A 226981-nucleotide genomic window follows, 5' to 3' on the forward strand; every position below is an offset into this window, starting at 1 on the left:
GCGGCGCCCGCCACGGCCCCGTCGCCCGCGCCCACCGCGACGCCGGCCACCGTGGCCGGTGCCGCGCCGGCACCGGCACCGGCCCCGGCCGCCGCCGGGCCGGGATTCTTTCCGCCTTACGTCATCGGCCCCCCGGGCCTGGGAACGGGCTTGGGCATGGGCGCGAGCGCCGGCGCCGGCGCGAAAAGGAAAGCGCCGGAACCGGACAGCGCGGCCGCGGCGGCGGCCGCCGCCGCGCGAGAAGCCGCCCGCGCGCGACGGCGCCGGCGCGCGACGCAGCGCGGGCACGGCGACGAGTTCATGGACATGAACGTCGGCGTCGACCCGGACTGGGACGCCTCGCTGGCGTCGGACCGGGGCGCCGGCACCATGGGGTTCGCCGGGACCGCGCGCCGCGACGCGGTGTCCGCCGCGGCCGGGTTGACCACACTGGCCGGCGACGAATTCGGTGGCCGCCCAACGTTGCCGATGATGCCGGCGACCTGGGGCCCGGACGGCACCGGCGATCGGGCGCCGCACAGCGACGACCGAGACGCCGAGCACTGAGTCGCGGGGCCGCCGCCGCGCGCCGAGACCGCGGCCCGGCGGGCGCTGAGATAATGACGCGGTGCAGACGCTGAAGGCCGGGCGCGGGTGGCGGGTCGGGTCGATGGAAGTGCTGGTGGCCCTGCTGCTGGCCTGCGCGCTGGCTGCGACGACCCTGCGCAACGCGGTGTCGGGCAGCGCGGCGCTGTCCACGGTGGGCACCGTGTTCTGCGGGGTTTTCGTGCAGGCGATTCCGTTCCTGGTGCTCGGGGTCGTGGTCAGCGGACTGATCGCGGTGTTCGTGTCGCCGCAGCGGTTGGCGCGTTGGTTGCCGCGTCGGCCGCAGCTGGCGGTGGTGGCCGCCGGCGTCGGTGGCGTCGCACTACCGGGATGCGAGTGCGGGTCGGTTCCGTTGGCGCGACGGTTGTTCGGCGAAGGCGGGGCGACCGGCGCCGCGGCGCTGACGTTCATGCTGGCCGCCCCGGCGATCAACCCGGTCGTCCTGGTGGCCACGGCGGTGGCGTTCCCGGGCGCACCCCGGATGGTCTTCGCCCGCATGGGCGCCTCGCTGCTGACCGCGCTCGTCATGGGCTGGGTGTGGGCGCGGTGGGGACGCGCGGCGTGGATCACCCGCCGGCTGCCCGCCGCGGGAACCCGGACCGGACCGCGCTGGACGGTCTTCGCCGAGGCGGCCCGGCACGACTTCTTGCAGGCCGCATCGTATTTGGTGCTCGGCGCAGCCGCGGCGGCATTGCTTCATGTGGTGGTGCCGCAGCGGGCGTTCACGCATCTTGCGACCGACCTGGCCCTCGGGGTGGCGCTGATGGCCACCCTGGCGGTGGTGCTCGCGCTGTGCTCGGAGGCGGACGCCTTCGTGGCCGCCAGCATGACGATGGTGCCGCTGTTGCCCCGGCTGGTGTTCCTGGTCGTCGGTCCGGCCGTCGACGTCAAGCTGTTCGCCATGCAGGCGGGCATGTTCGGGCGGGCATTCGCCGCGCGCTTTGCGCCCTGCACCTTCCTGGTGGCCGTCGCAAGTGCCTGCGCGATCGGCTTTTTCGTCCTGGGGGCCCGGTAGTGAGCCGCGAAGCCGAGAACACCGTGTTGCTGCTGGTGGGCATCAGCATCGCCATGATCACCGCGTCCGGGGTGTTCACTCGTTACGTCAAACCCTCGCTGTTGCCCTGGCTGGCGGTATCGGCGGCGGTTCTCATCGGCCTTGCGCTGGTGGCGATCGTCGGTGACATTCGTCGCGGCGGACCCCACGCCCCAGACGCGGCCGAGGACCACGGTCACGAGCATTCCCATCGGACCGGCATCGTCTGGTTGCTGGTGGTCGCGGTGCTGGTGTTGATGTTCGTGGCGCCCCCGGCGCTGCGGCCCTCGGCCGCCGCCCCTTCCGTGACGTCGGTGTCCAATGACGTTCTGAACACGGCATTTCCACCGCTGCCCCCCGGGGCGGCTCCGGACGTCTCGCTGCCCGAGGTACTGATGCGCGAAGCGCACGACTCGACCGGATCGCTGACGAACCGGACGATCACGGTGACAGGGTTCGTCCTCAACGAGGCGCAGGGCGTCGACCTCGGTCGCATCGTCATCATCTGCTGCGCGGCCGACGCTCAGCTGGCGCGCATTCACCTGCGCGGCCCGGCCGCCGGGGCCGCGGCCAATCTGCCGGACAACACCTGGCTCCGGGTCCAGGGCCAGGTGATACCCGCACCGCGGCAACCGAATTCGCCGGCGATTCCGATACTGCAGGCCACGGTGGTCACCCGCATCGACGTTCCGCCCAACCCCTACGCCTACCCCCGCTGACCGCTCAGTTGCGTCGGCCGGCGCGCCGTGTCCAACGCTCGTGCTGCCCGAGTTGGCCTGGGGCGGGCGTGTTTTCCCACTGGCCGAGCTCGAGCCAGTCGCGCAATTCGGCGGCCGCATCGCAGTCGGCGATGGGGCCCACCCAATGCGCCGGGCCGCAGGGCGCTCGGTCGTTGGTGCAGGGCTGCACGACGGCCATGACGCCTCCGCCGGTCGGCCGGGACGCACAGGTGAGCGGTCCCAGCATGCACGCGGCCGACACCAGCGCGGCGTGCGGACAGCGCCGGATGGTGGGGCGCAGTTGGTCGATCATCGACAGCTCATCGTCGACCGCGCATGCGGCGCAGACGATTACGGTGAAGGGGCGGTCGGTGCCGCGCCGGTGTGTCATCGGCCCGTGTGCCGCCCGGGATAGGGCAGCAGCGCCATCTCGCGGGCGTTCTTGATGGCCGTCGCGACCTGCCGTTGCTGGCGGACGGACAGGCCGGTGACTTGGCGGGACCGGATCTTGCCGCGTTAGGAGATGAACACCCGCAGCGTCGCGGTGTCCTTATAGTCCACCGTGTCCAGCCCCAGGCCGTGCAGCAGGTTCCTTTTCGGTGACCGGCCGGGCGGTAGCGCGGGCCGGCGGGTGCGCGCGGCTTTCCCGGCCATCACCAGCTCGCCTTCCGTACGCCGGGCAGCTGTCCGGCGTGCGCCAGTTCGCGAACCCGCACCCTGGACAACCCGAACTTGCGTAGGTGGCCGCGTGGACGCCCGTCGACGGCGTCACGATTGCGCACTCGCACCGCGCTGGCATCGCGGGGCTGCCGTGCCAACTCGTGCTGGGCAGCCGCGCGCTGCTCGGCGGTGCTCGCCGGTGAGCGGATGATGCCTTTGAGTTCGGCGCGGCGTTCGGCGTAGCGCGCCACGATCGCGCGGCGGCGGTCGTTCTTGACGACCTTGGATTTCTTGGCCATGTCAGCGGTCCTCGCGGAACTCGACGTGGCGGCGGACGACGGGGTCGTACTTTCGCAGCACCAGCCGGTCGGGGTCGTTGCGTCGGTTCTTGCGGGTGATGTAGGTGTAGCCGGTGCCCGCCGTGGACCGCAGCTTGACGACTGGGCGAATATCGTTGCGTGCCATCAGATTCGCTGCCCTTCACGCCGCAACCGCGCCACCACGGCCTCGATGCCGTCGCGGTCGATGACCTTGATGCCCTTGGCGCTGACCCGCAGTCGGATCCGTCGGCCCTCCTTGGGCAGGTAGTACGTCTTGAGCTGGATGTTGGGGTTGAAGCGCCGAGACGTTCGGCGATGCGAATGCGAGACCGCGTTACCGAAACCCGGTCGCCGGCCGGTCACTTGGCAGTGGGCGGACACGCGCACCTCCATCAAGCTTATTGAAAATCATTTTCGACAAGTCCTGTCCGGCACGGTACCGTAACCAACGTCAAGATGAAAATGATTATCAATAAGGAGGGCGATGCGGACACCGGTCATCCTGGTCGCCGGCCAGCAGGACACCGACGCGGTCGTAGGTACGCTGCTGCGCACGCCGGGAACGGTGGTCGTCGAGCACCGCTCCGACGGCCACGTGGTGTGCCGAACGACGGTCACGCTCCGCGATGGCGTCTTGACGAGTACCGAGAGCGGACTCGAGCTCGCGCACGGCTGCGTGTCGTGCACCATCCGTAACGACCTGTTGATCCTGTTGCGTCAGTTGCATCGTCGCGACGATGTCGACCGGATCGTGGTCCACCTGGCGCCCTGGCTGGAACCCGAACCGATTTGCTTTGCCATCAACCACGTTCGCGTGCGTGTGGCGCCGGGCTACGTCGATGGGCCCGCGGCCCTGGACGTGTCGATTGCAGCGGTGGTGACCGTGGTCGATTCGCGGACGTGGCTGAACCAGGCCCTGGGTGAGGCTGAACTCGACGACGGTCGCACCGAGGCTCAGGTGGTGGTCGGGCAGGCCGAATTCGCCGATGTGGCCGTGCTTAATCGCGTCGATCCGTTCGTGGCCGCCGTGCTGCGCCGGCTGTGTCCGCGCGCCCGTATCCGGGTGGGTGCGCAGGACGTCGAGGATGCGCTCGACACTCTCTATCGCGACGCGCGCCGCGGTCGCAGCGACGACCCGCATGGTCCGTTGCTGGCCGGGCAGCCCCCGTTGCAGTCCCGGGGCCCGATCGGCCTGGTGGAATTCGGCGCCCGACGCCCCTTCCATCCGCAACGCCTGCATTCATGCCTGGATCTGCTGCTCGACGGCGTGATCAGGACCCGGGGACGCGTCTGGCTGGCGAGCCAACCCGAACAGGCGATGTGGTTGGAATCGGCCGGCGGCGGCCTGCGGGTCAGTTCGGCCGGCACGTGGCTGGCCGCACTGGGCGGCCCGGAGCTCGAGGGCATCGACGCGGAGCGACGCGCGTTCGCTGAGCTGGGCTGGGACGACCTCTACGGCGACCGGCACACCGCGATGGTCATCCTGGTATGCGGCGCCGAGCCCACCGAGATTCTTGACGCCCTGCACGGCGCCCTGCTCACCGACGAAGAATTCATGTCGCCGCGCGAGTGGATCCACTACGACGACCCGTTCGGCGATTGGCACGAAGAACCGTGCGAAGACCTCGCGCAAGCCACTGAAAACGCCCGATACAGGCAGGATTCAGAACGCTGATGAAGCCTGGCATCCATCCCGATTACCACCCCGTCGTCTTCCGGGACGCCAACACCGGGGCAATGTTTTTGACCCGCTCCACGCTCACCGGTGCGCGCACCGTCGAATGGCAGACGCCCCAGGGGGTCTCGACCTACCCCCTCGTCATCGTCGAAGTCACGTCGGATTCACACCCGTTCTGGACGGGCGGGCGACGGATCGTAGACAGCGCCGGGCAGGTGGAGAAGTTCCGCCGCCGCTACGGCAGCCGACCAGGCGATGCACGTGAGTAGCTGAGCCCCGAGGACCCCGGACGGCACGGTGATCGGCGGCGGATCCGCCCGACAGTTGCGCTCCCGTTCCCATTGTCGTTGCGGGCCAACGGAAAAGCGTATCGGCCGGGCGGCGTACTGTGGATGGGGTGCGTAGCGAAGGCGATACCTGGGACATCACCACAAGCGTGGGTTCGACCGCGTTGTTCGTGGCAGCAGCGAGGGCATTGGAGGCGCAAAAGCCCGACCCGTTGGCCGTGGACCCCTATGCGGAGGTCTTCTGCCGCGCCGTCGGCGGTTCCTGGGCCGACGTTCTCGACGGCAAGGATCCCGACCACCAGTTGAAGACGGCCGACTTCGGCGAGCACTTCGTCAACTTTCAGGGCGCGCGCACCAGGTACTTCGACGAATACTTCGAGCGCGCGGCGGACGCGGGCGCGCGGCAGGTGGTCGTCTTGGCGGCGGGACTGGACTCGCGCGCTTACCGCTTGGATTGGCCGGCCGCGACGACGATCTTCGAGCTCGACCAGCCGCAGGTACTCGACTTCAAGCGCGAGGTGCTCAGCGGCGCCGGAGCCCGACCGCGTGCCGAGCGCCGCGAGATCGCCATCGACCTACGGGAAGACTGGCCGCAAGCCCTGCGTGACAGCGGCTTTGATCCCGCCAGGCCGTCGGCATGGATCGCCGAGGGTTTGTTGATCTACCTCCCGGCGGCGGCCGAAGAGCAGCTGTTCACCGGCATCGACGGCCTGGCCGGCCCCGGCAGCCACGTCGCCGTCGAGGACGGCACCCCGCTCGAGCCCGAGGACTTCGACGCCGCGGTGGCCGAAGAGCGCGCGGCCACGGCGCGGGGCGACGGGCGGGTGTTCTTTCAGCTGGTCTACAACGAGCGGCACGCGCCGGCCACCGAGTGGTTCGGTGAGCGCGGCTGGGATGCGGTCGGCACACCGCTGGCCGACTACCTGCGGCAGCTCGGGCGTCCGGTGCCCGGGCCGCAGACCGAGTCCGGCCCGATGATCGCGCGCAACACATTGGTGCGCGCCGTTCGCGCCTGACCCCGTCGTAAACCGGCCGCGATCGCCGATCCCGGCCGGTTTTCCATGAGTTCTCCCTGACTTCGTCGGCCGACGGAACTTCTGCGCGTCGCCGTCCGACTACTGCCGGGCTCACCCTTGCGCGGCCGCACAGCCCGGCGGTCGCTGACACGGTCCGGCGAGGAGTCTCTGGCATGAGGTCCCGGGTTTTTCCCGCTCGGTCCGCGTCGTCACCCACGGCTGCGGACGGGGGAGCGTGACCGCACCGGTGTGGATGGCCTTTCCCCCGGAGGTCCACTCCACGTTGCTGTCCAGCGGTCCGGGGCCCGCGAGCCTGCTCAGCGCGGCCGCGTCGTGGACGTCGTTGAGCGAGGCCTATGCCGCGGTGGCCGAGGAGCTCAGTCAAATCCTGGCGACGGCGCAGGCCGGGGCGTGGGAAGGCCCCACCGCCGAGCGGTACGTCTCCGCGCACGTGCCCTATCTGTTGTGGCTGGCGCGCGCCAGTGCCATCGGTGCGGCCATGGCCGCCCAGCACGAGACGGCGGCTACCGCCTATACCGCGGCGTTGGCCGCGATGCCGACCCTGCCCGAGCTCGCCGCCAACCACGTCGTGCACGGAGTGCTGGTGGCGACGAATTTCTTCGGCATCAACACGATTCCGATCGCGCTCAACGAGGCCGACTACGTGCGGATGTGGACCCAGGCGGCCACCACCATGTCCAGCTACCAGGCAGTGGCCGGCACGGCGGTGGCGTCGGCGCCGCAGACCGATCCGGCACCCGCCATCGTGACCGCCGACGACAGCGACGACGGTGGCGATGACGACATCGTCGACGACGACTCCGGCAACCCGTACGACCTGAGCTGGTGGGTAAACCGATTCCTCGAGGTCCCCGAGACCCTGCTGCGGGATCTCGCGGAATTCCCCCAGAACCCGGCGCAGGCGATAGCGGACCTGCTTCGTGACATTCCGTTGCTCATCGCCGACGAGATCGGGCACGCGGGCGAGGCCCTGCAGGCCTTCCCGCAGCTTGCGGCCCTTCCTTTCCTCGTGCCCGCGGGGTTCGGGGGAGGCATAGCGGGCGTGGCGCTGCTGGCCGGGATCCAGCCCGGTGTGGCCCCGAGCCCGGCACCGGCCGCCGTCCCCGCACCGCTTCCGCTGGCGCCGGGTACGCCGGTCGTCAGCGCCGCGGTCGCAGGCGTGGCTGCGCCCGCCGCCCCGGCGCCGTCGTCCGTCGCCGCTACCGCTCCGGCGCCTGCCCCGGCCTCGGCACCTGCGACCGCGGCGCCACCGCCGCCGCCCGCGACCGGCGCTGAGGGCGTCACCTTCCCTTATCTGGTCGGGGGCCCGGGCATCGGTACCGGCTCCGGCATGGGCAGCGGGGCGCAGCGCAAGGCGCCGGAGCCCGACGCGGCCGCGACGGCCGCTGCTGCCGCGGCATCGGCGGCCACGAGGCGACGGGCGCGGCGGCGCCGTCGCGCGACGATGGACGACCACTACCGCGGCTACGAGTTCATGGACCTGGAACCGGTGCCCGATCCGGGTTCGACGGTGGCATCGGAGCACGGCGCGGGGCCGCTGGGCTTTGCCGGAGTCGCACCCGCTCGGGGTGCCGAGGCCGCCGGACTGACCACGCTGCGCGGTGACGAATTCGGCAACGGCCCGTCGGTGCCGATGTTGCCGGGCAGTTGGGACAGCGATTAGCGGGGGAACTTTTGCCGCCCGCCACCCGACTACTGGCTGCGCGATCGCTCCGACGGCCAGCTGTCGGGCGGTCGCCGAACTCACCCGATCGTCGAGGAGTGTTATGACCGCGCCGGTGCGTACGGTGTCGTCCCGGATCCGCGCGGTCGTGAGGCCTCCAGCGACGCGGAGCGAGTTGATAATGAAAATGATTTTCATTAGGGTAAGACGTTGCTGTGAGACGGCCCAACGTGCGGCTGTGAGTTTGCCGAAAATGCGGAGATTTCCTCGCGGAAATATCCTCAATAGCGGTAAAAGAAGGACAGTACAGCGGTGTGGCGGACGGGCTCGAACACCTCGACAGTTAGCTTATGCAATGCTAACTTCAGGCGGGTCAGGTTAGGGGAGACTACATCTATGAAAAATCGTGGCCGTGGAACTCGGTGACACCGGCATGCTCACAGCTCAGCCCGTCAATTCGCGGGTCGACGAAGACGTCGTCAGCCGGTTTGCCACGTGCTGCCGGGCGCTGGGCATCGTCGTCTACCAACGCCAGCGTCCCGCCGATCTGGCCGCCGCGCGCAACGGCTTCACCGCACTGACCCGCGTCGCCCACGACCAGTGCGATGCGTGGACGGGCTTGGCGGCCGCCGGCGAGGTATCCCTGCGGGTGCTCGAGGCGATCTCGCGCACCGTCGCGACCGCGGGCACACTGCAGCGCCACGTCGACCTCGCGCCGGGTTCGCTGGGCTTCCGCTACGACACCGGGCTGTATTTGCAGTTCCGCGCCGCGACGCCCGACGAGTTCCAGCTCGCCTACGCGGCCGCCCTGGCAATGTCCGGACGATTTGCTGACGCCCACCAGATCGTCGCCGATTTGACCGCCGCCCGCCCGAACTGGCGCGAGGCCCGCTGGGTGTCGGTCGTCATCAACTACCGCGCCGAGCGGTGGTCGGACGTGGTCAAGCTCCTGACCCCGATCGTCAACGACCCGGATCTCGACGAGGCGTTTTCGCACGCCGCCAAGATCGCCCTGGGCACCGCGCTGGCCCGGCTGGGCATGTTCGCCCCGTCGCTGTCGTATCTGGAGGAGCCCGACGGCCCCGTCGTGGTGGCCGCCGTGGACGGCGCGCTGGCCAAGGCGCTGGTGCTGCGCGCCCACGTGGACGAGGACGCGGCCAGCGAGGTGCTGCAGGACCTGTACGCCGCCCATCCCGAGAACGAGCAAGTCGAACAGGCCTTGACCGACACCAGTTTCGGCATCGTGACAACCACGGCGGCCCGCATCGAAGCCCGCACCGATCCCTGGGATCGTGAAACCGAGCCCAACGCTGAGGATTTCGTCGACCCGGCGGCGCACGAACGCAAAGCTGTTCTGCTGCAGGAGGCCGAGCGCCAGCTCGCCGAGTTCATCGGCCTCGACGAGGTCAAGAACCAGGTGTCGCGACTGAAGAGTTCGGTGGCCATGGAACTGGTGCGCAAGCAACGGGGCCTCGCGGTCGCGCAGCGCGCCCACCACCTGGTTTTCGCCGGGCCGCCCGGAACCGGTAAGACCACCATCGCCCGCGTGGTCGCCAAGATCTATTGCGGCCTAGGGCTTTTGAAGCGCGAGAACATTCGCGAGGTGCATCGCGCCGACCTCATCGGCCAGCACATCGGCGAGACCGAGGCCAAGACCAACGCGATCATCGACAGCGCGCTCGACGGCGTGCTGTTCCTCGACGAGGCCTACGCGCTGGTTGCCACCGGGGCCAAGAACGACTTCGGCCTGGTGGCCATCGACACGCTGCTGGCGCGGATGGAGAACGACCGCGACCGCCTGGTGGTCATCATCGCCGGATACCGTGCCGATCTGGACAAGTTCCTGGATACCAACGAGGGCTTGCGTTCCCGGTTCACCCGCAACATCGACTTTCCTTCCTATGCACCGTCGGAGCTGGTCGAGATCGCCAACACGATGGCCGAACAGCGCGACAGCATCTTCGAGCCGGCCGCGCTCGAACACATGGAGGCGTTGTTCACCAAGCTGGCAATCGAGTCGACTCCGGATGCCAACGGAATCTCGCGACGCAACCTCGACATCGCCGGTAACGGTCGATTCGTCCGGAACATTGTCGAACGCTCCGAAGAGGAACGGGAATTCCGGCTCGACCATTCGGAACACGCCGGAACCGGCGAATTCAGTGACGAGGAGCTGATGACGATCACGGACGACGACGTCGCCCGGTCGGTGGAGCCGCTGCTGCGCGGCCTGGGCCTGTCGGTGCCCGCATGACCTCCAATAACGACTCCGACGAACGCCGTTCGTTCGCCTCTCGCACGCCGGTCAACGACAACCCCGACAAAGTCGAGTACCGCCGCGGCTTCGTAACCCGCCACCAGGTCACCGGCTGGCGTTTCGTGATGCGCCGCATCGCCTCCGGTATCGCCCTGCACGACACCAGGATGCTGGTCGACCCGCTGCGCACGCAGTCGCGCGCCGTGGCCATGGGGGCGGTCCTGCTGATCACCGGACTGGCGGGTTGCTTCGTGTTCTCCCTGATCCGGCCCAACGGCACCGTGGGTAGCAACGCGATACTGGCCGACCGGTCGACCGCCGCGCTGTACGTTCGTGTCGGCGACGACCTGCATCCGGTGCTCAATTTGACCTCCGCCCGGCTGATCACCGGTCACTCGGTCGATCCGACCATGGTGAAAAGCAGTGAGCTGGACCGGTTTCCGCGCGGCAACCTGATCGGCATCCCGGGTGCGCCCGAACGCATGGTGCAAAACCCGTCGCACGACGCGAATTGGACGGTGTGCGACTCGATCAGCGAGCCGGCCCAGGGTGGGCATGCCGCGCACAGCACCGGTGTGACGGTGATCGCGGGCCGGCCGGACAGCAGCGGTGCGCGCGCGGTGACGCTCGCGCCGCGGGAGGCGGTCCTCGTCGACAGGGACGGCAGCACCTGGCTGTTGTGGGAAGGCAGGCGTTCACAGATCAACCTGACCGACCACGCGATCACGAACGCACTTGGCTTAGGCCAGAACAACTCCGAGGTGCCCGCGCCCCGACCGATCGCGCTGGGACTGTTCAACGCGATACCCGAGGGGCCGTCGCTGACGGCTCCCGGCATCCCCAACGCCGGCGCCCCCGCGCCGTTCAGCGTGCCGGCGCCGATCGGCGCGGTGGTGGCCGCTTACGCCTTGGATCAGAGTTCCGCGGGCGCGCCGCGCTACTACGCCGTCATGCCCGACGGCCTGCAGCAGATCTCGCCGGTGCTTGCCGCGATCCTGCGCAACACCAATTCCTATGGGCTGGAACAACCGCCGCGGCTGGGCGCCGACGCGGTGGCCAAGTTGCCTGTGTCGAAGATGCTGGACACCGGGCGGTATCCGGATCAACAGGTCAGCCTGGTCGACACGGCCAAATCCCCTGTCACGTGCGCCTATTGGAGCAAACCGGCGGGAGCCGCGACCAGCTCGCTGAACCTGATGTCGGGCTCCGCGCTGCCGATCGCCGAATCGATCCACACCGTGGACCTGGTGGGCGGCGGCGCCGCGACGACCGCCACCCGCGTCGCCCTGGCGCCGGGCACCGGCTACTTCACCCAGACCGTCGGCGGCGGGCCGGACTCACCGGGCACCGGGTCGTTGTTTTGGATCTCTGACACCGGTGTCCGCTATGGCATCGACAACGAGAGCGAGCGCTCGGCCACCGGGCATGGCAAAACAGTTGAGGCCCTTGGTCTTACCGGGTCGCCGGTCCCCATCCCGTGGTCGGCGCTGTCGCTGTTCGCCGATGGTCCGACGTTATCGCGCGCCGACGCGCTCCTGGCACATGACGGGCTGACGCCCGATCAGCGGTCCGGCCGTATGGCATCTGCCGAGGGAGCCTCTCGATGAGCCGACTGATTTTCGAGGCGCGCCGCCGGCTGGCGCCGCCGGTCACCCGCAAGGGGACCATCGCCATCGAGGCACCGCCGGAGCTGCCGCGGGTGATTCCGCCGTCGTTCCTGCGCCGGGCCATGCCCTATGTGTTGGTGATCCTGATCGTCGGCATGGTCGTGGCCCTGTTCGCCACCGGGATGCGGCTGATTTCCCCTCAGACGCTGTTCTTCCCGTTCGTGCTGTTGCTCGCCGCGACTGCGATGTATCGCGGCAACGACAACAAGATGCGCACCGAGGAAGTGGACGCCGAACGCGCGGACTACCTCCGGTATCTGTCGGTGGTGCGGGACAACATTCGCACCCAGGCCGCCGCGCAGCGCGCCGCCGCCCAGTGGTCGCACCCGGAGCCGGCCGCGCTGGCGACCGTGCCGGGATCGCGCCGCCAGTGGGAGCGCGACCCGCACGATCCCGACTTCCTGGTGCTGCGGGCCGGGCGTCACCACGTGCCGCTGGCCACCGCGTTGCGGGTCAACGACACCGCGGACGAGATCGATCTGGAGCCGGTGTCGCACAGCGCATTACGCAGCCTGCTCGAAACCCATCGCACTGTCCGTGACGTACCCACCGGAATCGACCTGACCAAGGTCTCCCGGATCACCTTGCTGGGCGAGGAAAACGAGGCGCGGGCGGCGCTGCGCGCCTGGATCGCCCAGGCGGTGACCTGGCATGACCCGACCGTGCTCGGGGTCGCGCTGGTCGCCCCGAACGTGGAGAGCCCGGACTGGGCCTGGCTGAAGTGGTTGCCGCACATCGACATTCCCGGTGAGCTCGACGGCGTGGGGCCGGCCCGCTTCATGTCCACCAACGCCGACGACCTGGTCGCGAGCCTGGGCCCGGCCCTCCTCGACCGTCCGGCGTTCACCGGTGAGTCCGCCGATGCGCTCCGTCACCTGCTGATCGTCGTCGACGACCCCGACTACGACCTGACCGCATCGACGCTGTCGTTGGGCCGGGCGGGTGTGACGGTCGTGCACCGTGGTGCCGCGGCGCCGCACCGTGAGCAGTATTCGGATCCGGAAAAGCCGATCCTGCGCGTCGCGCACGGCGCCCTGGAGCGCTGGCAGACCGGTGGCTGGCAGCCCTACATCGACGAGGCCGACGCATTGGGCGCCGACGAGGCGGCGCACCTGGCGCGCCAGTTGTCGCGCTGGGACTCCAACCCCACCCACGCCGGGCTGCGCTCGGCGGCGACCCGTGGTGCCACCTTCACCACGATGCTGGGCATCCCGGATGCCTCTCAACTGGACGTGCCGGCGCTGTGGGCGCCGCGCCGCCGCGAGGACGAGTTGCGCATTCCGATCGGGGTCACCGCGACCGGTGAGCCGCTGATGTTCGACCTGAAGGACGAAGCCGAGGGCGGCATGGGGCCGCACGGTCTGATGATCGGTATGACGGGTTCGGGTAAGTCACAGACCCTGATGTCGATCCTGTTGTCGCTGTTGACCACTCATTCGGCGGATCGGTTGATCGTCATCTACGCCGACTTCAAGGGTGAGGCCGGCGCCGACAGCTTCCGCAACTTCCCGCAGGTCGTCGCCGTCATCTCCAACATGGCCGAGAAGAAGTCGCTGGCCGACCGTTTCGCCGACACGCTGCGCGGCGAGGTGGCCCGCCGGGAGACGTTGCTGCGAGAAGCGGGCCGACGGGTGCAGGGCAGCGCGTTCAACTCCGTGGTGGAATATGAGGCCGCCTGCCAGTCCGGTGCCCCGGGTACCGCCGACCTGCCGCCGATCCCGACGCTGTTCGTGGTCGCCGACGAGTTCACCCTGATGCTGGCCGACCACCCGGAATACGCGGAACTGTTCGATTACGTTGCGCGCAAAGGACGCTCGTTCCGCATCCACATCTTGTTCGCCTCGCAAACGCTGGACGTCGGCAAGATCAAGGACATCGACAAGAACACCTCCTATCGCATCGGCCTGAAGGTGGCCAGCCCCAGCGTGTCCCGCCAGATCATCGGTGTGGAGGACGCCTACCACATCGAATCCGGCAAGGAGTACAAGGGCGTGGGCTTCCTGGTGCCCGCCCCGGGCGCAACGCCGATCAAGTTCCGCAGCACCTATGTCGACGGCATCTACGAGCCGCCGGTGAAGGCCAAATCCTTTGTGGTGCCCTCTATTCCGGAACCGAAGCTGTTCACGGCCGGACGCGTCGAACCGGATCAGGACACGGTGATCACCGCTGCGGAGGAAGACGAATTGACCGGGCCGCCGCGCAAGCTGATCGCCACCATCGGCGAGCAGCTGGTCCGCTACGGCCCGCGGGCGCCGCAGCTGTGGCTGCCGCCGCTGGACGAGCCGATCCCGTTGCCCGCCATGCTGGCCCGCGCCGGCGTGCCGCCCCGGCAGTGGCGCTGGCCGCTCGGCGAGATCGACAAGCCGTTCGAGATGCGGCGCGACCCGCTGGTGTTCGACGCCGCATCGTCGGCGGGGAACATGGTCATCCACGGCGGTCCCAAGTCGGGCAAGTCGACCGCGCTGCAGACGTTCATCCTGTCCGCGGCCAACCTGCACTCGCCGCGCGAGGTCACCTTCTACTGCCTGGACTACGGCGGCGGGAAACTGCGGGCACTCGAGGACCTGGCACACGTCGGCAGCGTGGCCTCACCGCTTGAGCCCGAACGTATTCGGCGCACCTTCGGCGAACTCGAACAGCTGCTGCTGTCGCGGCAGCGGCGAGAGGCGTTCCGGGACAAGCACGGTACGGCTCCCGATGACGGATTCGGCGAGGTGTTCCTGGTCATCGACAACCTCTACGCGTTCGGCCGGGACAACACGGACCAGTTCAACACCCGAAACCCGTTGCTGGCCAGGGTCAGCGAGCTGGTCAACATCGGCCTCGCGTATGGCATCCACGTCGTCATCACCACCCCCAGCTGGCTGGAGGTGCCGCTGGCCATGCGCGACGGCCTCGGCTTGCGACTCGAGCTCAAGCTGCATGACGCCCGGGACAGCAACGTGCGGGTGGTCGGCGCCCTGCGCCGGCCCGCCGAAGCTGTGCCGCACGATCAGCCCGGCCGCGGATTGACCATGGCCGCAGAGCATTTCCTGTTCGCCAGCCCCGCGCTGGACGCGGAGGCGAACCCGGTGGCCGCCCTCAACGAGCGCTACCCGGGTCTGACCGCGCCGCCGGTGCGGCTGCTGCCGACCAACCTCGCGCCGGAGTCGGTCGGGTCGTTGTACCGCGGGCCCGAGCAGGTGGTCATCGGCCAGCGCGAGGAAGATCTGGCGCCGGTGGTCCTCAACTTCGCCGAGCATCCCTTGCTGATGGTGTTCGGTGACAGCAAGTCCGGAAAGACCACGCTGCTGCGCCACCTCATTCGCACGGTGCGCGAGCACTCCACGCCCGACCAGGTGGCCTTCACGGTGCTGGATCGGCGGCTGCACCTGGTCGACGAACCGCTGTTCCCGGACAACGAGTACACCGCCAACATCGATCGGATCATCCCGGCGATGCTGGGCCTGGCCAACCTCATCGAAGCGCGGCGGCCACCGGCCGGCCTGCCACCGAGCGAGCTGGCGCACTGGCGCTACGTCGGCCACACCCACTATCTGATCATCGACGACGTCGACCAGATACCGGACTCGCCGGCGATGAGCGGCCCCTACGTCGGGCAGCGGCCATGGACCGCGCTGATCGGATTGCTTTCGCAGGCGGCCGATCTGGGCCTGCGGGTGATCGTCACCGCACGGGCCACCGGTTCGGGGCACGCCTTGATGACCAACCCCTTGCTGCGCCGGTTCAACGACCTGCAGGCCACCACGCTCATGCTGGCGGGCAACCCGCAGGACAGCGGCAAGATACGCGGTCAGCGGTTCGGCCGGTTGCCGGCCGGGCGGGCGATCCTGTTGGGCGACAGCGACGCTGGAACATACGTGCAGTTGGTCAACCCGTTGGTCGGGCAGTCCGTAACGGGGGGCGCCGACGAGGGGTTCGCCCACTGATGTTGATGCAAGTCGAAAGAGAAGGATTAGGAGAGGAGCAATCATGACCTTGCGAGTGGTTCCCGAAGGTCTGGCGGCGACCAGCGCCGCCGTGGAGGCTCTGACGGCACGGCTGGCGGCCGCTCACGCGGCGGCGGCTCCGGCGATTACCGCGGTGGTGCCGCCGGCGGCCGATCCGGTATCGCTGCAGACGGCCGTCGGATTCAGCGCCGCGGGCCAGGAACATGCCGCCGTGGCGGCCCAGGGCGTCGAGGAGCTGGGCCGGGCCGGCGTCGGCGTCGGGGAGGCGGGCGTGAGCTACCTCGCCGGCGACACGGCGGCCGCTGCGACGTTCGGGATCGCGGGCGCCTGACCGTGACCTTCCCGCTAGCCCCTATCTGGATGGCTTCGCCACCGGAGGTGCATTCGGCGTTGCTCAGCGCCGGTCCAGGTCCGGGGTCGCTGTTGGCGGCCGCCGACGCATGGACCTCGCTGAGCGCCCAATACGCCTCGGCGGCAGCCGAACTCAGTGGGTTGCTGGGGGAGGCCCAGGCCGGGGCCTGGGAAGGGCCGAGCGCCGCGCAGTATGTGGCGGCCCACCTGCCGTACCTGGCGTGGCTGCAGCAGGCCAGTGCCGACAGCGCGGGTGCGGCCGCACAGCAGGAGGTTGCGGCGGCGGCGTACACCGCCGCGCTGGTGGCGATGCCGACGCTCGCGGAACTGGCCACCAACCACACCGTGCACGGGGTGCTGCTGGCGACGAATTTCTTTGGTATCAATACGATTCCGATCGCGGTCAACGAGGCCGACTATGCGCGGATGTGGGTTCAGGCGGCCACCACCATGGGCACCTACCAGGCGATGTCGAGCTCGGCCATGACCGCGACGCCGCGCACCACGGCGGCGCCGTCCATCGTGAATCCCGGTGGTGAGGCGAGCAACCTCACGGTCAACGCGCTGGCAAGCCCGGTCGATCCGGTCTCGAACATCTTCCAGCAGCTGTCGGACTTCTTCCAGAACATCTTGAAGCTGCTGCAGGGTTTCTGGGCGGCCCTGCCGGCGTTGCTGGTGGCCTACGGACCGCTGCTGTTCTTCATCGCCTACGAGGCGTTTTTCATTCCGGTCGGCTGGACGACCTGGAGCCTGCTGCTCAGCGCACCCATCTGGCTCCCGCTGCTGCTGGGCATCGGGATCGGTTCCCTGCTCGCCACGCCCGCCGACGTCGCGCCGGACGAGGCCGCCCCCGCCGTCGTCGCGCCGGCGCCCGTGCTGACCTCGAACAAGCCACCCATGCTGCCGGCGGTCGCGCTCACCCCGACGACGCCGGCGCCCGCCGGGGCGCCGGCCGCTACGGCTGCCTCCGCGGCCCCCGGCGCGCCCGCCGCACCGGCCCCCGCCGCGGCGGCGAGCAACTTCGCTTACCTGGTGGCCATGGGCGGTGACCCCGGCCCCGGGGTCGGACCCACGGTGGGCGGCCGCGGCGGGGTGAAGGCCCCGGCGGCGACCATCCCGGCGGCCGGTGCGGCGGCGGCGAGCCGGGCCGAGTCGCGGGCGCGGCGCCGGCGGCGGGCCGCGCTGCACGACCACGCCGACGAGTACGCGGACATGGACGCCGATATCGGTGTCCCACCGGATTTCGGCGACGAGGAAGAGGCCGCGGCGGTGGCGTCCGCCCAGGGCGCCGGGGCGCTGGGGTTCACCGGAACCACGCAGCGGCAGGAGGGTTTTCGGGTGGCCGGGCTGACCAAGCTGGCCGACGACGATTTCGGCGGCGGCCCACGCATGCCGATGATGCCCGGCACCTGGGAATCAGAAGCCGACAACGAAACGGGCCCAACCGAACCGGGGAAAGGGGGGTAAGGCAGTCAGCCAGATGAAGGTGAATTACCGAAACCCCAACGGACGCAATAGAAAGGAATCAACATGAGTATGTTGGACGCTCACATTCCGCAGTTGGTCGCCGCACAGTCGGCCTTCAGCGCCAAGGCGGCATTGATGCGCAGCACCATCAGCCAGGCCGAGCAGGAAGCGATGTCGGCCCAGGCATTCCACCAGGGCGAGTCGTCGGCCGCCTTCCAGGCCGCGCACGCGCGGTTCGTCGAGGTCGCCGCGCGGGTCAACACCCTGCTGGACATCGCCCAGGCCAACCTCGGGGACGCCGCGGGAACCTACGTGGCCGCGGATGCCGCCGCCGCCTCCGGCTACACCGCGTTCTGATCTGATCGCCCACAATTACGAAAGGACTTGTCATGTCGCAGATCATGTACAACTACCCGGCGATGTTGAGCCACGCCGCGGACATGTCGGGCTACGCGGGCACCATGCAGGGGCTCGGTTCCGATATCGCCAGCGAGCAGGCCACGTTGTCCAACGCCTGGCAGGGTGACACCGGTATGACCTACCAGGCGTGGCAGGCCCAGTGGAACCAGGCGATGGAAAGCCTGGTGCGCGCCTACCAGTCGATGGCCAGCACCCACGAGGCGAACACCATGTCCATGCTGGCCCGTGACCAGGCCGAAGCCGCCAAGTGGGGCGGTTAGGTCGTGCCTGAACGAGCCTGATGGACTCAGCGCCCAACGCCGTCGAGTTGACGGTCGAGCACGCTTGGTTCATCGCGGAAACGATTGGGGCGGGGAGCTTTCCCTGGGTCTTGGCGATCACCTCGCCCTATCGTGATGCCGCGGAACGCAACGCGTTCCTCGACCGTCAGAAGGCTGAGCTGACCGAACTTGGATTGGTTTCCGGAGACGGACTGGTCAATCCTGTGGTCAGCGACTGGATCAAGGCGGTGTGCTTTCCGCAGCGGTGGCTGGAACTGCGCTACGTCGGGCCGGCCAAGGAGGCCGGTGGCGCCGACATGCTGCGCGGCATCGTCGCGCAGCGCACCGGTATGGCCGGCAGGCCGTCGACCACGGTGGTCGCGTTGCGCAGCGCACAGCTCATCACGTTCACCGCAATGGACATCGACGATCCGCGGGCGCTGGTCCCGGTGCTCACCGTTGGCCTCGCGCAACGGCCGCCCGCCAAGTTCGACGAGTTCAGCATGCCGATGCGGGTCGGTGCTCGAGCCGACGAGCGACTGCGTTCAGGTGCGCCGCTCGCCGAAGTTCTTGACTACCTGGGCATTCCGAAATCGGCACGAGTGGTGGTGGAATCGGTGTTCAACGGGCCGCGCAGCTACGTGGAGCTCGTCGCCGGCTGCCACCGCGACGGCCGGCATTCCACCAGCGAGGTGGGATTGAGCATCGTCGACGCAAGCGAGGGTCGGGTGTTGGTCAGTCCGTCCCGCGCGTTCGACGGCGAGTGGGTTTCCACCTTTGCGCCGGGGACACCCTTCGCGATCGCCGTCGCGATCGAGCAACTGACCGCCCTGTTGCCAGACGCCGGATGGTTCGCCGAACACCGGTTGGCCCGAGACTTTTCCCCTTCGACCCTGTCCGTCCAACACTGATAGAAAAAGAGAAGAGAGCACGATGTTCCCCCTAGGGCCGCAATACTTTTCGAGGGTCCGGTGACGTCCGGAACCGTCATGCCGATCGTCCGCGTGGCAATACTGGCGGACAGCAGGTTGACGGAAATGGCATTGCCCGCGGAGCTGCCGCTGCGCGAAATCCTGCCTGCTGTCCAGCGTTTGGTGGTTCCCGCCGCGGCTAACGGCGGCGGGGACGACGGCGCCGCCGCACGCGGTGCCGCCGAGATCGGCGCGGCGACCCAACTGAGCCTGGCCCCCATCGGTGGTGCGCCGTTCAGCCTGGACGCCAGCCTGGACACGGTCGGAGTTGTCGACGGTGACCTGCTGGCGCTGCAGGCGGTGCCGGTCGGCCCCGCCGCGCCCGGCATCGTCGAGGACATCGCCGACGCGGCCATGATCTTCTCGACCTCCCGGCTCAGGCCTTGGGACACAAGACATATCCAGCGTGGCGCGTTGGCCGCGGCGATCGCGGTGGCGTTCCTGGCCACCGGGCTTGCGGTCACCTACCGGGTGGCCACGGGCGCGCTGGTGGGGCTGGTCGCGGTCAGCGCGGTCGCGGCGTTGACCGCGATCGTCGGCCTGCTGGTCACCGCGCGCTCGGCGCGCACCGGAATGGCGTTGTGCGTCGCCGCACTGGCTCCCATCGCCGGCGCCCTCGTGCTGGCGGTGCCGGGCGAATTCGGTGCCGCCCAGCTGACCCTGGCCGCGGCCGGAGTCACCGCGTGGTCGCTGATCGCTCTGATGGCGCCCAGCGCCGAACGCGAGCGCGTCGCAGGCTTTTTCACCGCGACCGCCGTGGTCGGCGCCGGGGTGCTGCTGGCTGCCGGTGCCGAATTGCTCTGGCATCTCAGGCCGATCGCCATCGGCTGCGGGCTGATCCTGGCGGCATTGCTGGTCACCATTGAGGCGGCCCAGCTGTCCGCATTGTGGGCGCGCTTCCCGCTGCCGGTCATCCCGGCGCCCGGCGACCCCACCCCGTCGGCGCCGCCGTTGCAGGTGCTCGAGGACCTGCCGCGCCGGGTCCGGATCAGCGATGCGCACCAGAGTGGATTCATCGCCGCCGCAGTGCTGCTCAGCGTCCTGGGTTCGGTGGCGATCGCGCTGCGGCCCGAGGTGGTCAGCGGCGCGGGTTGGTATGTGGTGGCGGCCACCGCCGCGACGTCGGTGCTGCGCGCCCGGGTGTGGGACTCGGCCGCGTGCAAGGCGTGGCTGCTCGCTCAGCCGTTCCTGGCCGCGGGCGCGCTGCTGGTGCTCTACACCTCGACCGGACGCTACGCCGCGGCCCTGGTCGCGGTGCTGATCCTGCTGGCGCTCGTCGTCGTGTGGATCGTGGTAGCGCTGAACCCGGGTATCGCCGCGCCGGAGAGCTATTCGCTGCCGGTGCGCCGGCTGGTGGGCTTCGTCGCGACCGGACTCGACGCGTCGCTGATTCCCGTGATGGCTTTTGTGGTCGGCCTGTTCGGCTGGGTGCTCAATCGATGATTCGACCGGCATCAGCCTGCTTCGCGGCGGCGTTGGCGTTGCTGCCCGCCGCCGCGACGTGGACGAGCCCGGCGGCATTTGCGATCAGCCCGCCCGCCGTCGATCCCGGCGCCCCACCGCCCAATGGGGCGCCGGGGCCGGGGCAGCCGATGGAGCAGCGCGCACCCTGCAGCACCTCCGGAGTCGTTCCCGGTAGCGACCCGGGTGCCATCACGCCCAGCCAGTCGGCGCTGAATCTTCCTGCGGCATGGCAATTTTCGCGGGGCGAAGGTCAGCTGGTGGCGGTGCTCGACACCGGGGTGCGGCCCGGGCCGCGGCTGCCCGATGTCGAGCCGGGCGGTGACTTCGTCGAGACGACCGACGGGCTGACCGACTGCGACGGGCACGGAACGCTGTTGGCCGGCCTGATCGCCGGCCAGCCCTCGCCCGACGACGGATTCTCCGGCGTGGCGCCCGCGGCGCGGGTGGTCTCGCTCCGGACGACGTCGGCCAAGTTCTCGCCGCGCACTCCCGGTGGTGATCCGACGATCGCGCGGGTGTCGGCCGAAGTGTCCACGCTCGCCCGCGCGATCGTGCACGCGGCCGACCTCGGTGCCCGGGTGATCGACATCGGTTCGGTCACCTGCATGCCGGTGGACCGGCAGGTCGACCAGGCCGCCCTCGGCGCGGCCATCCGCTACGCGGCGGTGGATAAGGACGCGGTGATCGTGGCCGGCGCCGGTGACACCGGGGCGGGCGGCGGCGGGAACTCGTGCGAGTCCAATCCCCTCACCGACCTGAGCCGACCCAACGATCCGCGCAACTGGGCCGGCGTCACGTCGGTTTCCATCCCGTCGTGGTGGCAGCCCTACGTGCTGTCGGTGGCGTCGCTGACGCCGGACGGCCCGTCGTCGAAATTCACCGTCGCGGGGCCATGGGTCGGTGTCGCGGCGCCCGGTGAACGCATCGTGTCGATCGGCAACGCCGACGGTGGGGGGCTGGCCAACGGCCTGCCCGACGGGCACCAGCAGCTGGCCGCGCTCAGCGGAACCGGCTACGCGGCCGGCTATGTGGCCGGCGTCGCGGCGCTGGTCCGCAGCAAGTATCCGGACCTGAACGCCGCCGCGGTGCTGCACCGCATCACCGCGACCGCACATAACGGCGCCCGCGACCCGTCCAACGTGGTCGGTACCGGCAGTGTGGATGCGGTGGCGGCTCTGACCTGGCAACTGCCCGCCGGCGACCAGCCCGGCGCGGCCTCGGTGAAGGCGGTGGCCGTGCCCCCGCCTCCGGCGCCCAAGGACACCATGCCGCGGACCGTGGCGGTGGCCGGCACCGCCGCGCTGGCCCTGCTGGTCGCGGTGGCCGGCGCAGTCACCGCCATCAACGCACGCCGACGAAAGGACCCCACCTCGTGAGCAGGCATTCGGTACCGACTCCCGGGAGTGGTCGAATCACGTTGGCGCTGTTGGCCATCGTGCCCGCGGTGATGGCCTACCCGTGGCGAACGCCCCGCGACTACTGGTTGCTGGGCATCGCGACCGTGGTCGTCATCGTGCTGTTCGGCTGGTGGGGTGGCCTGCATTTCACCACGATCCTGCGCCGCCGCCTGGCGATTATCGGACGCGGCAACGCCGTCCCCGAGGGAACCGCCGACACCGCGGCGACCGCCCTGATCCGCCTCGGAGCGCCGGAGGGCGAGTCCGACGTGCTGCCCCTGCCGCTGCTTGCGAGCTACCTTGATCGCTACGGCATCCGGGCGGACAAGATCCGAATCACCAGCCGCGACAACGCTTCCGACGCGTCCCGACGCGAGACCTGGGTCGGGCTCACCGTTTCGGCGCCGGACAATCTGGCCGCGCTGCGGGCCCGCTCACCGCGCATCCCGTTGCACGAGACCGCGCAGGTCGCAGCCCGGCGGCTGGCCGACCACTTGAGGGAGATCGGATGGGAGGCCACCGCCGTCGCGGCCGACGACGTGCCGCGGTTGCTGACGTCCAACCCGCGCGAGAGGTGGCGGGGAGTGCAGCGCGGCGCTTCGGATTACCTTGCCGCATATCAGATTCAGGTGGACGACGCGCTGCCGGAGACCTTGGAGGCGATCCGGGCATACTCCGCGCGCGAAACCTGCACCGCGTTGGAGATCGCCGGTGACAAGAGCCGGCCCACCGTCGCGGTGGCCGCCGCGTTGCAGACGGAAGCCGGCCCGAGCGGCAAAGCGCCGGTGGACGGGCTGACCCCGAAACGTGGAAACCACCTGCCCGCGTTGGCGGCACTGGACCTGTTGTCCACGCGCCGACTGGACGGACACACCGTGGCGCCGGCGGATCTGCTCGCGCGGCTGCACTGGCCCACCCTGCTCGGCGGAGCGCACCGCGCCTCGTTCGGCGACAGCGCACCCACCGTCGAGGCGGTCAGAACATGACCTCCCGCAAGAAGGTGGTCATCCGGCGCAGGTAGTCCAGCTGGCTGATGTGTAGCACGTGACTGCCCGGAAACCAGTGCAGGGCACATTGATCCCAGTGTCGCCATAGTTTGACGGCATGGTCGGGGGGCGCCATCCGGTCGCCGAGGCCGGTGATGATCATCCGGCGGTCGCGGGGCACCAGCGGCCGGTAGTTGAGCGGGCAGTGGTACGCCAGGCCGGCGGCCAATTCGTCGTGGCTGATGTCGGTGAGGCGCAGGCCCAGCCGGACCAGCTTGTTGGCCGGGAACCATTCGTCGAACAGCGTCGAGGGGGTGACCACGGGACAGTTGGGTATCACCGCCTCGAGCCGATCGTCGACAGAGGCCACCAGCGCCGAGGTGTAGCCGCCCAGTGAGATGCCGGTGAGCGCGATGCGGTCCACCCCGGTGTGGCGCAGGTAGTCGATGATGGAGCGAAAGTCGTGCACGGCCTGCGCCATGGCCTCGGCGAAACCGCTCAGCCCGCCGGCGAAGTAGCCGAAACCGCTGAAGGGTGAATACTTTTCGGCCCGCTTGCCGTGAAAGGGCAACGTGTACATCAGCACGTCGTAGCCGGACCGGTAGTACCAGGGCAGTGAAAAGAACCGCCCGTTGGCCAGATACGACGACCCCATAAAGCCGTGGACCACGCACAGGGTGGGACGCGGCCCGTCGTTGTGGCGCCAGTGCTGCGCGCGCACCACGTTGTTGGACCGCCAGGCGGCCCACTGCGTGCGCATGGCGGGATTGACGGCGGTGAAGCTGCTGTCGAACTCGATGTTGTGGACCGTCCCGTGCGCGGCCCACTCCGCCAGCGCGCCGGCCCGCCGCGACGTGACCCGGGGGACCTCGGTGGGTGGCGGAAACGACCGCACCGGGTCTTTCGCCGCGCCCAACTCCGCGTAGAAGTCCAGGTTGTCGCGCTCGGTGGCGGAACCGGGTCGCCGCAGCGCGCCTGCGATGACGAACGGCGACACCGTGGTGGCGAGCAGCGACGCCACCCAGGTGCGCAGGGCCAGGTCGCCCAGGGCCGATGCCTCGACTACCATTCGCTGGCGGGACGACAAAGCCGAGCGTGGGGGGAGCCCGCCGGCGCCGGCCGGAAGATCGGCGCCCGGCACGTCCGGAACCGGGATGGGCGGGTCGATCGGATCTGAGTCGGGCGCCACGAACGCCGATGGTAGCCGCACGGGCGCGCGTTTCCCCGGCGTTTCGACCGGGTTTCGTTCGTCTCTGCGTTATCCGGGGCATTCGGGCCGCGTCGGCGCACCATAGGGGTTATACGTTTGCTATCGGCCGGCTTGCGGCGGCGCGAGGATCGGGAGGATCGACATGTGGGATCCGGATGTCTACCTGGCCTTCGCCGACCATCGCGGCCGTCCCTTCTACGACCTGCTGTCGCGGGTGGGTGCCGACCGTGCCCGGCGCGTCGTCGACCTCGGTTGCGGCCCCGGGCACCTGACGAAGTATCTGGCCCGGCGCTGGCCCGATGCGGTGATCGAGGCGGTGGACAGCTCACCGGAGATGGTCGCCGCCGCCAACGAGCGCGGCATCGCCGCGGTCGTCGGTGACCTGCGGGACTGGAAGCCCAAGCCCGACACCGACGTGGTGGTGAGCAACGCGGCCTTGCACTGGGTGCCCGAGCACGCCGACCTACTGGTGCGGTGGGTAGGCGAGCTGGCGTCCGGGTCGTGGATCGGTGTCCAGATGCCGGGCAACTTCGAGTCGCCGTCCTACGCCGCGGTGCGCGCGCTGGCTCGCCGCGAGCCGTACGCGAAGTTACTGCGCGACATACCTTTTCGGGTAGGGGCGGTGGTTCAGCCGCCGGCGCATTACGCGAATCTGCTGCTCGACGCGGGATGCAAGGTCGACGTCTGGGAGACGACCTATCTGCACCAGCTGACCGGCGAGCATCCGGTGCTGGAGTGGATCACCGGGACGGCGCTTGTTCCGGTGCGCGAGCGGCTCGAGGACCGGGCGTGGGAGCAGTTCCGCGAGGAGCTGATCCCGCTGCTACAGGACGCCTACCCGCCGCGATCCGACGGCGCGACGATTTTCCCGTTCCGGCGGGTGTTCGTCATCGCCGAGGTGGGCGGCTCGAGCCGCTCAACGTGACTAACGCTTGCCGTCTTCGATGCCGCGGTCGGCGGCGATGCCCGAGCGGGGGGTCGGCTTCGATTGATGGATCTGCAGGTACGTTTCGGTGTAGCGCGCGGAGATGCGGGTGCCGGCGAACTCGGACGGGATGACGTCGCCGGTGCGCTGACGCCAATCGTGCAGTCGCACGGCAAGATTGGCCGCCACCTCGTCCGCGTCCGTCCCCTCGCCGGCCAGTAGGTTGGTGGTCTCGGTGGGGTCGGCGCGCAGATCGTAGAGTTCGCGTTTGGGCCGCGGCGTCTTGACGAACGGTGCGACGGCCACCCCGGACGGGCTTTCCTCGATGTCCAGCGGCAGGTCCAGCAGCGGACGAGGCACGTAGTTTTCGATGTAGCTGTAGTCCTTGGTGCGGATCGCGCGAATCGGATCGAAAGTGTCGTGGTAGGTCTTCATGGTGTAGACGTGGTCGCGCACCGGGGTGGCCGGCGGATCCGGTGCCAGCAGCGCGGCCGCGTGCGAGACACCGTCGACGTCGGCCGGAGCGTCAATCCCCAACAGCCCCAACAATGTCGGGACCAGATCCACGGCGCTGAACAACTCGTCATAGACGCGGGGGGTCACGCCTCGGCCCGTGGGCGGCCGGATGATCATGCCGATGCCGGTGCCGGCGTCGTACAGCGTGGACTTCGCCCGGGGAAACGGCGGGCCGTGATCGGTGAAGAACACCACCCAGGTGTTGGCGTCCAAACCCGTGTCGGCCAACGCGTCCAGCAACAGCCCGACGGCGGCGTCGGCCGTGCTGATAGCGCCGTAGAAGTCGGCGAGGTCGCCGCGCACCTCGGGGGTGTCGGGCAGGTAATCGGGGGGGCGGACGTCGGCGCTGTCCGCCGGCGTGTAGCGGTCGTGCGGGTAGGGCCGATGCGTCTCGAAGAAGCCGGCGGTCAACAGAAAGGGCTGTCCGGCAAGGCCTTCAGCGTTTTTCCGCATCCACCTGTCGGCCTTGTCGGCCACGTAGCCGCAGTACGAGTTCGACACGTCGAACTCGTCGAAACCCAGCCGCTTCGGGTAGGAGGTTTCGTGTTGCATACCGAAAAGAGCCGAGTACCAACCCGATTCAGACAGTATTTGGGGCAGGGTGCGGATCCCGTCGCGGTACTCCCAGCCGTGGTGCGCCAGGCCGATCAGTCCGTTGTTCTGCGGGTAGCGGCCGGTGAACAGCGACCCGCGCGAGGGTGAGCACAGCGGTGCGGTGGAGTGCGCCCGGGTGAACAGGATGCCCTCGGCGGCAAGGCGGTCCAGTCGCGGGCTCGACACGTCGGGGTGGCCGTAGACGCCGAGGTAGCGGCCCAGGTCGTGCCAATGCACGATCAGCACGTTGTCGTTGTGGTTTGCTCGGTCGCCCGCCGTCAAATCGCGTCACCTCTCACATTGCCTTGCGACCGGCGACGTTACCGCAACTTCCTCGGGTCTTTCCTGAATGCCGACGCGTCAGGGCGCCGGCAGGTGACCCCACCGGTTTTCGCAGACGAACTCCGACAGCGGTCGGCCGACGGCCCAGCCGTCCAGTTCCAGCGCGGGACGGTCGGGGAATCCGGGCACCGGCCCCAGGCACAGGATGGCCACCGGTTCGGCGCCGGAGGGCATGCCCAGCAGCGCCGCCAGCCGTTGCGGATCGAACAGTGACACCCAGCCCATGCCGAGGCCCTCGGCGCGGGCCGCCAGCCACAGGTTCTGGATCGCGCACGAGACCGACGCCAGGTCCATCTGCGGCAGCGTCCGCCGGCCGAACACGTGCGCGTCGCGGCCGTCGCCCAGCGCCACCACGAACAACTCGGCGCACTCGCGGATGCCCTCCACCTTGAGCGCGAGGAACTCGTCGGATCGCTCGCCCAGGGCTTTCGCGGTGCGCGGGCGTTCCTCGTCGACCAGGGCGTGGATGCGTCGCCGCAGCGAGTCGTCGGTGATCCGGATGAAGCGCCACGGCTGCATCAGCCCGACACTGGGCGCCGCGTGGGCGGCCCGCAGGAGGCGCGCCAGCACGGCCTCGTCCACCCGCGCGCCGGGAACGAACCGGCGCATGTCACGGCGCTCGTAGATCACGCGATAGACGGCCCGCCGCTCGTGCGGGCTGAATGCGTCACCGGTCACGTCAGTCATCGTAGAAAATCGGCGCTAGCGTGGATCGTGCCCAGGCCCGGCGGCCTGGTGAGCCCGCAGAAAGGGAGTGGTTTCTTGAAGCCTTCCGATGTGCTCGACACGCTCGGCGCCGAGCAACGCGCCGGCCGCGGCTATGGCGAGCCCTATCAGACGCCGGACGGCACCACGGTCATCGTGGTCGGCAAGCCGCTGGGCGTGTTCGCCATCCGCGACGGGCAGGCCTCCTGGACCCCGGCCGTGGACAAGGGCCGGATCGCGCTGATCGGCGTGCTCACCGGCCTGCTGGCCGCCGCGATCGGCAGCCTGGCGGTGCTGCGGCAGCCGCCCTGGCCGCGCATCACGATCAGCGACTGACTCAGGGACTGTAGGTGACCCCGACCGCCCGGAACACGTATTCCGGCGGCATGTCGAAGGCCAGCGAGCGCCGGGGCAGGCCGCTGAGCAGGTCGTCCGCAATGCCCACCTTGTAGTGCAGGGACAGCTCGCCGGCGAATTTCTCGTCGACGCGGGAGACGTCGACGTCGACCTGCAGTCCGGTCGGTGAGATCTCCACCTGCGCCGCGCCCGTCTGCGGGGCGTCCCAGCGCACGTTGACGGTCGGGCCGGCGAGCTTGGGCAGCATGGACAGCGTCGCGAGCACCCGCTCCGAGGTGAACACCAGCGAGCCCGTGTAGCTGGCGACGCTGTGCGGCAACCGCACACCGGGTACGGTGCCGCTGAATCGGCGGGTCACGGCGACGTAATCGGCGAGGTAGAGCAGGCCTTCCGACTCGACCTCGGCATGCAGGTCATCGGGCAGCTTGCCGATGCCGAACAACCTGCGGACAAAGACGGCCATAGCGACAGTATGACGCGCCGGGCGATCGCAAGCGCGGCGCTTGTCGCCGGGCGCAGCGGGTCGCCCGCATGTCACCGGGCGATCGCAAGCGCGGCGCTTTTCGCCGGGCGATCGCACGTGGGTCGCGCGCGGGTCACCGCCCCACAGCTGGTATCCGTTGGTGATGACTCGCCCGAGGATGCCGCTGGCAGCCTGGATCGCGGTGTTGGCCGCCGCTGTGTACGCGCTGATGTGGATGGGCTACTGCCGGCACTGGAACTGGCTGCACGCGATGGACTGGTCGTTGCTGAACGCGGCGCGCGATGTCGCGCTCAAACATCCGTCGTGGCTACGGTTTTGGGAAGCCGTGTCCTTCGCGCTGGGCCCGGTGCCGATGTCCGTACTGGGCATCGCGATGACGGTGGTCGCCCTGGTGATGCGCAACCTGCGGGCCGCGCTGGTGCTGGCGTTCGCGTGCGGGCCGCTCAACGAACTCGCGACCGCGGGGGCCAAGGCCCTGGTCGGCCGTCCCCGCCCGGCGACCATGCTGGTGGCCGCGGCGTCCACCTCCTTTCCGTCCGGCCACGCGCTGGAGGCGACGGCCGCGCTGCTCGCCGGGCTGTGCTTCTTCTTTCCGATGACGAGCCGGACGATCCGCCGCGTCGCGGTGGCGGTCGTGGTGGTGTCGGTTCCGGCGGTCGGCGTCTCCCGGGTGGCGCTGAACGTGCACTACCCGTCCGATGTGCTGGCCGGCTGGTCGCTTGGATACCTGTATTTCTTGTTGTGTCTCTTGATCTTTCGTCCTGCACGCCCGCAAGCCGGCAGTCCGCGCCGCGCGAGGGACACCGCTGCGACGCGCTAACGACGCTGTCCCGGTGGGCATTTAGTCACGGCGCGGTGACCTAACTGGGGCACAAGCTTTACTTGACCCTGACGACGCCGGTGTTCGACGATGGAGTGCATGCATCGACCGGTCACTTCGCTGTGCGCCGCGGTGTGCGCAGTCTTCGTCTCGATGGTGCTGGCGCCGATCAGTGCGGCCGCAGGCGCTCCCTGGTTCGCGAACGCCGTTGGCAATGCGACCCAAGTGGTTTCGGTGGTGAGCACCGGCGGTTCAAACGCGACCATGGAGATCTTTCAGCGCACCGGCAGCGGCTGGCAGTCGCTGCGGTCCGGCATTCCCACCCACGTCGGATCGGCGGGGATGGCGCCGCAGGCCAAGAGCGGTGTTCCGGCCACCCCGATGGGCGTGTACACCCTGGACTCCGCGTTCGGCACGGCACCGAATCCCGGCACCGGATTGCCCTACACCCAGGTGTCCGGGCCCAACTACTGGTGGAGCGGCGACGACCACAGTCCCACGTTCAACTCCATGCAGGTGTGCCAGAAGGCGCAGTGCCCGTTCAGCACCGGCGACAGCGAGAACCTGCAGATCCCGCAGTACAAGCATGCCGTCGTGATGGGCGTCAACAAGAACAAGACCCCGGGTGGGGGAGCCGCGTTCTTCTTCCACACCACCGACGGGAAACCCACCGAGGGTTGCGTGGCGGTGGACGACGCTCAGCTGGTGTCGATCATGAAATGGCTGCGGCCGGGCGCGGTAATCGCGATTACGAAGTAGCGGTCACTTCGTCGTAATCAGCTCGAGCGCGGCCGGGTTTGACGTTGAACTTGAGGTCTGCGACCGACATCGTAGCCTCGTAGGTGCGGTCATAGCCGGTCCCGCAGATGCGCCATCCATCGGCTGTACGCCGGTACTTGTCGTGGTAGAACGCCGCGCCGATCAGCATGAAGTTGTATTCGGCGACAATTACCCGGTCCTGCAGATACCAAGTGGCAGAGGCCGTATCGCCGGTTACGGTGATCTCCGGGTGCGTCACGCGGTGTTCGGTGACCACTCCGGGGCCCATCGCCGAACTCAGGTACTCCACGAGATCGGAGCGGTTGTCGAAGTGCAGCTCCTTGCCCAGCGACGATCCGTACGCTCCGACGATGTCCTCGGTCATGGTGTCGGCGAAGTCATCCCAGTGCTTGGTGTCCATCGCTCGCAGGTACCGGTACTTGACCTGCTTGATCGCCTCGATATCGGCGGCCACTTCCTGATAGCTCATCCCGTCATTGCAGCACACGGAAAAAGTGAGCCTGCACCGAGATATAAACCACGCAGACGTTCCGCGGCGTGTCGTGTGCGCGGTTTAAGTGTCGCGGGTGTCTGCCGCGCTAAGCACACGGGTGACCATGTCGACGAGGGCACGCCTTTCCAGGCTCCAGTCGATGGCGGTGCCGGTGACCATCTGCGCCAGCACCACACCGCGAAGGGTGGCCCAAATGACTTCGGCCACACCGGCATGCGCGGGATCGGTGGTGATCAACCTGCCCAGCTGGCCGACCGCGTCGTTCATGTCCAGCAGGTGGCGCCGCGAGGACGGGTCCGGGCCGCCGCGCGTCTCGCGCAGGATTTCGAACGCGGCCATCGACGTCGGGCTGCTGTAGCAGCTCCAGGCGGTGTCGACGACGACCTCGATGCGCGTCCGCAGGGGTAGCTCGCTGACGTCGGCCGACGACAGGCTGTCGATCAGCCGGGCCACCCCGTCGTCCACCACGGCCCTCAGCAGCCCGTTGCGGTCTCCGAAGTGGTACTGGATGACCCCCCAGGTGACGCCCGCGCGTTCGGCCACGTGCTTGGCGGTGGCGGCGGAGAATCCCTCCTCCACGATGCAGCGGACGGTCTCGGCGATGATTTTCGCGCGGGTGTCGTCGCCGCGCTTGCGTGGCGCGGTGGTTCGCCGGGTGGGGCCGATCGGGCGTGGGGGGGTCTGGCCAGCGGTGACGGACATTATTGACTTTATAACATAGTCAAGTCTATTTTTGGGGGCGTGAGCAGCCCCTCGCGATACGCCCAACTGTCCCGCGACGAGCTCGTCGTTTTGGTTCCCGAACTGCTGCTGATCGGGCAGTTGATCGACCGCTCCGGAATGGCCTGGTGCATTTCGGCGTTCGGCCGCGACGAGATGGTCCAGATCGCCATCGAGGAGTGGGCGGGCGCCAGCCCGATCTACACCCGGCGGATGCAGCGGGCGCTGAACTACCAGGGCGACGATGTGCCGACGATCTTCAAGGGTCTGCAGCTCGACATCGGCGCCCCACCGCAATTCATGGATTTCCGCTACACGGTCCACGACCGCTGGCACGGCGAATTCCACCTCGACCACTGCGGCGCCCTGCTCGACGTCGAGCCGATGGGCGAGCAGTACGTGTTCGGCATGTGCCACACCATCGAGGATCCGACCTTCGACGCCACCGCGATCGCGACCAACCCGCGCGCCCAGGTGCGCCCCATCCATCGCCCGCCGCGGACGCCGGCCGACCGGCATCCGCACTGCGCCTGGACCGTCATCATCGACGAGTCCTATCCCGAGGCGCAGAGCATTCCTGCGCTGGACCTCGTCGGCCGAACCCGCGCTGCGACATGGGAACTCGACCCCATCGACCCATCGGACGAGGGGCAGGCGGATTACGCCGGGCCCTTGCTGTCCGATTTCGACTTCGCCGCGTTCTCGCATTCGGCGCTGGTCCGCATCGCCGACGAGGTGTGCCTGCAGATGCACCTGCTGTACCTGTCGTTCGTGATCGCGGTGCGGGCACGCGCCGTCGACGACGACCAAACCGTCGGCGTGTGCACTCGCGGCCTGATCGGCATCGCCGGCGTGGCCGCCGAGCGCATCCACCGTGCACTGAAACTCCCCGGGGGCGCCGACGGCGTGCTGCGGGTCCTTGAGCTGCACCCGCTACTGAACCCCGCGGGCTACGTTGTGGCCGAGGCAGAGTCGAACCGGCTGCACGTCCAGCCGTCGCCGGCCCACGACGACAAATCCTGGATCTCGCTGTGCTCGCCGCAATCCCTGCAGCCGCTCCAGGCGATCGCCACCGCGGTGGACCCGCACATCGAGGTTCGAGTTAGCGGAACCGCCACCGACTGGACGGCAGAGCTGGTCGAAACCGACTCTCCCACCGAGGAACTGCCAGAGGTTTCGGTGGTCAGGGTCAGTGGCGGATCGACCTTCCAGTTCGAGTCCCGGCGTTCGCTGCCGCTCACGGTGTTGTAACGAAAAGCCTTTTGTCAAGGGGTTTCCGGTACCGCTTCGGTGACGCAACCGCATCGAGCGAATACCAATGACATTGCGAAGCATCGGCTTTCCGCGTGTCCACGGCTATCGTTAACGCTGGCCACCGACCCCTATGGACGAAGGTTTTCGCTCTATGTACGACCCAATTGGGTTGTCGATCGGGACCACGAACCTGGTCGCTGCGCGTAACGGAAGCCCACCGGTTAGCCGCCGGTCGGTGCTCACCCTTTATCCGCACTGTGCACCGAAAGTCGGTGCGTCCGACGAGAACCCGCACCCGATCGAGCCCGGCGTACCGATGAAGGGCTTCATCGAGCGCATCGGTGATTCCGTCGCGCTGGTGTCATCCGACGGCTCCGCGCACGAAGCGGAACTGCTGACGGTGGAGGCACTGGACGCGATGGTGCTTGCGGTCGGCGCGGACGCCGCGTGCTCGGAGATTTCCATCGCCGTGCCTGCGCATTGGAAACCGGCGACGGTGCAGGCGTTGCGGGACGCCCTGCGAACCCACGTGGGCTTCGTGCGCAGCGGTATGGCGCCGCGGCTGGTCTCGGACGCCATCGCGTCGCTGACCGCCGTGCGCTCCGAGCTCGACCTGCCTGACGAGGGCGTGGTGGGGTTGCTCGACTTCGGTGGCGGTGGGACGTCGGCCACACTGGTCGATGTCGCCGGGGACTTCGAACTCGTCAGCGCCACCATGCGTTACGCCGCGTTGTCCGGTGACGAGATCGACCAGGAGCTGCAGCTGCGTGTCTTCGAGGAACTGGGCCACGGCAGCGGCCTGGACCCGGCCAGCACCGCCGACGTCGGACAGCTGGTGGAACTCAGGGAACAATGCCGCGCGGGCAAGGAGCGGCTCTCAACCGAGATGGCCACCGACATCAGCGCGGTGCTGGGCGGGCGCACGTGCAGCCTGACGTTGACGCAGGATGACCTCGAAATGCTGATCCAGGATCGGCTGACCGGGTTCATTTACGCCTTGGACGACATGCTGGTGCGCTATCGCAAGGGCTGGTCGGACCTCGCAGCGGTGGTCACCGTCGGCGGGGGTGCGCGCATTCCGCTTGTCACCGAACGGCTTTCGATGCACGGCCGCACGCCCATCCTGACGCCTGCGCAACCAGGGCTGGCCGCGGCCGGCGGGGCGCTGATCCTGGCGGCGCGCGGCGGTGAGCTGGACCTGCGCACGCGGACGTCGATAGGGCTACTCGCGTCCGCCGACGCCGCCGGTGACGTGGTGGACCTGGGGGCCGGCGATGTGCTGGTGATCGACGACGAGGCGCTGACTGATCGCGAATTGGCTTGGTCGCAAACCGAATACCCCGGCGACCTCCGCATGCGTTTCGGTGGGGAAACCTACGACGAAGACGGCCCGGCCGGCTGGTCGATGCGGCTCAACGTCATCGAACCGCCGCGGGAACGACGACCCTGGCTGCGACTTCGGTTGTCCCAGTTGATCATCGGGATGTCGGCCGTGGTCGCCATGACGGCGATCGGCGGGGTGGCCTACACGCTGACCAGTATAGAAAACCGTCCGGCCCGGCCCGCGCCATCCGTAGCGCCGCCGCCGGCGAACTCCGTGGCGCCGCGCCCGGCCGCACCGCCGCCGCCCACCGCGGTACCGCCGCCGCCCCCGCCGCCCAGCGCGCAACCCATTCCCAGCCCGGCGCCGCCGCCGCCGGAACCGCCGCCGTCCCCACCACCGCCGCCACCTCCGGTGGTGGTCCACACGCCGCCGCCGGCGCCCGTCTACACGCCGCGGCACACCGCGCCGCCGCCTACCGCGACGACCGCGCCGCCGACCACCGCGCCGCCGCAACCGACGGTCACCACGACGGTGCCGCCGCCACCGGTGGAAACCACCACGCCCCCCCAGCCGCCGACCACCACCAGCACGACGGTGCCGATGACGACGGAGTGGATACACGTTCCGTTGCTGCCGGTTCCGATTCCGGTCCCGGTGCCGCAGCAGCAGGCCCCGGCGACCCCGCAGTATCCGCAGTACCCGCAGTATCCCCAGTACCCGGGGTACTCGCAGAACCCGTATATGGGGCCGGGTTACTAGCGTCGCTGCTGCGTACGCAAGCCGCCTGCGCGCCGAGTCGCACGCGGGTAACGTTGACGTCACCAAGTTCGAGCGGGGCTCTTCCCGCCATGCACCTCGCGGAGGGCCGCGGTGGGCATTGAAAAAGACCTTGGAGGCGTTACGTGGACATCGTGCTTGGGGTGTCGATGGCTCCCAGGACAGTCCGTCTGGTAGCGATCGAGGGCCAGGACGCGGACGGCGTGACCGTCGAACAAGAAGAGTTCGCGGTTGGCGCCGCCGGAAATTCGATCGACGCGGTCGATCAGGTGGTCAACGCGATCATCGGCACCCGCGAAGGGGTGCTCGAGGGCGGTCACCAGCTGACCTCGATCGGGGTCACCTGGAGCGACCCCTTTGGCGTCGGCGCGCTGCGCGAGGCGATCGACACCCGCAAGCTGGGCGGCGTGATGATGGTCGCGCCGTTGCTGGCCGCGGCCGCGCTGGCGCAGACGGTGGGCTGCGCGCTGGGCTACGAGCGCCTCGCGATGCTGTTCGTCGAGCCCGCGAATGCGACGCTGGCCGTCGTCGACGTCGCCGACGGCTCGATCGTCGACCTGCATCGGCGCCGGCTCGGCGATGGCGACGCGCACGAACTGGCGGCGATGGTCTCCGCTCTGGACGCCCGTGGGTCCCGGGCCGACGGCGTGTTTCTGATCGGCTGCGGAACCGACATCGTGGCGCTGAAGCCCACGCTCGAGGCGGCCACCACGCTGCCGGTTACCGGTCCCGAGGAGCCGGACATGGCGCTGGCTCGCGGCGCGGCGCTGGCGTCGGCGAACGCCCCGCTGTTCGCGTCTTCGACGGCGGCGCTGGCCTACGCGCTGGACCCGGGCACCGGAGAGCTGAACCCACCCGCGCTCAGCCCGACCTACCTGGACGTCTGGGGCAATGACGACGTCGCCGCCGACGCGCTGGCCTACAGCGCCGTCGAGGACGACGATGACAAGCCCCGGCGGCGGCCCCGGTCTGCGCTGCTGGCCGGGAGCGCGCTGGCCGGCATAGCCGCCGCCATAGGCGGGGTGGTGCTGGTGACGCTGACGGCGGATCATCCGGGGCCCGCCGCCGGGCACAACGCGGATGTCGGCGTCGCCACTCCGGGGGTGCAGCTGCCGGCGCCCCCGCCGCAGGCGCAGCTGCCGGCGCCCCCGCCGCAGGCGCAGCTGCCCCCGCCGGCTCCGAGCCCGGCCCCGCCGCCCGCGCCCGCGCCCAGCCCGTCGCAGGTGGCCGCCCCGGCGCCGGCGCCGTCTCCCGTGCCGTCGCAGGTTGCGCAGCCCGCACCGCAGACCGAGGTCACTCCGCCACCCGAGGCGCCGGTCCACCACGCCCCCGCCCGGCCGGCGCCCAAGTATGTGCCGGAGCCCGTCCAGCAGGCGGTGCCCCCACCGGCCGCGGCGCCCGCACCCCCGCCGGCCGCGGCGCCCGCACCCCCGCCAGCCGCACCGCCCCCGCCGCCGGCCGCACCGCAGCAGCCGCCGATGACGATGTACCTGCACTTCCCGTTCTTCACGGTGCCGATCCCGATCAACCCTCCGCCGCCGCCCGGCCAGTAGGCACGTGGCAAACGCGGCCGACTGAGCGCACACTGGCAGTTACGGCACTAGCGCCTGGGAGGTCGCGTGGGCGAGCACAGTGGATTCGGGTTCGATCCCGAGGAGTTCGATCGAATGATCCGGGAAGGCAGCGAGGGGCTGCGGGACGTGTTCGAGCGGGTCAGCAGGTTCGTTGCCGCTCCCGGGGGCCGGACGGGCTGGTCCGGCGTCTTCGACGACCTGTCGCGGCGCCCGCGCAGTGCCCCGGAAACCGCCGGCGAGGCTGGTGACGGCGTATGGGCGATCTACACGGTGGACGCCGGCGGCGGCGCACGCGTCGAGCAGGTGTATGCGACCGAGCTCGACGCACTGCGGGCGAATAGGGACAATGTCGATCCCACGCGCAAGGTGCGTTTCCTGCCTTACGGCATCGCGGTCAGCGTCCTCGACGACGACGCCGAAGAGCCTGCGTAACAGTCATTTTCGCGCGGCCCCGCGCGACGGCGTCGCGCCGGCCGACAGGGAATGCGCCATTCGCTCCTGCGTTCGCGGCCCGTTCGGTAGCTTTTACGATCGTGCCCGATGTGCCGAATCGCCAGGTCCTGTTGCGTCGCCGCCCCGCCGGACTCGTGCAACCGGACGACACGGAAATGGTCACCGCGCCCGCGCCCGAACCCGCCGACGGCGAGGCGTTGCTGCGCACCACCTACGTCGGAATCGACGCCGCCGCCCGCACCTGGCTCGATGACCAGCCCGGCTATCTGCCCCCGGTACAGGTGGGTGAGGTCATCCGGGCGGCCGGCATCGGCGAGGTGGTCGAGTCGCGGTGCGACGCCTACGCCGTCGGCGATATCGTCACCACGTTGACCGGCTTCCAGGAATACGTGATCATCCGCGACGACCTGTTCAGCACGCCGATCCCGGGCGAGAACGACCAGCTGGCGATCATGTCGGTCTACGGGCCGACCGGCGCCACCGCCTATTTCGGGATGACCGACATCGGCAGGCCGCAGCCCGGGGAAACGGTGGTGGTGTCGGCGGCCGCCGGCGCCACCGGCTCGATCGCCGGGCAGATCGCCAAGATCGCCGGCGCCCGCGTAGTGGGCATCGCGGGCGGGCCGCAGAAATGCCGCGCGGTGGTGGAGGACTTCGGGTTCGACGCGTGCATCGACTACAAGAACGACGACGTCGCGGCGGCCCTGAAAGAGCATTGCCCGCAACGCGTCGACGTCTACTTCGACAACGTGGGCGGGCCCATCCTCAACACCGTGCTGGGCCGGCTGGCCACCCGCGCGCGCGTCGTCCTGTGCGGCGTCATCTCCAGCTATCTGACCGGCGATCATCCCGGTCCGGCGAACTACGTGAACCTGCTGTCCAAGACCGCGCTGATGCAGGGGTTCAACGCGCTCGACCAGTGGGGCCGCTTCGACGAGGCGTTCGCCGCGCTGCGCCGGTGGGAGGCCGAGGGCCGACTTCACCACCGGCAGACCATCTTTGAGGGCGTAGAGTCGTGTGTCGACGCGCTCAACGGCCTGTTCACCGGCGTCAACGTCGGCAAGACCCTGGTGAGGCTCAGTGAGCCCGGTTCCCGCTAGGCAGCGCCGGGCCGGCCCGGCATACCGCGCCCATGCGTGCCACCCCACCGCGTGGTTTCATGACACCGTTTGCGAGAGTTGCCTGGGGAGATTCAGCCGGGCTCGGCGAGCCGGCTTTCAACGATTGGTGGTTTAGATGGATCGTCGCAGCATGATGTTGATGTCGGGCCTGGGCATGATCGGGGCTGCGATGCGTTTGCCGGGTGCCTGGGCCACCCCGTCGGCGCCCGAGGCGCCGCCATCGGCCGGCGGCGGGAACTACATCTTCGCCGATGAGTTCGACGGGCCCGCGGGCTCACCGCCCGATCCGGGCAAGTGGACGATCCAGACCTGGCAGGACGACGTGTTCCCGCCGGTGGAGGGGATCTACCGCGACGACCGCCAAAACGTGTTCCAGGATGGGCATTCCAACCTCGTCCTGTGCGCCACTCACGATGTGCTGAGCAACACCTACTACAGCGGCAAGCTGCGCGGCAATTTCCGCAGCATGATCAACCAGACCTGGGAGGCCAGGATCAAGCTCGACTGCCTGTTCCCCGGCCTGTGGCCCTCGTTCTGGGGTGTCAACGAAGACCCGTTGCCCGACGGCGAGGTCGACATCTTCGAGTGGTACGGCAACGGGAACTGGGCCCCGGGCACCACGGTCCACGCGGCGTCCAACGGCAAGACCTGGGAAGGCAAATCCATTCCGGGCCTGGTCGACGGCAACTGGCACACCTGGCGAATGCATTGGGGCGAAGAGGGTTTCGAATTCGCGCGAGACGGCGCCGAGTACTTCAAGGTGCCCAACAAGCCCATCCACGTCGCCGGCGGCGCTCCTGACGATTTCCGGTGGCCGTTCAACATCCCCGGCTACTGGATGACCCCCATGTTCACCCTCGCCGTCGGCGGGGTGGGCGCCGGCGACCCGGCCGGGGGCGTCTTCCCGTCCTCCATGCTGGTGGACTACATCCGCATCTGGTGACTATCGCTGCGCCTTGAGCACCTGCACCAGGTTGAACTGCCAGCGCTCGACCAGCCGGAAGCCCAAGTCGTGCGGCACCGCGAAGGCGGGGGATGCCCAGTAGCGCGGACCCGGGGGCAGCGCCGGGCCCTGCTCGTGGGCCGGTTGGGACGGGTCGGCCTGGGTGATGATCCACACGACGCCGCATCGGCTCAACGGTTCGGCCACCACCTCGGGGATTAGATTGGTGTCGAACACGTCGTTGCGGTCGGTCGCCCGCTGCCAGAGCGTGAGATCGACCATCTTGCGGTAGGCGTCCGGGCGCGCCGCCAGCAGCGGGCGCATGGGGGCAGGCATGAACGTCACCGTGTCGTTCACCAGCAGGCAATCGCCCGGCGCCGCCTCCGCGGTGATCAGATCGGCGACCTGGCTGTAGTCCATGCCGTACTTTGCGTATGGGTTACGTTGCACCCGAACATAATTCGGCGCCGCGACCACGGCGAAGAGGCCGACGACCGCCGCGGCCAGCCACGGCCTGGCGGCCACCGCGCCGGTGCAGACGCCCAGGATCAACGCCACCGCGGGTGCGGTGAAGCACAGGTAGCGCGGCGTGTAGATCGGGTGCACGAGCGCGGAATACGCAACGATCGCGGCCGTCGGGGCCGCAAGCCAGCCCGTGGCGAGCACCAGCAATTGACGCTGCGACTGCATCAGGCGCGCGGATCCGCTGAGCCACAACACGATCGCCGTGCCGATCAGCAGCGCCGACAGCACGGCGAACGGGGGGCATCGTTCGAAATACTGCTGCATCAGCACGTCTTCGATGGTGCGGTGGCCGATGGGTGCGACCCAACTGATCTGATGCGCCTGCCCCGCCACCGTCAGCAGAAAGGGCAGCAGCGCGGCCACCGCGGCGGCCGACGCAATCACGAAGCCCAACAAAGTCTTTCGGCTCCGGTGAAAGGCACCGACGAACACCGCGTACCCCGCCAGCAGCAGCGCGAGGTACGCGTCGAGCACGATCGAGCAGGCCAGTGCGACGGCATAGGACAGCCACAGCCAGCCGCCGGCACGGCGCGCGGCGCAGACCAGCAGGACGGTCAGCCACACGGCGGCCATCATCGACATGGCATACGGGCGGGCCTCGATGGCCGCCCACGTGGTCCGGGGCAGGATCGCGCAGAACACCCCGGCGGCCACCGCGACGCGGCGTGACGAGAACTGTCTGCCCAGCACGACCACGCCGGCGGCGGCACCACCCGCCGCCAGGGCGCTGGGCGCGCGCGACCAGAACTCGGTGGGTGGGAAGACCTGGAACCAGCCGTGCATGAGCAGGTAGTACAAACCGTGCACGGCGTCGACATTGCCCAGCATGCGCCACATTTGGGCCAGCGACCGGCTGTAGGCGGCCGAGATGGTCGCGGCCTCGTCGTACCAGAACGAGGGCCGGGCGGCGCCGGCGAGGCCGATCGCGACGGCTAACAGCCCGACGATCAGGGGGTCCACTGCCGCGCGCGGGGTGAATCGAGGACGTGGCTGGCCGGTAGGGCAGACGCTGACCGGGACGTCACGCACGTCGCTATGGTGCCAGAAGCGGCGCCGGCTCCTCTGGTGGGTCGAGATCGCCGGTCAGCCGCGGCGCCGTCAGTTGTGCAGCACCAGGTGCCAGAAGCCGTCGCCGCCCTGGTAGCAGTAGAACTGGTTGTACAAGTGGTCGTTGTACTCCAGCTCGACATTCGGCCCGTCGGCGACGCAACCGGCCTCCGACGAGTACCTGATGTCGTTGACCTCGACTTCGTCGGCGTTGGCGACGGCCACTCCGGCGGTCATCAGCCCGGCCAAAGCTATTAGTCCCGCGGTCATCAGCCTGATCATGTGGTCCCCCTCGTACCCGTCGGTCGCGACGAACTCTAACCCCTGAGCAGGGCCAACGCTGACGAATCGGTAAATTCACTCCGGCGTTCGTTCGAACGTATGATCGATCGATGGGTCCGCTGGCGTCGATCGGATACAACGGCCAACCGGTCGGCAGCCCGTTTCGGGTGGTTCGCCCGGCGATCGCGGTCCTGGTCGACCTGACGGTGCTGTTCCCGCGCGAGCCACACCGCTCGGGCCGGTATCAGCCCAACGGTCTGCAGCTGCACAAGGTGGTCGAGGGGTCGCTGAGTTGCTGGGCGCTGTGCGAGCAGGGCGACTGGTGGGGGCTGGTGTCCTATCCCGTCGCCTACGGTTCCAAACGTAAAACGGTGACGCACTGGGTACCCGCGTGGACGTTGCGCCGCAAAGGCTGATCGGATGCGGCCGGCGGCGCAGCGATGCGATGATTGCTGCCCGTGGACGCAAGTTGGGCCTCGGTGCTGAGCAAGCTCATCGCGCTGGCGGCGGTCATCGCGCTGTCACCGATCACGATCGTTCCCGCGGTGCTGGTGCTGCACGCACCCCGGCCGCGCCCGGTCAGCCTCGCCTTCCTGGGTGGCTGGCTGCTGGGGCTGATCGCGCTCACCGCCGCGTTCGTCACCGGCTCGGACCTGCTCAGCGGCATCCACACGACGCCGCCGAAATGGGCGTCGTGGGTGCGGCTGGGCTTCGGGGTGGCGCTGCTCGCGCTGGCCGCCTACCACTGGTTCACCAGGCATCGCCGGCGCACCATGCCGCGCTGGATGCGGTCGTTCTCCACGCTCTCCCCGCTGCGCGCCGCGGTGATGGGTGCGGTACTGGTACCGCTGCGGCCCGAGGTGCTGATCCTCTGCGCGGCCGCCGGCCTGGCCGTCGGCAACAGCAGCCTGAGCGCCGGCGCTCAGCTGGTCGCGGCCGCGATCTTCGTCGTGCTCGCCGCGTCGACGGTCGCCATCCCGATCGTGGCCTACGTCGGCGCCGGCGACCGCCTCGACGATGCCCTGGAGCGCGTCAAGGCCTGGATGGAGGCGAACCACGACGCGATGATGGCCGTCATCCTGTTCCTGATCGGCTTGATCGTGCTCTACAACGGGATTCGCACGCTGGTCTGACCGAGTGTGGCGTGTTTCGCCGCCGCACCGGCCGGGCAATGGGAGGATGCCGCCCATGGCAGGCAGCTGGGGGACGGTGCTGACCGGGCTCGTTCCGCTCGGGCTGGTCATCTCGCTCTCACCGCTCACGGTCATTCCGGCGGTGCTGGTACTCCAGGCGCCGCGGCCGCGTCCGAGCAGCCTGGCGTTCCTGGGCGGGTGGCTGCTGAGCCTGTCCGCGCTGACGGCGCTCGCCGTCGCGGCCTCCGGCCTGCTGGGCGGCCTGGACAAGGCGCCGCCGCGGTGGTCGTCGTGGCTGCGGGTGGTGCTGGGGTCGGCGCTGATCCTGTACGGCATCTACCGATGGCTCAACCGGCACGGTCAGGCCGAGTCCCCGGCCTGGATGCGCTCGTTCGCCAGCATCACCCCGGCCCGCGCCGGGATGATCGGGGCGGTGCTGGCCCTGGTGCGCCCGGATGTGGCGCTCATCTGCGTGCCCGCGGGCCTGGGCATCGGCACCGCCGGGCTCGGCCCCGCCGGCGACTGGGCGGCCGCCGCGTTCTTCGTGGCCGTCGCGGCCTCCAGCGTCGCAATCCCGATATTGGCCTACGCGGCGGCCGGTAGCCGCCTCGACGACACGCTGGCGCGGCTCAAGGACTGGATGGACCGCAACAACAGCGCCCTGCTCGCGGCGGTCTTCGTGGTGATCGGCGCGATGGTGCTCTACCACGGGATTCACGCCCTGTAGCCGCCATCGGTCAGGCCCGCGTCCTCTTCGAGCCGGTTGATGGCGCCAAAGGCCAACTCGCGGAACAACTCCCGGCCGTAGCCGACGAGCATGCCGAGATAACCCCGGTCTGCCCACTGCGCGGCGTGCCGCTCTTCGTGATGCAACACCCGGTCCAGGTCGAGACGCCAGGCATGCCCGGCCGAGACGATGCGGCGAAGCTGCTCGGCGGGGTCGGCGGCCCGGCCCGCGTTGATCATGAAGATGTCGCCCCAGGTGGTGCCGCCGCGCCGGCTGAACAGCCGTTGTATCCCGTTGCCGCCCAGTCCCATCAGCATGCCGTTGGGCGTGGTGACCAGGCGTCCGCCGTTGCGGTGCACGAAGGGCACGTCGCGGCTGTAGCTCCAGCGGTTTGCGTTTTGCCGGGCCGTGATTCGCGCAAGCTCGGCGGCACCGTAGGGGGTGGCCGGGAAGTCGGGCGGCCGCCCGCCCGGCTTCCCGTAGCCGGTGTCGGCGTTGAGGATGTAGGTCACCAGCGCGGCCGCGCGGGCGCGGGCGCCGTCGGCGTAGGGCGGGATCAGGAAGAACGACTTGCCGTGCGGGTCGTTGAACTCGGCCATGCCCTCGAGGACCGCGAAGCGCGCGGCGGTGACGTCATGCCGTCGACCGATCTCGGCGACGACGTGCGCGGCCACGCCCCGGCGGTCGGCGTTCTCCCGCCACCTCGTGCAATAGGCCTGTGCGTCCATGTCTTCAGACCAATTTAGGGCCCGGCGTCAGCAACTCCCTCGGTGAGGTCGCGCACCCGCGCGTAGTGCGCGAGCACCTCGGGCGCGGGGCCGGCGGCGTACTCGGCTATGCGCGGCGGATCCCAGTCGGGGGGCCGGGGTGTTCCGCGCAACGCCCAGGCCGCCTGCCGCGCAGCGCCCAGCGCGACGTATTGCGCAGGCACGGGTGCGAGCACCGGCATGCCGAACACCGTCGGCGCGATCTCGCGCAACGCCCGCGATTGCGCGCCGCCGCCGACCAACAGGATGCGGCGCGCGACGACACCGCGCGCGGTCAGATGCGCGACGCCCTCAGCGAGCGAGCACAGCAGTCCCTCCACCGCGGCGCGGGCCAGGTTGGCCGGAGTCGCGTTGGCGACGCGCACGCCGTGCAGGGCCCCGGTTGCATTGGGCCGGTTGGGAGTTCGCTCGCCTTCCAGGTAGGGAACCAGCACCAGCCCCGCGCTGCCCGGCGGCGCCGACAGCGCCAGCCGGGACAGCTCCTCCTGGTCGACGCGCAGCATCGCGGCGGCGGCCTGCAGCACCCGCGCGCCGTTGAGGGTGCACACCAGCGGGAGGTAGCGCCCGGCGCCGTCGGCGAATCCGGCGACGAATCCCGCGTCGTCGCGCACCGGGTCCGCGGCGACCGCGGCCACCACCCCCGAGGTGCCGATCGAGACGATCACGTCGCCCTCTTCGGCGCCCAGGCCCAGTGCCGCGGCGGCGTTATCCCCGAGCCCGGCACCGAAAACCCTTGTGCCGCTGATTGTTCGGCCGGAAGGACTCAGCACGGCCGGCACGGCGGGGCGACGGCCGCGCAGCGCCAGCTCGAGCAGATCGAAACGGTAAGCGCCCGTGGCGGCGTCGTAGTAGCCGGTGCCGCTGGCGTCGCTGCGGTCGGTAGTCAGCGCGGCGAGGTCGGACTCGCCGCGCAGCCGCCAGGTCAGCCAATCGTGCGGCAGGCAGACCGCCGCGGTGCGATCCGCGTGCCGGGGCTCGTGGTCGGCCAGCCAGCGCAACTTCGCCACCGTGATCGCGGCCAGCGGCACCACGCCGACGGCGCGGGCCCACGCCCGCGCACCGCCGAGCTCGCCGACGAGCGCGCGTGCGGTGCCGGCCGACCGCACGTCGTTCCACAGCAGCGCGGGCCGCACCCGCCGTCCCGCGCTGTCCAGGCACACCATGCCGTGCTGCTGCGCAGCGACGGCGACGGCCTCCACGCCGTCCAGGCCACCCGCGGCCGCGATGGCCGCTCGGGCGGCGACTTCCCATGCCGCCGGGTCGATTTCGGTGCCGTCGGGATGAGTGGCGTGCCCCTCGCGCAGCACCCGGCCGGTGGCGCCGTCGCAGACCAACACCTTGCAGGACTGCGTCGACGAGTCGATGCCGGCGACCAGGGTCATGATCCGTCAGCGCCGATCAGCGCCCGCAGCGTTGCGCGCGCGCCGTGCCGGTGCAGCGAGTCCAGCGCCCACAGGTAGGACTCGCGGAAGCGCTCGTCATCGGCGAGATCGCCGAACACCGAACGGTTGGCCAGGAATGCGACCGGGTTGTCGCGCTGCGAGCGGGCGATCGGAACGAGGGTGTCGGCGAGGCGGTCCACCACCTCGATCGGCTGGCCCTGCTCGTCGACGCCTTCGGCGTAGCGGGCCCAGCTCGCGACGATCGCCGCGGACAGCCGCACCTGGCCGCCGGAGCGCAGGTTGTCGCGCACCACGGGCAGTAGCCACTTCGGGATGCGGTCCGAGGATTCCGCGCACAGCCTGGCCACGGTGTCACGGACGTAGGCGTTGGCGAAGCGCGGCAGGAGTCCGTTCCGGAACTCGTCCAGGCCCGGGATGCGCCGCAGCGTCGGCATGGCCTCGGAATTCATATAGTGGGCCAGGAATTCGGCGATCAGCGGATCCTGCGCGGCGTCGTGCACGAACCGGTATCCGGCGAGGTAGGCGAAATAGCACAGGCCCTGATGCCCGGCATTGAGCAGCCGCAGCTTCATCGCCTCGTAGGGCGCGACGTCGTCGACGAGTTGCACACCGGCTCGATCCAGCGGTGGCCGACCGTCGGCGAAGTCATCCTCGACCACCCACATGGCGAAGGGCTCCGCGATGACGGGCCAGGCGTCGGCCACGCCGAACTCGGACTCCAGCCGCTCGAGCACGTCGGGCGTGGTCACCGGCGTGATCCGGTCGACCATCGAGTTGGGGAACGTGGTGTTCTCCCGCATCCATTGCGCGAGTTCGGGATTGGTCCGTTCCGCGTAGGAGGTGAAGACGCGTCGCGCCACGTCTCCATTCCCGGCGATGTTGTCGCAGGAGACGATCGTGGGGGAGGGCAGGCCGCGCTCGCGCCGCCGATCGCACGCCTCGGCCACCAAGCCGAACACCGCGCTCAGCGGTGGCTGATAGCCGCCCTCGGTGATGGTGAGTGAGATGATCCGGGTGGCCGGATCGGCGAGCAGGTCGATCACCGCGTCGGGATCGTCGGGCGCATAGCGATAGTCGACGATGGGACCGATGACCCGCGGTTCCCGGGTGCCGTCGGGGTGTTCGAGGATCAGCGTGTAGAGATGGTCCTGGCCACGCAGCGCGTCGCGCATCTGCCGGTCGCGCGGCAGCACACCGATCCCGCAGATCCCGAAGTCACGGGCGAGCCCGTCGCTGAGCAACCGGTCGATGTACATGGCCTGGTGGGAACGGTGAAACCCGCCGACGCCGAAATGCGCTATGCCGATGCCGATTTGACTGCGGTCATACGTCGGGACGGGGATCCCGAGGCCGGTCAGGTTTTGTGCGTTGAGCCTCACTCGAGTGTCAACTCAGCGCTCAGCGGGGTGCGCGGGGGCCGACATCGTCCGGTTAAGGGCACAGGTCGCGCTGGGCGAAGATCACCACATCGGCGGCCTGTCGGCCGTTGATCCCGCCGGTGCCCTGGTCGGCATCCGAGCGTTGCAGCGCCAACCCCTCCAGCTGTTGCGGGGAAGCGCCCCACGAAAGCTGCTGGCAGAGGTCCGCGCCCATCTGCAACAGCTCCGGGTCGCCGCCGTTGACGGCGTGGATACCGGCGGTGTGCAGGTCATCGAGGAAGGCGCCCTGATCGGCCAGCGCCGGCCAGGCGCAGACGACGGCGGCGAGCATAAGGGGGCCACCGGCGAGCGCCGCCCCCGCGAACCGGCAAAAACGCCTGCCTGCCGCCATCGGACCATCTCCTTCGTCTGCGCCTGCGGATGATGCACTTTTACACGCAAGCGCGCAGACCCGCAGCGGAAACGAGTGTCGGGCATGCCGACGGGCGCCGGGCCCGTCGGTGCTGTCGGGCCGGCGAGGTGGTCAGAGTCAGATCAGCGCAAGACGTTCGGGCAGAGATCACGCTCGGCATAGGCGACGATGTCGTCGGCCTGCTGGGGGTTGAGCCCGCCCGCGCCCTGCCGGTCGTCGGAACGTTGCAGCGCCAAGCCCTCGAGCTGGGACTCGGGGGCGCCCCACGACAGCTGCTGGCATACGTTCAGGCCCGCCTGCAACAGGGCGTCGTCGCCGCCGGTGACGGCGTGGACCCCGTCCCGGTGCATGTCGTTGATGAACTCGGCCGCGTCGGCGCGCGCCGGGCTGGCAAAGGCAAGACCAGCCAGAAGCGGGCCGGCGAGTAGGGCCGAAGCGATGGACCCGACGGCGAGACGGCGTGGTTGCATAGCCTCTTCTCCTCTTTGCGTCAACCGTTTCAATCTCGATGTTAACCTCTGCGTAACCTCCAGCACGATAACTGTTCATGAACAGTTCCCTGTGAATGACCTGCGGAAAAATAGAGTCCGTGGGATTTGAAGTCCGCTTCCCTGCAACCGTCGACCCGCGGCCCGGCGTGGCGCTTTGCCGTCCTCAGTAACCTTCGGGGCCCACCGCACGGTTGCGGTGGGCGCCGGGGCCGGCAAACTCATCGGGCCGCCGCACGTCGTCCCGGGACCCCGGCGCCTTCCGCCCAGCTCAATCGGTATATGCCGGCGGCGTCATGATTCGTGACGCCCTTGTGACGTCACCATTTGGAAACGTCGCGGTGCGGCGTGGCGCGCGTCGCGCGTCGCCTGCTGACAATTGGCGCGGTCGTCGAATGCGACCTCGGTACGGCCAGGCGCGCCTGCTGCACCACCGCGGAAGAAGCTGAACGTGAAGGAGAGTTGACGCTGATGGCCATCGTCGATCGGTTCAACATCAAAGTAGTTGCCGGCGCGGGATTGTGCGGGGCTGCTATCGCGTTGAGTCCCGACTCGGCGGCTGCCCCGCTGATCACGGGCGGCAGCGCCTGCATCGAGGGACAGTCGGGTGAGGTGGCGCCGGCGGCCGGTGGTCCGGCCGCGGCGGCCGGTCCGGTGACTGCGGGCGCGCCGGCTGCGGCCGGGGGCGTCTGCGCGGCGCCCATGGTCGATATGTCCGGCGTGCCGATGGCGGTGCCGGGGCCACTGCCGGTCGGAGCTCCGGTGCCCATCGTGCCGCCGGTGCCCCTCGCGCCGCCGGTGCCGGTGGTGCCGCCGGTGCCCGTGGTGCCGGCCGGTGCGCCGCTGGTCGCGCTCGGAGGGCCGGCGGCTGCCGGGGCTCCCCTGGAAGCGGCCGCTCCGATCATCGACATGTCCGGGGTGAAAGATGCGCCAACCGGTCCGGCGCCCACCGGCGGGCCGGTGCCCGGCCAGCCGGTTCGTCCCGGTCCCTCGGGCGCGAGCTGAGGCCGATCGCTTCAGGAGTAGACGGGACGGGCCCGCTGGTTGACACCAGCGGGCCCGTTGTCCATGTTGACAGCGAATAGCATTACATCCCAGCATGATTGAAGTTCCGCACCCGGCTCGCGGGTGCGGAGCTTGCCAAGTGGTGAGGCTAGTCCTCGACGATCACCGGGTCGCCGACATTGACGTGGTCGTAGTACCACTCGGCGTCCTCCGGGCTCAGGCTGATGCAGCCGTGGCTGACGTTCTCGAGCCCCAGCGAAGCCAGCGCCCACGGCGCCGAATGCACGAACAGGCCGCGGCCGGTGATGCGGACCGCGTAATTCACCGTGAGCAGGTAACCGTTGGGATCGTCGACGGGAATGCCGACGCTACTCGAATCCATCGTCACCGCAGGGTCTTTGGACAGGACGGTGTACGAGCCGACCGGCGTCGGGTATTCCGGCCTGCCCATCGAGGCGGGCATCACGCCTTGCTCGCCGAAGTGCGGCCGATGGTGCGGTGCCGGGAGCGAGGTCGGCGGTCCCGCCTCAACCCCGTCGATGCGCACGGTGAAGGTGTGTTCGGAGATGCTGGCGACGCCGAGCACCGCAGGGCCCGTGTTGATCTCGGCGGACACGCTGCCCACGGTCAGTGCAATCGTGCTGTGCGCCGGCCAGAATCGGTCCGGTACCCACTGCACGACATTGTTGTCCAGCCATTCGAACTTGCCGGTCATTGCGGGCGTCGATCTGACTTCAATGGAACGCTCGGCCGCCTGCCGGTCCGCCGAATTGGTGACGGGCGCGGTGAATTTCACCACCACGGGGTGCGCCACGCCGACCACTTCGTCGCGCGCAGGCAGCACCGACGCGATCGCGAACCCGTGCGGCTGGCGTGCCGCCGCCAGGCTCACGTCGGCCGGAGTCACGACAACACTCGCAGCTGCTCCGATCACCGCAAGGACACACCGAACACCCGTCCGCATGGCTCCAATTCCTTTTAACTGACTAAGTTGCAATAAGGATGATAAATGCGCGCTGACCTGCGAAAGCCTAAGGGCGCGTTGATATTTGGCCACACGACGGTCACGTTTCGGCTAAGGGCGTTAGGTCCGGCCCCGGGGCGGCGGCGCGGTTGACCAGGCCGTCAGTAGGTGAGGTGAAAAGCGCCAGTCCGACGCGGTCGCCGCAGCGCATTGGGATCGCACCGTGACCCGACCGTGGCTTGGCGAGTCGCGCCGGCGCAGTGGACGCGCCGGTCACTCGTGCCGACATCTCGGCGTCTCTCAGGTCAGAAGACGCCCAGAATCCGCCGCCCACCCCTCGGCCCATGCTTGAAGCGACTGCAGAACCTTCACCAGCTGGCGCCCCTGTTCAGTGAGGCGATAACCGGCCTCTTCGTGCTCGATGATGGCGAGTTCGCGGAGTTCCCTCAAACGGGTGTTGATCGAACCGGGGTTACTCTCACACGCCGCCTGAAGAGCGCGGAAGGTCAAGGGCCCGTCGCGCAATTCCCACAGCACGCGTAGGGCTCCGCGCCGCCCAAGGGCGTCGAGGACGACCATGATCGGCCGCCCTGTCGATGAGCCCCGCGCTCGCTTGCCTACCTTCGGAGAATTCACGCTTTACATTTTATAGCACCGACGAGTATGGTCGCCATCCATGTATCGCTATAAAAATGGTAGCGCCCGCGTCGAACCGGCCGCGTCTCCCCTGCCGCCTGACATCCGAGAGAACATCGACGCCGTCATGAGAGGCCGCGAACCACTGGTTCTCTTCACGACGCTGGCCCGCGATCGCCGCCTGCTCGGCAAACTGTTGAGCTCCGGGCTTCTTGACCGGGGCCACCTGAGCATCCGGCAGCGCGAAATCGTCATCGACCGCGTGACGGCACAGTGCGGTGCGGAATATGAGTGGGGCGTACATGTTTCGGCCTACGCCGCGAAGGCCGGGCTCGACTCCCCGCAGATCGCGTCACTGCTGCGAGGCGATTCGGGTGACGACCAGTGGAGTGACGAAGATCGAGTGCTCGTCCGGCTTTGTGACAGCTTGCACGAATCCTGCATCGTCGACGACAACTTGTGGGAAAGCCTCAAGAGATACCACTCGGATGAGGCGATCATCGAGTTGCTGATGCTCGCCGGCTTCTACCGGATGGTGAGCTACCTGGTCAACGGACTTCGGCTACCGCTCGAGCCGGGTACGCCACGATTCGCCGACTTTACCGACTTTCATCCAGCGAAAACATCTGCGGCGCAACAGCAACCCATCGGATAGCCGTCTAGGTCAATGGATGCGGGCGCTGCCGCCCAGGCCGATCTCCAGCACGCTTCCGGTGATTACCCCGGGGTCGGTGACCAGATATAGCACGCCGCGGCTCACGTCCTCGGGCTGCAGCCAGGGCTGCGGTATCGGGTTAGCCTTCGTCATCCGGCGCACCAAATCGTCGGGGACGTCATCGCTTCCGGTGGGTTGCACCATCGGTGTCTGGGTCGTGGTCGGGCAGACGACGTTGATCGTGACGCCGTCCTTGGCGACCTCCAGGGCGGCCGACTTCGCGAGGCCGATGACACCCCACTTGGTGGCGTTGTAGGCGGCCAGCTCGGGGATGCCCATGCGGCCACCCATCGAGGAGGTCACCACGATCCTGCCGAACCGCTGCTGCCGCATCACCGGTATGGCGGCCCGCAGGGTGTGAAACGCGCCGGTCAGGTTTGTTTCGACCAGCTGTTGCCACACCACGTCGCTGACGTCTTGCAGCAACCCGGTGCTGACGATGCCGGCGTTGGCCACCACGATGTCGAGGCTGCCCATGTCGGCGACCGTCTGCTTGATCGCGGCACCGACGGCGGCCGAGTCGCGCACGTCCAGGGTCAGGGGCAGGCAACGCCGGTCCAGGGCTTCGACGAGTTTCGCCGTTTCCCGCAAGTCCTCCTCGGTGCCCAGCGGGTACGTCAGCTCCGCCATCGCGCCGGGCGCATCGGCGATCACTATGTCGGCTCCTTCGCGCGCAAGCGTCAACGCGTGTGCGCGCCCCTGCCCTCGCGCCCCGCCGGTGATAAAGGCCACGCGTCCATCCAAAGCACCCATGCGGGTAAAGCTACCAGCGGGCGAGGCGGCCGAGGACCGCCGGGTAGTGTTGTGAAATCGCTTGGTGTGTACAGCATTTCGCCTGCCGCGAGCAGCTACTGCGCAGAGGGTTTCACACCAGGGTCAGGCTCCCGACGGCCTTGACGTGCACATGCCGGTCGCGATCCTCGCGCAGTCGGCGGCAGATCCAAGCCGAGCCGTGTGGACCCAGCCCGCGACAGATCGGGCGAGCGCTGTGGGAGGTCACGCAGGGGGTGCCCCCGTCGGCACGAAACGAAGTGGAGTAACGCACTACGCTAATGCACCGCCACCTGTCGAGGACAAACTGCCTTATCCAGGTAATACAAGTCGAAGGGTGAGTGATCATGAAATTTCTGATGACTTGGACGTTGCCGCACGGTGAGACCTTTCGCGGGGCCGCCTCGCGATTCCTCAAAAACGGTGGCTCGCCTCCTGCCGGCGTTCAGTTGATCGGTCGCTGGCATGGCGCAAATGGGAAGGGCTGTGCGGTGGCGGAGGCCGACGACGTCAAGGCCATATTCGCGTGGTTCGCGGAGTGGACCGAATTCATGCAGATCGAGGCGAGCCCGGCGGTCGAAGACGCGGACGCAGGCGCCGTGCTGCAGTCGCTCTACGGCTGATAGCCAAGTCCTATTCTCCAGTGCGCGACACGGAGGTGACTGGCACTCCAAGACGCTTGCGCGGCAGCCGGGGTATCTCGTCCGGTGGCTGGCGGAGTGGATGGGACTGGCACTACTCCCGCTTTTCTTGCCCTGTAGCTCAGGCCGCCACGAAGAAATCGTCACGCCGGTATAGGGCTTGGAGCACGTGCACCCCACGAGTTGAATGCGGCTAGATTCGGCTCGTGCGCAGGACCATCGATTGGGACGGTGACGCGGTCACGATCATTGACCAGACCGCGCTGCCGGCCCATTACCGCGTGCTCAGTCTGCGCACCGTCGACGAGTTGATCGACGCTATCCGTCGCCTTGCGGTGCGCGGCGCGCCCGCGCTGGGCGCGGCGGGTGCGCTTGGCGTCGCGCTCGCGGCCCGCGAAGGCGGCGACATCCGGGCCATGAAAGAACGAGCTGAACGAGTCGCGAGGGCGCGCCCGACCGCTGTCAACCTCAGCTGGGGGGTGGCGCGCGCGCTGGAAAAGCTGGACGGGGGCCTCGACGCTGTGCTCGCCGAAGCGTTGGAAATCCTCGACGAGGACGAACGCTTCAATCGCGCCGCTTCGGGCCATGCCGCCGAAATCGTTCTCGCATCGTGCGATCGCCGCCCGCTGCGGCTGCTCAGCCACTGCAACGCCGGTCACCTGGCCACCGTGGCCTGGGGCAGTGCGCTCGGCGTGGTCTGGCACCTTCACGAGCGCGGACTGGTCAAGTCGGTGCTGGTCGATGAGACACGTCCACTGCTGCAGGGTGCCAGGCTCACGACTTGGGAGCTGGCACAGGCCGGCGTGCCCTACCAGGTACAGCCAGACGGCGCCGCGGCGGCGGCGATGGCACGCGGCCTCGTCGACTGCGTGCTCGTCGGCGCCGATCGGATCGCGGCCAACGGCGACGTCGCCAACAAGATCGGCACCTACAGCCTGGCCATCGCCGCGCATCATCACCACGTGCCGCTCGTCGTGGTCGCGCCTTCGTCCACGGTCGATAGGTCGCTTGCCACTGGCGCCGAGATCCCAATCGAGGAACGTGCGCCCGACGAACTCAGGACATTCGCCGGGACCGCGATCACCCCGCCGGACGCCGACGTTTTCAACCCGGCCTTCGACGTGACCCCGGCCGAACTCATCACCGCGGTCGTCACCGAGCACGGCCTGTACCGGCCGCGCACCGGCTAGCGCCAAGGGTGCGGATGTGCCCGACGGACACGGATCTCCTCGATCGGTGCCGCCGTCAAGCCGACCCCGTCGGCGACTCCAAGAGCGATCGGCCCGGGCGCGCCAAGCCAGCGGGTTCGGGCGGGAATCAGGCCGCAAACCGAATCGATACCCGAAGGGGATTGGCGCTGATAGGTATGGAGCCGATGACGGGAATCGAACCCGCGTATTCAGCTTGGGAAGCTGATGTTCTGCCATTGAACTACATCGGCACAGTCGCCTCAGCAGGCTAGCATCCGGCGGGCGCCCGTCCGCCTGCAACGGCGGCCCGTGGACTCACCGTCGTGTGCGATCGCCGCAGGGCCCACAGATCGAACGCGCCGGCGGCTTGCCAAGCAACGCATAACGCCGAATGCGTGCCGACTACAGCGCAATTCTTAAACGGCCCGAGTTTATTATTTCGTTATTGCACCGTAATGTGCTCGGGATGGGTCGACACTCATTAGCCAGGAAGCGGCGGAAACCGTCGCTGAAGCTGGCAGCAGTGCTCGCCCCCGCGGCCGTGTTCTTCGCGGTGTCCGCAGATGTCCACCCATTTGCACCTCGGCCGGAGGCCAAACCCGTTATCAGCGACACCACTGTCTGCTGTGTGGAAATCGTGACCGCGGCGTCGAATCGGCTCATTAAGGGATTCGCCGACGGTGAGCCTACCGCGGCGTCGCGGTATCACACCCGGTCGCGTTTCCTGACCGCCGACGTCGCGCCGGAACGGGGTTTGCAGGTCCGGACGATCCTGACCGCGCGCAGCATCAGCGCGGACTTCCCGCAGATCCACGAGATCGGGGGAGTGCGGCCGGATCCATTGCCGTGGCACCCGCTCGGCCTGGCGCTCGACGTGATGATTCCCAACCCGGAGTCGGCCGAGGGCATCGACCTCGGCAACCGAATCGTCGCCTACGTACTGCGCAACGCGGAGCGGTTCGGCATCCAGGACGCGATCTGGCGCGGCGTCTACTACACGCCCGGTGGGGCGCAGCCGAGCCGGCTGGGCCACTACGACCACGTGCACGTCACGACCCTCGGTGGCGGATATCCTAACGGCAGCGAGGTCTATCTCCGCTGAACGCATCCGGCAGAAGCTAGGCTCGTCGCGTGCTGCTCTCCGATCGCGACCTCAGGGCCGAAATCGCCACCGGACGGTTGGGCATCGACCCGTTCGAAGGCGGCCTGGTGCAGCCTTCCAGCATCGACGTGCGGCTTGACTGCATGTTCCGGGTGTTCAACAACACCCGCTACACCCACATCGATCCGGCCAAGCAGCAGGACGAGCTGACCACACTGGTCGAGCCCATGGCCGGCGAGCCGTTCGTCCTGCACCCCGGCGAGTTCGTGCTTGGCTCGACTCTGGAACTCATCACCTTGCCCGATGACCTCGCCGGGCGCCTGGAGGGCAAGTCGTCGCTGGGGCGCCTCGGCCTGCTGACGCACTCGACCGCCGGGTTCATCGACCCCGGCTTCAGTGGCCACATCACGCTGGAGCTGTCCAACGTCGCCAACCTGCCGATCACCCTGTGGCCGGGCATGAAGATCGGTCAGCTCTGCATTCTGCGGTTGACCAGCCCGGCCGAACACCCTTACGGCAGTACACAAGTAGGTTCCAAGTATCAGGGCCAGCGAGGGCCCACCCCGTCGCGCTCCTATCAGAACTTCATAAGGACTACATAGGTTCTGAGGGCCCCTCCCGCACCCCTCCTGCGCGATACTTAGATAGCCATGGTTTTTCCTCCGGCCTGGCCATGGTTCATCTCGCAATACCTCTGGAGGGGTTTGTATTGGATATCGTGCTCGGGGTATCGATGGCACCGTCATCGATCCAAATGGTCGTTCTGGAAGGCGAATACGCCGACGGCGCCACCGTTGAAGAGGACACGTTCGACGTCGCCGACGTAGCCGATGACGCCACGGTGACCGGCCCCGATCAAGTGATCTCCGCCATCCTGGGCACTCGCGAAGGCGCGGCCGACGCCGGCCTCGAGCTGTCGTCCATCGGTGTGACATGGACGGATCAGCTCGAAGCCGCTGCGTTGCGCGACGCGCTGACCACTCACCGGATCGACAACGTGATGCTGGTCTCGGCCTTCTTGGCCGCGGCGGCTCTGGCCCAAAACATCGGTGGTGCAATGGGTTACGAGCGCACCGCGGTGCTGTTGGTGGAGCCCGACACCGCGACGCTGGCGCTCGTCGAGACCTCCGACGGCTCCATCCCGGACGTGTACAAACAACCCATCCACGCCGGGTCCTACGGCGAGGCCGCCGACCAGCTGAGCGCGATGGTCGCCGGGATGGAGAAGCTGGAAACCCTGCCGGGCGGCCTGTTCCTGGTCGGATCGGGCATCGACGTCGCTCCGCTGAAGCGGGTGCTGCAGTCGACCACGTTCCTCGATGTGAGTGTGGCCGAGGAGCCGGAGACGGCGCTGGCCCGTGGGGCCGCCCTGGCGGCGGCGAACGCGCCGCTGTTCGCCTCGTCGACGGCCGCATTGGCCTACGCCCAAGACCCGGGTACCGGCGCGGTCGACCAGTACTCCCTCCCCGAGTACCTCTATGTCCCGTTCGGTGCGAAGTCCGGCGACGATGAGCTCGCCTACAGCGCGCTAGGGGACGACGACGCCGACTCACCGACCGTCGTCATCGAGAAGCTGTTCCTCCCAGCGGAGGACCAGCCGAAGCGGCGGCCGGTCCTGTTGCTCGGCAGCGGGCTGGCGGTGGTCGGGATCAGCGCGGTGCTGGCGCTCGAGATCGCGTTGGCGATCGGCATCCGCACGACGGGAACCGTCGCCCTACAGCCCACACCGGGCCAGCACCTCATCGTCCCCGAGCAGGCGCCGGCTCCGGCGCCGGTGCAGGCGTCCGAACCGCTGGCGAAGATCAGCCCACCCGCCGCTGTGGCGCCGCCCCGGCCGGTGAGCCCCCCGGTCGCCGCGCCGCTGCCCGCGGTTCCCCCGCCGGCCGCAGCGCCGGTGCCCGCCGCGCCTCCGTTGCCCGCAGCGCCTCCGTTACCGGCGGCGCCGATTGTTCCGGTTCCCGTCGTGGTTCCCCCGGTGCGGGTTCCGCTACCCGTGCGCATCCCGCTGCCCAACCCCGTCGAGAGCCCGCCGAGGCTGGAGGCCCCACCGCGTGTGTCCCTCCCGCAACCGGCGCAGCCCCAGCTCCCGGTGCGCCTCCCGCAGCCACCATCGCCGCCGCAGGTCGGCGGCACCCTTCCGCAGTCACCGCTTCATCAGGCGCCCCCCGGGGAAGGCACCCTTCCCAAACCGAGCGGGCCCGGAAGCTTCGGCGGCGGTCACAGCCCGATGCCCGGTGAGAACGGTCCGGGCGGCCATATTCCTACGCCGGGCTCCGGTGGGGGCGGCTTCCCCGGTTTCGGTGGTGGTCACGCTCCGACCCCGGGTGGCGGTGACTTCCCGGGCTTTGGCGGGGGTCACGCTCCGACCCCCGGCGGCGGTGACTTCCCCGGTTTCGGTGGTGGTCACGCGCCGAGCCCGGGTGGTGGCGGCTTCCCGGGCTTTGGTGGCGGTCATGCCGGCGGCGGTGACTTCCCCGGCTTTGGTGGTGGGCACAGCGGCGGCGGCTTCGGCGGTGGTGGCGGCGGCTTCCCCGGCTTTGGTGGTGGGCACAGCGGTGGCGGCTTCGGCGGCGGTGGGGGCTTCGGCGGTGGCGGCGGCTTCGGCGGTGGCCATGGGGGTGGCGGCGGACGCCACTAGTCCGTTTTGCCAACCAACCCACTGCAATCGGCGGCCGCTCCTGCCGAGATCGCACGGGTAAGGTCGGGATATCGAGGCAGGCCAGAACGCGCCACCTCACCCGCCAGGATTTCTTCAGCCCAGCAACGTGCGCGGGCGTGCAGTCCCCTCTGCTGCGGTGGGAAATACCTGGCGGCACAGTCGCGGATGGGATTGCGAGGCAACGCGGCAAACTGACAGGGGGCTTGACCGGTGGTTGGCATCGTCCTTGGCGTCTCGATGACGCCGACGAAGGTGCGCATGGTGCTCGTGGAAGGCGAAAGCGCCGACGGGGTCACCGTCGATCAGGACGACTTCGACATCGGCGCCCAACGCGCCGCCGGGCCGGGCACCGCACCCGATGAAGTGATCTCGGCCATTCTCGGCACCCGAGAAGGCGCCGCCGACGGCGGCTACCGACTGTTGTCCACGGGTGTGACGTGGACCGATCACGTCGACGCGGCGATACTGCGCGACGCTCTGATCGCGCACAAGGTAGAGAACGTCATGCTGGTCTCGGCCTTCATGGCCGCGACTGCCCTGACGCAGGCTGTCGGTGACGCCACCAACTACGCGTGCACCGCGCTGCTGTTCGTCGAGCCGTACAGCGCCACCCTGGCCGTGGTCGACACGGCCGACGGCTCGGTCTCCGAGGTGCGCCGCCGGGTACTCCCGGATGACGAGGACCAAGCGGTAGCCGAACTCGTCGCCATGGCCGGCAGTGCCGAGTCGCTCGAAACGCACCCCGAAGGTCTGGTTCTGGTCGGCTCCGGCGTCGACATCCCGCTGGTCAAGCCTGCCCTGGAGGCCGCGACCTCGCTCGAGTTGTCCGTACCCGACGAGCCGGAGATGGCTCTGGCGCGAGGTGCCGCGCTGGCTTCGGCCAACGCACCGCTGTTCGCGTCGTCGACGGCCGCGTTGGCCTACGCGCAGGATCCGGGCACCGGAGAGGTCGACCCGCTCCTCCTCGCCGGGCAGTATCCCGGCCTGCTGCCCGGCTATCAGCCCGGATACCGCAGCCGCATCGCGGCCCTGGCCGCCGACGTCGACAAGGGCAAGACCAATGTCGCATACAGCGCCCTGGCGGACGATGAGGCCGACACCAAAACGCTGGCGCGTCTCGACGAGCCCGCGAGCAGGCGCAAGTCCTTCTTGCTGGTCAGCAGCTCGCTCGCGGTGATCTTCATCGCCGCGGTGGTGGCGCTGGAAATCGCGCTGGCGATCAGCATCCGCCCGACCGTCGCGTTACGGCCCAGCCCCAACGAAAACGTCGTCGTTCCCGCATCGCCCAAACCCGCGCCGCACGTGCAGGCCCAGCCGAAAATCGCACCGCCGCCGCGGCCCCTGGCCGTGCCCCACCCCATTGCGCCGCCGGCCGTCGTCCCGGCACCGGCCCTGCGGCCGGCCCCCGTGGCTCCTGTCATACCGGTCCTGCCGCCGCCCGTATTCGTTCCGCCGCCCCGGTTGCCGGTGCCCGGGCTGGGCGGTGGCCGGGGGCCGTTTGGCGGCATGGGCCCCTTCGGTGGTGGTCACGGGCCGTTCGGCGGGCCCTTTGGTGGTCGCCGGCCGTTCGGTGGCCCCTTCGGTGGCCACGGCCCCTTCGGGGGCGGCCACGGCCCCTTTGGCGGCGGTCACGGTCTGTTCGGCGGGCATGGGTTCGGCGGCCACGGCTTCGGGCGCCGGTAGCGCATGCGCGCTTCGCGTGCGTCTCTGACCTGGCGCGCTAGGGTGGCGGACTAGGCGGCGGCCGGGACTCGCGGCGCGCAGCAACCCATTTGGACGATACGGAGGAGCGGTGGACGTCGTACTTGGCGTGTCCATGGCCCCTGAGTCGGTTCACATGGTGCTCGTCGAAGGTGAGGCTGCCGACGGGGTCACTGTCGATCAGGACGGTTTCACTCTCCTCGGCAACGAAACACCCACCACCGCAGCGGATCACGTTGTCGCAGCCATTCTCGGCACCCGGGAGAGTGCGGCACAGGGCGGGTATCGGCTGAGATCCAGCGCGGTGAGCTGTACCGACCCGGCCAAGGCGGCGGCGCTGCGAAATGCGTTGGCGGCAAGCAGAATTGATAACGTGATGCTGGTCTCGGCGGTCGTGGCCGCCGCGGCGCTTGCACAGGCCATGGGCAGCGCGACTCGTTGGGCCCGCACCGCGTTACTGCTCGTCGAACCCACCGGCGCGACCCTGGCGGTCGTCGACAGCTCCGACGGAACGCTCGTCGATACCCAGCGGCACCCGCTGCCGCGCAGCGACGACGCCGCGCTGGCGAAGCTGACCGCGATGGTCTCGGGCGCCGAGTCGATGAGGGCGCGGCCCGACGGGGTGTTCCTGGTTGGCTCTGAGGTCGACATCCGGTCGATCAAGCCGACGCTCGAGGCCGCGACCGCACTGTCGGTGACCACCCCCGAGGAGCCCGAGATGGCACTGGCGCGTGGCGCCGCGTTGGCCGCGGCGAACGCGATGCTGGGAGCGCCGCGAACGGTCTCGATGCCGGCTGCGCAGACCTCCCCGGCCGAACTCGCCTACAGCGCCGAGGACGGCCCCGCCGACCGGCTTGCGGACGCCGCGACGCACCGGCGGCGCAGCCGCAAGCCAACCTTGACGGTCGCCGCGGTGGCGATGGTCTGCATCGGTGGCATCGCGGCGCTGGCGCTGGCGCTGGCCGTCGGTATCCGGCCCCACGCAGACCAGCGACCGGCCGTCGGCAGGAACGTCGTCGCCCCGCAGACTCCGCACGCCGGTTTACCGGGCCCATCCCCGCCGTCGGGCACTCCGGCGGCACCGCCGCCAGCGCCCCCGTCGGCACCGCAGCCGTCCCCGCATTCCGGTGACCATCAACGTTGGGACGACTGGCTGCACCGCCACCTGGGCTCGCAGATGCCATCGCCGTAGCCCGGGTCCCGGCCCGCCCCGCGGGTGACGAGCGCGCGTAAAATTTGTCGTTTAGGGGAACTACGGTGGAACCGCAGCGACGTCTCGCGCCACGTCCTGGTGCGACGGGCCCGCCCCCACCGCGAATGACTAGCAACCGACTTTGGAGGAGCTATGGACACCGTATTAGGTGTGTCGATGGCGCCGACGGCAGTCCGGATGGTGCTGGTCGAGGGGGAAAACGGTGATGGCGCGACCGTCGACGAAGACAATTTCGACGTCGCCGTCGCTGATGAAGTAGCAACGGTATCCGCCTCCGACCAGGTAGTCTCGGCCATCCTGGGGACGCGTCAGGGCGCAGCCGAAGGTGGCTATCAACTGGCGTCGACCGGGGTCACGTTCACCGACCCCATCGAAGCCGCCGCGCTGCGCGACAAGCTGGCCGCCTACAAGGTCGAAAATGTGATGCTCGTCTCGGCTTTCCTGGCCGCGGCGGCGCTGGCCCAGGCGGTGGGCCATCGGACCAACTACGCGCAGACGGCGCTGCTCTACATCGAGCCCGACAACGCGACGCTGGCAGTCGTCGACAGCGCGGACGGGTCCATCGCCGACGTTCAGCGGCAGGCCCTGCCCGACGACGACGAGGCGGCAGTCGCCCAGCTCGCCGCGCTGGTGGCCAACGCGGAGAACCTGCAGACGCGCCCGGACGCCGTGTTCGTCGTCGGCTCCGGCATCGACATCCCGATGATCAAGCCGGCGCTGGAGGCCGCGACCACCCTGCCGCTCACCGCGCCCGAGGAACCGGACACGGCACTGGCCCGCGGCGCGGCGTTGGCGTCGGCGCATGCCCCGCTGTTCTCGTCGTCCACCGCGGCCCTGGCTTACGCGCAGGATCCCGGCACCGGTGCGATCGACCCGCTGGCCGCGGCGCCGGTCTACTTCGACACTCCGGGCGAGGCGGACGGACTCGCCTACAGCGCCGTGCCCGACGACCTGGACGACTTCTTCACCGGCTCACAGACCGCAGCGACGGCGCTGGTCGACTCGGACTATCAGCCGCGCAGCTCCTTCAGGCTGGTAGGAACCGCGGTGGCGGGGATCTTCGTCGTCGGTGTGGTGGCATTGGTCGTGGCGTTGGCCATCGCCATCCGGCCGACGGCCAACGTGCGGCCCAGCCCGAACCAGAACGTGGTCGTCGCGCCCACCCGCCCGGCTCCGGCGCCGGCCGCCCCGGCCCCCGCTGCACCGGCCAACGCGCCTGCAGCGCCCGCACCCGCCCCCGAGGCTCCGGCTCCCGAGGCGGTGCCGCAGGCGCCCGCTCCGGCGCCGGCCGCTCCCGCTCCCGCTCCGGTGGCTCCCGTGCCCGTTCCCGTGCCTGCGGCTCCCGCTCCCATCCCGGTGCCGGAAGCCCCCGCACCCGTCCCGGCGGCTCCACCACCGCCGCCACCCGCGGTGGCGCCGATTCCGGTGCCCATTCCGCTGCCGATACCGGGCCTGGGCGGGCCCGGGTTCGGCGGACCCCCGGGCGGCGGCTGGGGCCCGCACGGCGGCGACGGAGGCCCGCGCGGCGGCTTCCCCGGGTTCCCCGGCGGCGGTGGCGGCCACGGCGGCGGCGGCTTCCCCGGCTTCGGCGGCGGCCACGGCGGCTTCGGGCGGCACTGACGCCTGACGGCAGCCACCTGTCATCTGCCGTTTGCCTCCCGCTCAGCCCCGCGATGCGGTTCGCTCATCGCGGCCACCTACACCGGTTGTATGCGATGCACCGTGTTCGGCACGGGTTACCTGGGCGCCACCCATGCGGTGGGGATGGCGGCACTGGGACACGACGTGCTCGGGATCGACATCGATCCCGGCAAGGTGGCCAAGCTCGCCGGGGGAGACATTCCCTTCTACGAGCCCGGCCTGCGAAAGTTGTTGCAGGAGAACCTGGCTGCCGGCCGGTTGCGGTTCACCACGGACTACGACATGGCGCCCGACTTCGCAGACGTGCACTTCCTCGGGGTGGGCACTCCCCAGAAGAAGGGCGAATACGGCGCCGACCTGCGCCACGTGTACGCCGTCATCGATGCGCTGGTGCCGCGGTTGACGACGTCGGCTGTGCTGGTTGGCAAGTCGACCGTTCCGGTGGGCACCGCGGCCGAATTGCACGATCGGGCCGCCGCGCTGGCGCCGCACGGCGTTGATGTCGAAATCGCCTGGAATCCCGAATTTCTGCGTGAAGGCTATGCGGTGCAGGACACCCTCAACCCCGATCGGATCGTGCTGGGCATCAACCGGGATTCGACGCGGGCCGAGGCCGCCGTTCGTGAGCTGTACGCGCCGCTGCTCGAGGCCGGCGTTCCTTTCCTGGTGACGGATCTGCAGACCGCGGAGCTGGTCAAGGTTTCCGCCAATGCCTTTCTGGCGACCAAGATCTCGTTCATCAACGCCATCTCCGAAGTCTGCGAGGCCGCGGGCGCCGACGTCAGCCTGCTTGCGGATGCGCTCGGCTACGATCCCCGCATCGGACGCCAATTCCTCAATGCCGGTTTAGGTTTCGGTGGCGGCTGCCTGCCCAAAGACATCCGCGCATTCATGGCTCGCGCCGGTGAGCTGGGCGCCAACCAGGCGCTGACGTTCCTGCGCGAGGTGGACAGCATCAACATGCGCCGCCGCACCCGGATGGTGGAACTGGCCAGCGCGGCCTGCGGTGGCTCGCTGCTGGGCGCCAACATCGCAGTGCTCGGAGCGGCGTTCAAAGCCGAATCCGACGATGTGCGTGACTCACCCGCGCTGAATGTCGCGGGCCAGTTGCAGCTGAACGGCGCGGCGGTGAACGTCTATGACCCCAAGGCCCTCGACAACGCGCAGCGCCTGTTCCCGACGCTGAACTACGCCGTGTCGGTCGAAGAGGCGTGCGAGCGTGCGGACGCGGTACTGGTGCTCACCGAGTGGCGCCAGTTCGTCGACATGGACCCGAACGACCTGGCCGACCGGGTTCGGGCCCGCGTCATCGTGGACGGCCGCAATTGCCTTGATGTCGCACGCTGGAACCGGGCCGGTTGGCAGTTGTTCCGACTCGGGGCGCCGCGCGTCTGAGGCGGACTACACGTTGGCGGGACCACGAATCCGTCAAAGGTGTTCCACGCAAAGCGTTTTGGTCGTGACGGATTGAAGCCTAGTCGTGCTTGCAGGTGACGCACCCCGGGCTGAGCAGGTTGTGGGCGCGGTACCAGCGGTGGGGCGATCAGAAGGACCGGCCGTCGATGCTTGTTCACGCCGCACGTGGATGCGCCCTCAGCGCGGGTGAGCGCGCGCAGAGCGGTAACGAGTCAACGTCATTTCGCGAGTAGCCTGACCGGGTGGACTATGCCGGTAAGTTTGTCGAGGAAAACCAGGCGTTTTCCGAGATCTTCCGCGATGTCGACGAATCCACTCCGGTGCCCACCTGCCCGGGCTGGACCTTGCGACACCTATTCCGCCACGTCGGGCGCGGCGACCGCTGGGCGGCTCAGATCGTGTCCGACCGACTCGACGGCTACCTCGACCCCCGCGCGGTGGAAGGCGGCAAGCCGCCGCCGGATCCGGCAGGCGCGATCGCCTGGCTGCATGGCGGCGCTCAGCGGCTGATCGACGCGGTCGAACTGACCGGGGTGCAAACACCGGTGTGGACGTTCCTCGGGTCCCGCCCGGCGAACTGGTGGGTCCGGCGCCGGCTGCACGAGGTCGCGGTGCACCGCGCCGACGCGGCGTTCGCGCTGGGCGGCGATTTCACCTTGGAACCCGCCGTGGCCGCCGACGGGATCACCGAATGGCTGGAACGGGTGGCGATCCAGTCGGATGGCAAGGAAATGCCGCTGCCGCTCGAGGAGGGCGACACCCTGCACCTGCACGCCACCGATCCCGGGCTGGGTGAAGACGGCGAGTGGACGATCGCCGTCGAGCAGGGGCGGATCACCTGGTCCCACCGGCACGGCAAGGGCAGCGCAGCACTGCGCGGCCCCGCGACCGGGCTGCTGCTGGCGATGTTGCGCCGCCGGCCACCGGCCGAGACCGACGCCGAGTTGTTCGGCGACGACGCCGTGTGGCAGCGCTGGTTGGACCGCACGCCTCTCTAGCCGAGGGCAGCACGGTAATTTGCACACCATGACCACATCGGAGATCGCCACCGTTCTGGCATGGCACGACGCCCTGAACACTTCTGACCTGGACACCCTGCTGTCCTTGTCCAGCGACGACATCGAGATCGGCGACGCGCACGGAGCCGCGCAGGGCCACGAGGCGCTGCGCAACTGGGCGAGTTCGCGCCAGGCGAGCACGCAGCTGGGCCAGATGTACGTCCACGACGGCGTCGTCGTCGCCGAACAGAAGCGGAGCAGCCCCGACGGTTCGGGGGAGGCCACCGACGCGTTGGCGTTCCGCGTCGTCCGTGACCACGTCACCTCGGTCTTCCGGCACGACGGCCTGGCGTCGGCGCTGGCCGCCACCGAGCTCACCGAGTCCGACGCCATCGAATAGGCGATCAAGGCATCAGGAGCTGTTCAATGCGCGGAATCATCTTGGCCGGCGGGTCTGGCACCCGCCTGCATCCCATCACCACGGGCATCAGCAAGCAGCTGCTGCCGGTCTACGACAAACCGATGGTGTACTACCCGCTGTCGACGTTGATGATGGCGGGAATCCGCGACATCCTGGTGATCACCACCCCTCACGACGCGCCCGGATTCCAGCGGCTGCTGGCCGACGGTTCACAGTTCGGCGTCAACATCACCTACGTGACGCAGGAGAACCCCGATGGCCTGGCGCAGGCATTCGTCCTGGGCGCCGAGCACATCGGCAACGAGCCGGTGGCTTTGGTATTGGGGGACAACATCTTCTACGGCCCGGGCCTGGGCACCAGCCTGAGCCGCTTCCAATCCATTAGGGGGGGAGCGGTTTTCGCGTACTGGGTGGCCAACCCGTCGGCGTACGGCGTCGTCGAGTTCAGCGGCGACGGCACGGCGCTGTCCTTGGAGGAGAAGCCCAAGACGCCGAAATCCAACTATGCGGTGCCGGGTTTGTACTTCTACGACAACGACGTGATCGAAATCGCGAAGGGCCTGCAGAAGTCGGCGCGCGGTGAGTACGAGATCACCGAGGTCAACCAGATCTATCTGAACCGGGGCTTGCTCTCGGTCGAGGTGCTGGCGCGCGGCACGGCCTGGCTGGACACCGGGACGTTCGACTCGTTGCTGGACGCCAGCGATTTCGTGCGCACCCTGGAGCGACGGCAGGGCCTGAAGGTCAGCGTCCCCGAGGAGGTGGCGTGGCGGCGCGGCTGGATCACCGACGATGAGCTGGCCGAGCGCGCCCAGAGCCTGCTCAAGTCCGGCTACGGCGGCTATCTGCTGGACCTGTTGGAGCGCAGTCGATTTCAGTAGGTTTGGCGAGCACCGCGGCGATCGCCGTGGTCAGCGGCACCGACAGCGCCAGCGCGATGCCGCCCACCGCCGAGCGGGCGATCTCGATGGCCACGCTCTCGCTGGTCAGCACGTCGGTCAGGGAGCGGTTGGCGACGCTGAACAGCAACAGCAGCGGCAGCGAACTGCCCGCGTAGGCCAGCACCAGCGTGTAGACCGTGCTGGCGATGTGGTCGCGGCCCACCCGGATGGCACCCAGAAAAATCGCCCGCCGAGAGCCACCGAGGTGGGCGAGCTCGAACACCGTCGACGCCTGGGTCACGGTCACATCGTTGAGTACGCCCAGCGACCCGATGATGAAGCCGGCGAGGAGCAGGCCGCTGATCGACACGCTGCCCAGATACGCGCTGACGGTGCTGTTCTGTTCGTCCGACAGCCCGGTCAGCTGCACCAGTTGTATTGCCGTCCAAGATAATCCGGCGGCAAGTAGCAGCGCCGACAGGGTGCCCAGCAGCGCGGCGCTGGTCCGCAGGTTCACCCCGTGCGCGAGATAGATGACGGCGTACAGGATCGCCGCCGCCGCCACCAGCGCCACCGGAACCGCAGGCGCGCCGTCGCGCAGCGCCGGCAGCAGGAACGTCACCAGCACCACGAAGGCGACAACGATGCCGACCAGCGCCAGCAGCCCGCGCCAGCGCGCCACCGCCACGATCACCACCGCGAACGCGATCGCCAAACCGGCCAGCGCCCAGCCACGTTCGAAGTCGTAGAACGCATAGCTGGTGGCACCCTGCTCGTCGACCTGTCGGACGAGCCGAATGTGGTCGCCCACCGCGAATTTCGGCTGCCCGGGACCGGGCGAGGACTCCAGCAGTGTCTGGGCCCCCGCGTTGGGTCCCGAATCGATCGAGACCTGGGTCAACACGCACCGGCCGGCGCCCGCCGGGGCCGGCTGCGCTGCGCCGGTGAGGACCTGGCTGACCGACGGGCTGCCGCAGTCACCCATTCCGCTCGACAGCACGTGCCCGGCCTGCGTGCTCACCGCGCCGCCGGCCGCGTTCTGCAGCGGCATCGGGATGTCGACGTGTTGTCGGCTGGGCCAGAGCACGATCGCGCCGACGGCTACCGCAACGCCGATCGCCACCAGCAGCCCGACGACAATCCTGGCGGGCAACGGACCGACGGCGAACGGGCCCGACGGCGCGCTGTGCGAATGGGAGTGCGTCACCCGCTCCACCGTAGAGGCGGCCGCGCGAATGCCTATTGCCGATAGCCGACGAGAAAGTTTCCCAGCCGCTCGATCGCGGCCGCCAGGTCGCGGGACCACGGCAGCGTCACGATCCGCAGATGATCCGGCGCGGGCCAGTTGAACCCGGTGCCTTGCGTGACCAGGATCTTCTCCTGCAGCAGCAGGTCGAGAACGAGCTGTTCGTCGTCGCTGATGTCGTAGACCTCGGGGTCCAGCCTCGGGAACGCGTACAGCGCCCCGGCGGGCTTGACGCAGGACACGCCCGGAATCTCGTTGAGCTTGGTCCACGCGACGTCGCGCTGCTCGAGCAGCCGCCCGCCGGGCAGCACCAGGTCGTCGATGCTCTGGTAGCCGCCCAGGGCCACCTGGATCGCGTGCTGCGCCGGAACGTTGGGGCACAGCCGCATGTTGGCCAGCAGGTTGATGCCCTCGATGAAGCTTCCGGCGTGGTCCTTGGGCCCGGTGATCGCCAGCCAGCCGGCCCGATAGCCGGCCACCCGGTAGGCCTTGGACAGGCCGTTGAAGGTCAGGCACAGCATGTCCGGCGCCAGCGTGGCCAGGTTGATGTGCTTGGCGTCGTCGTAAAGGATCTTGTCGTAGATCTCGTCGGCGAGCAGCAGCAGCTGGTGCCTGCGCGCCAGGTCGACCATCTGGGTGAGCACTTCGCCCGTGTACACCGCGCCGGTCGGGTTGTTGGGATTGATCACCACCAGTGCCTTGGTGCGGTCGGTGATCTTGGACTCCATGTCGGCGATGTCGGGCTGCCAGCCCTGCGTTTCGTCGCACAGGTAGTGCACGGGCGTGCCGCCCGCCAGGGAGGTCGACGCCGTCCACAGCGGATAGTCCGGGGACGGGATCAGCACCTCGTCGCCGTTGTCGAGCAGGGCCTGCAGCGTCATGGTGATCAGCTCGGACACCCCGTTGCCCAGATAGACGTCGTCGACGTCGAAGTCGGGGAATCCGTCGACCAACTCGTAGCGGGTGACCACCGCCCGGCGTGCGGGCAGGATGCCGCGCGAGTCGGAATATCCCTGGGCGTATGGCAGCGCCTGGATCATGTCGCGCATGATCACGTCGGGCGCTTCGAAGCCGAAGGGCGCCGGGTTGCCGATGTTGAGCTTGAGGATGCGATGCCCCTCGGCCTCCAGCCGCGCGGCCTGCGCGTGCACCGGCCCGCGGATCTCGTACAGGACGTCCTGGAGCTTCGACGACTGCGCGAAAGTACGCTGCGGCCGGTGATGAGCCGACGGCTGCAGAGGCAGCTGATGGGTGGTCACACCGTTAATGGTGCCATCCCTGTCCACTGAAATTTGCTGTCAAGCGGAAAAGACGCAGGTCAGCGTTTACCGGGGGGACGCGCCCCACGTGCGATGCCCAGGCCCTTGACCGGCGGCTGCGCCGGCGCGTCGTCACCGTCGGTCTGCTTTGCCGGCTCCGCTTTGGGCGCAGGCTCCCGTTCGGGCTGTTCGGCGGGCGCGGCCTCGGCTTTGGGTGCCTCGGCCTTGGGTGCCTCGGCCTTGGGTGCCTCGGCGGCCGGTGCGGCCTTCTTGGCGCCGGGTCGCTTGGCGCCCGCGGCGATGCCCAGGCCCTTGACCGGCGCCGCGGGCGCCTTGGCTTCGCCGCCTTCGGCCGGAGATTCGTCTGCAGCCTCGGCCTTCGATGGCTCCGCGGGCGCGGTCTCGGCCTTGGGTGCCTCGGCGGCCGGTGCGGCCTTCTTGGCGCCGGGTCGCTTGGCGCCCGCGGCGATACCCAGCCCCTTGACCGGCGCGGCGGGTGCCTCGGCGGATGCCTCGGCCGGTGCTTCCGCCCCGGCGGTTTCGGCCTTCGCGGTCTCGGCTTTCGGCGCCTCGGCCTTGGCGGGTGCTGCGGCCTTCTTTCCCGGCTTCTTGGCACCCCCGGCAATGCCCAGCCCCTTCACTGGGGCGGCCGCCTGCGTGGTGGACTCGGCGGCCGGCGCGGCCGCGGCCTTCTTTCCGGGTTTCTTCGCGCCGCCGGCGATGCCCAGCCCCTTGACGGGCGCGGCGGGAGCCGCAGCGGCCTCAGGCTTGGGGGCCGCTTCTTCCTTGGCGGGTGCCTCGGCCGGAGCGGTTGCCGTGGCCGCCGAGGCCTTGGGCGCCTCGACCGCCCGCTTCTCGGCCGCTGTGGCTGCTTCTCGGGCGGCCGTGCCCTTCTCCGGTAGCGTCGCCTTGTCGTACTCGAGAGACCCCAGCAGGATCTGGGCGACGTCGAGCACCTCGACGCCGCTGCGGCCTGCCTCCTCCTGACGGTCGTTGACGCCGTCGGTGACCATCACCCGGCAGAAGGGGCACCCGGTGGCGATGGTGGCGGCCCCGGTGGCCAGCGCCTCGTCCACGCGTTCGTGGTTGATGCGCTTACCGATGTGTTCTTCCATCCACATCCGCGCGCCGCCGGCGCCGCAGCAGAAGCTGCGCTCGGCGTGCCGCGGCATCTCGGTCAGGTTCGCTCCCGCGGCGCCGATCAGCTCGCGCGGCGCCTCATAGACCTTGTTGTGCCGGCCCAGGTAGCACGGGTCGTGATAGGTGATGTCCTGCGACACCGGGGTCACCGGCACCAGCCTGTTGTCCCGGATCAGCCGGTTGAGCAGCTGGGTGTGGTGCAACACCGAGTAGTTGGCGCCGAGCTGGCGGTACTCGCGGCCCAGGGTGTTGAAGCAGTGCGGGCAGGTGACCACGATCTTGCGGTCGACGGTCTCGGTGCCCTCGAACAACCCGTCCAGGGTCTCGACGGCCTGGGCGGCCAGCTGCTGGAACAGGAACTCGTTGCCCGAGCGGCGCGCGGAGTCGCCGTTGCAGGACTCGCCGGTGCCGAGCACCAGGTACTTCACCCCGGCGATGGCCAGCAGTTCGGCGACGGCCTTGGTGGTCTTCTTGGCCTTGTCGTCGTAGGCGCCGGCGCAACCCACCCAGAACAGGTACTCGAAGCCGTCGAAGCTGTCGACGTCTTCGCCGTAGACGGGAACGTCGAAGTCGACCTCGTCGATCCAGTTGGTGCGGTCTGAGGCGTTCTGGCCCCAGGGGTTGCCCTTGGTTTCCAGGTTCTTGAACAGCACGGACAGTTCGGACGGGAACTCCGACTCCATCATCACCTGGTAGCGGCGCATGTCGACGATGTGGTCGATGTGCTCGATGTCCACCGGGCACTGTTCGACGCAGGCACCGCAGGTCACGCAGGACCACAGCACGTCGGGGTCGATGACCCCGCCCTGCGCCTCGGTGCCCACCAGCGGCCGCGTGGCCTGGTCGGGGCCGGAGCCCGTGATGCGGCCGAAGCCGGACTCGGGAACGTGGTGGGCCTCGGCGTGCTCCTCGCCGGACAGCTTCTCGCCGATGCCGCCTTCCGGCGTGCTCTCGAGGGGGCCCTCCTTCTCGCCCAGGATGTAGGGCGCCTTGGCCATCCAGTGGTCGCGCAGGTCCATGATGACGAGCTTGGGCGACAGCGGCTTGCCGGTGTTCCACGCGGGGCACTGCGACTGGCAGCGCCCGCACTCGGTACAGGTGGCGAAGTCCAGCATGGCTTTCCAGCTGAAGTCCTCGATCGTGCCGCGGCCGAATTGCGCGTCGTCGGGGGGGTTTTCGAAGTCGATCGGCTTGCCGTCGTACTCGAGCGGCAGCAGCGGGCCGAGCCCGTTGGGCAGGCGCTTGAAGATGACGTTGATGGGCGCGGTGAAGATGTGCATGTGCTTGGAGTGCAGCACGATGATCAGGAACGCCAGCATGACCAAGATGTGCAACAGCAGCGCCGTCGTCTCGATGATCTCGTTGGCGGGCTCCCCGAGTGGCCGCAGGATCTTGCCGAACAGCTGCGACAGGAAGGCGCCGTTCCCGTAGGGGAGCGTCCCATTGTTGACCGCGGCTCCCCGCACGAACACGTAGGTGAACACGACGTTGAAGATCATGAACAGCACCAGCCAGGCGCCGCCGGTGTGGGAGCCGTAGAACCGTGACTGGCGGCCGATCTCGCGTGGGCTGCGCAGCAACCGGATGACGGCGAAGGTGGCGATGCCGAGGAACACGGCGGTCGCGAAGAAGTCCTGCAGGAACCCCAGCGCGTCCCAGCGCCCGATGATCGGGATGTGGAAGTTGTCCTGGAACAGCAGCCCGTAGGCCTCGATGTAGACCGTGAGCAGGATGAAGAATCCCCACATGGTGAAGAAGTGCGCCAAGCCCGGGATCGACCATTTGAGTAGTCGCCGCTGCCCGAAGACCTCGGAGACCTCGGCCCAGACGCGTTTGCCGGGTTCGTCGGTGTGCCCGGGCGCCGGCTTGCCGGACGTGATCAGCTTGAACAGCCACAGGACGCGCCGTGCGGCGAGTGCGGCCACGACCAGCGTCATGCCCATGCCCACGACCAGCCTGATGAGCATCTGCGTTGTCACAGAACGTCTCCCCAATGCATAGATAATTCGGCCTGTGCTTATCTGCCTGCTTAAGCCCTGCTCATAGTTGCATCTCCGCGGCTTTCAGCGCGAGAAAGGCTGCCCTAAGTTGCGGTTCGCCGGTGCCTCTGGCCTGCCGGTTAATGCCCATTCACCGGATGTGACATTTCTCGAAGTGACGAGCGCCACCAGATTTCGCCAAATGACCCTGCACCGAGGGCCTTTGACGGCCCGGGCCCATCTCAGCGCCCGAACGGCGGTTGAAAGATGGGCGGCAGGGGACGCGTGCGGGTGGTCGTCGGGGCGGCGGTCGTGGAGGTCGTCTGCGATGTCGTAGTCGGTGGGGCCGTCGTGGTGGTCGTGCTCGGCGGCGCAGTCGTGGTCGTGGTCGATGGCTCCGGCGTCGTGGTGGTGGCCGGAGGCTCGGTGGACGGTGGCGGCGGCGCCGGGACCACGGTGACGGTGGTGCTGCTGTCCGGTCCGGTGATGGTCACCGTTTGCGGCGGCTGGCTGGGCGGCGACGTGGGGCTGACCGGGGTGGGTTTGGTGAGCAACAGGTTGATCGCCAAGATCAGGGCTATCAGCACCGCCGCGCCCGCCGCGGCGACGCTCAGCACCAGCGCCGTGCGCTTGTACCAGGGCAGCCGCGCCGGGACATCGGCGTAGCGGCCGCCGGTCGCATTGTCGAAATCCCTTGCCTCGTCGGCATATTCGCCGGTGGCGTCCCGCCCCGTATAGGGCACGGGCTCGTCGTTGTCGGCGTCTTGCGACCACGCCAGGGCGTCGTCCACGTCGGTGGCCTGTGCACCCCGAGTGGCCTGGGTCATGTCGACCCCGGTGGTGCCGACCATTTCGGTCGGCGCTTCCACGGCGGCGGCCGCGGCGGTCGGTGCTGCACCGGAGGCGTAATGCGGGCCGAGCGCCGCCGCGCCGAGGGCGGCGGCCAACACGGGCTGCGCGGAGCTGTGCACCGGCACCCCGAAGCGTTGCGACAAGCGCGCTTTGAGTAACGGGATGTTCGCGCCACCGCCGCTGATCGCGATGGCGCCGAGCCTGGCATTGGGAATTGCGTTGCGCCGCAACGACGCATCGACCGACGAGAGGAGACGGTCCAGCGGTGCGGAGATCAGTTGCTCGAAGTCGGTGCGGGACAGCTGCGCACCCTCGCCGGAAACCCCGGCGAGGGTGCTCACCGCGGCGGTCGACAGTTGCTCCTTGGCGCGCCGGCACGCGCCGAGCAGGCGGGCCTGCGACCCGGCCCGCGCGGAGCCGCCGAGCATGGCCGTGCTGACGTCGGAGGCCAGCAGGTGATCGAGGATGAGCTGGTCGATCACGTCGCCGGAAAAATCTGTGTACCGCGCGGCCGGGCCGACGGGCGCGAAGCCGGCCCTGGCGTCCATCAACGTGACGGTGGTGCCGCCGGCGCCGAAGTCGCACAGTGCGATCACGCCGTCGGCCCCGAATCCCGGCGTGCCGCGCAGTGCCGCGAGCGCGGCGGTGGCGTCGGAAACCAGGATCGGCGCCACCCCGCCGCGGGCGAGGTCGGATTGGACGAAGAACTCCTCACGCAGGGCCGCGAGCTGGTCCTGGGACCAATAGGCGGGCACCGCGATGGTGATCGGTGATCCGTAGCCCACCGCGCGCGCCATGGCTTCGACGGCCTCGACCGTCAGGGCCGCGCCGACATACTTGGTGCCGTCTGCCGCCACCAACGGCGCGCGGTCGCCGACACGTTCGACGAACCCCCGCAGCACCAGGCCGGACTCGGTCAGGTTCGGATTCTCTTCCGGCAGGCCAACTTCGGTGGGACGGTGTTCGAATAGCGTCAGCACGGAGCTACGGGTCACCGGAGCGCTGCCCGCGCGGGCGGCAACCAGGTTGGCCACCCCGATCGATAGCCCGAGCGACTCGCTCATGTACTACACCCCTGTGTCCGTTGTCCCGTTGCCGTCGCACGGCGGCGGTTCGCCCCACCGTAAGCGGACGTGGATTGCAGCGAGTGTAGGGCTTCGCCGGCGCCAGGCGGCGGAACCGTGATCGTGTTCGCCACCCGCTCGCTAACGCAGGCCCGGCGGGACCGTGACCGGACTCGGCACCCCGGGGATGGTGATCACCGACGGCAGCTGCGGCAGATGGTGGTGATGCGACGGCTGCTGGGTCTGCCCCCCGGTCGGTTCCTGCTGAGTGGGCTGCTGCGCCGGTGGCTGTTCGGCGCTGCTGCTCGGCGACGTCGTGGTGGGCGTGGTGGACGTCGTGGTCGACGTGGTGGGGGCCGTAGTGGTAGTCGTCGTTTTCGGGACGTGGCTGACGGTCTGTTGTCCGTGGATGAGCTCGATGATGCCGTAGACGATCAATGCAATCAGGATGACGACGGAGGCCAGCCACGCGATGAGCATCGCGGGCTTGCGGTACCAGGGAGTCGGCTCGGTTTCCTGGTCGAACGGATCGACCACGCCCGGCTCGGCGAATCCCTGCGGCGGATGCGGCGGGGGACCGGTCGAGGGAATCTCGCCTGTCGGCGGCTGTTCGCGCACACCGAAGTCGCCGTGCTGCGTTGGCCGGTTGTGGAAGTCGTCGCGTGGGCCATTGGATGCCACGGCACCGATGGTACTGACCGCGCCTGCCAATCTCCTGATGCCGACCCCTGAGGGAGGCCAATGCGACGTGCGTCCAGTAAGGCTTCTCGAAAGGGTCCTACAAGTCGATTGTGGCGCTCGACACACCCACCAGCCCATTTTTCAGCCGAATAGCGTTGTAGTACAATATAACTGGCTTCTATACCGCCTTTGACTGACGTCGAATTGATTCGTTTTGCGTCGGTATGGATGTCAGACGGCAAGCCCGCAGTAAGCGTTGCGCCGTTCGGTCTGGGCAGGTCACAAGCGAGCCGAGCGAAACTGCTGGAAATGCGAATAACCCGTCCGCTCCCAGCACGTAACACGCATCCGCCACCACAGCGGCGACAGCGGTGATTCTTGCGGGCCCGGAAAACCGCGGCGAGCGACCATGAAATCCGAGCACCAGATAAGGAGGCGATCGCGATGAACGGCAGGCCCGCGGACCAGCCCGAGATTCGTCATTGCCGCTACTGCGTCACGGGCCGAAACGGCAAGTGCATGCGAGTGCGCTTCCTACACCGACACCAGCGCTGGTAGTGGCCGCAGACGATTCGGCAGGCCGCGAATGGTGGTCAGGGTTCCGCGACGACGCTCTGACCGCGGCGGGTTGGCTCTCTCGTACGGCAGGGCTGCGCAAGGAGACCGCTGCAGGCGCAGATGCGGCTGACGCGGAAGTGTCGCAGAGCGCCGGGGCGGAAAAGCAACTGACGAGCGCCGTGGTCGTCATTGCGCTCGTTTCGGCGATTTCGGGGATGCTCTACGGCTACGACACCGGCGTCATTTCCTGGGCTTTATTGCAGCTCACCGAGGACTTCAACCTCACCGAGGGCTGGAAGCAGGTGATCGCCGCCAGCATCCTGCTCGGCGCCGTCGTGGGGGCACTGACGTGCAGCTGGCTGTCCGATCGATGCGGACGGCGCGGCACATTGTTGATGCTGGCGGTGGTGTTCATCATCGGTGCACTGTGGTGCGCCGACGCGCCCGATGCCGTCGTGCTGTCGCTCGGGCGGCTAGTCCTGGGCTTCGCCGTCGGCGGGGCGACGCAGACGGCACCGATGTATGTCGCCGAGCTCTCGCCGCCGGCCTACCGGGGCCGGCTGGTGCTGTGCTTCCAAATTGCCATCGGGGTGGGCCTGCTCGTCGCCACCCTCGTCGGTGTCTCAGACTCGGTCTCCTGGCGAGGGCCGATCGGAATCGCGTCCGTACCCGCCGCGATCATGCTGTGGCTGTTGCTGCGGCTGCCGGAAAGTCCGCGCTGGCTGGTCAAGCATGACGATCGAAACGCTGCACGAGCCGTGCTGAAGCATGTCCGGCCGGAGGGCTACGACGTGGGCGCCGAGCTGGACGAAGCGACCGAACTCGCGCGCGTCGAACGCACTGCCAGCACCCGCGGGTGGAGTGGGTTACGTGAAGCCTGGGTGCGCCCGGCCCTGGTCCTGGGTTGCGGCATCGCGGTGTTCACCCAGCTCAGCGGCATCGAGATGATCATCTACTATTCGCCGACCATATTGACCAACGACGGTGTGTACAGGTCCATGGCGCTGCAGGTGTCGGTGGGCTTGGGTGCGGCGTACCTGGTCGCCCAGCTGGTCGGGTTGGCCATCATCGACCGGGTCGGTCGGCGCCGGCTCACCCTCATCATGGTGCCGGGTGCGGCGATCAGCCTGTTCGTGCTCGGCCTGCTCTTCGTCACCACCGACAGCGGTCACGAAGTGATCCCGTACATCATGATCTGCCTGATCGCCTTCATGCTGTTCAATGGCGGCGGCCTGCAGCTGATGGGCTGGCTGACCGGCTCGGAGACCTATCCGCTTGCGGTGCGACCGGCGGCCACCGCCCTGCAGTCTGCAACGCTGTGGGGGACAAACCTACTCATCACGCTGACGATGCTGTCGCTCATCCACGCGATCGGGACCGGCCCCTCGATGTGGGTCTACGCGTTGTTCAACGTGGCAGCGTGGATCTTCGTATTCTTCCGCATGCCCGACCTCACCGGCAGAAGCCTGGAGGAGATCGAAAACAAGCTGTCCGAGGGGAATTTCCGACCGTCCGACTTCGCGCGCTGACGAATTCTGTTGCGCAGCAGGATGTTCGGGTAGCAGTCCGAAAGCCTCGGCGATCGAGGTCGCCGGGCTGCCCGAATTTCTGATGCAGGCCAGCGGCGACGCACCCGCAAGCTGAAGAACGTAGCTGACGACCCGCGTTGGTGGTTAGGTCAAGGTCGTGGATTCCCTGGTGAAATTGTTTCGAGACACGGGCGCGGTCCGGATATCGGTCTGCGTGGCCCTCGGAGTCGCCGTCGCCGTCGTGGTCGGCAACACGGCCGGTTGGCGTTTCGCACTGGCCGGCTGGATTGTCACCGCCGGCACGTATGTGGTGTGGACGCAGCTCATCCTGCTCGGCATGGATGCCGAGCAGACCTGCCGATGGGCGACGCGGGAGGACCCGACCCGGTGGGTCGCCGACGCGGTCATCCTGTCGGCGAGCGTCGCGAGCCTGGGCGGTGTCGGCTACGTGGTGGCCGCGGGCTCACGCGCGGGCCACGAAGCCCTGGTGGCCGCCGTCTTCGGCATCTTGACCGTCGCCGCCTCCTGGGTCGCCGTGCACACGCTGTTCACCGTGCACTACGCGCGGCTCTACTACTCGGACCAACCGGGCGGCATCAACTTTCACGATCCCGAGCCGCCCCGGTTTCGGGACTTCGCCTACCTCGCCTTCACCGTCGGGATGACCTACCAGGTGTCAGACACCGAGATCGGACTGAGTTCGATCCGGGCGACAGTATTGCGCCACGCGCTGCTGTCCTACCTGCTCGGGGCGGTTGTCCTGGCGGTGACGATCAATCTGATCGCGGGATTGGGCTCCAAGATCTGATCGGCGAAGGCTCGAACGGGGTCCGGCAAGATTCAAAAACGGCTCCCAACGCAAACCCCCGGGTCCTAACCTTCTTGCGGGCGTGAACAGGACCCTGGCTAACGACGAGAAGGAACCGGGACGATGAGTGGCCTTATCAGCCGAGTCGCGGCCAGAGCGTGTGCGGCTGTGGTGGCGATATTCGTCGGCCTGGCCGGGCAGTCGGGCGCCGTGGCGCTGGCCGACACCGCGGGCTCCTACGGCGATCCCGCCAGAGCCGCCCAGTATTGGGCGCCACAGTCATTCGGCAACAACTGTGTATTGATGTCGGTGGCGGGTGTGGTCGGCCAGATCACCGGCCACATGCCCAGCGAGCAGGAGATCGTCGAGGTGGCCAAGAGCACCCCGAGCATCGCCGAACAGGGAAAGCCGGTATATACCGACCCCAGTGGGGACGGGGCCGATACTCGCGATATTGGAGTGTTGTTGGCGCACTACGGTATTCACGCCGTCACCTCCGATGATGCCAAGGGTCAGACAGCGCTGGCGGCCTTGGAGAACGCGCTTGGCTCGCGGCACGCGGTGATGATTGCGGTCAGCTCGGGAACCATCTGGGACGGGGAAAAGCCCAAAGACGGCGACCATGAAGTCGTGGTCACAGGTGTGGATGCCGCCAAGGGCATCGCGCATCTCAATGACAGCGGCGCCGAAGACGGTAGCGACGAGCAGGTGCCCATGACCACCTTCATGCGGGCCTGGCAGGGGGGCGACTTCGAAATGACCGTCACCAGGGAAACGGTGCAATAGCCCTTCAGGCCCCTAGAACGTGTTGACCTTGTCGACGCTGACGAACATGCCGTGCTTGGTCGCCTCGTTGGTGAAGCGGGTGCCGTCCGCGTCGGCGACGATCGTCCAGCCCTGGGCGAGGTAGGTCTTGTAGTCGATGGTGACGGTCGGGATGGCCCCCAGGTTGCCCAGCACCCACTGCACCTTGCCGCCGGTGTTGATGCTGACGCCGTTGGCGTGCTCACCGTCTTGCAGCGGGGAGTTGGTGAACGGCGCCTCGCAGCCGACGGTCTCCTTATTGATCTGGCAGCGCGTCACGCCGGATTTGGTCTCGATGAAGACGTAGCCGTTCTGGTCGGGCGGCAGCGGGATGGCGCCCGCCGGATTGCCTGGGTTCTCCGGCGGGGTGGAGGGGCCCGGCGCGGGGGCGGCGGTGGCCGGCGGTGGTGTGGACCTGGGTGTGGGGAACGACGGTTCGGTGGGTCCCGCCCCGGGCGAGGCGACCGGCCTGCCCCCGATGACGGAGCTGCAGCCGGATGCCAGTTCCGAGCCGGCGACCAGGGCCACGAGCAGCAGCGAACCACCGGCCAGGCTTCGCCGCGCATTCTCCGAAAACCGCACCCGCCGCTCCCCAGACGATTCGAATAGCGGCACTCAGGTTACGCACCGAGAGGCGAAAGTCGCTGCACCGGCGCGGCTATCGATGCAGAGCCGATGGCCCAGGTTTATCGCCGCGTGACCGATCCGTCGGCCCGACTCGGGAGGGCGCCGCTACAGGTCCAACAGCTTTTCGGCGTTGCGGTGGCTGATGGCGGCACGCTCGTCGTCCGACGGCGGCAGACCGTCGAGGAAGGCACGGGCGTCGACCATCGACCCGAACGGGTAGTCGGCCGAGAAGGCCACACGGTCGATCCCCACCTGGGCGACCAGGTTCGCGTACGTCGCACAGTCGTTGAAGTTGGCGAACGTGTAGTGGAAATTCTCCCGCAGATAGGAGCTCACGGGGCGTCGCAGACCGGTCACCTCCGGTGTCAGCTTCGCGTCGAAGCGCGGCAGCATGAACGATGTCGCTTCGCCCATGTGCCCGATGATCATCTGCAGCGACGGGTGACGATCGAACACGCCGCCCAGAATCATGCGCAGTACGTGGGTGGCGGTGTTGATGTGCCACCCCCAGCCCACCGTGGCCAGCGTGAACGTGACGGGCTCGGCGAAACCGGCGTAGCTGGATTCGATGACGCCCGCGGGCGGGATGGTCGGATGCAGATAGATCGGCGCCTGCAGGGCGGCCGCGCGGGCCAGGACGGGCTCGAAGCGGGGGTCGTCCAGGTAGCGGCCCCGGCTGTGCCCGTTGATCACCGCGCCGACGAACCCGAGCCGGTACACCGCCCGCTCGAGTTCGTCGGCCGCCTCATCGGGGGCGCTGATGGGCAGAGTGGCAAAGCCCGCCAACCGATCCGGGTACCGCTGGACCGCCGCCGCGAGCTGGTCGTTGCAGTCGCGCGCAAGCGGAACCGCCTCGTCCGGATCCAGCTGCTCCACCCCGGGCGCGGCCAGCGACAGCACCGCCAGGTCGATCCCGGCCTCGTCCATCGCCGCGATGCGGCCGTCCCCGAGATCGCTGGCCGGTTCCACGATGCCGGGCCGCGACGCCAGCCAGGCGCCCGGGCCGCGCAGGAATTCGGTTGTGGCGTAATGCTCTTCGAGCGCGATGACACGCATCTGAACTATCCTTCGAGGACTCGAGCGGCGGCGTTCCAGTACGGTGGCTCGTCGCGGCGGGTGGCCAGGCGGATGGTTTTGGTGCCACGGTATGCCCACCGGCGCGATCGGTGCCAACGATATCTTCTGATGATTGCCATCACCATCCGCGATACTTGCTGGCATGGAGCTTCGCCATCTCGAGTACTTCCTGGCCGTTGCGGACAGCCGAAGCTTCACCGGAGCGGCCAGGCGGCTGCGCGTCGTGCAGTCGGGGGTATCGGCCACAATCAAAGCGCTCGAACGCGAACTGGGCACCGACCTGTTCGTCCGGGGCCCGGCCGGCGTGGCACTGAGTCCCGCCGGGGAGGCGCTGCGACCCCACGCCCGGACCACCCTCGACGCCGCTCGCGCGGCAAAGGACGCGGTGGGCGCCGCCCGGGGGTCTGTGCGCGGCACCGTCACGGTGGGGACGCTGACCTCGGTCCGCGTCATCGACGTGCCGAGCGTGTTGGCCGAGCTACGCGCCCGTCATCCCGAAGTCGTCGTCCATCTGCGCGCCGCCAGCGCCGGGTCGGCCGGTCTGGCCGCCCAATTGCGCGACGGGGAACTCGACGTCGCTTTCCTGGTATTCACCGGGCCGCCACCGGCCGACCTGCGCACCCGGCTGGTCGCGTCGGTGCCCCTGCCCCTGGTCGTCCCCGCGGAGCACCCGCTGGCCGGGCGCAAGGCGGTGTCGCTGGCCGACCTGGCGGGCATGTCCTTCGTCGACGGGCCGCCGGGCTACGGCAACCGCGCGGTGGTCGACAACGCGTTCGCGGCCGCGGGCGTCGAGCGGACCGTCGCGGTGGAGGTCGCCGACATCGGCACCGCGGCGACCTGCATCCGCAAGGGGCTGGGAATCGGCTTTCTGAGCTGGTCCATTCTCGCGGGCATCGACACCTCGGGGTTGGTCACCGTCCGGATCACCGGGCATGACCTGCAGTGGCGCCTATACGTGGCAACCTCCGCGGCCCGCCAGGCCAGCGCGGCGACCCGGGCGCTGCTCGCGCTCATCGAAGAAGCCACCGACGGCGCCGCGAATTTTTCGCCGACCCCGGGAACAAGGCGGGACGGGTCACCGTTAACATGATCGATAAGTTGAGCGAACCACACTCAATACCGGGTTGACAGCCCGCCGGCCCCAGGGGCAGGCTTGAGCGGGGTTCACTCAGCATAGTGGCACCAAACAGGCTCTACACAATTCAGGAGGAATCACTATGGCTCGTGCGGTCGGTATCGACCTCGGGACCACCAACTCCGTCGTCGCGGTCCTCGAGGGCGGGGACCCAGTCGTCGTCGCGAACTCCGAGGGTTCGCGGACCACGCCGTCTGTCGTCGCCTTCGCGCGCAACGGCGAGGTACTCGTCGGCCAGCCCGCCAAGAACCAGGCGGTCACCAACGTCGACCGGACCATCCGTTCGGTCAAGCGGCACATGGGCACGGACTGGTCCATCGAGATCGACGGCAAGAAATACACCGCTCAGGAGATCAGCGCCCGCGTGCTGATGAAGCTGAAGCGCGACGCCGAGGCGTATCTGGGCGAGGACGTCACAGACGCCGTCGTCACCGTGCCGGCGTACTTCAACGACGCCCAGCGCCAGGCGACCAAGGAAGCCGGCCAGATCGCCGGCCTTAACGTGTTGCGGATCGTCAACGAGCCGACCGCGGCCGCGCTGGCCTACGGTTTGGACAAGGGCGAGAAGGAACAGACCATCCTGGTCTTCGACCTCGGTGGCGGCACGTTCGACGTCTCGCTGCTCGAGATCGGCGAGGGTGTGGTCGAGGTCCGCGCCACCAGTGGTGACAACCACCTCGGTGGGGACGACTGGGACGACCGCGTCGTCGAGTGGCTGGTCGATAAGTTCAAGGGCACCAGCGGAATCGACCTGACCAAGGACAAGATGGCGATGCAGCGGCTGCGTGAGGCCGCCGAGAAGGCCAAGATCGAGCTCTCGAGTTCGCAGAGCACCTCGATCAACCTGCCTTACATCACCGTCGACGCGGACAAGAACCCGCTGTTCCTCGACGAGCAGCTGACCCGCGCCGAATTCCAGCGCATCACACAGGATCTGCTGGACCGCACCCGCAAGCCCTTCCAGTCCGTGATCAAGGACGCCGGCATCTCGGTCTCCGAGATCGACCACGTGGTGCTGGTGGGCGGTTCCACCCGCATGCCCGCGGTGTCCGAACTGGTCAAGGAGATGACCGGGGGCAAGGAGCCCAACAAGGGCGTCAACCCCGACGAGGTGGTGGCCGTTGGTGCCGCGCTGCAGGCGGGTGTCCTCAAGGGTGAGGTGAAAGACGTTCTGCTGCTTGATGTCACACCGCTGAGCCTTGGCATCGAGACCAAGGGTGGCGTGATGACCAAGCTGATCGAACGCAACACCACGATCCCCACCAAGCGGTCGGAGACCTTCACCACGGCCGACGACAACCAGCCGTCGGTGCAGATCCAGGTCTTCCAGGGTGAGCGCGAAATCGCTTCGCACAACAAGCTTCTCGGATCCTTCGAGTTGACCGGCATACCGCCGGCCCCGCGCGGCGTGCCGCAGATCGAGGTCACGTTCGACATCGACGCCAACGGCATCGTGCACGTCACGGCCAAGGACAAGGGCACGGGCAAGGAGAACACGATCAAGATCCAGGAGGGCTCCGGCCTGTCCAAGGAGGAGATCGACCGGATGATCAAGGACGCCGAGGCGCACGCCGAGGAGGACCGGCAGCGTCGCGAAGAGGCCGACGTCCGCAACCAGGCCGAGTCGCTGGTCTACCAGACGGAGAAGTTCGTCGCTGAACAACGTGGTGCAGCGTCCGAGTCCGGGGGGTCCAAGGTTCCCGAGGACACCCTGTCCAAGGTCGACGCGGCGATCGCCGAGGCCAAGACGGCCCTGGACGGCACCGACATCACCGCGATCAAGGCGGCGATGGAGAAGCTGGGCCAGGAATCGCAGGCGCTCGGACAGGCGATCTACGAGGCCACCCAGGCCGCAGGCGAGCAGGCCGCAGGCGCGGCCGACGGCGCGTCCGGGTCCGCGGGATCCGCTGACGACGTCGTGGACGCGGAGGTGGTCGACGACGACCGGGAGTCCAAGTGACGGAAAGCAAACCGCAGGAACAGGTGACGGTCACCGACAAGCGGCGAATCGATCCCGAGACCGGTGAAGTACGGCAGGCCCCTCCCGGCGACACGCCGGGAGGGGCGCCGGCCGCGGAGAACGCCGAAGAGGCCGGCAAGGCCGCGGAGCTGCTCGGTGATCTGCAACGGGTGCAGGCCGACTTCGCCAACTATCGCAAGCGGGCGCTGCGCGACCAGCAGGCCGCGGCCGACCGGGCCAAGGCGGCCGTCGTCAGCCAATTGCTGGGCGTGCTCGACGATCTCGAGCGGGCACGCAAGCACGGCGACCTGGAGTCCGGGCCGCTGAAGTCGGTGGCCGACAAGCTGGAGGGCGCGCTGACCGGCCTCGGCCTGGCGGCGTTCGGCGACGAGGGCGAGGATTTCGACCCGGTGTTGCACGAGGCCGTCCAGCATGAAGGCTCTGGCTCCGAAGGCTCCCGGCCGGTGATCGGGACCGTCATGCGGCAGGGCTACAAGCTGGGCGACCAAGTGTTGCGCCACGCTCTGGTCGGCGTGGTCGATACGGTCGGCGACGAGGGCGGGCAAGCGGCCGTTGTCGATGAGTCCGTCACGGCGGCCGGGGAGACCCGGCCGGCCGAATCGGACGATAACGCCGGCACATCCGGTGAATAGACCACACAATCAGCACAACCAGGTGAGGGGGTGACGCGACGTGGCCCAGCGTGAGTGGGTCGAGAAGGACTTCTATAAGGAGCTGGGCGTCTCCTCTGACGCCAGCCAGAAAGACATCAAGACGGCCTACCGCAAGCTGGCCTCGGATCTGCATCCGGACAAGAACCCGGCCGGAGCCGAACGGTTCAAGGCGGTCTCCGAGGCCTACAGCGTGTTGTCCGACGAGGCCAAGCGCAACGAGTACGACGAAACCCGAAGGCTGTTCGCCGGCGGCGGCTTTGGCGGGCGCCGGTTCGACGGCGGCGGGTTCGGCGGCTTCAACGTCGGCGGCGACGGCGCCGAGTTCAACCTCAACGACCTGTTCGACGCCGCGGGCCGCACCGGCGGCGCCAACATCGGCGACCTGTTCGGCGGGTTGTTCGGGCGGGGTGCGAGTGCCCGTCCCAGCCGGCCGCGGCGCGGCAACGACCTCGAGACCGAAACCCAGCTGGATTTCGTCGAGGCGGCCAAGGGCGTGGCGATGCCGCTGCGGCTGACCAGCCCGGCGCCGTGCACCAACTGCCACGGCAGTGGCGCGCGGCCGGGCACCAGCCCGAAGGTGTGTCCCACCTGCAACGGCTCCGGCGTGATCAACCGCAACCAGGGCGCCTTCGGGTTCTCCGAACCGTGCACCGATTGCCGGGGCAGCGGCTCGATCATCGAGCACCCCTGCGACGAGTGCAAGGGCACCGGCGTCACCACCCGCACCCGCACCATCAACGTGCGGATCCCGCCGGGCGTCGAGGACGGACAACGAATCCGGCTGCCCGGGCAGGGCGAGGCGGGGTTGCGCGGTGCGCCGTCGGGTGACCTGTACGTGACGGTCCATGTGCGCCCGGACAAGGTGTTCGGACGTGACGGCGACGATCTCACGGTGACCGTTCCGGTCAGCTTCACCGAGTTGGCCTTGGGCTCAACCATTTCGGTGCCCACGCTGGATGGCAAGGTCGGTGTCCGGGTGCCCAAGGGCACCGCCGACGGCCGGATCCTGCGGGTGCGCGGGCGTGGTGTGCCCAAGCGCAGCGGCGGTAACGGCGACCTGCTGGTGACCGTAAAGGTGGCCGTACCCTCCAATTTGGAGGGCGCGGCCCAGGAGGCGCTGGAGGCATACGCCGCCGCCGAGCGCGCCAGCGGCTTCGACCCCCGGGCGGGATGGGCGGGTAACCGCTGATGGCCAAGAACCGCAAAGAGGAGGCCCGAACCTTCCTGATCTCGGTGGCCGCCGAGCTGGCGGGCATGCACGCCCAGACATTGCGCACCTACGACCGTCTCGGCCTGGTCAGCCCGAGCCGGACATCCGGTGGGGGACGGCGGTATTCGGAACGCGACGTCGACCTGCTGCGCGAGGTGCAACGGCTCTCTCAGGCCGAGGGAGTCAACCTCGCCGGCATCAAGCGGATCATCGAACTGACAAATCAGGTCGAGGCCCTGCAGTCGCGGCTGAAAGAAATGGCCGAGGAAATCGCGACGATGCGCGCCGGCCAGCGCCGCGATGTGGCGGTGGTGCCCAAGAGCACCGCCGTGGTGGTGTGGCAGCCCCGTAATAACCGCCGATGATATTGCGATCCAGGCGTTTTCGTGACGCTGCTCAGACCCGGATGCAGAATTGCGCCACCGCCGGCTCGCCCGGCGGCGCACATCGATAGCCGCCCCGGCGCAGCGCGTCGGTCGGCGCCGCCATCGGCTCGAAACAGATCAGATCCTCGGCCGGCGGCGCGAAAATCTGCGCAGCCGGATAGCCGCGCTCGAAGTGCACCTCGATACGGCGCCCGCCGCCGGACACCGCGAACGCTGCACCGTCGTCCACCTGGTCGTAGGCGTCGTCGAAAGCTTTGTCGCGCAACGCCTCTTGGCGGTCCGGCTGCAGCTGCGAGTCGCCGGCGGGCAGCCCTTTGTCGTCGAGGCGCAGATGCCGCAACGGCGGTGTCTCTATCACCCAATCGGCGCGCGCAGTATCGGGCAGTCGCAGATAGGGGTGAAACCCGAAGCACAGCGGCACCGCACGGTCGCTCGTCGGGCTGACCGTGGTCATAACCGTCAGCGCCCGGTCGCTGAGCCGGGCCGTCACCGTCAGCACGTGCGGATACGGGAAGCCGGCCAGCAATCGGGGATCGGCGCCGAAATCCACCTGGGCGGTCAGCTCGTTGCCGGTCTGGGCGGTCACCCGCCAGCCGGGGTAGGCGGCCAACACGCCATGAATGGGCAGCCCGTTGGGGTCGGCGCGCACACCGCTTTCTCCCGGCGTCAGGGTCACGGTGACACCCTGGGCGGTATAGGTGTTGTCGCCCAACCGGTTTGCCCACGGATACAGAATCGGGATGCCCATCGTCTTGCCGTCGGTGATGTAGGCGTCCAGGCCGCGGCGCTGGCCCAGCAACTCCACGCCGGCGTCGCGTAGCGACGTGCCGATCATGCCCGCCTCGGGGACGAATTGCGCGACTACCTGCGACGAAGGATCGCTCAGGGTGACGACATTCATGGCTACCTCCATAGCGGGTCGTGCTGAATGCGTTCCGGCGCAGCACCTTTGGCGAGCAAGGCGGCCTTGGTGGCGGCGACCATCGCCGGGCCGCCGCTGACCAGGATCTGCCGGTCGCCCCAGCCGCCGTACTTGGTCACCACGTCGGGCAGCCGCCCGATCTGGTGCACGTGCAGGCCCCGTGGCGGTGTGACGTCGGCGTAGTCCGCGGCCCACGACGGGTCGCTGTTGTACTCCGAGACGGGCGAGACCGACAGCCACGGATTGTGCGAGGCGACCTGCCACAGGGTGGGCAGATCATAGAGTTCGCAGCGGTAGCGGGCGCCGAAGAACAGATGCACCCGCGGGTTGACCGCGTACCGGGACAGGTCCATGATCAGCGCCCGCAGCGGCGCGACGCCGGTGCTGCCGGCAACCATCAGCACGTCGCCGCCGTCGCGGTCGACCCGAAGGCCGCCGTGCGGGCTCGACATCCGCCAGCGGTCGCCGGTGCGGGTTTCGTTGACGATCGCGGTGCTGACCAGGCCGCCGGGCACCAGGCGGACGTGAAACTCGATCCCGCCGCCCGGATCGGCCGGAATGGCGGGGCTCAGATAGCGCCAGCGGCGCGGGCACTGCGGCACGTGCACGTTCACGTACTGGCCGGCGTGGTAGTGCGACGGCTGATCGAGCTGCAGCCGGACAACCGCCAGATCCCGCGACACCCGCCGGTGCGCTATGACGGTGCCGTCCCACCAGGCGGGTCCCTCGTCGGCGTCCGCGGCGCCGCTCATCACCCCGGTGATCAGGTTCAGCGACTGCCTGGCCGCGTCGTCGACGGCGTCGTTCCAGGCCTGACCCAGATGGCTGCGCAGCGTCGCGAACAGGGCGCGCCGCAGCGTCTCGTAATGCCGCGGCAGCACACCGTATTTGCGATGGTCGCGCCCGAGCTGGGCCAGAAAAGCCACCGGCTCCTGCGCGCGCCGCTCCACCAGCTCGCCGTACACCCAGTGCAGCGCATGGCCGAAAGCGAGGCGCTGGGCGCGCATTTCGGGCGGGAACAGATCGCGCACCGAGACGTCGAGGGCGAACCACTGGGTGTAAAAGCGGTGCACGAGCCCACCGGAGTCGCCCACCGAGCCGGAGTCGACCGAGGCGAACGCGTCGCGCAGCACCCGCAGTGCTTCGGTGTCCTCCAGGCTCACGGACCCCGATTCTAGGCTCGGGCGCTACGGGTTCAGCCCTGTCGCACGACGTTGGCGGCGCCGGTGTTGACGACGCGGGGCGAACCCCAGTGGTAGACAACGCTGTTGCCGGTGCCGGACGCGCTTACCGCGTCGGCGCTGTCGACCGTGACGCGGTTGCCGCTGCCGGAGACGCTGACGCTGGTGCAGTGGCCGGTGAGGGTGAGGGTGTTCTGTTTGCCGCTCACCGAGAGGTAGCCGAGGTGGCAGGGGATCGTTTTCGTGGTCCCCGTCCCGCTGACCTGCAGCGTGCCCGACTCCGGGACCGTCGCCTGGCCGCCGGCCAGGCCGGCGTGCAAGCCGACGGCGACCAGGCCCGCAAGCGCCAGTCCCGCAGCCGCGGCGAGGGCGGCGTCGGCCCGGTCGGGATGCTGGCTCGTCTGCGTCATCCGTACGGGGGTACCCCAAAAGACATGGTGCCCAAAACTCGGTAGAGTTGAGCGGAACAGACTCAACCTTGACGGCGTTGAACAACCGGACAAGCATTTTTCTGAACCCTTTCAAAACTGAACGGAGGTCGTCGTGGACTCTTTCAACCCGACCACCAAGACCCAGGCGGCGCTGACCTCGGCGCTGCAGGCGGCCTCGGCCGCCGGCAACCCGGAGATCCGGCCGCTGCACCTGCTGATGGCCTTGCTGACCCAGGCGGACGGCATCGCCGTGCCGCTGCTGCAGGCCGTCGGGGTCGACCCCGCCACCATTCGCGCCGAAACCGAGCGGATGCTGGAGCGGCTGCCGCAGGCCAGCGGCGCCAGCTCGCAACCGCAGCTGTCGCGCGAGTCGCTGGCCGCCGTCACCACCGCGCAGCAACTGGCCACCGAGATGAACGACGAGTACGTCTCGACCGAACATCTGCTTGTAGGCCTGGCCACCGGCGACTCGGACGTCGCCAAACTGCTGACCGGCCACGGCGCCTCGCCCCAGGCCTTGCGCGACGGGTTCGTCAAGGTGCGCGGCAGCGGCCGGGTCACCAGCCCGGAACCCGAGGCGACCTATCAGGCGCTGGAGAAGTACTCCACCGACCTGACCGAGCGGGCCCGCGAGGGCAAGCTCGACCCGGTCATCGGGCGCGACAACGAGATTCGCCGCGTCGTGCAGGTGCTGAGCCGTCGCACCAAGAACAACCCGGTGCTCATCGGTGAGCCCGGCGTCGGCAAGACGGCGATCGTGGAGGGGCTGGCCCAGCGCATCGTCGCCGGCGACGTGCCGGAGAGCCTGCGCGACAAGACCGTCATCAGCCTGGACCTCGGGTCGATGGTGGCGGGCGCGAAGTACCGCGGCGAGTTCGAGGAGCGGCTCAAAGCCGTCCTCGACGACATCAAGAATTCCGCCGGCCAGATCATCACGTTCATCGACGAGCTGCACACCATCGTCGGCGCCGGGGCGACCGGCGAGGGCGCCATGGACGCCGGCAACATGATCAAGCCGATGCTGGCCCGCGGCGAGTTGCGCCTGGTCGGCGCCACCACGCTCGACGAGTACCGCAAGTACATCGAGAAGGACGCCGCACTGGAGCGCCGCTTCCAGCAGGTGCTGGTCGGCGAGCCCTCGGTGGAAGACACCATCGGCATCCTGCGCGGGCTCAAGGACCGCTACGAGGTGCACCACGGCGTGCGCATCACCGACTCCGCGCTGGTCGCCGCGGCGACGCTGTCCGACCGCTACATCACCGCCCGGTTCCTGCCCGACAAGGCGATCGACCTGGTCGACGAGGCCGCCAGCCGGCTGAAGATGGAGATCGACTCCCGGCCCGTCGAGATCGACGAGGTCGAGCGGCTGGTGCGCCGCCTCGAGATCGAAGAGATGGCGCTGGCCAAGGAAGAGGACGAGGCGTCCAAGGAGCGGCTGGACAAGCTGCGCTCCGAGCTGGCCGACCAGAAGGAGAAGCTGGCCGAGCTCACCACCCGCTGGCAGAACGAGAAGAGCGCCATCGACGTCGTGCGCGAGCTCAAGGAACAGCTGGACACGCTGCGCGGGGAGTCCGAGCGTGCCGAGCGCGACGGCGACCTGGCCAAGGCCGCCGAGCTGCGCTACGGGCGCATTCCCGAGGTGGAGAAGAAGCTGGACGCGGCGCTGCCGCATGCCGAGGCTCGCGAGAACGTGATGCTCAAGGAAGAGGTCGGGCCTGACGACATCGCCGACGTCGTGTCGGCGTGGACCGGCATCCCGGCCGGCCGGATGCTCGAAGGCGAGACCGCCAAGCTGCTGCGGATGGAAGAGGAGCTGGGCAAGCGGGTCGTCGGCCAACGCAAGGCCGTGACCGCGGTGTCTGACGCCGTGCGGCGTTCCCGCGCCGGGGTCGCCGACCCTAACCGGCCCACCGGATCGTTCATGTTCCTGGGCCCCACCGGCGTGGGCAAGACCGAGCTGGCCAAGGCGCTGGCCGACTTCCTGTTCGACGACGAGCGCGCGATGGTCCGCATCGATATGAGCGAGTACGGCGAGAAGCACTCGGTGGCCCGGCTGGTCGGCGCGCCCCCCGGCTACATCGGCTACGACCAGGGTGGTCAGCTGACCGAGGCGGTGCGGCGGCGTCCCTACACGGTGATCCTGTTCGACGAGATCGAAAAGGCGCACCCGGACGTGTTCGACGTGCTGCTGCAGGTGCTCGACGAGGGCCGGCTGACCGACGGTCAGGGCCGCACGGTCGACTTCCGCAACACCATCCTGATCCTGACGTCCAACCTGGGGTCGGGCGGCAGCGAGGAGCAGGTGATGGCCGCGGTGCGCTCGGCGTTCAAGCCCGAGTTCATCAACCGGCTCGACGACGTGATCATCTTCCACGGCCTCGAGCCCGGGGAGCTGGTGCAGATCGTCGACATCCAGTTGGCGCAGCTGCAGAAGCGGCTGGCCCAGCGACGGCTGCAGCTGGAGGTGTCGCTGCCGGCCAAGCAGTGGCTGGCGCAGCGCGGGTTCGACCCGGTCTACGGGGCGCGGCCGTTGCGTCGCCTGGTGCAGCAGGCCATCGGTGACCAGCTGGCCAAGCTGTTGCTGGCCGGTGACGTGCACGACGGCGACACCGTGCCGGTGAACGTCAGTCCCGACGGCGACTCGCTGATCCTGGGCTGATGATTGTCTCGTGGTTGTCTCGGCGCGGCGTCTAACCCGCATCCTCGGGTGGGCGCCGGCCGGGATGATCGCACAATAAGTGACTGGGTTGTGACCAGGTCGAATTCTGTGTTCCCGCCGAATAGCAGATACCCTGTGTTGGATGGTCCCCCTCTGGTTCACGCTCTCCGCGCTGTGCTTTGTCGGTGCGGGGGTGTTGCTGTACGTCGACATCGATCGGCGGCGCGGGCGCAGCAGGCGCCGTAGGTCGTGGGCGCGATCACACGGGTTCGACTACGAGCGTGAGTCGGCCGACATCCTCAAGCGCTGGAAGCGCGGGGTGATGTCGACGGTCGGCGACGTCGCCGCCCAGAACGTGGTGCTGGGTCAGATCCGCGGCGAGGCCGTGTACATCTTCGACCTCGAGGAGGTCGCCACCGTCATCGCGCTGCACCGCAAGGTGGGCACCAACGTCGTGGTGGACCTGCGGCTCAAGGGACTCAAAGAGCCACGGGAAAGCGACATTTGGCTGCTGGGTGCGATCGGGCCGCGGATGGTCTACTCCACCAACCTCGATGCCGCGCGGCGGGCCTGTGACCGCCGCATGGTCACCTTCGCGCACACCGCCCCCGACAGCGCCGAGATCATGTGGAACGAGCAGAACTGGACGCTGGTCGCCTTGCCGATCACCAGCACCCGCACCCAGTGGGACGAAGGTCTGCGCACCGTGCGCCAGTTCAACGACCTGCTGCGGGTGCTGCCGCCGCTGCCCGAAGAGACCGGGCAGGAGACCGGGGCGCCGTCGGGTTTGCGCAACGCCTCACCCAGCCGACCGCTGGCGCCGGCGGGCCGCGCCGAGCTGCCGCCCCGGCGTGCCCAACAAGACGTGGCGGGGCTGCTCGGCCCCGACCTGCAGGCCGGTCGTCGCGCCGCCGAGCCGATGCACCGCGAGCAGCGGCGACCCGACGGGCGTTCGGAAACCGTCCGCCGCCCACCTCCCTCCGGACGCAACGGCCACCAGGCCAGCAACTATCAGCGCTGACGGCACGCCCCGGGTGGTCTGAGAGGCCGGCTCGGCCGCCGTCACTAGGATGTCGCTCATGCCCCGCCCCGTAGCCCTGATCACCGGGCCTACCTCCGGGATAGGCGCCGGGTTCGCGCGGCGCTATGCCGGCGACGGCTATGACCTGGTCCTGGTCGCCCGCGACGTGGACCGCCTCAACGAGCTGTCCGACGAACTGCAGAAACACTCCGGCAGCATCGAGATCCTGCCCGCCGACCTGGCCGATGCCGCGGGCCGGCAACGGGTCTGCGATCGGCTCGCCGGGGGAGTGAGCGTCCTGGTGAACAACGCCGGGTTCGGCACCTCCGGCGACTTCTGGTCAAGCGATCCCGGGCTGCTGCAGTCCCAGCTCGACGTCAACGTCACCGCGGTCATGCACCTGACCCGGGCCGCGCTGCCGGCGATGCTGGAAGCCGGCGCCGGCACCGTCGTCAACATCGCCAGCGTGGCCGGGCTGGTGCCCGGACGCGGGTCGACGTACTCGGCGTCCAAGGCGTGGGTGATCTCGTTCAGCGAGGGCCTGTCCGTCGGCCTGCAGGGCACCGGCGTTTCCGTGCACGCCGTGTGCCCGGGCTATGTGCGCACCGAATTCCACGAGCGCGCCGGGATCGACATGGCCAAGTCTCCGTCGTTCATGTGGCTCGAGGTCGACGACGTGGTCAGCGAGAGCCTGGCCGACATCGCCCGCGGCAAGGTGATCAGCATCCCGGGCCTGCAGTACAAGGCGATCATCGCGGCCGAGCGCCTGATGCCGCGCAACCTGATGCGGGCGGTCACCAAGCGAATCGGGAGCGGCCGTGGTCGGACCTGACCGAAAAGAGTTGGCGGAGTTGGTGGCACGGCTGTCGGTGGTGCACGGGCGGGTGACCCTGTCCTCCGGCAAGCAGGCCGACTATTACGTCGACCTGCGCCGGGCCACACTGCATCACCGCGCCTCGGCGCTGATCGGCGCGCTGATGCGCGAGCTGACCAGCGACTGGGACTACGCCGTGGTCGGCGGCCTGACGCTGGGGGCCGACCCGGTGGCCACCGCGGTCATGCATGCCCCGGGTCGCCCGATTGACGCCTTCGTCGTGCGCAAGTCAGCGAAATCCCATGGGCTGCAACGTCTTATCGAAGGCTCCGAGGTTTCAGGTAAGCGGGTACTGGTCGTCGAGGACACCAGCACCACCGGTAACTCGGCGCTCACGGCGGTGCGCGCGGTCCGGGAGGCCGGCGGCGATGTGGTGGGGGTGGCCACCGTGGTGGACCGTGCCACCGGCGCGGCCGAGGCCATCGAGGCCGAAGGGCTGCTGTACAGAAGCGTGCTGGAGCTGGCCGATCTGGGGCTGAGCTAGTTGCCGGTGAGTCCTCGTATGCACCCATGGTCACATGCGTCACGGGAGTCCCCGGCCCGGGCGATGGTCGTTGTGCCCGGCTCTGAGCGACACACGCACTCTGAGCGACACACGCATCGCAGCGGGAGTGCGGCCGGGTTGTCGCGGAAAGGCGGGCAATTAGCTGTCCCCTGCTGGCCGGGGCTGGCGTGGCGTGTATGGCGTGTGTGGCGCGTGCGACCCGCGCGGCCCCCGCGGCCCCCGAGGCCCCCGCGGCAAGAATGCCCCACCCCGGCCGAGGGCCGCTGAGCCGTGCGCGCCTTCCTCGCGGTGGCAACCTGCTTGGTGCTGGGCCTGGCCGGCTGCTCGTCCGCCGGCCAACACGCCCGCCCCTACGGTGCCCAGAGCGCGCGGATCGGCGAATCGCTGGCCCTGCTCGGCTGGAACATGTCGGTGTCGAATCTGCGCTGGGCCGGTGACTACGTGCTGGTCGACGTCGACGCGAGCCCGGCCTCGGCCGACGAAGCCAAACACCCGCACGCCACACCCGCCGACATCCGCTTCGGGCTCTACGGCGCGCTGGCCCACCCCATGGAGGTCACCGGCCTGGGCAGCTGCGACAACGCCAAGGTGGGCACGCGCGACGTCCCCGCGCCGCTCTCCGCGACGCGCGACCGACTCACCGGCACGGTTTGCCTTGGGCCACTGAAGGATCGGAGTCAGGTGCGCGGTGTCTTCAGCTACTCGCCGCGCGACCGCATCCCGGACAGCTCGTCGGCCTACCCGGTGGCCTTCCCGGTCGGACTGCTGCCGACCAACCCCAACGACAGCGGCGGCCTGGGGGTCAAGACCGTCAGCCTGTCGGCCTGGCGCGCCGACGGCACCCCGGTGACCAAGATGCAGCTGGGCGATCCCGGGGCGTTCACCGGCAACGGCTACATGTTGCTGGGGCTGGAAGTCGCCGCCGTCGCGGCCCGCTACCGCGACGAGTCCACCAAGCGTGGCGGCCCGATGATGCTGCTGGCGTCGCCGACGCTGCCCGCGCCGGGACTGAACCCGGCCTGCGCGGCGTACGGCTCGTCGGTGCTGATCCTGCCCGACGCCTCACTGGACGCTGTGCGCGTCAACGCCTCGCTGTGCACCCAGGGCGAGATCAACGACGCATTGCTCTACGCGACGCTGGCCATCGACGGCACCCACGCCGGTGTGTGGACGCTGCGATGAGCGGTCCGGGCCCCACCGAATGGTCGACGACACCGCCCGCCGGCGTCGGGCCGTGGCCGGGCGAGCCGCCGGACGACCCGCGGTATGACCCAATCTTGTTGCGCGAGGGCGACACTCGCAACGTGGTCGACGCCTACCGGTACTGGACCCGGGAAGCGATCACCGCCGACATCGATCGCCGTCGGCACCCCCTGCACGTGGCGATCGAGAACTTCGGTCACGACGCCAACATCGGTTCGGTGGTGCGCACCGCCAACGCGTTCGCGGTGCACACCGTGCACATCGTGGGGCGGCGGCGGTGGAATCGGCGCGGCGCCATGGTGACCGATCGCTACCAGCGGTTGTGCCACCACGGCAGCACCGCCGAGCTGCTGGCCTTCGCCGCGGACGCGGGGCTGACCGTGGTCGCCGTGGACAACGTGCCGGGCGCGGCGCGCCTGGAGGAGACCGTGCTACCGCGCGAGTGCCTGCTGGTGTTCGGTCAGGAGGGACCGGGCATCACCGACGACACCCGCACGGGTGCGGGGCTGACGGTGTCGATCGCGCAGTTCGGCTCGACACGCAGCATCAACGCCGGCGTCGCCGCCGGCATCGCCATGCACGCCTGGGTCAGGCAACACGCCGATCTGACCCGCGCCTGGTGACGCCGGGCACGACCGCGTGCGGCAGGATCGACAGGTATGGATCAGCTCTGGTTCAACCGCGCCGCCAGCTGCGAAGCCGCCGTCACGCAACGACACCTGAAGCGGCTGTGGGGGCTGCCCGCAACCCAGCTGGGCGTGGTGGCCTGGCCGCCGACCCGGCGCGACCGCTGGTTCGGCACCTGGCACTACTGGTGGCAGGCGCATCTGCTGGATTGCCTCCTCGACGCCCAGCAGCGCGATCCGCGGCCGCACCGGCACACCGCGATCAACCGGCAGGTCCGCTCGCACCGGCTGCGCAACAACTTCTCGTGGACCAACAGCTACTACGACGACATGGCCTGGCTGGCGCTGGCGCTGGAACGCGCCGCGCGCATCGCCGGCGTTGAGCGCAGGCGCGCACTGCCCAAGCTCGCCAACCAGTTTCTCCGGGCATGGGCGCCCGAGGACGGCGGCGGCATCCCGTGGCGCAAGCAGGACCAGTTCTTCAATGCCCCGGCCAACGGACCCGCGGGCATCTTCCTCGCGCGCTACGGAGACCATCTGAAACGCGCCGAGCAGATGGGCGACTGGATCGACCGGACGCTGATCGACCCGGAGACGCACCTGGTCTTCGACGGCATCAAAGCCGGCTCGCTGGTCCGCGCGCAGTACACCTACTGCCAGGGCGTGGTGCTCGGCCTCGAGACCGAACTGGCCGCCCGCACCGGCGCCGAGGCCAGGACCCGGCACGCGCGACGGGTGCATCGCCTGGTGGCCGCGGTCGGCGAACAGATGGCGCCTGCGGGTGTGCTGGCCGGCGCGGGCGGCGGGGACGGCGGCCTGTTCGCCGGGGTGACCGCGCGGTACCTGGCGCTGGTGGCCACGGCGTTGCCGGGCCGGGAGGCCGACGATGTGCTGGCCCGCGACACCGCCCGCCGGATCGTGCTGGCCAGCGCGAAGTCGGCCTGGGACAACCGGCAATCGGTGGACGGGCTGCCGGTGTTCGGCCCGTTCTGGGACCGCGACGCGCAGCTGCCCACGGCGGAGGGCAAACGGTCGCAGTTCGTCGAGGGAGCGGTGACGGAGTCCGAGGTGGCCGAGCGCGACCTGTCGGTGCAGCTGTCGGGGTGGATGCTCATGGAGGCCGCCTGTAACGTCTCCGCCGAGCCGTCGCACGAGGTCAGGAGCAACCTGTGAGCAGTAAGGTCCATCCCGACGCGGAGTCGGCTCTGCACGGCCTGCTCCGGGACGGCATCACCGTCGCCGCGGGCGGTTTCGGTCTGTGCGGCATCCCCGAGAAGCTGATCCAGGCGCTGCTCGACAGCGGCATCAAGGACCTCACCATCGTCGGAAACAACGCCGGCGTCGACGATTTCGGCATGGGCCTGCTGCTCAAGGGCCGGCAGGTGACGAAGGTGATCGCCTCCTACGTCGGCGAGAACAAGGAGTTCGAGCGCCAGGTGCTGGCCGGTGAGCTGGACCTGGTGCTGACACCGCAGGGCACGCTGGCGGAGAAGTTGCGCGCCGGCGGGGCGGGCATCCCAGGCTTCTACACCCGCACGGCCTTCGGCACCACGCTCGCCGAGGGCAAGGACACCAGGGTCTTCGACGGCACCGAATACGTTCTGGAGGAAGGCATTCGGGCCGATGTGGCGATCGTGAAGGCGTGGAAGGGCGACACGGCAGGCAACCTCGTCTACCGCAAGACCGCCCGCAACTTCAACCCGATGATCGCCACCTGCGGCGCGGTCACCGTGGCCGAGGTGGAGGAGCTGGTCGAGGTCGGCGAGCTCGACCCCGACCTGATCCACACCCCCGGCATCTACGTCGACCGCATCATCGTGGGCACCGGCTACGAGAAGCGCATCGAGTTCCGCACCACGAGCGGCGGCTCCGCGCTGAAGAGCGACAGCCCCATCCGCGAGCAGATGGCCCGGCGCGCCGCCCGGGAATTGCGCGACGGCTACTACGTCAACCTGGGCATCGGCATTCCGACGCTGGTGGCCAACTTCATTCCCGACGGCATCAAGGTCACGCTGCAATCGGAGAACGGCTTGCTCGGCATCGGCGCCTACCCGAGCGAGGACAGCGTCGACGCCGACCTCGTCAACGCGGGCAAGCAGACCATCACCAGCCTGCCCGGATCCAGCTTCTTCAGCAGCGCCGACTCCTTCGCGATGATCCGCGGCGGCCACATCGACTTGTCCATCCTGGGCGCGCTGGAGGTCGCGGAGAACGGCGACCTGGCCAACTGGATGGTGCCGGGCAAGATGGTCAAAGGGCCAGGCGGCGCAATGGATTTGGTGTCCGGTGTCAAGCGTGTGATCGTGCTGATGGACCACACCGCGAAAGACGGCAGCCCGAAGATCCTCAGCCAGTGCACGCTGCCCCTCACCGGCAAGAACGTGGTCGACATGATCATCACCAACCTGTGCGTCTTCGACGTCGAGCCGGGTCAGGGGCTGGTGCTCACCGAACTGCAGCCCGGGGTCACCGTCGAAGAGGTGCGCGCCAAGACGGGCTGCGACTTCAACGTCGCGGTCTGATCCCGCGCCCGCGCTACTCGGGGCTCGCCAGCCGCTCGGGCTCCTGGTCGGGCGAGACGGCCGCGCGCCTGCGCCCCCGGTAGCTGCGCCAGGCCGCCACGAACGCCGGCATCAGCGAGACGACGAGGATAACCAGCAGGATCTTCTGCAGGTGGTGGTGCACGAACGGCACGTTGCCCAGGAAGTAGCCCGCGAGCGTGACACCGCCGCCCCACAGGATGCCGCCTACGATGTCGAAGCCCAAGAACACCGGGTAGCGCATGTAGGACACCCCGGCGACGGGCGGGACGAACGTCCGCACGAACGGCGCGAAGCGGGCCAGGATGATCGCCCACGGCCCATATTTCTCGAAGAACGCGTGTGATTCGGTCACGTAGTGCTTCTTGAAGAAGCGCGAGTCTTCCTTCTTGAACAGCGCCGGGCCGATGCGACGGCCGATGAAGTATCCCGTCTGGTCGCCCAGGATCGCCACGGTGGCGACGGCGGGGGCCAGCACCCAGATGCTGGCCGGCGGGTTCGGGTGCGCGGCCAGCAGGCCACCGGTGAACAGCAGCGACTCGCCCGGCAGCAGCGGGAACAGCAGCCCCGTCTCGACGAAGACGATGATCAGGATGCCGGGCAGCACCGCGGACCCGAACACGCCGTCGGCGCCCAGCCAATACATGGGGTCGAAGATGTGGGGCAGGGCCGTCACGGCGGTGCTCATGATCCCTCAACATACCGGCCCGAGATGAGCCGCTGAGCAACCTGGACGATACTGGGAGGACCCGGCCGCAGAAGGGGGTTCAGATGCCCATCGCCACGCCCGAGGTCTACGCCGAGATGCTGCGACGCGCCAAGGAGCACGCGTACGCCTTCCCGGCGATCAACTGCACCTCGTCGGAGACCGTGAACGCCGCGATCAAGGGCTTTGCCGACGCGGGCAGCGACGGGATCATCCAATTCTCCACCGGCGGTGCCGAATTCGCGTCCGGGCTGGGCGTCAAGGACATGGTGGCCGGCGCGCTGGCGCTGGCGGCGTTCACCCGCTCCATTGCGGACAGGTATCCGGTCAACGTCGCGCTGCACACCGACCACTGCCCCAAGGACAAGCTGGACACCTATGTCCGCCCGCTGTTGGCCATCTCGGCGGAGCGGGTGGCCGCGGGCCAGGATCCGCTGTTCGGGTCGCACATGTGGGACGGCTCGGCCGTGCCGATCGACGAGAACCTGCGGATCGCCAGGGAACTGCTCGAGCTGGCCTCCGCCGCCAAGATCGTCCTGGAGATCGAGATCGGCGTGGTGGGTGGCGAAGAGGACGGCGTGGCCCACGAGATCAACGACAAGCTCTACACCTCGCCGGACGACTTCGAGAACACCATCGATGCGCTGGGCCACGGCGAGCACGGCAAGTACCTGCTCGCCGCTACCTTCGGCAACGTGCACGGGGTCTACAAGCCCGGCAACGTCAAGCTGCGCCCCGACATCCTGGCCCAGGGGCAGAAGGTGGCGGCGGCCAAGCTCGGGCTGCCCGACGACGCCAAGCCGTTCGACTTCGTCTTCCACGGCGGTTCGGGTTCGCTGACGTCGGAGATCGAGGAGTCGTTGCGCTACGGCGTGGTGAAGATGAACGTCGACACCGACACCCAGTACGCGTTCACCCGCCCCATCGCCGGTCACATGTTCGCCAACTACGACGGCGTGCTCAAGGTCGACGGCGAGGTCGGCGTCAAGAAGGTCTACGACCCGCGCAGCTACCTGAAGAAGGCCGAGGCGTCGATGTCCGAGCGGGTGGTCCAGGCCTGCGCCGACCTGCACTGTGCCGGAAAGTCGGTCGGCGCTTAGCCACGTTAGGCGACTCCGCGACACGTAAACCAGGTACACGACACGCCGATTCGCGTCGCCGTGGTTGATGGCTCGTGGAGGCCGCGTAGCCTGCGAATTGCCCTAACCGCTGGCGGACTGGCAAACCTTCCACTGGTCGTCGCGGTACTGCAGATCCAGGCTGCGGGTGGAGCGTAGCTGCGGGTCGTAGGCCATGAACGTGGTGACGTTCGCCTCGGCGTGCTGGCCGTTGACCACCACCTGATCGATGCTGGCGATCACCGGATACTGCTTGGCCGCTGATACCCGCCGGTAGGTCTCGTCCCACGCGTGTTCGTCGTAGTCGGCGTAGTTGTCGCGGGTGCTGCCGCACGTGATGGTGCGCAGCGTGGTCAGGTCACCCCGCTGGATCGCGACGTCGAAATTCTGGATGGTCTGCCGAACCTGGTCTTCCCGCGAGACATTCGCGTGTTTGCCCCGGGTGAGCAGCACCGTGCCCAGGATCGCGATAGCCGCCAGCGCCAGGACGATGACCACCAGCGCCAGTACCCATCCCCAGTTGAATTGCTTTGGTGGGCGCAGTCTTCCGCCGAGTCTCGGTGGGATCGATTGCGGGACGGCGGGTTTGGGTGGAACTCCGAACTGTGCGGCGCTGTCCTGTCCGGGCGGCGTCGCGAAGACCTCCGTGGCCGGCTCCGGCGTGGTGGCGATGATCGCGGTTTCCTTGGCGTCGAAGCCCGGCGCGGTGAAGCGACGTTCGCGCTGCGGGCCGTCCGGTATTTCCTCGGGGCCGCTCGCCGGGTCGGGCCTGTTGATCACCTCGGTCTCGGTTTCGGAGTCGTTGGGGACCAGGGGGACGACCTCGGTGCTGTCGTCTCCGGTTTCGAAGCCGGGCTCGGGCCCCCACTCGTCGCTGCGTTCGGTGCGGGACTCGCGTGGGTCGAACCCGGGCCGCTGCGGCCTGCCGCCGCGGTCGGGTTCGGATGGGTTGGGCATGAGTACTACTGTCCTCCCGCTTCGTGGGGTAGTTGCAGAGCTTAGCGACCGAGTCACGGGCCCGGCGCGATGGCCGAGGTGCGTCACGCATGCAAAAGGAGCGAGCTGCAGAATAGAGCGATGACGCCGATGGGAGATCTGCTGGGGCCCGACCCGATCCTGCTGCCGGGCGATGTCGATGCGGAGGAGGAACTGCTCGCCGGTGAGGAGCCCGGCATCGTCGCCGCCGCGCACCCGACGGCGTCGGTCGCCTGGGCGGCGCTGGCCGAGCAGGCGTTGGCCGACGACCAGGCCGTCGTTGCGTACGCCTATGCGCGCACCGGGTACCACCGTGGCCTGGACCAGCTGCGCCGCAACGGCTGGAAGGGCTACGGGCCGGTGCCCTACTCGCACGAGCCCAACCGCGGCTTCCTGCGGTGTGTGGCGGCGCTGGCGCGCGCCGCCGACACCATCGGCGAAGCCGACGAGCGGGCGCGGTGCCTGGATCTGCTCGACGATTGCGACCCCGGAGCGCGCTCGGCGCTCGGGCTTTGACGATCTAGAAGCCGCCCGCGCAATCGGTGTCGTCGGGGCAGTCGATCTGGACGGTGGCGTGCTCGAGCCCTCGAGCGGATAGGACCGTGCGCGCGTCGTGCAGGACGCGCGCGGAGTCGCCGGTGCTGATCAGGTGTGCGGTGCACATGTCCTTGCCGGGCGAGAGCGTCCACACGTGCAGGTCGTGCACGTCCGTCACCCCGTCGACGGCGCCGAGCGCGGCGCGCAGCTCCTCGACGTCGATGTGGGCCGGCGACGATTCGGACAGGATCCGCAGCGCGTCGCGGGCCAGCGCGACCGCCCGGGGCAGCACCCATAGCGCGACGAGCACTGCCACCACCACATCGGCGTAGGGCCAGTGCGTCGTCACGGTGACCACGCCGGCGATCAGGACGCCCAGGCTGCCCACGGTGTCGGCGACGACTTCCATGTAGGCGCCCCTGACCGCCAGGCTGCCCGCCGAGTGCGACCGCAACAGCAGCGCGACGAGGAGGTTGGCGGTCAGCCCGGCCAGCGCGACCACGATCATCGGCACGCCGGGAACGGCGGGAGCTTCGCTGAGCCGCCGGATGGCCTCGTAGAGGATGAACACCGCCACGCCGATCAGCAGCGCCGCATTGGCGACGGCGGTGAACACCTCGGCGCGATGCCAGCCGTAGGTGCGGGCGGGCGACGAGCTGCCGCGGCGCGCCAGGGTGACGGCGGCCAGCCCCATGAAGACGGCGACGACGTCGGTCAGCATGTGGCCGGCGTCGGCGAGTAGCGCGATCGAGTTGATCAGCAACGACGTGGCCAGCTCCACCACGAAGAACGCCGCGAGGATCGCCGCGGCCATGATCATCCGGGGGATGGTCCGGGCGTCGTCCGTCTCGGCAGGGGTGTGGTTGTGGCCTGCGCCCATGGCCCGAAATATATGCGCATAGACGCATATATGGCAAGGGATCAGAACCAGCGGCTCCAGAAGCGGGTCAGCGCGTTGCCCCAGCCCACCAGGACGCCCGGCACGCCGGACAGGTCGAACAACGACAACACCACCCCGAAGAACCAGTGGTTGAGCACCGGCGCCAACAGCAGGAACAGCAGGATGACGAAGCCCCACTGCTTGGCCGGCGCCAGCGCCCGCCGGGTGTCCGGACTCAGATGCGGTTCCAGCGCGTCGTACCCGTCCAGCCCCGGGATGGGCAGCAGGTTCAGCAGCACGGCGGTGAGCTGAAGGAACGCGAGGAACGCCACCCCGGACCACAGCACCGCGTGCATCGGGTCGAAGAACAACCGCGTCAACACCAGCAGCAGCACCGCCAGCACGAGGTTGGCCGCCGGTCCCGCCAGGCTGACCAGGGTGCGCCGGGCGGGCGTCATGAACCAGGTCCGCACGTAGACCGCCGCGCCGGGCAGGCCGATGCCGCCCAGCAGGATGATCACCATCGGCAGCAGCAGCGACAGCGCGGGGTGACTGTAGCGGCGCGGGTCCAGCGTCAGGTAGCCGCGCACGGCGGCATCGTGATCGCCGAACCGCCAGGCCGTCACCGCGTGCCCGAACTCGTGCAGGCACAGCGACACCAGCCAGCCGGAGATCACGAAGACGAAGACGCCGGCGTACGCCAGCGGCCGGGTGCTCACCCCCGCCGACCAGGCCAGGGCGGCGCCGACGCCCGTCAGCCCGATCAGGCCCAAGAAGATCGGGCTGGGCCGTACCGATTCGCGCCGGGAGGCAGGGAAGCTCACCGGTCGAAACTAGCGGACCGACAGCCAGCCTTCGATGTTGCGGTAGAACGCGCAGCGGCGGGCCGGGCGCGCAGCGGGAACGCCGTCACGCAGGACGGCGACGCCCGTGCTGCCCAGCTGGGCGGCGCGGCCGGCGACCCAACGGCGCCGGAAGCGGCCGGCGACCGCCGCGCGCAGGCCAGGCGCGGCGGGCGTCGGCTCGATCCACACGCCGGGAGCGTCGCCGTCGAACAGCGTGGTGTCGTCGACCACTGCCTCGCCGCGGATCGTGCGCGCGCCGTCCGCCGGCACCCAGCCGGCCCGGCCCACCACCACCGACCCGGTCTCGTCGCGGATCAGGGGCACCCGACGCGCGGCGCCGAGCGTGGCCCGTCGCGCCGCCCGGAATCCGGCCGGCAGGCGGTAGATCCCGGTCGCCCGGGTGCGCCGCCGCGGCGCGTAGGCGACCTCGACGTCCAGCCGCTCGGCACGCAGCAGCCGGGTCAGCACCGCGGCCAGCTCGGCGTCGCCGCCCAGCACGACCAGCCGACGGAATGCGCCGACGGCGGCGTCGAGGGCCGCCGGGTCGCCGGCGTCGTCGACCCGGACGACGGCCAGGTCGGTGAGCGGCCGCGGCACCCGGCGGCCGCCGAACGCCAGCACCGCCATGTCGGCGGCGCGCGCGCCCGCCCGCACCGGCTCTGTCATGCCTGTCTCGCCACCTCCTGGCTTAAGCTGATCTGCCCGGCTCCTGCGCCGGCCAGCGGCGGCTTGCACGGTCGCCAGGCTAGGGTGGGTCACCGGCTGGACCACAATACGCAGGCGAGATCAGGTGGGAGCGTGTCATGCCGGCAATCGTCCTCATCGGCGCCCAGTGGGGCGACGAGGGCAAAGGTAAGGCCACCGATTTGCTCGGTGGCCGCGTTCAGTGGGTGGTGCGCTACCAGGGCGGCAACAACGCCGGGCACACCGTCGTCCTGCCGACCGGCGACAACTTCGCGCTGCACCTCATTCCGTCGGGAGTGCTGACCCCGGGTGTCACCAACGTGATCGGCAATGGCGTGGTGGTCGACCCGGCCGTGCTGCTCGACGAGCTGAAGGGCCTCGAAGACCGCGGCGTCGACACCTCCAAGCTGCTGATCTCCGCCGACGCGCACCTGCTTTTGCCCTACCACGTGGCCATCGACAAGGTCACCGAGCGCTACATGGGGAACAAGAAGATCGGCACCACCGGCCGCGGTATCGGCCCCTGCTACCAGGACAAGATCGCTCGCATCGGCATCAGGGTCGCCGACGTGCTGGACCCGGAGGTGTTGACGCACAAGGTCGAAGCCGCGCTGGAGTTGAAGAACCAGATCCTGGTCAAGATCTACAACCGCAAGGCCCTGGATCCGCAGCAGGTGGTCGAGGCCCTGCTGGAGCAGGCCGAGGGTTTCAAGCACCGAATCGCCGACACCCGGCTGCTGCTCAACAGAGCGCTCGAGGCGGGTGAGGCCGTCCTGCTGGAAGGCTCGCAGGGCACGCTGCTCGACGTCGACCACGGCACCTATCCGTACGTCACGTCGTCGAATCCGACGGCGGGCGGCGCGGCCGTGGGTTCGGGTATCGGCCCCACCCGCATCACCGCCGTGCTGGGGATCCTCAAGGCCTACACCACTCGCGTGGGCTCGGGCCCGTTCCCCACCGAGCTGTTCGACGAGAAGGGTGAATACCTGTCCAAGACGGGCGGCGAGTTCGGCGTCACCACCGGACGGCGCAGGCGCTGCGGCTGGTTCGACGCCGTCATCGCCCGCTACGCCACCCGGGTCAACGGCATCACCGACTTCTTCCTGACCAAGCTCGACGTGTTGTCCAGCCTGGAGACGGTTCCGGTGTGCGTCGGCTACCAGATCGACGGTGCGAGCATTCACGAGATGCCGATGACGCAAAGCGATTTGGCGCGGGCTCAACCCGTCTACGAAGAACTGCCCGGCTGGTGGGAGGACATCTCGCAGGCCCGCGAATTCGACGACCTGCCCGCCAAGGCCCGCGACTACGTGCTGCGGCTGGAAGAGCTTGCCGGAGCCCATATTTCGTGCATCGGTGTGGGCCCCGGGCGGGAACAGACCATCGTGCGCCGCGACGTGCTGGCGGCCCGTCCGTGACGGGCGCCGTCCAGGATCCCAAAGACCTCGATCCCGAATACGCGCACCACGGCGGCTTCCCCGAATACGGGGTGGCCAGCCCGGGCCCGGGATTCGGGCGATTCGTGGCGGCCATGCGAAGGCTGCAGGACCTCGCCGTGTCGGCCGACCCCGACGACGACACGTGGGACGACGCGGCCGATCGTGTCGCGGCGCTCACCGAGTTGCTGGGACCGTTCCAGGCGGCCGTGGAGGGCAGGGCGCCGGCCGGACGGACGCCGGACCTGCCCGGCATGGGCAGTCTGCTGTTGCCGCCGTGGACGTTGACGCGGTACGAGCCCGACGGCTGCGAAATGCGGGGCCATTTCACCCGCTTTCACGTCGGGGGCAACCACGCGGTGCACGGCGGTGTGCTGCCGCTGCTGTTCGACCACATGTTCGGGATGGTCGCTCACGCGTCGTCGCGCCCGATCAGCCGGACGGCGTTCCTGCATGTCGACTACCGCAAGATCACCCCGATCGACGTGCCGCTGGTGGTACGCGGACGCGTCACCGGCACCGAGGGGCGCAAGGCGTTCGTGTCCGCGGAACTCCTCGACTCCGACGACACGCTGCTGGCCGAGGCCCACGGCCTGATGGTGCAGTTGCTCCCAGGTCAGCCCTGAGTTCCGGCGGCCCGCCTATCCTTGACGGGGTGACCGACGGACGGGACGACGAAACGACGGAGCTCGTCGTGCCCCGGCACGCTTCGGCACGTGACGAACCCGGGCCGCCCGCCGCCGACGGCAGGACGACGGTGGTGCTGCTGGGCGGCGGGGAGATCAGCCGGGAGCTGGCGATCGATCTGGGGCGCCTCGGAGCCCGGGTGGTCGCCGTCGACCAGGATCCGCACGCACCCGCGCACGGGGTGGCCGACCAGGCCCTGGTGCTCCCGCTGACCGACGCCGCCCAGGTGTCCGCGGCGCTGCAACGGCTGCGCCCCGACGTCGTGGTGACCGCGGCCGACGCCGTCGCCGGCCAGACCCTCGAGGCCCTCGACGGACTCGCGGCCGCCGGAAGCCATATCGAGTTGGTACCCAGTGCCCGCGCCGCGCGGCTCAGCGCCGACCGCGAGGGCCAGCGGCGGCTGGCCGCCGACGAATTGGGGCTGCCCACCGCGCCGTTCTGGTTCGTCGGGTCGCCGGGCGAGCTCGAGGCGGTGGGCGCGCACGCCGGCTACCCGTTGTTGGTCAAGCCGGTGGCCGGGCCGGCGGGCCCGCGGCAGTCGGTGGCGGCGCGCCGCGAGGACCTCGGGGCGGCGTGGCAACGCGCGGTGGACGGTCACGCGGGCCCCGGACAACCGCGGGTGCTGGCCGAGACCGTGGTCGAGGTCGAGTTCTGCGTGACGTTGCTGGCGGTGCGCACCGAAGGTCCGAACGGACCGGTGATCGACTTTTGTTCGCCGATCGGCCATCGCGGCCCGGGCGGGCAGGTGCGCGAATCCTGGCAGCCGCAGAAGATGAGCGCGGCGGCGACGGACGCGGCGAAGTCGATCGGCGCGCGGATCGTGAAGGCGCTGGGCGGGCGTGGCGTCTTCGCGGTCGAATTGATGGTCAACGGTGACGAGGTGTACTTCGTCGATGTCATGTCACACCTCGGCGACAGCGTCTGGGTGACACTGCGCAGTCAGCGGCTCTCGGCGTTCGAACTGGCGGCCCGCACGATCCTGGGCCTGCCGGTGGACACCATGATGGTGTCGCCGGCGGCCGCCCGCGGGATCGATACGCCCGGCCCCCACGACCCCGCCGCGCTCAGCGGCGCGCTGAGCGTGCCCGAGAGCGACCTGCGGGTGGTCGGGCGCGGCTACCGGGTGTTGGCCTCCGCACCCGAGGTGGCGACCGCCCGCGAGCGCGCCGGGCAGGTCGCCGGCCGGCTCGTCGGGCCCGAGTCGCCCGGCTGAGCCCGCGAGGCGGCCCGTCCGAATCCACCGCCCCCGGATGGGTACGGCGACCGCCTCGATAGATAGGGTGGCTGACAACGGACGACGAGGGAAAACGAGCATGAGCACAGAGCGCGCACATTCCTATGCCGGGGACATCTCGCCCCTGGACGCATGGAAGCTGCTCAGCGACAACCCCAACGCCGTGCTGGTCGACGTGCGGACCGACGCCGAATGGCGATTCGTCGGTGTGCCCGATCTGTCCAGCCTCGGCCGCGAGGTGTTGTTCCTGGAGTGGAATTTCTCCGATGGACGGCGCAACGACAAGTTCGCCGGCGAGCTGCGCGAGCAGGTGGGGGCCGCCGAGGGCGATGCGCAGCGCCCGGTGCTGTTCTTGTGTCGCTCCGGAAACCGATCCATCGGCGCCGCCGAGGTGGCGACGCAGCTGGGCATCACGCCGGCTTACAACATCCTGGACGGCTTCGAGGGCCAGCTCGATGCCAACGGCCATCGGGGTGAAACAGGTTGGCGGGCAATAGGATTGCCCTGGAAGCAAGGCTGAGCGGGGCTGTACCGGGGATGACTTCGGCCCACGACGATTCCGTTCGCATGCCTGCGGCGCTGCCCGACGGGGTCAGCCAGGCGACCATCGGCGTGCGCGGCGGGCTGTTGCGTTCGGGGTTCGACGAGACCGCCGAGGCGATGTATCTGACGTCCGGCTACGTCTATGAATCGGCGGCGATCGCGGAGCAGGCGTTCACCGGCGAGGTGGACCGCTTCGTCTACTCGCGCTACGGCAATCCGACCGTGGCGATGTTCGAGGAGCGGTTGCGCCTGCTCGAGGGTGCCCCGGCGGCCTTCGCCACCGCGAGCGGCATGGCGGCGGTCTTCACCTCGTTGGGCGCGCTGCTGGGCGCGGGGGACCGGCTGGTGGCGGCGCGCAGCCTGTTCGGCTCGTGCTTCGTGGTGTGTAACGAGATCCTGCCGCGCTGGGGGGTCGAGACCGTCTTCGTCGACGGCGACGACCTGGCGCAGTGGGAGCAGGCGTTGTCGGTGCCCACCACGGCGGTGTTCTTCGAGACGCCGTCGAATCCGATGCAGTCGCTGGTGGACATCGCCGCGGTGAGCGAGCTCGCCCACTCCGCGGGGGCAAAAGTGGTGTTGGACAACGTGTTTGCCACTCCGCTTCTGCAGCAGGGCATTCCGCTCGGCGTCGACGTGGTGGTGTACTCCGGCACCAAGCACATCGACGGCCAGGGCCGGGTGCTCGGCGGGGCCATCCTGGGTGACAAGGAGTACATCGACGGCCCGGTGCAGAAACTGATGCGCCACACCGGGCCGGCGATGAGCGCGTTCAACGCCTGGGTGCTGGTGAAAGGCCTTGAGACGATGGCGGTCCGGGTGGAACACAGCAATTCCTCGGCCTTCCGGATCGCCGAGTTCCTGGAGGGCCATCCGGCGGTGCGTTGGGTGCGCTACCCGTATCTGTCCTCGCACCCGCAGTACGACTTGGCCAAGCGCCAGATGTCCGGCGGCGGAACGGTGATCACGTTCGCGCTCGACTGCCCGGACAGTGCCGCCAAGGGGCGCGCCTTCGAGGTGCTCGACAAGCTGCAGCTGATTGACATCTCGAACAATCTCGGCGACGCCAAATCCCTTGTCACGCATCCCGCGACCACCACGCACCGGGCGATGGGCCCGGAGGGTCGCGCGGCGATCGGGCTCGGTGACGGCGTGGTGCGCATCTCCGTCGGGCTGGAAGGCACCGACGACCTGATCGCCGACATCGATCGCGCGCTGAGTTAGCCCGCCTGTTTCTCGGCCGAGTCGAGGTGCTCGGCCGCCGCCAGCGTGCCGTCCTGCGCCTGGCGCGCCAGCCAATCCACCATCGTTCGCGCGTAGATCATCTGGCTGGTGATGGCCATCTGGCCGCGGCTGCGGCCAAGGAACGAGATGCCCCAGGCGAACATGGCGGCGATGCGGTTGCGGTGGCCGATGAGGTAGTACAGGTGCAGCACCAGCCACGCCAGCCAGGCCAGGAACCCGGCGAACTCCACCTTGCCGACCTGCGCGACGGCGCTGTACCGGGAGATCAGCGCCATGCTGCCCTTGTCGACGTACTTGAAGGGCTTGCGCGCGGCCGGATCGTCCTGGCCCTTGGCGGCCTGTTTGATCACGGTGGCCGCGTATTTGGCGCCCTGAATCGCGCCCTGGGCCATGCCGGGGACGCCGGGCACCGACATCAGGTCGCCGACCACGAACACGTAGGGATGCCCCTTAACGGTCAGGTCGGGCTCGACGACCACCCTTCCGGCGCGGTCGGTTTCGGTTCCGTCGGACTGCTCGGCGAGCATCGCGCCCAGCGAGCTGGCCTGCACCCCCGCCGCCCACACCTTGCACGCGCATTCGATGCGGCGCTCGGCGCCGTCCTTCTCCTTGACCGTGATGCCCATGTAGTCGACCGCGGTCACCATCGCGTTGAGCTGCACCTCGACGTCCATCTTCTCCAGCCGCCGTTGCGCCTTGAGCCCGAGTTTGGGACCCATCGGCGGCAGCACCGCGGGCGCCGCGTCGAGCAGGATGACCCGGCATTCGCTGGGGGTGATCGTCCGGAATGCCCCGGCCAGCGTGCGCTCGGCCAGCTGGACGATTTCGCCGGCCAACTCGACACCGGTGGGCCCGGCCCCGACCACCACGAACGTCAGCCGGCGCTTCCGCTCGGCCGGGTCGGTGGCCACCTCGGCCGCCTCGAACGCGCCGAGGATACGGCCACGCAACTCCAGGGCGTCGTCGATGCTCTTCATCCCGGGCGCGAAGGCCGCGTACTCGTCGTGGCCGAAGTAGGACTGCTGCGCCCCGGCGGCCACGATCAGGCTGTCGTAGGGCGTCACCGTGTCCATGCCCATCAGATGGGATTTGACCGTCTTCGCGGTGAGGTCGATGTCCGAGACGTCTCCCCACAGCACCCGCACGTTCTGCTGGCGGCGCAGGATCAGCCGGGTGGTCGGCGCGATGTCGCCTTCGGACAGGATTCCGGTGGCCACCTGGTACAGCAGCGGCTGGAAGACGTGCGTGGTCGTTTTCGAGATCACGGTGATGTCGACGTCGGCGCGCTTGAGCGCCTTGGCCGCGGACAGCCCGCCGAAGCCGCTTCCGATGATGACGACGCGATGGCGCGACATGCCTGTCCCTTCTTCACGCGTGGGCCCCGGGGTCGATGTTCCCCAGCGCACGTCCCACCGTACGACGCCACCCCGGATAAAGGCGAGCATCCGCGAATACCGGTGCGCCCCGCGCCGCGCATGAGCGAGCGGGAATCTGAAATATGCTGTGGCAGAACAAATTTCACCCCGCCAGGCGCCGACTAGAACGGCCAGGCGTTGGCATCGTTCTTGTACTTGACGTTCAGCGCGCTGCAGAAGTCGGAGGCGGTGCCGGCGAGCAGGATGTAGTAGGTCTCGCCGCCACGGCTTTGATAAGAGGTGGGGGTGGTCCAGCCGAAGTCGCACATCGCGGCCTGGCCACCGGCCGCCGTCCTGCGCCAATTGGTCTTGGCGCAGGCGACCAGTCCGTCGACGTTCGGGGTCGCGCTCTTGGCCGCCACCAGCATCGCGCCGCCCCATTGGCCGTCGTTGCGGCGATAGGCACGAGCGCCGAATCCGGCGTTGTTGGTCTGGCAGGTCAGCGCCCGGCGCAGCAGCGAGAAGGGACCCGCGAGCTGCTGGTTGCCCGCCCCGGCCGCGGCCGTGATGAACTGCGCCGCATCCGAGCCGTCCGCCTCCTGGACAACGCCCGGGTTGCCAAAGCTGAAGAGCTGCTGGGAGATTCCCGGCGCGGCGGCCGACCCGCCGCCGACGATCGGCCCACCGCCGCCGGACGTCAACGTGGGCAGCGAGCCGGCGGGATCGGCGCCCGCCGCGGGCAGGCCGGCGGCGACGCTCAGTGCCAGCAGCGCGAGCATGCCGCGAATCGGGCGGGCGGTGAGTGTCATGACCCTTATTTCAGCACGGGCGGGTGGCCGGCCGTGGTCAGATGCCGAGGTCTTTGGCGATGATCGTCTTCATGATCTCGTTGGCGCCGCCGTAGATGGTCTGGATGCGGGCGTCGACGAAGGCCCGCGCCACGCTGTATTCGCGCATGTAGCCGTAGCCGCCATGCAGCTGTAGGCAGCGGTCGGCGGTGCGCACCTGCAGCTCGGTGGTCCACCACTTCAGCCGCGCGGCGCGCGCGGCGGTCAGCTCGCCGGCCAGGTGCTCGGCCAGGCAGTCGTCGAGATAGGTACGGGCGACGTCGATTTCGGTCGCGAGTTCGGCAAGCACGAATTGGCTGTTCTGGAAGCTGGCGATCGGTGAGCCGAACGCCGTGCGGTCGCGCACGTAGTCGAGGGTCTCGGCGAGGATGGCTTCGGCGGCGGCCACCGCGCCCACCCCGAGCGCGAGCCGCTCCTGGGGCAGGTTTCTCATCAGCTGGTAGAAGCCTTTGCCCTCGTCCTCGAGCAGGTTGGCCCTGGGCACCCGCATGTCGGTGAAGGTGAGCTCGCTGGTGTCTTGGGCGTGCAGGCCGATCTTCTCCAGGTTGCGGCCGCGCGAGAACCCGGGTGTGGCGGGGTCGACGACCAGCAGCGACAGGCCGTGGTGGCGACCCGGGGAGGTGCGCACCGCGACGACGAAGAGGTCGCCGACCTGCCCGTTGGAGATGAACGTCTTGGCGCCGTTGACGACGTAGTCGTCACCGTCTGGCACCGCGGTGGTGCGGATCCCGGCCAGGTCGCTGCCCGTGCCGGGCTCGGTCATCGCGATGGCGAGCACCGTCTCGCCGGTGACCACGCCGGGCAGCCAGCGCCGTTGCTGTTCGGGTGTGGTCAGGTCGGTGAGATACGGCAGCACCACGTCGTTTTGCAGCGTGAAGGCGATGGCCTCGGCGGCGGCGCCGGCGCGCTGCAATTCGTCGATCACGATCGCGTTGTAGCGGAAGTCGCGCACGCCCGGGCCGCCGAGTTGCTCGGGCACCGAGAAGCCCAGCAGGCCGAGTTTGCCCGCCTCGATGAACAGCGAGCGGTCCCATTGGCCGTCGCGCTCCCAGTTCTCGTGGTTGGGCACCACCCGCTGCCGGACGAAATCGCTTACCAGTTCCCGGAACTGGTGATGCTCGGACGTGTACTCCAGGCGTGTGCCCATCGATGCCCCTTTCAGCGGAAGGCGTCGCTGCCGGTGAACGCCTGGCCGAGGACCAGCTGATGCATCTCGGGCGTGCCCTCGTACGTCAGCACCGACTCCAGGTTCACCATGTGCCGGATGACGGGGTATTCCAGGGATATTCCGTTGCCGCCCAATATGGTTCGTGCGGTGCGGCAGATCTTGATCGCCTCGCGGGTGTTGTTGAGCTTGCCGAAGCTGACCTGCTCGGGACGCAGCCCGACGCTGTCCTTGAGGCGGCCGAGGTGCAGCGACAACAGCTGGCCCTTGTGCAGCTCGACCGCCATGTCGACGAGCTTGGCCTGGGTCAGCTGGAAGCCGGCGATGGGGCGGCCGAACTGGGTGCGCTGCGTGGAGTAGTCCAGCGCGGCCTGCCAGGCCGAGCGGGCCGCCCCCATGGAGCCCCACACGATTCCGTAGCGGGCCTCCGACAGGCAGGACAGCGGCCCGCGCAGTCCCTTGGCCTCGGGCAGCATCGCCTCGGCGGGCACCCGCACGTCGTCGAGCACCAGCTCACTGGTGACCGACGCCCGCAGCGACAGCTTGTGGTGGATCGTGTTGGCGCTGAATCCCGGTGTCGTGGTGGGCACGAGAAATCCGCGAATCCCTGCGGATTCACCGTCGTCGGTGGCGGCCCAGACGACGGCGACGTCGGCGACCGAGCCGTTCGTGATCCACAGTTTGCGCCCATTGAGAACCCAGTCCGAACCATCTTGGCGCGCATGGGTTTTCATCGCGGCCGGATCGGAGCCGACGTCGGGCTCCGTCAGTCCGAAGCAGCCGAGCAACTCGCCGCTGGCCATGCCGGGCAGCCACTTTTGCTTCTGTTCCTCGGACCCGAAGCTCCAGATCGCGAACATCGCCAGCGAACCCTGCACCGAGACCATCGAGCGGAGGCCGGAGTCGGCGGCCTCCAGCTCCACGCAGGCCAGCCCGTAATGCACGGCGGAGGCGCCGCCGCAGCCGTACCCGTCCAGGTGCATGCCCAGCAGGCCGAGTTGGCCGAACCCCTTGGCCAATTCGCGGACCGGTAGGTCGCCGACTTCGAACCACTCCGCGACGTGCGGAAGAACGTGTTCGGCGCAGAATTCCCGGACGGTGTCACGCACCGCCAACTCGTCGCTGGAGAGCGAGGCGTCGAGGCCGAGCGGGTCGTCGCGGTCGAAGGCGGGTGGTGTCTGAGTGCTCATGGGATCAGCCTGCCACTAATCGGCCATCGCACGACGTCCCGGTAGTCTGCCCGCATGCCTAGGCTCAAGCGACCGGCCTGGCTCGCGGTCGATGTCGTCGGGGTGCTGGTGTTCTGCACCGTGGGGCGACGCAGCCACGACGAGGGTCTCGATGTCACCGGCGTCGCCGTGACGGCGTGGCCCTTTCTCACCGGCACCGTCGTCGGGTGGGCGCTCTCGCGCGCGTGGCGGCGGCCGGCCGAGTTGGTGCCGACCGGGGTCGTCGTGTGGTTGTCCACCGTGGTCATCGGCATGCTGTTGCGCAAGGCGACGTCCGCGGGCGTGGCGGCGAGTTTCGTGGTGGTCGCGACGGCGGTCACCGCGCTGCTGTTGCTGGGCTGGCGGGCGGTCGCCGCGCTGACCGTGCGGCGTCGCTCCGGTGTCTGAGGCGACCATGGCGCAGACGGCCGATGTGGCGGTGACCGCGACCCTCGGCGCGGCCGCGCGGGCGCTGGCCACCGGCAAGGGCCTGCTCAACGATCCGTTTGCCGAGCCGTTGCTGTGCGCCGTCGGGATCGACTACCTCACCCGGGCGATCAAGGGCCGCGTGTTCACCGACGACGACGGCGACGACCCGGCGATGACGGCGCTGATGGACGCGCTGGCGGCGCATACGCGGTTCGTCGACGAGTTCCTGGCCGGCGCCGGTCGCGCGGGCATTCGCCAGGTGGTGATCCTGGCCTCGGGCCTGGACACCCGGCCGTACCGGCTGTGGTGGCCGCGGGGGACCACGGTGTACGAGATCGATCAGCCGCAGGTGCTGGATTTCAAGGCCGACGTGCTGCGCGGGCTGGACGCCGAATTGGCCGCCCACCGGTGTGCGATCGGCATCGATCTGGCTCAGGACTGGCCGGCGGCGCTGCGCCGGGTGGGGTTCGACGCGGCCCGACCCACGGTCTGGGTGGCCGAGCAGTTGCTCGTCGGGTATCTGCCGCCCGGCGCGCAGAACCAGTTGCTGAACGGCGTCACCGCCGCGAGCGCCCCCGGCAGCCGGTTCGTCGCCGACCACATGCCCACCTGGAATCCGTTGCGGCTCGGGGCCGAGCGCGCCTTCGTCGACGGCTGGCGCAGGCGGGGCCTGGACGTCGATCTGGCGAGCCTGACCTATCCCGGCGAATATCATTATGTGCCAGAATATTTGGCGTCGAAGGGTTGGCGGACCGCCGGGCACGACATCACCGGACTGCTGGGCGCGCTGGGGCTGAGCAGGCGGCGGAGGACCCGGCCCGGCGACTCGGAGTTCATCCCGGAATACGTCACCGCGACGCGCGCTTGAGACTTGATGATGCCGGAATCAAGCCAGCCGGAAAGCCGCCTGCGGTTCGTGTCGGCTACGCACGACGACCCGCTGGCGCGGCCGTTGCTGGCCGAACTGGCCGTCGAGTATGCGCAGCGGTACGGGGGCACGCCGAGCACCCACCTGACCTGGCTGCCGGTGCCCAAGGCCGAGTTGGCGCCACCGGACGGCGGACTGCTGATCGGCGTGCTGGACGGGGTGCCGGTGACCGGCGGTGCGTTTCGCCGGTACGACGCCGATACCGCCGAGCTCAAGCGGATCTGGACCGACGCCGCTCATCGGCGCCGCGGTTACGCCAGGGTGCTGCTGGCGGCGCTGGAGGCCGAGACCCGGTCGCGGGGGTACCGTCGGCTGTACTTGATCACCGGCGATCGGCAGCCCGAGGCCGTGGCGCTCTACGACGCGACCGGGTACACCCGGATACCGCCGAACCCGCTGCCGTCGTGGGGCCCATTCGTTCCGATCGCGTTCGAGAAGTGGCTGGATTGATTCAGATTGCGGCGCAACCGGTTTAGCTGATCTGCGGATTCAGCTGGCGGCTGCGCGAGCCCGCGCGGTCGCTTCCCGGATCGGGCCGCGCCACACGTCGCCGTGCCCGGGCAGCAGGACGTCGGTGTCCAGCAGCGCCAGCGCGTCCAGGCTCCGCAACGACTCCTGCTGGCTGTGGCTGAACACCGCCGGCAGCAGCTGCGGCCCACCCCGGCGCAGCAGCGGGTGCCCGGTGATCAGCGCGTCGCCGCTGACCAGCGCGCCGTCGACGACGTACGAGCAGTGCCCGCTGGTGTGCCCGGGGGTGAACACCGCCCTCGGGTGGCCGGGCAGGCCGGCCGCCACCTCGTCGGTCAGCGGGCGGGTGGACGGGATTCCGTCGCGAATCAGGCCGCCGTTGCGCAGCACGTGCAGACCCCAGGCCGCCCAACGCGGTCGCCAGATACGCAGGGCGACGTCGAAAACCGATGCCTGTTCCAGATATTCGCGCTTGGCGTGGCCCACTTCCCTGGTATGGCAGTACACGTCGGTGCCGTATTCGTCGGCCAGCCAGATCGCCGAGCCCAGGTGGTCGATGTGCGCGTGCGTGAGCAGGACGGCGCGCACGTCGCCGGGGCCGTAGCTGAGCTCCCGCAGCGACGACAGCACGTCGGCGCGGTCGCCGGGATATCCGGCGTCGATGAGCATCACGCCGGTGCCGTCGACCACCAGCGTCCAATTGACGGCCTCTCCCCGGGCGAGGTACACCGTGTCGGTCACTTGGACGAGAGTTGGCGCCGATCCCATGCCCGCGAGTTTAGGTTGGCAGCCGGGCGCCGACCGAATGCACAGGAGTAGAAAAGACTGGTGGCTGAACTGAGACTCGGATACAAGGCGTCCGCCGAACAATTTGCACCGCGCGAGCTCGTCGAACTCGCCGTCGCCGCCGAAGCGCACGGCATGGACAGCGCGACCGTCAGCGACCACTTCCAGCCGTGGCGGCACGAGGGCGGGCACGCCCCGTTCTCGCTGGCCTGGATGACCGCCGTGGGCGAACGCACGAAGCGGCTCCAGCTGGGCACGTCGGTGCTCACGCCGACCTTTCGATACAACCCCGCCGTCATCGCGCAGGCATTCGCGACGATGGGCTGTCTGTACCCGGACCGCATCTTCCTCGGTGTCGGCACCGGCGAGTCGCTCAACGAGATCGCCACCGGATACGAGGGCGAGTGGCCGGAGTTCAAGGAGCGCTATGCGCGGCTGCGCGAATCGGTGCGGCTGATGCGCGAACTGTGGCTGGGCGACCGGGTGGACTTCGAGGGCGAGTACTACCACACCAAGGGTGCCTCCATCTACGACGTGCCAGAGGGCGGCATCCCGATCTACATCGCCGCGGGCGGCCCGCAGGTGGCCAAGTACGCGGGCCGCGCGGGCGACGGGTTCATCTGCACCTCCGGCAAGGGCGAGGAGCTGTACAAGGACAAGCTGATTCCCGCGATGCGCGAGGGCGCGGAGGCGGCGGGCAAGAATCCCGACGATATCGACCGGATGATCGAGATCAAGATCTCCTACGACACCGATCCGGACAAGGCGCTGGAGAACACCCGGTTCTGGGCGCCGCTGTCCCTGACGGCCGAACAGAAGACCAGCATCCACGACCCGCTGGAGATGGAGAAGGCCGCCGACGAGCTGCCCATCGAGCAGGTGGCCAAGCGCTGGATCGTGGCGTCCGATCCCGACGAGGCCGTGGCGAAGGTCAAGGACTACGTCGACTGGGGGCTGAACCACCTGGTGTTCCACGCGCCCGGCCATGACCAGCGCCGGTTCCTGGAGCTCTTCCAGAAGGACCTCGAGCCCAGATTGCGCAAGCTTGGCTGACGCGGGGGCACTCGCGAAAGCGATCTATATCGCCGCTCCCGAGGCGGAGACCGGCAAGTCGACGATCGCACTGGGCCTGCTGCACCGGCTGGCGGCCACCGTCGCCAAAGTCGGTGTGTTCCGGCCGATTACGCGCCTGGGGGAGAAGCGCGACTACATTCTGGAGCTGTTGCTCGACCATGCCACCGCGGGCCTGCCGTATGAGCAGTGCGTCGGCGTGAGCTACCAGCAGGTGCACGACGACATCGACGCCGCGATCGCCACCATCGCCGATGCCTACCACGCGATGGCCGAGCAATGCGACGCGGTGGTGATCGTCGGCAGCGACTACACCGACATCGGCGGGGCGACCAGCCCGGCCGGGTTTGCCACCAACGCCCGGATCGCGGTCAACCTGGGTGCGCCGGTGCTGTTGATGGTGCGCGGCGCGAATCGCACCCCGCAGGACGTCACCGACGTCGTCGAGGCGTGCCTGGCCGAGCTGTCGGCGCAGCGTGCGCACGCCGCGGCCGTGGTGGTCAATCGGTGTGAGCCCGCGCAGCTGAACGCGGTGCGCGACGCCCTGCGGAGATTCACGCCCCGCTGCTACGTGCTGCCCGAGGCGCCGCTGCTGGCCGCGCCGACGGTGGCCGAACTCGAGGACGCGGTGCACGGCACGCCCGTCAGCGGGGACGTCTCGCTGCGCGACCGCGAGGTGATGGGCGTGATGGTCGCCGGGATGACGGCCGACCACGTCCTGGAGCGGCTGCGCGACGGCGTGGCGGTGATCACCCCGGGGGACCGGTCGGACGTGGTGCTGGCGGTGGCGAGTGCGCATGCGGCCGAAGGGTTTCCGTCGCTGTCGTGCCTCATCCTCAACGGTGGGCTCGAGCTGCATCCGTCGATCGCCGCGCTGGTCGCCGGTTTGCACCTGCGGCTGCCCATCATCGCGACCACGCTGGGCACCTACGACACCGCCGGCGCGGCCGCCTCCTCCCGTGGCCGGGTCACCGCGCGCTCGCAACGCAAAATCGATACCGCATTGCAGTTGATGGACCGCAACGTCGACATCGACGACCTGTTGGAGCAGCTGGCCATCCCGATACCCACGGTCGTCACCCCGCAGATGTTCACCCGCCAGCTGCAGCAGCAGGCCCGGGCCGACCGCAAGCGCATCGTGCTGCCCGAGGGCGAGGACGACCGGATCCTGCGCTCGGCCGGCCGGCTGCTGCAACGCGGCGTTGCCGACTTGACCATCCTCGGCGACGAGTCCGAAGTCCGTTCCCGCGCGGCCGAACTCGGTGTCAGCCTGGATGGCGCGTCGGTGATCGACCCGCGCTGCAGTGACCTACACGACGAATTTGCGGCCAAGTACGCCGAACTGCGCGAGGCCAAGGGCGTGACACTCGAGCATGCCCGTGAAATCCTGCTTGACGCAACCTATTTCGGCACGATGATGGTGTATCACGGCATGGTCGACGGAATGGTGTCCGGTGCGGTGCACACCACCGCGCACACCGTGCGTCCCGCGCTGGAGATCATCCGGACGGTGCCCGACGTGTCCACGGTGTCCAGCATCTTCCTGATGTGTCTGCCCGATAAAGTGCTCGCGTACGGCGACTGCGCGATCGTCCCGAATCCGACGCCCGAGCAGCTGGCCGACATCGCGATCAGCTCCGCGCGCACCGCTGCGCAGTTCGGCATCGAACCGCGGGTGGCGATGCTGTCCTACTCGACCGGCGACTCGGGCGCCGGTGCGGATGTCGACAAGGTGAGGACGGCAACGGATTTGGTGCGGTCCCGGGTACCGGAGCTGCTGGTGGAGGGGCCGATCCAGTACGACGCCGCGGTGGATCCGTCGGTGGCGGCGACCAAGATGCGCGACTCGCCGGTCGCCGGGCGCGCGACCGTGCTCATCTTCCCCGACCTCAACACCGGCAACAACACCTATAAGGCGGTGCAGCGCTCGGCCGGCGCCATCGCGATCGGCCCGGTGCTGCAGGGCCTGCGCAAACCGGTCAACGATCTGTCCCGCGGCGCGACCGTCGAGGACATCGTCAATACCGTTGCCATCACCGCGATTCAGGCGCAGGGTTACCATGGCTGACCGCGTGGTGCTAGTGATCAACTCCGGTTCGTCCTCGCTGAAATACCAAGTGGTGGACCCGGATTCGGGTGAAGCCCGCGCGACGGGACTGGTCGAACGCATCGGGGAGGAGTCCTCGTCGGTTCCCGACCACGACGCCGCGCTGCGCCGCGCGTTCGACACGCTCGCCGACGACGGCATCGATCTCGAATCGAGCGGCGTCGTCGCGGTGGGCCACCGAGTGGTGCACGGCGGCAACACGTTCTATCAACCCACCCTGCTGGACGACGCGGTGATCGGCAGGCTGACCGAGTTGTCGGAGCTGGCCCCGTTGCACAATCCGCCCGCGCTCAAGGGCATTGAAGTCGCGCGCAAACTGCTGCCCGGCATCGCCCACATCGCGGTGTTCGACACCGGGTTCTTCCACGACCTGCCGCCCGCGGCGGCTACCTACGCCATCGACCGCGACCTGGCGCGGCGGTATCAGATCCGCCGGTACGGGTTTCACGGGACCTCGCACCGCTACGTCAGCGAGCGGGCCGCCACGTTCTTGGACCGATCGATCGGCGGCCTGAAACAGATTGTGCTGCATCTGGGTAACGGCTGCTCCGCCTCGGCGATCGCCGGTGCCCGGCCGCTGGACACGTCGATGGGCTTGACGCCGCTGGAGGGCCTGGTGATGGGCACCCGCAGCGGCGACATCGATGCCAGCATCGTCGGGTACCTGTGCCACACCGCGGAGATGGGTGTCGACGACGTCGAGTCCATGCTCAATCAGCGCTCCGGGGTGCTCGGTCTGTCCGGTGAGCGCGACTTTCGCCGGCTGCGGACGATGATCGAATCCGGCGACGGGGCAGCGAAATTGGCGTACAGCGTGTTCACGCACCGGCTGCGCAAGTACATCGGCGCCTACCTGGCGGTGCTCGGGCACACCGATGTCATCAGCTTCACCGCCGGGATAGGCGAGAACGACCCGGCGGTGCGCCGCGACGCGGTCGCGGGCATGGAAGAACTGGGCATCGTGCTCGATGAGCGGCGCAACCTCGGCGCCGGCAAGGGTGCGCGCCAGATTTCCGCCGACGACTCACCGATCGCCGTGCTGGTGGTTCCGACCAACGAGGAACTGGCGATCGCCCGGGACTGCGTGAACCTCCTAGGCGGATAGGAAGCCGAGACTGTTTCGCCCGGCGCCCACCGCGGGTGTGGGATCGGTGCCGACCGCGCGCGCCAGCAGCTCGGCGTAGATGTCGCGAAAATCGGTCGTGTACTTCAGGTCTCCGTTGTCGAGGTCGGTCAAACTGGGCTGTTCGCCGTAGAAGCCGCCCCTGACGGGTGAGCCGGCTACGAAGACGGGGCCGGCGGTGCCGTGATCGGTGCCCTGCGAGGCGTTGGCCCGAACCCGGCGCCCGAATTCCGAATACGCCATCAACACCACATTGGAGCCGGCCACCTGCTGCAAGAACGAGGACACGGCCTCGTCGAATGTCTGCAGCAGACGCTGCTGGGTCCCGCGCTCGCTTGCGTGAGTGTCGAAGCCGCCCAGCTGCACCGTGTACACCCGGGTGGGCACGCGGGCCTTGATGGCCTCGGCGACCATGCCCAGCTGGGCGGACAGCGAATTATGTTGTTTGCCGGCGGGTTTAACCGAGGCGAAGGTGGTGTCGGTGGTCCGCGCGGCGCGATAGGCCTTGCACACCGCGGCCATGGCCGGCGTGTCGGAGGGGTCGTCGTGGCCGAGCGCGTCCATGACCGCGTCGAATTTCTCCGCTTTGCCGGCCGCGCTGCCCGGCGAAAGCGCGGCCGCCGTGCATTTCGCGCCGACGGCCAGTGGGGGCAGCACGGCGCCGATGTTGACGGCCCGCAACGGGTCATCCCCGGTGGCGTCGAGCCAGCGGCCGATCCAGCCGGTCGACACCGGCTCGGCCGGCGAGGCGGTCTGCCAGATGTCCATGGACCGAAAGTGGCTGTGGTCGGGCTTCGGGTATCCGGCGCCGCGCACGATGGCGAGCCGCCGCTGGTTCCACAGCCCCGCCAATCCCTTCATCGCCGGGTTGAGTCCCAGCTGCTGATCGAGGTGCAGGACGTCGCCCGGCGCGTAGGCGAGCGCGGGGCGCGCGTCGTGATAAGCGTTGTCCGCATAGGGGATCACGGTGTTGATCCCGTCGTTGCCGCCATAGAGCGTGGCGATCACCAGGACACCGGCGCCGTCGGGCAGCGGCCGCTCGCGGGCCGCGCGCATCAGGTCGGGCCAATTGACCGCCACGCCGGACAACAGGCCGGCCGCGCCGACACCGGCGCTGGCTATCAGGAACCTGCGGCGATTCAATTCGGGCATGGGTGATCTCGCTACGATGTCAGGTATTCGGGAGTGTTGACGGCGGCAGCGACCAACTGCGCCGGTTGACGCACCAGCGGCCGCAGCGCCTCGACGGTGCGGTCCGACCACGCCCCGACGCCGATCAGGTATCCGACCGCGTCGATGCGGTCGCCCTGGGCGACGCCGTCGATGCCGGACAGGTCGCCGGCGCGTGCCAGTTCCGTCGCGGCGCGCAACCGCGTGCCCGCGCTGGCGGTGGACAGCCACACCTGGCCGTGCGGCCACCCGCCGACACTCGGCGGGTAGAAGGGCCGCTGGCCGAGCGCCCGCAACGTCGAGTCGACCATCTTCACCCGCGCGGGCTTGTCCATCGGTACCCGAAGCGAACGGGCAACGCCGACAATCCATTCCACCGGCGTGTTGACGATGGCCGCCCTGCCGGTGGTGAACTCGTCGTCGGTCAGGATCGTCCGGGTCAGCGCCCGCAGGTCGCGTTTGGGCCCGTAGGCGGACACCAGACGGTCGAGCGCCTGCGGCGACGGCGGATCGTCGGAGGCCAGTTGCTGCCAGAGTCTTCCGGCGACATACTCGGCCGATTTGGGTTGTGCCAGTACGGTGTCGCAGAACCCGGCGGCATCGAAGTTGCCGCTCTGCCCGAACAGCGTCTTGGTGCCCGCGTCATGGCGTCTCGGGGTCATGGAGGTCTTGTCGCCCGCGCCGATCACCCATCCCGTCAGGGCCCGCGCACCGTTGCGCACGTCGCCTTCGGTGTAGCCGTTGCCGTGGCCCAACGCGAACAGTTCCATGAATTCCCGGGCGAGGTTTTCGTTGGGGGACTTGGCGGTACTGGCCTGTCCGTCCAGCCAGCGCAGCATCGCGGCGTCGGTCAGCATGGCGTAGGCCAGCGTGCGGAAGTCACCGAGTGACATGGTGCGCAGCTTCTGGTTCTGAGCCGCCATGTGTGCGGCCGAGCGCACCTTCTGCGCCGAGGTGGCGAAGTGGTTGTGCCACAACAGCGTCAGCTTCTCATGGACCGGCTGCTGCACGCTGACCATGCGCCGTAGCCACCAGTCCGCCAGCACGCCCAGCTGTCCGTTCAGTTGCTGGTTGTACTGCTTGCGCGCGGCGGGGGTGGCGCCTTTGCCGGGCGGTCGCGGCGATTCCACCACGGGCATCGGGGTGGCGACCGCGCCCGGGTCCGCGACGGGGTCCGCCGCCAGCATCGCGTCCACGTAGCCGGGCCAGTCCCGGCCGACGGCCGCGTCGACCTCGGGCCCGGTCACCCCGAACCCGGCCCGGCGCAGCATGCGGGCCGTGCTGACCCACGCGGTGGACTGGCCTGCCATGCGTTAACAGTGCCCGGTGCGGCTGGAAATTTGCTGTGGCTTCTTGCGATTTTCTTGCGGTCCCGATGAGGTCACCGGCGCTCGACCGGGTGAGCCTGGCCCACGTCAGCCGTGAGGTCGTGGGTGATGACGCGGCCGCGGTCTATCGTGTTTGGGTGGCCGGCAACGAGGTGATGGACTTCGACGGTGACGCGGCGCTCGGTTCGCGTTTCCCTCATGGGGTGTACGACGTCGGGCGTGAGCCCGACCCTCTCTACAGCCTGGCCAACGAACGTACCTACCTGTCGTGGTTGCGATTCGCGGTGACCCTGCTGGCGGGCGCCGTCGCCATCGACCGGCTCCTCATCGAGCACCCCCGGTTCGAGAGCGAGATCCTCGCTTTGGGTCTCGTGGCGATCGCCTTCGGCACCTGCGGGCTCGGCGTGCGGCGCTGGTTTGTCAGCGAGCGCGCATTGCGGCGGCGTCGGCCGTTGCCCGGGTTCGGTGCCCCGCTGCTGGTCGCCGTGGCGGTCCTGCTCGTGGGAGTCGGAGTCATCGTCCTCGTTGTCGCGCCCCGGCCCTGAGTCTCGATGAACGCCGGGCGCCAGAAACTGTGGGGGATGCAGTACCCGTTCGAGCGCAACCACCTCCAACGCACAATGACGCTGATCGGGCTGGGTTGCGTATTCGCTTTCACGGTAGTCCTACTCGTCCATGCCGACGCCGCCCGCGTCGTCGGGGCCTCGCTTATCTGTGCCGGCGTCGTCGCCGCGCTCGCGGCGCTGTCTCGGTATCAATACGTCCGCGAGACCCGCCGCGGGTTCGTCATCCTCGAAACCCGGAGGGGCCCGTTCGTGATCGGCTCGGCACTCGCGTTCGCGGTCGTCGGGGTTCTCGTTGCCTTGCTCATCCTTCTCAGATGAGCCGTGAAACTGCCGGCCTGTTTCCCGACCCGAAGCCTCAGAAGGTACTGGTGGGGCGCACCCGGTTCGCCATGTCCACGAGTTCGTAGCGATGCCGCTGAGTGGGCGCCACGCGGGCCAGATTGCGCAGCGCCGCTTCGACTCCCAGCCGCAGCCCGTGCTCGGTGAAGGGGAAACCGAGGATGTGATTGGTGCTGGCCTGGTTGTCCTCCAACCAGTCCATCGCGCAGCCCAGCACCAGCGCGCGGATCTGCAGCACGCGGGGCTCGGTGGGCGGCAGCGCCTCCACCCGCCGGGCCGCGTCGCGGATGTCCTCCTCGGTGATCTCGCGCTTGGACCGGCCGGACAACAGCGTCACCGCGCTGGTCAGCCGGGCGGTGGTGAAGTGCCGCGAGGTGGCAGGCACCTCGTCCAGCGTGCGCACCGCGGCGGTCCGATCCCCTTCCGCGGACAAGGATCTGGCCAACCCGAATGCGGCCGAGATCACGCCGTCGTTGGTCTTCCACACGGTCTCGTAGAACTTGTGGTCGTCCACGTCGCCGGCGAGCTCGGCGGTGGCCGCCATGGCCAGCTTGGGCGCCAGCTCGCCGGGAAACGTGTCCAGCACTTCAGTGAAATGCGTTGTCGCCGAATCGTAGTCGCCGGTAAGCAGCTCGGCGACGGCCTTGTACCACACCAGCCGCCATTGCCAGCCGACCCGCTCGGCCAGGTCGTCGAGCTTGCGAGTGGCCTTGGCCACGTCGCCGAGATCCAGCAGCGCGCGAACCTCCATCAGCGGTAGCTCCACCGAGTCGGACAGCTCGACGCCGTCGGCGTCCAGCGTCCCGTGCCGGGCCGCGCGCAACGAGTCCAGGGTCTGCACCGGCTGGGACAGCACGGTCGCCTGCAGGACGGGAGCCGCGACGTCGGCCGGATCGACCAGCGGAACCTGTAGCGCGGTAACGATTTCGCGGGCGGTGAGCTTCTCCGAGTGGACCTGGCCGTCCAGGTACACGTCGGTGTGGGCGACCAGCAGGTCGACGCCGAACGTCGAGCGGCTGGGGCTGAAGATGGTCGATAGGCCGGGTCGCGGCACACCGGTGTCAAGGGCGACCACCTCGCGCAGCACGCCCATCAACTGGGCGGACATCTCCTCGGTGCTGGAGAACCGGCGCCGTGGGTCGGGATCGGTGGCACGGCGCAACAACCGGCGGAAGGAGTCGTAGGTGGTCAACACCGGGTCGTCCTCGGGCAGACCGTCGACGTAGCGGCCGTTGCGCGTTTGCAGATTCAGCGTGAGCGCGGCCAGGGTGCGGCCCACCGTGTAGATGTCGGTGGCGACCGTCGGGCCGGTCCGCACAATCTCGGGCGCCTGGAAACCAGGTGTGCCGTAGAGGTATCCGAACGAATTGATCCGCGACACCGCGCCCAGGTCGATCAGCTTGAGCTGCTCCTCGGTGAGCATGATGTTCTCCGGCTTCAGGTCGTTGTAGACCAGGCCGATCGAATGCAGATAGCTCAGTGCGGGCAGGATTTCCAGCAGGTAGGCGACTGCCTCGGCGACGGGCAGCTTCTTGCCCTTGCCGTGCTTGAGCGGCTGGCCACCGACGTATTCCATGACGATGAGGCCAACCGGATTCCCGTGCTGGTCAACGTGTTCGACGAAGTTGAAGATCTGGACGATCTGGGGATGGACCACCTCGGCCAGGAACTGCCGTTCGGCCATCGCGATCGCCTGCGCCTCCGCGTCGCCGGAGTGCACCAAACCCTTGAGCACCACCGGTCGATCGTTGACGTTGTGGTCGACCGCCAGATAGACCCAGCCCAGACCTCCGTGGGCGATGCAGCCCTTGACCTCGTACTGGTTGGCGACGATATCGCCGGGATTGAGCTGCGGCAGAAACGAATACGGGCTGCCGCAGGATGGGCACCACCCCTCCGACACGCCCTTGGTGTTCTTGTCGGACCGCCCCACCGGCTTTCCGCAGTTCCAGCAGAATCGCTTGGACTCCGGGACCACCGGATTGGTCATCAGGGCTTCGAGCGGGTCGATGTCGCGCCCGCGCGGGATCTCCACCAGGCCGCCGCCGAGCTGTCTGACCGCCGGCAACGAACGCGTGGCCACGGCCATGCGGTCCGACGAGTCGGTCTCCAGGCTGCCCAGCGAGATGTGCGGAAAGTCGTCGTCATCGTCGTCGTCGAAATCGGGACGGAACAGCGCCTGCGTGGCCTGCAACCGTCCCGTCGCCGCGCCGGTCTGGGCGTCGGCCGGTTGGGTGCGCGGGCCCCCGTCCGCAGCGTCTTCCGGGCCGGTGTCCGGCTGCTCGGTGCGCTTGTCCGCCTCGGCCATCAGTCCAGATACCTCGGGGTAGGCGGGGCAGGCGCGGGTCCCAGCACCGTCAACCACTTGCGGTACAACGTGTTCCACGTGCCGTCCCGGCGGATCCGCTCCAGCGTTCCGTTGACGAATCGCACCAGCCCGGTGTTGTTCAGGTTGATTCCGATGCCGTAGGGCTGAGTGGCCATGTTGGGGCCGACGATGTGCAGGTACGGGTCCTCTTCGACCAGCCCGGCCAGGATCGAGTCATCGGTGCTGACTGCGTCGATCTCCCGCTGTTGCATCGCCACCAGGCAATCGGCCCAGTTGACCACCGAGATCACGATCGGGGGCGGATCGATCTGCCGGATCCGGTGCAGCGACGTGGTGCCCCTCGCCACGCAGACCCGCTTGCCGGACAGGTCGGAGACCTTGACGATGGACGAGTCGCGCGGGGCCAGGATGCGCTGGTTGGCGTCGAGGTAAACGGTCGAGAAGTTCACCAGCTTGCGCCGTTCGCAGGTGATGGTCATGGTCTTGACCACGATGTCCACCTCGGAGTTCTGCAACGCGGTGACCCGCTCGTCCGACGACAGGATCCGGTACTCGACGTGTGATGGCGCGCCGAAGATGTCGCGTGCCACCTCGCCGGCGATGTCGACGTCGAAGCCGGTGATCTCGCCGGTGATCGGATCACGAAAACTGAACAGGTTGCTGCCGATGTCGAGTCCGACGATCAGCCGGCCGCGGGCCCGGATGTCGGCGACCGCCGCGTCCGCCTCCGCCTTGGTGGCGAACGGCCGCAGGCTGGCCGTCAGGTCGCAGTTCTGGTCCGGTCCGTCGGGCGGCAGCGGCGGCCGCGGCGGCAGCTGCTCCATGCCGACCGGTGTCGGCGGCGGCAACGTCGGCACGCTGGCCACCCGCAGCGACTCCGTGTGCCCGCAGCCCGCCGCCACCACCACCGTGGCGGCCACGGCGCACGTTCGGCGAAGCAGAAGCCGCCGGATCATCATCGATACTCTTTCAGCCTCGGCCATAGTCCCAGCGCCACCGCGATGGCGGCGCCGAGGCTGAGCACCACACCTCCGACCTGGGCGCCGGACAACCCGCTGCGCGCGTTGATGACGTCGTTGCGCAGGGTGATGCGGCCCTGATCCATGGCCTTGGCCAGCTCGCCTTCCAGCTTGTCGAACGCCGGGGTGGAGTCCTCCTCGCTGCTGCCCAGCGCCACCTGCGTCGCGGCCCGGTAGTTACCCACCGAGATGTAGGAGGTGATCCGGTCGTTGGCCTGCCGCCAGCGCAGCAGCAGCTGATCGGCGCCTTGCAGGTCCGGCTTGTCCACGGCATCGCTGCGGGACATGTACTGGTCGAGCTGGCGGTGCATGGAGTCGATGCGCTGGTAGAACGATTGCTTGCGTTTCTCCTCGTCCCCGCGGCGGATCAGCGACAGCGTCTCGTCGGCGCGCGCCTGCTGGGCGGTGATGGCGACGTTGGTGACGGTTTTGAGGGATTCCGCGGCAGTATCCTTCGCGCTACGACTTGCCGTCGTCGAAATGGTGAGCGCAGTCCCAACCCAAACCACCATGACGAGGATAGCGAGTGCGCCCACCACCAGGCCGGGGTTGATTCGGCGCCGGGTGCGCCGCGCCAGCCAGCGGTGGGAGAACGCGCCGAACACCACGGTGGCGCCGACGACCATGATCACCGGCGCCGGGATCTGCGTCGACGCGGTGGTTTCGGTGTCCACCCGGTGCGAGGTCGCCTGGTAAAGCCGCGCCGCGTCGGGCAGGATCGTCGACTGCATCAGCCCCGACGCCTCCGACAGGTATGACGAGCCGACCGGATTGCCCTCCCGGTTGTTGGTGCGGGCGATCTCGATCAGGCCGGTGTAGACGGCGAGCTCGGCATTGATCCGGCCCAGCAGCTGCACCAGCGGTTCGTCGGTGAGCCCGCTCGACGCCCGGGTCACGGCCACCGACGCGTCGGTGATGGCCTGCTCGTAGCGCTGGCGGACGGGCTGGGGTTCGGCCTCGGCGATGAACGCGGTGGCCGCCGCGGCGTCGGCCACCGACAGGGTGGTGTAGAGCCGCCCCGCCGCGAATGCCAGCGGCTCGGTGTGGTTGAGCACCGTGGTCAGCACCTGCTGCCGGTGGTTGATGGTGGTCGAGGTGGCGAAGGCGCTCATCCCGCCGAGCGCGGCCAGCACGATGCCGATGGTCAGGATGCGGCCCGGTGTCGTCGAGATGAACCACCAGCGTGGATGGGCCGGTTCGGCGGGCGACCGCGATCCCTGCGGCTCGGTCGACGGGTGCGCCAGCTCAACCGTCACGTTGTATCAGCCCTCGTCTCTCGGCCATTGGATTTCGCTGTACGGACCTCTATAAGCGAAGTCTAAGAGCATGTTCGGGTGGATGGGTGGAGGCGGACGCAATTGACGACGCCCCAACCAAGTCTGCATATCCTGAATCGGTGCAGGGTGACGGTGACGGCTGGGTGATCTCCGAGAAAGGCGCCCACTACTGGGGCCGCTTCGGGGCGGCGGGTTTGCTGCTGCGGGCCCCGCAACCCGACGGCACGCCCGCGGTGCTGCTCCAGCATCGCGCGGTGTGGAGCCATCAGGGGGGCACCTGGGGACTGCCGGGCGGCGCGCGGGACAGCCACGAAACGCCCGAGGAGACGGCCGTCCGTGAAGCGCACGAAGAGGCCGGCCTGCCGGCTGAGCTGGTCGCGGTGCGCGCGACCGTGGTCACGTCGGAGGTTGCCGGGATCGCCGGCACGCGATGGAGCTACACCACCGTCGTCGCCGACGCCGGCGAGTTGCTGCACACCGTGCCCAACCGGGAAAGCGCCGAGATGCGCTGGGTCTCCGAAGAGGACGTGTCCCGCCTGCCGCTGCATCCCGGCTTCGCGGCCAGCTGGCGGCAGCTGCGAACCGAGCCTGCGGTGTTGCCGCTGGACCGCGACGACGAACGGCGGCGATATTTGCCGCGCACGATCGAGATCGAGACCGGGGTCTTCGTATGGTGCACGCCCGGCCACCCGTTGGCCGGCCGGCAGCCCTCGCAGCTGACCCGCAAGATCAGCTCGCTGCTGCCAGCGCCGAACTGAGCCGCTCGGCCGCGGCCCGCGGGTCCGCGGCCGCGGTGATCGCCCGCACCACCACGATGCGCCGGGCGCCGGCGGCGAGCACCTCGGGCAGGCGCCGCTCGTCGATGCCGCCGATCGCGAACCACGGCGTGGCGGTGCCCAGCTCGGCGGCGGTCCGCACCAAGCCCAGGCCCGCTGCGGTGCGGCCCGGTTTGGTGGGCGTGGGCCAACACGGGCCGACGCAGAAGTAATCGGCCGCTGCGGCGGCGGCGCCCGCCTGCCCGCGGTCGTGGCTGGACAGCCCGAGCAGCATCTCCGGGCCGACGATGTCGCGGGCGACGGCCGGCGGCAGGTCGCCCTGCCCGAGGTGCAGCACATCGGCGCCGGCCGCGCGGGCGATGTCGGCCCGGTCGTTGACGGCGAACAAGGCGCCGTGCCTGCGGGCCGCGTCGGCCAGGATCTCGCACGCCGCGAGCTCGTCGCGCGCCTCGAGGGCGCCGAACTGCCGCTCACCGGCCGAGCCCTTGTCCCGCAGCTGGATGATGTCCACGCCGCCGGCCAGCGCGGCGTCCGCGAACTCCGTCAGGTCGCCGCGCTCGCGGCGCGCGTCGGTGCACAGATATAGCCGCGCGGCGGCCAGTCGGGCAGCACGTTGATGCACACCGAGACGCTAGCGCGCTAGCGTGGAGCCGAAGAGAACCACCAGACACGGGAGTCCCGGGTAGCTGACTGCGGGGCTGAGAGTGGGCGCAGCCGGAACCACCCGGCCCCGCCCTTACCGTCACACCTGATCCGGGTCATGCCGGCGAAGGGAGGCAAGAGAATGACCGGGATGCCCTCGGGACCCCCGCCGGGGTGCCTGGCCGTCATCGGCGGCGGCATCATCGGCCTCGCGGTGGCGCGCCGCGCGGCGCAGGCCGGATGGTCGGTTCGGGTGCACCGCACCGACCACCGGGGCGCATCCTGGGTCGCCGGCGGCATGCTGGCGCCGCACAGCGAGGGCTGGCCGGGCGAAGAGCGACTGCTGCGGCTGGGCCTGGAATCGCTGCGGCTGTGGCGCGAGGGCGGCTTCCTGGACGGGCTGCCACCCGAGATCGTCACCGCGCGCGAGTCGCTGGTGGTGGCCGTCGACCGCGCCGATGCCGCCGACCTGCGCACCGTCGCGGAGTGGTTATCCGCCCAGGGGCACCCGGTGGTCTGGGAGCCGGCCGCCCGCGACGTCGAACCGCTGCTGGCGCAAGGCATCCGGCACGGCTTTCGGGCGCCCACCGAATTGGCGGTGGACAACCGGGCGGTGCTGGACGCGCTGGCGCAGCAGTGCGAGCTGCTCGGGGTGTCGTGGGCGCCGGCGGTGGACGAGCTGTCGCGCGTCGACGCCGACGCGGTGGTGATCGCCAACGGCATCGACGCGCCCGCACTGTGGCCCGGCCTGCCGGTGCGCCCGGTGAAGGGCGAAGTGCTGCGACTGCGGTGGCGCAAGGGTTGTATGCCGTTGCCGCAGCGCGTTGTTCGCGCCCGGGTGCACGGACGGCAGGTGTATTTGGTGCCGCGCGCCGACGGGGTGGTGGTGGGCGCCACCCAGTACGAACACGGGCGCGACACCGCCCCGGTCGTGTCCGGCGTGCGCGACCTGCTGGACGACGCGTGCGCGGTGTTGCCGGCGCTGGGCGAATACGAGCTGGCCGAATGCGCCGCCGGGCTGCGCCCGATGACACCCGACAATCTGCCGCTGGTGCACCGCCTGGACGCGCGCACGCTGGTCGCCGCGGGCCACGGCCGGTCGGGATTCCTGCTGGCGCCCTGGACGGCAGAACAGATCGTGTCCGAACTCGCCCCGGTGGGAGCGCACCGATGATCTCGCGCTGCGACGATGCAGAGCGAAGCGATGAGGAGGAGCGGCGCTGATGGTCGTCGTGGTCAACGAACAACAGGTCGACGTCGACGCGAACGTCACGGTCGCCGCGCTGCTGCGGTCCCTGGGTTTCCCGGACCGCGGCGTCGCGGTGGCGATGGACGACGCGGTGCTGCCGCGATCACGTTGGACCACAGAACTTTTCGACGGTGCCCGGCTCGAGATAGTGACGGCGGTGCAAGGTGGCTGACTCGAAACTCACCATCGGCGACCGCAGCTTCGCGTCGCGGCTCATCATGGGGACCGGGGGAGCGGGCAACCTGGCGGTGCTCGAAGAGGCGCTGGTGGCCTCGGGCACGGAACTGACCACCGTCGCCATCCGCCGGGTCGACGCCGAGGGCGGCACCGGACTGCTCGATCTGCTCAACCGACTCGGCATCACGCCGCTGCCCAACACGGCCGGATGCCGCGGCGCGGCCGAGGCGGTGCTCACCGCACAGTTGGCACGTGAAGCACTGAACACCAACTGGATCAAGCTCGAGGTGATCGCCGACGAACGCACGCTGTTGCCCGACGCGGTCGAATTAGTCCGCGCCGCAGAACAATTGGTCGACGACGGGTTTGTCGTCCTGCCCTACACCAACGATGATCCGGTGCTGGCGCGCCGGCTCGAGGACTCCGGATGCGCGGCGGTCATGCCGCTGGGTTCGCCGATCGGCACCGGCCTTGGCATCACCAATCCGCACAACATCGAAATGATCGTCGCCGGGGCCGGCGTTCCGGTGGTGCTCGACGCGGGCATCGGAACGGCCAGCGACGCCGCGCTGGCGATGGAATTGGGTTGCGACGCGGTGTTGTTGGCCACCGCGGTGACCCGGGCCGCCGATCCGCCGGCGATGGCCGCCGCGATGGCCGCCGCCGTCACCGCCGGGTATCTGGCCCGGCGCGCAGGACGGATCCCGAAGCGGTTCTGGGCGCAGGCTTCGAGCCCCAGGCCCGACAATTGAGCCCGAGCCGATGAGTCGATATGTGGCACTGGGCAGTTCGATGGCCGCAGGTCCCGGCATCCGGGCCCGCGCCGCCGGCGCTCCACGCTGGTCGGGCCGGTCCGCCCGCAACTACGCGCACCTGATCGCGCAGCGATACGGGTACGACCTGGTTGACGTCACCTTCTCCGGCGCGACCACCGCCCACGTGCTCACCGAACGCCAGCACGGCGCACCGCCCCAGATCGCGGCGCTGGACGGCACCGAGAGCCTGGTCACGGTGACCATCGGCGGCAACGACGTCGGCTACATTCCGCTGTTGACGGTGGCGGCGCTACCGCGCTCGCTGCGTCACCTGCCGCTGTTGGGGGATCGCATCGGCGAACTGCTGGATCGCCAGGCGCGAGATCGCGCCCTGGACGCGGTATTCGAGTCGCTGTGTGCGGTCGGCCGCGCGCTGCGTCAGCGGTCCCCGCAGGCACGGATCTTCTTCGTCGACTACCTGACGGTGCTGCCGCCGGCGGGTGCGCCCGCAGCGCCGCTGTCGCCCACGGATGCCGACCTGGGGCGTCACGTGGCCGCCACGCTGGAGACGATGACGGCCGACGCCGCCGCGGCGACCGGTGGCGAAGTCGTCCGGGCCGCGGCGGAGAGCCGCGACCATCACGCGTGGTCGCCTGATCCTTGGACGACGCTGCCCGCCCGGCTCGGTGTCCCGCTGCCGGGGCGTCCCGCCCCGTTACACCCGAACGCCGCCGGGATGCGCGCGGTGGCGGACCTGATTGCCGCTCAGCTGTAAACGTCAGCCGTTGGTGCGCCACCATTGGTAGAGCGCGTTGACGTCATTGTTGGACGAGGTGAGGTGGCCCAACACATTCTTGGCATCGGTGGTCCAGGTCAACGTCGCATAGTTCTTGTAAGTGCCACAAGCGATCTGGCCGCCCGTCTGGCCGTTCTGCTTCCACGTTCCCGGTGACTGCCCGGCGTCCCCACACGCGGCCAGGGATACGTCTTTGATGGTGGAGCTGAACGCGGCACCTAGGTTGGTGCTGTCGGAGAACAGGGCGTAGACGCCGGAGCCCGGTCCGCTGGAATCGGGGCTCTGCCCGCAGACGAGTTCGGCGAGCTCACCGGACTCCGTCAGCTCCTGCGACTTACAGTTGTTCAGGCCGTAACCCTTCGACAGCGAGGCGGCCAGCGTGTTCAGGTCCGCCGCGGTGCCGGTGTTGGGTTCGGCGTTCGCGGTGCCGATCCCCGCGAAAGCCAGACTGCCTGTGCACGCCGCCGCCGAAACGAATCGCAGCGCGGTGTTCAGATGTGACATTTTCCTGACTCCCTGCGGTTGCTGGAAATAGAAGGGGAATAACGGTTCTCGGTCATCGGTGGCGGAATCGGTTGCGGCACAGGGAATGGCACGCCGCCGCTGCGCGCGACGGTCGGTGCGCGCCGTTGCCGTCTTCGTCCCCGCCCGTGGCTGAAATCTGACATCAGGGGCTCCTCAACGGCCGCTTCTCACATGGATAGTAGGGCTATGTCCGGGTAAAGCAATACATTCCGCCGGCAATAGTCGATGTGGGTCATCGCCGGGGATCCCGAATCATGGTGGAACGCCTTGGCAATCGGCGACTTTCGGCGAAGTCGTTGGGTCGGCCGCACGGAATTTCTCATTGCTGGTGCCGAGCGGGGGCCGCTCGGGTATGGTTGGCAACGCCTGACGTCAGCTAACTTCTCTTGACTGGAGAATCCATGACTGAACCGCCGCCCCCGCCGCCCGGGTATCCGCCGCCGCCCCCGCCCGGATATCCGCCGCAGCCGCCCGCAGGCCAAGCGCCGAACAACCACCTCGTGTGGTCGATCCTGGCGACGCTGTTCTGCTGTCTTCCCTTCGGAATCGTGGCGATCGTCAAGTCGAGCCAGGTCAATGGGTTGTGGGCGCAGGGCCGCTACGCGGAGGCGCAGGCGTCCGCCGACAGCGCCAAGAAATGGGTGATCTGGTCGGTGGTCATCGGCATCGTCGCGGGCGTCGTCTACGGCGTTCTGGCGGCGAGCGGTGCGCTGAACACGGACACCAATGCGGCACTCGCCGCGATGCTCTGAACCTCCGGTCATCATGGTGACCCGCTGGGGGGCGGCGCACGCGAATCTGGGTGCACCACTGGTGGTGGCCGCATCCACGACGCTGATGTGCGCCGCCGTCTGGGCGGCCGATCCGACCACCCCGAACGGACCGCTGCCGGTATGCCCCACCAAGGCGTTGTTGGGGATCGACTGCCCCGGATGCGGCAGCTTGCGCATGGTGTATTCGCTCATGCACGGCAATCTGTTGGCGGCCGCCAGGTTCAACGCGCTGGGCCTGGCGGCGGTCGTGCTGCTGGTGTGGGCGCATGTGTCCTGGACCTATGGCCGCGTGGTGGGTCGCCGGATCCGCAGTTGGCAGCACGGGCGCTGGGCCGCCGTCGTGACGCTGTCGCTGGTGCTGGCCTGGTTCGTGGTGCGCAACATCCCCATCGCACCGTTCAGCGCCCTGCATGTCTGATACCGCCGTGTCCTGAACCGGGCCGCCGCGGGCGCGGTCTAACCTTGGCCTCGATGGTGAACAAATCGACGACGATTCCGGCGTTGCTCGCCGTGGTCGCCCTGACCGCATCCGCAACCGGCTGCTTCCATCGGTCGTCCGACCCGGAGCAAACAACCGGTGATGCCGCCGCGGCAGAATTCGCCTCCACATTGCGCGGCAAGGTCACGGCCGACGCGATGATGGCACACCTGACCAAGCTGCAAGAGATCGCCAACGCCAACAACGGCACCCGGTCGATCGGCACACCCGGATACGAAGCGAGCGTTGATTACGTCGTAAATGTCTTGCGCGGCAGCGGGTTCGACGTGCAAACCCCCGAATTCTCGGCGCGGGTGTTTCACGCCGACAAGCCGGTGCTCACCGTCGGCGGGGTAGAGGTGGAGGCGCACGCACTGGACTTCAGCCTGGGCACCGGGCCGGACGGCGTGAACGGGCCGCTGGTGGCCGCACCTCCGAACGACCCCGGCTGCGCGGCCTCCGATTACGCCAACCTGCCACTGCGGGGGGCGGTGGCGCTGGTCGATCGCGGCACCTGCCCGTTCGCCCAGAAGGAGGAAGCCGCGGCACAGAGTGGCGCCGTCGCGATGATCATCGCCGACAACATCGACGAGCAACAGATGGGCGGCACGCTGGGGCCGGCGACCGAGGTCAAGATCCCGGCGCTGAGCGTCACCAGATCGGTGGGGATCCAGCTGCGCGGCCAGCCGGGACATACCACGATCAGGCTCAATGCCAGCGCCCAAAGCTTCCGGGCCCGCAACGTGATCGCACAGACCAAGACCGGCTCGACCACCGACGTGGTGATGGCGGGGGCGCACCTGGACAGCGTGCCCGACGGGCCCGGTATCAACGACAACGGGTCGGGCGTGGCCGCGGTGCTGGAAACCGCTGTGCGGCTGGGGAGTTCGCCGCAGGTGCACAACGCGGTGCGATTCGGCTTCTGGGGTGCGGAGGAGCTCGGCCTGATCGGATCACGCAACTATGTCGAGTCCCTGGACCTGGCGGCGTTGAAAAGCATTGCGCTGTACCTGAATTTCGACATGCTCGCGTCGCCGAACCCCGGCTACTTCACCTACGACGGCGACCAGTCGCTGCCCGTGGACGCTCGTGGCCAGCCGGTGGTGCCCGAGGGTTCGGCCGGTATCGAGCGGACACTGGTCTCCTACCTGAAGTCGGCCGGGAAGGCCGCGCAGGACACCGCGTTTGACGGCCGGTCCGACTACAACGGGTTCACCTTGGCGGGTATCCCCGCTGGCGGCCTGTTCTCCGGCGCCGAGGGCAAGATGTCCGCTGATCAGGCCAAGCTGTGGGGCGGCACCGCCGATCAACCGTACGACCCGAACTATCACCAGAAAGGCGACACCCTCGATCACGTCAACCGAACCGCGCTGGGAATCAACGGCGGCGGCGTGGCTTACGCGATGGGTCTCTACGCGCAAGACCTCGGGGGACATAACGGCGTGCCCGCCATGGCGGACCGCACCCGGCACGCGCTCGTCAAGCAATGATCTCCCGGCTGGGCGCGACTCTGCTGCTGACCGCCATGGTGGTCGGATGTTCCTCGACGCGCCCCGGGCTGCCGACGGCTGCGCCGGACCTCGGGCGCAGCCTGGCCACGAAGGTGACCGCCGACGGCATGCTGGGGCACCTGCATGCCCTGCAGAACATCGCGAACGCCAATGGCGGCAACCGCGCCGACGGGACGCCGGGCTTTGGCGCCAGCGTGGACTACGTCGCTAAGGCACTGCGCGACAAGGGTTTCGACGTCCAGACACCGCAGTTCGACAGGCTCTACACCGTGTCTTCGGGCAAGCCGTCGTTGACCATCGCCGGCCGCACCTATCCCGTCGACCAGGCCTCACTGCTGGTGCAGACGCCGCCCGGCGGACTGACCGGGCTGCCTGTACGCCCGGTGCAGCCGTCCGGTTGCAGGGCAGGCGATTACCCGGCTGCCGTGCCCAAGGGCGCGATCGCGGTCGTCGACGACGCGCAGTGTTCGGTGGTCGACAAACAGAACAGCGCGGTGGCCAAGGGCGCCGGCGCCCTGATCGTGCTCAGTTCACCCACCGGGCGGGGAGCTCCGCCCACGCTGTTCACCACCGGATATTTCAAGCAGCTGACGGTGCCCGTCGCCGTGCTGGGTGCCTCTGGTGCCGCCGCGCTGACGGGCACGACCGCACCGGTACGTCTGGTGCTGGATGCGCAAAACGTCAAGATCACTTCCCGAAACGTCGTGGCGCAGACCAAGACGGGGTCTTCCCATGACGTCGTGGTGGTGGGTGCGCATCTGGACGGCTCGCGCGCCGGGCCCGGGATCAATGACGACGGCTCGGGAGTGGCCGCCGTGCTGGAGACGGCGCTGCAGCTGGGCCCGCTCGCCCCGGTGAACAACGCGGTGCGGTTCGTGTTCTGGGGCGCCGACGAGGACGGGCTCAACGGCGTCATGGACTACGTGTTCGGCATGGATCGTGACCAGCTCAACGACATCGCGCTGTACCTGAACTTCACCATGCTCGGCTCGCCCAATGCCGGATTCTTCACCGACGACGGCGATCAGTCCGGCCCGCCCGGAGCGGCTATCTCCGCCGCGGACGTGCCCGAAGGCTCGGCCGGTATCGAACGCACCCTGGCCGGCTACCTGAACCTCGCGGGGAAGCGGGCCGCGGACATGCCGTTGGACACCAGGGCCGACTATCACCCCTTCATGGTCGCCGGCGTGCCCGTCGGTGGCATGACCACCGGGGCCTCGCAGCTGAAAACGCCAGTCCAGGCCCGGCTGTGGGGCGGCCAGGCCGGCGTGGCGTTCGACCCGAACTTCCAGAGCCCCCGCGACACCGTCGACAACATCAACCGGGATGCGTTGGCGGTCATGGGTTCTGGCGTCGGGTTCGCCGTCGGCAGCTACGGGGGGTCCATCGGCGGGGTCAACGGCGTGCCGCCGCACAACAAGAGGCATCGCACCCGGGTGCCGTGACGTCGGCCCGGGGATCGTGTCGGACCCCGTTGCTATTGCCGAATGTATGTTCGATGGGATTGGTTCGTGGTATCCGGTGTCGGAGACGGGGCGGTCGCGGTGGTTGCTGGATCGGGTTGCGGGGTGTGCGCGTGCGGAGGCGCGGGCGGCGGGGCGGCTGGATGCGGTCGGGGAGTTGTTCGAGTTGCGTCGCGCCGAGATCGGTGAGCGGGCGGACTGGGCGGTCGACACCTGGGTGACGGTGGCTGCCGAGGTGGCGGCGGGGTTGCGGATCAGTCAGGCCGGTGCCAGTGGTCAGTTGCATGATGCGCAGGTGATGCGTTACCGGCTGCCGGCGGTGGCGGCGGTGTTTAGGGCCGGTGACATCGGTTATCGGGATTTTCAGACCATCGCGCTGCGCACCGATTTGATCGAGGATCCTCAGGTTTTGGCCCAGGTCGATGCGGGGGTGGCCGCCAACGTGACCCGTTGGCCCTCGATGAGCCGGGGCGGCTGTCGGGCATGGTGGATGCGATCGTGGCCAGGGTCGATGTCGATGCGGTGCGCCGGCGCCGCAACAGCCAGCGTGGCCGCGAGATCTACATCGGGCAGGAACACGACGGCATCGCCAACGTGTCGGGCTCGTTGTTGGCCTCCGACGCGCATGCCCTGGACCGGCGGCTGACCGCGCTGGCGGCCACGGTGTGTGTGCACGACCCGCGCAGCGCGGTGCAGCGCCGTGCCGATGCGCTGGGCGCCTTGGCGGCCGGGGCTGACCGGCTGGGCTGCCGTTGCGGGCGCGCGGATTGTGCGGCCGGGGCCCGCAAGCCCGCCTGCCCGGTGACCATTCATGTGATCGCCGAGCAGTCCGTGATCAGCGGGCGGGGCGGCATGGCTTGGGAGTTGGGGGCTGACGGGTTGATCACTGCCGAGGTGGTCGCGCAGTTGGCGCGCTCCGCGCGGCTGACCCCGTTGGCGCATCCCGGCGACGACGGGCCCGAACCGGGCTACCTTCCCTCGGCGGCGTTGGCTGATTTCGTGCGGTGCCGGGATCTGACGTGTCGGTGGCCGGGCTGTGACGTGGCGGCCATCGACTGCGATGTGGACCACACGATCCCGCACGGCCAGGGTGGTCCGACGCATGCGTCGAACCTGAAATGTTATTGCCGTACGCATCATTTGGTGAAAACGTTTGGGGGCTGGCGTGACCAGCAGCTGCCCGACGGGACGCTGATCGTGACGTCCCCGGCCGGGGCCACCTATGTCACCACCCCGGGCAGCGCGCTGTTGTTCCCCGGCCTGTGCGCCCCCACCGGCGACCTGCCGCCACCCGCCGAGCGCCCCGCCGAGCCGTGTGCTGAGCGCACCGCGATGATGCCCCGGCGCCGGCGCACCCGCGCTCAAGACCGCGCCTACCGGATCGCGGCCGAACGCGCCCACAACCGCCAGGCCCGCCAAGCCACCCGCCGCGCACCCGAAGCCGCCCCCCTCGGCCCCGCCCCACCCGACGAGGACCCACCGCCGTTCTGACTGACTTCCCCGCCGAGCACGTTTGCTGGAGCCTTGGATTTCTGCTGCCCGGTAGGGCCAGTGCCTCTAGAATGATGCTGCCCTGGAGCCGGTCGGGATGAGGTTGGTCATGCATAGCCACGCGCTCAGGTTGGCGCTCCTCTGGGCGGCCGCGATGCTCCTGGTGGCCGGTTGCACGACGTTCGTCGACGGGCGCGCCCTGTCAACGCTCAACGACCCCTTCCTGGTCGGCGGTCTGCCCGCGACCAACGGGCCCAGCGGAATCCGTTCGAACGCGCCCAGTCCCCAAGGCAAGGTGCTCAACACCGACAACGGGCCGATCGACAGCCTGGGGCTGCTGTCGGTCAACGACATCGAGGAGTACTGGCAGTCGGTCTACAACCAATCGCTGAAGGGCAAATTCGTGCCGGTCAGCAAGATGGTGTCCTACGACTCGAGCGATCCGCGAAGTCCAATCGTGTGCCACAACGACACCTACAAGCTCGTAAACGCCTTCTACACCGGCAAGTGCAACCTGATCGCCTGGGACCGCGGCGAATTCATGCCCATCGCGCAGAAGTATTTCGGTGACATGTCCGTCACCGGTGTGCTGGCACACGAATTCGGGCACGCACTGCAGCAGATGGCCAAGCTGGTGACCAGACGGGACGCGACCATCGTCCGCGAGCAGCAGGCCGATTGCTTCGCCGGTGTCTACCTGTACTGGGTCGCCGACGGCAAGTCGCCACGCTTCACGCTGAGCACCGCCGACGGGCTCGACCATGTCCTGGCGGGAATCATCACCACCCGTGACCCGGTCATGGACAGCGACACGGAGAACGATGACGCGCACGGTTCGGCCCTGGACCGCATCAGCGCCTTCCAGATGGGTTTCCTCACCGGCGCCTCGGCCTGCGCGGCGATCAACCGCAACGAAATCGAGCAGCGCCGCGGCGATCTGCCAAATGCCTTGCGGGTGGACTACTCCGGCCGAGCCGAGACCGGTGAGGTGCCGATCAACCAGGACACCATGTCGAATCTCATGGAGTTGCTGGGGAAGATCTTCGCCCCGGCCAGCCCACCGGCTCTGTCCTACCAGCGGGCCGACTGCCCGGACGCCAAGGCGACCCCGCCGGCGTCCTACTGCCCTGGCACCAACACCATCACCGTCGACCTGCCCGGCCTCGCCGCCATGGGCGCGGTCGCCGACGAGAAGCAACAGACGCTGCCGCAAGGCGACGACACCGCGTTGTCCGTCGTGATGTCGCGCTACGCGCTGGCAGTGCAGCACGGGCGGGGCCTGCCGATGCAGAGCCCGTGGACCGCGCTGCGGACCGCGTGCCTGACGGGTGTGGCGCATCGCAAAATGGCCGAGCCGATCGATCTACCCTCCCACAATGAATTGCTGCTCACCGCAGGCGATCTCGATGAGGCGGTGGCCGGCCTGCTCACCAACCATCTGGTCGCCAGCGACGCGGACGGCACCAGCGTGCCGGCCGGCTTCACCCGGATCGCGGCGTTCCGCGGCGGCGTGACCGGGAACGCCGACGCCTGTTACTCGCGTTACCCTGGCTAGCCAACCATCAACCCGCTCAACCGATTTCGGCAAGCCGTGGAATCACCTCGTCGCCCAGGCGGCGAACGAAGCCGACCGGGTCCGGATGGCCGGGCATCGGGCCGAGGTTGATCATGTCGACGCCGAGCGCGGCGTAGCGTTCGACCGTCTTCAGGAATTCGTGGGTGTTGTCGAAGGGGTCGGTGCCGGCCAGGCCGCCACAGGTCTTGCGGATGTCACCCGGGTCCCTGCTCACCTTGTCGCAGTGCCGGTTCAGCACCTCGATCTTGTGCGCGAGCTCCTCGACGTCGTTCGACATGCTGTTCCAGATGTCGGCGTATTGAGCCACCAGGCGCAGCGTCTTCTTCTCGCCGTCGCCGCCGATCAGGATCGGGGGACGCCGAATCGGTTGCGGCACACAGATCGTCTCGTTCAGTCGGTAGTGCGTGCTGGTGTAGGCCCCGTCGTTCGCGCTCCACATCTGCAGGCAGATCTGCAGCGTCTCTTCCAGCATTTCGAAACGGGCGCTCAGCGGCGGATAGGGAATTCCCAGCGCGGTGTGCTCGCGTTCGTACCAGGCCGCGCCCAAACCCAGCATCGACCGGCCCTGCGAAAGCACGTCCAGCGTGGTAACCGTCTTGGCCAACACGCCAGGGTGGCGATAGGTGACACCGGTGACCAGCAGGGCCAGCTCGATGGTGGTCGTCTGGGCCGTCAGGAATCCCAGCGAGGTGTAACCCTCGAGGAATGGATTCTCGGCGGGCGCAAGCTGTTCCATCTGGAAGAAGTGGTCGGCGAGGGTGAACAGCGTGGCGCCGCCGTGTTCGGCGGCCTTGGCGGCGTCGGCCAGCGTCGGGCCCAGCGTGGCCGGGTCTCCCGGTAGAAAGTCGATGAAGTGCAGTCCTACTTCCATAGTGGCACCTTTCCTTCTATTGTTCGGTCAAGCGCTCGAGCAGTGACAACGCGTCGACGATGACGCGCCGCTCGGACTCGGTGTAGCGCTCCTGCATGGTGCGGGCCAGCCATTCTTCACGGGTGCGGCGGTCGCTTTCGGCGCGCATCTTTCCTGCCGGTGTCAGCGAAACCACCTGGCGCCGACCATCACTCGGGTCCGGCGCGCGCTTGATGAGCCCGCGTTGGCCCAGGACGGCCAGGATGGTGGCCATCGACTGGGGGCGTACCCGTTCCGCGCCGGCCAACACGCTGGCCGACGACGGCCCCTCCTTCCACAGCCGGGTGAGCACCGCCGTCTGCGACGGTGTCAGGCCGTCGACCGCGATCTCCTTCAGCCGGCGTCGCAGCCGGCTGAACACCACCCGAATATCGCGTGCCGCTCTCACCGCGGAGTCGCTGACGCCATCCACGACAACACCCTAAACTAGACAGTTAAAGCTGTCCAGTTGTAACTGTCTATTTCCGCCCGAGCAGCTGCAGCGCTGCGTCGACGGCCAACGCCGGCACGTTCAACGCCTTGGATCGCAGATCGTGTCGGGCGCTGGCGATCTCGACGACGGCCGTCGTCCCGGTGACCAATGCGGCGGCGGCACGCAATTCGTCCGGTGTGCCAAACGGATCGGACGTGCCGTGCGTGAAGACCGTCGGCACCGTGATGTCGGGCAGGTGCTCGGTGCGGGTGCGTTCGGGCCGGCCCGGGGGATGCAGCGGATAGGAAAACAGCGTCAGCAAGTCCACCGCCGCTTCGCCGGCCGCAACCACCATGGACGTCTGCCGGCCGCCATAGGAATGTCCGCCCGTGATCAGCGGGCCGTCGGCAAGGCCGCGGCACACCGTGATCGCCTCGACGATGCCGGCCCGGTCGGCGGCGGAACCGGAGGGCGGGCCTTGGGGCCTGCGCCGACGGTAAGGCAGGTTGTACCGCACGGCGAGCCAGCCGCGGTGCGCCCATTCATCGCAAACCTGTTGCAGCAGAACGGCGTCACGGTTGCCGCCGGCGCCGTGGGTCAGGACCACGACTCCTTCGGGCGTGCCGGTGGGCTCGTGCGCGAGGCCGGCGATCTGATCGAGGAGGCGGGCGATCATGACAACCGAAACAGCGGGGAGACCGGGCCATGACCATGGCCCAGCGGGTAGGCGGCGCGCAGGCATTCGGTGACCCATCGCTTGCCGAACTCGACGGCGTCCGGCACGGTGAAGCCGTGGGCCAGGGCGCAGGCGATGGCGCTGGCGAGCGTGTCGCCGCCACCGTGGTCGTTGCCGGTGGCGATCCGCCCCGCGTCGAATTCATGAAAATCGGCACCGTCATACAGCAGGTCGCAGCTGCGATCGGACGATCGCAAGTGACCACCCTTGACCAGAACCCACCGCGGGCCCAGCGCATGCAGTGCCTCGGCCGCCGCCCGCTGCGATGCGGCATCCACCACGTCGATGTCGACCAGCAGCCGAACCTCATCGAGGTTCGGCGTCACCAGCGTCGCCAACGGAAACAGTTGGTGGCGCAGCGAATCCAGGGCCGTCGGCGCCATCAGCGCATCGCCGTGCATGGAGGCCGCCACCGGGTCGACGACCAGCGGCACCGCCAACCCGAGCCGACCCCAGGTGGTGGCCACGGTGTCGATGATGCGCGGCGACGCCAGCATCCCGGTCTTGGCGGACTGGATGCCGATGTCATCGACCACAGCTTCGATCTGGCCTGCGACGACGTCGTCGGGCACCTCGTGAAAACTCTTCACGCCCAACGTGTTCTGCACCGTAACGGCGGTGACCGCGACACACGCGTGCACGCCCAGCAGCGCCATCGTGCGCATGTCGGCTTCGATGCCCGCGCCGCCACCGGAGTCCGACCCGGCGATCGACAGCACCCGCCGCGGCGTCGTGCCCGGCGCGGGCAGCGGCAGGAATGTCACTGCGTGATTACTGGGCCGTGATAGGCAGATACACCCGGTTGCCGTGCTCGGCGAACTCGCGTGACTTTTCCTCCATCCCGGCGGCCAGCATGGCCTCGACGTCCTCTTCGGTCTCCAGGCCGTGCTTGGCGGCGTAGTCGCGGACATCCTGGGTGATGCGCATCGAGCAGAACTTCGGCCCGCACATCGAGCAGAAGTGGGCGGACTTGGCCGGCTCGGCCGGCAGCGTCTCGTCGTGGTACTCGCGCGCGGTGTCGGGATCCAGCGACAGCGCGAACTGGTCGTTCCAGCGGAACTCGAAACGCGCTGTGCTCAAGGCGTTGTCGCGCTCCTGGGCGTGCGGGTGGCCCTTTGCCAGGTCGCCCGCGTGCGCGGCGATCTTGTAGGCGATCACGCCGTCCTTCACGTCCTTACGGTCCGGGAGGCCCAGGTGCTCCTTGGGGGTGACGTAGCAGAGCATCGCGGTGCCGGCCTGGGCGATGATGGCCGCGCCGATCGCCGAGGTGATGTGGTCGTAGGCCGGCGCGATGTCGGTGGCCAGCGGGCCCAGCGTGTAGAACGGCGCCTCCTCGCACCACTCCTCTTCCAGGCGCACATTCTCGACGATCTTGTGCATCGGGACGTGCCCCGGGCCCTCGATCATCACCTGCACGCCATGGGATTTCGCGATCTTGGTCAGCTCGCCCAGGGTGCGCAGCTCGGCGAACTGCGCGGCGTCGTTGGCGTCGGCGATCGAGCCCGGCCGCAGTCCGTCACCCAGGGAGAAGGTGACGTCGTAGCGGGCGAAGATCTCGCACAGCTCGTCGAAGTTGGTGTACAGGAACGATTCCCGGTGATGCGCGAGGCACCACGCCGCCATGATGGACCCGCCGCGGGAGACGATGCCGGTGACCCGCTTGGCAGTCAGCGGCACGTAGCGCAGCAGGACGCCGGCGTGCACGGTCATGTAGTCGACGCCCTGCTCGCACTGCTCGATCACGGTGTCGCGGTAGAGCTCCCACGTCAGCTCGGTCGGGTCGCCGTTGGTCTTTTCCAGCGCCTGGTAGATCGGTACGGTGCCGACCGGCACCGGCGAATTCCGCAGGATCCACTCGCGGGTCTCATGGATGTTCTTGCCGGTGGACAGGTCCATGATGGTGTCCGCGCCCCACCGGGTGGCCCACACCATCTTGTCGACCTCCTCGGCGATCGAGGACGTCACCGCCGAGTTGCCGATGTTCGCGTTCACCTTGGTCGCGAACGCTTTGCCGATGATCATCGGCTCGATCTCGGGGTGGTTGTGGTTGGCCGGGATCACCGCGCGGCCCCGCGCGACCTCGTCGCGGACCAGCTCTGCGGGCATGCCCTCGCGGCCGGCGATGAACAGCATCTCGGCGGTGATCTCGCCGGCGCGGGCGCGCTGCAGCTGGGTGCCGCGGTCGCGGACGACGCCGGGCCGGGCCGGCAGCCCGGCGGTCAGATCGATCGTCGCGCTCGGATCGGTGTAGGGCCCCGAGGTGTCGTACAGGTCGAAGTCGTCGCCGGTGGACAGGTGCACGCGCCGGAGCGGCACCCGCAGGGTGGCTCCGCCCGGCCCCTGGATCTCGCGGTAGGCCTTACTGCTACCCGCGATGGGGCCGGTGGTGACGGCCGGTTCGACGCTGCGCGCGGCGGTGCCCGGCGCGGTTCCGGAAAGGACATCGGTCATTTTTCATCTCCCTACGCCGGCATTACCCGGTCAGGTTCGTACGGTCGACGGCCCCGAGCCGTCCTCTCAGCGCACCGGGCGTGCGCTCCCGCGTTGCATGGATGGGTCCGCACGCGACGTTACCCCCACCCCGGACCGAGTGGCATGGCTGACAGCCTTTTCTGTCGGTACGGTAGCCGAGTGCGTTCCCTTCGTGGAAAATGCAAGCGTGCATCAGCGCAGGCGAACAGAGGCGACAGGGGCCAAGGGGGGCAGCATGCGATCCGTGGCGCCGGTGGAGGCCTCGGCCGAATACCTGAACATTGGGACATTCCGCTTCTGGTTCGTGGGCCAGCGCTGGGAATGGTCGAACGAGGTCGCCGCGATGCACGGGTACCAACCCGGCGAGGTCGTGCCGACAACCGAACTGCTGATGTCGCACAAACATCCCGACGACCGCGCCCATGTGCAGGAGTTGCTCGACTACGCGCTGCAGTCTGAGGGGTCGTTCTCCAGCAGGCACCGGTTCATCGACACGGCGGGCACGGTGCACGACGCCATCGTCGTCGCCGACCGCATGCTGGACACGTCGGGCGCCGTGCTGGGCACCGAGGGTTACTACATCGACCTCACCAACACCTTCGACGAGACCCGGCAGGAGGTGCTCGACGCCGCGCTGCCGGACCTGTTCGAGAGCCGCGCGGCCATCGAGCAGGCCAAAGGCGTGCTGATGTACGTCTACCGGGTCAGCGCCGAACAGGCGTTTCGTGTGCTGCAGTGGCGGTCGCAGGAGACCAACGTGAAGCTGCGCGCGCTGGCCAAACAACTGCTCGTCGAAGTCACCGCCCTGCCGGCACCGGTGGCCGCCCTGCAAAGTCAGTTCGACCACCTGCTGCTCACCGCGCACGAGAGGATTCCTCCGGAGCCCACCGGGTAACCGGTGAATCGGCAAACGAGCAGTTCGCGTAGAGGTTAATCTCTGGTCATCTGCGGTGCGCATCCGCGCATTCCCACCGCGTCGTCGGGCTTCGCGGCAGCAGATCGCATCGTTGGCTGCGGCGAAAGGCACGAAGTTGTTGGCGGTCGAACACGAAGCCCTCGACGATGCAGTGATCGTGAGCGTCAAAGGCGATGTCGACTCCAGTACGGTCGCTGAGCTCGTCGCTCATCTGACCACCGCGGTCGAGCTGGCCTCGGCGCGGCCGGTCCGGCCGGTGGTGATCGACTTGCAGGCGGTGGACTTCTTCGGCAGTGCGGCGTTGAACGCCGTGCTCGACTGTCACGAGGGCGGCAAGGCCGCGGGGACGTCGGTTCGACTGGTCGCCGACCACGACCAGGTGCTGCGACCGATCCAGGTCACCGAGCTGGACAAGATCTTCGAGATCTACCCGACGCTGTCCGCGGCGTTGCAACGAAGACGACGGTGATGAATTCGCGACTGCCGGCTGACCTGGCCGCTGCCGTTTCGTTGGGCGGTGAGATGGGCCGGCGGTTCGCCGAATACGACTGGGACGCCCATCCCCTGGGGCCGCCGGATCGGTGGCCGGCCGAATTCCGCACGGCGGTGGCGACCGCGCTCACGTCGCGGTTTCCCATCGTGCTGTGGCTGGGACCGCAGGATCTCTTCCTCGTTTACAACGACGCCTATATATCCGCTCTCGCGGACAAGCATCCGGCCGCGCTGGGCCGGCCCGGCCGGGAAGTGTGGTGGGACATCTGGGGCTCGATCGGCCCGATGCTCGCCGGGGTCGTCGCGACGGGCGCGGCCACCTGGTCCCGCGACCTGTTGCTGTCGATGGTCATGCAAGGCCGGCGGCAAGACCGCTACTTCACCTTCACGTACGGCCCGATGATCGCCGGTGGCGGCGAGGTTTCCGGGATCTTCTGCGCGGTCACCGAGACGACCGAGCGCGTGATGGGGGAACGGCGGCTGCACGTGCTCAACGCCGTCGCGTCCGCCGTCATGGCAACCCAGACCCTTGACGACGCGGTGCACGCGACCGTCGAGGTATGCGCGACCCAGCCAGAGGATCTCCCCCTGGTCGCCATTTACGTCCCCGACGTTCAAGGCGACGCCACACTGCGGGGCGGCACGGCGTCGGCGCTCGCGGTTCTCCCGAACGCGCTCGTCCAGTGGACCGACGCGGACCGAGCGTCCTGGTCTCGGGGCGACGTCCAGGAAATCGACGACGTCGCCGCGAGAGTTCCGGGCCTCGAGGCGGTGTTGGGCGACGACCGCCCGGATTGCGCGCTCGTGTTGCCCGTGGGTGAGGGCGCGACCGCCGGCGCGCTGGTCGTCGGCACGAATCCGCGCTGTCCCCTCGACACGCAGTACCGCGGCTTCTGCCAACTGCTGGCCGACCAGTTGACGTCGGCCTTCTCATCGATCGTGTCCTACGAGCAGCAACGGCACCGCGCCGATGTGCTGGCCGAACTCGACCGCGCGAAGACCGCTTTCTTGACCAATGTCAGCCACGAGTTCCGTACCCCGCTGACCCTGCTGCTCGGACCGCTGGACGACGCACTGTCGGAAGCGGCGCCGGAAAGCGTTCTCGCGCAACGGCTTAACACCGCGGGACGCAACGCCCGGCGGCTGCAGCGCCTGGTCGACTCGCTGCTCGACTTCTCCCGCATCGAGGCGGGCCGGGCCAACGCGAAGCTGGTGTGCACCGACGTCGGCGCCCTTTCCGCGCAGATCGCGTCGTCGTTCACCGAGCTGTGTCACCGGGCGGGCCTCGAGCTCGTGCTGGACTGCGCACCGGCGCGGGCCGACGTCGACCCGGGCATGTGGGAGACGATCGTGCTCAACCTGCTGTCCAACGCGGTCAAATACACACTGCGCGGCACGATTTCGGTGCGGGTGGGCACCGGCTCCACGCACTGCGAGCTCACCGTGCGCGACACCGGGGTGGGGATCGGCGCCGACGATCTGAAGCTGCTGTTCGAGCGCTTCTACCGGGCCGACAACGCGCGCGGCCGCAGCGTGGAGGGCACGGGGATCGGATTGTCCCTGGTCCGGGGGCTGGTCGAGCTGCACGGGGGCACGGTGCAGATCGAGAGCGAATTGGACCGCGGCACCGCAGTCACCGTCCGGGTGCCGCGATCGGTTTCGGGCAGCGTCGACGACCCGTCGCCAGCCGCGCCGGACGAGACCAATCCGTATGTGGCCGAGGCCAGTCAGTGGGTGACGCCGGTCGCCGCACCGGCCGCCGCATCCGGGGCGGGCCGCCACCTGGTGCTGATCGCCGACGACAACGCCGACATGCGGGCGCACCTGGACCGGGTGCTGTCCACCCGCTGGGAGACGGTACAGGTGGGCGATGGCGAGTCGGCGCTGGCGGCCACCCGGAATCTGCGCCCGGACGCGATCGTCACCGACGTGATGATGCCCGGGCTCGATGGCTTCGAATTCGTCGCCGCCGTCCGCGCGGACCCGGAATTGGCGGCGACGCCGATCCTGATGCTGTCCGCCCGGGCCGGCACCGAGTCCGTCAACGAGGGCTACGCCCGTGGAGCCGACGACTACCTGCCCAAACCCTTCCGGTCCCAAGAGCTCATCGACCGGGTGGCGTCGAGGTTGTCAGCGATCGGCCGCGAGCGGGATCGGCAGCAACGCGAGGCGCAGTCGGGCCTGGCCTCCGATCTGGTGCACCTCGACTCGGCGCTGCAAAGCGCCACCTCGGTCGGTGCGATCCTGGACGCCCTGCTGGGCTCCTCCTTCGGTTCCGGCGACGCCGGTGCCGTCGCGATCGGAGTCGTCGACGGCGAGCAGTACCTGCGGTTCGAGTACGCCGGGGATCTTCCCGCCGAGTTCCGCGACCGCTACCACGTCGTCGCGCTCGACGCCCCGCTGATCGGTGCCGACGTCGCACGCACCGGTGAGTCGAAGATCGTCACCGACACGTTCGAGCTCCCCCCGCGCTACGAGCACGCCGTGCGGGACAGCGCGGCCAGCACCCGCGCCTGCGTGAGCCATCCGCTGCGGGATGGCTCCGGTCGCATCCTGGGTGCGCTGGCCTGGTTGTGGCCGGCCCCGCGCCAATTCACCGGTAACGAACTCGATGCCTTCGCCCGCATGGCCGAGCTGACGTCGTCGGCCCTGGACCGGGTGCGGCTGATGGCCCGCGAACACGAGATCGCCGTCGACTTCCAAGAGCAGTTGCTCGACCTGGATCGCGGCTCCACCGCGGCCGTGGTTTCAGCCGTATACCAGCCGGCGGGGGAGGCGATGCGGGTCGGCGGTGACTGGTATTCGGTCACCCCGCTCGATCACCCGGGCAGGATCGCGATATCGGTGGGTGACGTGGTCGGGCACGGCCTGGCCGCGGCGATCGTGATGAGCAGACTGCGCGCCGCGGTCGCCGCCTCCGCGCTGACCGCCGGCCAACCGGACGCGGTGCTGGGCGCGCTGGACAGATACGCCGCCAGCGTCGACGGCGCGCGCTGCGCCACGGTGGCCTACGCGCAGATCGACACCGAAGCCCGCGACGGCGCCGCCACCGTCAGCTACAGCTGCGCCGGGCACCCCTATCCGCTGGTGGTGCTGCCGGACGGCGGGGCGTTCTATCTGGAGTCCGGCCGGCGTGCCCCGGTGTCGGTGACGGGACACCGACCGGCGGGCGGGCCGCCGGGTGACACCGCCACGGCCGAGCTGCCTGCGGGCGGGCTGATCCTGCTCTACACCGACGGACTGATCGAACGGTCCGGCGAGACACTCGACGACGGATTCGACCGGCTGCAAGAGGCCGCCTCGCAGTGCGCCGGCCTGCCGGTGGAACAGGTTTGTGCGGAGCTGCTGTCCCGGATGGCACCGCCGTCCGGCTATCGCGACGACGTCGTGGTGCTCGCGCTGCGGCCGAGCCATCTGGCCGCGGGCAGCTTCGTCACCGTGGTGCCGGCCGCGCCCGCCCAGATTCCCGTCGCGCGCGAGCAGCTGCGGGAATGGCTGAACACCGTCGTCGTCGTGCCGCGCCGCGAAACGGACATCCTGTTGGCGATCGGCGAGGCCGTCACCAACGCGATCGAGCACGGCAGCCGCGATGAGCGACGCCAGACGGTGTCCGTCGAGGGCTTCGTGCATCGGGACACCGTGGTGATCACCGTCAGCGACACCGGGCGGTGGATTGGCGACTCGTCAGCCAGCCTGCGCAGCAAGGGCCGCGGGCGGGGGCTCACCCTGATGAGCGGACTGGCCGACGACGTCGACACGCGGCGTACCCCCGCGGGCACCCGGGTCACCCTGCGATTCGACGACGCCGTGGCGGGGCGCCCGGCCGCGAGCTGAACGGTCAGGCCTCCTCCATCGCCTCGCCGAGTTCCTCCAGCAGCTTGTTGTGGTGGTTGCTTGCCAAGAAATGTCCGGCGGCGATGACCAGGGCCACCGGCCAGTCGATGAGTTCGAGAGCCGCCAGGGCCGCCAGCCCGCCGAAATAGGCCAACTGCTCCGGCCGGGGGATATCCACCTGACCGACCGCCGGCAGGTTCACCACGAACGTTTCGCCCTCGCGGACCTTCTGCACCGCATCGCGCTGCGACGTCCCGCGCCGCGACTTCTTTTCCGCCATCATTTGCCTTTCGGTAACGAAGGGTTTCCCGTCTCGCTGGGTCGCGCGTCCACCGTCGGACTTATGTCGACGATGACCGACACCGGGGGCGATCCGCTAGTTTCGTCGGTTGCTTCGGTGCTGAGGGTGCCGCTACTTGAACTCTATGCGCTGTTGTGGCGTGTCGGGATCGTCGAGATCCGGCACAGCGATCGGCCCGCCAACGCCGAGGATCGCGGTGCGCGCCGGCCGTTGCCGCAATCGGCCGCGCCGGTGTACCGCGAGGCGACCGGCTGATCGGCGGCTGTTCGCCTAGTTGGTGCTGCGCAGCCCGGCGCCGCCCGGCCGGCGTCCGGCCGTCTTCTTGGCCGTGGACTTGGCGGCGCTTTTCGCGGGCGCCGCTTTCCGCGGCGCCGACTCCGCCGACTCAGCCGGCACGGCTTTGAGGTTCGCCTTGACCGCGCGGGGCTCCGCCTCCTGCCTGCGGCTCAGCTTCTGCAACAGCAGGGCGCTGCCGCCGACCGCCACCAGCAGGGGCCACTCCACCAATCCGGCGACACCCAACGCGCCGAAGGCCAGCGCGGCCGCGGGCGCCGAGTGGCTGCCGCTGTTCATGCCGCGCTTGACGCCCTCCGCGGCGCCGGTGACCCCGCCGATGACTCCGTTGACCGCGGCGCCACCCACGGCACCGGCGGCCGCGGTCGTCGCGGTCGCCGCGCGGTTCACCGCCTGACTCACGCCGCGGACTGCTCCGCCGATGACACTCATGATGACTCCCTGCTGTTGCTATTGATTTCCAAAGCCTGCCACCATGTCATCGCGCAGACAACGCGAACCGGCGTCAAGATTGCCTGAGCGTGCTGTGCTGCCGGCCCGTCATGCGCTCGGCCCGTCACGCCTCACATCGACGAACACCGGTGCGTGATCGCTGGCCGACTTGCCCTTGCGTTCCTCGCGGACGATCTGCGCGTCGATGACGCGTCCGGCCAGAGCCGGTGAGCCCAGGATGAAATCGATGCGCATGCCTTGTCGCTTCGGGAACCGTAACTGGGTGTAGTCCCAATACGTGTAGACCCCGGGGCCCGGCGTGAAAGGGCGCACCACGTCAGCGAATTGCGCCTCGATGGCTTCGAAGGCGCGCCGCTCCGGCGCGGACACGTGCGTGGCGCCGGTGAAGAACTCCATGCTCCACACGTCGTCGTCGTGCGGGGCGATGTTCCAGTCGCCGGTCAGCGCGATCGCCGCACCTGGATCGTCGCGCAGCCAACCCGACGCCGAATCATGCAGTGCGGCTAGCCATTCGAGTTTGTAGGTGTAGTGCGGGTCGCTCAGTGCCCGGCCGTTGGGAATGTAGAGGCTCCAGACCCGGACGCCGGCGCACGTCGCGGCCAGCGCGCGCGCCTCCGCGGCGGCGGCGACGTCGGGCTTGCTGCTCCAGCTGGGCTGGCCCTCGAATCCGATCTGTACGTCGTCGAGGCCGACGCGTGAGGCGATGGCGACGCCGTTCCATTGGTTGAAACCGACGTGGGCCACCTCGTAGCCGAGTTCGAAGAACGGCAAAGTGGGGAACTGGCCGTCCGAGCACTTGGTTTCCTGCATGGCCAGCACGTCGACGTCGGCGCGGGCCAGCCAGTCGATGACGCGGGGCAGCCGGGAACGGATCGAGTTGACGTTCCAGGTGGCCAACCGCAGCAGCGGGTCGCCGCCGTCGATCCGCGGCGATCGCAAGCGCGGCGAAGCCGGGCGCAGCGGGTCGCCGCCGTCGATCCGCGAGTCGGGCATGGGACTAGACGCTATCCCAGCCGCCCGGGCGTACCGGGACGTAGCGACAGCGGTGGTGCAACCGGAACCCCAGCGCCGCGGCCGGCGTCGTCGCACCGGCGTCGGGCACCCGCATGTAGCCGCGCGTCGCACCGCGATCGGCGCCCCACGCCAACAAGGCCTCGCACACGTCGGTGGCCGACCGCTCACCGGCGCCGGCCGCGCCGCGCAGCGCCGAAAGGCCCACCCAGCGCACGCCATCGGGTGCGTCGGTCACCGCGGCGCGCGCGACGGCCGCCGCGCCGCGCCGCGCGAACGCGAGCTCGCCGTCGATGACGGCGGTGAGCACCTCGACGGGAACCTCGCCGCCGGACATCCGCAGCCACGCGTCGTCGGGGCTCGCGGACAGCACAACGTCGGCGTCACCGGCGGCCACGTCGCAAAGATCGCGCACCACAACGTGTTCCGTGCGTTCGGCGGCCGGCCCGGGTGGCAGCCTCAGCACCCGATCGGGCAGTGCCAGCCGCGGGGTCAGGCCGCGATGCTCATACCAGTCGACGATCGCCGGGACGCTGCCCAGCCCAGCGGAAAAATCCAGCGGCACAGCGGAATTGGCGGCCAGGCCGACTCCCTTGGCGCTCGGGGGGCCGGCCCGCAGCAGCCAGCCGTCCATCCAGGAATGCTCGGCGCCCGGCCAGGCCGCGGTGGCGGCATGCTCGAGCGCGCGGATCTGCGAGGTGCGCACGGGGGTGTCGGTGAGCACCCGCAGCGCCACCGCCTCCGACGGCTCGAACTCGACCACCGCGCCGGTCTTCGTCCGCACCCGCACCATCGGGTCGACCGCCAGCAGGTGACCCACCGCATCGGTCAACGGCGGCACCGAGCCGGCCGGGCGGCGGTAACGAACCGTCACCCGGGTTCCCGGGTCGGGCCACGAGACCATCAGTGGCCGAACGGGTCCGGTCCCTCGCCGGGCATCCAGGACAGGCCGGGAACGCCCCAGTTGTGGGATTTGACGGCGCGCTTCGCGCTGCGCGCATGCCGGCCGACGAGGCGGTCCAGATAGAGGAAGCCGTCCAGGTGCCCGGTCTCGTGCTGCAGCATCCGCGCGAACAGGTCGTTGCCCTCGATGGAGACCGGCTTGCCGTCGGCGTCGAGTCCGGTGACGCGCGCCCACGTGGCGCGGCCGGTGGGGAAGGACTCGCCGGGTACCGACAGGCAACCCTCGTCGTCGTTGTCCGGGTCGGGCATGGTCTCCGGTATCTCGGAGGTCTCCAAAACCGGGTTGACGACGACACCGCGACGGCGCTCGGTGCGGCCCCGGTCGTCGGCGCAGTCGTAGACGAATAACCGCAAGCCGACCCCGATCTGGTTGGCCGCCAGCCCGACCCCGTGCGCCGCGTCCATGGTGTCGTACATGTCGGCGATCAGTTCGGCCAGATCCGCCGGCAGTGAGCCGTCGGCAGCGACCGGCACCGGCTGGGTCCGGGTGTGCAGGACGGGGTCTCCCACGATGCGGATTGGAACGACTGCCATGGTCGGCTAAGCTACCGCACGCCCGTGGGCTGCCCGGTCTGCGATCGCACTCCGGGCAATCTTGGTCAATCGGCCGACTCGCGGGTCTGGATGACGGCTTGAGGGTTTGCAGCGTGTTTCAATATTCGCCGAAACACGCCCTTAGCTAAGTCAAGTCATTCGAGCAGTTCGGAATTCGCCGGAAGGGTCCAGGGGAAGCGATATGGACAGCGCCATGGCGCGGGCAAATCGATCGGGGGACGACTCTGAGATCGCAGATGGGCTGACCCGCCGCGAGCACGACATCCTGGCCTTCGAGCGGCAGTGGTGGAAGTTCGCCGGTGTGAAGGAAGACGCCATCAAGGAGTTGTTCTCGATGTCGGCGACTCGCTACTACCAAGTGCTCAACGCGCTTGTCGATCGGCCCGAGGCGCTGGCCGCCGACCCGATGCTGGTGAAACGGCTGCGCCGGCTGCGCGCCAGCAGGCAGAAGGCCCGTGCGGCGCGGCGCCTCGGCTTCGAGGTGACCTGACTCGTTACAGTAGGGGTCGATGAAAGAACGAGTTCCCGACTCCACCGGGCTGCCCCTGCGGGCGATGGTGATGGTGCTGCTGTTCCTCGGCGTCATTTTTGTGCTGCTGGGCTGGCAGGCGCTGGGTTCTTCCGGGAGCTCTGACGACGATTCCGCGTCGCCGGTGTCCAGCAGCGCGACCAGTTCGGCGTCGCCGACGCCAACCGCCAAACCGGCCGGCACCCAGGCCGAGGTGCAGATCTACAACATCTCCACCAAAGAGGGCGTCGCCGCGCGCGCCAAGGACCAGTTGACCGCCGCCGGATTCAAAGTCACCAAGGTCGACAACATGACGGTGCCCGACGTCTCGGCCACCACGGTGTACTACACCGACGCCGGCGACGAACACGCCACCGCCGATGCGGTGGGCAAGAACCTGGGCGCACCCGTCGAACCGCGAATCCCCGCGCTGAGCGGCGAGCCGCCCGGCGTCATCGTCCTCGTCGCGGGCTAGTCGCGCGATAGGCTGCTGGCTATGCGAAAGCTGCCTCCTTTGGTTTTGGCCGGTTCTGTCGCGCTGCTGGGCGCCTGCTCGTCACCCCAGCACGCGTCGTCGGTGCCGGGCACCACCCCCGCGATCTGGACCGGATCTCCGTCGCCGTCGGGAGACAAGGCTGCGGAGCCCGGACCCGCGACCGCTCCGCGCATCACCACGCATCTCAAGGCGCCGGACGGCACTCAGGTCGCGACCGCGACGTTCGAATTCAACAACGGCTATGCCACCGTCACCATCGAGACGACGGCCAATGGTGTACTCGCGCCTGGCTTCCACGGCGTGCACATCCACCAGGTCGGCAAGTGCGAGCCCAACTCAGCCGCCGCGACCGGCGGCGCGCCGGGCGACTTCCTGTCCGCCGGCGGCCACTTCCAGGCCCCCGGGCACTCGGCCGAGCCCGCCAGCGGTGACCTGCCCCCGTTGCAGGTGCGCAAGGACGGCTCAGGGACGCTGATGACCACCACGGACGCGTTCGCCATGGAGGATCTGCTCAGCGGGCAGAAGACCGCGATCGTCATTCATGCGGGTGCGGAAAACCCCGCACCGGGTCCGGAAGGCATGACGATGACTCCCGGTGACGCCGGCAAGCGGGTGGCGTGCGGTGTCATCGGCGCCGGCTAAAAGGGCCATCCCCCGTATCGATTTCGCCCGTTCACCCCGGCCGACCCTCGGGGTCGAGTGGGAGTTCGCCCTCGTCGACGCACGCACCCGCGACCTGAGTAACGAAGCCACCGCGGTGATCGCCGAGATCGGCGAAAACCCGCGCGTACACAAGGAACTGCTGCGCAACACGGTCGAGGTGGTCACCGGCATCTGCCGCTCCGCGGGTGAGGCCATGGAGGATCTGCGGCAGACCCTGGGTCCGGCCCGCCGTGTCGTCCGGGATCGCGGCATGGAGCTGTTCAGTGCCGGCGCACACCCGTTCGCGCAGTGGAGTTCTCAGAAGTTCACCGACGCCCCGCGATACGCCGAGCTGATCAAGCGCACCCAGTGGTGGGGACGGCAGATGCTGATCTGGGGTTTGCACGTGCACGTCGGCATCTCCTCGCCGAACAAGGTGATGCCGATCATGACGTCGCTGCTCAACTACTACCCGCATCTGCTGGCGCTGTCGGCGTCCTCGCCGTGGTGGACGGGTGTGGACACCGGATACGCCAGCAACCGGGCGATGATGTTTCAGCAGCTGCCCACGGCGGGGTTGCCGTTCCAATTCCAGACGTGGGCCGAATTCGAACGTTTCGTCTACGACCAGAAGAAGACCGGCATCATCGACCACGTCGACGAAGTCCGTTGGGACATCAGACCTTCCCCGCACCTGGGCACGCTCGAAATGCGGATCTGCGACGGCGTGTCCAACCTGCGCGAGCTGGGCGCGCTGGTCGCGCTGACGCACTGCCTGGTGGTCGACCTGGACCGCCGGCTGGAAGCCGACGAGTCGTTACCGAGCATGCCGCCCTGGCATAACCAGGAGAACAAGTGGCGCGCCGCCCGCTACGGCCTGGACGCGGTGATCATCCTGGACGCCGACAGCAACGAGCGGTTGGTCACCGAGGATCTCGACGACGTGCTGAACCGGCTCGAGCCGGTGGCCAGGAAGCTGGACTGCGCAGACGAGCTGGCCGCGGTGGCCGACATTCCCCGGCAGGGCGCCTCCTACCAGCGCCAGCGCCGAGTGGCCGAAGAACACGACGGCGACTTGCGCGCGGTCGTCGACGCGCTGGTGGCCGAACTGGATATCTGATGACGGAAACCCTTGAGCTACCGATGTTCCCGCTGGAGTCGGCGCTGCTGCCCGACCAGGACCTGCCGTTGCGGATCTTCGAGCCGCGCTACGGCGAACTGGTGCGACGCTGTCTGGACACCGGCGACCCGTTCGGGGTGGTACTGATCTCACGCGGGCGCGAGGTCGGGGGTGGCGACGCGCGCTGCGACGTCGGCGTGCTGGCCCACATCGCGGACTGCGTAGACCACGGCGCCGGCCGGTACTCGCTGAATTGCCGTACCGGAGAACGCATTCGGGTTTCCGAATGGTTGCCCGACGACCCTTATCCGCGCGCGACGGTCACGCCGTGGCCCGACGAGCCCGGCGATGTGGTGTCCGACGCGCAGCTGCTCGACGTCGAAGACCGGGCCATGGCGCTGTTCGAGCGGATCGCGCGGGCGCGCGACATCACGCTGCCGGGCCGCGAGGTGATCCTGGGGGACGACCGGGGTGGTCCGGCGGGCAACCGACTGTACGCGCTGGCGTCTCGCATCCCGATCGGCACGGCCGACCGCTACTCGGTGCTATCGGCGCCGGGGGCCGCCGAGCGTCTCGTCGCGCTGCGCGAGGCCGTGAACGCGGTCGCCGAGGTGGTGGAGTTCCAGCTTTCCGAATAGTGATGCGCGACAGGAGTTTACGATGAGGGTTCACCTGCAGGTGGACGGCTCCCCGACGCTGGCGGCGCGCGGTGCCGCCGACATCGCCGCGACGGGCGCAGACGGACTTTTCACCTTCGAGGGCCAGCACGACGTCTTCTTTCCGCTGCTGATCGCCGCCGGAACGACCGGCCTGGACCTGATGACCAACGTGGCGATCGCCCCGCCGCGCAGCCCGCTACACCTGGCGCACTCCGCCTACGACCTGCAGCTCTACAGCGGCGGCCGGTTCCGGCTGGGCCTCGGCTCACAGATCAAGGCCCACATCGAAAAGCGTTATGGCAGCACGTGGGACCGGCCGGCACCGCGGATGGCCGAGGCCATCGCGGCCATCAAGGCGATCTTCGGCGCGTGGGAAGGACGGGCCCGCTTGGATTTTCGCGGCGACTTCTACACGCACACCATCATGGCACCCAACTTCAATCCCGGGCCCAACCCGTTCGGGCCGCCGCCGGTGCTGCTGGGCGCGCTGGGCCCGGTGATGACGCGCACCGCGTCCGAGGTCGCCGACGGCCTGTTGGTGATGCCGTTCAACAGTGCCGACCACTTCGCCGAACGCACCGTGCCCGCCATCGGGGAGGGGCTGCGCCGCTCGGGGCGGACGTTCGCTCAATTCCAGATCATCGCCCAGGCGATGGTCGCCGTCGGCCGCGACGAGGCCGATCTGGCGGCCGCGGTCAACGGGGTGGCTTCGCTGATCGCGTTCTACGGCTCGACCCCGGCCTACCTGCCCGTGCTGCAGGTCGAGGGGTGGGCCGAGGTCCAGCCCGAGCTCAATGCGCTGTCCAAGCAGGGCCGGTTCGCCGAGATGCGCCGGCTGATCACCGACGAGATGGTGGGCCGGATCGGGATCGTCGGCACGCCCGAGGAGTGCGCACGCCAGATCGCGGCGCGGTTCGGCGAGTACGTCACCGAGGTGTGTTGCTACTTCCCCGGATACACGCCCCGCCCCGCCGACGTCGCCGACATGATCGGCGCCCTGCACCGGGCGCCGGCCGTGCCATGAGCGCGCACCTGACGGTCGAAATCGACTCCGGCGTGGCGGTACTCACGCTCAATCGGCCCGACCATCTCAACGCCTACACTGCCGAGATGGGTGCGCTGCTGAGCGGCGCCTACCGCGACTGCGACGCGAACGACGACGTCCGGTCCATCGTGCTGACCGGCGCGGGCCGCGCCTTCTGCGCCGGTGCCGACTTCTCCGGCGCGGCAAGCCCGTTCGACGCCCCGGCGGATGAAGGCGCGTTCTCGGCGTCACCGATCACCCCGGCCGCCTTCGAGTTGCGTAAGCCGGTGATCGCCGCTGTCAACGGCCACGCCATCGGCATCGGGCTGACCATCGCGCTGCAGGCCGACCTCCGCATCCTCGCCGCAGACGCGAAATACGGTGTGGTGCAGGTCCGCCGGGGTGTGATCCCCGACTGCATGGCGCATTGGACGCTGAGCCAGCTGGCCGGCCTGGGGGTGGCCGCCGACCTCCTGCTCACCGGGCGCACCTTCGACGGCGCGGAGGCCGCCGCGCTCGGCGTCGCCAACCGCGCCCTGCCCGCCGATCAGGTGCTCGACCACGCGCTGACGTTGGCCCGCGACATCGCGGTCAACGTGGCACCGATGTCTGCGGCGCTGTGCAAACGGCTGTTGTGGGACAGCGCGATCAACCGCTACACGCCGCGACAGGTCGCGGCGCTGGAAACCCTGCTGCACCAGCGGGTGATGGGCGGCGCCGATGCCGCCGAGGGCGTGGCGGCATTCCTGGACCGCCGCCCGCCGGGCTTCACCGCACGGCTGTCCCACGAGTGGACGCCGCTTCCCGAGCTATGAACCGGCGTCCGCTGTGAGCAACGTGGACAGTGCGGCGCCGAGGTTGTGCAGGTTGGCTTCCAGCGAGTAGCTCCGGTCGAGCGTCCAGTTGAGGATGCCCCCGGACAGGGCGCCAACCATGATGTCGGCCAGCGTTTGTGCGTCGTGGCGCGCGCCGACCTCACCGCGCGCCACCCCCTCCTTGACCAGCTCGACGAAGGTGTCGTGCAGGTTGGATCCGCGCTGAATGCCGTAGCCGCTGGTGGTCAGCATCTCGCCGATCATCTCGCGGTAGGTGTCGCCCGATCCGGCCAGCGTCGCGGCGATGTCGTCGAACACACCGACCAGTCGCGCCGGGATCGGTTCGTCGGCGCGGTCGAAGACGACATCGTGCAGGTTGACCAGCCGCTGTTCGGCCAGCGCGCGGACCATGTCCTGCCGGGTGGCGAAGTGGTTGAAAAACGTCCGGTTCGCCACGTCGGCGCGTTCGCAGATCTCCTCGATGGTGGTGACCGCGACCCCGTGGTCCAAGAACAGGTCGAAGGCGGCCGTGAGAATTCTCTCCCGCACCTCGCGTTTCCGACGCTCAATCCTACTCATGCTGTGGCACAGAGCTTTTCGGACAGCTCCCACAGCTCTGCGGCCCGCCGCTCGTCGCGAGCATGGGGAGCAGCCGCGCTGATGCCGCAGTCTTCCAGGTAGAGCCCACCGCGGTCCGCCAGCTCCGGGCTGACGGCCGCCCACACCTGGGTGGCCGCGCCCTGCTCCGGCGTCGCGAAGTCGAGGAAGCCGTCGGAAGGCTCGGGGCGGTTCGCGGCGGCGAGCTTGCGCAGCCGCGAGAAGTCCTCGCGGGACATGTACCGTGCGAGTGAGGTGGCCACGGTGCCGGGATGCACGGCGTAGGCGCGGATTCCGAGGTCACGCAGACGCCGGTCGGCTTCCAGCGCATGCAGGATGTTCGCCGTCTTGGACGCCCCGTAGGCGGCGAACTTGTCGTAGTCGCGGCGCTCCCAGTTGGGGTCGTCGAAGTCGACGTCACCCAGCACGTGCCCGCCCGACGACAGGGCCACGATGCGGGCACCACTGGCGGCCGCGAGCTGGGGAATGAGCAGCCGGGTGAGTTCGAAGTGTCCGAAATGGTTTGTCCCGATCTGCAATTCGAAGCCGTCCCCGGTGCGGCCGAACGGTGTGAACATGACGCCGGCGTTGTTCATTAGCACATCGACGACTGGGGTGATGTCGCAGATCGCGACGGCCGCCGCGCGCACGCTGGACAGCGCGGTGAGGTCGAGCGGCACCGTCGGGGTGCGGGCGCCGGGCACCTCGGCCGCGATCCACCGGGCCGTCTCCGTGAGCGCCTCCGGGTTGCGGGCGGCCAGGATGACGCGGGCGCCCGCGGCGGCCAGCGCCCGGGCCGACTCGCGGCCCAGCCCCGACGACGCCCCGGTGACGACACATGTCTTGCCGGACAGGTCGATTCCATCGACGAGCTGCAGCGCGGTGGTCATGCCTGCGCGACCGCCCACAGCGGGATGACGACGCTCGGGTCGCATTCCTCGTCGACGATCCACCTGCACATCCGCCGGATCGGCTCGATGGCGTCCTGGGGCATGGCGAGTGCCACGCTGCAGGCATATCCCAGACTGGTCAGTCGCTGGGCACCGAACAACGGCAGGGTGTCGCGCAGCCGGCGCTTGAGCGATTCGGGGTAGATGCCGATGGTCTGGGTGTAGGCATTCACGGCGGCGGTCACCTTGTCGATGCTATCCACCGGCACGATGTTGGCGACACGGCCCGACAACATCGGCGAATAGTCCACCGGCTCATCGATTTGCGAGACCACGATGGCGCCCTCGCGTTGCTCGCCTCCGATGACGCGATAGAAGTCCTCGGCCATCCGCGAGGCCTCGACGTGCTCGAGCAGTTCGCGGTTGGGATAGCGCGGCGCGGTGCTGACCACCGCGGGCAGCCGGACCAGTTCGGAGTAGATGAGTTCGCCGAGCCGGTTGGCGTCGGCCAGGCCCGCGGCGTCGGTTCCGGTGAGCGCGTAGATGACCCGGGCGTTGGCGCAGCCTTCCTGGTTGGCCACGCCGATGTCGATCGCCGCGCGGCGGGCCACCTCGCGCAGCGTCGCGTCGTCGGCGAACGCCTCGGCGCCGATGATGGTGGCGCTGCGTTTGGGGTCCAGCGCGATCAGCTCCAAACCGGGCTGAATGTAGCGGGTCACGTGTTTGACCGACGCCAATCCGCCCCAGGCCACGATCTTTTCGAGATGGTGGGGCTGGTAGAGGGTTTCCTCGACGGCCAGATCGCCGCCCTTCCAGTAGCCGACGACGAGATGCCTGGTGATGGGGTGATCCGGCGCGACGTCGGCCAGGGCGCGGGCGATGGCGACGGCGGTGAGGGGATCGTTGGACGGCGCCTTGATGATGGCGTCCGAGCGGGTGATCACCGAACGCAGGATGGTCACCGCCGAGACCAAGCCGCCGTTGCCGGCGGGGATGTGCAGCACGCGCGACCCGAAGGCGCGCACCCGCAATTCGCGACCGTCGCCCAACCGGTGCGGCACCCAGCCGTTCAGGTAGTCGAGCCCGACCTGGGTGTCGGCGATCTCGAGGACGTTGTCGCGGGAAAACAGCGGTGGCAGCACGCGATAGCTGTTCTGCAACATCTCGGCCGGCAGCACGTTGGCGACCAGCGAGGCTTCGTAGGCCTCCTGCAGGTGGACGTTCGTCTCGAAGTCCAGCGCGTCCCCGAGCGCGGCGAGCACGTCGAGGATTTCGTCGAAGCTCAGCTCGTAGAGGTCGCTGAGCTGTCCCGGGTTCTGCAGCGGCAGGCGCTCGACGTGCTTGCTCATGTCCGGTGCCTGGAATTGTGCGGCGCCGACGCGGGCGTCGAACGGCACCAGGTCGTCGGTGATGACCCGGCCCCGCAGGAAGAGCGGGACGGTGTAGGCGATCACAGCTCGACACCCTTCATGAAGTCGAGCGCCTCGTTGTGCACCTCTTGCGTTGCGGCGCAGGTGATCCGGTCGTCCTCGACGCCCCGCTTCTCGCTGTAGCGGATGATGTCCCGCTCGAACGCGACGCTGGCCTGTCCGCACGGGCACCGCAGATCCCAGTCGATGGTGACTTCGTCGCCGGAGATGACGCCACCCCAGTGGGCGCGCAGCAGGATGTCAAAGACGGCGGCGCGGCCGGTCTGCACGCCGGTGCGGGGCAGGGGCTCGCTGGTGTCGGGGTCGAGCACGAAGGGGATGACCCACGGCGCCACGTGGTAGCGGCCCTGGCTGCAACCCCAGTGGAAGGTGCTCGATTCGGAGAAGCCGTACCCGACCTGGATGCGGTCGACGCCGAGGAAGTCTTTGATGACGTCCATGAAATCGTCCGGCAGCGCAACGCCTTTCATGCCCCCGCCGGTCAGGATCGCCGAGTCGGGGGCGAACACGCTTCGCACTCCACGCTCGAGACCGGCCCTGGCGATGTCATACATCTGGTGATAGGCGCTCGTCATGAACACCCGCTTGCCGCGAAGCTGCTCGGTGATGCGGGTGAAGAAGGCCTCCAGGTCCTGAGCCTGGCGCGCCTGCATGGCGATGAACTCGTCCTTGCGGGTCGCCAGCGCCGGATCGATCTCGAGACGGTCGAGTTCGCCGCGCGACGCGGCCGCGCGCATCTTGGAGGCCAAAAACATCAGGTCGGTGTCGACCGCGCCGGGGTAGAGCGCGTGGAATCTGCTTTCGTCGCCGCCGGTGAAACTCCGCTTGATCATGTTGGCGATGCGCAGATGGCCGAGCTTGCCGCCGGCGAAGTTGGGCCACACCACATCGACCGACGGGTTGAGTTCGGCGTCGGTCGGTTCCCGGCCGAAGGTCTGGAACAGGCAGATCTTCCACAGCGTCATGCCTTGTTCGGCGCCGCGCTTGTCCTTGGGCAGGATCGAGATGGTGCCGGTCGTTCCGCTGGAGGTGATGACCTCCAGCGGAGTCTGCTCGTCGAGACGGTCGATCCAGTCGTCAATCCCGGTGCAGCCGGTGGTGTCCACGCCCGACAGGTCATAGCTGGTGAGCTTGTCCAGCCAGCGAGTCATCAGGTCGAAGCGCTTCTTGTCGATCAGCGCCGCCGGGTATGACTTGAACGCTGTGTGCGAGAACAGCAGGGGGACAACGTTATTGAAGTCATCGAGCGCGCTGATTCCCAGGCGGTCGGCCAGCTTGCGCAGCATCTCGATGCTTTGGTAGTGCTCGGCAAAGCGGATGCTCATGGCCTGGCGTTGTAGCTCTTCCAGTTCCGCGCGACCGATGCTGTGCATCTGCGTATAGGACTGGCCGAAGAAGCCAATCGGGTCGTTCATGAAGTCGCGCACGGACCGTGCTGTGTTTTGCGTGACCGTCATCAGGGCTCCCTCGATTCGTTGCCGTCGCTGAGAGGTCACCATAGCCGCGCTATGCAGTTGTACGCAAGATTGCAGTTAACTGCAACTACTGGCAGGTTTCGAGGACTGGAACTCGACAAGTGCCTGCTCATCGAGAACTCGCCTGTGACAGCAGCGGCCGAGCGATGACGATCTACGCCTCATTGCTGTCCGTGTGTTCAGGGGGATCGTGCACCGGCAGCAACGGCAACGCCGTCAGCGGAAACACAGCGCACGCCGCCCAGGCCCACGGGTAGCCGGCGGCCATGATCAACTCCGCGAAAACGGGGGGCGCGACCGCAACCACCAACCTCTCGAAGGTGTTCTGTTTGCCCAGTGCCCATCCGCTCCAAAAGGGCCCGGCAATTTCGGGGATCGTCGTGAACGGCAGACCATTGTCGCCCGTTATCGCCGATGCGACGACCATGACGGCCACCGCAACTCCCCAACCCAGCTGATCGGTGAGCGCCAGCACGATCATCACTGCCGAGGTGGCGATGGCGATCCTTCGGAGCGGCCGCATCCGTGACCCGATACGATCCGCCCACCGGCCCGACGCGATGCGGGCCATTGCGCCGAGTAGTTGCGAGACACCGACCATTGCGCCTGCTAGCGCCATCGACAGGCCGCGCTCGCTCATGAACCAGACCAGCATGAAGGTCAGAACCACCGGCTGGGGCACCATCAGCAGGGCCGAGGCGATGTGGATGCGCCACAAAGGCGTCCCGCGGTACAGGTCAGCGACTTCTCGAACGCTGACATCAGCGCGTGACGGGCGCGGTGGATCGGTTACCCCGATGAGGCTCCCCAGCGCTGCCACCGCGCACAGGCAGGCCGAGAACAACAGCGCCGTCGACAAGCTACGTTTCGCGAGCTCTGGTATGACCAAGGCCGCCAAGGCAATCCCCAATGGCTGCGCGGTTTGTCGGATGCCCATGACCAGAGCGCGCTGGTGCGCGGCAAACCAGCCGGTCACCAGGCGACCGCTGGCGGTGATGCAACTGGCGGCCGACATCCCGCCGAGTATGAGGAAGGCCCCCACCGCCATCATCGAATGCACCGATGCCGCAGCGACGCCCGCCGCCGCCGTCAGTCCCAGACCCAGGGTAAGGGTTATCCGTTCACCGATGCGGTCGAGCAGATAGCCCCAGGGGATCAAGGTGAACATCATTCCGACGCTTGGCATCGAGGCAAGCAAGGCGGCCTCCGACAGGCTGGTCCCGCGGTGCGCCAGCATAGGGATCAGGAAGGCGACGCCATTGATGAAGACGTTGGCCGACAGCGAAGCCAATTGCGAGACAACGAGCATCGACCATCGCCGGGCGGTACCAACCTGTTCAAGCGCCTGATTCGTCGTCAACGTGGCGCGCTTTCAGCAGCGTTGGCGCTCGCAACATCAGTTGGCCTGCCGTCGGACGGGCGCCGCATGCCTTGTCTCGCCCCCTACTCGCACGGAAACACGTTTGACGACCTCAGCGCCGAACCGCGCACCCGATTGAGTCGTGTGGCAGCCATACCCCCCAAACCCCGGGCCTACACGTCATGGCCGGATCAGCGCCGACTCGGCAGTGCCTCGGCCGGCGCTGCGCCGCATCAGCCGTGGCGCCACCACCCGATGCAGCGGGCCGATCAACGCCCAGACCGCCCGGGCGGCGGCCCGGTGGCGGTAGTGCAGCCGGGTGGTCAGGACCGCCCGGCGGCCGTCCTGGCGGCGCAGCGTCAGCTCGCCGCGCATCAGCGGTCCGCGCGTCGCCAATACCAGCTCGTCGGGATCCGAGCGGACGATCGGCCAGCCGATGAGGTGCCCGGGGGAGCGGGGCGGACCCAGCCGCAGCCTCAGCACGTTGCGGTGGATCCACAACACCAGTCGGCCGCCCGCGCCCGGCTTGTCGCCGAGGCCGTCGCGAAAGGCTTGTTCGGCGGTGCGGGCGTCACCGGCGGCGATGGGCACCTCGAACACGTCGACGTAGTCGGCGGCGGTCTCGCCGATCTGCGCCCGCTCGTCGAGCATCGCCGCGGCAACGCGTTTGAGGGTCTGGCGCACGACCACGCGGTGCCCGCCGCTGCCGATCACCAGCGCCCGATAGGCCTTGCCGTGAATGCCGGGGAAGTCGGCCCAGGTGACCGCCCGCAGCCGGGTGCGGGCACCGTCGAGTTCGTCCAGCTCGAACACCCACCGGTAGACCGCGAACAGATGCCGGCCCTTGAGTGCGAACCGCGCCGGTGGGACGGCCTCGTCCAGGGCGAAGCCGAAGGGCACGGTCGACGGGTCGTGCGGGTCGCGGCACATCACCCGCAGCAGCGCCGCCCACGTGTCTTCGCGACCGGCGTCGATGGTTATGGCATGCTCGTCGATATAGGGTAATCGTTCCATATAGAAGGAATGTACTAGATCATGGCACCCCCGCGGAAGCACGAAACCGATGTGATCCTCGACGCAGCCCGAGCGCTGGTGCTCGACGGCGGCCCGCGCGCGGCCAGTGTGGCGGCCATCGCGAAATCCAGTGCCGCACCTGCGGGCACGCTGTATCACCGGTTCGGCAATCGCGACGGCATCCTGACGGCGGCGTGGCTGCGCGCGCTGGAACGGTTCCAGGCCCGGGCGCTGGCCGCCGAGGGCGAGACCCCGACGGACACCGCCGTGGCGATGGCCGTGGCCGCCGTCCGCTTCGCACGCGCACTGCCCGAGGACGCGCGCCTGTTGTTGACCATCCGGCCCGGTGACCTGCTCGACGACGAGCCGGACGCCGCATTCCAGCAGCGGCTGGCCGCGATGAACGCCCCGCTGACGCGGCGGGTCGCCGCGCTCGCCCGGCAGCTCTACGGCAACTCCCGGCCACGATCGGTCGACGCGGTCGCGCGAGCGGTCGCCGACCTGCCCTACGCCGTGGTGCGGCGCCACGCGCACGACGACCCGATGCCGACCTGGCTGGAAAAAGACGTGGCGGCCTCGGCCCGCGCGGTGCTAGAGAGCTTTGGCGAACGCCCGTAGCGACTCGACCTGTGCGGGATCCAAAGAGGGGCGGACGTTTTCGCGTGCCGCCGCGAGGTCGGCGGCCGTCACATCGGTGGCGTCGATGGAGCGACGCATGGCCGTAAGCGCGGCCTCCCGCAGCAGCGCCACGCAATCGGCCGCACTGTAGCCGTCGAGCCCGGCCGCCACCTGGTCCATGTCGACGTCGTCGCTCAGCGGAATCGATTTGCCTGCCGTGCGCAGGATTTCGCGTCGTGCCGCCGCGTCCGGCGGTTCGACGAAGACCAGCCGCTCCAGCCGGCCTGGGCGCAGCAGCGCCGGGTCGATGAGGTCAGGCCGATTGGTCGCGCCCAGCACGACCACGTCGCGCAGCGGGTCGACGCCGTCGAGCTCGGTCAGCAGCGCGGCCACCACCCGGTCGGTCACACCCGAATCGAAGCTCTGTCCGCGCCGCGGGGCCAGCGCGTCCACCTCGTCGAGGAACACCAGCGACGGCGCCGAATCCCGGGCGCGCCGAAACAGTTCGCGCACCGCCTTTTCCGAGCTGCCCACCCATTTGTCCATCAGCTCCGAGCCCTTCACGGCATGCACGGACAGCTGCCCGGTGCTGGCCAGAGCCCGCACGATGAAGGTCTTGCCGCAGCCCGGCGGCCCATACAGCAGCACCCCGCGCGGCGGGTCCACACCCAGGCGCGCGAACGTGTCCGGATGCTGCAACGGCCACAACACGGCCTCGGTCAGCGCCTGCCTGGCCTCGGCCATGTCGCCGACGTCGTCGAGGCTGATGTTGCCGACGCTGACTTCCTCGCTGGCCGAACGGGACAGCGGCCGGATGACGGTCAGCGCACCGACCAGGTCCTCCTGTTTCAGCGCGGGCGGCTGCCCGTCGGAGCTGGCCCGCGACGCCGCCCGCAGCGCCGCCTCGCGCACCAGCGCGGCCAGGTCGGCAACAACGAAACCCGGTGTGCGCGAGGCAATTTCATCGAGCTCAAGGTCGCCGGTGGGCACGTTGCGCAGCAACGACTCCAGCAGCGCTTTGCGGGTGGCGGCGTCGGGCAGCGGCAGGCCCAGCTCCCGGTCGCACAGATCGGGGGCCCGCAGCCGGGCGTCGAGCTGGTCGGGTCGCGCGGAGGTGGCGATCAGGGCGACGCCGTCGCCGGCCACGGCGGTGCGCAGCTCGCCCAGGATCAGCGAGGCCACCGGCTCGGCGGTGGCCGGCAGCAGGGCATCGACGTCGGTGATCAGCAGCACGCCGCCCCCGGCGCGCACCGTCTGTACCGCCGAGGCGACGGCCTTGAGCCGGTCCTCGGCGCCCAGCGCGCCGACCTCGGGCCCGTCCAGGGTTACCAGCCTGCGGTCGCCGCACACCGCGCGCACCAGCGTCACCTTGCCCACGCCGGCCGGGCCCGACACGAGCACGCCGAGGTTGGCGCCGGCGCCCAGCGTCTTGAGCAGGTGCGGTTCGTCGAGCGCCAGCTTGAGCCATTCCACGAGCTTGGCCGCCTGCGGCTGAGTGCCTTTGAGCTCCTCGACGACCATCTCCGGCCTGGCGACCTCGACCGAAACCTGCGGCGCCGCCCCGGCGCCGGAGGGCACCCCGGTGCCCCAGGTGACCAGCGTGTTGGGCTGCACGCTCACCGGTCCCTCGGGGTCGACGCCGGTGACGGTGAGCAGCTCGGAGGTCCAGCTGATGCCCACCGCGGTGGCCAGCGCGCGGGTGGCATCCGACGTGGAGGTGCCCGGGCCCAGGTCGCGGGGCAGCAGCGAGACCGCGTCACCGACGGTGATCACCTTGCCCAGCAAGGCTTGTCGCAGCGTGACCGGCGTGACCGACTGGGTGGCCAGTGCCGAGCCGGACAACGTCACCGACCGCGCGCCGTAGACGGTGACCGTGCCGACCACCACCGCGGTGCCCTCGCGCAGCCCCGCGTTGGACAGCGTCACGTCGTCGAGCAGCACGGTGCCAACGGCCGCGTCCGGGCCGGCCAGGGCTGCCACGGCCGCCGTGGTGCGCGACCCGATCAGCGACACCGCGTCCCATTCCCGAATGCCCAGTGCAGCAACGACATTCGGATGCAACCGCACGACACCGCGGCGAGAGTCGACGGCGGAGGTGTTCAGCCGGGCGGTCAGGGTGAGCTGGCGGACCGAGCCGGAGCGGCCTGCGTCGTCGCCGGAGCGACTCACGGCACGCGCCTGCCCGGCTTGCGCAGGCCCAGTCGCGCCACCGACCGGCGGTTGGGCTGCGCCCGGCGGATCGCCCGCCGCGCCGCGCGGCGCTGCTTGGGTTCGTCATCCCACGCTTCGGGGTGCGCGGCCAGCCAGCGCGAGTTGCGGATGGCGAACGGCACGTGGCACAGGTAGGCGACGATGATCACCCAGATCAACAGGTAGGGCGCCAGCACCGCCGCGGCCGCGCAGATCGCCAGCACCGCCAGCAGCGGCGCCGCCCAGCTCGGCGGCACCGCGACGGCGTGCATCTTGCGCATCGGGATCTTGCTGACCATCAGGATCGAGGTGCCGGTGATCCAGATGCACAGGAACAGCGGCGATGTCCACCAGCCGTCGCCGAACTGCAGCTTGAGTCCGATGAGCCCGATCATCGAGATCGCGCCGGCCGGCGCGGGCATGCCGACGAAGAACTCGTGCGCGTAGGCGGGCTGGCTGCCGTCGTCCTGCAGGGCGTTGAACCGTGCCAGCCGCAACACCACGCAGACCGCATAGAGCAGGATCACCACCCACCCCGCCGGCGACGAGGTCAGCAGCGTCACGTACAGCACGATCGCGGGTGTCACGCCGAAGTTCACCGCGTCGGCCAGCGAGTCGATCTCTTCGCCCATCCGCGACTGGGCGTCCAGGATGCGGGCCACGCGCCCGTCGAGCCCGTCCAGGATGGCGGCCGCGGCGATCAGCGCCATCGCGGCCTTGGGCTGGTGTTCGAGAGCGAAGCGGATCGACGTCAGTCCCGCGCACACGGAGAGCACCGTCATGGCGCTCGGCAGGATCTGCAGGTTGACCGGCGGGCGCGCGCGCGGCTTGCTGATCATCGCAGTTCGGCCAAGACAGTCTCACCGGCGATCGCCCGCTGGCCGACTTTGACCAGCGGTTCGCAGCCCGCAGGCAAGTAGGTGTCCAGCCGGGAGCCGAACCGGATCAGGCCGTAGGTGTCACCAATCGTCAGCTTGTCCCCGACGTGTGCGTCGCAGATGATGCGCCGGGCCAGCAGCCCGGCGACCTGGACCGCGACCACGTCCGCCCCGTCGGCGGTGCGCAGGTGCAGGCTGGTGCGTTCGTTCTGGGTGCTCGCCGCGGCCAGGTCGGCCGAGCCGAATCGGCCCGGCCGGTGCTGCACGGCGATCACCTCGCCGGTGACCGGGGCGCGCTGCACATGGGCGTCCAGCACTGACAGGAAGATGCTGACGCGGGGGAGCGGCGCGTCGCCCATGCTCAGTTCGGCCGGCGGGGCGGCGACGTCGATCACGCAGATCTCGCCGTCGGCGGGTGCGACGATCGCCCCGGGCCTGGTTGGCGGCACCCGCGGCGGATGCCGGAAGAACCCCGCGCAGGCGCCGGCGGCGAGCAGGCCCGCCCGCCGCACCCATCGGTGCCTGCGTCCAGCGAGGGCCAGCGCCAGCCCGGCGCCGATGAACAGCCGCCCGGCCGGATGCACCGGGGGGACGGCGGAGCGCACCAATTCCAGCGCATGCTGCGGGCTGAAGCCCGGGTCCGGGAGCGCAGGGCCTTCCTGAGACAAAGGGGTGCGAGGGCGTCGTGCCACGCGGCTATCTTACGGAGCCGGCGGCTGATTCGTATCGGCCCGCAGCGGGAACGCCCACCTCCGACATGCAATCGAACCAGCGGCGGGCAACGCAGTTGCGCCGGACGAAAGTCACGGTCACCGCCGTCTTCGTCGCGCACGGTCTGGTGTTCTCGTCCTGGGCCGCCCACATTCCGCACGTCAAGGCCGAGCTGGGGCTCTCCGACGCGGCGCTGGGCACCGCGCTGTTCGGCGCGCCGGCGGGATCGCTGGTGGCCACGCTGCTCAGCCACTGGGCGCTGCCGCGCTGGGGCAGCCACCGGTTGATCCCGGTCACGCTGGCCGGCTACGTCGCGGCCGGGATGACGGTCGGCCCGGCCGGATCCGCGGCCGCGCTGTTTGCGGCGCTGGCGCTGTGGGGGCTGTTCCAGGGCGCGCTGGACGTCGCGATGAACACCCAGGCCGGCACGGTCGAGAGGCTCGCCGGGGCGCCGATCATGGCGCGGTTCCACGGCATGTGGAGCGTCGGCACGCTGGCGGGCGCCCTGATCGGCGCGGTGTGCGTCAGCGCGGGCGTCGGCCTGACCACCCAGCTGACGGTCGTGGGGCTGACCGTGCTGATCGTGGTGGAACCATTGACCCGCCGCCTGATCCGCGACCCCGCGGCCGCGTCGCCGGCGCCGGACCGGCGCGAGCGGGCCGGGATGACGCCGGCGGTGGCGATTTTGGCGGCCGTGTCGTTCGCGTCGTTTCTCTGCGAAGGCGCCGCCACCGACTGGTCGGCCAACTACCTGCGCAACGTCGTCGGCGCCGGCCCGGGCGTCGCCGCGTTGAGCTACGCCGCCTACACCGCCGCGATGGTCATCACCCGGTTCGGCGCACCCCGGCTACACCGGCGGGTGTCCAGTCGGCGGCTGCTGCCGGCGCTCGCCCTGATGGCCGTCGCGGGCATGAGCGTGGCGCTGGCCGCCTCCAGCGCCTGGGTCAGCGTGCTCGGCTTCGCCGCGCTGGGTGTGGGTGTGGCGCTGCTGGTGCCCACCGCGTTCAGCGCGGCCTACGGCGTGAGCGGCGGCGGATCGACCATCGCCCTCGTGGCCGCGACCGGTTGGACGGGTTATGTGCTCGGGCCGCCGCTGATCGGCCACCTGTCCGGCCGGGTGGGGTTATCGGCGGCGCTGGCCACGATTCCAATCATGATGGCGATGGTCGGCGTGGCGATCCGCTGCTCCCCGGCGTTCGACCGGGCCGACGAGTTCCATCGGGACGCGGCTGAGCCGGCCTAGCGCAGATCCCAGACCTGCAGCCGGGTTCCCTCCGGCACCTCGACGACGTCCTCGGGGATGTCCAGCAGCCCGTTCGCCGACGCCAGCCAGCGCAGGTGGTGCGACGCCGACGGCCCGTAGCCGGTGACCGTGCCGGCGCCGTCGAGCACCGCGCGCCGGAACTGGCGCTTGCCGCGCGGCGACGTCAGCGACTCGGCGAGGACCGCGTCGCGGCGCGGGCGGTCCGGGTCCGGCAGGCCCATGGCCCGGCGCAGCGCGGGCCGGATGAACACCTCGAAGGACACCAGCGCGCTGACCGGGTTGCCCGGCAGCGTGACGATCGTCGCGCCGGCCACCCGTCCCACCCCCTGTGGCATGCCCGGCTGCATCGCGACCTTGACGAACTCCACGCCCTGGTCGCCCCCGCGCCCGAAGGCGTCCTTGACCACCTCATAGGCACCCGCGCTGACGCCGCCGCTGGTGATGATCAGATCGGTGCCGCCCGCGTACCGCTCGATGATCGAACGGAATTGGGCCACTTCGTCTTTCGCGGTCGCGACGGCGACCAGGTCGGCGCCCGCATCCCGGACCGCGCCGGCCAGCATGATCGAGTTGGACTCGTAGATCTGCCCCGGCAGCAGCGGCGTGCCCGGCGTCACCAGCTCCGATCCGGTCGACACGACCAGCACGCGCTGGCGCGGGATCACCGGCAGCCCGGCGATGCCCAGGGCCGCGGCCAGTCCGAGCGCCGCGGGCGCCACGACCTGACCCCGGCGCAAGACGGTGGTGCCGGGGGAGACGTCCTCGCCCGCGCGGCGGATGTGCTTGCCGGCCTCGCGGGGGCCCCGGATCGACACCACGCCTACGCCGCCGTCGGTGTCCTCCACCGGCACGACGGCCGTCGCCCCGGCGGGCAGCGGCGCGCCGGTCATGATCCGGTGCGCCGTCCCGGGACGCAGCGTCAGCTCGTCGGTGCGCCCGGCCGGAATGTCCTCGGCGACGGGCAACACCACCGGGTCTTCGGGCGTGGCGCCCGCCGTGTCTTCGGCGCGCACCGCGTAGCCGTCCATCGCCGAATTGTCGAACACCGGCAACGCCAGCCGCGCCACCACGTCGTCGGCCAAGGCCAGGCCCTGGGCGTCGGTCAGCGGGACCGCGACCGGCGGGCGCGCCCGAATCAGCCCGGCGACAATCCGCTGGTGTTCGGCGACGGAACGCATCGCAGCCATTATCCCCGGGTCAGACGGGGAAGCTGACGCCGGTGAGTTCCTCGGAGACGGCCCATAGCCGGCGCTGCAACTCCTGGTCGTGGGATTGGGCGCTGGACTTGACCAGCTTGGGGCGGCCACGCTGCTCGAGGAACCCGGCCGGGCCGTAGTACTGCGCGCCCTGGACGGCCGGGTCGGCGGCGGCCCGCAGCGTCGGCAGCGCGCCCATGGCCGGGCTCTGGAACAGCACCGGCCCCAGCACTCCCGCCACCGGCCGGAACACGCTGGGCAGGTTGCGGGTCAGCTCGGTGTTCGAGCCGCCGGGGTGCGCCGCGACGGCAATGGTCTTCGCGTCGGCCTTGGCCGCGAGCCGGCGCTGCAGCTCGTAGGTGAACAGCAGGTTGGCCAGCTTGGATTGCCCGTAGGCCGCGATCCGGTCGTAGCCGTGTTCCCACTGCAGGTCGTCGAAGTGGATCGCGGCCCGCAGCCGGTGCCCGAGGCTGCTGACCGTCACCACTCGCGAATCCCGCACCCCCAGCAGGTTCTCGAGCAGCAAGCCGGTCAGCGCGAAATGGCCGAGGTGGTTGGTGCCGAACTGCAATTCGAACCCGTCCCGGGTGACCTGCTTGGGCGTCCACATCACCCCGGCGTTGTTGATCAGCAGGTCGATGCGCGGGTAGGCCGCGCGCAGCGCGTCGGCGGCTGAGCGGATCGCGTCCAGGGAGGTCAGATCGAGCTGCTGCAGCGTGACATCCGCGCCCGGGCTGGCGGCGACGATGCGCGACAGCGCCGTGTTGCCCTTCTCCAGGTTGCGCACCGCGAGCACGACGTGGGCGCCGCGGTGGGCCAGTACGGCGGCCGTCTCATAACCGATGCCGGTGTTGGCACCGGTGATGACGACGACGCGCCCGCTCTGATCCGGGACGTCACCCTCCGACCAATTGCGGGTCTCGGCGTTTGATTTCATGCGCCACAACGTACTCGCCGCGGGTTCGGCTCGACACCAGCGGACGTAGAGTCGAGAACGTGATCACCGGGCTGGCCCACACCGGGGTGTGCGTTACCGACTGTGAGGCCGCGGTGGCGTTCTACCGCGACGTGTTGGGTCTGCAAGTGCTCTCGCCGCCCTATGTGATGGCCGGTAACGCGATTCGCGACGACATGGGCGAGCTGGTGCCCGATCCCACGATGAAGGCCGCGATCGTGGGCTTGCCCGGCCCGGATGGGATAGGCGACCGGGTCCTCGAGGTGATCGAGTACGTGAACGTCGATGCCGGCGCGGCGGACAGGGCCCTGACCGACGTGGGGCTCTCCCACGTCGGTCTGATCTGCACGGACATCGATGCCACCCGCGCCGAACTCGAGGCCAAGGGGGTGCGGTTCCTGGTCAGCGGAATCGCCGACGTCGCGCGGGTGCGCACCAGCTGGTTCGTCGATCCGTTCGGCGTGACCTTCATCCTCGTCGAGAAAAGCCGGCCCGAGCGACCGTATTTCGCGCAATGAGGCCCCCGCAGGTCGGCATTATCGGCGCGGGCGCCGGCGGCATCGCGATGGGCATCCAGCTGGCCTCCGCGGGATACGACTTCACGATCTTCGACCGCGCCGACGGCTTCGGCGGCACCTGGCGGCACAACACGTTTCCGGGCGCGGCCTGCGATGTGCCGTCGCACCTGTACTCGTACTCGTTCGCGCCCAATCCGCGTTGGAGCAAGACGTATGCCAACCAGCCCGAGATCCTCGCCTACCTGGAGAAGGTCGCCGCCGACCACGGGCTCGGCGCACACCTGCGGCCCAACACCGCGGTCGCCACGGCCCGCTGGTCGGACAGTATGCGGCGCTGGACGCTGGTCACCGAGGGCGGCCGGGAGCACGACTTCGACCTCGTGGTGAGCGCGGTCGGAATGCTCGACATGCCGTATATCCCCGATATCCCTGGGGCGGAACGATTTCGGGGACGCCAATTCCATTCCGCGCGGTGGGATCACAGTCGGTCGACGGCGGGGGAGCGGGTCGCCTCCATCGGTACGGGTGCCAGCGCGATCCAGTACGTTCCGGCGATAGCCCCGGAAGCCGCGCAGCTCACCGTATTTCAGCGGACCCCGATCTGGATCGCGCCGAGGTTCGACTTTCCGTTCACCCCCGAGCAGCACGAGCTGTTCGAACGCGACCCCAGTGCCGCGCAAAAGCTACGTGACGACGCATTCGACGCCTACGAATCGGCCAGCTTCGATGTCGATGCCCAACAGACTTATGACGCGACCGAACTCGCGCGCAGCTACCTCATGCGCAAGGTGGCCGATCCCGAGTTGCGGGCCAAGCTGACGCCGGACTATCCGGCCGGATGCAAACGGCCGCTCATGTCGCGGGAGTGGTATCCCACCTTCGCCCTGCCACATGTCAAGCTGGAAACCACCGCCATCACTGAGCTGACCGAACGCGGCGTGCGCACGGCCGACGGCGTCGAACACGAGGTCGACACCATCATCTACGGCACCGGGTTCACGGCCGCCGACTACTTGGCCAGTATCGACGTGTACGGAACCGGCGGGCGTCGCCTTCGCGACGACTGGGCCGATGGCGCCGAGGCCTACCTCGGCACGCTGATCGCCGGATATCCAAATTTCTTTACGCTCTATGGCCCCAACACAAATGGGGTCAACTCGATCATCTACATTCACGAGACGCAGACGACCTTCATCCGGCACATCCTCGACGTGATGACCGGCCGCGGCGCCCGCACCGTCGCGGTGACGGCCGACGCGCAGCGGCGCTACAACGATGAGATCCAGGCCGAGATGCAGGGCAAGGTCTGGCTGGCCTGTACCAACTACTTCCGCCATCCCAGCGGCAAGGTCGTCACCCAATTGCCATACAGCGGAAAGGAATTCTTCGAACGCACCCGCAGCATGGCCGCCGGCGACTATGAGTTTGACTGAGTTCGGCCGAGACGTCAGCTTTCAAAGGACCGGCAGCAACAGCCGCGACGATGAACGGACGGTATTGAGGCTGCTGGTTCCGACGGTCGCATGGCGGAAGTTCATGATCACCGGGGCCCCGGGATTCCAGTCATCGCTGCACAGCGTCAACCGGACACGGTGTCCGCGGCGGAATCGGCGGGCGTTGGGCACCAATGGGATTCGATATATGACGTCTTCACCGATTGGCACCCCGGCCGCGGTTCGGCACGGCAGAATTGGCGCGCCCGGGCGGCTGGCATCTTCGTCGACATCGCGCATGCTGGCCCTTAGCCACCCACCGCTGAGATGGTCGACGAGAGAACCGTCTTCGGCGATGTCGGACACCACGACTATCCACGCCGTGTCCAACGCCGTTGCCGAGGCGACCAGGCGTAGTTCGATGTCGCCGGCCACGTCGAGGTCGTCCGCCAACGGTGCGCTGGTCCAGGTCAGCATCGCGGGCGGATCGATCACGCTGGGCTTGGGTCGATTGAGCCCAGCGCCCAGGGCCATGTACTCGCGGTCGCCGGGTTCGCCCTCGTCGGTGGCCAGGACCCCGTCGGCGCGGAGGGCGAATTCACGATGTGAGCCGCCCGGCGGTGGCCACGACTCCACCGCCCGCCACTCGGCGGCTTCGGGCAGGAAGTAGCGGAATGCAGGCCCCTCCAAAATGCCCGTGTCCTGTCCCTTGAGCCAGTGGTCGTACCACGCCAGCGCTTCGATGTGCAGGCTCTCCCATGGCCAGGTCATGCCGAACTTGCCGAGCATCGCAACACGCACACAGGGACTCTTGATCAACTTGGGCAGCATCGAGAAGGTCGAGGGCAGATGAAGCGGCGCGTTTTCCCAGTCGCAGCCCAGATAGATTGGGATATCGATCTTTTCGAGCAGCGGTGTCAGATCGCGATCGTCCCACCAGGCGTCCCGCAGCGGGCGCTTGACGACGACATCGTGCCAGAATTCGTCCCACGGACGGGGCGGGTGAGGCAGCCTCATCAGCACATCGAGGATTCCGTTGGCCGACTCGCCGTTCATGGTGGCGAACTTGCGGTGCAGGCGTGGCCGGTTCAGGATGCGGCGGGCGACAGCGAACGGTGCGCTGCGATAGAACCGGTCACTTTTCGGTGCCGTGAGTCCGAGCATTGACAAAAACGAACTGGCGAACGCCGTGCTGACCAGGCCGTGATGTGACACGCCATCGTAGATATCGGCGGTCGCTCCGAACGGGAAGATGGCCTTCAGGTGCGGCGGTCGCTCGACAGCGGCCTCGAGTTGGGTCATCGCGAAGTAGCTGATTCCCAGCATGCCCACATTGCCGTCGCACCAAGGTTGTTCGCCGACCCACTCGATCAGGTCGTACATGTCGCGACGTTCTTGACTGTCGAAGAAGCTGAAAACCCCGCCCGAGCCGCCGGTCCCGCGCAGATTGACGATGACGTGCACGTAGCCGCGCGGCACCCAGAAGTCGGTGGCTCCGGCCTCGATGAACCCCGCCGGTGCGCCGAGGTCCTGCAGTTGTCGAGCATATGGCGATGCGGCCACCAGCGCTGGAAACGATCCTGCGGCATCCGGGCGAAAGATGTCGGCCACGAGTTCGATTCCGTCTCGCATCGGGATCCTGACGTTGATGTGGCGACGCGTGCGATACCGCGGGTGGCTCAGGTTCCGGTACTCGCGGTCTGACGTCTGCGGGCCGTTCAGTTGCCGTTGGCCGCGCTCGGTTCCGGCGACGCGATTCGAGACGGTGCGCATGCGTGCTCCCAGAAGTTTCACCGTGCGTTGAGATTATGAATTTCACCATACGTTGAATAAAGTCTCAACGCAAGAGGAAATTCACGGTAGGATGAAACTCGTGGTGAAACGGCAAGCGCTTACTCCCGGTCCGCGTGATGAACGCGGGGTGCTCGCGGCGCAGATCGCCGCCGCGGCCCGCGATGAATTCGCCGAACACGGCTGGGCCGGCACGACTATCCGGGCGGTCGCCCGCGCGGCCGACGTCGATCCGGCGCTCGTTTACCACTACTTCGGGTCCAAGGAAGGTTTGTTGGACGCGGCGACGAACCCGCCGCCAAAGTTCCTGGACGACGTCGCCAAGGTCTGGACCGCGCCGCGCGATCGGCTCGGCGCCGCATTGATCACCCTCTTGCTGGCGACCTGGGCCGACGACGAGGTCGGGCCGATCCTGCGCGCCATCCTGCAGACCGCCGCGCACGAACCGTCCACGCGCGACAAGCTGCGACGCATCGTGGAGGGCAGCCTGATGGGGATCTCGGAACTGGGCAGCGACGAGCGGGACCGCCTGATCCGCAGTGGCCTCGTCTCGTCACAGATGATGGGCTTCGCGTTAATGCGCTATGTCTGGAAGATCGAGCCGGTCGCGTCGATGCCGGATGCGGAGGCCATCGCCGCGATCGCCCCCAACCTGCAGCGTTATGTCGATGGTGACCTTCAGACCCAATAGTTGTCGTGGCGGACGAACCACTCCCGGCGCTCGTCGTCGGTCATGTCGGCCAGCGCCGCGAAGCCCTCGAAGTAGGCCTCGCGCGGCGCGCCGGGTGCGAACAGCATCAGAACCGACGCCGGCTTGTCCGCCTCGTTGCGAAAACCGTGCACGCCCCCGGGCGGGACGTACAGGAAGTCGCCCTGGCGCCCGTCCGCCCACTGCCTGCCGTCGTACAGCTTCATCGTTCCGGACAGGACGAAGAACGCCTCGGACATCGCGCGGTGGAAGTGCGCCGGGGGCCCGCCGCCGGCCGGGGCGATGTCCACCCGGTAGAGGCCGTAGTCGCCCGCGGTGTCGTGCTGGTTGGCCAGGTAGTGGTATTTCACCCCGGACGTCTCGTAGTCGGCCGGCTCGTCGGCCCTCTTGATCCAGGCGCTGATCTCCGGTCCGTCCCCGGTGTATCGGGCGGGCGGGTAGGGCGGCACGACGAGCGACATGGTTCCAGTGTGCGCATAGCATCGCCGGTGTGGAGCGATCGACCGCCGAAGATGTTCGCGTGCAACGGCTGCGCGATGCCGAACGCAAAGCCGCGCAACTGTTCGACGAGGTCGAGCGGCGGGCCATGATCCGCCCCGGGCTGGCGGAGAAGGAACTGTCCGACCAGATTCACGACTTGGCCGGCGAGATGTTCGGGGTGACCCGGCACTGGCACCGGCGGATCGTGCGGGCCGGGGAGAACACGCTGCAGCCGTTTCAGGAGCGTCCGCCGGATCGGGTGATCGTCGACGACGACATCGTCTTCCTGGACCTGGGTCCGATCTTCGAGGAGTGGGAGGCCGACTTCGGGCGGACCTTCGTGCTCGGCGACGACCCGCACAAGGCCGCCCTGCGCGACGCCCTGCCGCGCGTGTGGGCGGCCGGCCGCGACCACTTCGCCGATCACCCCGGGGTCACCGGCGCCGAGCTGTTCGACCACGTGGTCGGGGTGGCGCGCGCCGAGGGCTTCGAGTGGGGCAGCCGCATCGCGGGCCACCTGATCGGCGAATTCCCGCACAAGAAGATCGCCGGGCCCGGCGTCGAGTGGTACATCATGCCCGGATCGGACAAGCCGATGCGCCGCACCGATCCGCGCGGCCGCACCTGCCACTGGATCCTCGAGATCCATCTGGTCGATCGCCCGCGTGGCTTCGGCGGCTTCTACGAGCAGCTGCTCGACCTGCCGTGATTTCTTGCACTCGACATAGGCGAGTGCTAAGAATGACGTTGGCACTCACGACCAGTGAGTGCTAGGTCGGGACGGTGAGGCTAGGGCCGCGACAAGCGGAAGACACCCTGCCGTCCGTCGCGGGCACTGCACCCGGCCAGAACGTGTCATCCCCAATACGGAGGAATCACTTCGCAATGGCCAAGACAATTGCGTATGACGAAGAGGCCCGTCGCGGCCTCGAGCGGGGGCTCAACGCCCTCGCCGACGCGGTAAAGGTGACGCTGGGTCCCAAGGGCCGCAACGTCGTCCTGGAGAAGAAGTGGGGCGCCCCCACGATCACCAACGATGGTGTGTCCATCGCCAAGGAGATCGAGCTGGAGGACCCCTACGAGAAGATCGGCGCCGAGCTGGTCAAGGAAGTCGCCAAGAAGACCGACGACGTTGCCGGTGACGGCACGACGACGGCCACGGTTCTGGCCCAGGCGCTGGTCCGCGAGGGCCTGCGCAACGTCGCGGCCGGCGCCAACCCGCTGGGTCTGAAGCGCGGCATCGAGAAGGCCGTCGAGAAGGTCACCGAGACCCTGCTCAAGTCGGCCAAAGAGGTCGAGACCAAGGACCAGATCGCTGCCACCGCGGCCATCTCGGCGGGTGACCAGTCGATCGGCGACCTCATCGCCGAGGCGATGGACAAGGTCGGCAACGAGGGCGTCATCACCGTCGAGGAGTCCAACACCTTCGGCCTGCAGCTCGAGCTCACCGAGGGCATGCGGTTCGACAAGGGATACATCTCGGGCTACTTCGTCACCGACGCCGAGCGTCAGGAAGCCGTCCTCGAGGACCCCTTCATCCTGCTGGTCAGCTCCAAGGTGTCGACGGTCAAGGACCTGCTCCCGCTGCTGGAGAAGGTCATCCAGGCCGGCAAGCCGCTGCTGATCATCGCCGAGGACGTCGAGGGCGAGGCTTTGAGCACCCTGGTCGTCAACAAGATCCGCGGCACCTTCAAGTCGGTGGCCGTCAAAGCCCCCGGCTTCGGTGACCGCCGCAAGGCGATGCTGCAGGACATGGCCATCCTCACCGGTGGTCAGGTCATCAGCGAAGAGGTCGGGCTGTCGCTGGAAAGCGCCGACGTCGCCCTGCTGGGTAAGGCCCGCAAGGTCGTCGTCACCAAGGACGAGACCACCATCGTCGAGGGCGCCGGTGACTCCGACGCCATCGCCGGCCGGGTGGCCCAGATCCGCAGCGAGATCGAGAACAGCGACTCCGACTACGACCGCGAGAAGCTGCAGGAGCGCCTGGCCAAGCTGGCCGGCGGTGTTGCGGTGATCAAGGCCGGGGCCGCCACCGAGGTCGAGCTCAAGGAGCGCAAGCACCGCATCGAGGACGCGGTGCGCAACGCCAAGGCCGCCGTCGAGGAGGGCATCGTCGCCGGTGGTGGCGTGGCCCTGCTGCACGCGACCCCGTCGCTGGACGAGCTGAAGCTGACCGGTGACGAGGCGACCGGCGCCAACATCGTCCGGGTGGCGCTCGAGGCTCCGCTGAAGCAGATCGCCTTCAACGGTGGTCTGGAGCCCGGCGTGGTGGCCGAGAAGGTCCGCAACTCGCCCGCCGGTACCGGCCTGAACGCCGCCACCGGTGAGTACGAGGACCTGCTCAAGGCCGGCGTCGCCGACCCGGTGAAGGTGACCCGTTCGGCGCTGCAGAACGCGGCGTCCATCGCGGGGCTGTTCCTCACCACCGAGGCGGTCGTCGCCGACAAGCCGGAGAAGGCGGCCGCACCCGCGGGCGACCCGACCGGTGGCATGGGCGGTATGGACTTCTAAGTCCACGACTCACTACGGGAAAGCCCGGCCCTGACAAGGGGCCGGGCTTTTTCGTGCGTTCAGCCAACCTTCGTCGAGCGTCACGCCAGCGTGGCCCTCGACGCCGACCGTCACGCCAGCGTGGCCCTCGACGCCGACCGTCGCGCCAGCGTGACGCTCGGCGACCGGTAGGTTCAACGGCATGGCGCTTCCGACTCCCTCACCCACCAGCACCGCCGTGGTGACTGGCGCGTCGTCGGGCATCGGCGCCGACATCGCGCGCGAGTTGGCCGACCGCGGCCACGGCGTCACGCTGGTCGCCCGCCGCGAAGACCGGCTGCGCGAGCTCGCCGGCGAGCTCGCCGGTCGCGGTGTGCACGTGGAGGTGATCGCGTGCGACGTCGCGGACGCCGCCGCCCGCGCCGGCCTGTTCGACGAGGTCGGGCGGCGGGGGCTGACCGCCGACATCCTGGTCAACAACGCCGGCATCGGCACCATGGGCTCGGTGGTGAAACGGCCGGTCGCCGACGAGATCGCGCAGGTGCGGGTCAACGTCGAGGCCGTCATCGACCTGACCACCCGCGCGGTCCAGCAGATGGTGCCGCGCGGCCGCGGCGCGATCCTCAACGTCGGATCCACCGCCGGCTACCAACCCTTCCCCGGGCAGGTGGGGTACGCGGCCACCAAGGCGTTCGTCAACAACTACACCCAGGGGCTGCGCGGCGAACTCGCCGGCACCGGGGTCACCGTCGCGCTGTTGTGTCCGGGTCCGGTGCGCACCGAGTTCGTCAAGAGCGCCGGCATGGACGAGCGAGACTTCGCGGACGCGTTCCCGAAGTTCATGTGGAAGCCGTCGCGTCAGGTGGCGCGTGCCGGGGTCGACGCGCTCGACCACGACCGCGGAACCGTCATCCCCGGGCTACCCAGCCAGATCAGCACCCGCCTGTTCCAGTTCATGCCGCGGCGGCTGCTGTTGCCGCTGCTGAAAAACCAGCATCCGAGCCTGCGCCGGGACGCCTCAGCGCCCTGAGGGCCAGGGCCGCATCCAGCCCTCCACCGGAAGCGCGAGCGCGTTGCACAGCGTGCAGATGGTGCGGTACCAGCCCACCGCCGTGAGCAATTCGATGCGCTGCTCGTCGGTGAGGAAGCGCCCCAGCGCTGTCCAGGTGGCCTCCGACCACGAGCCGCTGCGCTCCAGTTCGTCCACCGCCCCGATCAGCGCCCGCTCGTCCGGGCTCCACCGCGGGTCGTCGGGGCCGCCGGTGACCAGCGCGTCGCACTCGTCGTCGCTGACGCCGGTGATCGGGCCCCAGAACGCCGCCTGCCCGCCCCACTCGTACCGGCAGCGCAGGAGCGCGCAGCTGCGCAGAATGGCGATGGTCCGCGTGCGGCCCGGCAAAAGGGCTGAGACATACAGGGATTCGCCGAGCTTGCGCAGGCGCGAGGCCAGCGCCGGATGGCGCTGCAGGCAACGCACCAGCAGCAGCGGCTCGTAGGTGCGGTCGGGGTGACCCCAGCTGTTGATGCCGGCGGCATCTTCTTCGCTCCACGGCGGGGCGAGCGGTGCGACACGGCTCACGGACCAGACTGTACGGCCTCAGGCCGGTAGCGAGAACACGACGCAGTCGTGCAGGCAGCCCTTGGCCGCGTCGGGGGAGTCGGCGTCACGATGCAGCAGCGCGCGGGTGACGACGACGGTCAGGCGGGCGGTCTTTGCCCCGGCGTCGGTCAGTTCCGCCGTGCCGTCGACGATCAGCGAGTAGCCGCCGGGTGCGGCGGGCGGCCACAGCAGGGTCACGTCGGGCCGCCGGGCCAGGTTGTCGCGGGTTCGCCCGCCGATGAGTCCGACGTCGAGAACGGCCTCGCGCAGGTGCGGCTCGACCGTCACGGTGTGCGCCCGGTATTCGTCGTCGACGGTGATCAGATACGCGTATGGATAGTCGGCCAGCGCGTGGGCCAGGGCCGCGAGATCGACCTTCTTCTTGGTGCGCATGGCCTACCAGGATAGGCGCCGCACTTCACCGACGGCCGGGTTCAGGCGGGGGCGGCGGGGCGTGTGACGGCGGTGGCGGCGCCGGAGACGCCCAGGTTCTTCAGCACCTGATTCCAGGGCGGCAACTTGGCCACGGCCGCCGACGCGTCGGCGTGATAGCCGAACATCGCCGCCACGTCCGCGGCCCACATCTGCTCGTAGGCGGCCTCGATGTCGGCGATGGCCGGGGTGTTTTGACCCAGGTGATTGTTTGCCGCCAACGCCGAAACCAGGGCGCGGTTGGCCGCCACCACAGCGGGCTGCACCGTGGCCGCGAGCGCTTCCTCGAACGCGGACGCGACGGCCGAGGCCTGGTGCGACACTTGTTCGGCCTGCGCGGCCGCCGTGCTGAGCCAGTTCACATAGTGACTGGCCACCGACATCATGGCCGTCGACGACTCGCCCTGCCATGACCCGCTGGCCAGATTCGCCGTCACCGAAGAAAACGACGACGCCGACGATGCCAACTCCTCGGCCAGGCCGTCCCACGCCTTCGCGGCAGCAAGCAGCGGCCCGGGACCAGGACCGGAGAAAATTAATGCCGAGTTGACTTCCGGCGGCAACCACGCAAAATGCGGGTTCGTCACCGACACAACTTAACCGGGACACCCCGGCCCTGGTGGCGTTATTGCGAGGCTGCGGGGATGGGCCGGCGCCCGCGCACCAACTTCCCCGGCCGGGCGTCGGTGGGGACCCCGTTTTCGGCGATCACTTCCCCGGCAACGACGGTGGCAACATACCCTTCGGCGGTTTGGTCCAGGCGTCGTCCGCCGGCGGGTAGGTCGTAGCTGATGATCGGCCGGTGCAGCCGCAGGGCCGCGTGGTCGATGACGTTGAGATCGGCCTTGAACCCGACCGCGATCCGGCCCCGGTCGCCCAGCCCGGCGACGCGGGCAGGCACCGATGTCAGCTCGCGAACCGCCTCGGGCACCGTGAACCGTCCGGCCTTGCGATCGCGTGCCCAGTGCGTCAGGAAGTACGTCGAGTAGCTGGCATCGCAGATCATCCCGTAGTGCGCGCCGCCGTCGCCGAGCCCGAGCACCACGTCGTCGCGGTGCAGCAGCTCCCCGACGGTGTCCAGCGAATTGTTTTGCAGGTTGCTCATCGCGACCAGCAGCATGGCGCGGCCGTCATCGTCCAACAGCCGGTCGTAGGCCTCCTCCATCGGATCCACGCCGCGGGCGCGGGCGCGGGCCCCGATGCTGGTGGACGGGTCGGGCTCGTAGTCGGGGTCGTCGCCCAGCGGGAAGATCCAATCCCACATCTGGGTGACAATGAGGATCGGGTGTCCCTGGCCGGGCTTGTCGGCCAGGATCCGGGCGCGGACCTCGGGTTTGCGCATCTCGGCGACGCGCTCGGCCAGCGGCAGGTCGGCGATCTCGCGGTAGCTGGGGTAGAGCACGAACGGGTTGGCGGACAGTTGCAGGCCCATGATCATCCCGATCGGGCGCGGCAGCAGCTGGGCGCTGATGTCGCCCCCGGCCGCGTTGGCCTTCTCGACCATGTTGATGGCGTCCGGCCAGGTCGGGTCGCCGGCGTTGCCCACCACCAGCGTGAAGGTGACAGGCAGACCCACATCTGCGGCGACGTCGAACACGGTCTGCAGCACCGGCTCGTAGCTGCCGGCCGGTATGTCCGGCACGAACTGCAGCAAGCCGCCGCCGGCGTCGACCATGCCCCTGGCGATCTCCTCGATCTCCTCGCGCGCGGCTTCGTAGCTGGGGATCGGCGAGCCGCTCTCGGTCTTGTGAATGGTCAGCCGCGACGATGCAAAACCAAGAGCGCCAATCTCGATCGCCTCCTTGGCCAGCGCGCGCATCTTGGCGAGGTCCTCGGCGGTGGCCGCCTCGCGGGCGGCCCCACGCTGACCCATTACGTAAACCCGCAGCGGCGAGTGCGGCAGGTAGGCGGCCACATCGATATCACGTCTGCCGGCGTCCAGCGCATCCATGTATTCGGGGAACGTCTCCCACGTCCACGGCAGGCCGTCGGTCATGACGACCCCGGGAATGTCCTCGACGCCGGCCATCACGTCGACCAGCACGTCGTGGTCGGACTGGCGGCAGGGCGCGAAACCCACTCCGCAGTTGCCCATCACCACCGTCGTCACCCCGTGCGCCGAGGACGGGGTCAGGCGCTCCGACCAGATGGACTGGCCGTCGTAGTGGGTGTGCAGGTCGACGAAGCCGGGCGTGACCAGCAGCCCGGTGGCGTCGATCTCCCGCGCCGCCGTCGCCCCGTTGATCGCGCCGACCGCTGTGATGACACCGTCTTTCACGGCCACGTCACCGACGTACGGCTCACCCCCCAGCCCGTCGACGATGGTGCCTCTGCGGATGATGAGGTCGTAAGTCATCCAAACAATCTACGACCGTGTCGGCGGGTGGTGCCAGGATTGGTCGCATGATCGACCACTTGGGAATCAACTGCGCCGACTACCCGAAATCCCAGAAGTTCTACGACACGGTCCTTGGCGTTCTCGGCTACTCGCGACAGCTGGATTTCGGCGTGGCCATTGGCTACGGGCGTGACGGCAGGCCGGACTTCTGGATCGCAGACATCGCCGCGGGTGACGCCAATGGTCCCAACCGGGAAGTCCACATCGCCTTCCACGCCGCCGACGAAGCCGCGGTCCACTCCTTTCACGACGCCGCGGTCAGGCTGGGAGCCGAGTCGCTGCACGCCCCGCGACTGTGGCCGGAGTACCACTCTCCTGTTTTGGGAGGCTATTTCGGCGCCTTCGTGCGCGACCCCGACGGCAACAACGTCGAAGCGGTCTGGCACGGCCTCCCGTAGGGTCGCGGATATGGCCAGCGCCGACGATGCCGCACGGGAACTGCTCCGCGACGCGTTCACCCGGTTGATCGAGCACGTGGATCAGATCACCGAAGGGTTGACCGACGAGCAGTCCGGCTACCGGCCGGCCCCGAGCGCCAACAGCATCGCGTGGCTGCTCTGGCACAGCGCCCGGGTGCAGGACATCCAGCTGGCCGGCATCGCGGGTGTCGAGCAGGTGTGGTTCCGCGACGGCTGGGTGGACCGGTTCGGACTGGACCTGCCGCGCAACGACACCGGCTACGGGCACGGACCCGACGATGTGGCCAAGGTGAAGGCGCCCGCGGATCTGCTGTCCGGTTACTACCACGCGGTACATCGGCTCACCCTCGAATACGTCGCCGGCGTCACCGCCGGGGAGCTGACCCGCGTCGTGGACACCAACTGGGATCCGCCGGTGACGGCCAGCGCGCGATTGGTGAGCATCATCGACGACTGCGCCCAGCACCTCGGGCAGGCCGCGTTCGTGCGGGGGATTGCGTAGATTCGCAAGCGTGCGATTCGCGGCGACTGTGCTGTTGTGGCTCATCACCACGCTCGCGCTGGCGGTCGCGGTCCCCGCGGCGTGGACACAGCTCAATGTCGTCGACGCCGACGGCTACGCCGCGCTGGCCCGGCACGCGGCCGCGGATCCGGCGCTGCAGTCTGCCATGGCGTCCGAATTAACCGCGCGGGCAATGACTCTCATCGCCCAGCATGGCGGGGACCGCTCCGCGGCCGCGGATTCCGAGGTGCGCGAGGCCGCCCGAAACTTCACCGCGGGCCCTGCGTTTCCACCGCTGTTCGCCCAGGCGAACCGGGCGGCGCACGACTGGCTGTTCCACGACCCGGGGGCCACCGGCGGCGACGACCAGTGGGCGGTGGATGTGGCGCCGATGCTCGACGACGGCTCGATCCGGCCGCTGCTCGACTGCCACAACGTGGCGGTGCCCGCCAAACTTATTGTCCCGCTGACTGTTTCGTTGCCGCCATCGATGCGACAGGGACGGCTGAGCCGGCTGTCCAGCTGGGGCCCGTGGGTGAGCGCGGGTGCGGCGGTGCTGTGCGGTGTCTGCGCTCTGCTCACGGTGGCGGCCGCGCGCCGGCGCGGCAAGGCGCTGAGCAGCCTGGGTGTCTCGGCGCTGCTGGTCGGTGCGAGCGGGTGGGCGGCCATCGAGCTCGCCGGCCGCTACGTCAACGATGCGCTGAATCACACCACCGGCAACGTCCGCCAGGTCGCCGAGGCAATGATCGGACACGCCGAAGCCGTTGTGCACCAATGGCTCAACTGGACGTTGCTCGCCGGCGCCGCCTTAGTCGTATTCGGGGTGATCGTCGCGATGCTGGGAAGCCTCGCGAAGAAGTCGGGAGCCGCTAACCGAACGTGAACGAGAACACCTGTAATCCCTTGCTGACCCGCATGTCCAGCTGGTCGCGGTGTGCGGAGTCGTCGGCGACGATCCGGTGCAATGTGGGCGCTCCGCCGATCGGGGTCGTGGTGGTCTTGCCGTCCCGGGATACGGTGATCGTCCCGTTGCCGCCGACCACGGCGTAGACATCTTTGGCGGTGTAGTTGAGCCGGACGGCGCAGTCGTCGCCGTCCGCCGTGGCGCCCTGGTCGTCGACGGTCCAGCGCCCGCGCAGAGCGAACTTGTCGGCGGCGAGGTTCGGCGGGAGGCTCAACGTGCCGGACTTGTAATCGCCGCCGCCGCCATAGTTTCCGGACTTGCCGGCACCCAGGTAGGTCTCTGGGGTCAGCCTGGTCTGCGGCGTCAGATCGGCGGTGTTGGTGGGCGCGGGCAGATGGATGCCGGGATGGGCGTCGAGAAGGAGCTTGCGGATCAGCCCCTCGGTGTCGTCGTAGTCGCCCTCGCCGAACTTGGTATGGCGCACTTCGCCTTTCGCGTCGATCAGGTACTCGGCCGGCCAATATAGGTTGTCGAAGTTGTTCCACGTCGCGTAGTCGTTGTCCAGGGCGACCGGATAGGTGATGTGCAGGTCGGCGGCGCCGGCGGCCACGTTGGCGGGAACCCTTTCGAAGGCGTACTCGGGGGTGTGCACGCCGATGACGAGAAACCCGCTATCGCGGTACCGGTTGTACCACTCGACAACGTGCGGGATGGCCCGCTGGCAGTTGATGCACGAGTAGGCCCAGAAGTCGATCAGGATCACCTTGCCGCGTACCGATTCGGGGTCGAGCGGCTTGCCGTCCGGGGTGTTGAGCCACCCGGTGAGGCCGGTGAGAGCGGGGGCCGGTCCGCACTGTTGCAGCCCGGCGGAGACGCCCGCGCACGCGCTCAGGGTGCCGTCGGCGGCGGCGCCGGGCGGGCTCAGCCGCAGCCCGCTGCCCCGGTTCGGCTGCCCGGCGGCCGGGCCCAGGCTGTGCTGGATGTTGTTGGCGCCCAATTTGTTCTGCATCGCCGTCGTGTAGTCGGGGACGGCGCGCTGCAGCGTCGCGGGCAGGTTGAACACCAGCGCCACGGCCAGCACGATCATCGCGACCCCGCCGGCGATCTGAATTGCGCGCTGCCGGCGCCGGAATGCGGACACCCGGTCGGCGACGCGCTGCCCGGCCACCGCGAAGGCCAGCAGCGGCAGCGCGTTGCCAAGGGCGAACGCCGCGGTCAACACGAGCACGCCCGGCCCGATCGACGACGTCCCGCCGGCCACCACGATGGCGGCCAGCACTGGGCCCGCGCACGGGACGTAGAGGGCGCCCAACGTCAATCCCAGGACGAAACCGTTTGCCCCCAAGCCTATTTGACGCTGCGGGAGATACGCGAACGGTCGCTCGATCAGGTGCTGCACCGGCGGGAAGATCAGGCCCAGGCCGATCAGGGTCAACACCACCAGCGCGGCCCACCGGATGGCGTCCTGCGGCAGGTGCAGTGCCGAGAGCAGCGCGGAGCCGAGCAACGTGGCCAAGCTGAAGCTGCACACCAGGCCTGCTATTACCAGGTATGGTCGCGCCGCTGAACTCGCGCCGCGACCGCCGGTGGTGTCCATGCCGGACAGCAAAATCACCGGAAGCACCGGCAGGATGCACGGCGAGATGCCGGTGATCAGCCCGCCGAGCAACCCGATCAGGGCGATGGTCTGCACGGGCTACTCGGAGGGGCGCGCTGGGCGCCGGACGATGGGCATGGTTCCACGTTTACCTGCTTTGGCGACGACAAGTGGCGCAGCGCAAATCACGCGCCGTGCGTTATGCAAATCACACGATGTGCGTTACGCTCGGCCGGTGGCGCAACTAACATTCCAGCGCGCCCGCACTGAGGAAAAGAAGCGCCAACGTGCGGAGGCCCTCGTGGAAGCCGCACGGTCGCTGGCGATGGAAACGGGCGTCGCGTCGGTCACGCTGACCGCGGTCGCCAGCCGAGCCGGAATTCACTACTCTGCGGTGCGCCGCTACTTCACCTCGCACAAAGAAGTCCTGCTGCATCTGTCCGCGGAGGGCTGGGTGAGATGGTCGAATACCGTGTCGGAGAAGCTGGCTGAGCCCGGGGCGAAGTCACCCTCGCGCATCGCCGAGACACTGGCCGAAGCCCTGGCCGACGACCCGTTGTTCTGCGACCTGCTGGCCAACCTGCACCTGCACCTGGAACACGAGGTGGACGCGGAGCGGGTCATCGAGGTCAGGCGGATCAGCACCGCGGCCACAGTCTCGCTTGCCGATGCGATCGGCAGCGCGCTGCCCGAACTCGGACGATCGGGCTCGCTCGACATCTTGCTGGCCGCGTATTCGCTGGCGGCCACGCTGTGGCAGGTCGCGAACCCGCCGGAACAGCTGACCGACGTCTACGCCGAGGAGCCGGAAGTGGTTCCGCCCGAATGGAATCTGGACTTCGCGTCCGCCCTCACCCGCCTGCTGACGGCCACCTGCATCGGCCTCATCGCGGAATCCGCATGAACTCAGAAAGGAGGCGGGAGCGCTGTGGCTTGGCGAACTGCAACCGGTGAACACGCCCATGGTGGAGGACTTGAAGCGCCCATGACGACGACTGAGCCAAGGACCGAGCCGCTGAGGAAGCAGGGCTCCGCCGGCAGCGAGGGCAACAAGGTCGCCCCGCGGCGCGCCACGAAAAAGGGGCTGGTGGGGCGTTTCTGGTTGGTGCTCACGATCGTGGCCGTCGTCGCGCTCTCGGGATTCGTGGTGTACCGGCTGCACGGCGTCTTCGGCGTTCACCGCGGTTCGTTCGGTGGCGGCACGTCGGGCGAGGTCCTCGATGAGTTCAACGCCAAGACGATCACCCTCGAGGTCTGGGGCTCACCCGGCAGCACGGCGACCATCAACTACCTAGACGAAAACTCCCATCCGCAGCAGGCCCTGAATGTGCCCTTGCCCTGGAGCAAAGTATTGAGTTCAACAAAGCCCGGCATCCCGGCAAACCTGGTGGCACAAGGAGACGGCAGTTGGATTGCTTGCCGATTCGTCGTGAACAACCACGACGGGCACGGTGACGTCATCAAGGCTCCGAATCGCTCGCCCTCCAACGAAACGGTCAATGCCTTCGTCTACTGCCTGGACAAGTCGGCATGAGCGAGACAAGCGAGGCCCCGCCGCGCGTCGACCAACCGCTGATCCCGCCGTTCCTGCCGCGGATGATCCACCGGCTGGCGCTGCCGATCGTCCTGGTGTGGTTAGGCATCGTCTTCGTCACCAACACCGTGGCGCCTCAGCTGGAGGTCGTCGCCAAGACCCACTCGGTGTCGATGAGTCCGACTGACGCGGCATCGTTCCAGTCGATGATGCACATCGGATCGAAGTTCAAGGAGTTCGACTCCGACGCCTCGGCGATGATCCTGCTGGAAGGAGACAAGCCGCTGGGGACGGAGGCGCACCGCTACTACGACGAGATCGTCAGGCGAGTCGAGCAGGACAAGAAACACGTTCAGCACGTCCAGGATTTCTGGAGTGATCCGCTGACCGCGGCGGGCTCCCAGAGCCACGACCAAAAGGCCGCGTACGTCCAGGTTTACCTCGTCGGCAACATGGGCGGCGGGAAGGCGAACGAGTCTTCCGCGGCCCTCCGCAAGATCGTCGACTCGGTGCCCGCGCCGCCGGGAATCAAGGCCTACGTCACCGGCCCGGGTCCACTGTTCGCCGACCAGTCCCACGCGGGCGAGAAGGGCGTCGCGAAAGTCACCCTGGTCACCTTCGCCGTGATTATCGTGATGCTGCTGTTTGTGTACCGCTCGATCAGCACCGTTCTGATCATGCTGGCGATGGTCTTCATCGAGCTGGCAGCGGCCCGCGGCGTCGTCGCGACTCTCGGTAACTACGGGGTCATGGGGCTGTCGACCTTCGCCAACAACATGCTGGTGCTCATGGCGATCGCCGCCGGGACGGACTACGCGATCTTTGTGGTCGGCCGCTACCACGAAGCGCGCGGTTTGGGCGAGTCGCGCGAACAAGCGTTCTACACCATGTTCCACAGCACCGCGCATGTCGTGCTCGGGTCGGGACTGACCATCGCCGGCGCGATGTACTGCTTGAGCTTCTGCCGGTTGCCCTATTTCGAGTCGCTGGGCGTCCCTTGTGCCGTCGGCATGCTGATCGCGGTCCTCGCGGCCTTGACGCTGGCCCCGGCGGTGCTGACAGTGGCCAGCTTTTTCAAGCTGCTGGACCCGAAGCGAAAGCTCCAAACGCGGGGCTGGCGTCGCATCGGCACGGCCGTTGTCCGCTGGCCCGCACCGGTTCTCGCGGTGACCATCGCGGTCGCATTGGTTGGTCTGCTCGCCCTGCCCGGTTACAAGACGGACTACGACAACCGCCACTTCCTGCCGGAGGACACCCCGGCCAATATCGGTTATGCCGCCGCGGACCGGCATTTCGACCAGGCTCGGCTCAATCCTGAGCTGCTGATGATCGAGACCGATCACGACCTACGTAATCCGGCCGATTTCCTGGTCCTGGACAAGGTCGCCAAGGCAATCTTTCACATCCCCGGTATCGGCCGGGTGCAGACCATCACCCGCCCTTTGGGCACGCCACTCGACCACAGCACCCTCGGGTTTCAGATGGGCGCGCAGGCCGCGGCGCGGCTCCAGACCCAGCACTACCAAGACGAGCAGGCGAACAACCTGCTCAAGCAAGCCGACGAGCTGCGCAAGACGATGGCAACGCTGCACGAGCAGATGCAGGTCACCCAGGACCTCAGCAATACGACGCACGAAACCACCAGGCTCACCAAAGAAACCGTGAAGATCACCGAGGCATTGCGGGACGACATCGCCAACTTCGACGACTTCTTGCGGCCGATTCGTAGCTACTTCTACTGGGAGAAGCACTGCTACGACATTCCGGTCTGCTGGGCACTCCGGTCGGTCTTCAATGCACTCGATGGCATCGACCAGGTGGCCCAGAACATCGTGGAACTCAGCGCGAATCTGGACAAGCTGGACAAGATTCAGCCGAAGCTGGTGGCGCTGATACCACCACAGATCGAGAGCCAGCAGCACAACCTCGACACCATCATGTCGAACTACGCGACCACCATGGGTCTCAACGCTCAGGCGAAAGCGCAGGCCGACAACGCCACCGCCCAGGGTGATGCCTTCGATAAAGCGAAGAACGACGACACGTTCTACCTTCCGCCGGAGGCGTTCAAGAGTCCGGATTTTGCGCGGGGTCTCAAACAGTTCATCTCGCCGGACGGGCACGCTGTCCGGTTGATCATCTCGCATGAAGGCGACCCGGCCAGTCCGGAAGGCATCAGCCACATCGGACCGATCAAGCAGGCCGTGCACGAGGCGATCAAGGGCACCCCCTGGGAGGGCGCCAAGGTCTACCTCGGCGGCACCGCCGCGTCGTACAAGGACATGCACGACGGCTCCGACATTGACCTGATGATCGCCGGAATCGCCGCGGCCACTTTGATTTTCGTCATCATGCTGGTGATCACCCGAAGCCTCGTGGCGGCCGTCGTGATCGTCGGTACGGTGTTGCTGTCGCTGGGCGCCTCATTCGGACTTTCCGTGCTCTTATGGCAGTACATCCTGGGCATGAGGTTGCACTGGATGGTGCTGGCGATGGCGATCATCCTGCTGCTGGCGGTCGGCTCGGACTACAACCTGCTCCTGATATCGCGGTTCAAGGAGGAAATTCACGCCGGCCTCAAGACGGGGACGATCCGCGCGATGGCCGGTTCCGGCTCGGTGGTGACCTCCGCCGGTCTGGTGTTCGCCGCCACCATGGCCACGTTCATGTTCAGCCCGCTGCTGGTGATGGCCCAGGTGGGTACGACGATCGCGCTGGGTTTGTTGTTCGACACCTTGATCGTCCGGTCGTTCATGACGCCGTCGATGGCCACCCTGCTCGGGCGCTGGTTCTGGTGGCCGCAGCACGTGCGTCCGCGGCCGGCCAGCACCATGCTGCGGCCATACGGACCGCGTCCCGCCGTGCGCGAGCTGATCCGCAACGGCGTTGACGAGCGCCCGGCGGGTGGAGTGGTACAACCGCGCTGATCCGGCCCGACCGGTGCGCGGCGGCGCTCTAGTGAGGAACGCGCACTACTGAGGAACGCGCACGCCGCGGCGGCGCTGCCAGAGAGTTGCGGCTTACGCCCAGTTCCAGACCGACATGTCGCCGGGCGGGTACTGGTTGCAGATGTCGGTGGCCTTCGCGACGACGCCCTTGTTGTTGAAGAAGATCTTCATGTGGTTGGGCCAGGCCACCCACAGCGGGTCGGACACGGGCGCGTAGAAGTTCTCGGAGTAGTTCCGGCGGTCCTGCGGTGACAGCGAGTAGAACCAGTGCGCCTTGTCGATGGTCGCCTGCTGGACGTTCGGGTGGTTGTTGAAGTCGATCATGTAGCGCTGGTAGTACACCGGGCTGGTGTCCCGGGATGCGGCGAGGATCTGCTCGGCGTCGCACGTGGTGTTGATCATGCGACGGGGGATCGGGAAGTCCTCCGTGGAATCGGCTACCGCGGTCGACGGGAAAATCGCAGCGGTAACACCCAGAGCAAGGAACGCGGCGCCTGCACGCAGGCCAGAACTCAGCCGAGACATGGTTGTTACGTTAACACTTTTTGGTCTGCCGGGAACAGTTTCCAGCTCACCGGCAGGATTTCGCTAGCGCATCTCAGTATCCGTCGCGATCAGGGACGATGACGTGCGCAGGATCGGGCCGCAGCTCCGGCGGGGCCTGGCTATAGTCCCCGAACGGGCCGTCGCGGCGCTCGACCGCTGCCCGCACTCCCTGCGTCTGCGCCGTCTCGATGAAGTCCAGCGCGTCGGGGGTGTTGCGCATCAGGCCGTCGAGGATGACCCCCAGGGTCTGGGTGGACGCCAGGCCCATGTTCTCGTAGGCCTGGTTGACGATCAGCTTCTGCGCCCGCAGCTGCGACAACGGGATCTGCGCCAGTTCGCCGGCGATCTCGGCGACGCGCGCCTCGAGCCGTTCGAACGGCACCGCCTCGTTGATCAGCTCGACCTCGGCGGCCTGGATGCCGGTCAGCGGCCGGCCGGTCAGTGAATGCCACTTCGCCTTGGCCAGGCTCAGCCGGTAGAGCCACATGCCGGTCAGGTACGCCCCCCACATCCGGCTGTACGGGGTGCCGATCACGGCGTCCTCGCTGGCGATGACGAGGTCGGCGCACAGCGCGTAGTCGCTGGCCCCGCCGACACACCAGCCGTGCACCTGGGCGATCACCGGCTTGGACGCCCGCCAGATGGCCATGAACTTCTGGCTCGGCGCGAGCTCGCGGGCGGTTGCCATGGCGAAATCCTTGCCCGGATCCCACTTCCCGTCGGTCATCATGTCCTCGCCCCAGTGCTGGAAGCCGCCCCCGAAGTCGTAGCCGGCCGAGAAGGCGCGGCCCGCGCCGCGCAGCACGATGACCTTGATGTCCCAGTCCCGTTCGGCGAGGCCGATGGCGGCCTCGATCTCGTCGGGCATCGGCGGCACGATGGTGTTGAGCTGCTCCGGACGGTTCAGCGTGATGGTGGCAACCGCGCCGGCCGTCCGGTAGAGCAGGGTCTGGAAGTCGCTGGCTGGCATGGCGTCCTTAACGGTCGGGCTGACGGTTCTCCGGCGAGGACGCGTAGATCCGGCCGCCGATCTTCAAATACGGCGTGGTGATGTAAGCCGAGAGGACGACGATGCCGGAGAACACCGCGGCCGCGAGGATCCCGTTCGGCCAGGGCCGGCCGGTCCCGAGCGCGAAGGACACGATGCCGATGATCGCGGTCGCCCAGTAGAACCGCCGGCCGGCGCGACGGTCCTTGACGAAGCGGTAGCGCGCCTGCGCCGCCGAGGCCAGGACGAAGATCAGTCCCGTCGCCAGCAGGGTGAGCTCGATGCGTTGAGTCGCGGACACCCTGACGATCTTAGGGGTGAGTCGGCGCTTAGAGGCCCGGCTCGACGACCTGGAGCACCCCGGCGGTGACGCCCGCGATGAACAGGTGCCCGGTCTGCGAATCCACCCCCACGCTGTATGGGTCCTGCACCGTCGGGATGCGCCGGATTTCCAGGGGGACCGCCCCGCTCACGTCGTAGCCGACGACCTCGTTGGTGCCCGAGGAGGCCACCCAGAGCCGGTCCCGCATCCCGTCGTAGGCGATGCCGTAGGGTCCGCCCGGCTGCCGGACGGCGGCGATCTCGCGGGGGGTCGGCAGCGGATCGAACACCCGGATGGCGTCGCCGCGGGTGTCGGCGGCGATCATCCGGCCGCGCCGGTCGGCGACCAGGTGGGTCGGCCCCGCGCCGGCCGGGGCCGACCCGATGATGGCAAGCCGCTGCGCGTCGTAGACCGTCAAGGTGTTGCGCCGCGCGTCCAGCATCCCGACGGCAGTTCCGGCTGCCGCAAGTCCGGCGGGCTGCACGCTGTCGGTGAAGAGCTTCACGACCTTGCCGTCGCGTACGGCGGCCACCGTCCCGCCCAGCTCGTTTCCGACGAAGACGGTGCCGTTGGACGCCGCCGCGGCATCGTGCGGCGACGTGCCGGTGAGGATCGGTGGCGATGCGGCGCCGCCCGGTAACCGCACTTCGACCAAGGCGTTTGCGCTTTCGACGGGCACCAGGATCGGACCGCCCGGGCCCGCCGATTCGACGTGGCGTGCCGAGCCGGGCAGCGGAGTGCGGCCGGCCACCTGCAGCGAGTCGGCGTTGAGCAGGACGAGCCGGTCGGGGTCGTGCGAGGCGACCGCCACGATGCGGGTCACCGGGTCGACGGCGACGCCTTCCGGACCGCCGGCGACCGGCACCAGCCGCCCCGGCGGTGGCCCGGCGGGCTGCGGCGCGCGCTGGGGTTCCGCCGCCGGCGGCAGGGTCGCGGCCGGCGGCCGGGACCCCTCGGTGGGCACACCCGCCGGCAGTAGGCCGGTAGTGGTTGCGGCGCTGGGAGATTGGGCCCCCTGGTGGCCGCACCCGACTGCGATGACCACCGCCAGCAGCGCCGCGGTCCCGCGCCGGTTCATGTCGTGCCGGCCGTCAGCATCTGCCAGAGGAAAGAGTAGGTCAGCGCCGACTTGAAGGCCACCTGCTCGTTGTCCGCCGCGCCGGCGTGCCCGCCTTCGATGTTCTCGTAATAGCACACCGGCTGGCCCGCGGCTTCGAGTGCCGCTGTCATCTTGCGGGCGTGTCCCGGATGCACGCGATCGTCGCGGGTGGAGGTTGTCATCAGCACCGGCGGGTAGCGGCGGGTGCTCGAAATGTTCTGGTAGGGCGAGTATTCGGAGATGAACTCCCAGTCATCGGGGTTGTCGGGGTCGCCGTATTCGGCGACCCACGACGCACCGGCCAGCAGCAGGTGGTAGCGCTTCATGTCCAGCAGGGGCACGCTGCACACCAACGCACCGAACCTCTCCGGGTACTTGGTCAACATGATGCCCATCAGCAGGCCACCGTTGCTCCCGCCCTGCGCCCCGAGCTGCGCGACGGTGGTGATGCCGCGGTGCACCAAATCGGTTGCCACGGCGGCGAAGTCCTCGGCCACCTTGTGACGTCCCGCGCGCATCGCCTGGGTGTGCCAGCCGGGGCCGTACTCGCCGCCGCCGCGGATATTGGCCAGCACGTAGGTGCCGCCGCGGGCCAGCCACAGCCGGCCCAGCACGCCGCTGTAGCCCGGCGTGTTGGACGACTCGAAGCCGCCGTAGCCGTAGAGCAGGGTAGGCGCCGGTGCGTCGGAAGCCTGTGGAGCGCCGGGCCGCACCACGAAATAGGGGATCGGGGTGCCGTCCTGCGACGCCACGAAATTCTGCTTCACACAGATGTTTTCGGCGTCAAAGAAGGACGGGGCGGACTTGACCGGTTCGAGCGTCCCGTCATCGGTTCCCCGCATCAGACGCGACGGCGAGTCGAATCCGCTGGAATCCAGGAAGAACTCGTCGCCGGTGTCGTCGGCGGAAACGATGACGGTGTTGGTCGCCGCCGGAATGCCGGCCACCTCCTCGCGCAGCCAGTCGCCGGGCGTGACGATCTCCACGCGGCTGGCCACGTCGGCCAAGGAGACGACCAGCAGTCGGTCGCGGGTCCACGCGTAGTGGTTGAGGGCGGTGTGCGCGTCGGGTTCGAATACGACTTGCAATTGCGCTGTGCCGGTGAGGAATTCCTCGTAGTTCGCCGCCAGCAGCGAACCGGCGGTGTAGGTGGCGTCGCCCAACGGCCAGTCGCTGCGCAACTCGATCAACAGCCACTCGCGGTGCAGGCTGACGCTGGCGTCGGTGGGCGTGTCGATGCGGATGAGTTCGGAGCCGCGCAGTTCGTAGACGATCTCGTTCCAGAAGTCCAGAGCCCGGCCGATCAGGGTGCGCTCGAAGCCGGGGATCCGGCTGGTGCTCGCCGTCACGTTGACGTCGGAACGCGCGCCCTCGAAGACCATCTCGGCGTCGGCGAGCGCGGTGCCACGTCGCCACCGTTTGACCACCCGCGGATAGCCGGAATCGGTGAGCGAGTCGGCGCCGAAGTCGGTGCCGACCAGCACGGTGTCCGGATCGGCCCAGCTGACCTGCGACTTGGCTTCGGGCAGCTCAAATCCGGCGTCAACGAATTCCCTTGTAGACATGTCGAATTCGCGCACGACGGAGGCGTCCGAGCCGCCGCGGGACAGGCTGACCAGGGCGCGGGTGTGTTCGGGATAGATGACGCCGGCGCCGGCCCACACCCAGTTCTCGCCGTCGGCACGGCCCAGCTCGTCGACGTCGATCAGCACGTCCCAGTCGGGGGAGTCGGTCCGGTAACTGTCCAGCGTGGTCCGCCGCCACAGCCCACGGGGGTTGGCCGCATCGCGCCAGAAGTTGTACAGGTACTCGCCCCGGCGCACCACGTACGGGATGCGGGCGTCGGTGTCGAGCACCTCGAGCGCCTCGGTGCGCATCCGTTCGAAATTCTCGTCGCGAAACCGCGCCAGCGTCGCCGCGTTACGCTCCCGCACCCAGTCCAGTGCCTCGTCGCCCGTGACGTCCTCGAGCCACAGGTAGGGATCTTCGTTGTGTCGGGCGGCGGACTGAGATTGCGACGTCATGGAAGCCATAGCAATCCATTGTGGCGCCGGCGGTACTGTGAGGTGAGTTACACAGCCAAACGAGGAGTGAGGGCAGATGACTGTTTTCGCACGTCCGGGATCTGCGGGGGCATTGATGTCGTATGAATCCCGCTATGAGAACTTCATCGGCGGACAGTGGGTCGCACCGGCGAAGGGGCGCTACTTCGAGAACCCGACTCCGGTCACCGGTCAGACGTTCTGCGAGGTCGCCCGCTCCGACGAGGCCGACATCGACAAGGCGCTCGACGCCGCGCACGCGGCCGCCCCGGCGTGGGGCAAGATGGCGCCGGCCGAACGGGCCGCGATCCTGAACAAGATCGCCGACCGCATCGACGAGAACAAAGACGCGCTGGCGGTGGCCGAGGTCTGGGACAACGGCAAGCCGATCCGCGAGGCGCTGGCCGCCGACATCCCGCTGGCCGCCGACCACTTCCGGTACTTCGCCTCGGCCCTGCGCACGCAGGAGGGCTCGCTGAGTCAGATCGACGACGACACCGTGGCTTACCACTTCCACGAGCCGCTCGGCGTGGTCGGGCAGATCATTCCGTGGAACTTCCCGATCCTGATGGGCGCCTGGAAACTGGCGCCCGCGCTGGCGGCCGGCAACACGGTGGTGCTCAAACCCGCTGAGCAGACACCGGTTTCGGTGCTCTACCTGATGTCGCTGATCGGCGACCTACTGCCCGGCGGGGTCGTCAACGTCGTCAACGGATTCGGTGCCGAAGCCGGCAAGCCGCTGGCGTCGAGCAACCGGATCGCCAAGATCGCGTTCACCGGGGAAACCACCACCGGGCGGCTGATCATGCAGTACGCCTCGCAAAACCTGATCCCGGTCACCCTGGAACTCGGGGGCAAGAGCCCCAACATCTTCTTCTCCGACGTGATGGCCAAGGCCGACGACTATCAGGACAAGGCGCTCGAGGGCTTCACCATGTTCGCCCTCAACCAGGGCGAGGTGTGCACCTGCCCGTCACGCAGTCTGGTCCAGGCCGACATCTACGACGAGTTTTTGGAGCTGGCCGCGATCCGCACCAAGGCGGTGCGCCAGGGCGATCCGCTGGACAGCGAGACCATGCTGGGCTCCCAGGCGTCCAACGACCAACTGGAAAAGGTGTTGTCCTACATCGAGATCGGCAAGGACGAGGGCGCCAAGGTGATCACCGGAGGCGAACGCGCCGAACTCGGCGGCGACCTGTCCGGCGGCTTCTACATGCAGCCCACCATCTTCGGCGGCAACAACACGATGCGGGTCTTCCAGGAGGAGATCTTCGGGCCGGTGGTCACGGTGACCTCGTTCGACGACTACGACGACGCCATCTCGATCGCCAACGACACCCTCTACGGCCTGGGGGCGGGCGTGTGGAGCCGCGACGGCAACACCGCGTACCGCGCCGGCCGCGATATCCAGGCCGGCCGGGTGTGGGTCAACTGCTATCACGTGTACCCGCCGCACGCGGCGTTCGGCGGCTACAAGCTGTCCGGCTTCGGCCGTGAATGCCACAAGATGGCCCTCGAGCACTACCAGCAGACCAAGAACATGCTGGTGTCCTACTCCGACAAGGCGCTCGGATTCTTCTGATGGTGCCACCAGCCGGTGTCGTCATCACCGCCCCGGCCGCCGAAGTGCTGATGCGGGTGCAGGCCGCCCACGGTCCGGTGATGTTCCACCAGTCCGGCGGCTGCTGCGACGGCTCGTCGCCCATGTGTTACCCGCTCGGCGATTTCCTCGTCGGCGACCGCGACGTGTTGCTCGGTGTGCTCGACGTCGGGATCGACGGTGTGCCGGTGTGGATTTCGGGTCCGCAGTACGCGGCCCACTATCGCGACAAGCACACCCAATTGGTCATCGACGTGGTATCCGGCCGCGGTGGTGGGTTCAGCCTGGAGGCACCCGACGGGGTGCGGTTCCTGTCCCGCGGCCGCGCCTTCACCGAGGACGAGCGGGCGGCGCTGGCCGCCGTGGCGGTGATCACCGGCGCCGATTACGAACGCGGCGAACGCCCCCCGGCACGGGGCCCGGTGGTGGCCGACGCGGCCTCGGCGACATGCCCCCCGCGCCGGTGACCGCAGTACAGTCGAGAAAGTGATCCCCCTTCCGCGTCCCTGGTTGTTGGCCGGCGCGATGCTGGTCGGCAGCGCGATCGGGCTTCTGGCGGGTGTCGCGGGCGCCGTCGCGTTCCACGCCGGGGTCAGCCCGGGCGTCGCCATCGCGTCGGTGGTGGGCACGCTCAGCGTGGTCGGGCTGACGACCATCCTGCTTTCCGGACGCCGATGGGTCACGATGCTGGGCGCGTTCCTGCTGTCGGTGGCGCCGGGCTGGTTCGGGGTGCTGGTCGCGTTGCGGGTGACCGCCGGTGTCTGACGACAAGGACGCCTCGAGCCCCGGCACCGAGGCGTTCGTGCCGGACTTTTCGGACGACGAAGACGACGCCGAGCACACCGGCACCCAGTCCTGGGTCCCCGATTTCGACGACGACACCGGCGAGCATGCCGCCGCGACCGCGACCGAGACCGAGACCGAGACCGCGGACGACGAGCCGGCGCCCGCGTCGGGTGGCGGCGATGCGGAACCGGCCGAGCCCGTCGGGCCGGTGCAACCGGTCAACGTCCCCGGCCGGTACCTCTACCTCAAATGGTGGAAGCTGGCCCTGGTGCTGCTCGGCGTGTGGGCGGCGGCCGGCGTGATCGGGCTGGGGCTGTTCTATTGGTGGTACCACAGCGTCGACAAGACCCCCGCGCTGTTCGTGGTCCTGGTCTACGTGGTGGTGTGCGTCGTCGCCGGGGTGATGCTGGCGATGACCCAGGGCAGGCCGCTGATCTCGGCGCTCGCGGTGGCGCTGATGTCCGGGCCGTTCGCCGCACTGGTGGCCGCGGCGCCGCTGTATGGCCATTCCCTGTGCGCTCGGGTGGGGCACTGTCTGGTCGGCGTCATTCCCTATTGACCGCTATTGACGCCTCGCCCGGGGGCCCGCCGGGGGTGGTCGCCAACTAGGGTGGGCTCGTGACTTCTCACTATGACGTCGTCGTCCTCGGGGCCGGTCCCGGCGGATATGTCGCGGCCATTCGCGCCGCGCAGCTGGGCCGCAGCACCGCGGTCATCGAACCGAAGTACTGGGGCGGAGTCTGCCTCAACGTCGGCTGCATCCCGTCCAAGGCGCTGCTGCGTAACGCCGAACTCGCGCACATCTTCACCAAAGAGGCCAAGACGTTCGGCATCGGCGGCGAGGCGACCTTCGACTACGGGGCCGCCTTCGACCGCAGCCGCAAGGTCGCCGAGGGCCGCGTCGCCGGCGTGCACTTCTTGATGAAGAAGAACAAGATCACCGAAATCCACGGCTACGGCCGCTTTACCGACGCCAACACCATCTCGGTGGAGCTCAACGAGGGCGGCACCCAAACCGTCACCTTCGACAACGCCATCATCGCCACCGGCAGCAGCACCCGCCTGGTCCCCGGCACGTCGCTGTCGGCCAACGTGGTCACCTACGAAGAGCAGATCCTGTCGCGGGAGTTGCCGGAGTCGATCATCATCGCCGGCGCCGGCGCCATCGGCATGGAGTTCGGCTATGTGCTGCGCAACTACGGCGTCGACGTGACCATCGTGGAGTTCTTGCCGCGTGCCCTGCCCAACGAGGACGCCGACGTCTCCAAGGAGATCGAGAGGCAGTTCAAGAAGCTGGGCGTCAAAATCCTCACCGGCACCAAGGTCGAGTCCATCTCCGACGACGGCTCCGGGGTGACTGTGGTCGTCAGCAAGGACGGCAACTCCCAGGAGCTCAAGGCCTCAAAGGTGTTGCAGGCCATTGGTTTTGCACCCAACGTCGAGGGTTTCGGCCTGGAGGCGGCCGGGGTCGCGCTGACCGACCGCAAGGCCATCGGGATCACCGACTACATGCGCACCAACATCGAGCACATCTACGCCATCGGTGACGTCACCGGCAAGCTGCAGCTGGCCCACGTCGCCGAGGCCCAAGGCGTGGTGGCCGCCGAAACCATTGCCGGCGCAGAGACTTTGGCGCTCGGCGACTACCGCATGATGCCGCGCGCGACGTTCTGCCAGCCCAACGTCGCCAGCTTCGGCCTCACCGAGGAGCAGGCCCGCGACGAAGGCCACGACGTGGTGGTGGCGAAGTTCCCGTTCACCGCGAACGGCAAGGCCCACGGCGTGGGCGACCCCAGCGGGTTCGTCAAGCTGATCGCCGACGCCAAATACGGTGAGCTGCTTGGCGGGCACCTGGTCGGTCACGACGTCTCCGAACTGCTTCCGGAGCTGACCCTGGCCCAGAAGTGGGACCTGACCGCCACCGAGTTGGCCCGCAACGTGCACACCCACCCGACCATGTCCGAGGCGCTGCAGGAATGTTTCCACGGCCTGACCGGGCACATGATCAATTTCTGAGCGGCGAATGATGCGCAGCGTCACGCCTGAGGCCATCGCGGGTGCCGTCGGTGGCCTGATGGCCGGTTATGTCCTGTGGTTGCTGGCCATTTCGAACGGCGACAACGCGACGGCCGGCCAGTGGGGCCCGCTGGTGCTGCTGGCCGCGGTGGTGCTGGCGGTCGGCGCCGCGGTGTGGGGACGGCGCCAGCGCCGGCGCGGGAAGCGGGCGTGGGCGGCGTTCGCCTTCGCGCTGCCGGCGCTGCCCGTGATATTGACGCTGGCCGTCCTGGCCGACGTCTACCTGTAGCTAGCGCGGTTGGTCCAGCGGGATGCCGAGCGCTGAGATGGTCGCCGCAAGACCGTCGTATTGGCTTGCGAGCAAACAGAATTCGATGAGCTGCCGCCGATCCAGATGAGTCGCCAGCTGCTGCCACGTGTCGGCGGCCACGGTCCGGTCTCGGACGAACTCGTCCGTCGCCGCCAGCAGCGCCTGCTGGCGCACGGTCAGCCGGTTGTCGACCGGGTCCAGCCGCTGGGGCCAGGCGAAGATCGCGGCCTGCAGGTCGGCGTCCAGCCCGGCCTTGCGGGCTATCCGGCGGTGGTGCTGCAGCTCGTATTCGCACCCGCGCAGATGCGCGACCCGCAGGATCACCAACTCGGTGTCGATGCGCGGCAGCCGCCCCCGCAACAGGCGCGCACCGTAGAACAGGAACGTCCAGTAGAGCACCCGGCGCTGGCCCAGCGTGGTGAACAGGTGCATCTCCGGCACCTTGACCGTGCGCGCGGACAGCTTGGCGAACGCCCAGTTGATCGGTCCCAGCTCGCGAAGCCGCCCCGGCGGGATGCGGGTCTGCGGGCTGCTCACGGCTGGAGCACCAGGTAGGGCGAGACCGTGCTGCGGTGCTCGTTGAGATCGAGTGCGCGTCCGAGCGCCGGGAAGGCGCGCTGTGGGCAGTTGTCGCGCTCGCAGACCCGGCAGCCCGCGCCGATCGGTGTGGCCACTGTTCCTGGTTCTCCCGAGACGTCGAGTCCTTCCGAATAGACGAGGCGGTGAGCATGGCGAAGCTCGCAGCCCAACCCGATCGCGAAGGTTTTACCCGGCTGACCATACCGGGCCGCGCGGCGCTCCACGGTGCGGGCCACCCACATGTAGTTGCGGCCGTCGGGCATCTGCGCGATCTGCACCAGGATCTTGCCCGGATTGGCGAACGTCTCGTAGACGTTCCACAGCGGGCAGGTGCCACCGCTGGAGGAGAAGTGAAAGCCGGTGGCGGACTGGCGTTTTGACATGTTGCCGGCCCGATCCACCCGGACGAAGGAGAACGGCACGCCGCGCATCGACGGCCGCTGCAACGTCGAAAGCCGGTGCGCGATGGTCTCGTAACTGATCGAGTAGAACGACGACAACCGCTCGACGTCGTAGCGGAAATTCTCCGCGACGTCGTGAAACTGGCGGTAGGGAAGCACGGCGGCCGCGGCGAAGTAGTTGGCCAACCCCAGTCGGGCCAGCGTGTGCGACTCCGCGCTGGTGAACTTGCCCTCCTCGACCAAAGTGTCGATGAGATCGCCGAACTCGAGATAGGCCAATTCGGCCGCCATCTTGAAAACCTGCTGCCCCAGCGACAGATGATTGCTGAATTCCAGGGACTTGGTCGTGGGGTCGAAGCGGTGCAGCACGGTGTCGCCCAGGTCGATCCGCCGGTTGATGTGCACGCCGTGCACCTCGGTGAGCCGGCGGGTCAGCTCGCGCGCCAGATCTCCGTGGTGCAGGCGCATCTTGATGGTCAGGTCCTCGGCGGCGGTGTCCAGCTCGTGCAGATAGTTCTGCCGCTGGTAGAAGTAGTCGCGCACCTCCTCGTGCGGCATGGTGATCGACCCGGTGCCGCTGCCGTCGGAGTATCGCTCCTCGGTGGCGGCCGCGAGCTGGGCCGTGGTGATCCGGTAGCGCCGGTGCAGGTTGACCACCGCGCGGGCCAGGGCGGGGTGGGCGCCGACCATCTCGGCGACCTCGGTCGGGTCCACGTCGATGTCCAGATCGCGATCCATGGTGACTTCGCGCAACTCGGCCACCAGGCGGGTGTCGTCCTGCGAGGAGAAGAAGGTCGCGTCGACCCCGAACGCCTCGGCGATGCGCAGCAGCACCGCCACGGTCAGCGGCCGGACGTCGTGCTCGATCTGGTTGAGGTAGCTCGGCGAGATCTCCAGCATCTGAGCCAGCGCGGCCTGGGAGAATCCGCGTTCGTTGCGCAACTGGCGTACCCGGGATCCGACAAACGTTTTGGACACCCTCCGAGGTTACCGGCGCCGTGTGAAGATCCAATTCGCAGAGTTGGCATCCGGAGCGGTCGCGTCGGGATTAGTATTCGACGCACCTCGTTGGCATGATGCGATCGGGAATTCGGCCTTAGCCTGGGGTAACCATGAGCACGAAACGGGGAGCGACGGCGTGAGCCTGGACAAAGAATTGATGCCGGTGCCCGACGGTCACCCTGACGTTTTCGATCGCCAGTGGCCGTTGCGGGTCGGCGATATCGACCGCGCGGGCCGGCTGCGCCTGGATGCCGCGTGCCGCCATATCCAGGACATCGGGCAGGACCAGCTGCGCGAGATGGGCTTCGAGGAAACCCATCCGCTCTGGATCGTCCGGCGCACCATGGTGGACCTGATCCGTCCCATCGAGTTCCAGGACATGCTGCGCTGCCGCCGGTGGTGTTCGGGCACCTCCAACCGGTGGTGTGAGATGCGGGTCCGGGTCGACGGCCGTAAAGGCGGCCTGATCGAGTCCGAGGCGTTCTGGATCAGCATCAACCGGGAAACCCAGATGCCGTCGCGCATCGCCGACGACTTTTTGGCGGGCCTGCGCAAGACGACCTCCGTCGACCGGTTGCGATGGAAGTCCTATCTGAAGCCGGGCAGCCGCGACGACGCCGTGGAGATCCACGAGTTTCCCGTCCGGGTCACCGATATCGACCTGTTCGACCACATGAACAACTCGGTGTACTGGAGCGTGATCGAGGACTACCTGGCGTCGCACCTGGAGCTGATGAAGGCGCCGCTGCGGATCACCATCGAACACGAGGCGCCGGTGGCGTTGGGCGACAAGCTGGAGATCATCTCGCACGTCCATCCCGCCGGATCCACCGAACAATTCGGTCCGGGGCTGGGCGATCGGACTGTTACAACGCTCACATATGCCGTCGGAGACGAGACCAAGGCCGTCGCCGCGATCTTTGCTCGGTAACAGGACAAGCGTCCCGGTTAAATGCCGCGTTGACCTGCGGCTTTGGGGTTACTCGCGGGTAGCTTCTGAAACGGTTCAGTTAGTTAGCAACTTCGCAAACTTTACAAATTCGCGTGATCCCATTGCTTAAATTCGCAACTGAAAGGGGTGGACCACCCCTGCGAGCTGTGCCATCTTCGAGTTAGCACACCAGCGAAGTTGAGCCGCAAGCTGCCGCCGGTGAGGCATCCAGCAACTCAGTAGTGAAGATCGTGAAGGAGCATGCCCAATGTCTGTCGTTGGCACCCCCAAGAGCGCCGAACAGATCCAGAAGGACTGGGACACCAACCCGCGCTGGAAGGACGTCACCCGGACCTACAGCGCCAGCGACGTCGTCGCCCTGCAGGGCACCGTGGTCGAGGAGGCCACCCTGGCCCGCCGCGGCGCCGAGGTGCTCTGGGAGCAGCTCCACGACCTCGAGTACATCAACGCGCTGGGCGCCCTGACCGGCAACATGGCCGTGCAGCAGGTGCGCGCCGGCCTGAAGGCCATCTACCTGTCCGGCTGGCAGGTCGCCGGTGACGCCAACCTGTCCGGGCACACCTACCCAGACCAGAGCCTGTATCCGGCCAACTCGGTGCCCCAGGTGGTGCGCCGGATCAACAACGCGCTGCTGCGCGCCGACGAGATCGCCCAGGTCGAGGGCGACACCTCGGTGGAGAACTGGCTGGCGCCGATCGTCGCCGACGGTGAGGCCGGCTTCGGTGGTGCGCTCAACGTCTACGAGCTGCAGAAGGCCATGATCGCCGCGGGTGTGGCGGGATCGCACTGGGAGGACCAGCTGGCCTCGGAGAAGAAGTGCGGTCACCTGGGCGGCAAGGTGCTGATCCCGACCCAGCAGCACATCCGGACCCTGACCTCGGCCCGCCTGGCCGCCGACGTGTGCGACGTCCCGACCGTCGTCATCGCCCGGACCGACGCGGAGGCCGCCACGCTGATCACCTCCGACGTCGACGAGCGCGACCAGCCGTTCATCACCGGTGAGCGCACCAAGGAGGGCTTCTACCGGGTCCGCAACGGCCTGGAGCCCTGCATCGCCCGGGCCAGGGCCTACGCGCCGTTCTCCGACCTGATCTGGATGGAGACCGGCACGCCGGATCTCGAGCTCGCCGCCAAGTTCGCCGAGGGCGTCAAGGCCGAGTTCCCCGACCAGATGCTGGCCTACAACTGCTCGCCTTCCTTCAACTGGCGCAAGCACCTGGACGACAGCACCATCGCGAAGTTCCAAAAGGAGCTTGGCGCAATGGGATTCAAGTTCCAGTTCATCACGCTGGCCGGCTTCCACGCGCTGAACTACTCGATGTTCGACCTGGCCTACGGCTACGCCCGCAACCAGATGAGCGCCTACGTCGAGCTGCAGGAGCGCGAGTTCGCCGCCGAGGAGCGGGGCTACACCGCCACCAAGCACCAGCGTGAGGTCGGTGCCGGGTACTTCGACCGCATCGCCACCACGGTGGACCCGAGCTCGTCGACGACCGCGCTGGCCGGCTCCACCGAAGAGGGCCAGTTTCACTGAGGACGAGTGGCCTCGGCCACGAGGACGAAGTGAAACCCACGGCTTGGGGTCACTGACCGGTAAGCGCGCCGAGCGTGCGCCTGTGGCGAGAATTCGACCGAATTTTCGCCCTGAGTACACGCTCGGCGTTCCGAAAATGAGATGAAGTAGCGTAGGCCCCGCCCAGCCAACCTGGGCGGGGCCTATTGCGGCGCAGGCCGATACGACACCGGAGAGAAACCAGTGAGTGACACAACGATTCAGCGGGTAGGAGTTGTCGGGGCCGGCCAGATGGGGTCCGGCATCGCCGAGGTCTCGGTGCGCGCCGGTGTCGACGTGACCGTGTTCGAGACCACCGACGCCCTCATCACGGCGGGACGCAACCGCATCGTGAAGTCGCTGGAGCGCGGTGTCAGCGCCGGCAAGGTGACCGAGCGGGAGCGAGACCGGGCGCTGAGCAAGCTCACCTTCACCACGGACCTGGCCGCCCTCGCCGACCGCCAGCTGGTCATCGAGGCGATCGTCGAAGACGAGGCCGTCAAGGCACACGTCTTCGCCGAGCTCGACCGGGTCATTTCCGACCCGGACGCCGTCCTGGCGTCCAACACCTCGAGCATCCCGATCATGAAGATCGCCGCGGCCACCAAGAACCCGCAGCGCGTGCTGGGCCTGCACTTCTTCAATCCCGTGCCGGTGCTGCCGTTGGTCGAATTGGTCAGCACCCTGGTCACCGACGACGGCGCCGCCGCGCGCACCGAGGAGTTCGCGAGCGCGGTCCTGGGCAAACAGGTCGTGCGCTGCTCCGACCGGTCCGGTTTCGTGGTGAACGCCCTGCTGGTGCCCTACCTGCTGTCGGCGATCCGCATGGTGGAAGCGGGTTTCGCGACGGTCGAGGACGTCGACAAGGCCGTGGTGGCCGGTCTGTCGCACCCGATGGGGCCGCTGCGCCTGTCCGACCTGGTGGGACTGGACACCCTGAAGCTGATCGCCGACAAGATGTTCGAGGAGTTCAAGGAAGCGCAGTATGGCCCGCCGCCGCTACTACTGCGCATGGTGGAAGCCGGCCGGCTCGGCAAGAAGACGGGCCAGGGCTTTTATACCTATTGAGTGACAACTCATGACTCACCGATACCCATAGGGCGCTCAGCAAACCAATCGGTTAATATGCTCGCGTCGAACAGGATGAAAGGCGTACCGAGCATGACCGGATTGAAACCCTATTATGAGGAGTCGCAGTCCATCTACGACGTCTCGGATGAATTCTTCGCGCAGTTCCTGGACGCCACGATGGGTTACACTTGCGCGTACTTCGAGCGCGACGACATGACGCTCGAAGAAGCACAGATCGCGAAGTTCGATCTTGCGTTGGGGAAGCTGAACCTCGAGCCCGGGATGACGCTGCTGGACATCGGTTGCGGCTGGGGCGGTGCGCTCAAGCGGGCTGTCGAGAAGTACGACGTCAACGTCATCGGTATCACGCTGAGCCGCAATCAGTTCGAGTACAGCAAGAACAAGCTGTCCGGCTTGCCGACCAACCGCAACATCGAGGTGCGGCTGCAGGGCTGGGAAGAGTTCGAGGACAAGGTGGACCGGATCGTGTCCATCGGGGCCTTCGAAGCTTTCAAGATGGAGCGCTATCCCGCATTTTTCGAACGCGCCTACGAGATCCTTCCCGATAACGGCCGGATGCTTTTGCACACCATCCTGGCGTACTCGCAGCGGCAGCATCGTGAACGTGGCGTTTCGATCACGATGAGCGATTTGCGATTCATGCGATTCATCGGCCAGGAAATTTTCCCGGGCGGACAGCTGCCGGCGCAGGAAGACATCTTCAAATTCGGTGAGGTGGCGGGCTTCTCGATCGAGCGGGTGCAACTGCTGCAGAAGCACTACGAGCGGACCCTCAACATCTGGGTGGCCAACCTGGAAGCGAATAAGGACCGGGCGATAGCCCTGCAGTCCGAAGAGGTCTACGACCGGTACATGCACTATTTGACGGGCTGCGAGAACTTCTTTCGGAAGGGCATCTGCAACGTGGGGCAATTCACGATGGTCAAGTAGCGCCGAGCCGAGTCAGCCCCGACCGCGATCCGGTCGGGGCTGATTGCTTTGATGCGGTGGCTACTTCTCCAGCGTGAACTGGTCGACGTCGGTGTAGCCCTGCCGGAACAGCTTCGCGCATCCGGTGAGGTACTTCATGTAGCGGTCGTAGACCTCTCGGGACTGAATGGCCAGGGCCTGCTCGCGGTTCGCCTCGAGCGCCTCGGCCCACAGGTCGAGGGTCCTGGCGTAGTGCAGCTGCAGCGACTGAATCCGGGTCAGCTGGAAGCCCGCCGTGACCCCGTATTCGCCGACGGTCTGGGGTGTCGGCAGCCAGCCGCCCGGGAAGATCTCGGCCAGGATGAATTGGGAGAACTGGACAATCTCGCGAGTCAGCTTCATGCCCTTGGCCCGGGCATCCTTGAACGAGGGCCGAACGATGGTGTGCAGCAACATCACTCCGCCGGGCGGCAGCGCCTGGTAGGCCATCTTGAAGAAGCGACCGTAGCGCTGGCGGCCAAAGTGCTCGAACGCGCCGATCGACACGATGCGGTCCACCGGCTCGTGAAATTTCTCCCAGCCCTCCAGTAGCACCCGCCTGGTGCGGCGGGTGTCCATCTGGTCGAAGGACCGCTGCGCGTGCTCGGCCTGGTTCTCCGACAGCGTCAGGCCGACGACGTTGACGTCGTACCTCTCGACGGCCCGCCGCAGGGTGGCTCCCCAGCCGCAGCCGATGTCCAGCAACGTCATCCCGGGCTCGAGTTTGAGCTTTCCCAGCGCCAGATCGATCTTGGCGATCTGCGCCTCCTCCAGGGTCATGTCGTCACGCTCGAAGTAGGCGCAGCTGTAGGTCTGAGTGGGATCGAGGAACAGCCGGAAGAAGTCGTCGGACAAGTCGTAATGAGCTTGCACGTTCCCGAAGTGCGGCGTGAGCTGCACAGACATGTCGACACAAACCTCTCTTTGCCGCTATATGCGGGAATAGGAGTAGACAGCCGAAACGGCGACCCCGCAGTATCCCCCGATGCTCCCTGAATGCTAGTCGTCGCGACGGTCCGAGTCGCGCTCCTAGAGAGCGTGCCGCGCCTCACAGGACGGGTGGGAGCGGCGACCGCGCAGCGGTCGAGCCGATTTCAGCGTCTGAGCCCGTCCTCACGATCTCGTGGCGGCACGATCGGTGAAGGGTGGGGTTCCTCGCGGAATTTCTCCAGCGATCCGCCGACCTCGACGATCCCCTTGAGGGCATTCCAGCTCAGCATGGTCAGGTAGTCGATCAGCTCATCGCGAGTGATGCGCGGGTATGACATCCACGAGTGGGTAGCCAGCTGCACGCCGCCGACGATCAGGTACGCCCACGGTTCCGCACCACCGGTGTCCATGCCGGCGTGCTGCATGCGACGGCGCATCAGGACCGCGAGCATGCGCGCGATGATGCGTTCGGAGTCGGCGATGACCTTGCTCTTGCTGGCCGAGTTGTTGGACATCACGAACCGGTAGGGCTCGGGCTCGTTGGCGACGGTCTCGACGTAGACGCGGATGACCTCGCGGGTGAGGTCGAAGCCGTCGAGGTTGGACGTCAGCGCCCCGGCCATGTTGGGAATCAGGGTGGTCTGGGTGAACCGCATCATCACGGCCGTCGTCAGGTCGTTCTTGTCGACGAAATAGCGGTACAGCACCGTTTTGGAGACGCCGATCTCAGCGGCGATCTCGTCCATGCTCAGCGTGCCGCCCAACCGGCGAATCGCGTCGATTGTGCCGTCGACCAATTCGTTGCGACGATCCACCTTGTGTTGATGCCAGCGCCGCTTGCGCCCGTCCATTTTGACGCTCGCAGCCGTGATTTGCTCTGTCACAGTTGCCGATTTCCCATTCGCTAGACGCCATCGATCTTATCGGTTTGGGGGGTCGGTTTCTTGCCCTGGCCGGGTGCGGTTGCGACGTCGCCAACAGTGTGGTCACCCCAGATGGCGGGAAAGATAGATGATGGAGTGGTGGCACATCGAGCCTCGGTGAGAGGCGAAGCGTCGGGCGCGCCGAAGGCGAGGCCCGGTATGACGGCGCCGTCTCCCTCCGGCGGGCCCCCTCGCGCGTCTCTTGCCGAGTCCTTCGCGGGCGCTGATCCCGAAGCGGACGCGCAGCGCCGGGTGGCGTTGCGCCGGATGAAGATGGTGGCGCTGAGCTTCCTGATCGGCGCCACCGGCGTGTTCCTCGCCTGCCGGTGGGCCCAGGCGCACGCCAGCTTGGGGGCCTGGGTGGGATACGTCGGCGCCGCCGCCGAGGCCGGCATGGTCGGCGCTTTGGCGGACTGGTTCGCGGTGACCGCGCTGTTCAGACACCCGCTGGGCATTCCGATCCCGCACACCGCGATCATCAAACGCAAGAAAGACCAGCTCGGCGAGGGACTCGGCACATTCGTCCGGGAAAACTTCCTGTCGCCGGAGGTCGTCGAAACCAAGCTGCGCGACGCCCAGGTGTCGGGCAGGCTCGGGAAGTGGCTGTCGGAGGCCGCCCATGCCGAGCGGGTGGCCAGCGAGACGGCCACCGTCCTGCGGGTACTGGTCGAACTCTTGCGCGACGAGGACGTCCAGCAGGTGATCGACCGCATGATCGTGCGCCGGATCGCCGAGCCGCAGTGGGGTCCACCGGTCGGCCGGGTGCTGGCCACCCTGCTGGCCGAGCATCGGCAGGAGGCGCTGATCCAGTTGCTGGCCGACCGGGCCTTCCAGTGGTCGCTGAAGGCCGGGGAGGTCATTCAGCGGGTGGTCGAGCGTGACTCGCCGACCTGGTCGCCGCGCTTCGTCGACCATCTGGTCGGCGACCGCATCCACCGCGAGCTGATGGACTTCACCGACAAGGTGCGCCGCAATCCGGACCACGAGTTGCGCCGATCGGCCACCCGCTTCCTGTTCGATTTCGCCGAAGACCTGCAGCACGACCCGGACACCATTGCGCGCGCCGATGCGATCAAGGAACAGCTGATGGCGCGTGACGAGATCGCCAATGCCGCGGCGGCGGCGTGGAAGACGCTGAAGAGGCTGGTGCTCGAGGGTGTGGACGACCCGTCCAGTTCGCTGCGCACCCGGATTGCCGACGCCGTGGTGCGCATCGGGGAATCGCTCCGCGACGACGCAGACCTGCGGGACAAGGTCGACAACTGGCTGGTCCGGGCGGCGCAGCACCTGGTCTCGCAGTATGGGGTGGAGATCACAGCAATCATCACCGACACGATCGAGCGTTGGGACGCCGAGGAGGCCAGCCGGCGGATCGAACTGCATGTGGGTCGTGACCTGCAGTTCATCCGGATCAACGGGACCGTGGTCGGCTCGCTGGCGGGTTTGGTGATCTACGCCGTCGCGCAGTTGCTGATGTAGCGAATTCCTAGCAGCGCTAACAAGTGCTTGCAATAGCAAGCACTTGTAGTAGTCTGGGCGCGTCAAGAACCAGCCAGCCAACCAGGAGCACGCCGTGACGCCCGAGGAGAAGCTCTCCGCCAAGGTGTCCAACGCTGCCTCCGACATGGCCTCTGACATCGGCAGCTTCATCCGTAGCCAGCGTGAACTCGCGCAGGTTTCGGTGCGTCAACTCGCCGAAAAGTCCGGGGTCAGCAATCCATATCTGAGTCAGGTGGAGCGTGGATTGCGTAAGCCCTCCGCCGATGTCTTGAACCAGATCGCGAAGGCCCTTAGGGTCTCCGCCGAGGTTCTCTATGTGCGCGCCGGGATTCTCGAGCCCAGTGACAAAAGTCAGGTTCGGGACGCGATCGTCACCGACACTGCGATCACCGAGCGGCAAAAGCAAATTCTGCTCGACATCTACTCATCGTTCACGCAGCAAAACGAATCGACCCACGAGGAGTGTCCGACTGAATCCAACAGCGAGTGACCAGTCCGTTCCACCGGCGTCGTAACCCTCTGTACAGGGAGTTTGTGCCAGAGTACGGGCCTGTTGCTCGCGATAGCGGGTTGGCGATGTATAGACGACCGGCCGCCGCGGTTACCCCATGGGGAGACCGACCGATCCCAGCTGAATCGCTGGACGAACCACCCCCGGCACTGGCGGCCCCAGTTGCGAAGGAGACGTTTGCACCTAACTTCTCGACCAGAGAGCTGAAAAGCGAATAACACCGATACCAAAACCACATCAGTGAAAGGAAAGACCATGGCGGAAAACACGAACATCGAAGACTTGCGGGCCCCGCTGCTCGCGGCGCTGGGCGCGGCCGACCTGGCCCTGGCCACCGTCAATGACCTGATCGCCGGCCTGCGTGACCGCGCCGAAGAGACCCGCGCCGAGACCCGCACCCGGGTCGAGGAGCGCCGCGCCCGCCTGACCAAGCTCCAGGAGGACCTGCCCGAGCAGTTCACCGAGCTGCGCGACAAGTTCACCACCGACGAGCTGCGCAAGGCCGCCGAGGGCTACCTGGAGGCGGCCACCAGCCGCTACAACGAGCTCGTCGAGCGCGGTGAGGCGGCCCTGCAGCGGCTGCGCAACCAGTCGGCGTTCGAAGACGCGTCCGCGCGCGCCGAGGGTTACGTCGACCAGGCCGTCGAGCTGACGCAGGAGGCTCTCGGCACCGTCGCGTCGCAGACCCGCGCGGTCGGCGAGCGCGCCGCCAAGCTGGTCGGCATCGAGCTGCCCGGCAAGACCGAGGCGACCGCTAAGAAGGCCCAGAAGGCCGTCGCCAAGAAGGCCCCCGCCAAGAAGGCTCCGGCCAAAAAGGCTCCGGCCAAGAAGGCCGCGGCCAAGAAGGTCACTCAGAAGTAAGCACGACACTCGCACGACGCCGGCTCCGAGTCACCCCCGGGTGACTCGGAGTCGACGTTTTGGACGGTGCCCGCATACGCTTAGGGCGTGAACGACCTCGTGGGAACCGTCATGCTGGTCTTGCAGATCGCCGTCCTGGTCACGGCGATCTATGCGTTCGTGCACGCCGCGCTGCAACGACCCGACGCCTATACCGCCGCCAACAAGCTGACCAAGCCGGTGTGGCTGTTGATCCTGGGCGGGGCCGTCGCGCTGACGTCCATCTTGGGTTTCGTCTTCGGAGTGCTCGGTATGGCGATCGCGGCCTGCGCCGCCGGTGTGTACCTGGTCGACGTGCGGCCCAAACTGCTTGAGATTCAAGGTAAGTCGCGCTAGCGGAATGAAGGCCCTGCTGACGGCGCCGGTCGCGGTGCTCGTCTTCCTGTGCCCTCCGATACCGCACGCGGTCGCCGCCCCCGACCCGGCGGATCCGCCCGCCCCGCCCCCGCCCTACATCGACCACACCCAGTGGGCGCAGTGGCAGGGCCTGAGCAGCCTGCGCGTCTTCCCGTCGCCGGCCGGCCGAACCGCCTCCAGGACCCCGGCGCTGGCCGACGAGGCGTGGGCCGAGGTGCTCGCGTCGGCCCAGGACGCAGACGCTCCCGGGATGCGCGCCCAGTTCCTCTGCCATTGGCAGTTCGCCGAACTCGCCCAGCCCGGCAAGGTCAGCTGGAACCTGGAGCCGTGGCGACCGGTCGTCGACGACACCGAGATGGTCGCCTCCGGTTGCAACCCCGGCGGTCCGGAAGAATCCTTCTGATGGCCACCCAACCCAGCCGGGCGCAGTTGGCGGCGTTCGTCGACCACACCCTGCTCAAGCCCGAAGCAACCGAAGCCGACGTGACGGCACTGGTCGGTGAGGCCGTCGAACTAGGCGTCTACGCGGTGTGCGTCTCGCCCCCGATGGTTCCCGTCGCGGTGCGAGCCGGCGCCGGCGTGCGGGTGGCCAGCGTGGCTGGCTTCCCGTCGGGCAAGCACCTCCCGGCGGTGAAGGCGCACGAAGCCGCCCTGGCCGTCGCCTCCGGGGCATGCGAGGTCGACATGGTCATCGACGTCGGGGCGGCCCTGGCCGGCGCCATCGACGCGGTGCGTTGCGACGTCCGCGCCGTGCGCGACGCGATCGGCGGCGCCGTGCTCAAGGTCATCGTGGAGTCGGCGGCGCTGCTGGCGCTGGCGGACGAACGCACGCTGGCACAGGTATGCAGCGCCGCCGAAGACGGTGGTGCCGACTTCGTGAAGACGTCAACCGGATTTCATCCGGCCGGCGGCGCCTCCGTGCACGCGGTCACGCTGATGGCCGAGACCGTCGGTGGGCGCCTCGGGGTGAAGGCCAGCGGCGGCATCCGCACCGCCGCGGACGCGCTGGCGATGCTGGGCGCCGGCGCCACCCGACTGGGGCTGTCGGGCACCCGGGGCGTGCTCGACGGCCTTGGCTGACCTGACCGGCCGCCGCGCGGCTCAGAGGTCGGCGAAGCAGGGGTCGGTGTTGCCGGCCGGAATGGTGGCGTTCTGAGTCGAGAAATGGCTCGTCACGCCCGTATCGGTGACCTGCACGCTGTCCGCGTGGATACCCAGCGGGAAGTCCTTGGTCTGGTTGGAGAGGAATTCGTCCAGCGTCGACTGCACGGACTCCTTGGGCATGGTGAAACCGAGGGCGTTGAAGCTGACGATCTGCAGCTGCAACCCGGTTCCCGACACCACCGGCTTGGCCGTGATGTTGTCCAACATCCCCTTCAGCTCGATGGTTCCGTCGGCGGGATGGGTGGTGACGCTATTGGTGACAAACGGGCCCAGAACCGGGATGGCGTTCTGTACCGATTGCTTGATGCCGTCACTGGTCCACGTGATGGTGGCGTTCAGCGAGCCGATGGTGCCCTTGGAGTTGCCGGTGTCCTTGATCCGGACGTCGTTGACGTTGACCGAGAGCTTCATGCCCTTGGCGTCGCGGATGTTGTTGCCTGCGGTCTGCACCGAGATGTTCGTGTAGTGCTTGGTCAGCTGTTGCCAGAGCATCAGCGGCGCCACCCCGAACGAGGCGGTGGCCTGGTCCTTGACCTCGCACGCCACAGCCTGGGCCACCTTGGTGTCGGCGACGTGGCGCACGTACAGCTCGGCGCCGATGAGCGCGGCCACGATCAGCGCGAACACGATGATGAAGATCAGCAAAACGGAGACCGGGTCGCGACCGAAGCGGCGCTTCTTTTTCCCCGATGCCGCCTCGTCGCCGGGCTGAGTGGCGAACCGCTCGGTCGGGCCGGCGGGCGGGGTGGGGGGCGGCGGGTAGCCGGGCTGCTGCATGTTCGGCTGAGGCGTCCCGAATCGCTCGCTCTGCCCGGCCGGGGGACCTTGAGTGGGAGGCGGCGGCGCGGGCACGTGACCCGGGCCGCCGGTATTGATCCGCTCGGTCGGCCGCTCCGTGGGCGGCTGGCCGAAAGGTCCCTGGTTGGAGGGACGGGCCCACTGCGACGGGTCCGGGTTCGGTGGTCCTTGCGGGTTCGTCACCCGACCGATTCTGCCCTATCAACCTGAGCGAAATCCGACTGGTTGTGCAGCACCGCGATGCTCCTGCGGGCCTCGGCGACCCTGTCAACGTCGATGTCGGCCACCACCAGCTGGGGATCCGGGCCGGCCGACGCGACGATCTCGCCCAGCGGCGAGACGATCAGGCTGCCCCCGACACCGGTCGGTGCCCCCGATTTGGACCGGTGGGCGTCACCGGGATCGGCCTGACCGGCCGCGGCGACGTAACTCATCGAATCGAGTGCGCGGGCGCGGGCCAGCAGCGTCCACTGGTCGAGTTTGCCGGGGCCGGCACCCCAGGATGCGCACACCGCGATCACCTGGGCCCCGCGGCGGGCCAGTTCGGTGTAGAGCGCCGGGAAACGAATGTCGTAGCACACCGTCAGCCCCACCCGGACGCCGTCGACCGTGATCACCATCGGATCGTGTCCCGGTGCGACCGTGCGTGATTCGGTGAAGCCGAAGGCGTCGTAGAGGTGGATTTTGTCGTAGTGGGCGTCCGCCTCGTCGCAACCGTGCGGGCCCGCCGCGATCAGCGTGTTCTTCACCCGCCCGTCCCCCGACGGGGTGAACATCCCGGCCACGACGGCGATGTGCGACTCGGCCGCGATGCGGCGCACCGCGTCGGCCCAGGGCCCGTCGACCGGCTCGGCGACCGGGCCGAGCGGCACGCCGAACCGGCACATGGTCGCCTCCGGGAACACCACCAGCTTCGCGCCCGCGTCGGCGGCCCGGCGGGCGTATTCGGCCACCAGCTGCAGGTTTGCTGCCGGATCGGTGCCGCTGAGGATCTGCGCGAGGGCGATTCGCATGAGCGCCAGCTTAGGCCCGGCGACGATGCGCGGCGCTGAAGGCGGCGGGAGGAGGAGTCGGGCGATCCAGCTCGGGCCCGGCGACGATGCGTGGCGCTGAAGGCGGCGGGAGGAGGAGTCGGGCGATCCAGCTCGGGCCCGGCGACGATGCGTGGCGCTGAAGGCGGCGGGAGGAGGAGTCGGGTGATCCAGCTCGGGCCCGGCGACGATGCGTGGCGCTGAAGGCGGCGGGAGGAGGAGTCGGGCGATCCAGCTTAGGCCCGGCGACGATGCGTGGCGCTGAAGGCGGCGGGAGGAGGAGTCGGGTGATCCAGCTCGGGCCCGGCGACGATCCGCACTCACACCGTTCTGGCGATCCACTCCGTGGTGAAGCGCTGCTCGGCCTCGATCAGCTCGGCCAGCCGGGTGCCGATGATGTTCTCCAACTTGCCACCGATGATCGGGACCCGCACCTGGACGGTGGCCCGAAACGTCAGCCGGGTGCGGCCGGTCGCCCCGAGAGGCTCCAGGACGGCGGTGCCGGCCAGGTTCACCGGCGCGTTCACGATCGAGCCCACGACCGACCCCGTCGCGGCGCCGTCGGTGACCGGCCCCCAAGTCTCCTCCCGGCGGATGCACAGGTCGCCGCTGTGCAGTTGGGTGACCATCCCCGGGAGTTTGTCGCTGCGGATCACCTGCAGCGTGACGACCTCGACGGTGTCCTCGTCTCCGGACTCGCCGCCGACCCGCATCGACTCCAGGGTGGCGACGTCGACGCCCGACCCGGCCAGCCTGGCCCGCCAATACTCCGCATCGGTGAAGGCGCGGTGCACCTCCTCAACGCTGCCGTCGTAGTCGGCCGACAAGTCGAATGAACGCGGCATAGCAGGTGACGCTACCGTTACGGGCCATGAAATCCAGCGGAGCCGGTGCGGAGTTCGCCGGCGCGCCGGTGGCCGGCGCGGCGCCGCTGGCGCCACTGACCACGCTGCGGGTCGGACCGACCGCGCGTCGCCTGATCACCTGCACCACCACCGAACAGGTGATCGCCACACTGCGGCAGCTGGACGCGGAAACCCGTGGTGGGCAACAAGACTCGGTGCTGGTCTTCGCCGGCGGCTCCAATTTGGTGATCTCCGACGCCCTGACCGACCTGACCGCGGTGCGGCTGGCGAATGACGGCATCGCGGTGGAGGCCAACGTGGTGCGCGCCCAGGCCGGCGCGGCGTGGGATGACGTCGTCGTCGCGGCGATCGAGCACGGCCTCGGCGGGCTGGAATGCCTGTCCGGCATCCCCGGGTCGGCCGGAGCGACGCCGGTACAGAACGTCGGGGCGTACGGCGCCGAAGTCTCCGACACCATCACCCGCGTCCGGGTGCTCGATCGCGGCAGCGGCGAGGTGCGCTGGGTGCCGGGCAGCGAGCTGGGCTTCGGCTACCGCACCAGCGTGTTCAAGCGCGGCGGCGAGCGCGGACTCGACACCCCTGCTGTCGTACTGGAAGTCGAGTTCGCGCTGGACGCGGCGGGACGCAGCGCGCCGCTGCGCTACGGCGAGCTGGCCGCCGCGCTGGACGTGGCCGCCGGCGAGCGCACCGACCCGCGGGCCGTCCGTGACGCCGTGCTGACCCTGCGGGCGCGCAAGGGCATGGTGCTCGACGCGGCCGACCACGACACCTGGAGCGTGGGCTCGTTCTTCACCAACCCGGTCGTCGCGCGGGGTGTCTTCGAGCGCGTGGCCGCAACGGTCGACGCGCCGGTCCCGCACTACCCCGCGCCCGACGGCGTCAAGCTGGCCGCCGGCTGGCTGGTGGAGCGTGCCGGCTTCGGCAAGGGCTATCCGATGCCCGGCCCGCGCGGCCAGGAGGCGCCCTGTCGGTTGTCCACCAAGCACGCGCTGGCCGTGACCAACCGCGGCGGTGCAGGTTCCGACGACGTGATTGCGCTGGCCCGTACCATCCGCGACGGGGTCAGGGCTGTGTTTGGCATCACACTGGTGCCCGAACCCGTCCTGCTCGGCTGCAGGCTGTAGCCTTAAAATGCGCCGACGCGCATGTGTCCTCGATTTGTGGTGGCCGGGCAGGCCATTATTCCCCGGTATCTTTGACTTCCGTGACCCCGTCCCACGCCCCGCGGCCGTTCAACCGGCGCGCGGCGTTGGCGACCCTGGGACTGGGTGTATTCGCCCCCAACGTGCTGGCCGCGTGCGGCGGCTCCACCGGCAAGCAAGCCGAGAAGAAGGAGCAGCCGGCGCCGCAGCTGAAGTACCAGCCCGCCGACGCGGCCGACAACGTGGTGCCGATCGCCCCGGTCAGCGTCCAGGTCGACGACGGCTGGTTCCAGCACGTCACCCTGTCCAACTCGTCGGGCAAGGCCGTCGCGGGCGGCTTCAACCAGGACCGCACCGTCTACACCACCACCGAGCCGCTGGGCTACGACCAGACCTACACCTGGGGCGGCTCGGCCGTCGGGCATGACGGCAAGGCGTTCCCGGTGGCGGGCAAGTTCACCACGGTGTCGCCCAGCAAGAAGATCGGTGGGGCATTCCAGCTCGCCGACGGCCAGACCGTCGGGGTCGCGGCCCCCATCATCATCCAGTTCGACGCGCCCATCAGCGACAAGGCCGCGGTCGAGAAGGCGCTCGCCGTCACCACCACCCCGCCCGTCGAGGGCAGCTGGGCCTGGTTGCCCGACGAGGCGGCGGGAGCCAGGGCGCACTGGCGCACCCGCGAGTATTACCCGGCCGGCACCACGGTCAACGTCCAGGCCAGGCTCTACGGCCTGCCTTTCGGCGACGGCGCCTACGGCGCGGACGACATCTCGCTGAACATCCAGATCGGCCGTCGTCAGGTGGTCAAGGCCGAGGTCTCGTCGCACCGCATCCAGGTGATCCGCGACGAGGGCGTCATCATGGACTTCGCGTGCAGCTACGGCGAGGCGGACAAGGCGCGCAACGTCACCCGCAACGGGGTCCACGTGGTGAGCGAGAAATACGCCGACTTCTACATGTCCAACCCGGCCGCCGGCTACAGCCACGTGCACGAGCGCTGGGCGGTACGCATCTCCAACAACGGCGAGTTCATCCACGCCAACCCGGCGAGCGCGGGCGCGCAGGGAAACACCAACGTCACGAACGGCTGCATCAACCTGTCGACGGGCGACGCCGAGCAGTACTTCCAGTCGGCGATTTACGGCGACCCCGTCGAGGTGACCGGCAGCACGATCCAGCTCTCCTACTCCGACGGCGACATCTGGGACTGGGCCGTGGACTGGGACACCTGGGTGGCCATGTCGGCGCTGCCGCCGCCGACCGCGCACCCGCCGTCAACGCAGATCCCGGTCACGGCGCCGGTCACGCCGTCCAACGCCCCGACCCTGTCGGGCACTCCGACCACGTCGACGACATCGCCCGACACCAGTTCGGCTACTACCCCCGGCGGTTGAACCGGGAGGTGGTGGCCTGGTCGCGCGGCTTCATCACGATCAAGTCCAGATCGACGTGTGGCGGCCGCGATGCGACAAACCCGATCACCTCTGCCACGTCGTCGGCCACCAGCGGCGTGATGCCGCTGTAGACGGAGTCCGCGCGTCGCTGGTCGCCGTCGAAGCGGACCAACGAGAATTCCGTTTCGACGGCACCCGGCGCGATCTCGGTCAGTCGCACCGGCTTGCCCAATAGCTCGCCGCGCAGCGTGCGGTGTAGCGCCCCCTGGGCGTGTTTGGCCGCCGTGTATCCGGCGCCGCCGTCGTAAACCTCAAGTGCCGCAACGGAAGTGACGGTGACGATCAGCCCGTCGCCGGAGTCGATCAGCATGGGCAGCAACGCCCGGGTGACCCGCAGCGTGCCGATCACGTTGGTCTCCCACATCCACTGCCAGTGCTCGAGGTCGGCGTCGGCGACCGGCGCCAGGCCCCGGGCCCCGCCGGCGTTGTTGACCAACACGTCGACGCGATCCAATTTGCTCGCCAATGTTTCGACCGCCGCACCGTCTGTGACATCGGCCACAACGGCGGTACCGCCGATTTCACTGGCCAGGGCCTCAATCCGGTCCGCCCGGCGCGCCACCGCGACGACGTGAAAGCCCTGCCCAGCCAGCTTCCGTGCGGTTGCTGCGCCGATACCCGAGCTGGCCCCGGTGATTACCGCGACGCGTTTATTCCTGCCAGTTCTAACCATCGAAGCAACCTTAATGAACGTGCTAGATTTTGCGTGTGCTCTCCAGCGCCCTGTTCAACACCACAACCACCGCGTGTCTTTGCGCGGCGGGTGCGTGTTGTTGCTGCGCATTTTGCCGCTCCTGACCAGCCAGGTGTGGCCAACACGGCCAGCAAAATCGGACAAAAGGACGCTCGTGCGCACGAATACCCTCACCCATACCCATCATTCGCCTTCTCGTGCCGTCGGGCACCTGGCCGGTCAGAAGGGCCACCGCTCCGTGCGGCGGCAAATTGTGCCGCCGGCGTTGAACATCCCCGACTCGGCGGCGGCCTCCGTCTTCCGGGCGGTTCGACTGCGCGGCCCCGTCGGCCGTGACGTCATCGCCGGCGTCACCTCGCTGAGCATCGCTACGGTCAACCGCCAGGTGATCGCGCTGCTCGAAGCGGGCCTGCTGCGCGAGCGCGCGGACCTGGCCGTCTCGGGAGCGATCGGCCGGCCGCGCGTGCCGGTCGAGGTCAACCACGAGCCGTTCGTGACGCTCGGCATCCACGTCGGTGCGCGGACCACCAGCATCGTGGCCACCGACCTGTTCGGCCGCACCCTCGACACCGTCGAGACCCCGACACCGCGCAGCCCGGCCGGACCCGCGCTGGCGACCCTGGCCGACAGCGCCCGCCGCTACCTGCGGCGTTGGCATCGCCGGCGGCCGCTGTGGGTGGGTGTCGCCATTGGTGGCACCGTCGACAGCTCCACCGGCCAGGTGGACCACCCGCGACTGGGCTGGCGGCAGGCGCCGGTCGGCCAGGTGCTGGCCGACGCGCTGGGCCTGCCGGTCTCGGTGGCCTCGCACGTCGACGCCATGGCAGGCGCGGAGCTGCTGTTGGGCATGCGGCGTTTCCTACCCAGCTCGCCGACCAGCCTGTATGTCTACGCCCGCGAGACCGTGGGCTATGCGCTGGTGATCGGCGGGCGCGTGCACGTCCCGGCAAGCGGCCCGGGCACCATCGCGACGCTGCCGGCCCAGTCGGAGCTGCTCGGCGGCACCGGCCAGCTGGAGTCCACCGTCAGCGACGAGGCCGTCGTGGCCGTCGCCCGCCAGCAACGCATCCTGCCGTTCGCCCCGGCGAATCGCGCCAACGGACCCGCCGCAGGCATCGCCGATCTGCTGCGCGCGGCACGAGCAGGCAACCAGCAGGCCAAGGACCTGTTGGCCGAGCGGGGCCGCGTGCTCGGTGAGGCGGTGGCGCTGCTGCGCGACATGCTCAACCCGGACGAGCTGGTGGTCGGGGGGCAGGCGTTCACCGAGTACCCCGAGGCGATGGAGCAGGTCGAGGCGGCGTTCGTCGCACGCTCCGTGCTGGGACCGCGCGACATCCGCCTGACCGCCTTCGGTAACCGGGTGCAGGAGGCCGGCGCCGGCACCGTCTCGCTGTCCGGGCTCTACGCCGACCCGCTGGGCGCGATGCGACGCGCCGGGGCGCTCGATACCCGGCTGCACGACGTGGATCGCGACGAGTCATCCGCCTGACGCGACCGTAGTGTCCGGCGCGCTTGGGCCGACCGGCGAACCATCCTGTAAAGATGACAGGGTGCGGCACGATGACGTCTTCCGGCTGAATGAGCCGCGCCGTGTCGCAGTGTTGGCGGTTCACACCTCCCCGCTGGCCCAGCCCGGCACCGGCGACGCGGGCGGCATGAACGTCTATGTGCTGCAGACCGCCCTGCACTTGGCGCGGCGCGGCATCGAGGTGGAGATCTTTACGCGCGCCACCGCCTCGGCCGACCCGCCGGTCGCGCGGGTGGCACCCGGGGTGCTGGTGCGCAACGTCGTGGCGGGCCCGTTCGAGGGCCTGGACAAATACGACCTGCCCACCCAGCTGTGCGGGTTCGCGGCCGGGGTGTTGCGCGCCGAGGCATCGCACGAGCCCGGCTACTACGACATTGTGCATTCGCATTACTGGCTGTCCGGACAGGTCGGCTGGCTGGCGCGCGACCGCTGGGCGGTGCCGTTGGTGCACACCGCGCACACCCTCGCCGCGGTCAAGAACGCGGCTCTGGCCCAAGGGGATTCACCCGAACCGCCGCTGCGCACGGTCGGCGAGCAACAGGTTGTCGACGAGGCGGACCGGCTGATCGTCAACACCGACGACGAAGCCCGGCAACTGATCTCGATTCACCACGCCGACCCGGCACGGATCGACGTCGTGCATCCCGGAGTGGATCTCGACGTGTTCCGCCCCGGTGACCGCAGGGCCGCCCGGGCCGCGCTGGATCTTGCGCCCGACGAAGACATCGTGGCGTTCGTCGGCCGGATCCAGCCGCTCAAGGCGCCCGACATCGTGTTGCGGGCGGCCGCGAGGCTGCCCGGCGTGCGTATCGTCGTGGCCGGAGGGCCCTCGGGCAGCGGTCTGGCCTCCCCGGACGGATTGGTCAGGCTGGCCGACCAGCTCGGTATCGCCGAGCGCGTGACCTTCCTGCCCCCGCAGTCGCGCCCGAGGCTGGCCACGCTGTTCCAGGCGGCCAATCTGGTTGCGGTGCCCAGCTATTCGGAGTCATTCGGGCTGGTCGCCCTCGAGGCGCAGGCATGCGGGACACCGGTGGCCGCGGCCGCGGTCGGCGGGCTGCCGGTGGCCGTTCGCGACGGGGTGACGGGCACGCTGGTGGCCGGCCACGACGTCGGGCGGTGGGCGGATGCGATGGGTCGGCTGCTGCGCTCGCCTGCGGCGCACGCGGAGAAAATGGGCCGCGCGGCCGCCGCGCATGCCGCCACGTTCTCGTGGGACCACACCACCGATGCGCTGTTGGCCAGCTATCGCCGCGCGATTCGCGAATACACCGCGGAGCGCCGGGGCGTGGGCGCGTGAATCCCACCGCCGGCGACGATGCAGAGCGCAGCGATGCTGAGGAGCGGCGCGTGAATCCCACCGCCGGCGACGATGCAGAGCGCAGCGATGCTGAGGAGCGGCGCGTGAATCCCACCGAGGTCAGCCAGGTGATCGAAAGTGCCTTGCAGGCCAGCGGGCTGAACTACTCGAAACATGCTGGCGCACACGGCGGTTTGTCGGGCCTGGTGGTGGAACTGCCCGGCGAGCGCAAGCTCAAGACCAACACCATCCTGAGCGTCGGCGAGCATTCGGTGCGGGTCGAGGCGTTCGTGTGCCGCAAGCCCGACGAGAATCATGAGGGCGTCTACCGGTTCCTGCTCAAGCGCAACCGCCGCCTCTACGGCGTGGCCTACACGCTGGACAAGGTCGGTGACGTCTATCTGGTGGGTCGCATGTCGCTGGCGTCGGTGGACGCCGATGAGCTCGACCGAGTGCTCGGGCAGGTGCTCGAGGCGGTGGATGCGGACTTCAATACGTTGCTGGAGTTGGGTTTTCGCTCGTCGATCCAGAAGGAGTGGGATTGGCGGGTGTCTCGCGGTGAGTCTCTGAAAAACTTGGAGGCTTTTGCGCACCTGATCGACGACGATGACGACGAAGACGGCGACGACCGCTGACACAGTGCGTGAGAGACTAACCGGCATGGGTGACACCGCCACGCTGGTACTGCTTCGCCACGGCGAAAGCGAATGGAACTCGCTGAACCTGTTCACGGGCTGGGTCGACATCGGACTCACCGAAAAGGGCCGGGCCGAAGCCGTGCGCAGCGGCGAGCTGCTGATCGAGAACAACCTGTTGCCCGACATCCTCTACACCTCGTTGCTGCGCCGCGCCATCTCCACCGCGCACCTGACGCTGGACGTGGCCGACCGGCTGTGGATTCCGGTGCGGCGCACCTGGCGGCTCAACGAACGCCACTACGGGGCGCTGCAGGGCCTGGACAAGGCCGAGACGAAGGCCCGCTACGGCGACGAGCAGTTCATGGCCTGGCGGCGCAGCTATGACACGCCGCCCCCGCCCATCGAGAAGGGCAGCACATACAGCCAGGACACCGACCCGCGCTACGCCGATATCGGCGGCGGCCCGCTCACCGAGTGCCTGGCCGACGTGGTGGTTCGCTTCCTGCCGTATTTCACCGACGTCATCGTCCCGGACCTGCGCAGCGGCAAGACGGTGCTGATCGTGGCGCACGGTAATTCGCTGCGGGCGCTGATCAAGCATCTCGACCAGGTGTCCGACGACGAGATCGCCGAATTGAACATCCCGACCGGCATCCCGCTGCGCTACGACCTGGACGCGCGGCTGCGGCCCGTGGTCCCCGGTGGCACCTATCTGGACCCGGAGGCGGCCGCCGCCGGGGCCGCGGCGGTTGCCAACCAGGGGCGCGGCTGACCCCGACGTGGGCGGGGTAAGGCCATCTAGCCAAACATCGCGTGAACGGGAGCGGAACACCTGTTGCGCAAGGTGTGACTTGTCCGATTTTGGCCTCGTTGCGCTAGGGCAGCGTTCAGGAAGATTTGTAGGATTTGCTATGTGAGTGTGTTCTCGGCGGTGTTGCTGGCCGGGGTTTTCTCCGTGCTGGCGCTCGCCGCAGGTGTGCTGGTCGGCACCCGGCTGTCACCCCGGGCGGTAAAGCGCCGCCAGCGGGTCGGCACGGAATGGACCGGGATCACCGTCGCGCAGATGCTGCAGCGCATCGTGGCGCTGATGCCGCTGGCCGCGGCGGTGGTGGACGCGCATCGCGACGTGGTCTACCTCAACGACCGGGCCAAGGAGTTAGGCCTGGTGCGTGACCGTCAACTCGATGACCAGGCCTGGGAGGCGGCGCAGCAGGCCCTGACCGGCGTCGACGTCGAATTCGACCTGCAGCCCGCGAAACGGGCGGGCGGCCGCTCCGGGCTCTCGGTGCACGGCCACGCCCGGCTGGTCAGCGAAGAAGACCGTCGGTTCGCCGTGGTGTTCGCCCATGACCAGTCCGACTACGCGCGGATGGAAGCGACCAGGCGCGACTTCGTGGCCAACGTCAGCCACGAGCTCAAGACGCCGGTGGGCGCCATGGCGCTGCTCGCCGAGGCGCTACTGGCCTCGGCCGACGACTCCGAAACGGTGCGGCGGTTCGCCGAGAAGGTGCTGGTGGAGGCCAACCGGCTGGGGGACATGGTGGCCGAGCTGATCGAGCTGTCCCGGTTGCAGGGCGCCGAACGGCTGCCCAACGTCACCGAGGTCGACGTCGACAAGGTGGTGAGCGAAGCGATTTCGCGCCACAAGGTGGCAGCCGAGAACACCGATATCGAGGTCCGCACCGACGCGCCCAGCGGTCTGCGGGTGCTGGGTGATGAAACGCTGCTGGTTACCGCCCTGGCCAACCTGGTGTCCAACGCCATCGCCTATTCGCCGCCGGGTTCGCCGGTGTCGATCAGCCGCCGCCGCCGCGGGGAGAACATCGAGATCGCGGTGACCGACCGCGGCATCGGGATTGCGCTGGAGGACCAGGAGCGCGTTTTTGAGCGGTTCTTCCGGGGGGATAAGGCGCGCTCCCGCGCCACCGGTGGCAGCGGGTTGGGCCTGGCGATCGTCAAGCACGTTGCGGCCAACCACAACGGCAGCATCGGGGTGTGGAGCAAGCCCGGCACGGGGTCGACGTTCACCCTGTCCATCCCGGCTGCCGCGACGCCTCGCCAAGACGGCGAGGACGCGGAGCAATCGCAGGGCCACGACATGCGGTCCAACCGCTCACAACGAGAGGAAGAACTAAGCCGATGACCCGCGAGCGTATGACGATGCAGGAGGAATCGCACCGATGACAAGCGTGCTGATCGTGGAGGACGAGGAGTCCCTGGCCGACCCGTTGGCGTTCCTGCTCCGCAAGGAGGGTTTCGAAGCCACCGTGGTGACCGACGGTACGGCCGCGCTGGCCGAGTTCGATCGGGGTGGCGCCGACATCGTGCTGCTCGACCTGATGCTGCCCGGCATGTCGGGGACCGACGTGTGCAAGCAGCTGCGTGCGCGTTCCAGCGTGCCGGTGATCATGGTGACGGCCCGCGACAGTGAGATCGACAAGGTGGTGGGCCTCGAACTCGGTGCCGATGACTACGTGACCAAGCCGTATTCGGCGCGCGAGTTGATCGCCCGGATCCGGGCGGTGTTGCGCCGCGGCGGTGACGACGATTCCGAGATCAGCGATGGCGTGCTCGAGTCCGGACCGGTGCGGATGGACGTCGAGCGTCACGTCGTTTCGGTCAATGGCGACTCGATCACGTTGCCGCTCAAGGAATTTGACCTTCTCGAGTATCTGATGCGCAACAGCGGACGGGTGTTGACCCGCGGGCAGCTGATCGACCGGGTGTGGGGCGCCGACTACGTCGGCGACACCAAGACGCTCGACGTCCACGTCAAGCGCCTGCGGTCCAAGATCGAGGCCGACCCGGCCAACCCGGTCCATCTGGTGACGGTGCGCGGGCTGGGCTACAAGCTCGAGGGCTAGGGCGACGGTTCTGCCGGCGGCGGATCGGTGATGTCGAAGACGGTTCGGTCATCGTCGTTGGCGCTCAACGCGATACGCCGACGCATGTCCGCCGTCATCGGCGGAAGGTCGGCAAGGTCGAACCACGCGGCCGCGGTGCTCTCGTCGTCGGCCGCATAGGGCTCTCCGCACAGCCAGTCCATCCGGAACACGTGGTCCAGGTACTGGGCCTGATCACCGTTGGCGTGCACGGCCGGTCGGGTCACATGCACCCAGGCGAGACGGGTGGCCCGGGCGCCGACCCCGGTCTCCTCGCGCACCTCGCGGGCCGCGCAGTCCGCCGGATTCTCGCTCGGCTCCACGATTCCCGTCACGGCCGTCCACGCGCCGTTGTCGGATCGCTTGACCAGCAACACTTTTCGGTCGCGGATTGTCACCGCGGTGATGCCGGGCAGCCACAACGGCGCATGGCCGATGGCGCGGCGAAGCTCGACGATGAAATCGGGGACCGGCACCCACCGTTCTTAACACACGAGGGGAGCGCGTCCGGATCGAGGAAGCTCAGCTCGGGATTCGTTCGTTGATCTCGGGCGCCTCGGTCCCACGCAGGCCCACCTCGGTGTGTCCGAGCACCGACCAACGCCGGTGATCGATCTCGATGTGGATGTCGGCCTGCTCGGTGTTGGTGCATACGGCGCGGCCGCCGTCGGGATCGGTGTAGCCCAGACTCACGCATCGTTCTGGCGGCTGGTCGACTCGGATGAGCACCCGCCGCCCGCCGATGCGTCCCGCCAGCTGCCAGTGCCGCGGGTCGAGCCGGGTCCGCATCCGCAGCGATGGCAAAGTGCTCGCGGGCCAATCCTTTCCGTTGAGCCGGAAGCGCGCGAAGGCCAGCGGTGCGAGCCGGCGCAGCCCCGGCTTGTGCGACACGGCGGCGACCACCTCGAGGACGTCGCCGCCGCCGAGGTCGGCGTGGA

The 226981-nt window shown here is 68.6% G+C and carries 222 protein-coding genes, 1 tRNA gene, 5 pseudogenes and 2 riboswitches (1 of these 230 cut by a window edge); of the genes and pseudogenes, 136 read left to right on the plus strand and 92 right to left on the minus strand.

Features of this window, described 5'->3' with window-relative positions; all coding sequences use genetic code 11:
• The 3 genes and pseudogenes from OQ789_RS04660 to OQ789_RS04670 form a co-directional block, all read left to right on the plus strand.
• Positions 1 to 546, plus strand: a pseudogene (locus OQ789_RS04660) (hypothetical protein); the annotation flags it as partial.
• A gap of 61 nt (positions 547 to 607) precedes the next feature.
• The gene (locus tag OQ789_RS04665) at positions 608 to 1600 is read left to right on the plus strand and encodes a permease (RefSeq protein WP_324683868.1); all 993 of its coding nucleotides are present in this window, start codon (positions 608 to 610) and stop codon (positions 1598 to 1600) included.
• On the plus strand, positions 1600 to 2337 hold the full coding sequence (locus OQ789_RS04670) for a TIGR03943 family putative permease subunit (protein ID WP_324683869.1): 738 nt from the start codon (positions 1600 to 1602) through the stop codon (positions 2335 to 2337). The genes OQ789_RS04665 and OQ789_RS04670 overlap by 1 nt, the downstream gene beginning before the upstream one ends.
• 4 nt (positions 2338 to 2341) lie before the next feature.
• On the opposite strand, the gene OQ789_RS04675 is transcribed toward OQ789_RS04670, so the two are convergent.
• The 5 genes and pseudogenes from OQ789_RS04675 to rpmB form a co-directional block, all read right to left on the minus strand.
• Positions 2342 to 2728: a hypothetical protein gene (locus OQ789_RS04675; RefSeq protein ID WP_324683870.1), complete on the minus strand. Its 387-nt coding sequence runs from the start codon at positions 2726 to 2728 to the stop codon at positions 2342 to 2344.
• Positions 2725 to 2991 (minus strand): annotated as a pseudogene (gene rpsR, locus OQ789_RS04680) (30S ribosomal protein S18). Before rpsR ends, OQ789_RS04675 begins: the two are co-directional and overlap by 4 nt.
• On the minus strand, positions 2991 to 3296 hold the full coding sequence (gene rpsN, locus OQ789_RS04685; RefSeq protein WP_324683871.1) for a 30S ribosomal protein S14: 306 nt from the start codon (positions 3294 to 3296) through the stop codon (positions 2991 to 2993). Before rpsN ends, rpsR begins: the two are co-directional and overlap by 1 nt.
• Position 3297: 1 nt before the next feature.
• Positions 3298 to 3462 carry a 50S ribosomal protein L33 gene (gene rpmG / locus OQ789_RS04690; RefSeq protein ID WP_324683872.1) on the minus strand — a complete coding sequence of 55 codons (165 nt, stop codon included), beginning with the start codon at positions 3460 to 3462 and terminating at the stop codon, positions 3298 to 3300.
• Positions 3462 to 3698 carry a 50S ribosomal protein L28 gene (gene rpmB / locus OQ789_RS04695; RefSeq protein ID WP_324684219.1) on the minus strand — a complete coding sequence of 79 codons (237 nt, stop codon included), beginning with the start codon at positions 3696 to 3698 and terminating at the stop codon, positions 3462 to 3464. The genes rpmG and rpmB overlap by 1 nt, the downstream gene beginning before the upstream one ends.
• A 103-nt stretch (positions 3699 to 3801) precedes the next feature.
• Between rpmB and mrf the strand changes: the two genes are divergently transcribed.
• From mrf to eccE, 15 genes are all read left to right on the plus strand, one after another.
• Entirely contained in the window at positions 3802 to 4992 is a 1191-nt protein-coding gene (mrf, locus tag OQ789_RS04700) for a ribosome hibernation factor-recruiting GTPase MRF (protein ID WP_324683873.1), read from the plus strand.
• The gene (locus tag OQ789_RS04705) at positions 4992 to 5264 is read left to right on the plus strand and encodes a type B 50S ribosomal protein L31 (RefSeq protein WP_324683874.1); all 273 of its coding nucleotides are present in this window, start codon (positions 4992 to 4994) and stop codon (positions 5262 to 5264) included. The genes mrf and OQ789_RS04705 overlap by 1 nt, the downstream gene beginning before the upstream one ends.
• 128 nt (positions 5265 to 5392) lie before the next feature.
• Complete coding sequence (locus OQ789_RS04710) at positions 5393 to 6298, plus strand: class I SAM-dependent methyltransferase (RefSeq protein ID WP_324683875.1); 906 nt, start codon at positions 5393 to 5395, stop codon at positions 6296 to 6298.
• 235 nt (positions 6299 to 6533) lie between these two features.
• On the plus strand, positions 6534 to 7982 hold the full coding sequence (locus tag OQ789_RS04715) for a PPE family protein (RefSeq protein ID WP_324683876.1): 1449 nt from the start codon (positions 6534 to 6536) through the stop codon (positions 7980 to 7982).
• Between the two features lie 412 nt (positions 7983 to 8394).
• Entirely contained in the window at positions 8395 to 10236 is a 1842-nt protein-coding gene (eccA, locus tag OQ789_RS04720; RefSeq protein ID WP_420716041.1) for a type VII secretion AAA-ATPase EccA, read from the plus strand.
• Positions 10233 to 11846, plus strand: coding sequence for a type VII secretion protein EccB (gene eccB / locus OQ789_RS04725; protein WP_324683877.1), 1614 nt, complete (start codon positions 10233 to 10235; stop codon positions 11844 to 11846). Before eccA ends, eccB begins: the two co-directional genes overlap by 4 nt.
• Entirely contained in the window at positions 11843 to 15835 is a 3993-nt protein-coding gene (eccCa, locus tag OQ789_RS04730; RefSeq protein ID WP_324683878.1) for a type VII secretion protein EccCa, read from the plus strand. Before eccB ends, eccCa begins: the two co-directional genes overlap by 4 nt.
• A 43-nt stretch (positions 15836 to 15878) precedes the next feature.
• Complete coding sequence (locus tag OQ789_RS04735) at positions 15879 to 16187, plus strand: PE family protein (RefSeq protein ID WP_324683879.1); 309 nt, start codon at positions 15879 to 15881, stop codon at positions 16185 to 16187.
• 29 nt (positions 16188 to 16216) lie between these two features.
• Positions 16217 to 17674: a PPE family protein gene (locus OQ789_RS04740; protein ID WP_324683880.1), complete on the plus strand. Its 1458-nt coding sequence runs from the start codon at positions 16217 to 16219 to the stop codon at positions 17672 to 17674.
• 63 nt (positions 17675 to 17737) lie between these two features.
• Positions 17738 to 18031 (plus strand): type VII secretion system protein EsxG, encoded by a 294-nt coding sequence (esxG, locus tag OQ789_RS04745; protein WP_007768837.1) that lies wholly within the window; start codon positions 17738 to 17740, stop codon positions 18029 to 18031.
• A gap of 32 nt (positions 18032 to 18063) precedes the next feature.
• On the plus strand, positions 18064 to 18354 hold the full coding sequence (locus tag OQ789_RS04750; protein WP_324683881.1) for a WXG100 family type VII secretion target: 291 nt from the start codon (positions 18064 to 18066) through the stop codon (positions 18352 to 18354).
• 20 nt (positions 18355 to 18374) lie between these two features.
• Entirely contained in the window at positions 18375 to 19265 is an 891-nt protein-coding gene (locus OQ789_RS04755) for an ESX secretion-associated protein EspG (protein WP_324683882.1), read from the plus strand.
• 78 nt (positions 19266 to 19343) lie between these two features.
• Positions 19344 to 20768, plus strand: a complete 1425-nt coding sequence (gene eccD, locus OQ789_RS04760) for a type VII secretion integral membrane protein EccD (protein ID WP_324684223.1) — start codon at positions 19344 to 19346, stop codon at positions 20766 to 20768.
• A complete protein-coding gene (mycP, locus tag OQ789_RS04765) occupies positions 20765 to 22165 on the plus strand; it encodes a type VII secretion-associated serine protease mycosin (protein ID WP_324683883.1) in 1401 nt (466 codons plus the stop codon). Before eccD ends, mycP begins: the two co-directional genes overlap by 4 nt.
• Positions 22162 to 23172 (plus strand): type VII secretion protein EccE, encoded by a 1011-nt coding sequence (gene eccE, locus OQ789_RS04770; protein WP_324683884.1) that lies wholly within the window; start codon positions 22162 to 22164, stop codon positions 23170 to 23172. Before mycP ends, eccE begins: the two co-directional genes overlap by 4 nt.
• Here the strand turns inward: eccE and OQ789_RS04775 are convergent.
• On the minus strand, positions 23162 to 24361 hold the full coding sequence (locus tag OQ789_RS04775; RefSeq protein WP_324683885.1) for an alpha/beta hydrolase family protein: 1200 nt from the start codon (positions 24359 to 24361) through the stop codon (positions 23162 to 23164). The genes eccE and OQ789_RS04775 overlap by 11 nt on opposite strands.
• A gap of 163 nt (positions 24362 to 24524) precedes the next feature.
• Here OQ789_RS04775 and OQ789_RS04780 point away from each other — a divergent pair, with 163 nt between their 5' ends.
• Complete coding sequence (locus OQ789_RS04780; RefSeq protein ID WP_324683886.1) at positions 24525 to 25307, plus strand: trans-aconitate 2-methyltransferase; 783 nt, start codon at positions 24525 to 24527, stop codon at positions 25305 to 25307.
• Here OQ789_RS04780 and OQ789_RS04785 read toward each other — a convergent pair whose 3' ends face one another.
• Entirely contained in the window at positions 25308 to 26699 is a 1392-nt protein-coding gene (locus OQ789_RS04785; RefSeq protein ID WP_324683887.1) for a sulfatase, read from the minus strand.
• 13 nt (positions 26700 to 26712) lie between these two features.
• Positions 26713 to 27446: pseudogene (bluB, locus tag OQ789_RS04790) on the minus strand (5,6-dimethylbenzimidazole synthase).
• A 75-nt stretch (positions 27447 to 27521) separates the two neighbouring features.
• Between bluB and OQ789_RS04795 the strand changes: the two are divergent.
• The gene (locus OQ789_RS04795; RefSeq protein ID WP_324683889.1) at positions 27522 to 27800 is read left to right on the plus strand and encodes a hypothetical protein; all 279 of its coding nucleotides are present in this window, start codon (positions 27522 to 27524) and stop codon (positions 27798 to 27800) included.
• Position 27801: 1 nt separating this feature from the next.
• Here OQ789_RS04795 and OQ789_RS04800 read toward each other — a convergent pair whose 3' ends face one another.
• Positions 27802 to 28284, minus strand: coding sequence for a hypothetical protein (locus OQ789_RS04800; RefSeq protein WP_324683890.1), 483 nt, complete (start codon positions 28282 to 28284; stop codon positions 27802 to 27804).
• Between the two features lie 163 nt (positions 28285 to 28447).
• Between OQ789_RS04800 and OQ789_RS04805 the strand changes: the two genes are divergently transcribed.
• Positions 28448 to 29125, plus strand: coding sequence for a phosphatase PAP2 family protein (locus OQ789_RS04805; RefSeq protein WP_324683891.1), 678 nt, complete (start codon positions 28448 to 28450; stop codon positions 29123 to 29125).
• Positions 29126 to 29224: 99 nt separating this feature from the next.
• Complete coding sequence (locus tag OQ789_RS04810) at positions 29225 to 29884, plus strand: L,D-transpeptidase (protein WP_324683892.1); 660 nt, start codon at positions 29225 to 29227, stop codon at positions 29882 to 29884.
• Here OQ789_RS04810 and OQ789_RS04815 read toward each other — a convergent pair.
• Both OQ789_RS04815 and OQ789_RS04820 read right to left on the minus strand, forming a co-directional pair.
• Positions 29874 to 30392 (minus strand): nuclear transport factor 2 family protein, encoded by a 519-nt coding sequence (locus tag OQ789_RS04815; RefSeq protein ID WP_420716042.1) that lies wholly within the window; start codon positions 30390 to 30392, stop codon positions 29874 to 29876. The two genes, OQ789_RS04810 and OQ789_RS04815, sit on opposite strands and share 11 nt — an antisense overlap.
• Positions 30393 to 30458: 66 nt before the next feature.
• Entirely contained in the window at positions 30459 to 31100 is a 642-nt protein-coding gene (locus OQ789_RS04820) for a TetR/AcrR family transcriptional regulator (protein ID WP_324683894.1), read from the minus strand.
• A 39-nt stretch (positions 31101 to 31139) separates the two neighbouring features.
• On the opposite strand from OQ789_RS04820, the gene OQ789_RS04825 reads away from it, so the two are divergent.
• From OQ789_RS04825 to OQ789_RS04850, 6 genes are all read left to right on the plus strand, one after another.
• Positions 31140 to 32369, plus strand: a complete 1230-nt coding sequence (locus OQ789_RS04825) for a hypothetical protein (RefSeq protein WP_324683895.1) — start codon at positions 31140 to 31142, stop codon at positions 32367 to 32369.
• A gap of 154 nt (positions 32370 to 32523) precedes the next feature.
• Positions 32524 to 34455: an Hsp70 family protein gene (locus OQ789_RS04830; RefSeq protein ID WP_324683896.1), complete on the plus strand. Its 1932-nt coding sequence runs from the start codon at positions 32524 to 32526 to the stop codon at positions 34453 to 34455.
• 143 nt (positions 34456 to 34598) lie between these two features.
• Positions 34599 to 36026, plus strand: coding sequence for a DUF7159 family protein (locus OQ789_RS04835; protein ID WP_324683897.1), 1428 nt, complete (start codon positions 34599 to 34601; stop codon positions 36024 to 36026).
• Positions 36027 to 36140: 114 nt separating this feature from the next.
• Complete coding sequence (locus tag OQ789_RS04840; RefSeq protein WP_420716047.1) at positions 36141 to 36479, plus strand: hypothetical protein; 339 nt, start codon at positions 36141 to 36143, stop codon at positions 36477 to 36479.
• A gap of 101 nt (positions 36480 to 36580) precedes the next feature.
• The gene (locus OQ789_RS04845; RefSeq protein ID WP_324683899.1) at positions 36581 to 37600 is read left to right on the plus strand and encodes an NADP-dependent oxidoreductase; all 1020 of its coding nucleotides are present in this window, start codon (positions 36581 to 36583) and stop codon (positions 37598 to 37600) included.
• Positions 37601 to 37736: 136 nt separating this feature from the next.
• Entirely contained in the window at positions 37737 to 38564 is an 828-nt protein-coding gene (locus OQ789_RS04850; protein WP_324683900.1) for a glycoside hydrolase family 16 protein, read from the plus strand.
• Here the strand turns inward: OQ789_RS04850 and OQ789_RS04855 are convergent, their stop codons facing one another.
• Complete coding sequence (locus OQ789_RS04855) at positions 38565 to 40049, minus strand: hypothetical protein (RefSeq protein ID WP_324684225.1); 1485 nt, start codon at positions 40047 to 40049, stop codon at positions 38565 to 38567. It abuts the gene before it with no gap.
• A 138-nt stretch (positions 40050 to 40187) separates the two neighbouring features.
• Positions 40188 to 40406 carry a hypothetical protein gene (locus OQ789_RS04860; RefSeq protein ID WP_324683901.1) on the minus strand — a complete coding sequence of 73 codons (219 nt, stop codon included), beginning with the start codon at positions 40404 to 40406 and terminating at the stop codon, positions 40188 to 40190.
• Between the two features lie 122 nt (positions 40407 to 40528).
• On the opposite strand from OQ789_RS04860, the gene OQ789_RS04865 reads away from it, so the two are divergent.
• The 3 genes from OQ789_RS04865 (at position 40529) to OQ789_RS04875 (ending at position 42278) form a co-directional block, all read left to right on the plus strand.
• The gene (locus tag OQ789_RS04865) at positions 40529 to 40834 is read left to right on the plus strand and encodes a hypothetical protein (RefSeq protein WP_324683902.1); all 306 of its coding nucleotides are present in this window, start codon (positions 40529 to 40531) and stop codon (positions 40832 to 40834) included.
• Between the two features lie 63 nt (positions 40835 to 40897).
• On the plus strand, positions 40898 to 41551 hold the full coding sequence (locus OQ789_RS04870; RefSeq protein ID WP_324684227.1) for a GAP family protein: 654 nt from the start codon (positions 40898 to 40900) through the stop codon (positions 41549 to 41551).
• Positions 41552 to 41606: 55 nt separating this feature from the next.
• The gene (locus OQ789_RS04875) at positions 41607 to 42278 is read left to right on the plus strand and encodes a GAP family protein (RefSeq protein WP_324683903.1); all 672 of its coding nucleotides are present in this window, start codon (positions 41607 to 41609) and stop codon (positions 42276 to 42278) included.
• On the opposite strand, the gene OQ789_RS04880 is transcribed toward OQ789_RS04875, so the two are convergent.
• The 5 genes from OQ789_RS04880 to OQ789_RS04900 form a co-directional block, all read right to left on the minus strand.
• A complete protein-coding gene (locus OQ789_RS04880) occupies positions 42266 to 43006 on the minus strand; it encodes a hypothetical protein (RefSeq protein WP_324683904.1) in 741 nt (246 codons plus the stop codon). The two genes, OQ789_RS04875 and OQ789_RS04880, sit on opposite strands and share 13 nt — an antisense overlap.
• 14 nt (positions 43007 to 43020) lie before the next feature.
• Positions 43021 to 44427, minus strand: coding sequence for an FGGY family carbohydrate kinase (locus tag OQ789_RS04885; protein WP_324683905.1), 1407 nt, complete (start codon positions 44425 to 44427; stop codon positions 43021 to 43023).
• Positions 44424 to 45827 (minus strand): mannitol dehydrogenase family protein, encoded by a 1404-nt coding sequence (locus OQ789_RS04890; RefSeq protein WP_324683906.1) that lies wholly within the window; start codon positions 45825 to 45827, stop codon positions 44424 to 44426. The genes OQ789_RS04885 and OQ789_RS04890 overlap by 4 nt, the downstream gene beginning before the upstream one ends.
• A gap of 52 nt (positions 45828 to 45879) precedes the next feature.
• Positions 45880 to 46218, minus strand: a complete 339-nt coding sequence (locus OQ789_RS04895; RefSeq protein ID WP_324683907.1) for a DUF732 domain-containing protein — start codon at positions 46216 to 46218, stop codon at positions 45880 to 45882.
• 143 nt (positions 46219 to 46361) lie between these two features.
• A complete protein-coding gene (locus OQ789_RS04900) occupies positions 46362 to 46709 on the minus strand; it encodes a DUF732 domain-containing protein (protein WP_324683908.1) in 348 nt (115 codons plus the stop codon).
• A 480-nt stretch (positions 46710 to 47189) separates the two neighbouring features.
• Between OQ789_RS04900 and OQ789_RS04905 the strand changes: the two genes are divergently transcribed.
• Positions 47190 to 47732: a hypothetical protein gene (locus OQ789_RS04905; RefSeq protein WP_324683909.1), complete on the plus strand. Its 543-nt coding sequence runs from the start codon at positions 47190 to 47192 to the stop codon at positions 47730 to 47732.
• Between the two features lie 148 nt (positions 47733 to 47880).
• Here OQ789_RS04905 and OQ789_RS04910 read toward each other — a convergent pair whose 3' ends face one another.
• Together OQ789_RS04910 and OQ789_RS04915 are read right to left on the minus strand one after the other, a co-directional pair.
• Entirely contained in the window at positions 47881 to 48696 is an 816-nt protein-coding gene (locus tag OQ789_RS04910) for a L,D-transpeptidase (RefSeq protein ID WP_324683910.1), read from the minus strand.
• A 300-nt stretch (positions 48697 to 48996) separates the two neighbouring features.
• The gene (locus OQ789_RS04915; RefSeq protein ID WP_324683911.1) at positions 48997 to 49332 is read right to left on the minus strand and encodes a helix-turn-helix domain-containing protein; all 336 of its coding nucleotides are present in this window, start codon (positions 49330 to 49332) and stop codon (positions 48997 to 48999) included.
• Positions 49333 to 49372: 40 nt separating this feature from the next.
• On the opposite strand from OQ789_RS04915, the gene OQ789_RS04920 reads away from it, so the two are divergent.
• Entirely contained in the window at positions 49373 to 49987 is a 615-nt protein-coding gene (locus OQ789_RS04920) for a carboxymuconolactone decarboxylase family protein (protein ID WP_324683912.1), read from the plus strand.
• 9 nt (positions 49988 to 49996) lie between these two features.
• On the opposite strand, the gene OQ789_RS04925 is transcribed toward OQ789_RS04920, so the two are convergent.
• A complete protein-coding gene (locus OQ789_RS04925; RefSeq protein WP_324683913.1) occupies positions 49997 to 50800 on the minus strand; it encodes a mycofactocin-coupled SDR family oxidoreductase in 804 nt (267 codons plus the stop codon).
• Positions 50801 to 51165: 365 nt separating this feature from the next.
• On the opposite strand from OQ789_RS04925, the gene OQ789_RS04930 reads away from it, so the two are divergent.
• Complete coding sequence (locus OQ789_RS04930; protein ID WP_324683914.1) at positions 51166 to 51441, plus strand: DUF3303 domain-containing protein; 276 nt, start codon at positions 51166 to 51168, stop codon at positions 51439 to 51441.
• A 224-nt stretch (positions 51442 to 51665) separates the two neighbouring features.
• A complete protein-coding gene (gene mtnA / locus OQ789_RS04935) occupies positions 51666 to 52649 on the plus strand; it encodes an S-methyl-5-thioribose-1-phosphate isomerase (protein ID WP_324683915.1) in 984 nt (327 codons plus the stop codon).
• A 177-nt stretch (positions 52650 to 52826) separates the two neighbouring features.
• Here mtnA and OQ789_RS04940 read toward each other — a convergent pair.
• A tRNA-Gly gene (locus tag OQ789_RS04940) sits at positions 52827 to 52900 on the minus strand.
• A 215-nt stretch (positions 52901 to 53115) separates the two neighbouring features.
• Here OQ789_RS04940 and OQ789_RS04945 point away from each other — a divergent pair.
• The 10 genes from OQ789_RS04945 (at position 53116) to rfbA (ending at position 64681) form a co-directional block, all read left to right on the plus strand.
• Positions 53116 to 53751 (plus strand): hypothetical protein, encoded by a 636-nt coding sequence (locus tag OQ789_RS04945; protein WP_324683916.1) that lies wholly within the window; start codon positions 53116 to 53118, stop codon positions 53749 to 53751.
• 29 nt (positions 53752 to 53780) lie between these two features.
• Complete coding sequence (gene dcd, locus OQ789_RS04950; protein WP_324683917.1) at positions 53781 to 54353, plus strand: dCTP deaminase; 573 nt, start codon at positions 53781 to 53783, stop codon at positions 54351 to 54353.
• A gap of 152 nt (positions 54354 to 54505) precedes the next feature.
• Positions 54506 to 56389, plus strand: coding sequence for a DUF7159 family protein (locus tag OQ789_RS04955; protein WP_324683918.1), 1884 nt, complete (start codon positions 54506 to 54508; stop codon positions 56387 to 56389).
• A 231-nt stretch (positions 56390 to 56620) separates the two neighbouring features.
• On the plus strand, positions 56621 to 58093 hold the full coding sequence (locus tag OQ789_RS04960; protein ID WP_324683919.1) for a DUF7159 family protein: 1473 nt from the start codon (positions 56621 to 56623) through the stop codon (positions 58091 to 58093).
• Between the two features lie 109 nt (positions 58094 to 58202).
• Positions 58203 to 59303, plus strand: coding sequence for a DUF7159 family protein (locus OQ789_RS04965; protein ID WP_324683920.1), 1101 nt, complete (start codon positions 58203 to 58205; stop codon positions 59301 to 59303).
• A gap of 153 nt (positions 59304 to 59456) precedes the next feature.
• Positions 59457 to 60944 carry a DUF7159 family protein gene (locus tag OQ789_RS04970; RefSeq protein WP_324683921.1) on the plus strand — a complete coding sequence of 496 codons (1488 nt, stop codon included), beginning with the start codon at positions 59457 to 59459 and terminating at the stop codon, positions 60942 to 60944.
• A 90-nt stretch (positions 60945 to 61034) separates the two neighbouring features.
• Positions 61035 to 62360, plus strand: coding sequence for a UDP-glucose/GDP-mannose dehydrogenase family protein (locus tag OQ789_RS04975; RefSeq protein WP_324683922.1), 1326 nt, complete (start codon positions 61035 to 61037; stop codon positions 62358 to 62360).
• 263 nt (positions 62361 to 62623) lie between these two features.
• Positions 62624 to 63379 (plus strand): maleylpyruvate isomerase family mycothiol-dependent enzyme, encoded by a 756-nt coding sequence (locus OQ789_RS04980; protein WP_324683923.1) that lies wholly within the window; start codon positions 62624 to 62626, stop codon positions 63377 to 63379.
• 28 nt (positions 63380 to 63407) lie between these two features.
• Positions 63408 to 63779 carry a nuclear transport factor 2 family protein gene (locus tag OQ789_RS04985; RefSeq protein ID WP_324683924.1) on the plus strand — a complete coding sequence of 124 codons (372 nt, stop codon included), beginning with the start codon at positions 63408 to 63410 and terminating at the stop codon, positions 63777 to 63779.
• A 26-nt stretch (positions 63780 to 63805) separates the two neighbouring features.
• Positions 63806 to 64681, plus strand: coding sequence for a glucose-1-phosphate thymidylyltransferase RfbA (rfbA, locus tag OQ789_RS04990; RefSeq protein WP_324683925.1), 876 nt, complete (start codon positions 63806 to 63808; stop codon positions 64679 to 64681).
• Here the strand turns inward: rfbA and OQ789_RS04995 are convergent.
• From OQ789_RS04995 to OQ789_RS05015, 5 genes are all read right to left on the minus strand, one after another.
• A complete protein-coding gene (locus OQ789_RS04995; protein ID WP_324683926.1) occupies positions 64623 to 65888 on the minus strand; it encodes a YibE/F family protein in 1266 nt (421 codons plus the stop codon). The genes rfbA and OQ789_RS04995 overlap by 59 nt on opposite strands.
• Before the next feature lie 32 nt (positions 65889 to 65920).
• The gene (locus OQ789_RS05000; protein WP_324683927.1) at positions 65921 to 67213 is read right to left on the minus strand and encodes a pyridoxal phosphate-dependent aminotransferase; all 1293 of its coding nucleotides are present in this window, start codon (positions 67211 to 67213) and stop codon (positions 65921 to 65923) included.
• Positions 67214 to 67245: 32 nt separating this feature from the next.
• Positions 67246 to 70305 (minus strand): (Fe-S)-binding protein, encoded by a 3060-nt coding sequence (locus OQ789_RS05005; RefSeq protein WP_324683928.1) that lies wholly within the window; start codon positions 70303 to 70305, stop codon positions 67246 to 67248.
• Between the two features lie 242 nt (positions 70306 to 70547).
• Positions 70548 to 72221, minus strand: coding sequence for an Hsp70 family protein (locus OQ789_RS05010; RefSeq protein WP_324683929.1), 1674 nt, complete (start codon positions 72219 to 72221; stop codon positions 70548 to 70550).
• A 141-nt stretch (positions 72222 to 72362) separates the two neighbouring features.
• On the minus strand, positions 72363 to 72902 hold the full coding sequence (locus OQ789_RS05015; protein ID WP_324683930.1) for a hypothetical protein: 540 nt from the start codon (positions 72900 to 72902) through the stop codon (positions 72363 to 72365).
• A 695-nt stretch (positions 72903 to 73597) separates the two neighbouring features.
• On the opposite strand from OQ789_RS05015, the gene OQ789_RS05020 reads away from it, so the two are divergent.
• From OQ789_RS05020 to OQ789_RS05030, 3 genes are all read left to right on the plus strand, one after another.
• Positions 73598 to 74989, plus strand: coding sequence for a sugar porter family MFS transporter (locus OQ789_RS05020; protein ID WP_420716048.1), 1392 nt, complete (start codon positions 73598 to 73600; stop codon positions 74987 to 74989).
• Positions 74990 to 75155: 166 nt separating this feature from the next.
• Complete coding sequence (locus OQ789_RS05025; RefSeq protein WP_324684229.1) at positions 75156 to 75797, plus strand: DUF1345 domain-containing protein; 642 nt, start codon at positions 75156 to 75158, stop codon at positions 75795 to 75797.
• A gap of 123 nt (positions 75798 to 75920) precedes the next feature.
• A complete protein-coding gene (locus OQ789_RS05030; RefSeq protein ID WP_324683932.1) occupies positions 75921 to 76583 on the plus strand; it encodes a hypothetical protein in 663 nt (220 codons plus the stop codon).
• A gap of 12 nt (positions 76584 to 76595) precedes the next feature.
• Here the strand turns inward: OQ789_RS05030 and OQ789_RS05035 are convergent, their stop codons facing one another.
• Positions 76596 to 77183, minus strand: coding sequence for a hypothetical protein (locus OQ789_RS05035; RefSeq protein ID WP_324683933.1), 588 nt, complete (start codon positions 77181 to 77183; stop codon positions 76596 to 76598).
• 150 nt (positions 77184 to 77333) lie between these two features.
• The gene (locus OQ789_RS05040) at positions 77334 to 78284 is read right to left on the minus strand and encodes an amidohydrolase family protein (RefSeq protein WP_324683934.1); all 951 of its coding nucleotides are present in this window, start codon (positions 78282 to 78284) and stop codon (positions 77334 to 77336) included.
• Positions 78285 to 78447: 163 nt separating this feature from the next.
• On the opposite strand from OQ789_RS05040, the gene OQ789_RS05045 reads away from it, so the two are divergent.
• From OQ789_RS05045 to OQ789_RS05065, 5 genes are all read left to right on the plus strand, one after another.
• Positions 78448 to 79395: a LysR family transcriptional regulator gene (locus OQ789_RS05045; RefSeq protein ID WP_324683935.1), complete on the plus strand. Its 948-nt coding sequence runs from the start codon at positions 78448 to 78450 to the stop codon at positions 79393 to 79395.
• Between the two features lie 127 nt (positions 79396 to 79522).
• Positions 79523 to 81400, plus strand: coding sequence for a molecular chaperone DnaK (dnaK, locus tag OQ789_RS05050; RefSeq protein ID WP_324683936.1), 1878 nt, complete (start codon positions 79523 to 79525; stop codon positions 81398 to 81400).
• On the plus strand, positions 81397 to 82053 hold the full coding sequence (grpE, locus tag OQ789_RS05055) for a nucleotide exchange factor GrpE (protein WP_324683937.1): 657 nt from the start codon (positions 81397 to 81399) through the stop codon (positions 82051 to 82053). Before dnaK ends, grpE begins: the two co-directional genes overlap by 4 nt.
• A gap of 40 nt (positions 82054 to 82093) precedes the next feature.
• A complete protein-coding gene (gene dnaJ, locus OQ789_RS05060; RefSeq protein ID WP_324683938.1) occupies positions 82094 to 83263 on the plus strand; it encodes a molecular chaperone DnaJ in 1170 nt (389 codons plus the stop codon).
• Positions 83263 to 83649: a heat shock protein transcriptional repressor HspR gene (locus OQ789_RS05065; protein WP_324683939.1), complete on the plus strand. Its 387-nt coding sequence runs from the start codon at positions 83263 to 83265 to the stop codon at positions 83647 to 83649. Before dnaJ ends, OQ789_RS05065 begins: the two co-directional genes overlap by 1 nt.
• A 31-nt stretch (positions 83650 to 83680) precedes the next feature.
• Here the strand turns inward: OQ789_RS05065 and OQ789_RS05070 are convergent, their stop codons facing one another.
• The 3 genes from OQ789_RS05070 to OQ789_RS05080 are packed head-to-tail and all read right to left on the minus strand — an operon-like array spanning position 83681 to position 86183.
• Entirely contained in the window at positions 83681 to 84571 is an 891-nt protein-coding gene (locus OQ789_RS05070; protein WP_324683940.1) for an aldose 1-epimerase, read from the minus strand.
• Positions 84572 to 84573: 2 nt separating this feature from the next.
• On the minus strand, positions 84574 to 85755 hold the full coding sequence (locus OQ789_RS05075) for an FAD-binding oxidoreductase (RefSeq protein ID WP_324683941.1): 1182 nt from the start codon (positions 85753 to 85755) through the stop codon (positions 84574 to 84576).
• Positions 85756 to 85787: 32 nt separating this feature from the next.
• On the minus strand, positions 85788 to 86183 hold the full coding sequence (locus OQ789_RS05080; RefSeq protein ID WP_324683942.1) for a DUF3060 domain-containing protein: 396 nt from the start codon (positions 86181 to 86183) through the stop codon (positions 85788 to 85790).
• A gap of 133 nt (positions 86184 to 86316) precedes the next feature.
• On the opposite strand from OQ789_RS05080, the gene clpB reads away from it, so the two are divergent.
• The 8 genes from clpB to OQ789_RS05120 all read left to right on the plus strand — a co-directional run bounded on the left by clpB (position 86317) and on the right by OQ789_RS05120 (position 95614).
• A complete protein-coding gene (clpB, locus tag OQ789_RS05085; protein WP_324683943.1) occupies positions 86317 to 88863 on the plus strand; it encodes an ATP-dependent chaperone ClpB in 2547 nt (848 codons plus the stop codon).
• 142 nt (positions 88864 to 89005) lie between these two features.
• Complete coding sequence (ttfA, locus tag OQ789_RS05090) at positions 89006 to 89884, plus strand: trehalose monomycolate transport factor TtfA (RefSeq protein WP_324683944.1); 879 nt, start codon at positions 89006 to 89008, stop codon at positions 89882 to 89884.
• A 58-nt stretch (positions 89885 to 89942) separates the two neighbouring features.
• Entirely contained in the window at positions 89943 to 90716 is a 774-nt protein-coding gene (locus tag OQ789_RS05095; RefSeq protein WP_324683945.1) for an SDR family oxidoreductase, read from the plus strand.
• Positions 90703 to 91242, plus strand: coding sequence for an orotate phosphoribosyltransferase (gene pyrE, locus OQ789_RS05100; protein WP_324683946.1), 540 nt, complete (start codon positions 90703 to 90705; stop codon positions 91240 to 91242). Before OQ789_RS05095 ends, pyrE begins: the two co-directional genes overlap by 14 nt.
• A 291-nt stretch (positions 91243 to 91533) precedes the next feature.
• Positions 91534 to 92445 (plus strand): hypothetical protein, encoded by a 912-nt coding sequence (locus OQ789_RS05105; protein ID WP_324683947.1) that lies wholly within the window; start codon positions 91534 to 91536, stop codon positions 92443 to 92445.
• The gene (locus OQ789_RS05110; RefSeq protein WP_324683948.1) at positions 92442 to 93089 is read left to right on the plus strand and encodes an RNA methyltransferase; all 648 of its coding nucleotides are present in this window, start codon (positions 92442 to 92444) and stop codon (positions 93087 to 93089) included. Before OQ789_RS05105 ends, OQ789_RS05110 begins: the two co-directional genes overlap by 4 nt.
• 36 nt (positions 93090 to 93125) lie before the next feature.
• Complete coding sequence (locus OQ789_RS05115; RefSeq protein WP_324683949.1) at positions 93126 to 94265, plus strand: glycoside hydrolase family 76 protein; 1140 nt, start codon at positions 93126 to 93128, stop codon at positions 94263 to 94265.
• A complete protein-coding gene (locus OQ789_RS05120; RefSeq protein ID WP_324683950.1) occupies positions 94262 to 95614 on the plus strand; it encodes a 3-oxoacid CoA-transferase in 1353 nt (450 codons plus the stop codon). Before OQ789_RS05115 ends, OQ789_RS05120 begins: the two co-directional genes overlap by 4 nt.
• 13 nt (positions 95615 to 95627) lie before the next feature.
• Here OQ789_RS05120 and OQ789_RS05125 read toward each other — a convergent pair whose 3' ends face one another.
• Positions 95628 to 96320, minus strand: coding sequence for a DedA family protein (locus OQ789_RS05125; RefSeq protein ID WP_324683951.1), 693 nt, complete (start codon positions 96318 to 96320; stop codon positions 95628 to 95630).
• Positions 96321 to 96403: 83 nt separating this feature from the next.
• On the opposite strand from OQ789_RS05125, the gene fbaA reads away from it, so the two are divergent.
• Complete coding sequence (gene fbaA / locus OQ789_RS05130) at positions 96404 to 97438, plus strand: class II fructose-bisphosphate aldolase (protein WP_324683952.1); 1035 nt, start codon at positions 96404 to 96406, stop codon at positions 97436 to 97438.
• Between the two features lie 102 nt (positions 97439 to 97540).
• Here fbaA and OQ789_RS05135 read toward each other — a convergent pair whose 3' ends face one another.
• Positions 97541 to 98413: a hypothetical protein gene (locus OQ789_RS05135; RefSeq protein WP_324683953.1), complete on the minus strand. Its 873-nt coding sequence runs from the start codon at positions 98411 to 98413 to the stop codon at positions 97541 to 97543.
• Between the two features lie 120 nt (positions 98414 to 98533).
• Here OQ789_RS05135 and OQ789_RS05140 point away from each other — a divergent pair, with 120 nt between their 5' ends.
• Positions 98534 to 98947, plus strand: a complete 414-nt coding sequence (locus OQ789_RS05140; protein WP_324683954.1) for a DUF3151 domain-containing protein — start codon at positions 98534 to 98536, stop codon at positions 98945 to 98947.
• 4 nt (positions 98948 to 98951) lie between these two features.
• Here the strand turns inward: OQ789_RS05140 and OQ789_RS05145 are convergent, their stop codons facing one another.
• The 3 genes from OQ789_RS05145 to OQ789_RS05155 are packed head-to-tail and all read right to left on the minus strand — an operon-like array spanning position 98952 to position 101359.
• Entirely contained in the window at positions 98952 to 99848 is an 897-nt protein-coding gene (locus OQ789_RS05145; protein WP_324683955.1) for a cation diffusion facilitator family transporter, read from the minus strand.
• A 41-nt stretch (positions 99849 to 99889) separates the two neighbouring features.
• The gene (locus OQ789_RS05150) at positions 99890 to 100672 is read right to left on the minus strand and encodes a site-2 protease family protein (RefSeq protein WP_324683956.1); all 783 of its coding nucleotides are present in this window, start codon (positions 100670 to 100672) and stop codon (positions 99890 to 99892) included.
• A gap of 9 nt (positions 100673 to 100681) precedes the next feature.
• Positions 100682 to 101359 (minus strand): peptidase M50, encoded by a 678-nt coding sequence (locus OQ789_RS05155; RefSeq protein ID WP_324683957.1) that lies wholly within the window; start codon positions 101357 to 101359, stop codon positions 100682 to 100684.
• A gap of 137 nt (positions 101360 to 101496) precedes the next feature.
• Between OQ789_RS05155 and OQ789_RS05160 the strand changes: the two genes are divergently transcribed.
• From OQ789_RS05160 to OQ789_RS05180, 5 genes are all read left to right on the plus strand, one after another.
• Entirely contained in the window at positions 101497 to 102795 is a 1299-nt protein-coding gene (locus OQ789_RS05160; protein ID WP_324683958.1) for an adenylosuccinate synthase, read from the plus strand.
• The gene (locus OQ789_RS05165; RefSeq protein ID WP_324683959.1) at positions 102792 to 103439 is read left to right on the plus strand and encodes a PaaI family thioesterase; all 648 of its coding nucleotides are present in this window, start codon (positions 102792 to 102794) and stop codon (positions 103437 to 103439) included. Before OQ789_RS05160 ends, OQ789_RS05165 begins: the two co-directional genes overlap by 4 nt.
• 17 nt (positions 103440 to 103456) lie before the next feature.
• On the plus strand, positions 103457 to 104713 hold the full coding sequence (gene purT, locus OQ789_RS05170) for a formate-dependent phosphoribosylglycinamide formyltransferase (RefSeq protein WP_420716049.1): 1257 nt from the start codon (positions 103457 to 103459) through the stop codon (positions 104711 to 104713).
• 100 nt (positions 104714 to 104813) lie between these two features.
• Positions 104814 to 105254, plus strand: coding sequence for a rhodanese-like domain-containing protein (locus OQ789_RS05175; protein ID WP_324683961.1), 441 nt, complete (start codon positions 104814 to 104816; stop codon positions 105252 to 105254).
• Between the two features lie 17 nt (positions 105255 to 105271).
• Positions 105272 to 106498 (plus strand): O-succinylhomoserine sulfhydrylase, encoded by a 1227-nt coding sequence (locus OQ789_RS05180; RefSeq protein WP_324683962.1) that lies wholly within the window; start codon positions 105272 to 105274, stop codon positions 106496 to 106498.
• On the opposite strand, the gene OQ789_RS05185 is transcribed toward OQ789_RS05180, so the two are convergent.
• The 4 genes from OQ789_RS05185 to OQ789_RS05200 all read right to left on the minus strand — a co-directional run bounded on the left by OQ789_RS05185 (position 106495) and on the right by OQ789_RS05200 (position 111077).
• The gene (locus tag OQ789_RS05185) at positions 106495 to 107874 is read right to left on the minus strand and encodes an NAD(P)/FAD-dependent oxidoreductase (protein WP_324683963.1); all 1380 of its coding nucleotides are present in this window, start codon (positions 107872 to 107874) and stop codon (positions 106495 to 106497) included. The two genes, OQ789_RS05180 and OQ789_RS05185, sit on opposite strands and share 4 nt — an antisense overlap.
• Positions 107875 to 108056: 182 nt before the next feature.
• Entirely contained in the window at positions 108057 to 108683 is a 627-nt protein-coding gene (locus OQ789_RS05190) for a hypothetical protein (protein WP_324683964.1), read from the minus strand.
• A 37-nt stretch (positions 108684 to 108720) separates the two neighbouring features.
• Positions 108721 to 109869 (minus strand): acyl-CoA dehydrogenase family protein, encoded by a 1149-nt coding sequence (locus tag OQ789_RS05195; protein WP_324683965.1) that lies wholly within the window; start codon positions 109867 to 109869, stop codon positions 108721 to 108723.
• An 11-nt stretch (positions 109870 to 109880) separates the two neighbouring features.
• A complete protein-coding gene (locus OQ789_RS05200) occupies positions 109881 to 111077 on the minus strand; it encodes an acyl-CoA dehydrogenase family protein (RefSeq protein WP_324683966.1) in 1197 nt (398 codons plus the stop codon).
• 54 nt (positions 111078 to 111131) lie between these two features.
• Here OQ789_RS05200 and OQ789_RS05205 point away from each other — a divergent pair, with 54 nt between their 5' ends.
• Genes OQ789_RS05205 through OQ789_RS05215 form a run of 3 tightly spaced genes read left to right on the plus strand, consistent with a single transcriptional unit; the run spans position 111132 to position 112902 of the window.
• On the plus strand, positions 111132 to 111503 hold the full coding sequence (locus OQ789_RS05205) for a DUF3054 domain-containing protein (RefSeq protein ID WP_324683967.1): 372 nt from the start codon (positions 111132 to 111134) through the stop codon (positions 111501 to 111503).
• Positions 111504 to 111510: 7 nt separating this feature from the next.
• A complete protein-coding gene (locus OQ789_RS05210) occupies positions 111511 to 112392 on the plus strand; it encodes an SAM-dependent methyltransferase (protein ID WP_324684230.1) in 882 nt (293 codons plus the stop codon).
• A 6-nt stretch (positions 112393 to 112398) separates the two neighbouring features.
• Positions 112399 to 112902 (plus strand): GNAT family N-acetyltransferase, encoded by a 504-nt coding sequence (locus OQ789_RS05215; RefSeq protein WP_324683968.1) that lies wholly within the window; start codon positions 112399 to 112401, stop codon positions 112900 to 112902.
• 39 nt (positions 112903 to 112941) lie between these two features.
• Here the strand turns inward: OQ789_RS05215 and OQ789_RS05220 are convergent, their stop codons facing one another.
• Positions 112942 to 113688 carry an MBL fold metallo-hydrolase gene (locus tag OQ789_RS05220; RefSeq protein ID WP_324683969.1) on the minus strand — a complete coding sequence of 249 codons (747 nt, stop codon included), beginning with the start codon at positions 113686 to 113688 and terminating at the stop codon, positions 112942 to 112944.
• A 60-nt stretch (positions 113689 to 113748) separates the two neighbouring features.
• Here OQ789_RS05220 and fgd point away from each other — a divergent pair, with 60 nt between their 5' ends.
• From fgd to OQ789_RS05235, 3 genes are read left to right on the plus strand one after another with little or no spacing between them, the layout of a single operon-like run.
• Entirely contained in the window at positions 113749 to 114759 is a 1011-nt protein-coding gene (gene fgd, locus OQ789_RS05225; protein WP_324683970.1) for a glucose-6-phosphate dehydrogenase (coenzyme-F420), read from the plus strand.
• Positions 114752 to 116845 (plus strand): phosphate acetyltransferase, encoded by a 2094-nt coding sequence (gene pta, locus OQ789_RS05230; protein WP_324683971.1) that lies wholly within the window; start codon positions 114752 to 114754, stop codon positions 116843 to 116845. Before fgd ends, pta begins: the two co-directional genes overlap by 8 nt.
• On the plus strand, positions 116838 to 117989 hold the full coding sequence (locus OQ789_RS05235; RefSeq protein ID WP_324683972.1) for an acetate kinase: 1152 nt from the start codon (positions 116838 to 116840) through the stop codon (positions 117987 to 117989). The genes pta and OQ789_RS05235 overlap by 8 nt, the downstream gene beginning before the upstream one ends.
• Here the strand turns inward: OQ789_RS05235 and OQ789_RS05240 are convergent.
• Positions 117978 to 119159, minus strand: a complete 1182-nt coding sequence (locus OQ789_RS05240) for a DUF1501 domain-containing protein (RefSeq protein ID WP_324683973.1) — start codon at positions 119157 to 119159, stop codon at positions 117978 to 117980. The genes OQ789_RS05235 and OQ789_RS05240 overlap by 12 nt on opposite strands.
• Positions 119160 to 119170: 11 nt before the next feature.
• The gene (locus tag OQ789_RS05245) at positions 119171 to 120487 is read right to left on the minus strand and encodes a DUF1800 domain-containing protein (RefSeq protein ID WP_324683974.1); all 1317 of its coding nucleotides are present in this window, start codon (positions 120485 to 120487) and stop codon (positions 119171 to 119173) included.
• Between the two features lie 65 nt (positions 120488 to 120552).
• On the opposite strand from OQ789_RS05245, the gene OQ789_RS05250 reads away from it, so the two are divergent.
• Together OQ789_RS05250 and OQ789_RS05255 are read left to right on the plus strand one after the other, a co-directional pair.
• Positions 120553 to 121050: a YidH family protein gene (locus OQ789_RS05250; RefSeq protein ID WP_324683975.1), complete on the plus strand. Its 498-nt coding sequence runs from the start codon at positions 120553 to 120555 to the stop codon at positions 121048 to 121050.
• 36 nt (positions 121051 to 121086) lie between these two features.
• Positions 121087 to 121389, plus strand: coding sequence for a hypothetical protein (locus tag OQ789_RS05255; protein ID WP_324683976.1), 303 nt, complete (start codon positions 121087 to 121089; stop codon positions 121387 to 121389).
• 37 nt (positions 121390 to 121426) lie between these two features.
• Here OQ789_RS05255 and OQ789_RS05260 read toward each other — a convergent pair whose 3' ends face one another.
• From OQ789_RS05260 to glnX, 3 genes are read right to left on the minus strand one after another with little or no spacing between them, the layout of a single operon-like run.
• Positions 121427 to 123718: a serine/threonine-protein kinase PknG gene (locus tag OQ789_RS05260; RefSeq protein WP_324683977.1), complete on the minus strand. Its 2292-nt coding sequence runs from the start codon at positions 123716 to 123718 to the stop codon at positions 121427 to 121429.
• Positions 123718 to 124695, minus strand: a complete 978-nt coding sequence (locus OQ789_RS05265; protein ID WP_324684231.1) for a glutamate ABC transporter substrate-binding protein — start codon at positions 124693 to 124695, stop codon at positions 123718 to 123720. The genes OQ789_RS05260 and OQ789_RS05265 overlap by 1 nt, the downstream gene beginning before the upstream one ends.
• The gene (gene glnX, locus OQ789_RS05270) at positions 124695 to 126014 is read right to left on the minus strand and encodes a protein kinase G-activating protein GlnX (RefSeq protein WP_324683978.1); all 1320 of its coding nucleotides are present in this window, start codon (positions 126012 to 126014) and stop codon (positions 124695 to 124697) included. The genes OQ789_RS05265 and glnX overlap by 1 nt, the downstream gene beginning before the upstream one ends.
• 140 nt (positions 126015 to 126154) lie before the next feature.
• Here glnX and OQ789_RS05275 point away from each other — a divergent pair, with 140 nt between their 5' ends.
• Positions 126155 to 126793, plus strand: coding sequence for an NUDIX hydrolase (locus OQ789_RS05275; RefSeq protein ID WP_324683979.1), 639 nt, complete (start codon positions 126155 to 126157; stop codon positions 126791 to 126793).
• Here the strand turns inward: OQ789_RS05275 and thiE are convergent.
• Positions 126765 to 127433, minus strand: coding sequence for a thiamine phosphate synthase (thiE, locus tag OQ789_RS05280; protein ID WP_324683980.1), 669 nt, complete (start codon positions 127431 to 127433; stop codon positions 126765 to 126767). The two genes, OQ789_RS05275 and thiE, sit on opposite strands and share 29 nt — an antisense overlap.
• 37 nt (positions 127434 to 127470) lie before the next feature.
• Positions 127471 to 127603, plus strand: a riboswitch (TPP riboswitch).
• A gap of 1 nt (position 127604) precedes the next feature.
• Here thiE and thiO point away from each other — a divergent pair.
• The 4 genes from thiO to OQ789_RS05300 are packed head-to-tail and all read left to right on the plus strand — an operon-like array spanning position 127605 to position 130409.
• Positions 127605 to 128627, plus strand: coding sequence for a glycine oxidase ThiO (thiO, locus tag OQ789_RS05285; protein WP_324684232.1), 1023 nt, complete (start codon positions 127605 to 127607; stop codon positions 128625 to 128627).
• A 49-nt stretch (positions 128628 to 128676) separates the two neighbouring features.
• Positions 128677 to 128874: a sulfur carrier protein ThiS gene (thiS, locus tag OQ789_RS05290; RefSeq protein ID WP_324683981.1), complete on the plus strand. Its 198-nt coding sequence runs from the start codon at positions 128677 to 128679 to the stop codon at positions 128872 to 128874.
• Complete coding sequence (locus tag OQ789_RS05295) at positions 128867 to 129631, plus strand: thiazole synthase (protein WP_324683982.1); 765 nt, start codon at positions 128867 to 128869, stop codon at positions 129629 to 129631. The genes thiS and OQ789_RS05295 overlap by 8 nt, the downstream gene beginning before the upstream one ends.
• Positions 129632 to 129641: 10 nt before the next feature.
• Positions 129642 to 130409 (plus strand): SGNH/GDSL hydrolase family protein, encoded by a 768-nt coding sequence (locus tag OQ789_RS05300; protein ID WP_324683983.1) that lies wholly within the window; start codon positions 129642 to 129644, stop codon positions 130407 to 130409.
• A 3-nt stretch (positions 130410 to 130412) separates the two neighbouring features.
• Here OQ789_RS05300 and OQ789_RS05305 read toward each other — a convergent pair whose 3' ends face one another.
• Positions 130413 to 130934: a serine/threonine protein kinase gene (locus OQ789_RS05305; RefSeq protein ID WP_324683984.1), complete on the minus strand. Its 522-nt coding sequence runs from the start codon at positions 130932 to 130934 to the stop codon at positions 130413 to 130415.
• A 422-nt stretch (positions 130935 to 131356) separates the two neighbouring features.
• Between OQ789_RS05305 and OQ789_RS05310 the strand changes: the two genes are divergently transcribed.
• From OQ789_RS05310 to OQ789_RS05335, 6 genes and pseudogenes are all read left to right on the plus strand, one after another.
• Positions 131357 to 131707, plus strand: coding sequence for a CD225/dispanin family protein (locus OQ789_RS05310; RefSeq protein WP_324683985.1), 351 nt, complete (start codon positions 131357 to 131359; stop codon positions 131705 to 131707).
• Positions 131708 to 131720: 13 nt separating this feature from the next.
• Entirely contained in the window at positions 131721 to 132146 is a 426-nt protein-coding gene (locus tag OQ789_RS05315; RefSeq protein WP_324683986.1) for a DUF2752 domain-containing protein, read from the plus strand.
• A 53-nt stretch (positions 132147 to 132199) separates the two neighbouring features.
• On the plus strand, positions 132200 to 133696 hold the full coding sequence (locus OQ789_RS05320; protein WP_324683987.1) for a M28 family metallopeptidase: 1497 nt from the start codon (positions 132200 to 132202) through the stop codon (positions 133694 to 133696).
• A complete protein-coding gene (locus OQ789_RS05325; protein WP_324683988.1) occupies positions 133693 to 135162 on the plus strand; it encodes a M28 family peptidase in 1470 nt (489 codons plus the stop codon). The genes OQ789_RS05320 and OQ789_RS05325 overlap by 4 nt, the downstream gene beginning before the upstream one ends.
• 46 nt (positions 135163 to 135208) lie before the next feature.
• Positions 135209 to 136671: pseudogene (locus tag OQ789_RS05330) on the plus strand (HNH endonuclease signature motif containing protein).
• 109 nt (positions 136672 to 136780) lie between these two features.
• The gene (locus OQ789_RS05335) at positions 136781 to 138226 is read left to right on the plus strand and encodes a peptidase (protein WP_324683989.1); all 1446 of its coding nucleotides are present in this window, start codon (positions 136781 to 136783) and stop codon (positions 138224 to 138226) included.
• 16 nt (positions 138227 to 138242) lie between these two features.
• Here the strand turns inward: OQ789_RS05335 and OQ789_RS05340 are convergent, their stop codons facing one another.
• The 5 genes from OQ789_RS05340 to thiC all read right to left on the minus strand — a co-directional run bounded on the left by OQ789_RS05340 (position 138243) and on the right by thiC (position 142756).
• On the minus strand, positions 138243 to 139118 hold the full coding sequence (locus OQ789_RS05340) for an LLM class F420-dependent oxidoreductase (RefSeq protein ID WP_324683990.1): 876 nt from the start codon (positions 139116 to 139118) through the stop codon (positions 138243 to 138245).
• Positions 139119 to 139134: 16 nt separating this feature from the next.
• Positions 139135 to 139569, minus strand: coding sequence for a MarR family winged helix-turn-helix transcriptional regulator (locus OQ789_RS05345; RefSeq protein WP_324683991.1), 435 nt, complete (start codon positions 139567 to 139569; stop codon positions 139135 to 139137).
• A gap of 46 nt (positions 139570 to 139615) precedes the next feature.
• Positions 139616 to 140245 carry an alpha/beta family hydrolase gene (locus tag OQ789_RS05350; protein ID WP_324683992.1) on the minus strand — a complete coding sequence of 210 codons (630 nt, stop codon included), beginning with the start codon at positions 140243 to 140245 and terminating at the stop codon, positions 139616 to 139618.
• Positions 140242 to 141069 carry a bifunctional hydroxymethylpyrimidine kinase/phosphomethylpyrimidine kinase gene (gene thiD / locus OQ789_RS05355; protein ID WP_324683993.1) on the minus strand — a complete coding sequence of 276 codons (828 nt, stop codon included), beginning with the start codon at positions 141067 to 141069 and terminating at the stop codon, positions 140242 to 140244. Before thiD ends, OQ789_RS05350 begins: the two co-directional genes overlap by 4 nt.
• 7 nt (positions 141070 to 141076) lie before the next feature.
• On the minus strand, positions 141077 to 142756 hold the full coding sequence (thiC, locus tag OQ789_RS05360) for a phosphomethylpyrimidine synthase ThiC (RefSeq protein WP_324683994.1): 1680 nt from the start codon (positions 142754 to 142756) through the stop codon (positions 141077 to 141079).
• A riboswitch (TPP riboswitch) is annotated at positions 142748 to 142858 on the minus strand. (Overlaps the previous gene by 9 nt.)
• Before the next feature lie 154 nt (positions 142859 to 143012).
• Between thiC and OQ789_RS05365 the strand changes: the two genes are divergently transcribed.
• The 3 genes from OQ789_RS05365 to OQ789_RS05375 all read left to right on the plus strand — a co-directional run bounded on the left by OQ789_RS05365 (position 143013) and on the right by OQ789_RS05375 (position 148019).
• Positions 143013 to 143672, plus strand: coding sequence for a PAS and ANTAR domain-containing protein (locus OQ789_RS05365; RefSeq protein WP_324683995.1), 660 nt, complete (start codon positions 143013 to 143015; stop codon positions 143670 to 143672).
• 136 nt (positions 143673 to 143808) lie between these two features.
• On the plus strand, positions 143809 to 144162 hold the full coding sequence (locus OQ789_RS05370; protein ID WP_324684234.1) for an STAS domain-containing protein: 354 nt from the start codon (positions 143809 to 143811) through the stop codon (positions 144160 to 144162).
• Entirely contained in the window at positions 144162 to 148019 is a 3858-nt protein-coding gene (locus tag OQ789_RS05375; RefSeq protein WP_324683996.1) for an ATP-binding protein, read from the plus strand. Before OQ789_RS05370 ends, OQ789_RS05375 begins: the two co-directional genes overlap by 1 nt.
• 4 nt (positions 148020 to 148023) lie before the next feature.
• Here OQ789_RS05375 and OQ789_RS05380 read toward each other — a convergent pair whose 3' ends face one another.
• Positions 148024 to 148299 (minus strand): hypothetical protein, encoded by a 276-nt coding sequence (locus OQ789_RS05380; protein ID WP_324684236.1) that lies wholly within the window; start codon positions 148297 to 148299, stop codon positions 148024 to 148026.
• 72 nt (positions 148300 to 148371) lie between these two features.
• Between OQ789_RS05380 and OQ789_RS05385 the strand changes: the two genes are divergently transcribed.
• Positions 148372 to 148575 (plus strand): Rv1535 domain-containing protein, encoded by a 204-nt coding sequence (locus OQ789_RS05385; protein ID WP_324684237.1) that lies wholly within the window; start codon positions 148372 to 148374, stop codon positions 148573 to 148575.
• A 15-nt stretch (positions 148576 to 148590) separates the two neighbouring features.
• Here OQ789_RS05385 and OQ789_RS05390 read toward each other — a convergent pair whose 3' ends face one another.
• From OQ789_RS05390 to OQ789_RS05405, 4 genes are all read right to left on the minus strand, one after another.
• Positions 148591 to 149046: a hypothetical protein gene (locus OQ789_RS05390; protein WP_324683997.1), complete on the minus strand. Its 456-nt coding sequence runs from the start codon at positions 149044 to 149046 to the stop codon at positions 148591 to 148593.
• A gap of 108 nt (positions 149047 to 149154) precedes the next feature.
• On the minus strand, positions 149155 to 149970 hold the full coding sequence (locus OQ789_RS05395; RefSeq protein WP_324684238.1) for an exodeoxyribonuclease III: 816 nt from the start codon (positions 149968 to 149970) through the stop codon (positions 149155 to 149157).
• A 94-nt stretch (positions 149971 to 150064) separates the two neighbouring features.
• Complete coding sequence (locus tag OQ789_RS05400; RefSeq protein WP_324683998.1) at positions 150065 to 150982, minus strand: GNAT family N-acetyltransferase; 918 nt, start codon at positions 150980 to 150982, stop codon at positions 150065 to 150067.
• Positions 150982 to 151575, minus strand: a complete 594-nt coding sequence (locus OQ789_RS05405; RefSeq protein ID WP_324683999.1) for a peptide deformylase — start codon at positions 151573 to 151575, stop codon at positions 150982 to 150984. The genes OQ789_RS05400 and OQ789_RS05405 overlap by 1 nt, the downstream gene beginning before the upstream one ends.
• 202 nt (positions 151576 to 151777) lie before the next feature.
• Between OQ789_RS05405 and OQ789_RS05410 the strand changes: the two genes are divergently transcribed.
• The 7 genes from OQ789_RS05410 to OQ789_RS05440 are packed head-to-tail and all read left to right on the plus strand — an operon-like array spanning position 151778 to position 156860.
• Positions 151778 to 152086 (plus strand): DUF3263 domain-containing protein, encoded by a 309-nt coding sequence (locus OQ789_RS05410; RefSeq protein ID WP_007768412.1) that lies wholly within the window; start codon positions 151778 to 151780, stop codon positions 152084 to 152086.
• Positions 152087 to 152105: 19 nt separating this feature from the next.
• Entirely contained in the window at positions 152106 to 152579 is a 474-nt protein-coding gene (locus tag OQ789_RS05415; RefSeq protein WP_324684000.1) for a LytR C-terminal domain-containing protein, read from the plus strand.
• Positions 152580 to 152600: 21 nt separating this feature from the next.
• Positions 152601 to 153242, plus strand: coding sequence for a superoxide dismutase[Cu-Zn] (gene sodC / locus OQ789_RS05420; protein WP_324684001.1), 642 nt, complete (start codon positions 152601 to 152603; stop codon positions 153240 to 153242).
• Entirely contained in the window at positions 153223 to 154362 is a 1140-nt protein-coding gene (locus OQ789_RS05425) for a glutamate--cysteine ligase (RefSeq protein ID WP_324684239.1), read from the plus strand. Before sodC ends, OQ789_RS05425 begins: the two co-directional genes overlap by 20 nt.
• Positions 154362 to 155000 carry an LON peptidase substrate-binding domain-containing protein gene (locus OQ789_RS05430; RefSeq protein WP_324684002.1) on the plus strand — a complete coding sequence of 213 codons (639 nt, stop codon included), beginning with the start codon at positions 154362 to 154364 and terminating at the stop codon, positions 154998 to 155000. Before OQ789_RS05425 ends, OQ789_RS05430 begins: the two co-directional genes overlap by 1 nt.
• Positions 155001 to 155022: 22 nt before the next feature.
• The gene (locus OQ789_RS05435) at positions 155023 to 156045 is read left to right on the plus strand and encodes a TIGR03617 family F420-dependent LLM class oxidoreductase (RefSeq protein WP_324684003.1); all 1023 of its coding nucleotides are present in this window, start codon (positions 155023 to 155025) and stop codon (positions 156043 to 156045) included.
• Positions 156042 to 156860: an enoyl-CoA hydratase-related protein gene (locus OQ789_RS05440; protein ID WP_324684004.1), complete on the plus strand. Its 819-nt coding sequence runs from the start codon at positions 156042 to 156044 to the stop codon at positions 156858 to 156860. The genes OQ789_RS05435 and OQ789_RS05440 overlap by 4 nt, the downstream gene beginning before the upstream one ends.
• Here the strand turns inward: OQ789_RS05440 and OQ789_RS05445 are convergent.
• The 6 genes from OQ789_RS05445 to OQ789_RS05470 all read right to left on the minus strand — a co-directional run bounded on the left by OQ789_RS05445 (position 156855) and on the right by OQ789_RS05470 (position 163626).
• A complete protein-coding gene (locus OQ789_RS05445) occupies positions 156855 to 157439 on the minus strand; it encodes a TetR/AcrR family transcriptional regulator (protein ID WP_324684005.1) in 585 nt (194 codons plus the stop codon). The genes OQ789_RS05440 and OQ789_RS05445 overlap by 6 nt on opposite strands.
• Positions 157436 to 158347 carry an SDR family NAD(P)-dependent oxidoreductase gene (locus OQ789_RS05450; protein WP_324684006.1) on the minus strand — a complete coding sequence of 304 codons (912 nt, stop codon included), beginning with the start codon at positions 158345 to 158347 and terminating at the stop codon, positions 157436 to 157438. The genes OQ789_RS05445 and OQ789_RS05450 overlap by 4 nt, the downstream gene beginning before the upstream one ends.
• The gene (locus OQ789_RS05455) at positions 158344 to 159801 is read right to left on the minus strand and encodes an acyl-CoA reductase (RefSeq protein WP_324684007.1); all 1458 of its coding nucleotides are present in this window, start codon (positions 159799 to 159801) and stop codon (positions 158344 to 158346) included. Before OQ789_RS05455 ends, OQ789_RS05450 begins: the two co-directional genes overlap by 4 nt.
• Positions 159798 to 161234 (minus strand): hypothetical protein, encoded by a 1437-nt coding sequence (locus OQ789_RS05460; protein ID WP_324684008.1) that lies wholly within the window; start codon positions 161232 to 161234, stop codon positions 159798 to 159800. The genes OQ789_RS05455 and OQ789_RS05460 overlap by 4 nt, the downstream gene beginning before the upstream one ends.
• Before the next feature lie 172 nt (positions 161235 to 161406).
• Positions 161407 to 162612: an MFS transporter gene (locus OQ789_RS05465; protein ID WP_420716043.1), complete on the minus strand. Its 1206-nt coding sequence runs from the start codon at positions 162610 to 162612 to the stop codon at positions 161407 to 161409.
• 180 nt (positions 162613 to 162792) lie between these two features.
• Complete coding sequence (locus OQ789_RS05470) at positions 162793 to 163626, minus strand: DUF2867 domain-containing protein (RefSeq protein WP_324684009.1); 834 nt, start codon at positions 163624 to 163626, stop codon at positions 162793 to 162795.
• Between the two features lie 21 nt (positions 163627 to 163647).
• On the opposite strand from OQ789_RS05470, the gene OQ789_RS05475 reads away from it, so the two are divergent.
• Positions 163648 to 164244: a helix-turn-helix domain-containing protein gene (locus OQ789_RS05475; RefSeq protein WP_324684010.1), complete on the plus strand. Its 597-nt coding sequence runs from the start codon at positions 163648 to 163650 to the stop codon at positions 164242 to 164244.
• On the opposite strand, the gene OQ789_RS05480 is transcribed toward OQ789_RS05475, so the two are convergent.
• Genes OQ789_RS05480 through OQ789_RS05490 form a run of 3 tightly spaced genes read right to left on the minus strand, consistent with a single transcriptional unit; the run spans position 164218 to position 168004 of the window.
• Positions 164218 to 166413, minus strand: coding sequence for an AAA family ATPase (locus OQ789_RS05480; RefSeq protein ID WP_324684011.1), 2196 nt, complete (start codon positions 166411 to 166413; stop codon positions 164218 to 164220). The two genes, OQ789_RS05475 and OQ789_RS05480, sit on opposite strands and share 27 nt — an antisense overlap.
• A complete protein-coding gene (pssA, locus tag OQ789_RS05485; protein ID WP_324684012.1) occupies positions 166410 to 167273 on the minus strand; it encodes a CDP-diacylglycerol--serine O-phosphatidyltransferase in 864 nt (287 codons plus the stop codon). Before pssA ends, OQ789_RS05480 begins: the two co-directional genes overlap by 4 nt.
• Positions 167270 to 168004, minus strand: coding sequence for a phosphatidylserine decarboxylase (locus tag OQ789_RS05490; RefSeq protein WP_420716044.1), 735 nt, complete (start codon positions 168002 to 168004; stop codon positions 167270 to 167272). The genes pssA and OQ789_RS05490 overlap by 4 nt, the downstream gene beginning before the upstream one ends.
• A 65-nt stretch (positions 168005 to 168069) precedes the next feature.
• Here OQ789_RS05490 and OQ789_RS05495 point away from each other — a divergent pair, with 65 nt between their 5' ends.
• Entirely contained in the window at positions 168070 to 169266 is a 1197-nt protein-coding gene (locus tag OQ789_RS05495) for an MFS transporter (protein WP_324684013.1), read from the plus strand.
• On the opposite strand, the gene glp is transcribed toward OQ789_RS05495, so the two are convergent.
• Entirely contained in the window at positions 169263 to 170465 is a 1203-nt protein-coding gene (gene glp / locus OQ789_RS05500; RefSeq protein WP_324684014.1) for a gephyrin-like molybdotransferase Glp, read from the minus strand. The two genes, OQ789_RS05495 and glp, sit on opposite strands and share 4 nt — an antisense overlap.
• A gap of 19 nt (positions 170466 to 170484) precedes the next feature.
• Positions 170485 to 171420 carry an SDR family NAD(P)-dependent oxidoreductase gene (locus OQ789_RS05505; protein ID WP_324684015.1) on the minus strand — a complete coding sequence of 312 codons (936 nt, stop codon included), beginning with the start codon at positions 171418 to 171420 and terminating at the stop codon, positions 170485 to 170487.
• A gap of 59 nt (positions 171421 to 171479) precedes the next feature.
• Here OQ789_RS05505 and OQ789_RS05510 point away from each other — a divergent pair, with 59 nt between their 5' ends.
• On the plus strand, positions 171480 to 171956 hold the full coding sequence (locus OQ789_RS05510) for a VOC family protein (protein ID WP_324684016.1): 477 nt from the start codon (positions 171480 to 171482) through the stop codon (positions 171954 to 171956).
• Positions 171953 to 173389, plus strand: coding sequence for an NAD(P)/FAD-dependent oxidoreductase (locus tag OQ789_RS05515; RefSeq protein WP_324684018.1), 1437 nt, complete (start codon positions 171953 to 171955; stop codon positions 173387 to 173389). Before OQ789_RS05510 ends, OQ789_RS05515 begins: the two co-directional genes overlap by 4 nt.
• 21 nt (positions 173390 to 173410) lie before the next feature.
• On the opposite strand, the gene OQ789_RS05520 is transcribed toward OQ789_RS05515, so the two are convergent.
• The gene (locus OQ789_RS05520) at positions 173411 to 175162 is read right to left on the minus strand and encodes a CocE/NonD family hydrolase (RefSeq protein ID WP_324684245.1); all 1752 of its coding nucleotides are present in this window, start codon (positions 175160 to 175162) and stop codon (positions 173411 to 173413) included.
• Between the two features lie 91 nt (positions 175163 to 175253).
• On the opposite strand from OQ789_RS05520, the gene OQ789_RS05525 reads away from it, so the two are divergent.
• A complete protein-coding gene (locus OQ789_RS05525) occupies positions 175254 to 175871 on the plus strand; it encodes a TetR family transcriptional regulator (RefSeq protein ID WP_324684020.1) in 618 nt (205 codons plus the stop codon).
• Here the strand turns inward: OQ789_RS05525 and OQ789_RS05530 are convergent.
• On the minus strand, positions 175859 to 176350 hold the full coding sequence (locus OQ789_RS05530; protein WP_324684021.1) for a cupin domain-containing protein: 492 nt from the start codon (positions 176348 to 176350) through the stop codon (positions 175859 to 175861). The genes OQ789_RS05525 and OQ789_RS05530 overlap by 13 nt on opposite strands.
• Before the next feature lie 29 nt (positions 176351 to 176379).
• On the opposite strand from OQ789_RS05530, the gene OQ789_RS05535 reads away from it, so the two are divergent.
• The 3 genes from OQ789_RS05535 to OQ789_RS05545 all read left to right on the plus strand — a co-directional run bounded on the left by OQ789_RS05535 (position 176380) and on the right by OQ789_RS05545 (position 179889).
• Positions 176380 to 177078, plus strand: coding sequence for a M24 family metallopeptidase (locus OQ789_RS05535; protein ID WP_324684023.1), 699 nt, complete (start codon positions 176380 to 176382; stop codon positions 177076 to 177078).
• Positions 177079 to 177254: 176 nt separating this feature from the next.
• Positions 177255 to 178880 (plus strand): chaperonin GroEL, encoded by a 1626-nt coding sequence (gene groL / locus OQ789_RS05540; RefSeq protein WP_007768358.1) that lies wholly within the window; start codon positions 177255 to 177257, stop codon positions 178878 to 178880.
• Positions 178881 to 179061: 181 nt separating this feature from the next.
• Positions 179062 to 179889 (plus strand): SDR family oxidoreductase, encoded by an 828-nt coding sequence (locus OQ789_RS05545; protein WP_324684026.1) that lies wholly within the window; start codon positions 179062 to 179064, stop codon positions 179887 to 179889.
• Here the strand turns inward: OQ789_RS05545 and OQ789_RS05550 are convergent.
• The 4 genes and pseudogenes from OQ789_RS05550 to OQ789_RS05565 all read right to left on the minus strand — a co-directional run bounded on the left by OQ789_RS05550 (position 179878) and on the right by OQ789_RS05565 (position 183247).
• Complete coding sequence (locus OQ789_RS05550; RefSeq protein WP_324684028.1) at positions 179878 to 180438, minus strand: carboxymuconolactone decarboxylase family protein; 561 nt, start codon at positions 180436 to 180438, stop codon at positions 179878 to 179880. The genes OQ789_RS05545 and OQ789_RS05550 overlap by 12 nt on opposite strands.
• Positions 180439 to 180456: 18 nt before the next feature.
• Positions 180457 to 180852, minus strand: coding sequence for a pyridoxamine 5'-phosphate oxidase family protein (locus OQ789_RS05555; RefSeq protein WP_324684029.1), 396 nt, complete (start codon positions 180850 to 180852; stop codon positions 180457 to 180459).
• A gap of 86 nt (positions 180853 to 180938) precedes the next feature.
• Positions 180939 to 181478 (minus strand): annotated as a pseudogene (locus tag OQ789_RS05560) (PPE family protein); the annotation flags it as partial.
• Between the two features lie 38 nt (positions 181479 to 181516).
• Positions 181517 to 183247 carry an N-acyl-D-amino-acid deacylase family protein gene (locus OQ789_RS05565; protein WP_324684031.1) on the minus strand — a complete coding sequence of 577 codons (1731 nt, stop codon included), beginning with the start codon at positions 183245 to 183247 and terminating at the stop codon, positions 181517 to 181519.
• A 47-nt stretch (positions 183248 to 183294) separates the two neighbouring features.
• Between OQ789_RS05565 and OQ789_RS05570 the strand changes: the two genes are divergently transcribed.
• The 3 genes from OQ789_RS05570 to OQ789_RS05580 are packed head-to-tail and all read left to right on the plus strand — an operon-like array spanning position 183295 to position 185093.
• Positions 183295 to 183687 (plus strand): VOC family protein, encoded by a 393-nt coding sequence (locus OQ789_RS05570; protein ID WP_324684032.1) that lies wholly within the window; start codon positions 183295 to 183297, stop codon positions 183685 to 183687.
• Positions 183688 to 183697: 10 nt separating this feature from the next.
• Positions 183698 to 184210: a mycothiol transferase gene (locus OQ789_RS05575; protein WP_324684034.1), complete on the plus strand. Its 513-nt coding sequence runs from the start codon at positions 183698 to 183700 to the stop codon at positions 184208 to 184210.
• A gap of 10 nt (positions 184211 to 184220) precedes the next feature.
• Positions 184221 to 185093 (plus strand): hypothetical protein, encoded by an 873-nt coding sequence (locus OQ789_RS05580; protein WP_324684035.1) that lies wholly within the window; start codon positions 184221 to 184223, stop codon positions 185091 to 185093.
• On the opposite strand, the gene OQ789_RS05585 is transcribed toward OQ789_RS05580, so the two are convergent.
• The gene (locus OQ789_RS05585; RefSeq protein ID WP_324684036.1) at positions 185080 to 186807 is read right to left on the minus strand and encodes a cytochrome c biogenesis protein DipZ; all 1728 of its coding nucleotides are present in this window, start codon (positions 186805 to 186807) and stop codon (positions 185080 to 185082) included. The genes OQ789_RS05580 and OQ789_RS05585 overlap by 14 nt on opposite strands.
• Before the next feature lie 121 nt (positions 186808 to 186928).
• On the opposite strand from OQ789_RS05585, the gene OQ789_RS05590 reads away from it, so the two are divergent.
• The 3 genes from OQ789_RS05590 to OQ789_RS05600 all read left to right on the plus strand — a co-directional run bounded on the left by OQ789_RS05590 (position 186929) and on the right by OQ789_RS05600 (position 191172).
• Positions 186929 to 187615 carry a TetR family transcriptional regulator gene (locus OQ789_RS05590; RefSeq protein ID WP_324684038.1) on the plus strand — a complete coding sequence of 229 codons (687 nt, stop codon included), beginning with the start codon at positions 186929 to 186931 and terminating at the stop codon, positions 187613 to 187615.
• Between the two features lie 81 nt (positions 187616 to 187696).
• A complete protein-coding gene (locus tag OQ789_RS05595) occupies positions 187697 to 188245 on the plus strand; it encodes an MmpS family transport accessory protein (RefSeq protein WP_324684039.1) in 549 nt (182 codons plus the stop codon).
• Positions 188242 to 191172 (plus strand): MMPL family transporter, encoded by a 2931-nt coding sequence (locus OQ789_RS05600; protein WP_324684040.1) that lies wholly within the window; start codon positions 188242 to 188244, stop codon positions 191170 to 191172. Before OQ789_RS05595 ends, OQ789_RS05600 begins: the two co-directional genes overlap by 4 nt.
• A gap of 93 nt (positions 191173 to 191265) precedes the next feature.
• On the opposite strand, the gene OQ789_RS05605 is transcribed toward OQ789_RS05600, so the two are convergent.
• The 5 genes from OQ789_RS05605 to OQ789_RS05625 form a co-directional block, all read right to left on the minus strand.
• Positions 191266 to 191718 carry a DUF5078 domain-containing protein gene (locus OQ789_RS05605; protein WP_324684042.1) on the minus strand — a complete coding sequence of 151 codons (453 nt, stop codon included), beginning with the start codon at positions 191716 to 191718 and terminating at the stop codon, positions 191266 to 191268.
• Positions 191719 to 191791: 73 nt separating this feature from the next.
• Positions 191792 to 192709: a crotonase/enoyl-CoA hydratase family protein gene (locus OQ789_RS05610; RefSeq protein WP_324684044.1), complete on the minus strand. Its 918-nt coding sequence runs from the start codon at positions 192707 to 192709 to the stop codon at positions 191792 to 191794.
• 7 nt (positions 192710 to 192716) lie between these two features.
• The gene (locus OQ789_RS05615; protein ID WP_324684045.1) at positions 192717 to 193028 is read right to left on the minus strand and encodes a hypothetical protein; all 312 of its coding nucleotides are present in this window, start codon (positions 193026 to 193028) and stop codon (positions 192717 to 192719) included.
• Between the two features lie 28 nt (positions 193029 to 193056).
• A complete protein-coding gene (locus tag OQ789_RS05620) occupies positions 193057 to 194127 on the minus strand; it encodes a YncE family protein (protein ID WP_324684046.1) in 1071 nt (356 codons plus the stop codon).
• Positions 194124 to 196172 carry a prolyl oligopeptidase family protein gene (locus tag OQ789_RS05625; RefSeq protein ID WP_324684048.1) on the minus strand — a complete coding sequence of 683 codons (2049 nt, stop codon included), beginning with the start codon at positions 196170 to 196172 and terminating at the stop codon, positions 194124 to 194126. The genes OQ789_RS05620 and OQ789_RS05625 overlap by 4 nt, the downstream gene beginning before the upstream one ends.
• Positions 196173 to 196248: 76 nt before the next feature.
• Between OQ789_RS05625 and OQ789_RS05630 the strand changes: the two genes are divergently transcribed.
• From OQ789_RS05630 to OQ789_RS05655, 6 genes are read left to right on the plus strand one after another with little or no spacing between them, the layout of a single operon-like run.
• Positions 196249 to 197772 carry an aldehyde dehydrogenase family protein gene (locus tag OQ789_RS05630; RefSeq protein WP_324684050.1) on the plus strand — a complete coding sequence of 508 codons (1524 nt, stop codon included), beginning with the start codon at positions 196249 to 196251 and terminating at the stop codon, positions 197770 to 197772.
• Positions 197772 to 198257 (plus strand): DUF779 domain-containing protein, encoded by a 486-nt coding sequence (locus OQ789_RS05635; RefSeq protein WP_324684052.1) that lies wholly within the window; start codon positions 197772 to 197774, stop codon positions 198255 to 198257. Before OQ789_RS05630 ends, OQ789_RS05635 begins: the two co-directional genes overlap by 1 nt.
• Before the next feature lie 19 nt (positions 198258 to 198276).
• Positions 198277 to 198555, plus strand: coding sequence for a putative holin (locus tag OQ789_RS05640; RefSeq protein WP_324684054.1), 279 nt, complete (start codon positions 198277 to 198279; stop codon positions 198553 to 198555).
• On the plus strand, positions 198548 to 199135 hold the full coding sequence (locus OQ789_RS05645; protein ID WP_324684056.1) for a hypothetical protein: 588 nt from the start codon (positions 198548 to 198550) through the stop codon (positions 199133 to 199135). The genes OQ789_RS05640 and OQ789_RS05645 overlap by 8 nt, the downstream gene beginning before the upstream one ends.
• Positions 199136 to 199194: 59 nt before the next feature.
• Positions 199195 to 200592 carry a dihydrolipoyl dehydrogenase gene (gene lpdA, locus OQ789_RS05650; RefSeq protein WP_324684058.1) on the plus strand — a complete coding sequence of 466 codons (1398 nt, stop codon included), beginning with the start codon at positions 199195 to 199197 and terminating at the stop codon, positions 200590 to 200592.
• A 7-nt stretch (positions 200593 to 200599) separates the two neighbouring features.
• On the plus strand, positions 200600 to 200881 hold the full coding sequence (locus tag OQ789_RS05655) for a hypothetical protein (protein ID WP_324684059.1): 282 nt from the start codon (positions 200600 to 200602) through the stop codon (positions 200879 to 200881).
• Here OQ789_RS05655 and OQ789_RS05660 read toward each other — a convergent pair whose 3' ends face one another.
• Together OQ789_RS05660 and ramB are read right to left on the minus strand one after the other, a co-directional pair.
• Positions 200882 to 201439, minus strand: a complete 558-nt coding sequence (locus tag OQ789_RS05660) for a carboxymuconolactone decarboxylase family protein (protein WP_324684060.1) — start codon at positions 201437 to 201439, stop codon at positions 200882 to 200884. It abuts the gene before it with no gap.
• On the minus strand, positions 201436 to 202860 hold the full coding sequence (gene ramB / locus OQ789_RS05665; protein WP_324684062.1) for an acetate metabolism transcriptional regulator RamB: 1425 nt from the start codon (positions 202858 to 202860) through the stop codon (positions 201436 to 201438). Before ramB ends, OQ789_RS05660 begins: the two co-directional genes overlap by 4 nt.
• 160 nt (positions 202861 to 203020) lie before the next feature.
• Between ramB and OQ789_RS05670 the strand changes: the two genes are divergently transcribed.
• From OQ789_RS05670 to OQ789_RS05685, 4 genes are all read left to right on the plus strand, one after another.
• A complete protein-coding gene (locus OQ789_RS05670) occupies positions 203021 to 203815 on the plus strand; it encodes an acyl-[acyl-carrier-protein] thioesterase (protein ID WP_324684064.1) in 795 nt (264 codons plus the stop codon).
• Positions 203816 to 204083: 268 nt separating this feature from the next.
• Complete coding sequence (gene aceA, locus OQ789_RS05675) at positions 204084 to 205370, plus strand: isocitrate lyase (RefSeq protein WP_324684066.1); 1287 nt, start codon at positions 204084 to 204086, stop codon at positions 205368 to 205370.
• A gap of 222 nt (positions 205371 to 205592) precedes the next feature.
• The gene (locus OQ789_RS05680; protein ID WP_324684067.1) at positions 205593 to 206456 is read left to right on the plus strand and encodes a 3-hydroxybutyryl-CoA dehydrogenase; all 864 of its coding nucleotides are present in this window, start codon (positions 205593 to 205595) and stop codon (positions 206454 to 206456) included.
• Between the two features lie 93 nt (positions 206457 to 206549).
• Positions 206550 to 207410 (plus strand): cyclopropane mycolic acid synthase family methyltransferase, encoded by an 861-nt coding sequence (locus OQ789_RS05685; RefSeq protein ID WP_324684068.1) that lies wholly within the window; start codon positions 206550 to 206552, stop codon positions 207408 to 207410.
• Positions 207411 to 207470: 60 nt separating this feature from the next.
• Here the strand turns inward: OQ789_RS05685 and pcaA are convergent, their stop codons facing one another.
• Together pcaA and OQ789_RS05695 are read right to left on the minus strand one after the other, a co-directional pair.
• Positions 207471 to 208334 (minus strand): cyclopropane mycolic acid synthase PcaA, encoded by an 864-nt coding sequence (gene pcaA / locus OQ789_RS05690; protein ID WP_324684070.1) that lies wholly within the window; start codon positions 208332 to 208334, stop codon positions 207471 to 207473.
• A gap of 188 nt (positions 208335 to 208522) precedes the next feature.
• Complete coding sequence (locus tag OQ789_RS05695; RefSeq protein WP_324684072.1) at positions 208523 to 209242, minus strand: TetR/AcrR family transcriptional regulator; 720 nt, start codon at positions 209240 to 209242, stop codon at positions 208523 to 208525.
• 135 nt (positions 209243 to 209377) lie between these two features.
• Here OQ789_RS05695 and OQ789_RS05700 point away from each other — a divergent pair, with 135 nt between their 5' ends.
• From OQ789_RS05700 to deoC, 6 genes are all read left to right on the plus strand, one after another.
• A complete protein-coding gene (locus OQ789_RS05700; protein WP_324684074.1) occupies positions 209378 to 210760 on the plus strand; it encodes a DUF445 domain-containing protein in 1383 nt (460 codons plus the stop codon).
• A 94-nt stretch (positions 210761 to 210854) separates the two neighbouring features.
• Positions 210855 to 211271 carry a helix-turn-helix transcriptional regulator gene (locus OQ789_RS05705; protein ID WP_324684076.1) on the plus strand — a complete coding sequence of 139 codons (417 nt, stop codon included), beginning with the start codon at positions 210855 to 210857 and terminating at the stop codon, positions 211269 to 211271.
• A gap of 276 nt (positions 211272 to 211547) precedes the next feature.
• The gene (gene hbhA, locus OQ789_RS05710) at positions 211548 to 212153 is read left to right on the plus strand and encodes a heparin-binding hemagglutinin HbhA (protein WP_324684078.1); all 606 of its coding nucleotides are present in this window, start codon (positions 211548 to 211550) and stop codon (positions 212151 to 212153) included.
• A gap of 87 nt (positions 212154 to 212240) precedes the next feature.
• A complete protein-coding gene (locus OQ789_RS05715) occupies positions 212241 to 212528 on the plus strand; it encodes a DUF2516 family protein (RefSeq protein WP_324684080.1) in 288 nt (95 codons plus the stop codon).
• Between the two features lie 4 nt (positions 212529 to 212532).
• Positions 212533 to 212952, plus strand: a complete 420-nt coding sequence (locus OQ789_RS05720; protein WP_324684082.1) for a DUF2599 domain-containing protein — start codon at positions 212533 to 212535, stop codon at positions 212950 to 212952.
• Positions 212952 to 213629 carry a deoxyribose-phosphate aldolase gene (deoC, locus tag OQ789_RS05725; protein ID WP_324684083.1) on the plus strand — a complete coding sequence of 226 codons (678 nt, stop codon included), beginning with the start codon at positions 212952 to 212954 and terminating at the stop codon, positions 213627 to 213629. Before OQ789_RS05720 ends, deoC begins: the two co-directional genes overlap by 1 nt.
• Before the next feature lie 21 nt (positions 213630 to 213650).
• Here deoC and OQ789_RS05730 read toward each other — a convergent pair whose 3' ends face one another.
• The 3 genes from OQ789_RS05730 to OQ789_RS05740 form a co-directional block, all read right to left on the minus strand.
• Positions 213651 to 214694, minus strand: a complete 1044-nt coding sequence (locus OQ789_RS05730) for a DUF2993 domain-containing protein (RefSeq protein WP_324684084.1) — start codon at positions 214692 to 214694, stop codon at positions 213651 to 213653.
• Positions 214691 to 215524, minus strand: coding sequence for a carbon-nitrogen hydrolase family protein (locus tag OQ789_RS05735; RefSeq protein ID WP_324684086.1), 834 nt, complete (start codon positions 215522 to 215524; stop codon positions 214691 to 214693). The genes OQ789_RS05730 and OQ789_RS05735 overlap by 4 nt, the downstream gene beginning before the upstream one ends.
• 338 nt (positions 215525 to 215862) lie before the next feature.
• Positions 215863 to 216387, minus strand: a complete 525-nt coding sequence (locus OQ789_RS05740) for a DUF2505 domain-containing protein (protein WP_324684088.1) — start codon at positions 216385 to 216387, stop codon at positions 215863 to 215865.
• Positions 216388 to 216413: 26 nt separating this feature from the next.
• Here OQ789_RS05740 and OQ789_RS05745 point away from each other — a divergent pair, with 26 nt between their 5' ends.
• Together OQ789_RS05745 and OQ789_RS05750 are read left to right on the plus strand one after the other, a co-directional pair.
• Positions 216414 to 217532 carry a UDP-N-acetylmuramate dehydrogenase gene (locus tag OQ789_RS05745; RefSeq protein ID WP_324684090.1) on the plus strand — a complete coding sequence of 373 codons (1119 nt, stop codon included), beginning with the start codon at positions 216414 to 216416 and terminating at the stop codon, positions 217530 to 217532.
• A 32-nt stretch (positions 217533 to 217564) separates the two neighbouring features.
• Positions 217565 to 218944 carry a L,D-transpeptidase gene (locus tag OQ789_RS05750; RefSeq protein WP_420716050.1) on the plus strand — a complete coding sequence of 460 codons (1380 nt, stop codon included), beginning with the start codon at positions 217565 to 217567 and terminating at the stop codon, positions 218942 to 218944.
• Here the strand turns inward: OQ789_RS05750 and OQ789_RS05755 are convergent.
• A complete protein-coding gene (locus tag OQ789_RS05755; RefSeq protein ID WP_324684093.1) occupies positions 218928 to 219677 on the minus strand; it encodes an SDR family oxidoreductase in 750 nt (249 codons plus the stop codon). The two genes, OQ789_RS05750 and OQ789_RS05755, sit on opposite strands and share 17 nt — an antisense overlap.
• 232 nt (positions 219678 to 219909) lie before the next feature.
• On the opposite strand from OQ789_RS05755, the gene OQ789_RS05760 reads away from it, so the two are divergent.
• The 6 genes from OQ789_RS05760 to regX all read left to right on the plus strand — a co-directional run bounded on the left by OQ789_RS05760 (position 219910) and on the right by regX (position 226025).
• Positions 219910 to 221187: an ROK family protein gene (locus OQ789_RS05760; protein ID WP_324684247.1), complete on the plus strand. Its 1278-nt coding sequence runs from the start codon at positions 219910 to 219912 to the stop codon at positions 221185 to 221187.
• Positions 221165 to 222523, plus strand: coding sequence for a D-inositol-3-phosphate glycosyltransferase (gene mshA / locus OQ789_RS05765; RefSeq protein ID WP_420716051.1), 1359 nt, complete (start codon positions 221165 to 221167; stop codon positions 222521 to 222523). Before OQ789_RS05760 ends, mshA begins: the two co-directional genes overlap by 23 nt.
• A gap of 104 nt (positions 222524 to 222627) precedes the next feature.
• On the plus strand, positions 222628 to 223158 hold the full coding sequence (locus OQ789_RS05770; RefSeq protein ID WP_324684248.1) for a YbjN domain-containing protein: 531 nt from the start codon (positions 222628 to 222630) through the stop codon (positions 223156 to 223158).
• A 25-nt stretch (positions 223159 to 223183) separates the two neighbouring features.
• Entirely contained in the window at positions 223184 to 223933 is a 750-nt protein-coding gene (locus OQ789_RS05775) for a phosphoglyceromutase (protein WP_324684095.1), read from the plus strand.
• A 141-nt stretch (positions 223934 to 224074) separates the two neighbouring features.
• Positions 224075 to 225304, plus strand: coding sequence for a sensor histidine kinase (locus OQ789_RS05780; RefSeq protein ID WP_324684097.1), 1230 nt, complete (start codon positions 224075 to 224077; stop codon positions 225302 to 225304).
• A 37-nt stretch (positions 225305 to 225341) separates the two neighbouring features.
• Entirely contained in the window at positions 225342 to 226025 is a 684-nt protein-coding gene (regX, locus tag OQ789_RS05785) for a two-component sensory transduction protein RegX (protein WP_324684099.1), read from the plus strand.
• Here regX and OQ789_RS05790 read toward each other — a convergent pair.
• Both OQ789_RS05790 and OQ789_RS05795 read right to left on the minus strand, forming a co-directional pair.
• On the minus strand, positions 226022 to 226519 hold the full coding sequence (locus OQ789_RS05790; protein ID WP_324684101.1) for an NUDIX domain-containing protein: 498 nt from the start codon (positions 226517 to 226519) through the stop codon (positions 226022 to 226024). The two genes, regX and OQ789_RS05790, sit on opposite strands and share 4 nt — an antisense overlap.
• A gap of 46 nt (positions 226520 to 226565) precedes the next feature.
• Positions 226566 to 226981: the 3' portion of a hypothetical protein gene (locus OQ789_RS05795; RefSeq protein ID WP_324684102.1), read on the minus strand. It continues 529 nt past the right edge of the window; only the last 416 of its 945 coding nucleotides appear in the window; the start codon falls outside the window, past its right edge; the stop codon is at positions 226566 to 226568.

It is taken from the genome of Mycobacterium sp. 94-17, from assembly GCF_035617725.1.
Classification (GTDB): Bacteria; Actinomycetota; Actinomycetes; order Mycobacteriales; family Mycobacteriaceae; genus Mycobacterium.

What these genes read in the sequence shown, in the direction of transcription:
- OQ789_RS04675 (WP_324683870.1), bottom strand. Translation starts at nt 2,728, where the DNA reads ATGACACACCGGCGCGGCACCGACCGCCCCTTCACCGTAATCGTCTGC.
- rpsN (WP_324683871.1), bottom strand. Translation starts at nt 3,296, where the DNA reads ATGGCCAAGAAATCCAAGGTCGTCAAGAACGACCGCCGCCGCGCGATC.
- rpmG (WP_324683872.1), bottom strand. Translation starts at nt 3,462, where the DNA reads ATGGCACGCAACGATATTCGCCCAGTCGTCAAGCTGCGGTCCACGGCG.
- mrf (WP_324683873.1), top strand. Translation starts at nt 3,802, where the DNA reads ATGCGGACACCGGTCATCCTGGTCGCCGGCCAGCAGGACACCGACGCG.
- OQ789_RS04705 (WP_324683874.1), top strand. Translation starts at nt 4,992, where the DNA reads ATGAAGCCTGGCATCCATCCCGATTACCACCCCGTCGTCTTCCGGGAC.
- eccB (WP_324683877.1), top strand. Translation starts at nt 10,233, where the DNA reads ATGACCTCCAATAACGACTCCGACGAACGCCGTTCGTTCGCCTCTCGC.
- eccCa (WP_324683878.1), top strand. Translation starts at nt 11,843, where the DNA reads ATGAGCCGACTGATTTTCGAGGCGCGCCGCCGGCTGGCGCCGCCGGTC.
- OQ789_RS04735 (WP_324683879.1), top strand. Translation starts at nt 15,879, where the DNA reads ATGACCTTGCGAGTGGTTCCCGAAGGTCTGGCGGCGACCAGCGCCGCC.
- OQ789_RS04740 (WP_324683880.1), top strand. Translation starts at nt 16,217, where the DNA reads ATGGCTTCGCCACCGGAGGTGCATTCGGCGTTGCTCAGCGCCGGTCCA.
- esxG (WP_007768837.1), top strand. Translation starts at nt 17,738, where the DNA reads ATGAGTATGTTGGACGCTCACATTCCGCAGTTGGTCGCCGCACAGTCG.
- OQ789_RS04750 (WP_324683881.1), top strand. Translation starts at nt 18,064, where the DNA reads ATGTCGCAGATCATGTACAACTACCCGGCGATGTTGAGCCACGCCGCG.
- OQ789_RS04755 (WP_324683882.1), top strand. Translation starts at nt 18,375, where the DNA reads ATGGACTCAGCGCCCAACGCCGTCGAGTTGACGGTCGAGCACGCTTGG.
- eccD (WP_324684223.1), top strand. Translation starts at nt 19,344, where the DNA reads ATGCCGATCGTCCGCGTGGCAATACTGGCGGACAGCAGGTTGACGGAA.
- mycP (WP_324683883.1), top strand. Translation starts at nt 20,765, where the DNA reads ATGATTCGACCGGCATCAGCCTGCTTCGCGGCGGCGTTGGCGTTGCTG.
- OQ789_RS04780 (WP_324683886.1), top strand. Translation starts at nt 24,525, where the DNA reads ATGTGGGATCCGGATGTCTACCTGGCCTTCGCCGACCATCGCGGCCGT.
- OQ789_RS04800 (WP_324683890.1), bottom strand. Translation starts at nt 28,284, where the DNA reads ATGGCCGTCTTTGTCCGCAGGTTGTTCGGCATCGGCAAGCTGCCCGAT.
- OQ789_RS04805 (WP_324683891.1), top strand. Translation starts at nt 28,448, where the DNA reads ATGACTCGCCCGAGGATGCCGCTGGCAGCCTGGATCGCGGTGTTGGCC.
- OQ789_RS04810 (WP_324683892.1), top strand. Translation starts at nt 29,225, where the DNA reads ATGCATCGACCGGTCACTTCGCTGTGCGCCGCGGTGTGCGCAGTCTTC.
- OQ789_RS04820 (WP_324683894.1), bottom strand. Translation starts at nt 31,100, where the DNA reads ATGTCCGTCACCGCTGGCCAGACCCCCCCACGCCCGATCGGCCCCACC.
- OQ789_RS04830 (WP_324683896.1), top strand. Translation starts at nt 32,524, where the DNA reads ATGTACGACCCAATTGGGTTGTCGATCGGGACCACGAACCTGGTCGCT.
- OQ789_RS04840 (WP_420716047.1), top strand. Translation starts at nt 36,141, where the DNA reads ATGATCCGGGAAGGCAGCGAGGGGCTGCGGGACGTGTTCGAGCGGGTC.
- OQ789_RS04850 (WP_324683900.1), top strand. Translation starts at nt 37,737, where the DNA reads ATGGATCGTCGCAGCATGATGTTGATGTCGGGCCTGGGCATGATCGGG.
- OQ789_RS04860 (WP_324683901.1), bottom strand. Translation starts at nt 40,406, where the DNA reads ATGACCGCGGGACTAATAGCTTTGGCCGGGCTGATGACCGCCGGAGTG.
- OQ789_RS04865 (WP_324683902.1), top strand. Translation starts at nt 40,529, where the DNA reads ATGGGTCCGCTGGCGTCGATCGGATACAACGGCCAACCGGTCGGCAGC.
- OQ789_RS04875 (WP_324683903.1), top strand. Translation starts at nt 41,607, where the DNA reads ATGGCAGGCAGCTGGGGGACGGTGCTGACCGGGCTCGTTCCGCTCGGG.
- OQ789_RS04880 (WP_324683904.1), bottom strand. Translation starts at nt 43,006, where the DNA reads ATGGACGCACAGGCCTATTGCACGAGGTGGCGGGAGAACGCCGACCGC.
- OQ789_RS04885 (WP_324683905.1), bottom strand. Translation starts at nt 44,427, where the DNA reads ATGACCCTGGTCGCCGGCATCGACTCGTCGACGCAGTCCTGCAAGGTG.
- OQ789_RS04895 (WP_324683907.1), bottom strand. Translation starts at nt 46,218, where the DNA reads ATGGCGGCAGGCAGGCGTTTTTGCCGGTTCGCGGGGGCGGCGCTCGCC.
- OQ789_RS04900 (WP_324683908.1), bottom strand. Translation starts at nt 46,709, where the DNA reads ATGCAACCACGCCGTCTCGCCGTCGGGTCCATCGCTTCGGCCCTACTC.
- OQ789_RS04910 (WP_324683910.1), bottom strand. Translation starts at nt 48,696, where the DNA reads ATGCGGACGGGTGTTCGGTGTGTCCTTGCGGTGATCGGAGCAGCTGCG.
- OQ789_RS04920 (WP_324683912.1), top strand. Translation starts at nt 49,373, where the DNA reads ATGTATCGCTATAAAAATGGTAGCGCCCGCGTCGAACCGGCCGCGTCT.
- OQ789_RS04925 (WP_324683913.1), bottom strand. Translation starts at nt 50,800, where the DNA reads ATGGGTGCTTTGGATGGACGCGTGGCCTTTATCACCGGCGGGGCGCGA.
- OQ789_RS04930 (WP_324683914.1), top strand. Translation starts at nt 51,166, where the DNA reads ATGAAATTTCTGATGACTTGGACGTTGCCGCACGGTGAGACCTTTCGC.
- OQ789_RS04945 (WP_324683916.1), top strand. Translation starts at nt 53,116, where the DNA reads ATGGGTCGACACTCATTAGCCAGGAAGCGGCGGAAACCGTCGCTGAAG.
- OQ789_RS04955 (WP_324683918.1), top strand. Translation starts at nt 54,506, where the DNA reads ATGGTCGTTCTGGAAGGCGAATACGCCGACGGCGCCACCGTTGAAGAG.
- OQ789_RS04970 (WP_324683921.1), top strand. Translation starts at nt 59,457, where the DNA reads ATGGACACCGTATTAGGTGTGTCGATGGCGCCGACGGCAGTCCGGATG.
- OQ789_RS04975 (WP_324683922.1), top strand. Translation starts at nt 61,035, where the DNA reads ATGCGATGCACCGTGTTCGGCACGGGTTACCTGGGCGCCACCCATGCG.
- OQ789_RS04985 (WP_324683924.1), top strand. Translation starts at nt 63,408, where the DNA reads ATGACCACATCGGAGATCGCCACCGTTCTGGCATGGCACGACGCCCTG.
- rfbA (WP_324683925.1), top strand. Translation starts at nt 63,806, where the DNA reads ATGCGCGGAATCATCTTGGCCGGCGGGTCTGGCACCCGCCTGCATCCC.
- OQ789_RS05010 (WP_324683929.1), bottom strand. Translation starts at nt 72,221, where the DNA reads ATGAGCGAGTCGCTCGGGCTATCGATCGGGGTGGCCAACCTGGTTGCC.
- OQ789_RS05030 (WP_324683932.1), top strand. Translation starts at nt 75,921, where the DNA reads ATGAGTGGCCTTATCAGCCGAGTCGCGGCCAGAGCGTGTGCGGCTGTG.
- OQ789_RS05040 (WP_324683934.1), bottom strand. Translation starts at nt 78,284, where the DNA reads ATGCGTGTCATCGCGCTCGAAGAGCATTACGCCACAACCGAATTCCTG.
- OQ789_RS05045 (WP_324683935.1), top strand. Translation starts at nt 78,448, where the DNA reads ATGGAGCTTCGCCATCTCGAGTACTTCCTGGCCGTTGCGGACAGCCGA.
- dnaK (WP_324683936.1), top strand. Translation starts at nt 79,523, where the DNA reads ATGGCTCGTGCGGTCGGTATCGACCTCGGGACCACCAACTCCGTCGTC.
- OQ789_RS05065 (WP_324683939.1), top strand. Translation starts at nt 83,263, where the DNA reads ATGGCCAAGAACCGCAAAGAGGAGGCCCGAACCTTCCTGATCTCGGTG.
- OQ789_RS05070 (WP_324683940.1), bottom strand. Translation starts at nt 84,571, where the DNA reads ATGAATGTCGTCACCCTGAGCGATCCTTCGTCGCAGGTAGTCGCGCAA.
- OQ789_RS05080 (WP_324683942.1), bottom strand. Translation starts at nt 86,183, where the DNA reads ATGACGCAGACGAGCCAGCATCCCGACCGGGCCGACGCCGCCCTCGCC.
- ttfA (WP_324683944.1), top strand. Translation starts at nt 89,006, where the DNA reads ATGGTCCCCCTCTGGTTCACGCTCTCCGCGCTGTGCTTTGTCGGTGCG.
- OQ789_RS05095 (WP_324683945.1), top strand. Translation starts at nt 89,943, where the DNA reads ATGCCCCGCCCCGTAGCCCTGATCACCGGGCCTACCTCCGGGATAGGC.
- OQ789_RS05110 (WP_324683948.1), top strand. Translation starts at nt 92,442, where the DNA reads ATGAGCGGTCCGGGCCCCACCGAATGGTCGACGACACCGCCCGCCGGC.
- OQ789_RS05115 (WP_324683949.1), top strand. Translation starts at nt 93,126, where the DNA reads ATGGATCAGCTCTGGTTCAACCGCGCCGCCAGCTGCGAAGCCGCCGTC.
- OQ789_RS05125 (WP_324683951.1), bottom strand. Translation starts at nt 96,320, where the DNA reads ATGAGCACCGCCGTGACGGCCCTGCCCCACATCTTCGACCCCATGTAT.
- fbaA (WP_324683952.1), top strand. Translation starts at nt 96,404, where the DNA reads ATGCCCATCGCCACGCCCGAGGTCTACGCCGAGATGCTGCGACGCGCC.
- OQ789_RS05135 (WP_324683953.1), bottom strand. Translation starts at nt 98,413, where the DNA reads ATGCCCAACCCATCCGAACCCGACCGCGGCGGCAGGCCGCAGCGGCCC.
- OQ789_RS05140 (WP_324683954.1), top strand. Translation starts at nt 98,534, where the DNA reads ATGACGCCGATGGGAGATCTGCTGGGGCCCGACCCGATCCTGCTGCCG.
- OQ789_RS05145 (WP_324683955.1), bottom strand. Translation starts at nt 99,848, where the DNA reads ATGGGCGCAGGCCACAACCACACCCCTGCCGAGACGGACGACGCCCGG.
- OQ789_RS05155 (WP_324683957.1), bottom strand. Translation starts at nt 101,359, where the DNA reads ATGACAGAGCCGGTGCGGGCGGGCGCGCGCGCCGCCGACATGGCGGTG.
- OQ789_RS05160 (WP_324683958.1), top strand. Translation starts at nt 101,497, where the DNA reads ATGCCGGCAATCGTCCTCATCGGCGCCCAGTGGGGCGACGAGGGCAAA.
- OQ789_RS05175 (WP_324683961.1), top strand. Translation starts at nt 104,814, where the DNA reads ATGAGCACAGAGCGCGCACATTCCTATGCCGGGGACATCTCGCCCCTG.
- OQ789_RS05180 (WP_324683962.1), top strand. Translation starts at nt 105,272, where the DNA reads ATGACTTCGGCCCACGACGATTCCGTTCGCATGCCTGCGGCGCTGCCC.
- OQ789_RS05185 (WP_324683963.1), bottom strand. Translation starts at nt 107,874, where the DNA reads ATGTCGCGCCATCGCGTCGTCATCATCGGAAGCGGCTTCGGCGGGCTG.
- OQ789_RS05190 (WP_324683964.1), bottom strand. Translation starts at nt 108,683, where the DNA reads ATGACACTCACCGCCCGCCCGATTCGCGGCATGCTCGCGCTGCTGGCA.
- OQ789_RS05195 (WP_324683965.1), bottom strand. Translation starts at nt 109,869, where the DNA reads ATGGGCACACGCCTGGAGTACACGTCCGAGCATCACCAGTTCCGGGAA.
- OQ789_RS05200 (WP_324683966.1), bottom strand. Translation starts at nt 111,077, where the DNA reads ATGAGCACTCAGACACCACCCGCCTTCGACCGCGACGACCCGCTCGGC.
- OQ789_RS05205 (WP_324683967.1), top strand. Translation starts at nt 111,132, where the DNA reads ATGCCTAGGCTCAAGCGACCGGCCTGGCTCGCGGTCGATGTCGTCGGG.
- OQ789_RS05210 (WP_324684230.1), top strand. Translation starts at nt 111,511, where the DNA reads ATGGCGCAGACGGCCGATGTGGCGGTGACCGCGACCCTCGGCGCGGCC.
- OQ789_RS05215 (WP_324683968.1), top strand. Translation starts at nt 112,399, where the DNA reads ATGATGCCGGAATCAAGCCAGCCGGAAAGCCGCCTGCGGTTCGTGTCG.
- OQ789_RS05220 (WP_324683969.1), bottom strand. Translation starts at nt 113,688, where the DNA reads ATGGGATCGGCGCCAACTCTCGTCCAAGTGACCGACACGGTGTACCTC.
- OQ789_RS05235 (WP_324683972.1), top strand. Translation starts at nt 116,838, where the DNA reads ATGGCTGACCGCGTGGTGCTAGTGATCAACTCCGGTTCGTCCTCGCTG.
- OQ789_RS05240 (WP_324683973.1), bottom strand. Translation starts at nt 119,159, where the DNA reads ATGCCCGAATTGAATCGCCGCAGGTTCCTGATAGCCAGCGCCGGTGTC.
- OQ789_RS05245 (WP_324683974.1), bottom strand. Translation starts at nt 120,487, where the DNA reads ATGGCAGGCCAGTCCACCGCGTGGGTCAGCACGGCCCGCATGCTGCGC.
- OQ789_RS05250 (WP_324683975.1), top strand. Translation starts at nt 120,553, where the DNA reads ATGAGGTCACCGGCGCTCGACCGGGTGAGCCTGGCCCACGTCAGCCGT.
- OQ789_RS05255 (WP_324683976.1), top strand. Translation starts at nt 121,087, where the DNA reads ATGCAGTACCCGTTCGAGCGCAACCACCTCCAACGCACAATGACGCTG.
- OQ789_RS05260 (WP_324683977.1), bottom strand. Translation starts at nt 123,718, where the DNA reads ATGGCCGAGGCGGACAAGCGCACCGAGCAGCCGGACACCGGCCCGGAA.
- OQ789_RS05265 (WP_324684231.1), bottom strand. Translation starts at nt 124,695, where the DNA reads ATGATCCGGCGGCTTCTGCTTCGCCGAACGTGCGCCGTGGCCGCCACG.
- thiO (WP_324684232.1), top strand. Translation starts at nt 127,605, where the DNA reads ATGCCCTCGGGACCCCCGCCGGGGTGCCTGGCCGTCATCGGCGGCGGC.
- thiS (WP_324683981.1), top strand. Translation starts at nt 128,677, where the DNA reads ATGGTCGTCGTGGTCAACGAACAACAGGTCGACGTCGACGCGAACGTC.
- OQ789_RS05300 (WP_324683983.1), top strand. Translation starts at nt 129,642, where the DNA reads ATGAGTCGATATGTGGCACTGGGCAGTTCGATGGCCGCAGGTCCCGGC.
- OQ789_RS05305 (WP_324683984.1), bottom strand. Translation starts at nt 130,934, where the DNA reads ATGTCACATCTGAACACCGCGCTGCGATTCGTTTCGGCGGCGGCGTGC.
- OQ789_RS05310 (WP_324683985.1), top strand. Translation starts at nt 131,357, where the DNA reads ATGACTGAACCGCCGCCCCCGCCGCCCGGGTATCCGCCGCCGCCCCCG.
- OQ789_RS05315 (WP_324683986.1), top strand. Translation starts at nt 131,721, where the DNA reads ATGGTGACCCGCTGGGGGGCGGCGCACGCGAATCTGGGTGCACCACTG.
- OQ789_RS05320 (WP_324683987.1), top strand. Translation starts at nt 132,200, where the DNA reads ATGGTGAACAAATCGACGACGATTCCGGCGTTGCTCGCCGTGGTCGCC.
- OQ789_RS05325 (WP_324683988.1), top strand. Translation starts at nt 133,693, where the DNA reads ATGATCTCCCGGCTGGGCGCGACTCTGCTGCTGACCGCCATGGTGGTC.
- OQ789_RS05335 (WP_324683989.1), top strand. Translation starts at nt 136,781, where the DNA reads ATGCATAGCCACGCGCTCAGGTTGGCGCTCCTCTGGGCGGCCGCGATG.
- OQ789_RS05340 (WP_324683990.1), bottom strand. Translation starts at nt 139,118, where the DNA reads ATGGAAGTAGGACTGCACTTCATCGACTTTCTACCGGGAGACCCGGCC.
- OQ789_RS05350 (WP_324683992.1), bottom strand. Translation starts at nt 140,245, where the DNA reads ATGATCGCCCGCCTCCTCGATCAGATCGCCGGCCTCGCGCACGAGCCC.
- thiC (WP_324683994.1), bottom strand. Translation starts at nt 142,756, where the DNA reads ATGACCGATGTCCTTTCCGGAACCGCGCCGGGCACCGCCGCGCGCAGC.
- OQ789_RS05365 (WP_324683995.1), top strand. Translation starts at nt 143,013, where the DNA reads ATGCGATCCGTGGCGCCGGTGGAGGCCTCGGCCGAATACCTGAACATT.
- OQ789_RS05375 (WP_324683996.1), top strand. Translation starts at nt 144,162, where the DNA reads ATGAATTCGCGACTGCCGGCTGACCTGGCCGCTGCCGTTTCGTTGGGC.
- OQ789_RS05380 (WP_324684236.1), bottom strand. Translation starts at nt 148,299, where the DNA reads ATGGCGGAAAAGAAGTCGCGGCGCGGGACGTCGCAGCGCGATGCGGTG.
- OQ789_RS05385 (WP_324684237.1), top strand. Translation starts at nt 148,372, where the DNA reads ATGACCGACACCGGGGGCGATCCGCTAGTTTCGTCGGTTGCTTCGGTG.
- OQ789_RS05390 (WP_324683997.1), bottom strand. Translation starts at nt 149,046, where the DNA reads ATGAGTGTCATCGGCGGAGCAGTCCGCGGCGTGAGTCAGGCGGTGAAC.
- OQ789_RS05400 (WP_324683998.1), bottom strand. Translation starts at nt 150,982, where the DNA reads ATGGTCTCGTGGCCCGACCCGGGAACCCGGGTGACGGTTCGTTACCGC.
- OQ789_RS05405 (WP_324683999.1), bottom strand. Translation starts at nt 151,575, where the DNA reads ATGGCAGTCGTTCCAATCCGCATCGTGGGAGACCCCGTCCTGCACACC.
- OQ789_RS05410 (WP_007768412.1), top strand. Translation starts at nt 151,778, where the DNA reads ATGGACAGCGCCATGGCGCGGGCAAATCGATCGGGGGACGACTCTGAG.
- OQ789_RS05415 (WP_324684000.1), top strand. Translation starts at nt 152,106, where the DNA reads ATGAAAGAACGAGTTCCCGACTCCACCGGGCTGCCCCTGCGGGCGATG.
- sodC (WP_324684001.1), top strand. Translation starts at nt 152,601, where the DNA reads ATGCGAAAGCTGCCTCCTTTGGTTTTGGCCGGTTCTGTCGCGCTGCTG.
- OQ789_RS05430 (WP_324684002.1), top strand. Translation starts at nt 154,362, where the DNA reads ATGACGGAAACCCTTGAGCTACCGATGTTCCCGCTGGAGTCGGCGCTG.
- OQ789_RS05435 (WP_324684003.1), top strand. Translation starts at nt 155,023, where the DNA reads ATGAGGGTTCACCTGCAGGTGGACGGCTCCCCGACGCTGGCGGCGCGC.
- OQ789_RS05440 (WP_324684004.1), top strand. Translation starts at nt 156,042, where the DNA reads ATGAGCGCGCACCTGACGGTCGAAATCGACTCCGGCGTGGCGGTACTC.
- OQ789_RS05445 (WP_324684005.1), bottom strand. Translation starts at nt 157,439, where the DNA reads ATGAGTAGGATTGAGCGTCGGAAACGCGAGGTGCGGGAGAGAATTCTC.
- OQ789_RS05450 (WP_324684006.1), bottom strand. Translation starts at nt 158,347, where the DNA reads ATGACCACCGCGCTGCAGCTCGTCGATGGAATCGACCTGTCCGGCAAG.
- OQ789_RS05460 (WP_324684008.1), bottom strand. Translation starts at nt 161,234, where the DNA reads ATGACGGTCACGCAAAACACAGCACGGTCCGTGCGCGACTTCATGAAC.
- OQ789_RS05470 (WP_324684009.1), bottom strand. Translation starts at nt 163,626, where the DNA reads ATGGAACGATTACCCTATATCGACGAGCATGCCATAACCATCGACGCC.
- OQ789_RS05475 (WP_324684010.1), top strand. Translation starts at nt 163,648, where the DNA reads ATGGCACCCCCGCGGAAGCACGAAACCGATGTGATCCTCGACGCAGCC.
- pssA (WP_324684012.1), bottom strand. Translation starts at nt 167,273, where the DNA reads ATGATCAGCAAGCCGCGCGCGCGCCCGCCGGTCAACCTGCAGATCCTG.
- OQ789_RS05495 (WP_324684013.1), top strand. Translation starts at nt 168,070, where the DNA reads ATGCAATCGAACCAGCGGCGGGCAACGCAGTTGCGCCGGACGAAAGTC.
- glp (WP_324684014.1), bottom strand. Translation starts at nt 170,465, where the DNA reads ATGCGTTCCGTCGCCGAACACCAGCGGATTGTCGCCGGGCTGATTCGG.
- OQ789_RS05505 (WP_324684015.1), bottom strand. Translation starts at nt 171,420, where the DNA reads ATGAAATCAAACGCCGAGACCCGCAATTGGTCGGAGGGTGACGTCCCG.
- OQ789_RS05515 (WP_324684018.1), top strand. Translation starts at nt 171,953, where the DNA reads ATGAGGCCCCCGCAGGTCGGCATTATCGGCGCGGGCGCCGGCGGCATC.
- OQ789_RS05520 (WP_324684245.1), bottom strand. Translation starts at nt 175,162, where the DNA reads ATGCGCACCGTCTCGAATCGCGTCGCCGGAACCGAGCGCGGCCAACGG.
- OQ789_RS05525 (WP_324684020.1), top strand. Translation starts at nt 175,254, where the DNA reads ATGAAACTCGTGGTGAAACGGCAAGCGCTTACTCCCGGTCCGCGTGAT.
- OQ789_RS05530 (WP_324684021.1), bottom strand. Translation starts at nt 176,350, where the DNA reads ATGTCGCTCGTCGTGCCGCCCTACCCGCCCGCCCGATACACCGGGGAC.
- groL (WP_007768358.1), top strand. Translation starts at nt 177,255, where the DNA reads ATGGCCAAGACAATTGCGTATGACGAAGAGGCCCGTCGCGGCCTCGAG.
- OQ789_RS05545 (WP_324684026.1), top strand. Translation starts at nt 179,062, where the DNA reads ATGGCGCTTCCGACTCCCTCACCCACCAGCACCGCCGTGGTGACTGGC.
- OQ789_RS05555 (WP_324684029.1), bottom strand. Translation starts at nt 180,852, where the DNA reads ATGCGCACCAAGAAGAAGGTCGATCTCGCGGCCCTGGCCCACGCGCTG.
- OQ789_RS05565 (WP_324684031.1), bottom strand. Translation starts at nt 183,247, where the DNA reads ATGACTTACGACCTCATCATCCGCAGAGGCACCATCGTCGACGGGCTG.
- OQ789_RS05570 (WP_324684032.1), top strand. Translation starts at nt 183,295, where the DNA reads ATGATCGACCACTTGGGAATCAACTGCGCCGACTACCCGAAATCCCAG.
- OQ789_RS05575 (WP_324684034.1), top strand. Translation starts at nt 183,698, where the DNA reads ATGGCCAGCGCCGACGATGCCGCACGGGAACTGCTCCGCGACGCGTTC.
- OQ789_RS05595 (WP_324684039.1), top strand. Translation starts at nt 187,697, where the DNA reads ATGACGACGACTGAGCCAAGGACCGAGCCGCTGAGGAAGCAGGGCTCC.
- OQ789_RS05600 (WP_324684040.1), top strand. Translation starts at nt 188,242, where the DNA reads ATGAGCGAGACAAGCGAGGCCCCGCCGCGCGTCGACCAACCGCTGATC.
- OQ789_RS05605 (WP_324684042.1), bottom strand. Translation starts at nt 191,718, where the DNA reads ATGTCTCGGCTGAGTTCTGGCCTGCGTGCAGGCGCCGCGTTCCTTGCT.
- OQ789_RS05610 (WP_324684044.1), bottom strand. Translation starts at nt 192,709, where the DNA reads ATGCCAGCCAGCGACTTCCAGACCCTGCTCTACCGGACGGCCGGCGCG.
- OQ789_RS05620 (WP_324684046.1), bottom strand. Translation starts at nt 194,127, where the DNA reads ATGAACCGGCGCGGGACCGCGGCGCTGCTGGCGGTGGTCATCGCAGTC.
- OQ789_RS05625 (WP_324684048.1), bottom strand. Translation starts at nt 196,172, where the DNA reads ATGACGTCGCAATCTCAGTCCGCCGCCCGACACAACGAAGATCCCTAC.
- OQ789_RS05630 (WP_324684050.1), top strand. Translation starts at nt 196,249, where the DNA reads ATGACTGTTTTCGCACGTCCGGGATCTGCGGGGGCATTGATGTCGTAT.
- OQ789_RS05635 (WP_324684052.1), top strand. Translation starts at nt 197,772, where the DNA reads ATGGTGCCACCAGCCGGTGTCGTCATCACCGCCCCGGCCGCCGAAGTG.
- OQ789_RS05655 (WP_324684059.1), top strand. Translation starts at nt 200,600, where the DNA reads ATGATGCGCAGCGTCACGCCTGAGGCCATCGCGGGTGCCGTCGGTGGC.
- aceA (WP_324684066.1), top strand. Translation starts at nt 204,084, where the DNA reads ATGTCTGTCGTTGGCACCCCCAAGAGCGCCGAACAGATCCAGAAGGAC.
- OQ789_RS05685 (WP_324684068.1), top strand. Translation starts at nt 206,550, where the DNA reads ATGACCGGATTGAAACCCTATTATGAGGAGTCGCAGTCCATCTACGAC.
- pcaA (WP_324684070.1), bottom strand. Translation starts at nt 208,334, where the DNA reads ATGTCTGTGCAGCTCACGCCGCACTTCGGGAACGTGCAAGCTCATTAC.
- hbhA (WP_324684078.1), top strand. Translation starts at nt 211,548, where the DNA reads ATGGCGGAAAACACGAACATCGAAGACTTGCGGGCCCCGCTGCTCGCG.
- OQ789_RS05720 (WP_324684082.1), top strand. Translation starts at nt 212,533, where the DNA reads ATGAAGGCCCTGCTGACGGCGCCGGTCGCGGTGCTCGTCTTCCTGTGC.
- deoC (WP_324684083.1), top strand. Translation starts at nt 212,952, where the DNA reads ATGGCCACCCAACCCAGCCGGGCGCAGTTGGCGGCGTTCGTCGACCAC.
- OQ789_RS05735 (WP_324684086.1), bottom strand. Translation starts at nt 215,524, where the DNA reads ATGCGAATCGCCCTCGCGCAGATCCTCAGCGGCACCGATCCGGCAGCA.
- OQ789_RS05740 (WP_324684088.1), bottom strand. Translation starts at nt 216,387, where the DNA reads ATGCCGCGTTCATTCGACTTGTCGGCCGACTACGACGGCAGCGTTGAG.
- OQ789_RS05745 (WP_324684090.1), top strand. Translation starts at nt 216,414, where the DNA reads ATGAAATCCAGCGGAGCCGGTGCGGAGTTCGCCGGCGCGCCGGTGGCC.
- OQ789_RS05755 (WP_324684093.1), bottom strand. Translation starts at nt 219,677, where the DNA reads ATGGTTAGAACTGGCAGGAATAAACGCGTCGCGGTAATCACCGGGGCC.
- OQ789_RS05775 (WP_324684095.1), top strand. Translation starts at nt 223,184, where the DNA reads ATGGGTGACACCGCCACGCTGGTACTGCTTCGCCACGGCGAAAGCGAA.
- regX (WP_324684099.1), top strand. Translation starts at nt 225,342, where the DNA reads ATGACAAGCGTGCTGATCGTGGAGGACGAGGAGTCCCTGGCCGACCCG.